This window comes from Couchioplanes azureus (assembly GCF_014648355.1).
Classification (GTDB): domain Bacteria; phylum Actinomycetota; class Actinomycetes; order Mycobacteriales; family Micromonosporaceae; genus Actinoplanes; species Actinoplanes azureus.
The window spans coordinates 1,046,757-1,258,232 of record NZ_BMQY01000001.1 but is presented as its reverse complement, the minus strand read 5'-3'; the positions used below and the strand labels follow the sequence as shown (position 1 = coordinate 1,258,232).

Genomic DNA, 211,476 nt, shown 5'->3' with positions numbered 1-211,476 from the left:
CCACCGGCTGCGCTCGGCGACCGATCACCACCGGGCACGGGGATCTCGGCCGCTCGAACCCGGTCGGATGTCTGACACAACTATCGCCCCGGTCAAGCCCGCGACCGCGCACTAGCTGTGCGTTTCTCACCGGGACGCCCGCGTGGCGGAACAGAACCGAAAGCTGTGCGACACGTCACTCGGATACTTTGGGGTCTTCGGGGCAGTCTGCAACCCATCCGAAGCCGGAAGGACGATCGAGCATGAGCTTGGAGCGCGCCGAAGCACCCGATCCGTACGACATCCTCCCGCCGGTTCCTTCCTTCGCGGTGACGAGTACGGACGTCACCGACGGGCAGCCACTCGACGAGCTGTACGCGCATCCCAGCGTCGGTGGCAAGAACCTCTCACCGCAGCTCTCCTGGTCCGGCTTCCCCGCCGAGACCCGGGGCTTCGTGGTGACCTGCTTCGACCCGGACGCGCCGACGGGCAGCGGGTTCTGGCACTGGGTGGTGGTGAACCTGCCGGCCTCGGTCACCGAGCTGCCGCGTGGCGTCGACCCGCTGCCGGACGGCGCCTTCACCATCCGCACCGACTACGGCGAGGCCGGGTACGGCGGCGCCGCGCCACCGCCGGGTGACCGCCCGCACCGGTACGTCTTCGCGGTGCACGCCCTGGACGTGGACCGCCTGGAGGTCGGCGAGGACGCGACCCCCGCGTACGTCGGCTTCAACCTGGCGTTCCACACCCTGGCGCGGGCGACGATCCGCCCGACGTACCAGGTCCGGGGCTGAGCCCGGGCGACACGAGAAAGCCCGCCGGGTCGAGGGACCGGGCGGGCTTTCTGGTGCGCGTGGGTCAGCCGGGAACCTTGGCGACCACGAAGACGGACTGGCCGAACGGCGGCTTCACGATGCTCTCCGCGGCCTTGGTGACCGGGAGCACCAGGCTGTCGTAGATCTTCACCATCGGGCCCTCCTTCGGGGCCAGCTTGAAGATGCTCGTCGCGGTGTAGTAGCCGATGAGGCCGAGCGCGTTGGCGTAGTGCAGCTTCTCGATGGTGAGGCCGGCCTCCGTCATGGCGGCCCGCATCGTCTTCTTGGTGTAGCGGCGGATGTGGCCGGTCGCGATGTCGACCTGGCTCATCGCGAACATGAACGCCGGGACGATCAGGATGATCCGGCCGCCCGGGCGGACCAGCTCCGCCATGCTGCGCAGCGCGCCGACGTGGTCCTCGATGTGCTCCAGCACGTTGTAGGACACCGCGGCGCTGTACTCACCCGCGGCGTCGGACGCCGGGAGCAGCATCTGCCGCACGTCGATCTTGTCGTGGTCGGCCAGGCGCTCCTTGAGCTGCACGAGCCGGTCCGGGTCCGCCTCGGTGGCGGTGAAGCGCGGGACGTGCTGCGCCCACTCCAGGGCGTAGTCGCCGAGACCGCTACCGATCTCGATCGGGTTGTCTCCCAGGTACGGGAGAGCCAGCTCGACGAACCATCGACGGTGGTTCACGGCCATGGCGAGGCCCTCGAGCACTTCGGACTGGATCCTCTGGTCTCCAGTGATGTCTGCCATAAGTAAGGTTTCCCTCGTCTTGCCGATCCGAGCTGACAGCGGGACCGGAAGAGTTAAGCATCCGCTGCGCGCAACCGAAAGTTGAGCGGGGGGTGACCGCTCTATTTTTGCCTGATTGAGACGTTGACCCGGGGGTACCCGGGGCCGTTACCCATCATGCACCACCTAGGTCAAGCTGCGGTAAAACGCTGTCTCATATCGGGTGCGTCACGCCTGGGTCACCGTCACAACACCGTTACCAACCTCCGTTAGGCTCGCCGATGCTATGACGATTACGGGTATTGACTCGACAGGCCACTCGCCCGGCGGGAACGTTCTGCCGCCGGATCCCGGGGTCGCCGCCGAAGACCTGGATGCGGAGCTCAAGGCCCTCGAAACCGAGGTGGCCGCCGCGCCGATCACGGTCATACCCGCAGATCGCACGGGGGTCGAGCCCGAGCCGGAGGTCGCACCGCGGCCGCGGTGGTGGCGCTCTCTCACGTGGCGAGATGTCCTCGCGATTACCACCTTCATTGGGGTAGCGCTCTTCGTCACCGCGCCGTTGTGGCTGAATCTTGATCATGAGTTGCGCGATGATCCACAGGATCACGCATTCTTTGAGTGGATGCTGGCGCACGGTGCCCGCGTGGTCACGGATGGCGTTTATCCGTTCTTCTCCGATCGCATGAATTACCCCGATGGGGTGAACATGATGGCCAACACCTCGGTGCTGGCCGTTTCCCTGCCGATGACGCCGGTCACTGTGATGTTCGGTCCGCATGTGGCGTTCAACGCGTTTCTCACGATGGCCTTGGCGTTCACCGGCATCTCGTGGTATCTGGTGCTCTCGCGCCAGTTCGTGACCTCCCGGCTGGCCGCCTGGGTGGGCGCGCTGTTCGCCGCCTTCGCGCCGAGCATGATCTCGCACGCCGGCGGGCACCCCAACATCGTCTCGCAGTTCCTGGTGCCGCTGATCATCTGGCGCACGCTGGCCCTGCGCACGCCCGGCCGCGCCGTACGCAACGGACTTCTCCTCGCGGGCCTGCTGGTCTGGCAGGCGTTCATCAACCTCGAGATTCTCTTCATGACGGCGGTCGGCCTGGGCATCTTCTGCGCCGTCATGGCCGCCACCCGCCGGCGCCGGAGCGAGGTGATCCCCTTCCTGCGCGCGCTCGGCGTCACGGCCGTCACGACGCTGGCCCTGCTCGCCTACCCGCTCTACGTGCAGTTCTTCGGCCCGCAGAGTTATCAGGGACTCTCCGAGCTGGTCCGGTACTTCGGTGCCGACCTCGGCTCCTTCACCGCGTACGCGCAGCGCTCGATCGCCGGCAACAGCCTGACCGCCGCCAAGCTCGCCCAGAACGCCGCCGAGGAGAACGCGTTCTTCGGGTGGGGCCTGGTCATTCTCTTCTTCGGCCTGGTGGCGTGGATGCGCCGCAACGTCGCCGTGGTCGCCCTGGCCGGCCTCGCGGTGTTCTTCGGCGCGATGTCGCTGGGCCCGCGCATCCAGCTGAACGGCGTGCCCACCGAGGTTCCCGGCCTCTGGTCGCTGCTGCACAGCGTGCCCATCCTGAGCTCGGCCGTGCCCACCCGCTGGGCCATGGCGATCGCTCCGATGATCGCCATCGTCCTCGCGCTCGGCTGCCAGAAGGCCTCGGACCTGATGAAGGCGCAGCCCTCCTCCCGCGGCCTGGTCCGGGCCGGGATGATCACGGCGGTGGCGATGGCCCTGGTGCCGCTGGCGCCCACCCCGCTGCGGACCGCTCACATGGAGCCGGTGCCGGAGTTCGTCACCTCGGGCGCCTGGCGGCAGTACATCGACGACAACCACACGCTGGTGACCCTTCCGCTGCCGGACCCCAACTACCCCGATCCGCTGCGGTGGAGCGCGTACACCGGGCACGACATGCGGATCGCCAGCGCGTACGCCCTGCTGCCCAGCCAGAACCCGCTCGACCCCACCGACCGTACGGCGCTGTTCGCGCCGCCGTGGCGGCCGACGAGCGGCCTGATGAGCTCCATCAAGCAGGGCAACCCGACGCCGGACATCACGCCGACGCGGCGCGAGATGACGCTCGCCGACCTGCGCTTCTGGAAGGCCGGAGCGATCGTGCTCACGCCGCAGGAGCGCGACATGGAAATGCTGCGCGCCATGACGAAGCTGCTCGGCTTCCAGCCCACCTGGACCGGGGGCGCCTGGGTCTGGGACGTGCGCGACCTCGTCGACGACCCCAAGGCGATGCTGGGCTGAGCCCGCGAGGCTCGCCAGGGCGGTGCTAGGGCTGGCCCGTGAGGCGTCGTCGAGCGACGCCCGGGCGGCTTCCGGATGCGCCTCAGTGCTGCTGGATGCAGCAGCCCATGCAGATCTTGGGCTTCGGCAGGGTGAACGCGAGGCAGCAGGTCTTGCGCTGCACGTCCAGCCGTCCCGCGTGACCCGGGACCAGCTCGATGAGGTCCTCGACGCCGAGCGCGCCGAGCAGCGTGCCGATGTTCTCGGCCGAGGAGCCCGGCAGCACGTCCGCCGCGCGCAGGACGGCGTACGCGACGCCCGACGCCAGCGAGCCCAGCAGGGTGCGCTTGCCCAGCCGGACCTTGCCGTGGATGGCGTCGAGCAGGAGAGTCAGGTGCTCGTCCAGCAGTGAGCGGCGGAGCTCCTCGAGCAGGGCCGCCTCGGTCGGGACCACCCGGACCTCGGCGAGGCCGCTCAGGGCCAGCGGGTCCGACGGCAGCACCGCCACCGTGACGTCCGGGTGCAGCCCCAGCGTCACCAGCGGGCGCGGGTCGTCGAAGTGCATCAGCACGTCGGTGCCGGTCAGCAGCGGCACGCGCCGGGCCGAGACCCAGCCCAGCACCGCAGGCAGCGCCAGCCAGTAGGTGTACGCCTTCCAGGCCAGGGCGGCGGCCGCGTGCGGCTGGGCCTGCCAGCGCTGCCGGGAGGAGTCGAGCAGGGTGTCCAGGGCGCGGCCGGTGAGCTCGGCGGCGGGCCGCCAGCCGGTCGGGTCGTCCACGAGCAGGTCGGGCGCCAGGCCCGGCAGCTCCGTCGACGTGCCGAACATGGCCCGCAGGGTCTCGGTGACCGGGGCGAGGGGGCGCTCGGCGAAGGCGGAACGCCCGGCGATCGCGCGGTCGAGAGCGGTGGTCACGGGCGGCCGCCAGTCCGGTGGGAGCAGAACGTCATCCGCCGGATCACCGCTGTCACCTCGCCCGTCGCCGCAGAGGGCCTCGCTTGTCAGGACGACCCACCGTACCCGATTAAGGCTAGCCTAACCATGCCTAGGAGCGGCCGGGAACCGGGGTCACAGGCAGGTGTTCTTCGGGCCAATACCCCGAGCAAGGGTGACCTAACGGAGCGTTGCGACGTTGCCGCTTTCGTCAAGGCATCTGTCGGCAACGCGCTACTTGCCCCATGCGGACACCGGAAGGCGTGGACACTGAAATTCCTGTCGCAAAGGGGACATCCGTGATGACCACCTCGCCAGTCGAGAGGGCCGCCGACCAGTTCGTGTCGGCGCTTGCGCAATGGCGGGTCGAACGCGGGATGACAAAGAAGCAGCTCGCCGCCCGGATGGGCTTCGACCCTTCCTACGTCAGCCATGTCGAGGGACGCCGGCACAAACCCACCGAGGACTTCGCCAGACGCGCCGAAGCGGTCCTGGCCGCGGGGGGTGCGATCTGGCAGCGATTCCAGGAGTACGACGAACTGCGTCACGCTCGCGGTGCGGCGCTGCACCGCGACCCTCCCGTGCCGGTGCAGTGGATGCCGCCCGGCACCGGGCTCATCGTCGAACAGGAGGTCGCCGAGCTCACGTACACCGACGGGGCCTACCGCTGCCGGATCCGGCGCGCGCTCTACAACGCCGGTGTCGAGCCGGTCACCCGGTACCTGGTCAAGATCGCGGTGGACCGGTACCCGCACGACCCGGCCGGCTCCAACCGTCACCACCGGCAGCATCCGCTGAGCTTCGAGGAGATGGACCTGAGGGCCGTCGCGGGCGAGGGGGGCGCGGCCGAACCGATGCACTGGCGGCTCAAGCTCGACCGGGACGCGGCCAAGGAGGTCTGGCTGCTGTTCGCGAACGATCACGGCCAGTTCCCCCTCTATCCGGGAGAGCGGACGACGATCGAGTACGCCTACACGGTCGGCGAGGAGAAGTGGGGCCAGTGGTTCCAGCGGGCCGTGCGCCTGCCCACCCGCAATCTCACCGTACGGCTGAACTTCCCGGTCGAGTTCGAGCCGCAGGTGTGGGGTGTGGAGACGTCCCTGGCCGCTGAGGTACCCGTACGGACGCCGCTTGAACGTCACAACGACGCCGAGCGTGCCGTCTTCGAGTGGTCGACCGACGCGCCCCTGCTGAACGCCCGCTACCGCCTGGAGTGGCGCTTCCGCGGAGAGTCCGCACCGGGGTCGGGCGACGGTGCCGCGCCCCGTGGCGAGGTGCCGGCGCCGTCCACGCGGGACGTCGCCGCGCCGGCGACCTCCACCCACGACGGTGTGCGGGCGTGGGTCTCCCACGACGGGGTGCCCGGGACGTTCGGCGAAGGGATACCGGTCTCGGCCGGTGTGGCACAGAGCGCGGGGGCATACGGCCCTGGGCAGCACGGGGAAGAACACGGCCCCGGGCCGGGCGCGGGGGCGTACGGCCCTGGGCAGGGCGGCGGGGCATACGGCCCTGGGCAGGGCGCGGGGGCACACGGTCCGGTGCGGATGCCGGCGGTGCAGGGTTCGGTGCGGAGCCATGCCGGCGGACAGGCCCGGGCCGAGAAGAACGGCCACGAGCTGAGAGCGAGCCAGCGTATGCGCGGACTAGGCATCGTGCAGCGCGGCGCGGACCTCCTGCGCCAGCGCGCCCGGCATTTCCAGCTACCCCGCGAGGAGGATGACGCCCGCGAGGCCGTCGACGCCCTGCGGGCCTCCTTGGATCGCCTCGAGGCAGTGCACGACTTCAGCAAGGGAGTCGGGCTGGCCGCACCGCAGATCGGCATGCCGGTCGCCGCGGCCGTGGTACGCCCGCCCGAGCGCGGCGCCGAACCGGTCATCCTGCTGAACCCCCGGGTCGTCGACGAGTCCGGCGACGCCGACGAGCAGTACGAGGGATGCCTGTCCTTCTTCGACTACCGCGGGCTGGTCATCCGGCCGCTGCGGGTCGACGTGGAACACGCCCGGTACGACGGGACAAGGGTGATCACCTCCTTCGAGCGGGCGATGGCCCGCCTGGTCAGCCACGAGATAGACCACCTGGAGGGCCGGTTGTACGTGGACCGGATGGCCACGGACGCCACGCTCGTGCCGGTGGAGGAGTACGGCCAGACCGGCCGGCCGTGGATCTACTAGGCCTAGGCGTCCGAGAAGCTGTCGTACTTGATGCGGATGGAGGGAACCTGCAGCTCGGCCAGGGTCTTCAGGGTCGCCTTGACCATCGGGCCCGAGCCGGAGACGAAGAAGTCGTGCTCGTTCCAGGGACCGTAGCGGCCGACGACGTCGGAGATGTTGCCCTGCTCGCCCGGGAAGGTGGGGTCGTCACTGCACGCGGTGACCACAGAGAGCCAGGGATAGCGGGCGGCCAGGCGGTTGAGCTCGGCCAGGTCGTACAGGTCGTCGCGGTTGCGGGCGCCGAAGAAGACGTGCACCCAGCGGGTGCGGTTGTATCGGGTGAGCTCCTCGAGCAGGGACTTGATCGGGGCCAGTCCGGTCCCGCCGGCGACGAACACGGCGTCCCGGGTCGAGCGCCGGTCCAGGTTCATGGAACCCATCGGCGCGGCCAGCTTGATCATGTCGCCGACCTCGAGCCGGCGGACCAACGCGCTGGAGACCCAGCCGGCGCCGATCGCGCGTACGTGGAACTCCAGGGTGTTGTCGCGCCGGGGCGCGTTGGCCGGTGAATAGGTGCGCCACAGCCGGGGTTGGAAGCGCGGGCACTCCAGGCTGAGGTACTGGCCCGCGCGGAACTCCAGCGGCTGCAGCGGCATCACGGTGAAGACGGCGATGTCGTTGCCGCGGCGCTCGTGCGCGATGACCTCGGCGTGCCAGTACGGCGGATTGGTGTCGGCCTCGGCCCCGGCGAGCATCTTGGAGGCGATGACCGCGTACGCGTCGGCCCATGCCTGGTCGTACTCGACGCCCCACTGCTCCCCGGCGAAATGCCGCATGGCCTCGATCAACGCGCCCCCTACGACCTCGTAGTGCTGCGGTTCCACGTGGAACTTCCGATGATCACGGCCCAGGGCACGCAGGTAGTCGTCGAACCTCTCCGGATCCTCGAGCGTCTGCACCGCCGTGACGATGGCCCCGAGCAGGCGCGCACGCTGAACATCCATGTGCACGGGGAACAGGTCTCGCAGATCCGGGTGCGACAGGAAGATGCGCGCATAGAAATAACCGGCGACCTTGTCCTGATGCTCCTCGACGAGGCTCCAGCTCTCCTTGAGCAAACGTGCGAGGTCTCCCATGCCCTTAGGGTCGCCAGCGCGGAAGGTAACGCATCGCACCCTAAGTGCGACTTAGACCGCACAATTGCCGACACTCGGCGCGTCGCTTGCCCGAAAAGGTCCTGATGTGCCTGGGCTTGAAGCCACCCGTACGGATTAGGCCGTCCGTCGATTACTTTTCCCGGGCTGGGTGGCTAACGTGCTACGTCGGCGGCGCCCGCGGTCCGGTAGAAGAGCGTGGCCCGAGCGCCGATGGTTTCCGCGGCCGCACGCCCGGCCAGCACCGCGGCGAGCAGGCTGGTGCCGGGAAAGAGCCGGTTCGCCGCGCGCAACGCCGCCCAGCCGCCGGCGTGCGGGCCGACCATGCGACCCAGCCGCCGGACCGCATCGGCCAGGCCGGGGCCCTCGTCGCGGCGCCCCTGCGCCGAGGTCAGCGCCGCCTCGGCCTCCTCCCGATCCGGGTGCACCCGCGTCATCACCAACAGGTCCGCGGCCCGCGCGGGATCCGCCGGATCGATCCCGTACGCGGCGGCCACGTGCAGCGCCAGCTCGGCCTGCGTCAACGCCGCGGCACCGAGCAGGGCGAGCGGGGCGTACGAACCGGCGACCGCGGCGAAGACGCTGTTCACGCTGCCGAAGCGGGTGAACCGGGCCACGGCGAGGCGGGCGATCCCGTCCGGAGTCGCGGCGGGGTAGGCGGTACGGGTCCGCTCGGCCCACTCCGCGGCACGCGGGCCGATCGTCTGCACGGCGGCGAGGGCGAGCAGCTCGGGCGAGTGGCCCGGGTCGGCCAGCAGCCGCGCCCACGCCTCGTTCCGCAGTTCTGCCGCCGCGGGGGTGCGGTGTTCTGCCGCCGCCGGGCGCGCCGCGGGCGTCCGTTGCTCCGTTACCGGGGGGCGCGTTGCGCGGGTTTCAGTTGCCGCCGCGCCCGTTGCGGGCGTCCGTTGTCCTGTCGCCGGTGGGGTGGCTGCGGGCTTGGCGGACTCCGTGTCCGTCGATTCCTCCGGCCGGGAGGGAAAGGTCGAATGCACGGGGGCGGCAGCCCCCGGCTGCCCCGGGGCCGTAGCCGGGGGCTCGGCAGCCGGGGTTGTCCCCCCGGCCCCGTCCCGGGAAGCCGCGCGGGAATCCACCGCGGCCGCCTCCTCCGCCGCGGCCTGGCCCGTCACGGCGGCCTGACCCGTTACCGCGGCCTGGCCGGTTGCTTGTGTGTGCGCCTTTTCCGGCGTCTGCGTGCCTGCCGCGGCCTGCTCGTCGGCGGACGGGTTGGGCTCGTCCGGGACCGTGGTCACGTCCGGCTCGACGACGGCCGGTGCGATCTCGGCAGCCGCGGCCTTGACCGCCTTCTTGAGGGGCTCGGCCTTCTTGGCGGGGCCGGCCTTCCGCGGCGCCGCCTTCCTGGCCGTTCCCGGCGCGTCGGCGGTCTTGGGCGCCGGGTCGGCGGTCTCGGGCGCCACGTCGGCGGCCTGGGGCGATGTGGCCTTCGGGGAGTCGGCAGCCTCGAGCGGGGCGGTCTCCTGGGCGACCGCCTTGCGAGGCGTGGTCTCCCTGGCGGCGGCGACCTTCTTGGCCGGTGCCTTCTTGCGCGGCGCGTTCTTCACGGGAGTTGCCTTCGTCACGGTCGGGTCGGTCGAGGCGGGCGCCGCCTTCTTCGCGGGTGCCTTCTTGGCCGGGGTGCGCTTGCGGGTGGGGGGAGATTGCTCGCGGGACCGGGGCGGGGTCTGGCCCTGGGGGCTGAAAGGCGCGTCTGCTTCTGGGGGTCGTGTGCCCGTACCTGGAGAATCGCCGGCAGCCGGCGGCCGAAAGGTCACCGAGGGCGGCGATGTGCGGGGTTTGCGGGCCGGCGGCGAGGAGGACTCGGCCTGCTCAGACGTGCTGAACGCGGGTCGAGGCGTCCGCTCGCGGCGCGGGGGCGGCTGGTTCTCCTCCATGCCGTCGCAGCCTATCCTGGCCGCGGCGGTTTCACCGATGGAAAGACGCCCCGACCGGCGCGGCGCGCGGAGGGGATCCTCTTTGCCGGGGCCTCGGGCCGTCCGGTATCCTCGACGGTCGGTGGCCTGAAGCCACCGGGGAGACTTCGCCTAGTCTGGTCTATGGCGCCGCACTGCTAATGCGGTTGGGGGCTTATACCCCCTCCCGGGTTCGAATCCCGGAGTCTCCGCGTGTCGAGCCGGTGTGTATGCTGGCGAAGCACCGAGCGCCCGTAGCTCAATGGATAGAGCATCTGACTACGGATCAGAAGGTTAGGGGTTCGAGTCCCTTCGGGCGCGCAAGACAGAAACGGCCTCCTACCGCAGGTGGGAGGCCGTTTGTCGTTGAGGCTGGGCCAGTAGTGGGAGCTGGATGGTCTCGGGTAGCAGAATTGGCAGCAGAAACCGAAAGTGTGTGATCGCTACCGATCGATCTCAACTGCTTGGTTTCTGCGCCTGCTGGTCTTGGCACGTCTTCACCTGTCCGCCGTACCGCAACCTTGAGCGCTACTCCGGCGACCCGGCCGCTCTGTCTTCGATGCGCTGGCCCGCCTCCAAGACGACATACCAGCAGCTCATCACCGCCACCGTCGAACGGCTGGCCGCTGACCGGTTCGCCACCGGGGTCATCGGAGAGGTCCGCAACTCCGCCGGCATGCTCCGCGGCCTCGTCCCGCTGACCGTCGCGGCACACGAGAAGGCCGGCGCCCGCTTCTTCAACGACGCCATCCTGCTCAACGTGATCGGCACAGCCGCTGCGTGCCTTCCGCAGCAGGGGGAGCTGGTCGCAAGGTCGGCCGCATCAAGAGCGACCCCCGTACCGCCACGCGCCATCGAAGAGGGCGGCCTGACAGCACCCGCCGCGCAAGCAGGTTGAACGCAGGCCCTCGGCCAGCCCGTGACCTCCACGTAATCGAGCTCTCAAGTTGGCGATGGATGGTGCCGATAGTGCATCCATGAACAGGACAACCCTCATGGCCGCGTGCAGCCTCATCGCGGGTGCGGTTCTCGGGCTGGTGCCGGCGGGTGCCGCCCAGGCCGCCGACACGTCTCCCGCCCGTGGCGACGAGAAGCCCATGAGCGACATCCGGATCGAGAGCGCCTACTTCTCTCGTGGGGCGGTCGTTCTCAAGAGCGAAATCATCGTTCCCCGTAGCGTGTCCAGGAAGGCCGCCTGTCACGGCAGCATCGTGGCCGTCGTTCGCCGCGACGGCGCGGTGGTCGGGAAGAAGCGCCTCTCCATCATGAAAAAGCACCTCACCAACATGCACACGTGCTGGATTTCCGGAAACGTGCCGGCGGCAGGTGGCAACAAGGGCCTTCGCATCACCGTCACATTCGGCGGCAACGACAAGATGGGCCCCTCCCAGGCGTCGGGCAAGGTGCTCCCGCGCGTCCCACGCGTGGGAAGCTGAGCCTTCGCTGGGCGCGGGACGGCATGCCGGCGCCAGCCTGTCTGATCGACGAGAGAGGTCGGTTCCACCAGGTCGATACAAGATCCGCCGCCCGGTGCTCAACGGATTCCCGCGGGGGTGCAGACGCCTGCTGCAGCGCCTCCCAGCGGTGTTCTTCGAACAGGAACTCCTCGACACGGGCGAACTCGTCCTGCGCCCGGGCCGGGGCGGGCGTTCCGGGCACTTCGGAGACCGGTTACTGCGACTCGGGCGGGGACGTTCCGGGTCCGAGGTGGCCGCCACCCCGCCGGTCCGGGCAAGCCGAGCAGACCTCCGCCGCCGTCCGCCAGCCCGGCGTCAAGGACGCCTCGACGTGGTGGGCGCCAGCGCCGGCCTGCTCCCAGAGGCGGGGTCGAAGGCGACGGGATAGCGTTGATCTAGCGGCCATGAAACGCACATGCGGCGGCCGCCTTCGGCCGCCGCATGTCGAATTTCAGTCAGATTCAGGCAGTCGCAGATGCCGAGACTGGCGCCGGCGAAATCGAAGCCGTACTGCGGCGGACACGGTGGTAAGCTCCACTCTCGACGTTGGTCAACGCGTTGTACACCGCGTACGCGACCTCCTTGGTGCCCTTCACCGAGAAGGCGCCCGTCAAGGTGTAACCGCCAGCGATGCCGTCCCAGTGGTTGCCCTTAGCCCAGTCGACGGCGCGCAGGGACTCAAGCATGGTGGTCATGCGCTGACCGCGGGTGTAATCCGGCGTCTTGAGCAGGTCATGGCCCATGGCGCCAACGGCGGCGAGGACCGGTCCGGTAGCGGCCAGGAACTCTTCCCGGTTGGTGATTTCACGCTCAAAGGTGTTGAAGAAAGCGCCGATCCATTCTCCTGCGACAGTGGTCAGTTCAGGCATGTCAACGTCTTCGAGGGGGGCCGGCCGAGCGCCATACTGGATACCGCTCTTGCCCTTGGCCACATTGATCACCATCTGCCGGAGCGCCTGCAAGGTGACGACCTTCGCGCTCTTCTTCGTCAGCTGCCGGGCCTGTCGATCCACCCGGCCGTGCAGGAAGGGAATCCCGGATTCGACATCCCCGACGACCTGCATGATCGGATCTCGGGCATCCATTGACAGGCTGAGACTGGTATTGGGGCGAACGGCCAGAACGTTGAGATCGTAGAAGTACTGCCGGGCGGCGCGGATGTCGATTCCGTGGTGAATGACGGCCGCCAGTGGCAGCCTCCGATGCTTTTCCTTCACCTCTGCGGGGACGGCCGCGGCGTTGCCGAGCGCGTAGTGCGCGGTCAGCTGGGTCTCGCCATCGATCGCCAGCAGCCGCTCGCCGTTGGGCACGACGATGTATGTGTTGCCGCCGGTGTTGATGACCTTCATCAGATCGCCGGACCACAGGTGCATCGGAGGCAGTACTCCGATGTTGCCCTGCACCAGTCGTTCGATGTAGGCCCGGTACTTGGGTACGTTGGCCTTCTTGCCACTGCTGAGCGCACGCTGGATCAACTCATGGATCGACTGCTCGTGCTCGAGCTCGTCGACGTCGGCAACACCGCGCCTGGCGTTCGGCTGCAGTAGGACCGGGTCGCGGGTGATTGTCTTGACCTGTCTGAAGTTGGTCGTGGCCAGGAAGGTGTGATCGTCAAGAGTAATGCCCTTGACGTAGGAGCCCATAGAAAGGTCGAGCTCCTCGATTGCGGTGGTCATTGCAGACCCCTTCTCCGCGTGTGCGGATCTTGGGCCCGTCGGCTAGCATGGGGCTGGGAACGCTACCTGCTCAGCTACGGGCGGGTGGTATGCGGCCGGCCTCGAGTTCGCCCTCGGGGCCGGCCTTTCTGGTCTCGAGCGATTCGATCGTGTTGGTTACTCCGCTCGACAGGCACAGTGTTACTCCTCGGGAATCCGACAGCAAGTCCGGTCACCTTCCCGAGTAGCGCTTCATCCTTCCCGAGATTCGGATCTTGAACTCGGGAAAGGACTGAGTGAACGCTTCCGGCTTCCGATCTTCCATTGTTCCAGGTGAGGACTGTCGAGCCGCAATCGCTAGTCCAATTTGATCACGCTGGCTCCAATTGATTTTCACCTCCCGGCCCGGGCGGAAGTCCGCGTTGCGCACGTGCATGGGCCTCGGTGTCGTGCCATGCGTGCGCCATGAGCGCAACTTCGCCACCTTAAGAATTCTGTTGGTTAGGGGCAAAGTTATATGAACCGGGCAGGCGCACCAGAACCAACATCGTCGATGAACCGATGCGACCGTCGGAAAACCTAGATCGGCCCGCATCCGTGAGCCAGGTAGGATCCTCAGCGCGCTGCTCTGGCCCAATACTGCTGAGGCCGGGGTGGCGGCATGCCCGGGTGGGGCGCGGCAGTGGCCACCAATGCCGGCCAGAGGCCGGTGGGGCCCTCAATTCTCCGGTCGTCTGGGAGACTGCCCGGGCGCGGCAACCCGATCATCTGGGGACCGCTCTGATTGGATGGGGACGCCCACGTCATGGGGGTGGCCGTGGCGCACAGCGAACGGAGGCACGGCGAGTGCGTATCGCGGGATTGTTCGCCGGCATCGGCGGCATCGAACACGGGTTCCGCGAAGCGTTGGGACCGAACCAGGTTGAGACCGTACTGCTCTGCGAGAACTGGCCGCCGGCAGTACGTGTCTTGCGGAGCCACTTCGAAGCTGAGTATTGGCACGACGATGTGACGACCCTCGAGGTGCTGCCACCGAACCTGGACCTCCTGGCCGCCGGCTTTCCTTGCACGGATCTTTCCCAGGCCGGGCGGACGGCAGGGATCGCAGGTCAGCAATCCGGCTTGGTCTACAAGCTCTTCGAGCTGGTCGAGGGGGCCGCCCGCGCCGGTGCCGCGCCTGAGTGGCTGCTGATCGAAAACGTGCCCAACATGCTGGCGCTGTCCCGGGGGGAGGCGATGCGCTACCTCGTAACCCAGCTTGACGCGCTGGGATACCGATGGGCTTACCGAGTCGTCGACTCGCGGTTCACCGGCGTTCCGCAGCGGCGCCGACGTGTGATCCTTCTTGCCTCACGCGAGCAGGACCCCGGCGCAGTACTGTTCGCTGACGATGCCGGCACCCGGCCTGAAAGCGACTACTCGGAAGATGCCTTCGGCTTCTACTGGACCGAAGGGCTTCGCGGGTTGGGATGGGCCCAGGACGCGGTGCCGACCCTCAAGGGGGGCTCGACGGTCGGAATTCCCTCGCCACCGGCGATCTGGGCCAAACACGCGACGGCGACCCCGCAGATGATCGTACCTGGGGTCGAAGACGCGGAGGTCATGCAAGGGTTCCCCCGAGGCTGGACGGCAGCAGCGGAGGGGGACAGCCTGCGGCGTAACGGCCCCCGCTACAAGCTCGTGGGGAACGCCGTCACCGTAGGTGTTGCGCAATGGGTGGCCAGCCGGCTGCGCACCCCCGGCGACTGGGCGGGCGAGGGGAGTGTATGGGATCAGCGTGGCGCCTGGCCGGTAGCCGCCTACGGTGAGAGAGACAAGGTGATCGCCGTTGGCGTTTCTGAATTTCCGAGGCACCTGCCGTACACGCACCTCCGCGACGTAGTCGAGGTCACCACCGCACGGCCTGTCAGCCACCGCGGCATCGCGGGTTTTCGATCCCGCCTGATGCGCGGAAACCTCGGGCGGTATCCCGGATTCCGGGAGGCCGTTGATGCGCACTTTCGGGCAACTGCCCCGGCTGCCATGGCTGGCTAGACCGCGCTCGCGAGAGGGGAGAGCCAGGAATGACGTCTCTTGTCGACGATCTGCAGCGCCTGATTCCGGACCCAACTTCTCGAGCGCAACCTGATCCGACAGCCAAGCTGGATCTCGAGCATGCCTTCGCCGCAGCGCTGGGCGTGGATGCCAGTGCAGTGTATTCCGTGAATGTCCCTAAAGCGGGCAACCTATCGAAGGCGTTAGTTCAGTCGGACCGCGGCCGCAGGGCCTCCATCGCGGTGGCATTGGTTCTGCCGAGCGCTCAAATGGATCATGTCATCGACTCGGCCCGGAAGCGTGTCGGTCCTGGACAGAAACGGGCCCTCGTTCTGGTTTCCGAGGATCTGCATGGGATCTGGGTTGTCTCGGCAGTCGTCGAGCAGCCCGGTGGCCGCGTGGCTCAGCTCTGCGTGAATACTGGCCGGAACTCGTACTCGTCGAGCCTAGCGGTGTCGTGGTTTCACGGGTAGCGCCTCGCGCGTCGATGACCGTACCGTTGACGATGGACGATCGCACATTGCGGATGGCACGTCTTGCCGTTGCGACTTCACCAGCGGTCCTATTTGTAGGCCCCCCGGGCACGGGGAAGAACCGGCTGCTTGGTGAGATTCTGGAAGAGATACGCGTAGATCCAGAGGCATACGGATTCTCTCGCGCCTACCCGGTCGAGATCGAACCAGCGGAGGAGGGGTGGACGACCCGCGATCTCGTCGGCGGCGAGACGATCGAAGAGGGGAGCAGCCGGCTTCGATTCCGGCCGGGCCGGGTCTTGGACGCGATCGCCAACAATCGCTGGCTCGTAATCGACGAGGCAAACCGTGCCGACCTCGACCGAATCTTCGGAGGTCTTCTGACCTGGCTTTCAGGACAGGATGTCGTCGTCGGCAGAGTCTCGACGAAAGTTGAATCTCCGTTGGTGAGATTGCGTTGGGGAACCGAGGCCGGCAGCCAGGTAATGAACATGGAGCGTCTCGAAGCCGAAGATGTCGGTACCGAGCCAATCGACTTCATCGCCGGAACCGAGTTCAGACTGCTTGGAACCTACAACGCGTTGGACGCCCAGCGCGTCTTCCGCTTCGGGCTCGCGTTAGGCCGACGCTTCAGTCAGGTACCGATTCCTCCCGCGGCCCCAGATGCTTTTCGCGCCCTCCTCGTCGCGCAAGCCGCCGCTATCGTCGATGACATAGCTCGTCAACACGTCGTGACCGCGGTGGACGCCCTGTATCGCGCGCACCTGGCGACCCCGGGCGCTGCACTTGGCCCGGCCATGTTCCTAACCCTCCCGGAATACGTCCAGAAAGGGCTTCAGCTGGGCGATCTCAGTAACCTCGCGAAGGAAGAGGACCCGGTGTCCTCGCTGATCGCCGAGGGCTACCTCTTGGCAACCGGATCATGGCTAGCTCGGCTAGACCCCTCAACGGAGATACCCGCCTTGGAGGCCAGGCTCACATCGACCTGGATCGACCGGGACGGTGCACAGGTACCCGCGCCAATGTCCGCAGGTCAATGGCACTGGATCATGAGCCAGCTACCGATCATCGGCGGATGAAACTCACTATTCCGATCTCTGGATTGGAGGAGGTCCGCGGCAGCTGGGCAGGTAGGGGATCGTTGCTCTCCGCACTGGGCCGCGTCCAAGACGATCACGGCGAGATCTGGACGCCCACGCTTACCCGACGCCGGGCGGCTCGCCTCGTCATCGAGACTGTCCGGCCCCACCTTCAGGTTTGGCCCCTGTCGACACGGGGCTGGCTGGACGCGTTGCCAGCTGAGTCGCGGCATGACCGCTATGTAGCCGATAGGCCCGTAGGCGGAGTCTCATGGGCGGACACCCGCCGCCGGGGATGGCCCCCGCGTCAGTTCGACGTTCGCCGTCGACATCGGCTCGCCGACACCGTCCTCGTCTCTGCGACGCGCTGGACGGTGCAGGCACTCGAGGCTGCCGCAACTAGGGCACAAGCGGTGCACTCAGACGTTCTGGCCGGGCTGGAAGCGACGCTGTCCGCTGCATCCGGACTGCTGAAACGGGAGCCGCTCGCCTCTGCACCCGACGCGGCGCCGACCCGGACCGATCTCATAGCCCTGCGTACGGCAGGTCGTCCGTGGACGGCCGTTGCTGCTGTTGCCGAATATCTACGCATTTTGGAGCTGGACCCCACTCAACTAGCCCGGCTTCCACTACAAGCCGACCCTGCACTGGCGGATCGCCTGTTTCACGTCGCCGTCCTGGGCGTGCTCCTCCGTACCCTTCGGGAATGTGGGTGCTTCCTGAAGGTGCGGTCGCTCCCTGGGAGCCCTGTCGGCGTGCCGGTGTTCACCGTCACTACGGGAGAAGGGACCGTGTGGGACCTGTGGTTCGAAGCTGGGGCGGCATGGCGTTACTACGGCGTGCCCGAGCCCTTTCCCTCAGCGGTGATCGGGATCGCCGGTACTGGGGGCAGCCTTGGGGCTGATCTCGCCCTCATCCAGCCTGGCAAGGCAGCTTTCCTGATCGAATGCAAGTATTCGGAGAACCCTACGTATGTCGGTCGCAGCGGGTACGAACAGCTGCTGGCTTACATGACCGAGGCACGGAACCGACTCGCCGCCGAGGTCACCGGGATCTTGGTAGGACCAGCCGAGATAGTGACCAGACGGGGCAGCGCAGCAACCTCGGCCGGGACACTCCACGTCGTCGATCCCAACGACCTGAGTCGTTGCGTCTCAGACATGTTGAACGCCTCGCCTGCTGAGGCATCCCATCACGAACCTTGACGAGCCACACTGTCCCTGTGAGCAGGCCCATCCCAGGTTCGCCGGAAACCAGTCGACGTTTAAGTCGTCAACGCCGTCAGGACACCCAGCCGGAGGTGGCACTCCGGCGCGCGCTGCACCATCGAGGACTGCGCTTCAGAGTGCACCGCCGCCCGGTCGACGGGCTACGCCGCACAGTTGACATTGTCTTCGGTCCTGCCCGCGTCGCTGTTCAGGTGCACGGTTGTTACTGGCACGCGTGCGAAATTCACGGGACGAAGCCGAAGTCCAACGCGGCGTGGTGGGAGGAAAAACTTGCACGAAACCGCCAGCGTGACGCTGACACCCACAAGGCCCTGACGAACGCCGGATGGCTGGTCGTCGTGGTCTGGGAACACGAGGATTCCGAGGAAGCTGCATCTCGCATCCAAGCCGTCGTCCAGGCTCGTCGAGCTTCTACCTAGCCTAGCCATGGCTGATAAGCCTGTCGGGGAGCCAACCGTGGGAGCCGTGGAGACGGACGCGGCTCGGCGATTCGGAGTCGCAACGGCCAGCCCGTCTGTTCAGGTCTGCGCATCTGGACGAGCCCTACCGTGTATGACGGTCCCAGGAGTCAGAAGGGTAGGAGTTCGAGTCTCTTCGGACGTACAGAACAAATCTCTGATCATTTTGAAATCCTGATCAGGGATTATGGCGTTAGAACTGATTCTCGGACAGGTTTAGGGTCGGGATCCGCGCTGGTCACGTACCGCCGGGGCACCTCGTTAGTTCCAACCGTGCAGCCGCATGCCAGTCGGTTCCGATCTTGAGGTGCTGCTGAGCACAGGCGTCCCTGTGCTTGCGGTTCGGTTCATCGGGGTCTGGCGTTTGGGCGGCCGGTAGCGGAGCCTGCTCGGGCGCCCTGCGCCTGCTTGCTGTAGGGCCGTCGACGGTTGACTCGGAGACGTGCAAGGAAATCGGTCTTTCCGCAGCTCGTGGATGATGCGTGGACAACATCGGCTGGTGGAGCGCGAAGACGCAATCAGGCGGACCGCTGTGCGGATCGGGTTGTCAGCTGTCCCAGTACGCCAGCCAGGCTGCCAATAGGCGGTCATCTCTGCCACCTGGCGGTCAGGCACGACGTAGTCGCGTTCGCGGATGACGGTCAGGAAATCCTCGGGCACTGCGACGCGCCGGTAGCGCACGTAGTAGGGGAAGTCCTTGCGCCACAGCCAGTCGCCGTCGGTGAGGAGGGTTGGCCCGTTCATGCTCTGCCGGGTGCGGTCGAACGGATCGTCATGTCCATGACGTGGATGAGGACGTGGCCGGCGTTCAGATAGTCGAGCACCTGGGAGAGGTCGGGTAGGCCGTCGCTGGTGACGTGGTCGAGGATGCTCTCCTGCGGCTCGGTCGAGCGGATTCGTCCGAGCTCCCCGAACATCCCTGCCGGCTTCGGTTGGCCTGTGTGCATCAGCGTCCACCGCCCGGCTAGAAGGCCTTCCACTCGCCGTCGTAGTGCGGGTTGTTACGGATGGCATCGACGATCTACTGGGGGTGGGTGGAAGTTGGTCGGATCGGTCTGCGCCGTCCGCTCCTACCTGGCCGGGCCGGAAGAGGCCGTTGCGTTCGCCGTGCACCACGACGTCGTGATATCCCGGCTGCGGCGTGGCAGCGTCGAAGTTGCGCATAGGGCCGTGTCGTAGCCGATGGCCGTGCTACCGGACCGGTGGTAAACCGGGTCCCCCGCGGGCAGGTATGAGTCCGGCTCGCGTGACGGCGGCTGTGGATGCGCTGTCGGGTCGCTCCAGTCCGACCGGCGTGCCGTCGGGTCCGTGCCGGTGTCGTCCGGCGTACCGACGCGGCCGTCGGGGCCGGCGCCTGTCGGCGCGCTCGCGCCGTCGACGCCTGCCAATGGCGCGTAGCAGACGCGTATCACCTCACCGGAGGAGGTAAGGAGGATGTCCGGGTCGAGGGTGATGTTGCGTCCGGCAGGAGGGCGTACTCGATGCCGATGATCGGTAACAGCGCAGCAGCGGGGCAGCGCGCACCACCGCGACCGCCGCGACAGCGGCGAGGACAAACCGACTCGACATCCACCGTCTTGTCACGGACCGCCTTCCGCGGGCCGGAGGTACCGGCGCCGCGGGAAGCCGAATATTGCCGAAACGAAAATCGGAAGCAAGATCTTCGGACGGCAGCCGGATTCTGTGCTACGGTTGGCACGTTGCAGTTTTGATTTCCGTAGACGTTTTCGGCGCCTGATGGGTTATCTGAACCCTCCAGGTGCTTTTCGTTTTCCGCGTCGATGCGACGCGAGTGATCAACGCGGCGGCGTGAGAGTCCGCACAGTGCGGACTCCGACAGCTTGCGAAGGAACAGACATGGCTACAGGCACCGTGAAGTGGTTCAACGGCGACAAGGGCTTCGGCTTCATCAGCCAGGACGGTGGCGGCCCCGACGTGTTCGCCCACTTCTCGGCGATCTCGGCGAGCGGCTTCCGTAGCCTCGACGAGAACCAGCGAGTGGAGTTCGACGTCACCCAGGGCCAGAAGGGCCCGCAGGCCGAGAACATCCGCGCTCTCTGATCCACCCACTACGGACGGCGGCTCGACTGGTTCAGCGAGCCGCCGTCGGCATTTCTACGACTGCAACTTTTCAAGATAGTTCACGCAATTTTTCGCGGCCCGGCTCCGATGTGGCGTGCCGTTCGAGGAGAGCCCCTATGACCACGGTCATCAAGGCATCGCGCGCGCCCGTTTCCCGCCCGCTTTCCGAGCTTTCGGGTTTCCGATCCCCCGTCCCGGTCGCGACCGTCGGTCGCCTGACACCATTTTTCGCCCCAGCCGCCGCGGAGGACTCGACGCCCGTGCTTCGTGCGTCGGACAGCGGCGAGCAGGCGATGCATCGACTTCGGCATCCGTTCGCTTCACAGTAGACACGGCGTCGGTTCTGGTTGATCGACCACCGTCACGTCCGGCGATCGCTTCCCCATCGACGGCATCTGAGCCCGTGTCGGTCGTCCGGCGATAGCCGATCGGCGTCATCGGCGGTCCATCGGAGATGGAGAACTGCGGTGGCGTTGCGACTGCAGAATCCCGGCGAGGAGTGCATCGACGTGGGCGTCGGGCTCTCGACGCCGGTCCGCGGGCTGTTCGGCGGCCAAGGCGTGTACCTGCTGTCAACGGAGCACGAATCGGTCTGTCGTCTCGGGTAGGCCGAGGCTCAGCTGCCCTACGGCGTCGAGTCCGTTTAGGCGTCGGGGCCGGGCGCTGCTCTCGCGGCCGGTCAACGCGTGTGCCGGCGACGTCAGCCGACGGCGGCGACCGTGGTGCGGATGCCGGCCCTGGAGGATGCATCATCCGGCGACAGGCGGGGTCGGCCAAACTTCGAACCGGACGCGCGCCAGCTACATATAGTGCATCTGAAATCACGCTTAGTGAGGACGGGGTGCGCTCATGCGCTGTCGCCGCTGGCTCTCTGTTACCGGAGCATTGCTCCTTACCGTCGGCTCGACCGCGATGCTCGGCATGGCGCCGACGCTCGGTGCACCGCTAGCCGAGCCTTCGGCGTCGGCCGAAGCGTCGCCGTCCGGGAACGGCTCCCCGCCCGGCAGTGCCTCCCCGCCCGGGGTGGCTGCGCCGTCCGGCAGGGCCGCGACCGCCGGCAGCGCCTCCGTGCTGGTGATGGAGTCGCTGACCGTGCCGGACAAGGTGACCGGTTTTACCGCGGCGCCCGGTGACGGCACCTTCCTGCTCACCTTCGACGTGCCGGCGGACGGCGGTAGCCCGATCACCGGCTTCGACTACTCGACCGACAACGGCAGCACCTGGAAGCCGTTGACCGAGGTCACCGGCGAGGCGACGAAGCAGGCGACGATCTCGAAGGAGTCCGGCGGCGACGGAACCGTGCCCCTGGGGTACAACATTCCGTACAACCTCCAGGTGCGGGCCGTCAACATCGTGGGCGGCGGCGCGGCCAGCGACACGTTCTCGGCGACCATCCCGCCGAAGGCCCCCGACGCGCCGCACCCGACCGTCGGCGTGGTCGACGGCACCATCACGCTGAGCTTCACGATGCCGCGGGACTACGGCAGCCCGGTCACCGGCTGGGAATACAGCACCGACAACGGGATCAGCTGGAAGACGCTCACCGTCCTCGGCAGCATCACGCTGACCGCGACGATCACCAACGAGTCCACCGGCGACGGCAACACGGCACTCCAGACCGGCCAGCGGTATCAGGTCCGCATTCACGCGTTGAACGCCGTCGGCACAGGGCAGGACACACAGACCTTCACCGTGGACATTCCCGATCCTGGTGCACCCGCCGCACCCGGCTCGGTCTCGGCCGCCCCCGAAGGCGGAAACCACATCGGCGTCGACTTCATCACGCCCAGCCCGGGTGACAGCGCGATCATCAAGTACCAGTACTCCACCGACGACGGCAACACCTGGCGCGACACCCCACCGCCGGCCGGCGAGGGAACCTTGCACGTCGAGCTCACGGTCGAGAGCAACATGGGCTTCCCGTTCGCCCTCGGCGGCACGTACCGGGTCCGCATCCGCGCCGTGAACAGTCAAGGCGCCGGCGTGGCAAGCGCCGCCGACGAGGTCGACTTCCCCGCCGCCGCGCCCGGCGCGCCCTTCAACCTGGTTGTCGTCCCGCAGGCGGGGAGCGGTTTCACGCTCACCTTCGGGCAGCCGCCGGACAACGGCAGCCCGATCACCGGCTACGAGTACACCACCGACGGCGGCGCGCAGTGGCAGCCGCTCACCGGGGTCGCCGGGGAGATGCAGAAGAGCGCGGACATCACCAACCAGTCCACCGGCGCCGGCACCACACCGCTGGCGACCGGCGTCGCCTATCAGATCCGGGTGCACGCGGTGAACGCCCTCGGCCCCGGACCGGACAGCCAGACCGTCACCGCCACCATCCCCAACGCCGGTTCACCCGACGCACCCGGCTCGGTCTCCGCCCTTCCGGCGGGCGAGAACGACATCGGGGTCGACTTCACCGCGCCGAGCCCGGGTGACAGCGCGATCATCAAGTACCAGTACTCCACCGACGACGGCAACACCTGGCGCGACACCCCACCGCCCGCCGGCGTGGGACCGTTGCACGTCGAGCTCACGGTCGAGAGCAACAGCGGCTTCCCGTTCGCCCGCGGTCACCAGTATCGGGTTCGCATCCGCGCCGTGAACGCCCAGGGCCCCGGCATGCCCAGCGCGGCCGACCAGGTCACCCTGCCGGTGACCGCCCCCGGCAAACCGTTCGACCTTTCGGCGGTGCCTCGGGCGGAGGGTGGTTTCACGCTCGCCTTCGGGCAGCCGTCCGACAACGGCAGCCCGATCACCGGCTGGCAGTACACCACCGACAACGGCGCGCACTGGCAGCCGCTCACCGGCGTCGCCGGAGACTGGCAGAAGAGCGCCCCCATCACCAATCAGTCCACCGGTACCGGCACCACACCGCTGGCGGGCGGGGAGAGCTACCAGATCCGCGTACGTGCGGTCAATGAGATCGGTCCCGGCGAGGACAGCGACACCGTCACCGCGTCGCTGCCCAACGCGGGCTCGCCGGCCGCACCCACCGCGGTCGACGCGGTCGCCGACGGCGACCGGGTCGGCGTGAACTTCACCGCGCCCAGCCCGGGTGACAGCGCGATCATCAAGTACCAGTACTCCACCGACGACGGCAACACCTGGCGCGACACCCCGACCACCGGCGAGGCGCCGTCGCTGCACGCCGACCTTCAGGTGGAGAGCGGCAGCGGCTTCCAGCTCTACCCGGGCCAGCCGTACCGGATCCGCATCCGCGCCGTGAACACCCAGGGCCCCGGCATGCCCAGCGACGCCCACGAGGTCACGCTGCCGACGTCCGCGCCCGGGCGGGTGTACCGGCTGGCGGTTAGTCCCGCCGACGAGGGCGGCTTCGCGCTCTCCTTCGACTCGCCGCCGGACAACGGCAGCCCGATCACCGGCTACCAGTACACCACCGACAACGGCGTGCACTGGCAGCCGCTCACCGGCGTCGCCGGAGACTGGCAGAAGACCGCCGCCATCACCAATCAGTCCACCGGTACCGGCACCACACCGCTGGCGGCTGGAGAGAGCTACCAGATCCGCGTACGTGCGGTCAATGAGATCGGTCCCGGCGAGGACAGCGACACCGTCACCGCGTCGCTGCCCAATGCGGGCTCGCCGGCGAAACCGACCGACGTCCACGGCGGTCCCTCCGAAGACGGCATCGGCGTCGACTTCACCGCGCCCAGCCCGGGTGACAGCGCGATCATCAAGTACCAGTACTCCACCGACGACGGCAACACCTGGCTGGACACCCCGACCACCGGCGAGGGACCGCTGCACGCGAACCTCACCGTGGAGAGCGACTCGCGGTTCCCGCTGGCGAACGGCAACCCGTACCGCATCCGGATCCGGGCCGTGAACAGCCAGGGTCCCGGCATGCCCAGCGACGCCGTGGAGCTCAGCCGCCCACCGGCCGCGCCCGGCCAGCCGTGGGACATGCGGGCCGAGCCCGGCATGGGGTCGGTCACCCTCTCCTTCGACGCACCGTCGGACAATGGCAGCCCGATCACCGGCTGGGAGTACACCACCGACAACGGCGCGCACTGGCAGCCGCTCCACGGGGTCACCGGCGACTGGCACAGCAGCGTCACCATCACCGACGAGTCCACCGGCGCGGGCACCACGCCGCTGGCCAGCGGGGTGACCTACCAGATCCGCATCCGCGCGATCAACGAGCTGGGCCCCGGCGAGGACAGCGAGACCATCTCCGTCGAGCTGCCCAACCCCGGCTCACCTGCCCGACCCGGCGACGTCCACGGCAGCTTCGCCAACGGCAAGATCAGCGTGGACTTCACCGCACCCGCCCAGGGTGACAGCCCGATCATCAAGTACCAGTACTCCACCAACGGCGGCAACAGCTGGTCGGACACCACGACGACCGGCGCCGGCACGCTGCACATCGAGATCACCGCGGAGAGCGGCACCGAGTTCCCGCTCTACCCCGGCCAGATGTACCGGGTCCGGATCCGCGCCGTGAACGCCCAAGGCGCCGGCCTGCCCAGCGCAACGGAGGAGGTCAACCTCCCGCCGACCGCACCCGGCGCCCCGTTCGACGTGTACGACGACCCCGGCGACGGCCAGGTGACGCTGACCTGGAGATCATCGGACAACGGCAGCCAGATCACGGCGTACTCCTATTCCACCAACGACGGGACCGACTGGAAGCCGCTGGGACCGTTGACCTTCAACGACGACTGGACCACCAGCGCGACGATCCACTACGCCTCCACCGGCGACGGCACCACCCCGCTGCAGAACGGACAGAGCTACCAGGTACGGATCAAGGCGACCAACGAGCTCGGCACCGGACCGGCCAGCGAGCCGATCACCGTGGCGCTGCCCCTGCCCGGCTCGCCCGGCCGCCCGACCGACCTCCTCCTGTCGCCGCTCGACGACCGGATCGGCGTCGACTTCACCGCACCCAGCCCGGGTGACAGCGCGATCAGCAAGTACCAGTACTCGACCGACAGCGGAAACAGCTGGCGTGACATCGGCACGACCGGCACCACCACGCGGCACCTCGAGATCACCGTGGAGAGTGACAGTGGCCTGCCGCTCGGGCGCGACAACCGCTACTGGATCCGGGTGCGCGCGGTCAACGCGCAGGGAGCCGGCGTGCCCAGTGAGCCGACCGAGATCAGCCTGCCGCCGAGCGAGCCGAGCCAGCCGACCGGCGTCACCCCGGTGGCGGGCAACCAGCAGGTGACGGTCACGTTCACCGTGGACTCCGGCGGCCGCGAGCTGACCAGCGTCGAATACTCCACCGACGGCGGCACCACCTGGCGGACGCTGAGCGGCGTCACCCCGCTCGACGAGATGACCCACCGCGCCACGATCACGCACGTGTCCAGCGGCGGCGGCGTCGACCGGCTGACCAACGGCGTCACGTACCAGCTGCGGCTGCGGGCGGCCAACGACATCGGTCCCGGCACGGCCTCCGATGCGGTGGCCATGACCCCGCTCGCACCGCCGGCCGCGCCGACCGGAGTGGTGGCGACGGCGCAGACCGCGACGATCAGCGTGTCGTGGAACGCCTCGGCGCCCGGCGGCGCGCCGGTCACCGGGTACACCGCGATCGCCTCGCCCGGCCCGGCAACCTGCGACAGCACACCGACCAACCCGACGAGCTGCATCATGGGCGTGCAGGCGGACAAGCCGTACACGATCACGGTGGTGGCCCACTCGGCCAGCGGCGACTCGGACGCGTCGGAGCCGTCGGAGAGCGTGACGGCGGCCTCGCCGGTCATCCCACAGTCCCCGCCGCCGGTCGACAGCCCCGTGCTGGAGACACCCGAGCAGCAGGACAACAAGACCGCGCCCGGAGCGACGATCACCATCAAGGGCAGCGGCTACGCGCCCAACTCGACGGTGGAGCTCGTCATGTACTCCGCGCCGATCTCGCTCGGCACGGTCGTCACCGACGACAACGGCGAGTTCTCCGTCGACGTCGTCGTGCCCCCGACGCTGCCCGTCGGAAACCACAGCATCGCCACGGTGGGCGCCGACCCGCAGGGCAACGTGCGGGCGATGAGGCTCGACGTGACGGTCGCACGCACCGTACCGGTGGCGCCACCACCGGCGACGACACCCCCGACCACGACGCCGACGGCGCCGCCGACGACGACACCGACGACGACACCTCCGACGACGACGACGCGGGTGGTCACGAAAGTCGCCGTCGGGAGACGCTCGGTGACCCGAGGCGCGCCCACGCGGGCCACCCTTCCCGTCATCGTCACCTTCACCGCAGCCGTCAAGGTGCACAACACCGTCGTCCTGTGGAGCACCGTCTCGGGCGAACGCGTCGTTCTCGGCACCGGCCGGGCCACCATGGCAGCGGCCAGCCGCCGCGCCGCGGTCATGGTCACTCTCAACCCGCTAGGACGCGCCATGGCCGCCACACCGGGCGGATACCCGGTCGCCGTCGCCGCCACGACCGTTCCCGCCTCCGGCCGTACCCTGCGGGCCAGCAGCAGGACCCGCCTGATCCTGAACCAGTTCACCGTGCCGCGAGCGGTGTTCTTCGCCACCGACTCCAGTCGCATCAGTACGGCCCAGCAACGCTACCTGGCCGCGTTGGGCACCAGACTCGCCGGAGCACGCGCGGTGACCTGCATCGGCCGTACCGACAACCGCGGAAACACCGGCGTACTCGGCAAGCGCCGCGCCGCTGCGGTCTGCCGGCTCCTGGCCGCCCGCCTCGATGTCACAACGTCGTCCATCACCCGAGGCGGTGCCACCTCCAGCAACAGCACCGCCGCGGAAAGGGCCCGCAACCGGCGCGTCGACATCATGGTCCGCTACTAGAGACCGCTACTCGCCCGCCGGTGCGGTGCCCCGGTCCTCCGGGGCACCGCACCCCCGGCCGTCAGAAAGCGACCTTGCCGCCGTAGCGCCGCCCGCCCTGCGGCACGAACCGGTAGTTGATCTCGATCCGGAACTTGGTGCCGTCGCGGACATCGGTGGCGATGACCTTCCACTTCTCGGCGTCGCCCGGGCCGAACTGCTTCCAGCTTCCCTGGCACCCGGTCCGGTCGAAGCAGACCCGCACGTCCGCGTGGAACGTGCCGGTGCCTTCGTCGACCCAGAAGTTGATGTCACCGCAGCGCGACGTCGTCGTCCACCGGGTCGGCCCGCCGATCGCGTTGGGCAGCATGACGTTGTCGTGCGAGGCCGACGAGTTCCAGCCGACGGCGCCGCCGTAGCAGCTCGCCGCCTGTGCCGCGGTGCCCGGCATGGCCGCCAGCGCCGCGCCGAGCAACGTGCCTGCCACCGCGCCGGCCAGAGCCCTGAACCGCCGCGCCGTCCCTGTTCTCTTCATGCCCCACTCCTCGCTTCCGGCTCGCCGGGCGGCGGCCGAAACGCAGGTTCCGCCCGCGGCGAGGGCGGGACAAGGCCAGACCGGATCATCGGGACGGGGGGACGGCGGACCGGCGCCGAGCAGCAGCGACATGCTCCGGATGGGACGGTGGGTGGGACGCCGGCCGACGACGGGTGGCGCGTTACTCGCTCCGGCGCCATGCCGGCGCGTTCTCCGCGCGCATGACGGTCAGGCGACGTGCGCGACGCTCACGTCAACGAGCCGATGGCGGCGATGCCGGCGTCGGCTGATGGGCAGGTCCACATGGCTTCGTGCCCCGCAGTTCGGGCCTCCAGCGGATGGCTGCCTGGGTGGAGAGGGCATTCGGGCCATACCGCCGGGTATCCGGCGGCAGGTAGAGCTTCGACCAGCTCGTCTGCTATCCGATCTGCCACGTCTGCAAGAGCGCGGGCGGAGTTCTCCCCGTTGGGAACGCTGATCTCCACAGTGACGGCATCCGCGGCCACGATCCGGACGATCGACTCACGCTTGCGCCTGGACTTCACGGCCTCGCACGTCACCCGGAGCGGATAGGTGGCGCTCACATCCTGCAGCACTGGGATCAGGAGGTCCGGCAGGGCGGTGGTCACGCTCGTGACATTACTGGTAACTGTCAGGCCCTTCTGGCAGCGTCCTTCTGGTCCAAACGCGCATGGTCCAGAGCCACGACGGGTTCCGCCTTCAGGTGGTCGCGCCACGTCTTGCGGGGGACCCCGGCACCGTCGATGTCGACGAACCCGGTGCTCAGAGTGAACGGGCCGCCGCGTTCGTAGAGCATGACCAACGGCTCGAACGGGTCGTCGAGCGCGGACGGTCCATCGGCGGTCACCCGGGCGTACGCCCAGTGCACTGCCCAGGCGCAGGTGTCCCGCACGAGGTTCGGCAGCCTTGCCTGCTGGAGTTGCTCGCCAAGTGCCGCGACGACCGTCTCGTTCGCGCGGATCCCGGGGCAGACCCGGGCCGCGATGTCGAAGAACGGCCAGTCGTCTTCACATTGCAGGTGCTGCGCCCACCATGCCGCGCGGCGTAGGTATTCGCTCATCAACAGCAGCCGGGAGTACGTGCGGTCGTACCGTAGCGTCCAGTCGACGGCCGCCAAGCGGTCCGCCATCCGCCGCGCAGATTCGTCAGGTGTCATCTGTTCCAGTCTCGCAGTGCCAGCTCGACAATATCGTCCAGGTTCGACAAGTCGTCGGCGATCTCCACGTCTGGGACGTCTCGCCCGAGCCGGCGTGGCCAGTGGTCGAATGGACCGCCGGCAGCGCCGGCGATGGGGGCGAGGTCGTGTGCTCCATGATGTTCGGGTGAGGGCCAGTAGTAATCGTCGGCGTAGGCGTCCGGATTCGCTGAGCGGTACGGCAATCCGGCCTCCATCAGTCTGCTCTCGACGTACTCGTGTGCCACGAGTCGGCGGAACCTGTGCAGTCCGTCGGCGTCCAGGGTGCCGTTCTCCGCCGCGGTCCACAGGTCGGCGATCTCGTCGAGCGGGGTGAAATAACCCCGGGCGGTTTGGTTGGGGCCGAGTTGGACGTCATGCTCGGTACGGAAGAGGTGCTGTTGCACACGGCCGATGACGTCGCTGCGGATTCCTGTGTTGCCGGCGATGCGCGGTGCGGCATCAGTGCTGTCCCGGGCCCGTCGATACACCTCCGCGGCGCGGGGGCTGTCGGCGTCCTCGACCCAGCCTGCTCCGCTCGGGAACCGCCGCGTGTTCCCGGCCGCGTCCGGGCCGGACGGGCCGCCTACCGGGATCGCTCCGCCCGGCTGTTCGGCGCCGGTCGGGCTGCGTTGTGCCGGCGCGTCGGGCTCTGCGAGCCGGGGCTGGTCGGCAGCCCCGGCGAGAGCCGGTCCGTCGGATGGGAGCCCCGCCGATGGCGCTGGAGTTCCGCCTTGTGGTGTCGGGCGCGTGGGCATGTCCCCACCGGCCGGCTCTGACCCGGCACCCGGCCTGCCCGCGGTTCCCGCCGTCGGGGTACGAGCTTCGCCGGTACGTGCCAGTCGGCGTAGCAGGTCGCTGAGTTCGTCGATCAGGTCGCCGAGGCGTTTGAGTAGCGGGGTGAGCCGGCGCAAGCTACTGATCAGCGCGCTGATCAGTTTGCCGATCCGTGCCGCCCACTTGGCGACCAGGCTGCCGACCTGGGAGACCACCAGCGGGGTCGCCAGCCCGAGGGTGGCGCCCTCCTCGGCCAGCCACATCGGCAGCCGGACCGCCAGCACGGAGACGAAGTCGGCGATCAGGTCCCGGACCAGTTCCCGGACCAGGGCGACGAGCAGCCCGGCGCCCTCGACCAGCGCGGCGATGCCTGCGGTGGCGCGGGCGATGCCGTCCATCGCGGTCAGCTGCTCAGTGATGTGGGCGCGGTAGGCCCGCGCCGAAGCGCCTGCCCATTCGCCGAGCTGTGCGGTCACTGCCGTCTGCAGGGTCGCCGCGACCTCGGTGGTGTTGGCGGCGACGTTGCGCCAGGTCTGGGCGTACGCGGTGATCTGGTCCGGGTCGCCGGCCAGCCAGTCGAGGGCGTCGGACAGCGGCTTGACGTGTTCCAGCAGCCAGCCCACGCCCCAGCTCACCAGCGAACCGAGCGGGTCGAGCACGGTGGCCAGCGCGTCCAGGCCGGTGGCCACTCCGCCGATCGTGGAATCGATCCAGCTGCCCGACTCGATCCCGTTCACCGTGTCGGCGACGCTCTCCACCAGTCCCAGGCCGGAGTACCACTGCGTGGAGTCCTGCCTCGCGGCGATCAGCGGGTTGGGCGCCGCCGTGTCGGTCACAGCGGTAGCTCCAGCCGGCCCCCGGCGTCGGCGACCCGCCGCGCGTTTGCCGCATCGGTGGACTCCGCGGCGGCCGCCACCGAGCGCAGGCCTGCCGCGGCCTCCCGCAGCGCCGACGCCGACTCGCCCAGCGCCGTCACCGCCCGGTCCGCCACCGGATCGATCAACCCGGGCAGGAAGGCGCAGATCTGCCCGTACGCTTCCGCGCCCAGCTGCACGTACGCCGCCGCGCCGCGGCCGGTTTCCATCCCGTCCGCCGCCTCGTCGACCGCGCCGGCGTGCCGCCGCACCGCGGCGACCGGCATCCGGGTCTCGTCACCAGCCACGGCAGCCCCCGGAAGCGGTGACCGTCACCCGCATCGCCCCGCCGGCGCCGGTTACCGACGGAGTGATCCCGGCGGCCCGATCGGAGAGCTTGGCGGTCGTCTGGGCCCGCACCGGCACCTGCCCCGTCCACGAGCGCACCGACTCCTGCGCCGCCTTCATATCTCGGCCCAACACGCATCGACCCCCCGTCACAAGACCGACAACCGCACGGCGACCGTAACCGGATCGGGCCGGTGTCGACCAGCGGTGCGTCCCGTCGGCGGACCGGAGGACACCGGATCGCCCGGCACTTTGACGGAGAGGTGGTCGGTGGGCACCAAGACGGCAGTGCTGACGCCGACTACGGATCGGAACGGCCTCCCACCTGTGGTGAGAGGCCGTTCTCGCCCCGGAGTTCAGGCCTCGACCGTCTCCGCGACCGGGTGGGTTCCGGATCCGATCATCGGCATCAGTGCCACGGTGGTGCGGTCTGCTGCCGTGGATTCCTGGCCGGTGTGGGTTGTCGCGGTCACGGCCAGGGCGCCGAGGACGATGGCGGCCGGGACGAGCAGGGCGCGGGTCAGGGCGGTGGTCCGTCGTTGCATGATCTTCCTCCTTGGTGGATGTACGGAGATGATCGGCGGCGGACTTTCGGTGGTCTTTCGGGCCGGTTGTCAGCAGGAGCGCGGGCGCCGCTCCTGGGGTGCGTACGTGGACCATTCCTCGTTCGTCGGCAGGCCGAAGCGGGTGCAGAGCGCCCGCAGCGGGTTCTCGTACGTCGCCACGTCCCACAGCCGGATCGTTCCGTCGGTGCTGCTGCTGACGAGCCGGGTGCCGTCCGGGCTGAACGCGACGTCCGTCACCACTTCGGTGTGACCGATGAGGGGGCCTCCGACCGGTTCGCCGGTGGTGGGGTTCCACAGCCGGATGGTGCGGTCGGCACTGGTGGTGGCGAGCAGTCTGCCGTCCGGGCTGAACGCGACGCTCCACACGTCCTCGGTGTGGCCGGTCAGGGGCTCTCCGACCGGTTCGCCGGTGGCGGGGTTCCACAGCCGGACGGTCCGGTCGTAACCGGTGGTGGCGAAGAGCTTGCCGTCGGGGCTGAACGCCACGTCCATCACCAGGGCGTTGTGGCCGGTGAGGGGGCTTCCGACCGGTTGACCGGTGGTGGGGTTCCACAGCCGGATGGTGCGGTCGGCGCTGGTGGTGGCGAGCAGTCTGCCGTCCGGGCTGAACGCCACGCCGTACACCTCGTCGGTGTGGCCGGTGAGGGGGCCGCCGGCGGGTCTGCCGGTGGCGGCGTTCCAGAGTCGGGCCGTGCCGTCGGCGCTGGTGGTGGCGAGCAGCGTGCCGTCGGGGCTGAACGCCACGCTCAGCACGTCGGCGGCGTGCAGGTCGAGCGGGTCGCCGACGGGTTCGCCGGTACGGGCGTTCCACAGCCGGGCCGTGTCGTCGACGGCGGCGGTGGCGAGCAGCGTGCCGTCGGGGCTGAACGCCACGCCCAGGACGGCGTCGGTGTGGCCGGCGAACGGGCGGCCGGCGGGTTCGCGGGTGCGGGCGTTCCAGAGCCGGGCCGTGTCGTCCGTGCTGGTGGTGGCGAACAGCCCGCCGTCGGGGCGGAACGCCACGTCCGTCACGGGGCCGGCGTGGCCGGTGATCGGGCCGCCGACGGATCGGCCGGTGCGGGGATCCCACAGCCGGGCCGTGTCGTCTTCGCTCGCGGTGGCGAGCAGCTTGCCGTCCGGGCTGAACGCCACGTGTGCCACGTCCTCGGTGTGGCCGGTGAGTGGCTTTCCGACGAGTTCGCCGGTGCGGGGGTTCCAGAGCCGGGCCGTGGCGTCGGAGCTGCCGGTGGCGAGCAGCGTGCCGTCGGGGCTGAAGGCCGCGCTGGTGACCGGCCCGGTGTGGCCGGTGAGCGGGTCTCCCACGGGTTCGCCGGTGCGGGGGTCCCACAACCGGACCACGGAGTGCGAGCTGACCGTGGCGAGCAGCTTGCCGTCCGGGCTGAACGCCACACCCAGCACGTCGTCGGTGTGGCCGGTGAGCGGTTTCCCCACGGCTTCGCCGGTACGGGGATTCCACAGCCGGACGGTGGCGTCGGAGCTGGTGGTGGCGAGCAGTGAGCCGTCGGGGCTGAACGCCACGCCCCACACGTCGTCGATGTGACCGGTGAGCGGTTTCCCGACGGGTTTGCCGGTACGGGCGTTCCACAGCCGGCCCGTGTCGTCGTCACTCGACGTGGCCAGCAGTGTGCCGTCCGGGCTGAAGGCCAGGCCCGTCACCGCTTCGGTGTGGCCGGTGAGGGGATTTCCGGTCTGTTCGCCGGTACGCGGATTCCACAGCCGGACCGTGGCGTCGGAGCTCGCCGTGGCGAGCGACGAGCCGTCCGGGCTGAACGCCACGCCCGTCACGGCCGCGGTGTGGCCGGTGAACGGGTCTCCGACCGGCTGGTCGGTGGCGGGATCCCACAGCCGGACCGTCCGGTCGTGGCCGCCGGTGGCGAGCAAGGTGCCGTCGGGGCTGAACGCCACGGCCCCCACGTCGTCGGTGTGGCCGACGAGGGCCTCGCGCTGCTGCGCCAGCATGAACGTCAGGGCGTCGCGTGCCTCCTCGGTGGGCTCCGTCAGCCAGGCCGCGGTGGCGAGCCGCCGGGCGGTGGCGGGCCGGGTGGCGTTGAGGCTCTGGCTCTGCGCGGCGAGCTGACGGGACAGGGCCAGATCGTGTTGGCGCTGGGCCCGCGCCGCCTGGGCCCAGGCGGCGACCGCCAGGGCGCTGACCAGGACGACAACCGAGACGAGGCCGGCCAGCAACGCGCGCCGCCGGCGGCGGCTCGTCGCCTGGGCCCGGCTCTGCACCGCGAGGCTGCGGTCCAGGAAGTCCGCCTCACGGGCCGTGACCGCGTCGGGGTTCTCGGCCCGCCATTCGCTGGCGCGGGCGAGGCGGGTTCCCCGGTACAGGGCGCTGTCCTCGCGGCCGAGCGACTCCCAGTCCGCGGCGGCGTGGGTCAGCAGCCGGTGCAGCCGCAGGCCCTCGTGATCGTCGTCGATCCAGCCGCGGAGCCGCGGCCAGGCCTGCACCAGCGCCTCGTGGGTGATCTCGACGGTGTCCCGGGTGACGGTGAGCAGCCGCGCGGTGGCCAGGCGGTCGATCACCGTCGCGATGTCCGGATCGTCGCCGAACTCCGCGCGTGCCACCCGGCGCCGGGTGACCGGGGCGTCGTCTCCGCTGTCCACCAGCCGCAGCAGGACCCGTCGGGTGGTGCGCTGCCGTTGCGGTCCGAGCGCGGTGTAGACCGCCTCGGCGCTCTGCGCGATGGCACCGTCCACCCCGCCGGCTGCCTCGTATCCGGCCAGCGTCATCGTCGTGCCGCGCCGCCGCTGCCACGCCTGGACCATGGCGTGCGAGGCCAGCGGCAGGGCGCCCGGGCGGTTCGCCAGCTGGGCCACCACGGTGGACACCAGCGTGCCCTCGACCCGCAGGCCGGCCCGCTCGGCCGGGCGGACCAGCGCATCCCGCAGCTCCGCCGCGTTCATCGGCCCGACCATCGCCTGCGCGTCGCGGAACGCGGTGACGAGTTCCGGGTACTGGGCACACCGAGCGTAGAAATCCGCCCGTATCCCCAATATCACCCGGACGCGGCTGCCCGGCGTGTGCGCGGCGCCCAGCATCGCGGCGAAGAACGCCCGGCGCCGGGCATCGTCGGCGCACAGGGTGAACACTTCCTCGAACTGGTCCACCACCAGCAGCAGCTCGACGCCGTCCGGCTCGCCGGCCAGCGCCGTACCGATGGCCGTGTCCCAGGTGGCCGGGTCCGGCGCCAGCTTCGGCAGGGTCCGGGTCAACGTGCGGGTCAGCTCGGCGAGCGGGTCGTCCCCCGGTGTCATGAGCGCCGTCGGCCAGCCGGAGCCCAGGGCGCCCCGGGCCACCTCGGACAGCACCCCGGCGCGCAGCACCGACGACTTGCCGCTGCCCGAGGCGCCGAAGACCGCCACCACCCGGCGCGACGCCAGGCTGTCGAGCAGTTCGCGCACCAGGCGCTCGCGGCCGAAGAACCATTCGGCGTCGTCGGGTTCGTAGGAGGCGAGGCCCCGGTACGGCGGCTCGGCGGCAGCGGTCGCGTCGGCGTCGGCGTCGTCGGCGAGTGCGGCGGCGGTCTCTTTCCACCGTTGCTCCCACGCCGCCCGGTCACCGCCGCACGCCTCGACGTAGGCCAGTGTCACCGCGAGGCTGGGTAGCTGGCGACCGGCGGCCGCCACGGACAGCGTGGTGACCGAGAAGTGTGCCCGCCGAGCCAGGTCCCGGTAGCTGGGCCGGCCGGCGTTCTCCCGCAGCTCCCGCAGGCCCGCCGCGAATTGTTCGATGGGGCCACCGGTGGGATCCAACGCTCGCTCAGGCCGTGGCACTGCGGTCTCTCCCCTGGTCGCGCCCCGCCTCAGGGACGCCGTCGCCCGGACTGCCGGCGAGACCCGGCCCGCGCCGGCGATGTCCGGTTCGCCGGCCTCGTACCCCGGGCAGGGTTGTTCTGTTTTGTTTGTTCGGCCGCCGTGCCGGACCGAACAATCGGCAGCGATCTTAGCCTGGTCGGCATAGGAGGAGGGGCGCCCGGCGTGTGGGGCGGTCAATGGATGACGGGGGTGACCGGCCCGCACGCGGGAGCCGAACCCCGGGCGACTACGGCGGGGCCGCGGTCAGCCCGGGGAGAGACCGAGGATAGAGCCCTATCTCTGGCGGGCAGTGCCGCTCATCCGCCGAATGCGGCCACGACGGCGGCCAGGACCGTCGCGGCGAGGGCGCCGCCGAGCAGTTTCAGGCTCCATCGGACGCAGATGTGCTTGCGGCGGGCGACCATGCTGTTGGCCCACACCTGGGCGCCGATCTCCCGCTGCAGCCGGGGCGGGTCCCCGACCAGCTTCTCGAAGTCCTCGACGTATTCCGCCCGCTCGCCGCCGTACCGCCCGCCGATGTGGTGGAAGTGCAGCAGCGACGGCGACTCGCCGGGGGTGGAGAGCCTCGGCATGATCGCGGCGATGTCGAAGGCGATGCTCAGCACCAGGAAGGCGGCGGCCAGCAGCAGCGCGGCGGCGGGCACCGGATGATCTGCGAAGAATCCGTCGCTCTGGACCCGGACGGCGACGAGGCCGATCAGGACACTGTTGAGGGTGAGCACCAGCCCGGCCTTCGCGTCGGCGTACCGAACGATCTCGTTGACCTGCTGCAGCAGCTTCCACGAATCGTCCAGTGCCATGCCGTCGACGCTAACCGCTGTTGTTGCGTCACGACAGGGTGACGTTATGTGAAACGGCCGGGCCCCGCGGGGACCCGGCCGTTTCGCTACCGTTTCACTTGGCGCCGATCAGCTCCGGCTCCGGGTCGTCCGTGCGGGCCACCGGCGTTCCCTGCGCCACATGCCGGCCGCGTCCCCGCAGCAGGCGGGGCGCCCACCAGTTCGCCGGGCCGAGCAGCGTCATCAGCGACGGCAGCACGACCGCCCGGATGAGCGTCGCGTCCAGCAGGATCGCCGCGGCCAGACCCACGCCGAGCTGCTTCATGTCGATCGTGGACAGCGTGGCGAAGATCGAGAAGACCGCGACCATCACGATGGCGGCGCTGGTGACCACCCCCGCCGAGCCGGTGATGCCCTCCGCGACCGCCTCCCGGTTCGGCACGCCGCGCAGGACCGCCTCGCGGATCCGGCTCACCACGAAGACGTGGTAGTCCATGGACAGCCCGAACAGCACCACGAACAGGAACAGCGGCAGCCAGGTCACGATGGCGCCCATCGAGGTGAAGCCCAGGACGCCCTCGGCCCAGGTGTTCTGGAAGACCAGGACCAGCAGGCCGTACGCCGCGCCGGCCGAGAGCAGGTTCAGCACGATCGAGGTGAGGGCCACCACCACCGAGCGGAACGTCCACGCCATCACGAGGAAGGTGAGCAGCAGGACGAAACCCACGACGATGGGCAGCTTGCGCCACACGTGGGCGGCGTAGTCCTCGCTCTCCGCGACGGCGCCGCCGACCGCGTACTCCGCGTCCGCACCGAGCGTCCCCAGCGCGGCCGGAGCCAGGTCGTCGCGAAGCCGGTGCAGCGAGTCGACCGCCTCGTCGCTGCGCGAGCTGAAGGGCGTGGCCAGCGACAGCACCGTCACGCGCCGGTCCGGGGAGACCTCGATGTCCGGGCCGTCCTGCTCCGGCGCGGCGAACAGCCGGTCGCCCGAGGTGCTCGTGGCCAGCCGGGTCAGGGCCTCCTTCACCGCGGCCGCCTGCTCGGCGGGCGCCTGCACGGCCACGATGTGGTTGGTGCCGTTGCTCGGGTACGCCGCCGTCAGCCGGTCGTAGGCCTGCATGGCGGGCGTCGTCCGCGGGAGGTCCTCGGTGCCCGGGAACTTGAGCTGCATCCCCACCGCGGGCGCGGCCAGGGCGAGCAGCACGCCGACGCTGACCACCAGGGTCGGCAGCGGGAAGCGCAGGGCGGGGCGCAGCACGAGCGACCAGAACCGGCTGGGCTTCACCTGGCCGTCCGCCGAGGTACGCCGGGCGGCGAGGCGCCACAGCAGCGGCACCCGCGGCCGGTCCACCCAGCGGCCCAGCTTGGCCAGCAGGGCGGGGAGCACGGTCAGCGAGCCGATCACCGCGACGGCGACGACCAGGATGGAGCCCACGGCCAGCGAGGAGAAGATCGCGTCCTGGGCCAGGAACAGCCCGGCCATGGCGATGACGACCGCCGTACCGGAGACCACGACCGCATGCCCGGAGGTCTCGGCGGCGATCTCCACGGCGTCCACGTGGCCCCGGCCCTTGGCGCGTTCCTCCCGCTCCCGGCGTACGTAGAAGAGCGAGTAGTCGACGCCGACCGCCATGCCGATCAGCAGGATGACGCTGGAGGTGGAGTCGTTGGCCGGCACCAGGTGCGATGCCAGCGTCGACAGGCCGATCGCGGCGGCCACCGAGGAGAGGGCCAGCAGCACCGGGATGCCGGCGGCGATGAGCGCGCCGAACGCGATGATCAGGATGGCCAGGGTCACCGGCAGGCTGAGCAGCTCGGCCCGCTTGAAGTCCTTGCCGAGCGTGTCGTCGAGCGCCTTGCTGATCGACGGCCCGCCGACCTCCTCGACCCGCAGGCCCGGGAACTGCTCCTGGACCTTCGCGGTGGCCGCGCGCAGCGGCTCCACCCGGTCGGCCGCGGTTTCGGGATCACCGCCCATGGTGATCGGCACCAGCAGCGCGGAGCCGTCACGGGCGGGGATCGCCTCGCCCACGCTCGCCACCCCGGGCACCGTGCGCAACCGTTCCGCGGCGGCCTTGGCCGCGTCGCCGGCGGCCCGCTGGTCGAGCGCGCCGGAACGGGCGGTGATCAGGACATTGTCGACGGCGGGCTCGTCGGCGAACCGGCCCTCCTCGACGATGACGCCGGCCCGCCCGGACTCGCCCACGGCCATGTCCTTCGCCGTGGCTTCCTGCAATCCGGCGGCGTTGCCCCCGAAGAAGCACACCGCGACGAACACCACCCACAGCGCCACCGCGCGCCAGGGATGCTCGGCGCTCCACCGTGCCAGCCGTACTGTGACCGGTCGCCTGTTCATTGTCGGTTCCCCCCGCTCGATTCCTGGGTCGAACCTGAACCTAGGCAGTGCGGCGGCGGCGAACATCGGGGTTCGACCCGCGCTCGCCCCGGATACCGCCGACCCTGAGACGCCTCAGGGTCGGCCGCGAGCGGTTACTGGAGCAGGCCGCCGAACACCGCCGTGACCGTGCGGTACACGTGGCGGGCGTGCAGTTGGTAGACCTCGGGCAGGTAGTGGCAGCCCCGGCCGACGTACGCGTATCCGTCGGTGTCCACCGCGCCCATCGTCTCGCCGTCCCGCCGGACGACGTAGAGCAGGTGCTCGCGCGCCCGTTCCGCGGCCAGCGGGAACTGGGCGTAGAGGTCGTCCCTGCTGCTCGAGATCAGCGACGGGTCGCGTACCTCCCACGGCTTGCGGTCGTTGGCCGTGATCCCGGTCAGCGCCGCGATCGCCCGGTACACCAGCGTGCGGGGCGTCGGTTCCGGCGTGCCGTCCGGCGCGGGCAGCCCGGCGGCGGTCTCCGCCTGCTCGACCAGTCCCTCCGGCTGCTCGGTGAACAGCCGGTCCAGCGGCCACGGGTTCGCCCCGGTGCGCGGGAACTGCAGGTTGCCCGCCCGGTTGAGGCTGACGTACGCCGTCCGGTCGCCGGGTGTGGCGACGTCGTGCAGCTCCAGGCAGTCGTACGCGCCGTCGCGGGGATGCGTCTCCCGCAGCATGAGCTCGGGATGGCGCCGGGCGAGCAGGGCGGAGAACCACCACGACTGCGCGTGGACCAGCGCGGGCCGGAAGTTGGTCATCGCACGCCTCTCCGCCGAGCCCGGAGAATTGCCCTCTTTGCCAGGCTAGCGGGACGTCAGCCCTCGCGTACGGTGAACTGGCCCGCCACCTCGCGCAGGTCGGACGCCGTCGCCGTCAGCTGCTGCACCGACTGCGCGGCGGTCGTGGTCGCGGCCGCCATCCGCTCGGTGGAGCCCCGGTTCGCGCCCGCGAACGAGCCGACCGCCTCCAGCGCCGAGTGCAGCTCCGCGGTGCCGCCGGCGATGCGCTCGAACGCGCCCCGCGCCTCGGCGTCGACCACGGTGACCGCCTCCGCGCTGGTCTGCTGGATCTCGCCGACCAGTGCCGCGATCGTCTTGGCCGCCTCGCCGCTCTCCTCGGCCAGGTTGCGCACCTCGTTCGCGACGACCGCGAAACCCGCGCCGTGCGTGCCCGCCCGGGCCGCCTCGATCGAGGCGTTCAGCGCCAGCAGGTTGGTCTGGCCGGCGATGCGGGTGATGGCGTCCACGATGCCGCCGATGCGGGCGGCCTTGTCGTCCAGGTCGCGCATGACCCGGGTGAGGTTCGTGACCGTGTCCACGCCCTCGTCGACGTAGCCGGACGTCTGGTGCGCCGCGCGCTGGGCCGCGCCGAGGAGCTCGACCTGCCGCTCGGCGTTGTTCACCACGTCCATGGCGGCCGCCCGGATGTCGTCGGAGGTGCCACCCAGCTCGGCCGAGGCCTGGTCGAGGTCGGTGATCGCCCGGTGCACCTGCCGTACGGAGCTGTTCAGGCTGTCGATCATCGCGGTGAAGGCGTTGCCGAGCCGGTCGCCGGCCGACGCCGGCGGGGCCGACACCGCGAGGTCCCCGGCCGCCATCCGCTGCGAGACCTCCGCCTTGGCGGTCAGGTACGCGACCATGTCGTCGAACGCGGCGGCGACCTCGGCCACCTCGTCGTCGGCCTCGACCCGGATCCGCTGGTCGAGCTCGCCCCGGGCGATGCCCCGGGCGGCGACGGAGACCTGTTCGAGCCCGTCGGAGATGCGCCGGGTCAGCATGCGCCGCACGGCCAGCGACATGGCCACGGCCGCGACGAGCAGGAGCGCGGAGACCGCGAAGGCGATCACCGCCTGCCGGTCGGCATCCTTGCTCGATGCGGCCGACTCGGCGGTCTGCTGGTCGCGCAGCGCCGCCAGGCTCTCCTTGAGGCCGTCCCAGTGCTCGTCGCCCGCCCCGGAGTCGAAGCTCTGGCGGGCCTCGGCGAGCTTCCCGGCGTCGACGAGCGTCACCTCGCCCGAGGTGGCGTTGACGTACGACGTCCAGTGCGTGTCGAACGAGTCGAGGGCGGCGCGGGTGTCGCCGCTCGTCGACAGGGTGCGGAACTCCGCGATCAGGGCCTTGATCTCGGCGTCCTCCTCGGCCATCCCGTCGACGGTGTCCTTGCGCGTCTCCTCGTCGTCGGCGGGCAGGGCCAGGTACTCCCACTGCTCCTTGCGGTACTTGTTCATCAGGCCGTCGATCTCGCCGGTGATCCGCATCGCGGGCATGCCGGCCTTCGCCAGGTCGCCGACCCGGTTGGTCGCCTGGAGCAGGAAGATCGCCGAGACGACCGCCGACACGACCAGCACCACCATGATGACGGTGAAGCCGGTACGCAGGGCCCGGGCGATGGTCATCTGGGACAGAACGGTCCGGAAGCGCTTGAGCAAGGCCACGACGTACCGATCGACCCGATCCGGAAAAAATTGAGCGTCAGAGCCAGTCGAGCCATTCCCTCGGCAACAGCGTGTAACCGACGAACGCCGCGATGTCGAGCAGGGCGTGCGCCACGATCAGCGGCATCACCCGGCCCCGGCGCAGGAAGAACAGCGAGAAGACCACGCCCATCACCGCGTTGCCGACGAACGCCCCGAAGCCCTGGTAGAGGTGGTACGACCCGCGCAGCACCGCGCTGGTCCCGACGATCCACCACAGCTGGGCGCCGTACTCCCGGAGCCGGGTCATCAGGTAGCCGACGACGACGACTTCCTCGAGGACCGCGTTCTGCACGGCCGCCATGATCAGCACCGGCACGGCCCACCACACCGGTTGCAGCGCCGCCGGGACGATCCGCGCGTTCAGGCCGAGCTGGGCCGCCACGAAGACCAGCAGCAGGCCGGGGAGCCCGATGCAGGCGGCCAGCGCCGTACCCCAGCCGAGGTCCGGGCCGGGCCGCCGCAGGTCCAGGCCGAGCGTGCGGACCGGCGACCGGCGGTCCCGGTGCAGCAGATACAGCGCCAGCACGACGGGCACCAGGGCGAAGAAGATCCCGAGCAGCTGGTACGTGAGATCGAGGTACGGCCGCGGCGACTGCGACGGGTTGAGCGTGGCGGTCTGCTGCGACAGCGGCTTGCCGGCGGTCAGCTTCGCGACGAGGGACACGACCGCGTACACCGCCGACTGGCCGAGCGAGACCAGCAGCACCAGCCCGATCTCGAAGCGCAGCTCACGCCGGGTCGCGGGCGGGCGGTCGACGGTCACCGTCACGAGCCGATCTCGCTCACCTCGGCGAAGGGTTCGTCGTCGCGCCACACCACGTGCACGATGAAACTGTGGTTGACCTCGTTGAAGTAGACCGCGAGGTTGTCCGGGGTGTTCTGCACCGTCGCCACCGAGAATCCGTCGCTGGGCGTCGCCGTGACCAGCTTGATGACGCCCTCGCTCGCGCGGATCACGGTCTGACCGCCCTCGACCCGGAACGACCGCACGTACCTGGGGGCGCCGTCCCCGGCGGTGGTGACCGTCCAGCCGTCCTTGTTGGTGGTCGTCGTGGCGGCCGCGGCCGGCGGCGCCGGCGGGGAGGAGGTCCGGGTCGGTGCCGGCGGGCTGGTGCGGGACGGGCTGGGGCCGGCGGACGGGGAGGTGGGCGCGGTGGTCGGCGGGATGAGCGACGCCGGGGGCGAGGGCGTGGAGAGCTGCCCCGCGTCGCGGAGCTGATCGACCGAGACGAGCGCGCCCTCGTCCGCGGTCGCCGTGCGCAGCACCGGCAGCATCGCCACGGAGGCGAGCGCCACGCTGGTCAGCGTGGCCGCGCACCAGCCGAGCAGCGGCATCCAGCTTCGGGGCGATCGCACGTGGCCATAGTCTCACCTGCACCTATGGTTGTGCCCATGGCGTTGATCCTGCTGGTCGAGGACGACCGCAACATCACCGCGGCGCTGACCCGGGCACTGAGCGACGCCGGGCACGTCGTGCGCCCGGTGGGACAGGCCACCGAGGCGCTCAAGATCCTCACCGAGGACCGGCCGGACCTCGTGATCCTCGACCTCGGGCTGCCCGACATCGACGGCACCGACGCGCTGCGGATGATGCGGACCGTCTCCGCGGTGCCGGTCATCGTCGCCACCGCGCGGCGCTCCGAGGCCGACATCATCGCCCTGCTCGGCGCCGGTGCCGACGACTACGTGACGAAGCCGTTCTCCAGCGGGCACATCCTGGCGCGCATCGCCGCCGTGCTCCGGCGTACGCAGGCCGCGGTCGACACCGGACCCAGCGTGATCACCGTCGGGGAGCTGGAGATCGATCCGCGGCAGCGCCGGGCCGAGCTGCGCGGGGAGCCGCTGCAGCTCACCCGCCGCGAGTTCGACGTGCTCACCTACCTGGCCGAGCGGGTCGGGCAGGTGGTCAGCCGGCGCGAGCTGCTGACCGAGGTCTGGAACCAGACGCGGATCGGCGAGGAGCAGACCATCGACGTGCACATCTCCTGGCTGCGGCGCAAGCTCGGGGAGACGGCGGCGGCGCCGCGCTTCCTGCACACCGTACGCGGCGTCGGCGTGATGATGGTCGATCCGCGGTGAGATGGCAGCTGAACCGCCTCGCGCTGGCCATCACCTCGATGGTGGCCCTGGCCTTCCTGGTGCCGCTGATCTACGCCACTCAGAAGATCGCGCACGACCGGGCCATCGGCGACGCCCGGCAGCAGGCGGCGGCGATGGTGGCGGCCCTGGCCGTCGACGCCGATCCCCAGCTGCTGACCAGCGCGGTCGCCAGCACGGTCGCCGGCGGGGCGGGGCGGCTCGCGGTGCACCTGCCCGGCATCGCGCCGGTCGGCACCAGCCACACGACCGGCGCCGAGGTCGCGCAGGCCGGCGAGTACCGGCGGCCGGTCACCGCGGACGCGGCGGGCGGGCTCGTCTATCTGCAGCCCAGCGTGCTCAGCGACGGGCGGGCGGTGGTCATCGAGGTCTTCGTGCCGGAGGAGGACCTGACCGAGGGGGTGTGGCCGGCCTGGCTGGCCCTGGGCGCGCTCGCCCTGGTGCTGGTCGCGGGCTCCGTGCTCTTCGCCGACCGGCTCGCCGGGCGGCTGGTCCGGGCGACCCGCGAGCTCGCCGGCTCCAGCCGCCGCCTCGGCGCCGGCGACCTGACCGCCCGGGTGGAGCCGTCCGGACCGCCCGAGCTGCGCGACGCGGCCACCGCCTTCAACGGGATGGCCGCCGACCTGCGCAGCCTGCTCGACGCCGAGCGCGAGCTCGCCGCCGACCTGTCGCACCGGCTGAGGACCCCGCTGACCGCGCTGCGGCTGGACGCCGAGACCATGCCGCCCGGCCCGGTCGCCGAACGGATGCGGCAGACCTGCGACATGCTCGACGAGGAGCTGGAGGCGATCATCGCGGGCGCCCGGCTCGGCGTCGAGGCCCGTGGCAGTGAGCAGTCCGACCTGGTGGAGGTGCTCGCCGACCGGCTGGCCTTCTGGTCGGCGCTCGCCGAGGACCAGTCCCGGCCGTGGGAGGTGATCGGCGGGGCCCATCCCGTACCCGTGCCGTTGCCGCGCAGCGAGCTGATCCTCGCGGTGGACTCGCTGCTGGGCAACGTCTTCGCGCACACCCCCGAGGGGACCGCGTTCCGGGTGACCGTGTCGCCGGCGGGCCTGCTCGTCGACGACGCCGGGCCGGGCATCGCCGACCCGGAGGCCGCCGTGCGGCGCGGGGTGAGCGGCGCCGGCTCCACGGGCCTCGGCCTGGACATCGTGCGGCGGGTGGCCGAGGCCGCGGGCGGCCGGCTGGAGATCTCGCGGGGCCCGCTGGGCGGGGCGCGGATCGGGATGCGGCTGCCCCCACGGCCTTCATGAGCCTTTCCGGCGTCTTTAAGGCTCCGTTATGGAACGCGTCGTTACGGTCCTCGCCGTAATCAGCTCAGACGACACGTGGGGAGCCCGACATGCGTAGGTCCATTGCATATCCGCTGGTGGCACTGGGAGCGGTGGGGTCGACACTGGCCGTCACCTCGCCGGCGCTCGCGCACGGATACGTCTCCGAGCCGCCGAGCCGCCAGGCGCTGTGCGCCTCGGGTGCGGTGAAGGACTGCGGGCCGATCCAGTTCGAGCCGCAGAGCGTCGAGGGACCCAAGGGCCTGCGTTCCTGCGACGGCGGACTCTCGCAGTTCTCCGTCCTCGCCGACGAGAGCCGCAACTGGCCCGCCAAGGCCGTGGGCAAGACCGTCAGCTTCAGCTGGGTCATGACGGCGCGACACCGCACCAGCAACTGGGAGTATTTCGTCGGTGGCAAGAAGGTCGCCACCGTCGACGGGGGCAACCAGCAGCCGGACGCGGTCGTGACGCACAACGTCGACCTCAGCAACTTCCAGGGCCGGCAGACGGTCCTCGCCGTCTGGAACATCGGCGACACCGGCAACGCCTTCTACAACTGCGTCGACCTGAACGTGGGCGGCGGCGCGTCGGACACGCCGAAGCCGACTCCCACGACGCCGCCGGCCCCGCCGTCCACCACGCCCACGACCCCGCCGACCACCGCGCCCACCACGGGCGCCCCGGCCACCACCGCGCCGACCAGCTCGGCGCCGGGCGGGGCGCAGGGCGCCTGGGCGGCCGGGGTGGCGTACAAGATCGGCGACGAGGTGACGTTCGACGGCAAGAAGTACAAGTGCCGCCAGGCGCACTCCTCGATCCGCAGCTGGGAGCCGTCGGTGTTCACCCAGGCCCTCTGGCTGCCGCTGTGAGGCGCGCCGTCCTCATCCTCTCCGCGGCCCTGCTGCTCGGCGCGTGCGGCACCGCGCCGGACGCCCCGGTGCAGGTGTCCACCGACGCCAAGGCGGTGGTCAAGGCGGAGGGCAAGCACAACGACACCGACGTCATGTACCTGCAGATGATGGTGGCGCACCACGAGCAGGGCCTCGAGATGGTCCGCCTCGCGGCGACGTCCGCGCAGCGCGACGACATCAAGATCCTCGCCCAGGCGGTCGACGCCACCCAGTCGGACGAGGTCGCGCTGATGAAGTCCTGGCTGGCCGACTGGAAGCAGCCGGCCACGGTCGACCACGCGCCCAGCGCGCACGCCGACCACGGCGGCCTGCCGGCCACCAGCGAGAAGGAGATCAAGGCGCTGCGGAAGGCGAAGGGCGAGGCGTTCGAGAAGGCGTTTCTCCACCTGTTCGTCGCGCACCAGCACAACGCCGTCGAGATGGCGCAGCTGGAGCGCAAGGACGGCGTGAACCCCGAGGCCAAGGCCTTCGCCGATCGGGTACGGGACAGCCGTACCGACCAGATCAAGCAGATGCTCACCCTGATGAACGCCTGAGGCGGTCAAGGCTTCCTCAAGGAGGCTCCCGAGATGCCGATCAAAGGGGCCACGTCGGAAACCCTCGGGGGAGTCATCATGGTCGTTGGCGTCGTCGCCGCGCTGGTAGGAATTGTCGTCGGATTCGTGGTCGGTCGCCGGCGGCGCCCCGACCCCATGATCGCAGTGCTCGAGCGGGCGGCTTCGGGTGATCTCACCGTACGGGTGGAGTCGAACGACCTCACCCCCGCCGGTGAGTCCCTGAACCGCCTGCTCGACCGGTTCGCCGAGGTCGTCCGCCTCTCGAACGACACCAACGCCAAGCTGGCCGGGACCACCGACCAGCTCGGCAAGCTGGTCGCGGAGATGGCCGCGGGGGCGCAGAGCTCGGTGCAGGCGTCCACCGACGTGCTGCGCGCCTCGCAGGAGGTCTCCGAGTACATCGCCACGCTGGCCGCCGGCGCTCAGCAGATGGGCGCGAGCATCCAGGAGATCTCCCGCAGCGCCACCGAGGCGGTCACCGTCGCGAACAACGCGATGGAGGCCTCCTCCGACGCCAGCCGCACGATGACCAAGCTCGGCGACTCGTCCGCGCAGATCGGCGACGTGGTCCGGGTGATCACGGCGATCGCGGAGCAGACCAACCTGCTCGCGCTCAACGCCACCATCGAGGCGGCCCGGGCCGGCGAGATGGGCAAGGGCTTCGCCGTGGTCGCCAGCGAGGTCAAGGACCTCGCCCAGGAGACCGCCAAGGCGACCGACTCGATCACCACCCAGGTCGGCACGATCCAGGCCGACACCTCGGGCGTGGTCGACTCGATCACCCAGATCGGCGAGGTCATCGGCAAGGTCAACGGCTACCAGACCACGATCGCTTCCGCGGTCGAGGAGCAGCACGCGACGGCCGACATGATGACCCGCAGCATCTCCGCGGCCGGTGCCCAGGCGGCCCAGATCGCCGAGACGATGACCCGGGTCAACGAGACCCGCGAGCACGCCAGGTACGCCGTCGACCAGGCCGACGAGGTCACCCGCGAGCTGCGTACGGCCGGCACCGAGCTGGCGACGGTCCTCCGCTCGCTCAAGGTGTGAGCGGCAACCGTCCCGGTTGCGGTTGAGGTGTTCCGGATCGATCTCTCGAAGCAGGTCGGAAGCGGTTCCCGATAGGGCGAGTGGCGCCGAGATACGGCGCCACTTTTCCTGTCTGGGGGTGCCGCCACCGTGGCTCCGATGTTCGCACCGCTCCGAGAGCGCAACTACCGGCTCTGGGCCGCCGCCGACCTGGTCTCGGTGGCCGGCACGTGGATGCAGGTGCTGGGGCTCAACTGGCTGGTTCTCTCGGCGACCGGCTCGGCCGCCACCATGGGCGTCGTCGTCATGCTGCAGGCGCTGCCCGTCCTGCTGCTGGGCGGCTGGGGCGGTGCCCTGGCCGACCGCCTCCCGGCCCGGCCGGCGCTGATCGTCTTCCAGGCCGTACGCGCGCTGCTCGCCCTGGCCCTCGTGGCCGAGCCCGGCCGGCTCTGGCCCATCTACGCGGTGGCCCTCGCCTCCGGCATGATCAGCTCGGTCGAGGGCCCCTGCCTGGGCCGCTTCGGCTCGGCCCTGGTGCCGCCGTCGGCGCTGGGCTCCGCGCTGGCGCTGGGCTCCGTGCTCAGCTCGGCCGGTCGCATCCTGGGCATGTCCCTCGGCGGCATCCTGGTCGGCGTCACCGGCGCCGCCTCGCTCTTCGCGATCAACGCGGCCACCTACCTGGTGGTCATCGCGGCGCTCGCCGTCATGCGTACCGGATCGATGCGCGTCCTGGCCGCCTCGCCCCCGGGAGAGGGCGGCGTCCGGGCGGGCCTGCGCTACCTGGCCGGCCAACCGGTCGTGCTGGTGATCCTGGCGCTGTCCTTCGTCCTCGGCTCCCTGGGCCGCAACTACCAGGTCACCATGGCCGCGATGGTGGCCGGCCCGCTGCACGGCGGCTCGGCGTCGTACGGCCTGCTGTCGACGATCTTCGCGGTGGGCGCGGTCGCCGGCGGTCTGCTGCTCGCCGGCAGCGGCCGCTCCACGCTGCGCGTCCTGCTCGCCTCGGGCCTGACGATCAGCCTGCTCCAGCTCTGCGCGGGCCTGGCCCCCAACGTGCTCGGCTTCGCGGCCCTCATCCTCCCGATCGCCGCCGGCGCGGTCATCTTCGACACGGTGATCTCGACCCGCGTCCAGCTCGACACCCGCGAGGACATGCGCGGCCGCATGCTGGCCACCCTCGGCGTGGTCTCCTCCCTCTCCGGCATCGTCGGCGCGCCGATGATCGGCTGGCTGTGCGACGCACTGGGCGCCCGGGGCGCGCTGGTCCTGGCCGGCGTGGTCACCTCGGTGGCGGCGGTCGCGGGCGGGTATGCGCTCGCCCGGCTCAAGGGGCGGTCGGTGTCGGTCCGTACGTTGGTCGCGGCCATGCCGATGATCGGCCGCCGCACGGCCGACCAGCTCGCCTGAGCGACCGGCCCGGCCAGCTCGGACGGGCCCGTCCCGCCGGGACCGCAGCTCCCGGACCGGCTCCTTGCGCCGGTCCGGGTCCATGCGGCCCGGTCCGGGGCGGGCCCGCGGGCGTCGGATACCGTGGGCGCGTTCGGTGGACTCGGTGCTGGGGGAACACGTGGAGCTGTTGCACTCGGGCAAGGTCAGGGACGTCTACGCCGACGGGGACGACATCCTGCTCGTCGCCTCGGATCGCGTCTCCATCTATGACGTGGTGCTGCCCACCGCCATCCCCGACAAGGGCAAGATCCTCACGCAGCTGTCGCTGTGGTGGTTCGAGCAGCTTGCCGACCTTGTGCCGAACCACATCGTGTCGGCGACCGACGTGCCGGCCGAGTGGGCCGGGCGCGCGGTGCGGTGCGAGCGGCTCGAGATGGTCATGGTGGAGTGCATCGCTCGCGGCTATCTGGCCGGCTCCGGGCTCAAGGACTACGGGCGGGACGGCGCCGTGTCGGGTGTGGCGCTGCCGCCCGGGCTGATCGAGGGGTCGCGGCTGCCTGAGCCGATCTTCACGCCGAGCACGAAGGTGGCGCCGGGTGCGGGGCACGACGAGCCCATGACGTACCAGGACGTCGAGCGGGCCGTCGGCGCCGACGTCGCCGCCGAGCTGCGGCGGATCACGCTGGAGGTGTACCGGCGGGGGTCGGAGATCGCGGCGCGGAACGGGATTCTCATCGCGGACACCAAGATCGAGCTCGGGTTCTCGGGCGGCGTGCTGAAGCTCGGGGACGAGCTGCTGACGCCGGACTCGTCGCGGTTCTGGGCGGCCGACGAGTGGCGGCCCGGCGGCACGCAGCGGTATCTCGACAAGCAGTTCCTGCGGGACTGGTCGGCGAAGTCCGACTGGGACCGGACGGCACCGGGACCGGAGATCCCCGCCGACGTCGTCGAGGCCACCCGCAACCGCTACGTCGAGGTGTACGAGCGCCTCACCGGCGACCGCTGGCGCTGAGGTCGTCGACGTCGCGCAGGTGGCGGGCCCACACCCGGTCCAGCGCCGCGTCGGAGGGCGGCCGCACCCGCTGGCCGGAGGCGAAGATGTGGTTCCAGTCGTGCCCCGGCACCTCGTGGCGCAGGTCGTCGAGCGGCAGGCGGTCGGCGACCGGCAGGACGCGGTCCCAGCACACCTCGAGGTAGTGGGTGGCCCGCCTGGGGTCGCCGGTCCAGTGCGGGCCCGGGACGATGATGCCGTCGGTGAGGCGCCCGCTGGCGACGATGCCCCGGCTCGTCCGCTGGCGCAGCAGGTAGACGCGGTCGCCGGGCGCCGTACCCGATCTGCGGGAGCCGGAGCTCCACCGGCCCCGGACCGTCTCGCCCGCGGCCGTGGCCGCTATGTCGGCCCGGTGGTTGGCCGGCGGATATCCGGTGTCGCTTCCGTCCCAGATCAGTACGAACGTGGTCATGGCCGAACACCCCCTGCGAGGTCCGCGGTCGCCCGCCCGGCGGAGCGGGTGGCGAGGTCCGCGGCCACCCGGGCGCCGATGTGGTCGATGAGCCGGCGCAGCTGCGCGCAGTAGACCGACGGGTTGCGGAAGCCGCCGCCCGGCCGCCAGCGATGGGCGTAGTGCCCGCCGCCGCAGATGTCGTGGACCGGGCACGCCAGGCAGGATTCGGCCAGCGCGGCCCGTCCCGACTGGCGCGCGACGATGCCCGGGTGGCGGGCGGCCGCGTCGAGGTCGTGGTCGAAGACGGTGAGGCCGGTGGCCGCCGCGCCCGGGTACGCGGACTTCAGCGAGTCGCCCTGTTCGATCGTGCCGTCGGACTCGATCACCGCGACCCCCACCGGGCTCAGGCCGACCTGGTCGGAGCGGCTCGGGCCGCCGAGCACGAGGCTGATCAGCTCCTCGAAGAGGCGGATGCCGGTCTCCCGCCGCGGGGCGTCGTACCAGCGGTCGAAGACGGCGATCAGCCATTGCGCGTAGCCGGGGCCGGGCGGATTCGCCCAGTTGGCGTGCGGCAGCAGCAGGTCGATCGCGGGCGGGTGGTAGGTCAGCAGGGACTCGTAGACGGCCACCGGGTCGGTCGCGGGATCGATCGTGCAGAGGATTCCCGCGTACGACGGATGCCCGGCGAGCAGTCGCAGCGCCCGGGCGGCGAGCAGGTGACTGCCCCGGCCGTCGCGGTGCCTGCGGTGCCGGTCGTGGTGCTCGGGCGGGCCGTCGAGGCTGACGCCGATGCGCACTCCGTGGGCGCCGAGCGCGGCCAGCATCGGCGCGTCGAGCAGGGCACCGTTGGTCTGCGTGCTGAACCGGGCGCCCGGCACCGCGGCCCGGACGTCGGTGATCAGGGTGACCAGGGCGGACTGTCCGGCCAGCAGCGGTTCGCCGCCGTGCAGGACGATGTCGACGGCCGGCAGATCGTGGGCGCGCGCGTGTGCCGCGATGCGGCGAGCGGCCGCCTGCCATACGGTACGGTCCATCGCTGCGGGTCGGTCACGCCAGCTCTGGTCGGCGAGCTCGTAGACGTAGCAGTAGTCGCAGGCGAGATTGCACCGCTGGTGCACCTTCAGGACGAACTCGCGGAAGGCCTGCACCCGTCAAGTCTGCCCTACCTCGCGAACTGCCTACGGACCCCAGCTTCTGTCGAGGCTGAGCTCGGGTTCGCGGCGGCGGGGCCAGGCGGCCTTGCTGCCGCAGGCGTCGCAGGCGAGCTGCTCGCCGCAGTGTGGACACCAGTCGTTGGTACGGCGCAGATACCAGCCCAGTGCCACCCCGGCGAGCAGGCTGGCGAGTCCCACGAGCGCGGAGAGGGTTATCGCCCCGGTCATCGGGGCGGGCCGCTCGGCACGGTCGCGCCGTCTCCGCTGGGGCGGGGGCGGCGGTGGGCGAGGGCGTTCTCCTGGCGGTTGTCCAGGGCGGGATCCGCGTCGGCGCGGTACGTCACGTACGAGGCGGTGAAGGTGTCCACGCCGGTCCCGACGTGGGTGCCCGGCCGGTAGGTGACGGTGACCGCCAGCGGCGACGCGGCCTCGATGACGCCCGCGCGCCACCCGTCGCGGTAGACCCAGACCGGGTCGGCCTTGTGGTAGCTGTCGGCGGGGGCCACGTCCGCCGGGTCTCGGTGCGGTGGCGCGATGGTCGGAGTCGACATCGAGAGCCTCCTGGGTCCCGGAAATGACTCGATCGTCGGGGCGTCCCTCGGCGTCGCCCTGCCCCTGACAGTCGAAAAGGACATACTTTTCAACACGCTGTGTCAGCGGCGAAGCGACCGCCTGTCAGATATCATGCTCGGGATCAAGTGCGTTCGCAAGGCCGAATGCACGTGCATCCGCAACGTGCGTCTCGGCCCGCGGGGCCGAACGTGCGGTTTTCGGCGCGGCGACCTCGCCCGTAGGATGCGCATGGCGATGAATCTGCAACTTGCAGATTTCCGGAACGAATCGGGACAGGAGTGACGTGAGCACGGGTTCGCAGGAGGAGGCGCCGAACAGCGGCCCCACCGTGCTGCGCATCTTGCTCGGCGCCCAGCTCCGCCGGCTCCGCGAGACCAAGGGCATCACCCGCGAGGACGCCGGCTACGAGATCCGCGCTTCCGGCTCGAAGATCAGCCGCATGGAGCTCGGCCGGGTGAGCTTCAAGGAGCGCGACGTCGCCGACCTGCTCAGCCTCTACGGCGTGGACGACCCCGCGGAGCGCGAGGCGCTGCTCGGCCTGGCCCGGCAGGCGAACAACCCCGGCTGGTGGCACCACTACGGGGACATCATGCCGTCGTGGTTCCAGTCGTACCTCGGCCTCGAGGCGGCCGCGACGCTGATCCGGACGTACGAGATCCAGTTCGTCCCGGGCCTGCTCCAGACGCCGGAGTACGCACGAGCCGTGATCATGCTCGGGCACGCGGGCGCCACGCCCGCCGAGATCGACCGCCGGGTGGAGCTGCGCCGCCAGCGCCAGCAGGTGCTCGACCGCGCCGACCCGCCGCAGCTGTGGGCGGTCATCGACGAGGCGGTGCTGCGCCGGCCGATCGGCGGGGTGGACGTCATGCGCGGGCAGATCGAGGCGCTCATCGAGGCGTCGAAGCGGCCCAACGTACGGCTGCAGATCATCCCGTTCCACGCGGGCGGGCACGCCGCGGCGGGCGGACCGTTCGCGATCCTGCGGTTCCCGGAGCCGGAGCTGCCCGACGTGGTCTTCGTCGAGCAGCTCACCAGCGCCATCTACCTGGACAAGCGGGACGACGTCGACCACTACGCGATCGCCATGGAGCGCGTGTGCATCGACGCCGAGCCGCCGAACCACACCCCGGACATCCTCGGCAAGCTGTTGCACGAGGTCGGCCGGCTCGGCTGAGCTGCGGGTCCGGTTCTTCACTCTGTGTAGCTAGTTCTTCCGGGCGTCACCCGGAAGGCGGAAACGATTCACCCGAGCAGGTGGTCGAAGTCTCCGTCGCGGACGCCGCCGAGGAACGCCTCGATCTCGGCCGGCGTGTAGATGAGGGCGGGGCCCTCGGGGTCGCGGGAGTTTCGCATCGCGATGCTCCCGTCCGGCAGCGTGGCGCACTCCACGCAGTTGCCGCTGGGGTTGCTGCGGCCGCTCTTTCGCCAGGTCACGCCCTGCAGCTGCCCGGCGGGCATACCGTTGAAAATGCGCGTCATTGTCCTGCTCCCTAACGGTGAGACCGGTACGGGACCGGCAGTGTGTGTCACGCCGGCTACCTGCTGTGCAGATGCACGTGCATTCGGCCTTGCGTTCTCACGTGATTGTGAGCATGATAACGCACGTACCCCACAGCAGTTCGGGTTACGGAGGGTGACACCTACGGGGCCGGTGGCGGAAATGCCGTCAGGGCCCACGGCGCAAGGCTCTCTGGCGGGAGCGTCCGAGCGGGAGGGAAATCCCATGGCGGTACCGAACATCGGCCCCGAGCCCTTCGACCCCGTCGACCCGGACGGCGCGGACCTCCCGCGCCGTGGCAATCCGGCCCTCGTCTACCGCGACGAACGGCCCCCGGACTGCATGGCGGCCGCGACGACACGAGCCACGACGGTGAGCCACCGGTTCGGCGGGGTCCGCTACGCGCTGATCCGCAGGGACGGGAGCCCGCCGTCCGGCCCCGGCGACGACTCCCGCTGATCCGCGGCGGCAGTTCACCACGTCATATGGATAGAGCGGGCTTTGCCGCCCCGCTCGTCGCGCGCTCCGATGCGGGGCGCGCTGCCCGGATCCCGGCCGGGCGGTCCGGTCCCCCCGTGCTGGATCGCTCGGCCGGCCGGATGTCTCCGCGGCCCGCGCCGAACTGTTCCACCTGAAGCGGCCGGTCTGGGCAATGGGGAGCGACGGCCACAGCCGGCCCATGCCCGGCAAAGATGGTCTGGCCACAGGGAGTGTGTCGAGTCTTCAAGGGACTCGGGCGCCAGCCGCACGCGGGCTGGCGCAAACGCCCCGGCATCCGAACCGAACCGGATCGGATGGCACCGGCGATGAATTCCGGCGTTGGGCGGGAAGTGTTGCCCCCGGGGCCCGGCCGTGAACGCGAGGTGCCCGGAGCATGAGCGGGTGCTGCCCCGGGCCGGCCGGAAGCGGAAGCCGGTCGCCCCCGCGGCCGGAGCGGCGGGGGCCGGCGAAGTGTCGGACTTGTCAGGGCTTGCGGGCCACGCCCGCCCAGTAGTAGGCCGCCTCAGGGTTCTCCACCGGGCTGTCGGGCCGCCATCCCGACACCGGCACCAGGCCCGGCTCCAGCAGCTCCCAGTCGCCGAAGAAGCGGGCGACCTGCTCCTTCGTGCGGGGCACGAGCGTCATGCCCGCGCCCGTCGCGGCCGCCACCGCCTGGTCGACCTCGGCCGGGTTGAAGTCGGCGGTCGGGTGGGTGAGGGCCAGAATGCTGCCCGACGGCATGGCGTCGCGGAGCTGCGCCACCAGCGACCACGGGTCGTCCTCGTCCGCCAGCAGCATCAGGATGGCGATCAGGGTGAGGCCCACCGGCCGGGTCAGGTCGAGGGTCTCCAGCAGGACCGGGTCGGTGAGGATGTCCTGCGGCTGGTGGATGTCCGCCGAGATGTACTCGGAGCGGCCCTCCTCGCTGCTGATCATCAGGGCCCGGGCGTGGACCAGCACGATCGGGTCGTTGTCCACGTAGACCACCCGGGTCTCCGGGGCGATCTGCTGGGCGATCTCGTGCAGGTTGGGCCGGGTCGGAATGCCGGTGCCGATGTCGAGGAACTGCCGGATGCCTTCCTTGGCGACCAGGTCGCGGGCCGCGCGGTGGACGAACTTGCGGTTCTCGCCGGCCATGTAGCGCATGCCGGGGATGGCCTTCATCATCGCCTCGCCGACCGCCCGGTCGACCGCGAAGTTGTCCTTGCCGCCCAGCCAGTAGTCGTAGATGCGGGCCGAGTGCGGCACGTTGGGGTTGACCCCCGGCGGCGCCACCTCGGCCGGTGTCGGTGCCTCGCCGTCCTGCGTCACGTCGACCGCCTCCTGATCAGGCCACCCCTGGCCGGTCTTCCGGCCGTTGCGGGGCCGGACCGATCCCGGCCACGGTAGGGCCGGGGGATCCCGGCCACGGCAGGGCCGGGGGGATCCCGTCCGCGGGACGAGATCCGCAATGGTCAGCCTAGCGCCAGGAGCCGATCGAATTCAGCCCTGTCGCTCGAAGGGACGTGCATCGGGAAGGGGATTGTCACGCAGCGCAGTGGACCGTCAGGCGGCCGTGGCACTGTCGCGGTAGGACCTGGTGCGGGCGTCGCGCGGCTTGCCCGACACGACCCGGTCGCGTCCGGCGTGCTTGGCGACGTACAGGTTGCGGTCCGCTGTGGACAGCAGGGCCGCCTGGGTGGGCACCGCGGGGTCGCCCAGGCCGGCGACGCCGATGCTGACCGTGACGGGCAGGCCGTCGGTGAGGGCGGTCCAGTCGTACGCCCGGATCGTGTGCCGGACGGCGTCGAGATGGACCGTGGCGCGCGGTGCGGTGAAGCCGGGCATGGCGATGAGGAACTCCTCGCCGCCCATCCGGGCGACGAAGCCGTCCGGGGCGACCGCGGCCAGCTCGGTCTCCAGCAGCTTGGCGACCTGGATGAGCACCTGGTCGCCGACGTCGTGGGACAGCTGGTCGTTCACCCGCTTGAAGTGGTCCAGGTCGACGATCGCCACGGTCAGGTCGCCGCCGGCGTTCACCAGCGCCGGCAGCTGCTCGTCGAGGTACCGGCGGTTGTGCAGGCCGGTCAGCGGGTCGCGCCGGGCCTGCTCGCGGAAGTGCTCCGCTTCCTGCCGGGCCTCGGTCGTCTCGAACATCGCCTGCCGGGTGCGGGCCTGTGCCTCACGCTGCGACGAGTGCAGCGCGTTGTGGGCGGCGAAGAAGATCTTGTGTACGGCGAAGGCCTCGGCGAACTCCCCGCGCGCGGCGTGCAGCTCGGCCTGTTCCTGGTGCACCCGCACGAGGACGTCGCCGAGACCGCGCTCGACGCAGAGCGTGCGCGACTCGTCCAGGCTCACCTGGGCGCGCGCGGTGGCGCCCAGGAAACGCTGGGCGCGCGCGAGGGTGAGCATGAACTCGGGAAGCGCGTCGGCGTCCTCGAAGCCGCCCTGGTGGTAGCGGCGTACGGCCTCGCGCAGCGTCTCCTCGGCCTCCGCGTACCTGCCGTTCTCGATCTCGATGGCGCCGATGGTGTCGAGGGTCGCCGGGTCCAGGGTGAAGCCGTGCTGGTCGGCGACGTCCTTCAGCCGCCGCGCGACGGCACCCGCGCGGGCGTGCTCGCCGGCGGCCCACTCGGTGTAGGCGTAGTTGTTGAGCAGGCCCATGTGCAGGTTGGGCAGGTCGTACTCGATCGCGAGTTCCTCGGCCTGGGCGTAGCGCAGCCGGGCGGCCTCGATGGAGCCGGAGGCGCCGAGGGCGTCGGCGAGCTTCGCGCGGTGCCAGACCTGCATGTGCAGGGTGGCCGTCTCGTCGAGCAGCTCGACGGCGAGCACCGAGTGCTCCAGCGACTGGGCGGCGTCGCCGAGGTAGCGGTGGACGTTGGCCCAGACCACGTGCGTACGGGCCTGCACGGTGTGGTCGCCGTGCTCGGTGGCCCACTGGTGGATCTTCCAGATGCGCCGGGCGGCGCCGGCGACCTCGCCCTTGCGCATGAGCATGTTCGCCTGCACGAGGCGGGCCCGCATGACCAGCCGGTCGTCGTCGAGGCGGGCCGCCTCCTGCTCGATCGCGGTCGCGGCGTCGTACGTGGCGTCGGCGTCCCAGCGGTATTGATCCTCGAGCTCGGTCAGGGCGGCCGAGAGTCGTTCGGCGTCGCGAACGCGCGCTTCCATCGAGCTCACCCCTTCCTCTTCCCCGCAGTCATCGACACCGTCCGGCCTTACTCAAGGACAAATGCGCTCCGTTCCCGAAGGTTAGCGGTGAGTGAACATCCGAGCCCAGCCTCGCGCGCGGGGATCGCGCTCGCCGCCGTCGGAGATCGCACAGCCTGTACGTCGCCGGGGCGCCGGTCGTCCTTACTTGCGGACCGGTCCCGGGGTCGGCCGGGCGGAGGCGGCCTGGGCGGCGCGTGCCGCCTTGGCCAGGTCGACCGTCGAGCGCAGGGTGATCCGCTCGAGCAGCAGTGCCGCGACGACGCCCACCACCGCGATGGCCGCCGCGAGCAGGAAGACGTGGCCGGTGGCGTCGCCGTACGCCGCCCGGACGACGTGCTGGACCGTGCCCGGCAGCTCGGCCAGGTTGAGGCTGCTGGTCCGCTCCCCGCCGCCCGCGCCGGCCGGCACGCCCGCGGCCGCCAGCTCGGAGGTGATCGAGCCGGTGACCCGGTGGGCGAGCACCGCGCCGAGCACCGAGACGCCGATCGTGCCGCCGAGGGAGCGGAAGAACGCCACCGTGGCGCTGGCCGCCCCGATGTCCTTGAGCGCCACGGAGTTCTGCACCGCCAGCACCAGGTTCTGCATCGACATGCCGACGCCGATGCCGACCAGGGCCATGCCGGTGCCGATGTACGGCAACGGGGTCAGGTGGTCCATCGTCGACAGCATGGCGAAGCCCGCCACCATCAGGACCGTGCCCGCCACGATGAACGGCTTGACCCGCCCGCTGCGGGTGATCAGCCGTCCGGAGATCGTCGACGAGACCAGCACGCCCGCCATCAGGGGGATGGTCAGCAGTCCGGCCTCGGTCGGGCTGTAGCCGCGGCCGACCTGGAAGTACTGGCCCAGAAACACGGAGCCGCCGTAGATCGCCATGCCGACGGCGAGGCTCGCGAGGATGGCCAGCGTCGTGGTGCGCTGCGTGACGATCTTCAGCGGGACCACCGGCTCGGCGGCGCGGGACTCGACCCGTACGGCGAGGGCGAGCAGCGCGAGGCCCGCGACGACCATGGCCGAGGTCTGCCAGGACGCCCAGCCGAAGGAGTGGTCGACGAACGACACCCAGATCAGCAGGATGCTGACGCCGGCCGCGATCAGCGTGGCGCCGGCGTAGTCGATCCTCACGTTCTCCCGGCGCAGGACCGGCAGGTGCAGGGTGCGCTGGAGCACGACCAGGGCGACCACGGCGATCGGGGCGCCGATGAAGAAGCACCAGCGCCAGCCGAGCCAGGGTGTGTCGACGATGAGCCCGCCGATCAGCGGTCCGCCCACCGTGGCCAGGGCCAGCACGCCACCGAGGTAGCCGTTGTACCGGCCGCGCTCCCGCGGCGCGATCATCGCGGCGATGGTGACCTGCACGAGCGCCTGGACGCCACCCATGCCGATGCCCTGGAACGCGCGGGCGGCGATGAGCTGGCCGGCGCTCTGGGCGAAGCCGGCGACGATCGAGCCCAGGACGAACACCACGATGGCGAGTTGCAGCAGCATCTTCTTGCGGTAGAGGTCGGCCAGCTTGCCCCAGATCGGCGTGGTGGCGGTCGCGGTGAGCAGCGTGGCGGTCACGACCCACGTGTACTGCGTCTGGCTGCCGTTCAGCGCTCCCATGATCTTCGGCAGGGCGGTGGCGACCACCGTGGCGCTGGACATCGCGACGAACAGCACGAGAAGCAGGCCGCTCAGCGCCTTCATGATCTCGCGGTGGCTCATCGCGGGCGGTGCGGGGCGCGGGGTGGTGGGTGCGCTCATCGTGCGGCCTCCAGCGATCGGCGGGAAGGATGCCGCGTACCACTCTTCACATTACTTGCCCAGTGCGCAAGATTTCCCAGTGGGAAAGTATGTAGGGTCGACGACATGACCTCCGACGTCGGCGTACCCGAACCCGGTCTGCGGGAGCGCAAGAAGGCAGCGACTCGGCAGGCGCTGCACGAGGCCGCGGTGCGGCTCGCGATCGCGCACGGTGCGGACCGGATCACCGTCGAGGCCGTGGCGGACGAGGCGGGCGTCTCCCGGCGGACGTTCTCCAACTACTTCGCCAACAAGGAGGAGGCCCTGCTGCACGGCACCCGGCAGCGGATGAGCGCACTGGTCGGCATCGTGCGCTCGCGCCCGGCCGGCGAGGGGCCGTGGACCGCGCTGACCCGGGCGGCGCGGCAGTTCTACGAGCAGTTCGGCGAGCTGGACCCGCAGTGGGCGGCGCAGACCCGGCTGCTGCGCACCCAGCCGGCGCTGGCCGCGCAGCAGGCGAGCACCTTCGCCGCGCTGGAACGCGAGCTGGCCGCGGCGGTGGCGGCGCGCGGCACGGAGCCGGACCCCAGCGGGGTCCGGGACCGGTTGATGGCCGCCACCTTCATGACGGCGATGCGGGTCTCGCTGCACGCCTGGCTGGAGGCGCCGGACGAGATCTCCCTGCCGGAGCTGGTGCAGCACTGCCTGGCGGCGGCCGGTCGCGGCTTCGCGCGCTGACCCGGGCGACGGCGACAACGGAAAGCAGCGCGGCGCCGGGAGGCGACTTCCCGGCGCCGCGCTGAAGGGGGGGAGGGTGGTACCTCAGCCGGTGAAGCCGGCGAAGATCTTGCTGAACTCGAACGGCGTCTGCGGCACGTTCGTGCACTGGAACAGCGCGCCGTTGCAGGCGTTGCGGTCCCGGTTCACCTCCCAGAAGGAGACGAAGCCGATGTTGTCGCGGTTGGCCGCCGCGACGACGTCGCGGGCGTCGCTCTGGCTGAAGGTGCCGTTGTCGTCGTTCTTGCCCAGCATCGGGGTGACGCCGACCTTGGCGAAGGCGGCCGCGTCGCCGATGCCGAGGACCGACTTCAGCTGGTCCTTGGTCGACTTGACGGCCTGGATCGCCAGGTCGCCGTAGTCCTGGCCGGCGCGGCCGTAGTCCATCGCCATGATGTTCACCAGGTCCAGGTCCACGCCGGCGTTCTTGGCCGAGCGCACCACGTTCAGGCCGTCGTTGGTGAGGCCCTCGGGCAGCACCGGCAGGGTCAGGGAGATCTTCAGGCCCGGGTTGGCCTTCTGCAGAGCGGCCAGCGCGGTCGAGCGGCGGTCGATCGACGCGGCGTCGGACGAGGCCGCGCCCTCGATGTCCAGGTCGATGTAGCGCAGGTCGTACGCCGACACGACCGCCTGGTACTCGGCCTGGAGCGCCTTGACGTCGGTGCAGGCCTGGGCGAGCTCGACGCCGGTGGCGCCGCCGAAGGACACCTTCACGTCGCCGCCGGCCGCCCGCAGCGCGTCGATCTGGTCGCGGAACTTGCCGCTACGCGGGTCGAAGGCGCCGAACCAGCTGGCCTTGCAGCCCGCGCCGGTCACGAAGGCCAGCGAGTAGGACTTGACGTTCCCGCTGGCGGCCAGCTGGGCGAGGGTCGTGCTGCCGTTGGAGAGCAGGCCCATGTCCACGTACGGGGCCACGCGCACGTTCTTGCCACCGCCGGTGGGCGGCGGCGTGGTGGTCGCCGGCGGCTCGGTCGGCTCGGCCGGCTTCGTCGGCGCGGTGGCGGTCGGCTTGGTCGTCGGCGCCGTGCTGGGAGCGGTGGTCGGCGCCGTGGTCGGAGTCGTCGGTGCGGTGGTCGGGGCCGAGCCGCCGCCGGTGCAGGACGCGCCGTTGATCGTGCAGCTGGTGGGCTCGCCGCTGCCGGCCACGATGAAGCCGAACTCGGCGGTGGCGCCGGCCGGGATCGTCGCGTTGTAGCCCTTGTTCGCCGCCGTCGAGGTGGCACCCGAGGTGGTCACGGCCGCGTCCCAGAAGCTGCCGAGCTTCGCGGTCGCGGGCAGGCCGAAGGCGAGCTGCCAGCCCGTGACGGCGCTGTCACCGGTGTTCTTGATGACGTACCGGGCCTGGTAACCCGAGCCCCAGTCGGAGTCCTTGGCGAACGTCGCGGTCAGTCCGCCGGCCGCCTTGGTGCTGGGGGCCGTCGCCGCCATCGCGGCAACCGCGCCCCCGCCGACGGCGAGCAGCGCGGCTCCCACGTAGATGGATACGCGTAGACGTTTGCGTGACATGGAGGACTCCGATCGCGGTGGCTACGAACGGAGTCGATCGTGGGGCAAGGGGGCTTAAAGCGTTCTGCCAATTTCCTTAAGAGTTTTTGAAGTCCGCCGCCGGCGTCAGCTGATGCAGAACTCGTTGCCCTCGGGATCGCGCATGACGCACCACGTGAACGGCCCCTGGCGGCCGTCCTGGACGAAGGTCGCGCCGCGGGCGACCAGCTCGTCACGGACCCGCTCGCGGTGCTCGTCGCCGACCCAGACGTCGACGTGGATGCGGTCCTTGACGATCTTGGGCTCCGGCACGTGGTTGAAGAGCATCCTGCGCGGCTTCCCGCTCGGCAGCTTCTCCGGGTGGACGATGGCCGCGCCGGTCTTCCAGACCAGGCGGCCTCGGAAGACCAGGGTCTCGTCCTCGGTCGCGAAGCCCTTGGCGACCATGTCCCGGATGAAGTCCTCGTCCTGCGGCTCGACCTGCCAGCCCAGCGTCTCGGCCCACCACTCGGCCTGGGTGTGCGGGTCGGTGCTGTCGACGGTCACCTGGAAGTCATATGCCATGCCGGGGAGACTAGGGCCGACCTCCGACAAAAAATCAGTCGTCGAGCAGACCGGGGAAGAACCGGCGCAGCGAGACCACGTCGTACACCTGCCGGATCTCGGTCAGCTTGCCGCCGGCGACGGTGAGGAACTCGGCCAGGCGGACCGTGCCGAAGGGTGCGGCGCAGTCGTAGATCAGCGACGCCCGGTCGCCGGTGCAGACCGTCGAGACGATCGAGATCGAGTCGGCGAAGGCGGCGATGCGGTGCAGGGTCTGAACGAGCTCCTCGTCGTCCACCGGGAGCTCCAGGTTCCACTCCACCTCGACGTCCGGCGCGATGACCCGGCGCACCGCCCCGCGGTCCCCGGTGATCCAGGATGCGGAATAGAAGGCGACCACCTCGGTGGTTTCCATGGCGACTCCTCGGTCGTGACAGCGGCCGCCGTCCCGGTGGGACGGCGGCCGCGGCCGGCGGATGCGATCAGCTGGCGACCATCGAGTCACCGGTCACGAAGGTGTAACCCTGCGCCTTGATCCCGGGTACGACCTGCTTCAGGTAGTCCGTGCCCAGGTAGGGGTGGTAGAAGAAGCTGGCCACACCGTCGCGGACGACGAGGTTGCGCTCGGCCGAGGCCACCAGGTCCGAGGGGAGCCGGGCCGGGTGGTTGTTGAACGCGCTCGGCTCGACGTTGCCGATGTTCTCCGGGATGACCACCGAACCGTAGACGTCGCGGACGGCGTACGGGAAGAACTGGCCGAAGTGGCGGGTGTAGTCGAACTTGCGTCCGGTGAGGACGCCCGGGAAGTACAGGCCCCGGTCGTAGCGCTTGCCGACGATCGAGGTGACCGTCTGGTAGTCGACGGCGCTGCCGGCGTAGTGCGGGAACTCGAAGGTGGTGGGCACGCCCAGGCCGGCGAGGGCGAAGGTCAGGCCCGAGGCGGCGATCCGGGTGGCCATGAACGCGGCGGAGTCGCCGGCGACCGGGCCGTCGTAGATCACGCTGTCCTTCTCGTCGACGTGGGCGCGGTAGAACTCGAAGTCGTTGGCGCTCATGCCGTCGTACGGGTTGGCCGTGTTGCCGTTCTGGTGCGTGTAGCCGTGCATGAGCAGCGTGCCGCCGCGCTGCTGCATGTAGCGCAGCGCCGAGACGACCTGCGGCCGCTGCAGCAGCGTGTAGTCCTCGGCCTTGCCGTCGTTGTCCACGCCCTTGGGGTTGCGGAAGCGGGGGTAGACGGCGACGCTGAACGGAACCTTCTGGGAGTACAGGTAGTCGGCGATCGCGCGCAGCTCGGCGGGGTCCGAGTCCGGGCCGACGTCCTCGATGCGGGCCAGGGCGCGGTGGCGCTCGCGGGAGACCCCGGTGTTGCCGAGCGAGTCGAAGAGCAGGTCGGCGAAGGCCAGGTAGCGGTCGTCGTGGGTCACGTACGCGAACGGGATCTCGCCGACGTAGGTGAAGTTGCCGGACTGCACCGCCCACGGGAAGGAGGAGCCGTCCGGGCGTACGGCGGAAGCCAGGGTCTTGATCTTCGTTGCGTCGCTGATCGACAGGTTCATGATCCCGGACTTGTTCGCCGTGTCGCGGGTCAGCTTGCGGCCCTTGTAGTCCACCGTGGCCACGTCGGTGACGTCGAACGAGCCGCTGGTGAAGCCGTGCTCCGCGGCGAACGACGCGTCCCGCGAGGTGAGCTGCCAGATGTTGTCGAAGAGCCAGGTGACCGGCTTCTTCGTCGCGGCGACGTCGTCGAGGAACGCGGCCGGCAGCGGCTCGTCGTAGGTGGACCCGAGGTAGACGACCGCGGTGTACGCGTCCAGGTCGCGCGCCTTGTAGCTGGTCACCGGCGCGGCGGTCCACGAGCCGAAGTGCGAGGCGAGGTTCGCGGTCTGGGTGGCGTAGACCTCGCCCATCCAGCCGTAGTCGCCGGTGGTGTCGTAGAGCACCAGGGTCTTCGCCGTGCCGCCGCCGGGCGCGGCCTTGCCGGACTTCGCGGCGATCGGCGCCGGAGCGGGAACCTCCGCGGCGTCGGCGGTGACGACGCCCATGCCGAGCATGGCGGTGGCGGTGAGGGCGGCACCCACGCCGACCAGGGCACGACGGCTCAACTTGAAGATGCGCATCAGAGGGACGCTCCGTACGTGGCAGTGGCGGGGGAGTCGAGGGCGGGCATGGCGTCGGGGGCCTCGGTGAGGCCGAGCACGGCGGCGGTGGCCTGGGCGGTACGCCGGGCCGCGAGGCCGTCGCCGTACGGGTTTCCGCCGGCGGTCATCGCGTCGCGGCGGACCCGGCTGTCGAGCAGCTCGGCCGCCTCCTTGACGATCAGGTCGGTGTCCGAGCCGACGAGCCTCGCGCAGCCGGCGTGCAGCGACTCGACGCGCTCGGTGACGTCGCGCAGGACCAGGGCGGGTACGCCGAACGACGGCGCCTCCTCCTGGATGCCGCCCGAGTCGGTGAGCACGAGGTACGCCTCGGACAGCAGGCGCGACAGGTCCGGGTACGGCAGCGGGTCGGTGACCGTGACCCGCTCGATGCCGGCGAGACCGGCCTCGACCTGGGCGCGGACCGCCGGATTGGGGTGGCTGGGCAGGATCACGTCGATGTCGGCGTACCGGCTGACCAGCTCGCGGACCGCGGCCAGGATGCGGTCCAGGGGAGCGCCCCAGGACTCGCGCCGGTGCGCGGTGACGAGCACCAGCCGGCGGTCGCCGGCGGCGGCCCGGGCGGCCGCGACCTGGGCGTTCTCGAAGGGCATCCGGCGAGCGGCGACGGCGAGCGTGGCGTCCACGACGGTGTTGCCGGCGATCAGCACGTCCGCGGTGGCGATGTTCTCGTCCAGCAGGTTCATCGCGGCCAGCGGGGTGGGCGCCAGGTGCAGCGCGGCGACCTGGGCGACCAGGCGGCGGTTGGCCTCCTCGGGGAACGGCGAGTCGAGGTCGCCGGAGCGCAGGCCGGCCTCCAGGTGCACCACCGGGATCCGGCGCCAGAAGGCGGCGAGCGCGCCGGCCAGGCTGGTGGTGGTGTCGCCCTGCACGATCACCGCGGCCGGGGTGCGGGCGGTCCACAGCTCGTCCAGCTGCCGGATCATCTCGGTGAGCAGCTCGGCCTGGCTGCCGGTGCCGCGCTCGACCTGGAGGGTGACGTCCGGGGTGAGGTCGAAGGCGGCGAGCGCCTGGCCGACCATCGCCGGGTGCTGGCCGCTGGCGACCAGGACGGGGGCGAGCAGCCCGGCCTCGCGCATGGCGAGCACGACCGGGGCGAGCTTGACGGCTTCGGGGCGGGTGCCGCCGATCAGGTGCACTTCGGGCAGTGACATGGGGGGAGCCCTTACTTCGAGGAGGGGGAGCCTCAGGCGGGGACGGGGACGTGCAGTGGTGCGTCGATCGGCTCTTCGGCGAGCCGTTCGGTCTTGGCCCAGGTCTGCCGGCCGCTGGCCTGGCGGAACAGCGCCCGGTAGGTCGCGACCAGGCCGAGGAGCAGGAAGACCGGGTACGCGAGGGCCGCGGTGAAGAGCCTGGGGAGGCTCTCGTCGCGCAGTCGGTGACGGTGCACCAGGGCCCAGACGAAGCCGGGGAACAAGGTGACCGCGAACCACACCTCGCCGCTGTACGCCAGTTGCCGCCAGGTCGGCAGGTACGGCATGGGGTGGCCGACCGCCAGGCCGGTCGCGGCGACCGAGACGCCGGCGATCAGGACCACGGTCACCAGCGCGTTGAGCCAGGGCGAGATCAGGTAGTGCAGCATCTCGAGCAGGGAGGTGAGCCCGATCCGCGGCGAGGCGACCAGCGGGCGCAGGTAGCGGGCGCACTGCAGGTTGCCCTGCGCCCAGCGGGTGCGCTGGCGGGTGAGCCGGCGCAGGTCGACGACGGCCTGCTGGGTGACGGCCGCCCGGGAGGTGTAGCGGATGCCGACCCCGTCGAGGTGCATGCGCAGGCCGAGCTCGAGATCCTCGACCAGGCAGGCCGACCAGGGCGAGCCACCGAGGGCCAGCAGCGCCGAGAGCCGGGTGAACTGCCCGTTGCCGCCGAGGCCGACCGTGTCGATGGTGTCGCGCAGGCTCTGGCAGGCGTTGACGATCGCCGCGAATTCGAGGTCCTGCACCGCGCCGAGCAGCTTGTCCCGGTTGCGGATGCGCACCTGCACCTGCACCGCGCCGATGCTCGGGTCGCGCATCATCCGGGAGACTTCGAGCAGGATGTTGCGGCTGCCCTGGCCGTCGCCGTCGATGATGCCGATGACGACCCGTTCCGGGCTGACGCCGGCCTCGGCGGTGCGCTCGGCGATGTAGCGGTAGGCCGCGTTGAGTGCCTCGCCCTTGCCCTGGCGGGCTTCCGGCAGCTCGCGGCGCAGGACCACCAGCCGCGGGTGATCGATCGCGGCGAGCACCTCGGGGGTGCGGTCGTCGGAGCCGTCGTCGACCACGAGGACCCGGGCGAGCGTGCCGCCGGGACCGCCCAGCCCGAGCGCGGCCTTGACGGTGTTGCCGACGACGACCTCTTCGTTCAGCGCCGGCACGATGATCCAGAAGTGCTCCGGGGTGGCGTCGCCGTGCGCGAGGGACTTCACGACCAGCGACTTGCGGTGGGACGCCACGTAACGCACCGCGAAGCTGACGAGCCCGAGGGTGGAGACGGGCCAGGCGAGCAGGATCGCGTAGCCGATGACCACGATGAACCAGCTGTCGGCTGCCGTCATTGCCCACCTCCCCGATTCCGTCACCGAATGTGTTGTCGCCCGGGCGACTCTTGCCGTGTCGCTGGACGTATCAGGACATTAGGCGGCTACTGAGAGTGCATCAAGGGCCGCGATCCAACCGGTGGGCGGGACTGGCCATTTGGGCCATGTCAGACATCTCAGGCAGCGCAAAAAGGGCCAAACGGGATCGGACGCAGAGTCACTCATCGTCAGGGCAAATCGCTCAGAACAGGCCAGACTGGTGCGCCAGGCAGCCGCTCGACCACTGTCCGTAGTGTCGACCGCGGCTCGCCTCCGGCGATGCGAGGGTCACAGTGTGTAATGGGGCCTGTTGACGTTGCGTTTCCGCGTACGTACTCTCCCCAGCCATGCTTGGCGGACGAGTGGATCGACGACTCCGGGGCGCGGCGCGGGTACGACCCTCGGCGCCCCGGTTCCGGCTGCCCGGCGGGCGCCGCACCCGGCTGGCCGTCGGCGGTGCCGCGGCGCTTCTCGTGGGCGGCCTGCTGGCCTGGCTCTGGTGGCCGGAATCCGGACCGGATCCGCGCTCGCGGGTCTACACCGAGGCGACCGCGTGCCTGCTCACCCCCGCCGGCGGCGTCACCGACGCGCAGGCCGCGCCGGTCTGGGCCGGGATGCAGCGGGCCTCGCTCGCCACCCTGGGCAAGGTGCAGTTCCTGGAGGTCGACGGCCCGCAGACCGGCGAGAACGCGAAGACCTTCCTGGCCACCCTCGCGGCCGGCCGGTGTGATCTCGTTCTCACGGCGGGCGCGGCGCCCAACGCGGCGCTCGCCGCCGCGGCCGCCACTTACCCGAATGCCCGTTTCGTGCTGGTGGGCAAGGGATCGCCGCAGGGCAATGTGTCCGTTGTGGATGCGCAACGTCCGGATCAGGTGTCTGCGCAGGTAGAGCAGCGGGTCACCGCCGTCCTGAACGCCGCGGCCGGGGACTGATCAGCCGAACGGTCAGATCTGAACCTTAGGTTTGCCTGAAGTTTCTCTGATACCGCAAGATCCTCCCGCGTCTCAGGCAATGAGGGGGAGGAACCGGCTCATGCGCCGTGTCTCGAAACGGATCGCGGTCGTCACGGCCGTCGTGGTCGGGCTGTCCGTCGCCGCTCCGGTGGGCGCGGTCCGCGACCCCGAACTGCCGATCTCCTGGTTGTGGGACTGGGTCGGCCAGCGTCCGTCCTGGGCCAAGCCCGCACCGGCCGTACCCGAGCAGAAGCGGGGCAAGAGCGGCCGGGAAGGCCAGGTCTCCGCCGACGTGACCGACGCGGACGGCGGCGCCGGGCGGGCGCCGAAGCCGGCGGCCGGCACCCTCGAGGCGTACCAGCCGCACGTTCCCGGCGGCAAGCGGGAGGTCACCGAGGAGATCCCGCAGGGCTTCGACGAGAAGACCAGCGACCGGGACGCGGGCCGCTCGGACGCCCGCTCGGACGTCTTCGAGAACGAGGACGGCTCGCTCACCGAGAAGACCTACCCCCGGCCGGTCAACTTCAAGGCCCCGGACGGCAGCTGGCAGCCGATCGACTCCGACCTGGAGAAGCGCGCCGACGGCCGGCTGCACGTCACCGCCAACAGCCTGGACGCCTCGGTGGCCGCCGCGGTCACCGAGGCGAAGGCCCCCGCGACCGCGCCCGCCACCCCCGGCGCGGCCCCGGACCCGGCCACGGCGGCGAAGCCCGCCGGTGCGAAGCTCGCCGAGCTCGAGCTGCCGACCGGCGAGAGCGTCGGCTACTGGCTCGACGGCGCCCGGGCGGTCGTCCCGGTCGTCGACGGCAGCACCGCCACGTACCCCGGGATCCTGCCGGAGACGGACCTCGAGCTGCAGACCTTCGACGCGGGCATCAAGGAGACGCTGATCCTCAAGTCGCGCTCCGCGGCGTCCACCTGGACCTTCCCCCTCGCGCTGAACGGGCTCACCCCGCGCGTGGACAAGACCGGCAGCATCGAGCTGCGCAACGCCGCGGGCAAGGCCGTCGCCTGGCTGCCCAAGGGCTTCATGCAGGACTCCAAGGTCGACCCGCGCTCCGGCGCCGCGGCGGAGTCCAGCGCCGTCACCTACCGGATCATCGACCGCAACGGCACCCCGGCGCTGCGGGTCGAGGCGGACCGGGCCTGGCTCGACGACCCCGCCCGGGTCTACCCGGTCAAGGTCGACCCCACCGCGACCACCGGTACCACCGGCGACGTCTTCGTCGACAGCCCCAACTCCGGCAGCCACAACGGCGACAACCTGCCCATCGGTACCTACGACGCCGGCGCCCACAAGGCCCGCTCGTTCATCCACCTGGACGAGTTCGACGACAACGGCTTCAAGGGCAAGCGGATCACCAAGGCGCAGCTCAAGCTCTTCCTGAGCTGGACCTACAGCTGCACCGTCGACCGGGCGTTCGACGTGCGCGCGGCCACCCAGAAGTGGGCCGTGGCCGACCTGACGACCGGTGGCTGGCCGGGCCCGACGTACTCCGCCCCGATCGGCTCGCTGACCGTCACCGACCCCGGCGCGGCCTGCACCAACACCGGCGGCGACCGGTCCAAGGGCAAGTGGGTCACGGTGCCGCTGAACGTCGCCACGTTCGACAAGTGGGCCAAGGGCGAGCCCAACTACGGCCTGGCGCTGACCGCCTCGGAGACCGACTCCAACGCCTGGAAGCGGTTCACCTCGGCCAACTACCTCAGCGGCCAGTACAAGCCGGTGCTGGAGCTGACCTACTCCGACAACGTCGCGCCGCAGGTCGACGTGCGCTACCCGGCGAACAACGCGGTCATTCCCACGCTCACCCCGCAGCTCCTGGTCAAGGGCCACGACGCGGACAACTGGCCGGCCAAGGGCCTGACCTACACGTACACCGTGACCAGCGCGGACGGTAAGACCGTCATCGCCACGTCGCCCGCGGTGAGCTCGGCGTGGACCGTGCCGGCCGGCAAGCTGAACTGGAACACCACCTACCTCTACACGGTCAAGGCGTACGACACGGTCTCGTACAGCTCGGCCACCGCCTCGTACGCATTCACCACCGCGGTCCCGCAGCCGATGCTCACCAGCGGCCTCGCCCAGAACGGCGGCAAGGGCTTCGACGCGAGCACCGGCAACTACACGACCTCGGCCACCGACGCGTCCGTCGCCACGGTCGGCCCGTCGCTGTCGATCATCCGTAACTACAACAGCCTGGACGCCCGCCGCGACACGGCGTTCGGCGCCGGCTGGTCGAGCATCCTCGACACCCGGGCCACCCAGGTTCCCGACACCGCCGGCGTGGTCCAGTCCGTGCGGGTGACCTATCCGACCGGTGAGGAGGTGGCCTTCGGCCGGGCCGGGAACGGCACCTTCGTGCCGCCGTCCGGTCGCTTCGCCACCTTCGCGGAGACCAGGAGCGGCACCACGCTCACCGGCTACACCCTCACCGACAAGCAGGCGACCGTCTACACGTTCGGCCGTAGCGCGGGCAACGGCGTGTTCCGGCTGACCGCGATCACCGACGCGAACGGCCGCAAGCTCTCGATCGAGTACGGCGCGGACGGCAACCCGGCCACGCTCACGAGCGCGTCGGGCCGGACGCTGAAGGTGGGCTGGGAGACGCCGGCGGGCGCGTCGGCGCCGCACGTGTCGTGGGTTGCCACGGATCCGGCCACGCCGGGCGACTGGGACACCGCCAACACGTGGTCGTACGCGTACGTCGAGGACCGGCTGACCCGGGTGTGCCAGCCGGACAACTGGGAGCAGTGCTGGCAGTACGGCTACACGACCACCTCGCAGTACCGCAACGCCGTGCTCAACCTCGACCCCGAGTCGTACTGGCCGCTCGGTGACACCGCCGGTACCGCCGCCACCAGCGCGGTCCTGGCGAACGCCGGGATCGACACCGCCCGCTACAACGCCGTGACGCTCGGCCAGCCCGGCGGCCTGCCCGGCAGCGCGGCGCCCGCGGCCGGCTTCAACGGCACCAGCTCGTACGTCCAGCTGCCCAGCAACCTGCTCGCGGGCGGTCAGTACCAGTCGGTCAGCATGTGGTTCAAGACGGCGACCCCGGGCGGCGTGCTGTTCAGCTACAACGGCGACCCGATGAGCAAGGGCACCACCACCGGCGACTACACGCCCGCGCTCTACATCGACAAGTACGGCAAGCTGCGGTCGGAGTTCTGGACCGGCTCGTCGGCCGCCGCGCTGAACTCGAACACCGTCGTCACCGACGACAAGTGGCACCACGTGGTGCTGGCCGGTGCGGGTAACACCCAGACCCTCTACCTGGACGGGGTGGCGAAGGGCTCGCTGAACGGCACCATCTACCTCGCCACGTCCGCCAGCGGCGCGAACATCAACATCGGCGCCGGTTACGTCGGCGGCGGCTGGCCGGACCACCTCAACACCGGCGCGTCCCCCGCGAAGGCGACCTTCTTCAAGGGCTCCATCTCCGACGTCGCGTTCTTCAACCAGACCCTCGATGCCGGCCGGGCGGCCCTGCTGAACAAGGCCGGCCGCACCGAGCAGCCCGTGCTCGACGCCGTGATCCGGCCCAGCGGCGGAGTCACCGCGCGCGTCGGCTACAACAAGACCACCGGCCGTACCGACGCCGTCATCGACGAGAACGGCGGCACGTGGAAGCTGGACCCGCCGGCCGTGGCGGGCAGCAGCCGGGTGTACGCGGCCGCGGTGCTGGGCGCCCGCCCGCAGGACTACTGGCGCCTGGGCGACAACGCCGTCACCGACGCCGTCAACGAGGTCGCCGGCGGCACCGCCACGTACAGCAACGTGAAGCTGAACGACACCGCCGGCCCGTTCGCCGACACCACCGCGGCGCAGTTCGACGGGGTGTCGTCCTATGTCGAGCTGCCCGCCGAGGACGTCCCGACGACCGGCCCGCACTCCGTCGAGATGTGGTTCAAGATGCCGGCCGGCAACACCAAGGGCGGCGTGCTGTTCGGCTACCAGTCCTCCGCGATCGACGAGCCGGCCGGCTCGGAGTGGATCCCCGCCCTGTACGTGGGCACCGACGGCAAGCTGCGCGGCCAGTTCTGGGACAGCACCGGGGTGAACCCGATGGTGACCCCGGCCGCGGTGAACGACGGCAAGTGGCACCACGTGGCGCTGACCGCGACCACCAACGCCCAGGCGATCTACCTCGACGGCGCGGTCGCGGCCGTCAAGTCCGCGACGCTCGGCGCCACCGGTGCCAACCGCGCCTACCTCGGCGCGGGCCGGTGGGCGGGCGGCTGGCCCGCCCACGGCACCGTCGACAACGGCTACTTCCCCGGCGCCATCGCGGAGTTCGCGTACTACCAGTCGGCGCTGACCGGCGCCCAGGTCGCCGACCACGTGGCGACGGTCAAGCGGACCGCGCCGGTCGCCATGACCATGATCTCCGGGGTCGCCCAGGCCATCCCGATGCCGGTCTCCCAGGTCACCGTCACCACGCCCACCGGCGACAAGCAGGTCTCCAGCTACGACCTGGTCAACGGCAACCGGATCGTGGCGCAGACCGACGAGCTCGGCAACACCACGCGCTACGGCTACGACGTCGGTGGTTACGCCAGCATGGTGTACGACCCGAACGGCGTGCTGACCCAGACGCTGCAGGACGCCCGCGGCAACACCAAGCAGTCGATCACCTGCCAGGACCAGAGCGCCAACAAGTGCTCGTCGGTGTACTTCACCTACTTCCCGGATGCGACCAGCACCACGCTGGCCCCGAACCCGAAGAACGATCTGCTGCTCACCGCCCGTGACGGCCGGTCCGCCTCGGCGACCGACGACACGTACCTGACCAGCAACACCTACGACGACAAGGGGAACCTGACCGCGGTCACGGATCCGCTCAAGCGGGTCACCCGGACCTCGTACACGGACGCCTCCACCGTCGCGGCCGACGGCGGCACCCCGCCGCCGGGCCTGCCGACGAAGGTCGTCACCCCGGGTGGTGCGGAACAGACCGTCACCTACTACCGGTCCGGTGACATCGCGCAGGTGACCGAGCCCAACGGCAAGATCACCAAGTTCACGTACGACGCCCTCGGCCAGGTGCTCACCGAGACCGAGGTCACGAGCGGCAACCCGGCCGGTGCGGTCACCTCGCACACCTACGACCGGATGGGCCGCGAGGTGACCCAGACCGACCCGCCGTCCACCAACCGGGTCACCGGCGCGGTGCACACCGCGGTCGCCACCACCCGCTACGACGTCGACGGCAACCCGGTCGAGGTCATCACCTCCGACGCCACCGGCGGCGACGCCGCGCGGGTGGAGAAGCACGGCTACAACGAGTACGGCCAGGAGGTCAGCTACACGACCCCGGGCGGCGCGACGACCACGTTCACGTACGACACCGCGGGCCGGATGATCGACCAGACCGGGCCCGACGGGCAGGTCACCCGCAGCAAGTACGACGCCAGGGGCAACCTGGTCCGCTCGATCCTCGTCGGCTGGAAGGGCGACGCCTCGACCTGCCCGGGCATGGATCCGGAGCCGGACGGCGGCCTGGTGGTGGCCCGCAACTCGTACGACCCCGCCGGCCGCCTCGCCACCGAGACCGACGCGATGTGCTGGACCACCACCCACAAGTACACGGACAACGGCCTCGAGGCCGAGGTCAGCCGCACCGACGGCACCCAGACGTTCGTCCTGGCCACCAAGAAGTACGACGCGGCCGGCAACGTGATCGAGGAGACCGCCAACAACGGCGTCACCACGGTCACCCACGACTACGACGCCGCCGGCCGGGAGACCTCCTCGGTGTCCGACCCGGCGGGCGCCAAGCGCACCACCCTCACCAGCTACAACTCCGACGACCAGGTCGTCGGCACCACGATGAAGGACGGCTCCGGCTCCGTCGTGGCCAAGATGGAGGCCCTCGTCGACCGGGCCGGGCGGACGCTGGCGCAGACCACGTACCTGTCCGGCAAGCCGGCCCCCGTCGGCCGGTGGCGCTTCGGCGACGGATCCGCCTCGCCGGCCGCCGACACCGGCGGCAACAGCCCGGCCACCTCGCCGGGTGGGGTCACCCACAGCGACGAGCGCGGGGGTTCCGCGGTCTTCGACGGTGCCCACGCGCTCCAGACGGCCGGGCCGGTCGTCGACACCTCGCGCAGCTTCACCGTCTCGGCCTGGATCAAGCTGGCCGACAAGGACCGGCTCTACCGGGTGGTCTCGTCCAGCAGCGAGGAGCAGTCCCCGTTCGACCTGTCGTACGACAAGGACAGCGACCGCTGGCGCTTCATGGTCATCGGCGTGGACGAGGCCAACACCGGCTCCGGTGTCGAGGCCCTCTCCACGTCCGTCCCCGAGGCCGGCAGGTGGACCCACCTGGTCGGCACGTACGACGCCGCGGCCGGCGTCAACAAGCTGTACGTCGACGGCCGGCTCGAGGGCACCCACGAGTCCGCCAAGGCGTTCCGCGGCACCGGCCCCATGGTGATCGGCGCCGGCATGTGGAACTCCTACCTCGGCAACCACTTCAACGGCTCGGTCAGCGACGTCCAGGTGTACTCGGAGGCGCTCAGCGCGACCGAGGCCGCCGACCTGCAGGCCGGTGCGCTGCCCACGGCGAGCGCGAAGATCAGCCGTACCAGCTACGCGTACGACCAGGACGACAACGTCATCTCGGCGACCGACCCGAACGGCAACACCTCGTACGTCTCGTACGACGAGGACGGCAACCCGGTGAAGTCGACGGCGCCCGCGGCCAAGGCGGAGACCGCCTCGTCCGCGCCCGCGCTGGCCAACGCGGTCAGCTGGACCGGCTACAACACCTTCGGCGAGCCCACCGACAGCAAGGACGCGCTGGGCAACTGGTCGGTCACGTACTACGACGCGGACGGCCGCCCCACCCTGCAGCGGATGCCGGCCTACACGGCGCCGGGCGCGTCGGCCGCGGTCTCCCCGGAGGTCATCCGCACCTACCACCCGGGCGGCGAGCTCGCCACGGTCACCGACCCGGACGGCAACGTCACCAGCTACGAGTACGACCAGCTGGACCGGCTCACCAAGACCACCACGGCGGACGGCGGCGTCACCACGTACGCCTACAACATGACCGGCGACGTGCTCTCCGTGACCGACCCGACCGGCGCGGTCTCGCAGGCCACCTGGGACTTCCTCGGCCGGCGGGTCACCTCGACCGACGTGGTCCGGCAGGACGCGACGGCGGCGACCACCACCTTCACGTACGGCCGCGGCGGCTGGCTCGCCGAGGTGCTCTCGGCGGCCAAGGTCAAGACCAGCACCACGTACAACGACCTCGGCGAGCCGATCACCATCCAGGACGGTGCCGGCAACCTGACCAGGACGACCTACGACGGCGCCGGCCGCGCGGTGAAGACGACGCTGCCGGACAACACCTACAGCACGACCGAGTACGACTTCGGCGGCCAGGCGCTCAGCACGGCCTCCTACAGCGCGGCGGGCGTACTGCTGCGCAGCGAGGCGACGGAGTACGACGCGGCGGGCAACGTGGTCGCCACCGTCGACGGCCGCAAGACCCGGACCACCTTCGAGTACGACGCCACCGGCATGCTGGTCAAGGAGCGGCAGCCGATCAGCGGCTCCGACGCCATCGAGACGAGCTTCGGCTACGACCTCGAGGGCAACCGGACGCGGTTCACCGACGGGCGCGGCAACGCGTTCTGGACCACGTACAACAGCTGGGGCCTGCCCGAGTCGCAGATCGAGCCGTCCACGGCGGCCCACCCGCAGGCGGCCGACCGGACCTTCACGGTCGCCTACGACAAGGCCGGCCGGGTCGCGAAGCAGCTCCTGCCCGGCGGGGTGAGCATCACCAACACCTACGACCCGATGGGTCAGCTCACCAAGCAGTCGGGCACGGGCGCCGAGGCCGAGACCGCGGACCGCACCTTCGAGTACGACCTCGGGGGCCGCATGACGAAGTTCGCCGGCGCGGCGGGCGTCAACGAGATCACCTACGACGACCGGGACCAGCCGCGCAGCATCACCGGGCCGTCCGGCAACTCGGAGTTCCGGTACAACGGCGACGGCGCGCTCACCAGCCGCACCGACGCCGCCGGCACCACCGCGTACCAGTACGACGCCGCGGGCCGGCTGAGCAAGCTGGTCAACTCCGGCAAGGGCGTCGACCAGACCTACGCGTACAACTCGCTGTCCCTGGTCGACAGGATCACCTACAACGCCGGCAACACCCGCACCTTCACGTACGACGACCTGCACCGGCTCACCGGCGACGAGCTGAAGACGGCCGCCGGCGCCTCGGTCGCGAAGATCGAGTACGGCTGGAACGCCAACGACGACCTGACGTCGAAGAAGACCACCAACTTCGGCGGCAAGACGATCACCAACACGTACGACTACGACCTCGCGGACCGGCTCACGTCGTGGAACAACGGCACCACGACCACGGCGTACGCCTACGACAAGTCCGGCAACCGGCTGCAGAACGGCAGCAAGCTGTTCACGTACGACGCCCGCAACCGCCTGCTCACCGGCGACGGCGCCATGTACAACTACACGGCCCGCGGCACGCTGCGCTCGTCCGGACCGCAGCAGACCATGGCAGACGCGTTCGGCCAGGTGATCACGCAGGGCGTGGTCGGCGGCGGCGAGCAGACCTACAGGTACGACGGCCTCGGCCGCGTCGTCCGCGACGGGTTCGCGTACACCGGCCTGGACAACGACCTGGCCGGCGACGGCACGGCGACGTTCGTCCGCGGCGTCTCCAACGAGGTGATCGCGGAGAGCACCGCCGGTGCGACCACCCAGACCTGGACCGACCTGCACGACGACGTGGTCGGCCAGTTCACCGCCACGGGTACGACGCTGGCGTCGTCAACGGTCTACGACCCGCTGGGCAAGGTGATCGCCACGACCGGCGCGCCCGGACCCCTCGGCTACCAGTCGGAGTGGACCGACTCCTCGACCAGCCGCGTCAACATGATGGCCCGCTGGTACAACACCGACACCGGCCAGTTCGACACCCGTGACACGGTCTCGAACAACCCGGCACCCGACTCGGTCAACGCCAACCGCTACCAGTACGGCGACGCCAACCCGCTGACGGTCACGGACCCGACCGGCCACTGGGGACTCCCGTCGTGGGCGAAGTCGGCGGTCAGCTCGGTGACATCGACGGTCTCCTCGGCGTGGAACTCGACGACCTCGTTCGTGTCGTCGACGTACAACCGGGTCTCGTCGTACACCTCCTACGCGTGGAACACGACGAAGAGCTATGTGAAGAAGCAGGTCAAGAAGGTCAAGAAGAAGGTTCAGTCCTTCAAGCGGGCCGTGAAGAGGACCTGGAACAAGGCCGTCTCGAAGGTCAAGCGTGGCTGGCACAAGGCCGTCGCGAAGATCAAGAAGCACACGCCGAAGTGGCTGAAGAAGGCCTACCACAAGGCGAAGGAAATCAAGAAGAAGATCGTCAAGAAGGTCAAGCAGGCCGGCAAGGCCATCGTGGCCAAGGCGACCCGGGTGGTCAAAAAGACGGTCAGCGTCGTCAAGGACGCGGCAAAAGCCACCGGCAAGTTCATCGTCGAACACAAGGACGCCATCCTCGAGGTAGCCGCCATCGGCGGCGCGATCCTGGCCGGCGTGGCCTGCACCGCCGTCACGGCCGGCGCCGGCGCGGTGGCCTGCATGGTGGGCGCCGGCGCGCTCATCAACCTGGCCAAGGACGCCGCCCAGGGCGACATCCACGACATCGGCGACGCCCTCGGCTCGATGGGCACGGGCGCCCTCTCGGGCCTGGCCGGCGGCGCGGGCGGCATGATAGCCAGCAAGGTCGGCACGGCCATCGCCAGCAAGGCGGGCACGGGCCTGGTGGGCCGCCTCGCCACGGAGGCGGCGGAGAACGGCGTCGACGAGGTCATCAACCAGGCGGTCACGACCGGCCGGGTGGACGTGAAGTCCGCGGTGCTGGGCGTGGTCCCGGGCCTGGGCGCGGTGAGCCGCAAGACCAAGGGTGGCGGTGGCGGCGGCATGCCGTCGGTCGCGGGTCGCAACCTGGTGAGCGTCCGCGGAGGCGGGCCCGCTTGCCACAGCTTCGAGCCCGACACCAAGGTTCTGATGGCGGACGGGTCTTCGCGTCCGATCAAGGACGTGAACGTCGGTGACACGGTGCTGGCGACGGACCCGAAGACGGGTAAGTCGTCGGGTGAGCAGGTCACCGAGTTGCACCGCAACACGGACCGGGAGTTCTCGGACGTCACGGTCAAGGACCAGAACGGCAAGACGTCGGTGTTGAACACGACGCAGAACCACCCGTTCTGGAACGAGATCGACAAGAAGTGGTCGGACGCGAGGGACCTGAAGGCGGGCGACAAGCTCAAGGTCGCCGGCGAGGGCAAGGTCGTCGTCACCAACGTCCACAGCTACACCGGCACCAAGGAGATGCGCGACCTCACGGTCGACGAGATCCACACGTACTACGTGTTCGCCGGCGGCGAGCCGGTTCTCGTACACAACTGTGGGGTCAGCGGTGCACCGCATGACGGCGGCATCTATGGCCGGATGCAGCCTGCGACGGATGGTCACGAGATCAACCACATGCCGCAGAAGGCCGCCACCAAGGATTTCATCACCGAGTACAGTGGCCCGGCCATCCGGATGCGTAAGGAAGACCATCGGGAACTGAACTCGACCGGTCGCAGCGGTCCGGCTCGGCAGTGGCTGAACGAGCAGCGCAGCTTGGTTTCTTCAGGCCGTATCGACCAGGCCATGCAGCGGGACATCGATGATGTCGTCACCAAGTTCCCCGGCGAATACAACAATGCCATCGGAGATATGATCGGGGGCTTGCCGAACAACGCCCAGTATCAGGGCGCTCGGAAAGTCAAGGGATCCGTCCATGTACAATTGACTCTGTGGTGACGCTTGAATGCGGCCAGTTCTTCCGGATGATGTGGTGGGGCTGAAATGCTTGAGGTGAAACTGGATCCTCCGCGCGGAGCCGCGGGCGTCGAGATTGGCATGACGATGGAGGCCGCCGAGCAGGTTCTGGCGAGTCTTCCGGGCTATGTGGGCCCGGGGCGCGCGAAGGGTAGCCGTGGAACTGCGCATTTCTCGACGGGGATGACGATCCAGGCCCACGGTGACGACGCCGGCCGGGTGGAAGCCGTCGAGATCTATCGGCCGACGGAACCTGGAGTGCGAGTTCTCTACGGAGACATATCGATCTTCGAGGAACCCGCTGAGATCGTCGAAGGGCGGCTGGCGGGCCGGCTTCCTCTCCAGGTCATCGACGACGGGCTGACCGTCGTTGCGCCGGAGACCTTCATGGCCCTGGGAAAGTCAACTTCCGTCTATGGTGATGACTCGGAGTCCGGCTTCTTCGAATCCGTCGTAGTCGCACGTCCGGGCTATTACGAAGACCTCTAGCGGGATGCCGGGCCAGAGTCGCTGAATGTCCTTGCGGCGGCTCTCGACTCCTGGACCTGGCAGCTCCACTACCCAGGGTCTGACGGCATTCTGCGACCCTGTGCGGGTCGGCAGCTCTCGGCCGACCCGGCCCGCGAGCACCGGCGAGGTGTCCTGGTGATCGGCCGAAGGGGTGATCAACTGCGGCCGAAGCGGGGCCGCGGATATTGACCGGGCCTGTCATGATCGGTGTCACCGCAGGGGGGTTGAGACGCCACAGTGGGCGACGGGCTGCGGTAGGGCACGGGGGCAGGTCGATACATGGGTGGGTTCTTCGAGGCTGTGCTCAGCTTCCCCACCGTCGTTCTCACTCCTCTCCTTGTCGTCGTCATCGGATATTGGCTTGTCGTCATCGTGGGCGGTGCCGATCCCGAGGGCGATGGCGGCGGTGAGGACGCCGGTTTTCTCGGCTTTCTCGGGCTGAGCGGTGTGCCCGCTTCCGTGGTTCTTTCCCTGCTCATCGTCTTCGCCTGGTTTGTCACCCTGGCCGGTGCGGAGCTTTTCGGCGCCATACCCGCCGCGCTCGTTCTCGTCGCCGCTGTCGTGGTCGCCTGGCTCGTGACGCGCCTTTCCGTGCTTCTCATCAAGCGTTTTCTGCCCGCCGGCACCGAGCCGTCGCGGGCCGATTTCGTCGGTCTGACCTGCATCGTCCGGACCGGGCGGGTGACGCGGACCTTCGGGCAGGCCGAGGTGCGTGCCCCCGACGGGTCCTCCGCGATCGTGCAGGTTCGTCAGGCCGGGGACGACGAACTGCGGGCGGGCACCGTCGCCCTGCTCTACGACGTGGATCCCGACGGCGAATTCTTCTGGATCGTCCCCGCCGACATCGCCACTACCTAAAAGGAACCCGCATGGACGTGATCTCCACCGGTTTCGGTGTGCTTGTCGCCGTGGTGCTGCTTGTCGCGCTCGGCGTCGTGTTCTTTCTCAGCCGGATGTTCCGCAAGGTGGAGCAGGGCAAGGCGCTCATCGTCTCCAAGGTGCGGCGGGTGGATGTCACGTTCACCGGCGCCGTCGTCCTTCCTGTGCTGCACAAGGCCGAGATCATGGACATCTCGGTGAAGACGATCGAGATTTCGCGTACGGGTCGCGAGGGGCTCATCTGCCGCGACAACATCCGGGCCGACATCCGGATCACGTTCTTCGTGCGGGTCAACAAGACCACCGAGGACGTCATCAAGGTGGCGCAGGCGATCGGCACCACGCGGGCCAGCAGTGAGCAGACGCTCCAGGAGCTCTTCAACGCCAAGTTCTCCGAGGCGTTGAAGACCGTGGGCAAGCAGCTGGACTTCGTCGACCTCTACACCAAGCGCAACGAGTTCCGGGACCAGATCATCGAGGTGATCGGCACCGACCTCAACGGGTACAGCCTCGAGGACGCGGCCATCGACTTCCTCGAGCAGACGCCGATGAGCTCGCTGGACCCGAAGAACATCCTGGACGCGCAGGGCATCCGGAAGATCACCGAGCTGACCGCCATCGAGTCGGTGCGCACCAACGACTACCGGCGCAACGAGGAGAAGGAGATCACCCGGCAGAACGTGGACGCCAAGGAGGCGATCCTCGAGCTGGAGCGCCGGCAGGCGGACGCGGAGATCAAGCAGCGCCGGGAGATCGAGACCATGCGGGCCCGCGAGGAGGCCGAGATCGCCCTCGCGCACGCCGAGGAGCGCCTCCGCGCCGAGGGTGCCGCCCTGCGGACGGAGCAGCAGCTCGGTGTGCAGCAGGAGAACAAGGCCCGGGAGATCGCCGTCGCGGAGAAGAACCGCGAGCGGGTCATCGCGATCGAGACCGAGCGCATCGAGAAGGACCGGATGCTCGAGGTCATCGGCCGCCAGCGGGAGACCGAGCTGTCCACCATCGCCAAGGACAAGGAGGTCGAGGCGGAGAAGCGCTCGATCGCCGAGGTGATCCGCGAGCGCATCGCGGTGGAGAAGACGGTCGCCGAGCAGGAGGAGAACATCAAGCGGCTGCGCGTCGTCGAGGAGGCGGAGCGTACCCGTCAGGCGCTCATCATCCAGGCCGAGGCGGAGGCGCAGGAGGCCCTGGTCAAGGACATCAAGGCCGCGGAGGCGGCCGAGGCGGCCGCGAAGTTCAAGGCCCGCGAGGAACTGGTGCTGGCGGAGGCCCGCCAGCAGGCCGCCGAGCTGGACGCCCGGGCGAAGATCCGCCTGGCCGAGGGTACGCAGGCCGAGGCGGCCGCCACCGGCCTCGCCGACGTGCAGGTGCGCGAGCGCAACGCCGAGGTGGTCGAGAAGACCGGCCGCGCCGAGGCCGCCGTCGAGCGGGAGAAGGCGCTGGTCGCCGCCGAGGCGATCCGCGAGAAGCTCAAGGGCGAGGCCGAGGGTCTGCAGGAGAAGGCCGGCGCGATGGCCGCGCTGGACGACGCGACCCGCGAGCACGAGGAGTACCGGCTGCGGCTCGAGACGGAGAAGGAGATCCGCCTGGCCGGCATCAACGTCCACAAGGAGATCGCCGAGGCGCAGGCCACGCTCATCGCCACCGGCCTGGAGAAGGCCGACATCGACATCGTCGGGGGTGACTCGGTCTTCTTCGACAAGCTGGTCGGCTCGATCACCATGGGCAAGGCCGTCGACGGCTTCGTCGAGCACTCGAACGTCGTGCAGGGGCTCGGCGCGCGCTACCTGAACGGTTCCGCGAACTTCGCCGACGACCTGGGCCGGGTGCTCGGCTCGGTGAGCACCGGCGACGTGGCCAACCTGACCCTGTCGGCCTTCCTCACCCAGCAGATCAAGGCGGGCGGGCAGGACTCCGGCAAACTTCGTGAGCTGCTGGCCGCCGCCAAGGAGATGGGGCTCGCCGACGCCAAGGTTCCGGCGGCCCGGTGACGCTCGACGCGGGAACGTACGAGGTCCTGCGTGCCCGGCTCGGCGCGCAGGCCAAGGAGCTGGCCGGGCGCGCGGAGGCACTCAACGCCCGCCGGACGGAGACGTTCGGCGGGCAGCAGATGCGGCTGCTCGGCGCGGAGCGGGTGCGCACCGCGAACAACTGCGTCCCGCGGGACCTCGTGCAGGTCGGCGGCGCCATGCTGTTCGGCTACAACGTCTTCATCGGGCTGCGCACCGAGACGGCGGTCGGCGACGTGTTCGCCGTGCACGGCTTCGCCGAGGGCACGTTCCACCCGGCGGCGGTGCCCGGCCTGCTCGACGACCCGCGGTTCCTGCGCGACTTCGCCGAGCTGTACCGGTACTACCGCGAGACGCACCTGCTGCAACTGCGCCGCCGGGAAGGGCTGCTGCTCGCGGTCTTCCAGACCGGCGCCCGCGCCGACGACCTCAAGGTGCTGCGCTGGCGGGTCGGCGACGACGGCTCGGTCGCGTACGCCGACAACCGCGGCGAACGCGACCACGTCTTCCCGCCCGCGCACGACTTCGAGTGGACCCTCACCACCCGCGAACACCACGTGCTCGGCCGGCACCCGCACGTGTCCATCGAGGACGAGGTCTTCGTCGAGACGGTCGGCGGCACGCTGACCGTGAAGGTGGAGAACAACACCGAGGACGGCGAGGGCATCTTCTCCGAGCCCGTCGACGAGCCGCTGCAGAGCCTCGCCGACGCGGAGATCGCGTACGCCCGGATCGGCCCGCTGATCCTGCTGCGCGTGCTGCCGTACAAGGAGACCACGCACCGGTATCTGGTGTTCAACACCCGTACCCGCGACGTGGTCCGCCTCGACGGGATCGGCCAGGCGTGCCAGCGTCTGCCGGAGGACCAGGGCGTCATCTTCCCCGGCGGCTACTACCTGGCCACGGGCCTGGCCAAGACGTTCGACGCCGACGTGGCCGACCTGGAGTTCGAGCGGGTCGTGCGCTCGGTCAACGGCGAGGACGTGCTCTACGTCTTCCATGCGCGGGTCGCCGGACGGTATCTGCTGCTGCCGTACAACGTGATCCGCAAGGAGGTCGCCACCCCGATCCCGTGCCACGGCTACTCGCTGTTCGACGACGGCACGCTCGTGGCGTTCCGGGCGGGCTCCGACGAGCCGGCCCGGGTGCATCCGATGCAGATCTGGCAGACCCCGTACGTCTCGGACACGTTCGCCGCCGCCCAGCCGGTCGGCACCGGCCCGCTGGACCGGGTGGGCAACGCCGACCTGGTCCGCGGCATCGCCGACGCGCTTTCCGTGTCGCGCATGGTCGAGGAGATGACGCCGTCCGCCGCGGTCTTCGAGGCGATCATCGCGGCCTGCACCCGGCTCTTCGACCAGTACCACTGGCTCGCCGAGGCCGAGCTGGAGGACCTCGGCACACCGCTGGCCGAGGTGCGGGCGACCGCCGAGCAGGTGCTCGACGAGTTCGAGTCGGTGCAGGCGCTGACCGCCCAGGCCGCCGCCGCGGTCGACGAGGCCGGCGCGGCGACGACGTCGCTGATCCGCCGGGCGCGAGGCGAGGTGCCGGCCACCACCGACGCCTGGATCCGTCAGCTCGCCGCGTTGCGCCAGGCGCAGGGCCGGGTCGTGACGCTGCGCGAGCTCCGGTACGCCGACACGGCCCGGCTGGACGAGCTCGCCGCCGAGCTGTCCACCGAACTCGACTCGACCGCGCGCCGGGCCGTCGACTTCCTCCAGCGCGCCGACGCCTTCGCCGGCTACCAGACGTCGGTCGACCAGCTCGTCGCCGACGCCGCCGCGATCGCCACCGTGGCGGAGGCCGCGCCCGTCGCCGAGCGGCTCACCGAGCAGGCCGACGGGCTCCAGGTGGTGACCGAGGTGGTCGGCGGTCTGGACATCGCCGACGCGACCGTGCGGGTGGGCATCCTCGAACGGATCGGCGAGGTGCTCGGCGGGGTCAACCGGGCCCGGGCGACGCTGGACGCCCGCCGCCGCGACCTGGCCGCGGCCGAGGGCCGGGCCGCCTTCGCCGCCGAGTTCGCCCTGCTCACCCAGTCGGTGACGGCGGGACTGGCCGCCGCCGACACTCCGGAGCGCTGCGACGAGCAGCTCGCCACGCTGATGCTCCAGGTGGAGGCGCTGGAGTCGCGGTTCGGCGACTTCGACGACTTCACCGACCAGCTCGCCGCCAAGCGCACCGAGGTCTACGAGGCCTTCGCGGCGCGGCGGCAGGCGCTGCTGGACGAACGGTCCCGGCGCGCCGACCGGCTCTTCGATTCGGCGCAGCGGACCCTCGCCAGCGTCCAGCGCCGGGTGGCCGGGCTCGGCGACCTCGACGAGGTCAACACGTACTTCGCCACCGATCCGATGGTCGGCAAGCTGCGGCAGGTCGCGGACGACCTGCGTACGCTCGGCGACGCGGTCCGGGCCGAGGAGCTCGAGGGCCGGGTCAAGGCCGCGCGGCAGGAGGCCGGGCGGTCCCTGCGCGACCGGCTGGACCTGTACGGCGCCGACGGCACCACCCTCACCCTGGGCCGGCACACCTTCGCGGTGAACACCCAGACGATCGACCTGACGCTGGTGCCGGACGGGCCGGAGCTGGCGTTCGCGATCACCGGCACCGACTACCGCGCGCCGGTCCGCGACCAGGGTTTCGTGGCGACCCGCCCGTTCTGGGAGCAGCCGCTGGTGTCGGAGTCGCCGGAGCTGTCCCGCGCCGAGCACCTCGCCGCGGCCCTGTTCGCCGAGGACCCCGCCGGTGCGGCGGCGGCCCTGGCGGACGGCACCCTCGACGCTCTGGTACGCCGGGGCGCCGAGGCCCGCTACGACGAGGGCTACGAGCGGGGCGTGCACGACAGCGACGCGACGCTGATCCTCGGCGCGCTGATCCGGCTGCACGCCGCCGCGGGACTGCTGCGCTATCCGGCGCCGGTCCGCGCCACCGCGCAGCTCTTCTGGGCCGCACTGCCCGCGGCCGCACAGACGTCCTGGTCCGTACGGGCGGCTTCGCTGGTCCGGGCCCGGGAGCTGTTCGGCGCCGGGCAGGACCTCGCCGACCTCTGCGCCGCGCTCGCCGCCGAGGCGGGCGCGGAGCGGGTGGTGGGCGAGTATCTGGTGGAGGAGCTGGCCGCCACCCCGGCCGGCTTCGTGACGAGCGCGACCGCCCGGACCTTCCTCGACCGCTTCCACCGGGCGCTGACCGCGGAGCCGGCCCGCAGTTACGCGGAGGACCTGCGTGCGCTCGACGCCGACCCGGCCGCCCGGCGGCAGCTCGTGCACGCCTGGCTGTCGGCCTTCCACCGGGCGCACCCCGCCGCGGGGGATGCGAGCGACGTGGCCGAGGCGGTCGCGATCGAGCTCACCGGCACCGCGCTGACCCGGTACGACACCGCCGCGGCGGTGAGCGAGACCGTGTCCGGGCTGCTGTCGGCGCACCCGCGCATCACCGACGGCCGGCTGACCGTACGGCTGGACGAGTTCCTCGAGGTCACGCGGCGGTTCCGGGAGGAGCGGATGCCGGCGTACCGGGCGTACCAGAAGCAGCGGACCGCCCTGGCCGCCGCGGAGCGGGAGCGGCTGCGCCTGGACGAGTACCGGCCCGGGGTGATGTCGGCGTTCGTGCGCAACCGGCTGCTCGACGAGGTGTACCTGCCGCTGATCGGCGACAACCTGGCCCGCCAGCTGGGCGCGACCGGCGCCGGCCGGCGCACCGACCAGTCCGGTCTGCTGCTGTTGATCTCACCGCCCGGCTACGGCAAGACGACCCTCATGGAGTACGTCGCCAACCGGCTCGGCCTGGTCTTCGTCAAGGTCAACGGCCCGGCGCTCGGGCACGAGGTGACCTCGCTGGATCCGGCCGAGGCGCCGGACGCCACTGCCCGGCAGGAGGTCGAGAAGATCTCCTTCGCGCTCGAGATGGGCAACAACGTCCTGCTCTACCTGGACGACATCCAGCACACCTCGCCCGAGCTGCTGCAGAAGTTCATCTCCCTCTGTGACGCCCAGCGCCGGATGGAGGGCGTGTGGGAGGGCCGCACCCGCACCTACGACCTGCGGGGCAAGCGGTTCGCGGTGTGCATGGCCGGTAACCCGTACACGGAGACGGGCCGGCGGTTCCGGATCCCGGACATGCTCGCCAACCGGGCCGACGTCTGGAACCTCGGCGACGTGCTCGCCGGCCGGGAGGAGGCGTTCGAGATGTCGTACCTGGAGAACGCGCTCACCTCGAACCCGGTGCTCGCGCCGCTGTCCGCCCGGGACCGCGCGGACCTGCCGCTGCTCGTGCGGCTCGCCGAGGGCGACGACGCGGTGCGGCCGGACCGGCTCAGCCACGCGTACTCGGCCACCGAGCTCGAGCAGGTGTTGTCGGTGTTGCGGAAGATGCGGCGGGTGCAGCGGATCGTGCTGCGCATCAACCAGGCGTACATCGCCTCGGCCGCTCAGGCGGACGCGTCGCGCACCGAGCCGCCGTTCAAGTTGCAGGGGTCGTACCGCAACATGAACAAGCTCGCCGAGCGCATCGTGCCGGCGATGAACGACGCCGAGCTCGACGCAGTGGTCGACGACCACTATCTCGGCGAGGCGCAGACGCTGACCTCCGGCGCGGAGGCCAACCTGCTCAAGCTGGCGGAGCTGCGCGGGCGCCTCACCGCGGAGCAGGCCGCGCGATGGGGCGAGGTCAAGGCCGCGTTCCTGCGGGAGCGGGCGCTCGGGGGCGCCGGGGACGATCCGATGACCCGGGCGGTCGGCGCGGTGGGCCTGCTCGCCGACCGGGTCGGCGCGGTGGAGCAGGCGATCCTGCGCCGCGGTCAGTCGTAAGCGCTTCCCGGCCCGGCCGGCGGCGGCTGAGCCGGCGAGCTTGCGCCGCGGGTCAGTCCTGGGCGTGCAGCAGTGACGGGTCCTCGCGGAGCATGGCGGCGAGCCGCCGGGCCGCCAGCTCGGTCTCCTTCTCGTCGACGCGCAGCGGGACCGGCTCGGGCAGCGGGGAAGGCATGGGTTGCTGGGGCTCGGGGGCGGGCTCCTCGTGGCGGTGGTGGACGGTCTCCCGCTGCGGTGCCGGCTCGGCGACCGGCGGCGCCACCTCCGCGTCGATGATCTCGCCGTACTGCGCCTGGCTCGCCCGCTGCACGACCGAGTTGTCGGCGCTGACCTGCACGATGCCGTCCTCGAGGGCGAAGTGCAGCAGCACCGGGTCGCCGGCGCCCTCGACACCGACCGTCACGGCGAGCTCGGGGTTGCGGCCCACGACCGCGGCGATCGCCTCGACCAGCTCCGTCACGGCCGGCGGGGTGCCCGTGGCCTCCCCGGCGGCGCGGCGGCGAAGCTCGTCACGGCGTGCCAGCCGGTCGAGGGCGTCGTCCAGTCCTCGCACGTCACCGTCCTCCCGTCACGCTGTCGCTCGTACAACTGTGCCCGCTCGGACGCCGAATTGGGAACCGAACCGGAGCGACTCGGCGCACACCTTACGACGAGCGCATCCGCATCGCCTTGTCAAGGGCTCGGTCGAGCACCACGAGTAAGGCGTCGCGTACGGATCCGCGGAACCGGGCGTCGTACTGCACAATCGGCACCTCGTCGCGGATTGCGAGGGCCCAGCGCACTTCGTCCAGGCTGTAGCCGAGTTGTCCGTTGAAGGTGTTGACGCCCACCACGAACGGAAGGCCGGCGCGCTCGAAGTAGTCGATGGCGGGGAAGCAGTCGTCGATCCGGGAGGTGTCGACCACGACCAGCGCGCCCAGTGCGCCCCGGACCAGGTCGTCCCACATGAAGGAGAAGCGGGTCTGGCCGGGCGTGCCGAAGAGGTAGAGCTTCAGCGTCTGGTCGATGGTGACGCAGCCGAAGTCCATCGCGACGGTGGTGGTGGCCTTGGCGGTCGACTCGTTGGGGTTGTCGACGCCGACCGACTCCATCGTCATCTCGGCCTCGGTGGTCAGCGGCGAGATCTCCGAGATGGCGCCGACGGTCGTCGTCTTGCCGACGCCGAAGCCGCCGGCCACGATGATCTTGACCGGCACCGGGGATGCGGTCTTCTGCGGCGCGCCGGGTACGCGCGCGGTGCCGACGACGCGGCGGTCAAGAGATGGATCGAAGTCCACGGATCACTCGCATGATGGTGTCGGGGTCGGGGAAGTCGCTGGTCATCACCTGGACATCGAGGTGCCCGGCGGCGCGCAGGTCGTCGACCAGGATCCGGATGACGCCGAAGTGCATCCGGAGCCGGGCCGAGATCTCGGCTACCGACAGCGGCTCCCCACAGAGCTGGACGATGGCCCGCCGCTCGGGGGAGAGCCGCGCGGCCGACGCGCCGGGAAGCGCGCTGACCTGCGTCTCGAGCCCGATGTCGGCATCCTGGCCGCTGACCCGGCCGGAGGTGATGACGAACGGCCGCAACGACGTGGCGTGCTCGTCGGGCAGCTCCGCGGGCGGGGGCCCGGGAGCCGGGTCCGGCGACGGCTCCCACCGCGCGCCGGACCCCATGCTGCGCAGGAAAGGCCGGACCCCGGGAGCCGCCGGGAAGTCCGGGTTGTCGGAGTCGGCCGAATGTCTCATCGAGGAATCACGACCTTCCTGGCAATCGGTTACACGGGCCGAGCTACTGCTGGACGGCGTTCTTCAGCTCGGCGATGAGGCGCGGGCTGAGGGCCCCGCCGGCGCGGGTGGCGAAGAGCGTCATCTCGTACGCGAGGGTGCCGAGGTTGGCCGACCGGTCCGCGATGACGCCGAGCACGGAGCCGGCGCTGATCGAGGTCACCAGCAGGTAGCCGTCGGCCATGTCGATGATGACGCGGTTGAGGCTGCCGAGCTGGTACCAGCTGGCGGCGCCGCCGGCGAGGCTGGTCAGACCCGAGACCACCGCCGCGAGGCGCTCGGCGTTGGGCCGGTCCTTGATCGCCGACATCGCCATCAGCAGGCCGTCGGAGGAGACGGCGATCGCCTCGACGACGCCGGCCGTGCCGGACGTGAACGAGTCCAGCAGCCAGTTGAAGGTCTTCGCCTCCGCACTGAGCTGGGACGTGTCGGCGGGGTAGGGGGATGTCATCGCGGTTGTCCCTCGTGTTGTGGCTGGGTTTCGTGCAGTGCTCGGGCTACGCCGTACTCGAATTGCTCCATCAGCGCTCGGGCGGCCTCCGGATCGAGTGGCTGGGCCGGCGGCGCCGGCGGGGCCGGGTTGGCCGACGAGTGCAGCGGAAGGGTCGCGCCGGGGACCCGCCGGGTCAGCGGGGGATGACCCGCGGCCGGAGGCGCGGCCATGTCCTGTTCCATGACGTCCCACTGGGCGCGGGACACTCCGGCCTCGAAGGCGTTGAACGCCTCCCGGGCCGCGAGCGCGTCGTCCGTGGTCGGGGGCGCGGCGTGGGTCCGCGGCCCGGTCTCCACCGGCAGCTGGCTGCCGGGCACCCGCCGGCGCAGCGGGGGCATCGAGCCGTGCGGCGACTCCGGGCTCGTGCGTGGCTGCGGCACGACCGGCGGGGGTACGGACGCCGCGGGCGGCTGCGGCACGACCGGCGGGGCCACGGACGCCTGCGGCGCGATCGCCGGGGGCACCGCCGCCCGGGCCACGGCCGAGTACGACGCCGGGTACGGCTCCGGCTGCCGCGGCCCGGCCGGGTGCGGCGCGGCGGGCTGCTCGATCGCCGGCGGCACCGCCTCGGGGCGCGGGTAGCGCGTGTCCGTGGGTGCCGACATGACGACCTGGCCGCCCGGCACGGGGCGTTCCGACTCCGCATAGCGGCCCGCGGCGGGCAGCTCGGGCAGCGTCGCCGGGAAACGTCCGGCCACCGGGGTCGCCTCGTAGGTCGCCGGCTGGTCGCGAACCTCCACCGGGATCGCTTCGAGCTGCGGGGCGGTCGGCCGTACGGAGAACGCGTTCCAGGTCTGCGCCACCTCCAGCGTCTGGGTGGCCCGGTGCAGCACGTTCGCGTCGAAGGGCTGGGCGCTGCCGGGCACCGACCGTGCGGCACCGCCGGCGACCAGCGGCGCGAACTCGGTGTGGCTGCTCGGCACCGTCGCCCTGATCGGCGCGCTGGACACGCTCGCCGCCGCCACCGCCGGCTCCAGGCGGGGCACCAGGTGCACCGGCTGGAGGTCCACCCAGGCGGTCACGCCGCCGTCCGGGGTGTCGGTCAGCATGACCTCGACGCCGTGCCGGCGGGCGAGACGCCCGACCACGAAGAGGCCGAGCACCTCGGTGGGCGCCAGGTCGAGGCGCTCGCGGCGGGTGAGCCGGGCGTTCTCCTCGGCCAGGCGCTCCGGCGCCAGGCCCAGGCCGTGGTCGACGATCGCGAGGCGGACGCCGCCGCGGACGTCGGCGGCCGTGACCGAGACCCGGGTGTGCGGCGGCGAGAACGACGTCGCGTTCTCCATGAGCTCCGCGAGCAGCAGGGTCAGGTCGGCCACCAGGGCGGGCACGACCACGAACTCCTCGTTCACCTCGACGTCGACGCGGGTGTAGTCCTCGATCTCACCGAGGGCGAGGCGTACGACGTCGGACAGGGCGAGGGGCGCCATGTGGTCGTTGGCGCCGGCGCCGCCGGAGAGCACGACCAGCGAACCGGCGTTCCGGCCGAGACGGCTCGACAGGTGGTCGAGGCGGTAGAGGTCGCGCAGGCGGTCGCTGTCGGTCTCCCGGCGCTCCAGGTTGTCGATCAGGGCGAGCTGGCGGCCGACCAGGTTCTGGGTACGCCGCCCGACGTGAGCGAACATCTGGGCGACGTTGCGGCGGCTGAGCACCTGGCGTTCCACCAGCTGCGCGGCCGTGGTCTGCACCCGGTCGAACGCCCGGGCCAGGTCGCCGATCTCGTCGCTGCCCGCCACGTCGACCGCGTCGAGGCGGATCGGGCGGGCCGCCTCGGCGTCGTCGTCCGCGACCCGCTGCAGCTCGGCCTCGGCGGCCCGGGCGATCCGGTCCGCGGACCTGGTCAGGCGGCGCAGGGGCCGGGCCACCGCGCGGGCCATGATCAGCGACAGCGCCACCACGACCAGCAGCAGCAGGATCGACACGCCACCGACCAGCGCGGCGGTGCGCAGCGCGGCGTTCCGGTCCTCGGTCACGGCCGCGTCCACGTCCGCGGCGACGCGCTTCTCCACGAAGCCGCCGAGGACGATGACGGAGCGCAGCGAGGGCAGCAGCGTCTTGACGTCGAGCAGCTTGATCGCCGCGGCCGGGTCGATGACCACCTCGGCGAGGAAACGCTCGCCCACGCGGGAGGCGAACGCCTCCTGGGCCGCGAGGTAGAGCTTGTACTGCGCGTCGGTGAAGTAGCGCTGCGAGTTGGTGATGAGCAGCTGCAACTGGACCAGCGTCGAGTTGAACAGACCCAGCAGAGCGGCGTTGCGGGTGACCGCCGCGCCGGTGAGGTATCCGGCCGCCTGACCGATCATGTCGTCGGTGCGCAGGGCCTGCTCGAGCGCGAACACCTGCCGGCCGGCCGACGTGGACAGGTCCGCCTGCTGTGCCACCGCGAGCTCGTCGATGATCGGCGTGACCACGGCGGTGAACTGGGTGACGATCTCGTCGGGCCGGATGCTGCGGTTGAGCACGTTGGCCCGGGTGGTGGCGAGCTGCGAGACGCCGTCGATCGCCCGGGTCAGCGCCGGGGTCAGCGGCTGGTCGAGCCGCTTGAGCGCCTGGATGCGGTCGCTCGCCTTGGCGGTCTGCACCGCGAGCTCGGGCTCCTGGACCAGGCCGAAGAGGTAGCTCACCGAGAGCAGGCGCTCCTCCTGGAGCTCCTGCAGCGCCGAGCCGATCCGGGTGGCCAGCTGCACCGCGTCCGAGGTGTCCTGGGCGTCGCGCGCCACGTCGATGCGGTTCACGACGATCGGCACGGCGAGGGCGACGACCCCGATCAGCGGCACCAGGACGAGAAGGGTCAGCTTGCCCAGGATGCGGAGCTTACCGAAGAGCACCGGACCGCTCCCTCCGCGACGAGGTGGCCTCGCCGTACGCCGGCACCATCCGGTCGGGGTCCGCGCCGGAGGCACCCACCGTCATGTCCCGCGTGGTCTCACCGGGGGTGCGCGTGACGCCGTGGGCCCGGCGCCGCCGCACGGTCAGCGGGACGGCGACGGCGGCGACGGCGAACAGCACCGCGGTGCCCGCCGCGACGAGGGCCTCGAGCGTGCGGTAGCCCAGGGTGTCCACCCGGTCTTCGAGCAGCCGGGCCATCTCCCGGCTGACGATGCCGGTCAGGTTGCCGAGCGAGAGCTGGAGCTGGCTCTGCGCGGTCGCCATGGTGGCCGCGTTCGGCGTGCCGCCCGGGTTGGCGCCGCGGGTGAACGACTCGACGCCGCGGCGGAAGTTGTCGAGGCCGGTGACCAGGTTGCCGCTCAGCGTCGCACTGTTGGTGTCGTCGACGGCCTCCTGGAGGTTGTCGGTGAGGCTGCCCACCGAGGTCTCCACCAGGCCGACCGAGGCGGCGAACCTGGCGGCGAGCTGGTCGCGCTGCTGGCCGGTCGCCCTGGCCACGAGCTGGCTGAGGTCGCCCATCCGGCTCACCTGCACGACGGTGGCGGGCAGGTCGATGGCGACCGCCTCGGCCAGGTGCAGGATGTCGTTGTCCGGGTCGTGCAGCAGGCCCGAGTCGTCCCGGACCGCCTCGTAGAGGGCCAGCGTGAGATCGGCGACCTCGACGTGGGCCTCGAACACGGCGGCCGGGCTGCCGGTCTCCTTCTGCAGCAGGTCGATCTTCTGCTTCAGGCCGGTCCAGCGGTCGCGGGTGCCGAGCTCGGCGCCGAGGCGCTGGTCGACGGCGTTGACGCCGGCGATCGCCGCGGTCAGCGAGCTGGGGATCGCCCGCACCCCGGACAGGGCCGAGGTCTGTGCCTCGGCGAGCGAGCTGACCAGCGGGCCGAGCGCGGTGAGGAACTCCACGCCCTTCTGCTCCAGCCGGGTGCTGTCGTCCCGGTCGGAGACGTCCCCCCAAACCCGGGCGAACAGGACCCCTGCCGGCAGGAGTATCAAAACCGTGAGAACGGCCGCGAGCGCGGAGCGCATCCGGGTTCGCCGGTTATCCACCGAGACTGACATCGTCCACTTCCTCCACCGTGCACCGCGTTGGACCCTTTTGGCGGCTACCCTCCGTAGCCGTACGGGCGCACCGATCCGGGTCAATCTATCCGGGAAACAATCATGCGACCCCTTTCTTAGGGTCAGAGTTGGATCGTCTGATCGGGGGATGGACCCTGGGGGTGACCTGGTCGTACACGCCTGCTACACCCAGAGCGACGAGCCATCGGCGCAGGTCGGCGAGGTGTGGCCGTCCGTGCGGGAAGCATTACAGGCTGCCGGTTTCAGGGCCGCCCCGCCTTCCACTATGGAGTACGATGTCACACCCGCCGATGATTACGGATCGGTAAAGAACGCGTCACCTGTTCGCATACAATGACTGTCAGTAGTGATTTGAATACGGTTCAGATCTCAGGATGTGGACCGGAGAATGAGAAAGTCTCCCCGGCCGACGGCGGGACGGGCGTTCGGCTCCCGCGGTGCAACATCCGGTTCGCCGCAATCGTCCGCCTGTCGACGGCCCGGCGCGTGCCCGGACACCGCCTACGCTGAGCGGCATGGCCCCTCGTGATCCGGTAGCCGACCTGCGGCGCATCGCCTTCCTGCTGGAGCGCGCCAACGAGGCGACCTACCGGGTCAAGGCATTCCGTTCGGCGGCCGCGACGGTCGCCGCGCTGCCGCCCGCGGAGCTCGCCTCCCGTACGGCCGAGGGCACGCTCGCGAAGCTGGCAGGCGTGGGCGAGGTGACCGCGCGGTGCATCACCGAGTCGCTCGCCGGCGAGGAGCCGGTCTACCTCCGGCGGCTGGAGACCACCGAGGGCACCGACCTCGACGGCGCGGCCGCCGCGCTGCGCGAGGCGCTCCGCGGCGACTGCCACGCGCACTCCGACTGGTCGGACGGCGGCTCCCCGATCGAGGAGATGGCGCTCGCGGCGGTCGAGCTCGGCCACGAGTACCTCGTGCTCACGGACCACTCGCCGCGGCTGACCGTCGCCCGTGGTCTGACCGCGGCCCGCCTGCGCCGCCAGCTGGACCACGTGGCCCGGCTCAACGACGCCCTCCCCGAGGGATTCCGCATCCTCACCGGCATCGAGGTCGACATCCTCGCCGACGGCTCGCTCGACCAGGAGGACGAGCTGCTGGAGCGCCTCGACGTCGTGGTCGGGTCCGTACACAGCGGACTGCGCGACGACTCGTCCAGGATGACCCGCCGGATGCTCGCGGCGATCGCCAACCCGCACCTCGACATCCTGGGACACATGACCGGGCGCAAGGTCTCCGCGGCCGGCGAGGGGGACCGGGCGCACCGCGGCGGACGCACCCGTCCGCCCAGCGATTTCGACCTCGACAAGGTGCTCGCCGCCTGCGTCGAGCACGGCAAGGCGGTCGAGATCAACTCGCGGCCGGACCGCCTCGATCCGCCCAAGCGCATGCTCACCGTGGCGGTCGAGGCGGGTTGCCTGTTCAGCATCGACACCGACGCCCACGCACCCGGACAGCTCGACTGGCAACGGTTCGGCTGCGAGCGGGCGGCGCTGTGCGGCGTACCGGTGGACCGGGTCGTCAACACCTGGTCCGCCGAGCGCCTCCTCGAATGGACGGCAGGTCACGGCCGCCCGGAATAGGTACAGCGAATTGTCGGTGGTCTCCCGTAGGGTTCGCCACGTGGGACAGATTGATGACCTCGCCAACCGCTACGTCGACGAGTGGGCTCCGCTCAACCCGACGGGCGCCACCTTCATCGGCGTGCCCGGCTACGACGACCAACTCGACGACCTGTCGCCCGAGGGCTACGACGCACAGGCCGACCTCGTCCGGCGCACCCTCGCCGAGCTCGACCCGCTCGAGCCCGAGACCGAGGCCGAGCACGTCGCCAAGGACGCGATGCAGGAGCGGCTGGGCCTCGACCTGGTGCGCTACGAGTCCGGCGACATAGCCAGCGAGATCAGCGTGATCGCCAGCGGGCTGCACGGGCTGCGCATGGCCTTCGACCTCATGCCGGTCCAGGGCGAGCGGGCGGCGGCCGACATCGCGGCCCGGCTCGGCGCCTTCCCCCGCGCCCTCGAACAGTACAAGCGGACCCTGCGCGAGCAGGCCGCCAAGGGCAACGTGAGCGCGCGCAACCAGATGATCGAGGTCGCCGAGCAGTGCGACGCGTGGACCGACCCGGCCCGCGACAACTTCTTCCACGGCCTCGCCGACGGGCTCGGCGCCCAGGGCGCCCTCCTGGCGGACCTGCAACGCAACGCCGCCGCGGCCACGGCGGCCACCGCCGGCTTCGGGCAGTTCCTGCGCACGGAGCTCGCCCCGCTCGGCCGCGACAAGGAGGCGGCCGGCCCCGAGCGGTATGCCCGCGCCTCGCAGTACTTCCTCGGCGCGAAGATCGACCTCGAAGAGACGTACGCCTGGGGCTTCGAGGAGCTCGCCCGGCTGGAGCGCGAGATGCGCGCGGTCGCCGCCGAGATCGCGGGCCCCGGGGCCACGGTCGACCGGGCCGTCGAGGTCCTCGACGCCGACGAGACGCGCAACATCGCGGGCAAGGAGGCCTTCCGCGACTGGATGCAGGCCACCGCGGACAAGGCCGTCTCCGAGCTGAACGGCACGCACTTCGACATCCCCGAGCCGGTGCTCACCGTGCAGGCCTGCCTCGCGCCGACCAGCGACGGCAGCATCTACTACACGGCACCCAGCGAGGACTTCACCCGCCCCGGGCGCATGTGGTGGGCGGTCCCGGAGAACCAGACGGTCTTCTCCACCTGGCGCGAGACGTCGACGGTGTACCACGAGGGAGTGCCGGGCCACCACCTCCAGATCGGACAGACCATCCACCGCGCCGATCTGCTCAACCGCTGGCAGCGTCTGCTCTGCTGGTGCTCGGGCCACGGCGAGGGCTGGGCCCTGTATGCCGAACGCCTCATGGACGACCTCGGTTACCTCGCCGACCCGGGCGACCGCCTCGGCATGCTCGACGGCCAGGCGCTGCGCGCCACCCGGGTCATCGTCGACATCGGCATGCACCTCGAACTGGAGATCCCCCGCGACAACCCGTTCGGCTTCCACCCGGGCGAGCGGTGGACGCCCGAGCTGGGCTGGGAGTTCCTCCGCCAGCACTGCCGCATGCAGCAGGACGTCCTGCGCTTCGAATGGAAGCGCTACCTCGGCTGGCCGGGGCAGGCACCGTCCTACAAGGTCGGTGAGCGCATCTGGCTCCAGGCCCGCGACGACGCCAAGGCCCGCAAGGGGGCGGCGTTCGACCTCAAGGAGTTCCACCGCGACGCCCTCAACCTCGGGGCGCTGGGCCTGGACCCGCTGAGGAAGGCCCTCGCCCGCCTCTGATCCCGCCCGCTCGTGGACGTGCCGGCCCGCTCGTGGACGTGCCGGCCCGCTCGTGGACGTGCCGGCCCGCTCGTGGACGTGCGCGGCCCGGTTGTGGGCGTGCGGGCTCGCCTGTGGGCGTGCCGGCCCGCTCTGTCACGCGAGCGGCCTGCGGTTTGTCCGGCCGGTTCTTCGGTGCGGTTAGGCTGCGGCGCATGCGGACCATTGACTGGGTCGACGGGGCCGTCGAGCTCATCGACCAGACCGCCCTGCCCGGCGAGCTCAAGGTGCTGCGGGTCACCGCCGTCGCCGAGCTGATCGCGGCGATCCGGTCGCTCGCCGTGCGGGGTGCTCCCGCGCTCGGGGTGGCCGGTGCGTTCGGCGTGGCCCTTGCTGCGCGGGAGTTCGCCGGGGACGCCGAGGGGCTGGCTCGCGCCGTACGAGCGGTGGAGGTTGCCCGGCCCACCGCAGTGAACCTCGCTCGCGGGGCGCGCCGGGCCGCCGCCCGGCTCGGCGACGGGGCCGAGGCGGTGCTCGCCGAGGCCTGCGCCGTACGGGACGAGGAGGTCGCGGCCTCGGCGGCCATGGCCGCGCTCGGCGCCGATCTGGTGCAGGAGCTCTGCGGGGAGCGGCCCCGGGTGCTGACCCACTGCAACACCGGCGCCCTCGCCGCGGTCGTCGGTGGCACGGCGCTGGCGGTGGTGTTCGAGCTGCAGCGGCGGGGTGCCCTGGCCGGGGTCATCGCCAGCGAGACCCGGCCGCTGCTGCAGGGCGCCCGGTTGACCGCCTGGGAGCTGGAGCGCGCCGGGATCGGCTTCCGGGTCGCGGTCGACTCGGCGGGCCCGTTCCTGCTGGCCCGCGGCGAAGCGGACGTGGTCATCCTCGGCGCCGACCGGATCTGCGCCAACGGTGACGTCGTCAACAAGGTCGGCACGTACGCGCATGCGCTCGGTGCCCGGCGGGCCGGGGTGCCGTTCGTGGTGGTGGCCCCGGAGTCGACCGTCGACATGGACACGCCGGACGGGGCCGCGGTGGAGATCGAGGACCGGGGAGCGGCGGAGGTGACACCGTTCTCCGCGGCGGTCAACCCGGCCTTCGACATCACGCCGAACGACCTGGTCACGGCCGTGGTCACGGATCGCCGGGTGGTGCGTCTCGACCGCGGCGAGAAGCTCTAGGCGGAGTCGGCGAGCCGCTGGCCAAGGGCTCTGACCAGGGGCTTTGTGGCTCGCCATGGTCGGGTCTCAGGGTCCGTGGGCTCGGTTGGCCACAGGTGGCCGGCCGGCGGGCGGTGGCCCAGTGAGCCAGGTGCGGGGGCCGGTGGGCGGTGGCTGTGTCGGCCTGGCGGCGGGGGCGGGTGGGCGGTGGCTCAGTGAGCCTGGCGGCGGGGCCGGCGTGGGGAGGTCAGTTGACCAGGCGGCGGCGGCTTGCGATCAGTTCGCGGATGCGGGCGCCGCGGAGGCGCTGGGGCTGGGCGGACTCGCGGGCCGTCTTCGCGTTGGCCAGAGCGGCGAGGAGCTCGAGCCTGCGACGGCGACGATCAGGGTCGAGTCGCTGCGGTACGTGGGCCATGAGGCCGAGACTGCCGAGCCGTCCGGCGTTCGTCAAGGCCGAGTGCGCTGCGCTACCGGGAGCGTACTGATCGTCGATGACACATCGCCGCAGAGCTGGACATTCACCATAGAGGCCAGTCTTCGGTGGTGATCCACCTCGCACCGACGAAACCGGTGGCTATCGATAGACCGAGGCCGCTCGCCAGCGCTATGCCCACCGCCACGGCACGGTCACCGCGGGCGCCCAGGAGGAGCGTCACCAGCCACGCGGAGACCGCCGCGGCGATGGTCCACCAGGCGTAGCCGAGCAGATCCCGGCCGATGGCGCCGAAGAGGGCGAACCACACCGATGTGGCGCCGAGCCCGGCCAGCAGCGGGCCGGTGCGGATCGGGTGCGGCTCCCGGTACACGGGCCGCGTCATCATGCCGGGAAACATCTGCTGCCCGGGTTGCAGATGCGGGCCGGCCACCACGTGCGGCCCGAACGCCGCGTGCGGGGCCATGTGCGAGCCGGGCGCCATGTAGGGGCCGGGCGGCATGTGCGAGCCGGGCGGCATGTGCGAGCCGGGCGGCATGTGCGAGCCGGGCGGCATGTGCGAGCCGGGCGGCATGTGCGAGCCGGGCGGCATGTGCGAGCCGGGGGGCATGTGCGAGCCGGGCGGCGTGTAGGAGCCGGGGGGCATGTGCGAGCCGGGCGGCGTGTGCGGGTTAGGCGGCATGTGGGGCTCGGGCGCCAAGTGGTGGCCGGGTGCCAAGTCTCGGCCAGGTGCCAGCTGCGGGCCGGAGGCGGGGTGCGCGGCGGCCAGCAGGGGCGAGGCGGGTGACATGTGCGCGGCCGGGTGCCCCTGTGCGGCCTGCGGCACGTGCGGGGGCGGTACGTGCGGCGCCGGCGGCTCGTGCGGCGGCCGCTCGTGCCGCGGCGGCTCGTGTGCGCCGGGCTCGATCTCCTCGCCGGGCGACGGCAGCCATCCGGCGGGCCGGGGCATGTCGTCCCAGCCTCCGCGGTGCTCGGCCATGCCATCCTCCCGGCGTCGAGGGTTCCCCGGTCAACCCTAACCACCGGCGGCCGACCTGCGGGGCAGGAAGATCTCTGCCAGGATGGCGCGGTGCTTTCCCCGCGTACCCTCTCGGTCCTGACCTTCGCCGCACTCTCGCTCGCCGCCTGCGGCGCGCCGGCGGACGGACCGTCGGCGACCGCGACGCCGCAGTTCCTGGAGCCCTCGACGGCGCCGGCGTCCGTGCCCGCGCCGGCCTCCGCCCCGCCACCGTCCGCGACTCCGTCCGCCGCGGCGAGCACGTCGCCCGCCGCCGCGACCAGCAAGCCGCCGGCCGCGGCAAAGGGCAAAGCGCCGGTGAACGTGAAGTATGTGTTCCCCGTGCAGGCGTCGAACGTCGACTACCACCCGACGCACTCGGGGTATCCGGCGACCGACCTCTTCGCCGACTGCGGGGAGCCGTTCGTCGCCACGACCAGCGGTGTGGTGCTCGAGATCAGCCTGAAGGACGCGTACGTGAAGGGCCGGCCGGACGGTCCCCTCAACGGCGGCCTCTTCGTGTCGATCCTCGGCGACGACGGTGTGCGCTACTACGGCTCGCACCTGAGCAAGGTGCAGTCCGGCATCGAGCCGGGCGTGCGGGTACGGGCCGGCCAGCAGCTCGGCAAGGTGGGCCGTACCGGCAACGCGAACAACGTCTGCCACCTGCACTACGGCATCTCGCCGCCGTGCGCGGAGGTGGGCGACTGGGATGTCCGGCGCGGTGTCGTCTGGCCGGCGCCCTACCTGACCTCGTGGCGCAAGGGCGGCGGCAAGAGCCCGGTGGCCGAGGTCGAGTCGTGGCGGAAGACCCACCGCTGCAAGGGCTGACCGGCGCACGCGCAAGGCCGCATCCTCGCCCGGGGATGCGGCCTTGCTGTGCGGTGTGAAGCCGGGGATGCAGCCTTGCTCGTGCGGTGGAGAAGCCGGCTCGTGCGCTGGCGGGCCGCGGTGACGGCGCGCCGGTCGGGGCCTAGCTGAACTGCGCGAACCGCTTCTGCGTCACTCCGTTGATCGTCGTGAACGCGCCGCCGGCGGCGATCGCGCCGAGGCTCGGGTTGCTTGCCAGGGTCAGCACCCCTTCGATGCCGTTCATGTTGGCCGTCCAGTCGCGCAGGTGGCCGTCGTTCATCGCCAGGCCGGCGAGCTTGACCCGGTCGTCCGCGCCGTCGAGGCAGACGCCCTGGTCTCCGGTGCGGGCCGTGCGGCAGGCGTGGTCGAAGTGGCCGCCCACGTACACCGTGTCGCCGAGCGTGGTCACGGCCTGCGCGTCGCCGTCGAAGGTCGCGCTCCAGCGCTTGGTGCCGGTGAGCGTGTACGCCGCTGCCGTACCGCCCTGGCCTCCGTGCGCCGTGTAGACGCCGTCGGAGGTGGCGGTGACGGCGAAGACGATGACGGCCGGCCTCGGCTTGAACCCGGTGACGATCGCGGCCGAGTACGGGTCGAGCGCCACCAGGCGGTCGTACCCCGACGTGCCGTTGACCTGGTGGAACTTGCCGCCGACGTACACCCGGCCGCCGGCGGTGGCGAGCGCCTCGACCTGGTCGTCGGTCGTAGGCTTCCAGGCGCTGTCGAGGACGCCGCTGGAGAGGTCGAAGGCGGCGAGCCTGGTACGGGTCAGGCCGTTGACCTTGGTGAGCGTCCCGCCGACGTAGAGGCGGCCGTTCGCGGCGGCCAGCGCGTACGGCCGGCCCTCGATCGCGTGCTTGAACGTGCTGGAGACGGCGCCGGTGGTGACGTCGATCCGGGCGAGGCTGTCCCGCTTCTGCCCGCTGACGTAGAGGAAGTCGCCACCGACGTAGACGGACGATCCGCTCACCGCGAGCGCCTTCACCCGGCCGTCGGCGGACGGCGCCCAGGGCAGCAGTTCCCCGGTGTACGCGTTGACCGCGGCGAGCCGGTTCCGCGCGACCGTCTTGCCGTTCACCAGGGCGGACGTGAAGGTGCCGCCGAGGAAGATCGTGCTTCCGGAGTACGCCACGGCGAGCACTGTCCCGTTGAAGCCCGGCACGGAATCCGAGGACTCCGAGGGCGCCGCCTGTGCGGGGGTGGCCAGCGCCGCGACGACCGCGCCGATCACCGTCCCCACGACCATGATCTGCTTGCGAAGTTTGCCCCTGTACGTCACTTCTCGACCGTAACGGCGTTGATGCGGGTTATCTAGTGACGAAACGGACTAAAACCCACACGGCCGTACGGATGATGTCCGGCCGTGTGCGACAGTCACCGGCGTGAACGTCGCGATCATCGGCCTCGGACTCATCGGCGGGTCGCTGCTGCGGGCCCTCGCCGCCCACGGCCACCGGGTGACGGGCTACGACATCGGCGCCACCACCCGCCAGGCCGCGGCCGCCCTGGCCCGAGCCACCCCGCCGGGCCAGGCCGCGACCGACCCGGCCACCCCGCCGGGCCAGGGTGCGAGGGACCCGGCCACCCCGCCGGGCCAGGGCGCGAGGGACCCGGCCGCCCCGCCGGGCGAGGTCGCGGATGCGGGTGCGGCTGCGGGTTCGGGTTCGGGTTCGAGCGCGCAGCCTGCCTGGCACGTGGCGGGCGACATTCCCGCCGCCGTCGCGGGCGCCGACGTCGTCGTGCTCGCGGTACCGCTGCCCGCGCTGCCGGGCGTGGTGGGCGCGCTCGACGGCTTCCCCGGTCTGATCACCGACGTCACCTCGGTCAAGGGCCCGGTCCGCGACCTGCTCGCGGGCCGCAGATACGTCGGCGGGCACCCCATGGCCGGCAAGGAGGAGTCGAGCTTCCTCGCCTCCGATCCGAACCTGTTCGACGGCTGCGCCTGGGTGCTCTGCCTCGACCCGGAGACCCCGCTCGACGACTGGCTGAGCCTCGCCGCGCTCTACACCTCGATCGGTGCCCGGGTCGTACCGGCCGGCGCGGACGAGCACGACGAGGCCGTCGCCCGGATCAGCCACGTCCCGCACCTGCTCGCCGCGGCCCTCGCCAACCTGATCGACGGGCACCCGCTCGCCGCCGCCCTCGCCGCCGGCTCGTTCCGGGACGGTACCCGGGTGGCGGCGACCCGCGCCGAGCTCGTCGCCGCCATGTGCGGCGGCAACGCGGCGGCGGTCCGGCGGGTGCTGCCCGGTGTCGTCGAGGACCTGCACGCCTATGCCGCCCGTCTCGCCGAGCCGGAGCCGGTCGGCGCGCTGACCCCGCTGCTGCGCCGGCCCGGGGAGCTGAGACGCGGATGGCCGGCCGCGGAAGGCGTACCGGTGGAGATCGAACCGGATCGGGAAGCCCTGCTGAGCCTGGGGCGCGCGGGAGGGTGGGTCACCCGGGTCGGCCGGAAAGTCGCGGGATTGCGGCCGGGAACTGACCGCAATAGTTCCTAGGCTTCTCCTGGTAAGGGAAACCGAGGACAGGAGAACGTCATGCCCGGTCAGGTCGGCGCCATCGGCAACGAGCGCGAGGGTCTGCTCGCCTACCTCGCCCAGATGCGGTACGTGCTGCGGCTCACCGCCTACGGACTCACCCCCGATCAGCTCCGCACCGCCTCGACGGCGAGCTCGCTGACCATCGGCGGCCTGATCAAGCACTGCGCGTCCACCGAGGAGGGCTGGATCTCCACCGTGCTCCGCGAGGCGCGCCCGGTCGACTACCAGGCGTACGAGGACAACTTCCGGCTCGCGGACGGCGAGACCATCGAGGACGTGTTCGCCTACTACGACCGGGTCGCGGCGCGGACCGAGAAGACGATCGCGGAGATCCCGGACCTGGGCCAGGACGTACCTGTCGACCACTCGGTGCCGTGGAATCCGAAGGACCTGGACAACTGGTCGGTGCGCTGGGTGCTGCTGCACCTGATCCAGGAGACGGCCCGGCACGCCGGCCACGCCGACATCATCCGCGAGGGCATCGACGGTGGCACGGCGTACCCGATCATGGCCGCGGCAGAGGGCTGGCCGGACTCGCCCTGGATGCGCAAGTGGCAGCCGGCCGGCGAGCAGCGCGGATAAGCCCGGCGGCGGCGCGACCGGGCCGGGACGGCAGGAGCCGGGCCGTGCGCCACGGGACGCCGGTGTGCCCGTACTCGTCAAAAGCGAAACGCCCGGCAGCTGGATCTGCCGGGCGTTTCCCGTGGCGGTGGTGAAGGGATTTGAACCCTTGGAGGGCGTAAACCCTCACACGCTTTCGAGGTCTGCGAGCCACCGTCCGCGAGCGGTCGCCACCGTGCGTGACCTGGTGTTTCTCTGATGTTCGGACCGCAGCGAACGTCGGCGAGCCGCGGCGAACGAGACCAGAACTGAGACCACCACGCGATGTCGTACCCCTGCCCTAGGGTCAGCCCGTGACGCTCGCCGACATCACCGCACCCGCCGTGCAGGCCGCCATCGCCGAGTTCGATCGACTCGGGCGCGAGGAGTTCCTCCGCGCGACCGGCTTCTCTCGCTCCCGCCTCTACTACCTCCAGCACGCCGGCCAGCTCTACGACTCCAAGGCCATCGTTGGCCGCGCACACCGGCTGAGCACCGGGGTGGCGCTTGCACCGGCCGACTTCAGCGGCGGTGAGAAGACCGTGGTCCCTCGGCTCGAAGCACTCGGGTTCACAGTCCGCTACATACCCAGGCAGGACTGGACCCGGGACGAGATCATTCTCGCCTCTGCACTCATCGAGCCCAACGGGTGGCGTCCGCTCGATCGCACCCACCCGGAAGTCATCGAGCTGTCCAGGCTCCTCCAGAGCCACTCCATCTATCCACCGGACCAGCGCGGCCCCGACTTCCGGACGCCCTCCAGCATTCATCGCAAGATGGCGGACATCGCTACCTCTCACCCTGCCTACGCGGGACGCGCCACCAACGGCAACCGCATCGACGGTGAAGTCCTCCGCGACTTCCTTGACAGCCCGGCGGACATGCATGCCCTCGCCAGGGCCATCCGGGCCGCACTGTGGGCCGAGGAACCAGGGAAAGCCTTGCCAGACGCCGACGTAGAAGACGCCACCGCTGATGAGGGTGGCGTCCTGCTGCGTCAACATCTTCGCCGGGAACGCGACCCCAAGATCCGGAGAGCCAAGCTTGCGCAGGTGAAGAAGGCCGGCTTAGCCATTGCATGTGAGGTCTGCGGCTTCGACTTCGGCAAGACCTACGGGCCACACGGTGCCGACTACATCGAGTGCCACCACCGAACACCGCTGCACGTGACAGGGCCAACGACGACCAGTCTGCAAGACCTCGCTCTGCTGTGCTCCAACTGCCACAGAATGATCCATCGCTCGAAGTCGTGGCTAACCGTCGACGAGCTTCGAGCCATCGTTCTGGGCCAGAGGTAGCTACTGGGCTTTAGATCTCTTGCCGTCCGTGCGGTAGCGGACGGCCACGCTGAGGTGATCGTGGATGTCACGGCGACCTGGTGGCCTACGGATGGCCAAGGAATTTCCTACAACAGTAAGACTCTCACGTGGCGGTTGCAGACCCGCAAAGGGAAGGGATCGCGAGTGACTGACGTAGAGGCACCTAAGTGGTGTGGCGGCTACGTTCGGCTGGACGCCTGCGCCATATGATGGCTGAGTGGGATTCTTAGCGTCTCTGTTGCCCGGCATACGTGATCTGCGCGCCCCGATGGCGGCCGGCCTTCTCTGGCTAGGGGTGCTATTCATTCAGTTTGGCGAGAATCCGGGCAGCCTCATCGTCAAGAACGAGCATACCGATGCCCTCGGGAAGACCCTGAAGACCCTTCCCGCCTACCTTGTCATTGCCGCCCTTGTTGCAGGAGCATTCCTTGTCGGTGCCGTCGCAAATACTGTGACAGGCGCCGTCCTGCGCCTAGCTGGTAGAAGTTTGATGAAAGGTCTGAACGCGATAGGTGGTGAATTTCGGCCTGATGGCCTCATGCGTCGACCGACATCCCTTCGACGCTTCTATAGGTCTCTTCGCAGGTTGTATCTATCATGCGAATCATTCAGCGCGACAGCTCGAAGCTTAATCGCGGATACGGTGGCATCTGTGCTCGGAAAAGCTAAGGTCCCCGGCGAAGCTGCGATGTTGTACCCGTTATCTCATGCGATAAGCCAAACGCGCTACAGCGGTCCTCAGTTGGCCGTGACGGCGCCAACTCTTTACCAAGACTTCGATAGAGCGAAGGCAGAGTCGGAATTACGCCTTGCCATCGTCCCCCCATTGCTGGTTTTAGCGGCCGTGGCGCCGATCAACAGCAAGTGGTGGATTTTTATAGCTGTATCGGTTGGTTCCGTCGTGTTGATTTCTCAAGCTATTGGTCAACAGCGAGCAGCAAATGACATTCTAGCCAATGCGGCCTACCTAAGCCAGATACCATTACCAGCGGTGCAGTCGCTTGCCGACTTCCTTGAGAACGTAGATCCTCAGCCGCAAGGAACCGCGGAGTGGCTCGGTGCGATCATGTGGTCTATGGAGCAGCTCGCCCAGATGGAAGCGGCCGAGGAAATGGCGCGTGAAGTTGTCACCCTTGAAGACGAGGACGCGGTATACGGGGCGATGGCATACTTGATTCGGCGAAAATCAAGCAGTCACCTTATCGCTATGGAATTGCTGAGGCGAACCGATTCCGGTAGATCAAAGATGCTGTACGGCAGGCTGTTGGCCGTCTCAAGGCATCCTGACCGTAAAGCCGCTGAAATACCTCGCCTGGTGGAGTAGGCTTGCTCAGCGTTGCGCACCCCGGGTGCCTTACGAATTGCTGCGTCGGTTCCCCGCCCCTCGATAGAAGAGTGCGCCCCATTGGCGGCGACTCAACCACACAGTAGGACAGAATAGTTTCGCACTTGTCCTTAGGGTGCATCCTTTGGCCCGTCTTGGGCGTGTGAGTCCCTCAGGTCGGTGTCAACATCCGGCGGAAAGCCGCATCTATTTGTACTGCAGCCTCGATCGGCGAGCTTCTCGATGTATTGATTTTCAGGCCTTCGGTGAGCGATTCTGTTGCGTCCCATGCTGCCATGCGTTCTGCCACATCGCCGGTTCCGCGCTCGATAGCGCGCCGTTCCGCAACGTCTCGTGGGCACCAAAGGTACACCACAAGCCAATTACTCTTCGAGAACGATCGTTTTATTGCGGATATGGCAAGGGGCTGCCCGAGGTGAATGACGGGCCAGCCCTGAGCTAGCTCTCGGAACAAGAAGTCGCGATCAACAAAGTAGGCGGAGTTATAGCGTCGGTTCTCCCAAATAAGATCGCCTGCCTGCCTAAGACGCTCGATCTCCTGGGAGTTAGTCATCCGGTAGCCATCTGTGCGCCCGGCGCCTAGTTTTAGCCTTCTGAACTGCCGGTACCTTCCGTCCAGTCTCACGAGGGCTCTCGTAACCGTGTCCTTGCCGGCGGCCGGAGGGCCGTACAGGAGTACGCCACTGGTCACGCAGACTCAGCCTCTGCAATGGCCTCCAACAGGTCGTTGGCCTGTTTCTGTAGCGGGGCGCTAGAGGTGCAATTGTTGACTACGTGGTGCGGGAGCGGTGGACGGAAATCAAGGTCAATGCTGCTTAGGTATCCCTTCCAGTCGTCTAGCTTGTGGCCGTCTCGAGCTGCCCCCCGGTGGCGGATATACCCGTGCATCGATTTTGCATCGCAATAGACCCAGACCAGTGAAACTTTAGCGGTGAGAGCGGCAAACGATGCCTCAGTCCTATCGAGCCACGCTCGATCTTTGAACTCCCGGAGGAACGGAGCTGTCACAATGGCACTGTTTCCGCAAGCTACGTTTTCGTTTGCGGCGGACATAAGAGCTTCGTACTCACGAGGCCGCATGAAGTTCAAGTAAGTCTCGGATTCTCGATCGTGCGGAGACAGCCCGAGCATCTCAAGCGCCGCCTCAAGGACTGGCCTCGTTAGCGTGTCCTTGTCTAGCATCGGCCATCCAGTCTGACGCGCCAGGATTCGGCCCAACTCCGTCTTTCCGCTTCCTGCATACCCGCCGATAAGGATGACGTGCGGATTGCGAGTAATCGTCTCCAAGCGTTGCCGCTGTTGCTCCGGAGCGCGGACCACGCGTTTGGAGCGGGAGACGTTCTCCACTAGTCCTTCGGCAGCGAGAATCTTCATTGCTTCGGTAATCGTAAAGACGCTAACGCCCCACTGCGCGGCCAGTTCCCGAGTGGACTTTAGTGTCTCGCCATCCCTGAGAATGCCTGCCTCGATGTCGTTGCGAATGTGCCGAGCGACCTGAATATGCAGCGCTTCAGCGCGTGAGAGCCGTGGCTCAGCTGAGGTCATCGCGGCGCGTCCTTGTCTCGTGCTCCGGGGAAGCCTGACCGTCACAGGCTATCAGGGCCTAACAGTTGAGAGGCTCGCCTCAGCGGCCCAACACCAGGCCACAAGCCGGACGTGCCATACCAGTTGACTCGCTAACCTATCAGTTGTTAGGTTGCTCGCATCACAGCCGGTCGGGCTCCAGCACGACGGAGGTGGCTTCGGCTACGCCGTTCGTGACCGTCCCGCCGTGCGCTTGTCCTCTGACAACTGGATCGGGCCGCACCTCCCACTGAAAAGGTCGCCGCGCACGGCTCAGGTCCGTGCATCTCTTCCCTTGAATCCGCTGGTCGGCGTGGCTGTGGCCGCGTCGTTGGTTGCCGCGCCGACCCGTCACCCGGAGGAAATTCGTGAGGACCGAATCGCCCCACACCGACGAACCGGCCGCCGCTGAGCTGGCCGCGATCGAGGCCGAGGAGTCGCTGATCGCTGCCGAGCTGGAGTGGCTGGCTGCGGAGATCGCCATGTTCGTCGCCGACGACCGCGGTGTCCCCACCGGCCTGGACTGGCGGCGGCTGCGCCGCGCTGAGGCTCGCGTGATCCGCGAAACGTTCGCCTACGTCGCCGGCCGCACGCGGCGCCCGCTCCCGGCCCTGGTGGCCTGATGGGCCGGGTCCGGGCCGCGTTCTTCGATCCGGACGGCGCCCGGTACGGCCTGCCCACCTTCTGGTGGCAGGGCGCCCCGGCCGGCTACGCCACCCGCCGACAGCTTCGCGCACGGGGCTTGTGCCCCGGGCGTCAACCGATCGCCGCGCAGATCCTGTGGCGCGGCGTCGGTGGCATCCGCGCCGCCTACCTGTACCGCCTCGACCGGGCGCGACCGAAGCGCACCGCGTCCCCGGCCGTGCTCGCCGCCCTGGACAAGGCCCTGCGAGCCCGGCGCACCTGCCCGACCTGCCGCCGCCTGCGGCCCTACTACATCCCCCGCTCGACCGGCGAATGCCTTATCTGCCAAGGAGAACCCACCGCATGAACACCGCGACCAGCCCGCGCCCGTACCGCTACTTCGTCAGCTTCACCGGCATGAACCACGCCGGTCAGGTCTTCGGATGGCAGGACCTGAACCTGCCCGAGCCGATCACCTCCGGCGCCGTCATCCGCAAGGTCCAGGACTACCTGATCGAGACCAGCGACCTGACCAAGGTCACGCTGCTGACCTTCCAGCGCTTCGACACTGCCATCGATGCCGGGGCCGGACGATGAAGGCCACGACGACGGCGCGCAGCGCCTACCCGCCGAACGTCGATGACCTACTGCCGCGCGCGGTCGAGTTGACGCGACAGCTCGGCGAGGTGCCCTCGCGCAACAAGCTGATGAAGACCTTCCGCGTCGGCGCGGACAAGGCTAAGGCGTTGCGCGAGGCCCTGGACCGGCTTGCCGAGCAGGACAAGTTCCGCAGCGACATGCACCTGCACCTGGTGAGCCGGGGCAGCCTCGCCGAAGCCCCGCCCCTGCACCTAGCGCCCACCCCACCCGCCGACCCCGACGACGGCGAGGTCCCGGACGACACGGCTCCGGTCCTGCCGCCCGCAAGCGAGGATGCCAAGCCGGAGGCCACCTCGAAACCGTTGACGTCGCCTCAGTCGCCGTCCGACGAACGGCCGGCGGGTCGGCCGGTCACCTGGCCGGTGCTGATCCTGTGCCTGCCCGCGTTCGTTGCGATCTGGGGTGGCTGGGTCGAGATGGGCCGCCTCACCGGCTTCGGCAAGGTCACGCTGCTGCCCGGCATCTCCACCTTCCAACTGGACACGGCGATCACGTTGCCGATCGGTGTAGAGACCTACGCCGCGTTCGCGCTATTCGTGTGGCTGTCCGGCCGCGCCCGAGGTGACGCCCGCGAGTTCGCCAAGTGGTCCGCCCTCGGCTCCCTCGCTCTGGGCGCGCTCGGTCAGATCGCCTACCACCTGATGGCCGCCGCCGGATGGAGCTCGGCGCCGTGGCCGATCACTGCCGCTGTGTCGTGCATCCCGGTTGCCGTGCTCGGCATGGGCGCCGCCCTCGCTCACCTCATGCACCGCCCCTCGACCCGGACGGAGACCAGTCGATGAGCCGCACCTACACCCATCCCGACGTCCTCACCGTCGGAGTGCGCGATGGCTGGGCCGACCCGGAAACCGACCCGACCCGCCTCGACTGGACTACTCGGCAAGCCGCCGCCGCGATCGCGTTCGAGGTGGTCGACGGGCGGCCGGTCAACCCGTGCGAGAACACCGGCATCCGGCACGGCCGTAACGAACTCGGCCATTGGGGCGAGGCCCTGGCCGCCGACGCCATGGTGACCGCCACCGACAGCGCGGGTGGCCGGTGGCTGCTCATGGTGGAACGCGTCGACGGTCACGGCTGGGCGCTGCCCGGCGGGTTCGTCGAGCCCGGCGAGACCCCCGTTGACGCCGCTGTCCGTGAGCTGGCCGAGGAAACCGGCTTGGAGGTGCCGGCCGAGCGCTGGCGTACCTCAGCGCCGCGTTACGTGCCGGACCCGCGCGCCAGCGACGAGGCGTGGATGGTCACCGTCCTATCCCGCACCGACCTCGGTACCTACCCGGAACCGATCGACTTCCCGCACGTGCGCGGCGCCGACGACGCGGCCTGCGCCGCGTGGCTGCCTGCGCATGACTACCGCACTCTCGTGCACTGCCTGACCAGCTTCGGCGCCGAGGTGTTCCCCGCGCACCGCGAGATGCTCGCCGCCGCGCTCGGCCGGTAGCGCCGCCCGGCGGCACGGCCCCAACCGCCAAGTCAAGCGCCGTGCCGCCGGTCTCCAACCCGCAAGCCCAATCCGGGTGAGACCCACGGGAGAGACCCCAGATGTTGCCAGACACCGCCCACCTCGCCGCCCTCGTGATCGCCGCCTGAATCTTCGGAAGGGACACCCCGTCATGTGTCGCAGCAAAGCCCACGGCGGACGCCGTTGCACCGGCAACTCCACCACCTCCACCTCGACCGCATCAGGACGGACCACCATCGTGAACATCGCCTCCGGCAACGACGTGGTGGACGTACAAGGCCGCGTCCTCGGCCGCAGCACCGACCGGCCTCGACCCCCGGCAACCCCGCCGCCCGGGGACACCCCCGACACCTACCCGCCGCGCACCGTGAACATCGCCGCAGGCAACGCCCGCGTCGGTGTGCAGGGCAGTGAGCCCGCAGCCGGGGACCACCCGGTCCGTGAGGTGAATCTCCGCCTCGGTAACGCCTGGGTCGGCCAGCAGCACGGCGACACCGCCGAATCCGAGGTCCCCGCCGAAGCGCCGTCGGTCGTCAACATCGCCACCGGCAACGCCCGGGTCGGCCGCCAGGGCGGCACCAGCTACGGCGCCATCCGCTTCTGAGCCTTCCCGACTACCTCGGGACGCGGGCCGACACGGCCTCGACAACCTCCGGCCCGCGTCCCGGGCCTCACCCCAACACCCACGTTCGATTTCAGGGGAGAACCCTCATGCTCTCGCACCCCCACACCACCACTGATCTGACGCCCCTGCTGACCCGCCTCCGTCGGCTGCTCAACCGATTCGCCATCCGCGTTTGTCCCTGGACCGGCTGGTGGCTCGGGCCTGCATCCCGGGTCACGATCGCGCCTGCCGGATGGGGCGGCTACGTCCTGCAGGTGCACCGCAGCCAGGGCGTGGAGTGGATTGCTCTGCCCCGCCGGGACCGGGTCTACGAGCGCCCCGAGGAGCACCAATTCCACGCTGCTGCCGAAGCCCTGGCCGAGCGCGGACTCGCCTGGGTCCTGCCGTGGGGCCTGGACACCGAGGGCAACCTCACCGCCGAAGTCACCTCACTCGTCCGGAAGGAGAACGGACAATGACCAACCCCCACCCGAACCCGAATCCGAACCCGGACGACTTCGACTGGACCGCCGCCGAGAACGACGTCGCTGGCGCCGAGGTCGTCGACCTGGCCGCAGCCCGGCGTGACCGGGCCGCGCCGACCCCGGCCGACCCGGATCCCGAGATCGACGATGACACCGATGCCGAGTCGGTCGATGACAGCCCACCGGCCGAGGGTGGCCCGGTGGATGCCGCCGATGACATCCCGGCCGAGATCCAGGCCCGGCAGCAGGCGCGGCGCCCGATCCTGGCGGACTGGGCCCGGTCCTGGCGCGGCTTCAAGGCAGCCGTGAAGCACCAGACCAAAGACGCCGGCTACGTGCTGGCGTATCACGCGGTGCGCTCGCCGAAGTACGCGGCGAAGACGGCCGTGTGGGCGCCGGTCGGGCTCTTCCGGGGCCTCGGGCAGGCCGTGCACTGGGCCACCGCCGAGGAGGGCAACTGGCACTTGCGGCAGGCCGCCGCCGCTAGGGGCGAGGCCGACACCTGGCTCAAGCTCGACGCGCGCCGCCAGCGGCAGAGCGTGTGGCGCTGGTGGGTCCTCGGCGCCGCCCTGCTCGCCCTGATCGTCGGTGGGGTCGTGCTCGCCTACGGCCCCACCTGGTGGCGGTGGATCGCCCTCGCCGTCGTGGTGCCGTTCCTGGCCACCCGGGGACGCCCGGCGGACAAGCCGCTCACCGACCGGGTCAGCGAAGGCACCCGCTACCGCAAGCTCACCGCCGAACTCGTGCGCCGGGCGCTGACCTCGTTGCAGATGGCCGCCATCAACAGCGCGGTCGCCAAGGACCCGAAGGCCATCAGCTTCCCGGTCGACATCCACCGCGACGGCCCCGGACACATCGCCATCGTCGACCTGCCCTACGGCGTGGAAGCCGCCGAGGTGGTCGCCCGCAGAGGCAAGCTCGCTAGCGCGATGCGGCTGCCGCTCGATCAGGTGTGGCCCGAACCGGCGCCCGGGCACACCGGCCGGCTCGCCCTGTGGGTCGGCTACGAACCGGCCTCGCAGATGAAGCAGCCGCCCTGGCCGTTGCTGTCAGGGTCGGCGAAGGTAGACCTGTTCAAGGCCTTCCCGTTCGCCACCACGCCGAAGCTCGACACGGTCAGCCTGGACATGATGTTCCGCAACTTCCTGTTCGGAGGCCAGCCCGGCTCGGGCAAGACCTTCGCCCTGCGCGACCTGGTCCTGGCCGCCGCGCTGGACCCCCGCACGGAGATCCGTGGCTACGAACTCAAGGGCGTCGGGGACTTCGCCGTGCTGGAGCCGGTGATGGCCGAGTACGGCAACGGCTTCGACGACGAAACCCTCGCCCAATGCTTCGCGTTCATCGAGTGGCTCTACGAGGAAGCCCGCCGGCGTTCCAAGCGCATCGAGCACTACGCCCGGCTCGGCAAGGCCCCGGAAAACAAGGTCACCCCCGAGTTGGCGTCGCTGAAGGGCTCCGGCCTGCACCCGCTCGTCGCCTGGTTCGACGAGCTGCAAGAGCTGATGCAGAGCAAGTACGGCAAGGAAGCCGGCGAGATCCTAGAGAAGGTCATCAAGCTCGGCCGGGCGCTCGGGATCATCATCCTGCTCGGCACGCAGATCCCCGATGCGAAGAGCCTGCCGCCCGGAATCACCCGCAACGTCAACACCCGGTTCTGCCTGTCCGTGGCCGACCAAACGGCGAACGACATGATCCTCGGAACTTCTGCCTATAAGCAGGGCTACCGCGCCACCGTCTTCCAGCCGAAGGACGACGCGGGCTGGGGCGTCCTGCGCGGCTGCGGCCCGGTGCAGTCGGTGCGATCGTTCGAGGTCGATACCAACGCCGCTCGGCCGATCGTGGCCCGTGCGGTCGCGCTGCGCACCGCGGCCGGGAACATCCCCACCTTCCCGGCCGAGCGTGACGTCGCCCCGCAGCATCACGTGCTGGACGACCTGGCCCGGGTGTGGCCCGGCGACGAGAAGTCGGCGTGGAACGAGACCCTGTGCGGTCTGCTCGCTGAACTGCGGCCCGACGTCTACGACGGCTGGGAAGCCTCCCAGCTCACCGCCGCCCTCAAGTCGCACCCCGCGGTCAAGGTGGCCGACGTCGGCCGCCGCGTCGACGGCAAGCCGGTCACCCGGCGCGGCATCCGCCACGCCGACCTCCTCACCGCGATCGCGGAGCGTGACCGCAAACGCGGCGACGGCTGAGCCGTCGCAGGGCTGCTAGCGCTAGCGGCTCCACCTGCTAGCGCTAGCAGCCCTGCTAGCACCCGATCAAGATCCTGAGCTGGCCGCTAGCGGATAGCAGCTCACAGCCCCGCACACCCAAAATCCGGCTCCGGAGGCTGACATGGACCCCCACCTCACCCCCGCTATCACCCTCACCATCGCCGCCCTGACCGTCACCGTCTGTTACGCGCTAGGGTGCTGGATCTGGCCGTTCAAGGCCTGCCGCAAATGCCACGGGCTCGGCAAGAAGCGCTCCCCGTCCGGGCGCGCGTTCCGGCTCTGCCGCCGCTGCGACGGCACCGGCCGCCGCCTACGCGCCGGGCGCTGGATCTACAACCACCTTGCACGACGGCGCCGCGAGGGCAACCGATGAGCCCCCGCATGATGGCGCGCCATCGGCGCGCCCCGACTCCGCACACCGACTGGTGCACCCGCGACCACCGCTGCGGGATCAACGAACACCGCTCCGCCGACCTCATCGCCGACGGCATCGGCGGCCGCGCCATCCTCACCCGCGTCCGCGCCGGAGACGTCGAGTACGCCGAGATCCGCGCCCGGATCCCGTTGCACCACACCGAAACCGGCGCCCGCTGGCAGCTCGCCACCACACTGCGCCTACTACGCGAGGTCCTCGCGGCCATTGCGATCCGACCCGGCCTGCGAGACGGCCGTCCGGACCGGGCCACCCTCACGAGCCGCAAACCCCGATGACCCGCCCCGCCGCCGCGTGCGGGCACTGGATCGGCGCCGAGGCCCGCCTCTGCCTCGCCGCCGACCGGGTGCGCCGCTACCTGATCGGGCCGCGCTGTCCCGCGCACACCCCGGCCGCGCTGGCGGGGCGACCTGAACCACCCTCTGTCCCCGTCACCACCAGGGAGCCGACCATGCCGAAGTCTGGCCCGACGCTGACCGCCGCGCTCGCGCTGGCCGCCGAGGGCTTCCCCGTGTTCCTGCTGGCCGGCGGCAAGCGGCCCGTCGCCAACTGCCCCGCCTGCCCGAAAGCCGCCGAGGATCCCAGCCACGACCCGGAGGCTTGCGCGTGCCTGACCTGTCACGCCTTCTACGCCGCGACTCGCGACCCCGACCGGATCGCCGCCCTCGTGACCGCTGTCCCCGGCGGGATGCTGGCGATTCGCACCGGCCGCCTCTGCGACCTGTGCGTGCTCGACATCGACCCGCGTAACGGCGGAGCCGTGCTGCCCGAGCTGATGCCGCCGACGCGGTGTGTGCGCACCGGCTCCGGCGGCTGGCACCTCTACTACCGCCATCCCGGTGTTCCCCTGGCCGCGAAGCTGCGCGGGCATGACGGCATCGACATCAAGGCCGACGGCGGGTACGTGGTCGTCCCGCCCTCGGCGCACCCGCGCACCGGGCAGCCGTACCGGCGGGTGGCGGACCGGCCCATGGCTGAGATGCCCGCGCCGCTGCTCGCGCTCTGCCGGCCACCCGAGCCGCCCGCTGCCCCGGCCGCCACCGTCACCCCCATCGGCCGGGGGAAGGGCATCTCATCCCCGGCCGCCCTACTCGCCGCGCACCTGGACGCGGTAGCCCGCGCTGCCGAAGGCACCCGCCGCAACACCCTGTACGGCGCGGCGCGGGGCGTGGCGCGGATGGTCGCCGCCGGAGCCCTCACCCCGGCTGACGCCTACCAAGCGCTCTACGACGCGGGTGTGCGCGCGCAGCAGACCCACCGCGACATCCATGCCGCCATCGTCGGCGGGTTCCGCGCGGAATCCGTTGCCATAGAAGGGATCGCCGCATGACACAACCACACCGGATCATCGAGGGAACCGCCATCCTCGACCGGCTCCACGCCACCCTGACCAAGTACGTGGTGCTGCCATCGGCGGAGGCCATCGACGCCGTGGCCTTGTGGGTCGCCGCCACCCACGCCGTCACCGCGTGGGCGCACGCACCCCGCCTCGTGATCCGGGCACCGGAGAAGCGGTGCGGCAAGTCGCGGCTTCTCGACATCGTCGAGGGCACCTGCTGCAACCCGCTGATCACCGTCAACGCGTCCACCGCCGCCGTGTACCGCTCAATCGGCAGCGACGAACCACCCACCCTGCTGGTCGACGAGGCGGACACCATCTTCGGCGGCAAACAGGCCGAATCGAACGAGGAGCTGCGCGGGCTGCTCAACGCCGGACACCAACGCAACCGGCCCACCATCCGCTACGACAGCAACACCAAAAGGGTGGAGAAGATCGCCACGTTCGCGATGGCCGCGCTCGCCGGGATCGGGCAGATGCCCGACACCATCGAGGACCGGGCCGTGGTCGTGCGGATGCGCCGCCGCGCACCCGGCGAAACCGTGGCCCCGTACCGGCACCGCCGCGACGGCCCGGAACTGCGCCAGGTCGGCAACGACCTCAGCACCTGGCTACGCGCCCACCTCGCCATCCTGGAACGCGCTGAGCCTGATATGCCGCTGGAGGACCGGGCCGCCGACACCTGGGAACCGCTGATCGCCGTCGCTGACCTCGCCGGAGGCGACTGGCCCGACCGGGGCCGCCGCGCCGCCGAAGCGCTCACCGCCGAACGTGACGGGAACACCGTCACCTCCGACCGGATCCGGCTACTCACCGACTGCCGGACCGCGTTCGGCCCGCACGACGCCATCCCCACCTCCGTGCTCATCGACCGGCTCAAAGCCGACCCCGAAGCACCATGGGCCGAGTACGGCGGAACCGGGCTGACCGCCCGCATCCTCGGCGCGCTGCTGCGCGAGTACGACATCACCTCGGTCAACCTGCGCTTCAGCACCGGACAGGCCAAGGGCTACCGCCGCGCCGACTTCGCCGACGCGTGGCAGCGCTACTGCCCCGACTCGGAGGGGGTTGCCGTCCCTGCCGTCCCAAGCGTCCCGCCGCAGGTCAGCCCGGGACGGATACCCGACGTGGTACGGATCCATCCGTCCCAGCCCACCCTTGACGAGATGCCCTCGCCTCCGGCCGACGCGGGACGTGGGACGGCATAAGCCGTCCCAGCAGATTTTGCCGTCCCGCGCTGACCTGCACTGCGACGGCTGGGACGGATGGGACGGCAACCCCGCCCACATCCAGCCGGCCCCGAGGCACCGTTCAGAACGGCCCGCTGAGAGCCACGTAGACAGATCGGCGCATCGCCTTACCCGCACCCGCCCTCGATCTTGCCTCTACGGCGCTCTCAACGGGCCGCTCTGCCGCCCTCTGCGCACCGCCCCTTCGCACCCACGTCCCGAGGCCCTGGACACGTGACGGGGCCTCGGCGGCGACGTGGGCGCCCTCTACAAGGCCCGCCACGTCGAAGCATGGGAGAACCGCCATGGCCGCCGACGCCACACCACTCGTCCTCACCGTCGAACAAGCCGCGCAGAGGCTCGGCATCGGCCGAACCCTCATGTGCGCGCTCGTCGCCAGCGGCGAAATCGAGTCCGTCACCATCGGCCGACTCCGCCGCATTCCCGATCAATGCCTCATCGAGTACGTCAACCGTTTGCGCCAACAGAATACCCAACTACCGGCCGCAGCCTAAAAAGGAGAATCGACAATGGCGAAGCGCCGAGCGAACGGCGAATCGTCCATCTACGAGGGTGCCGACGGTCGTTGGCACGGTCGCGTGACCGTCGGCACCCGAGATGATGGCAAGCCGGACCGTCGCCACGTGACGGGTAAAGACGAGAAGACCGTCAAGTCCAAGGTCCGTGCGATCGAACGCGAACGGGACAGCGGCACCCTGCGCAAGGCGGGTGAGAGTTGGACCGTGGCTAAGTGGCTCACGCACTGGCTAGAGAACATCGCAACGCCGAACGTCCGTGAGAACACGGCGTCTGGCTATCGCGTGGCGGTGAATGTGCATCTTATCCCGGGTATCGGTGCTCACCGGCTGGAAAAGTTGACGCCCGAGCATGTCGAGAAACTAACCCGCCGGATGCAGCAGAGTGGCAGCAAAGCCGCTACCGCACACCAGGCGCTCCGTACCTTGCGCACCGCCCTGAACGAAGCGATGCGGCGCGGGCATCTCGCCAAGAACGTTGCGAGCCTCGCCAAGCCGCCGCGACTCGATGAAGAGGAGGTGGAACCGTACTCCGTCGAGGAGGTTCAGCGCCTTCTCGTCGCTGCGGCTGAAACGCCCCGAAATGGCGCCCGGTGGGCTATCGCGCTCGCACTCGGCTTGCGGCAGGGTGAGGCGCTTGGCTTGAAGTGGGCCGACGTGGATCTGGACGCCGGTGCGTTGATTGTGCGCCGGTCACGATTGCGGCCGAGGTGGCGACATGGTTGCAAGGCGCCGTGCGGCCGGAAGATGGGCGGACACTGCCCCGATCGTGAGCCGCTTCGAGAGGAGTGCGCCGAGACCAAGTCACGCGCCGGTCGTCGTCGGGTTGGCCTTCCCGATCAGTTGGTGTCCCTTCTGCGCCAGCACAAGCACGCGCAGGATGCGGACCGCGTCAAAGCCGCGCAGTTGTGGACCGATGGCGGATGGGTATTCGCCACGCCGACGGGAGGACCGCTGAATCCGCGCACGGACTACACCGAGTGGAAGCGGCTGCTGAAGGCAGCCAAGCTGCGGGACGGGCGCCTGCATGATGCCCGGCACACCGCCGCGACGGTTCTCTTGGTGCTGGAGGTCGCGGAACGTGCCGTGATGGGCATCATGGGCTGGTCCAACTCCGCGATGGCGAAGCGTTACCAGCACCTCACCGATCAGGTACGCCACGACGTGGCGAAGCGCGTCGGTGGATTGCTGTGGCACCCGGCCCCGGAAGAACCACGATGAGCCCGACGGCGGGACGGCGGGGCTGCTCGTTTCTGCCAACTGAGACCAAAACTGAGACCACACACAGAAACGCCCGGCGGCTCACTGAGAGTCGCCGGGCGTCTGCCCTGCTAGTGGCGGTGGTGAAGGGATTTGAACCCTTGGAGGGCTTGCACCCTCACACGCTTTCGAGGCGTGCTCCTTAGGCCGCTCGGACACACCACCGCGAAGTAGGTTACTAGACGGCTGGCGGCTGCCGGCGCCGGGTACCCGGAAACCGTGAAGAGCCAGGTAGCGCCACCTCTCGCGGAGCGGCCTGGCAGGATCTTCAGACATGAGTGTGCACATCGGCGCGCAGCCGGGCGACATCGCCGAGCGGGTCCTCCTCCCCGGAGACCCGATGCGGGCGAAGTGGATCGCCGAGACCTTTTTGACCGATCCGGTCTGTTACACCCAGGTGCGGGGAATGCTGGGCTTCACCGGCACGTGGCAGGGGGTGCGTGTCTCGGTGCAGGGCTCCGGCATGGGCATGCCGTCCGCCTCGATCTACACCCACGAGCTGATCAACGAGTACGGCGTGAAGTCCGTGATCCGGATCGGCTCGTGCGGGGCCCTGGTGGACGACCTGAACCTCGGTGACGTGATCGCCGCCATCGGCTCGGCCACCGACTCGAACATGAACCGGGCGCGGTTCGACGGCCTCGTCGACTACGCGCCGGTCGCGGACTTCGGGCTGCTGCGGACGGCCGTCGACGTGGCCGACCGGCGGGAGATCGCCATGCGGGTGGGCCCGGTCTTCGCCGCGGACGCCTTCTACACCGACCGGCCGGACCTGTTCGACACGCTCGCCGACTACGGCGTGCTGGGTGTGGAGATGGAGTCGGCCGCCATCTACACGACCGCGGCCCGCTTCCGGGCGCGCGCGCTGACCATCCTGACCGTCAGCGACCACATCAAGCGCGGCGAGAAGATGGATTCGGAGCAGCGCGAGAAGGGCTTCTCGAACATGGTGCACATCGGCCTGGACACCATCACCGCCTGAAGAAGCCGCGCATGAGATCGGCGCACTCGGCCTCCAGCACCCCGGAGTAGACCTCGGGACGGTGGTTGAGGCGCCGGTCGCGTACCACGTCCCACAGCGATCCGGCGGCGCCGGTCTTCGGCTCCCAGGCGCCGAAGACCAGCGTGCCGATCCGGGCCAGCACCAGGGCGCCGGCGCACATCGTGCACGGTTCCAGGGTCACGACGAGCGTGCAGTCCTCCAGCCGCCAGCTGCCGGTCCGCGAGGCCGCCCGGCGCAGCGCCAGGATCTCGGCGTGCGCGGTCGGGTCGCCGGTCGCCTCCCGCTCGTTGCCGGCGGCGGCCAGCTCGGTGCCGGAGGAGTCGAACACGACCGCACCGACGGGCACGTCCTCCGGAAACGAGGACGCGACGGAGAGCGCCCGCCGCATCCACGCCTCGTGCCGCGGGCGGGGTGTCACGCCTCGCGCAGCTCTTCCAGCTCGTCGCCGCAGCCGAGCTTCTGGCAGATCTCCGCGGTCACATCGGACGGCAGCATGCCCTCGAGCCCGCAGAGCGTCAGCAACCGGTGCGAGCTGATGCCGAGGTCGGCCAGCAGCTCCACGTCGCCGATCGGATCGGCGTCGGGATCGGCGGCGGGCCGATCGTCCTCCTCGTCGTCACCGCCCCGCGGCGCGGCCAGCTCGTCGATCTCCAGCGCCGGCGTCTCCACATCGGCCAGCAGCAGGGCACCCAGCCGCGACTCGTCGGCGAACGCCGAGTCGGAACCGAAGACCCGCAGATCCTCACCCTCGTCCAGGCGCAGAATCACCAGATACTGATCGTCCGCCTCGACGAACAGCAGCGACAGCTCGGCATCCGGATCGGCGTCGCGGAGCCGGTCCACCACCTCATCGATGTCGGCCAGTCCGGCGAGCTCCAGCTCGGACGCCGTCCAGCCGTTCTTGCCCCGAGCGACGGCGGCAGCGAAAGTCGACACGAATCCCCCCACGGAACTTCAGCTCTCAGCGAGTGACGGTAGCGGCTGCATCGTCTCCCGTGCAGCGCCACGCCCCGAAGGAGACAAAAGGCGGGCTTTCCGGGGGTGGCTCTTTTTTTCAAGTACGGGCACAGCGAAGTCCCGTGGCACACCGCCCGGCGTCTGCCGTCCCGGCCCGGTCACGCGGCCGCCGGCCGGGTCGTCAGGGCGCGGCCGTCCGGCCGCGCGGGCCGGTGGGGCAAGTGCGGCCGTTGTGGTTGCGGGCCGGTGGGGCAAGTGCGGCCGTTGTGGTTGCGGGCCGGTTGGGCAGGGTGCGGCCTTGTGGTCGGGGGCCGGTGGGGCATGGCGCGGCCGTGGGGTCGTGGGCCGGGTGTCAGGGCGTGGCCGCACGGGCCGCCGCCAGGGCCGGTCGTCCCGGGTCCGGTCCGGTGGCCGTCAGCCACGTTCCACTGGCTACCGCCCACCGGTCGCACGGTCCCGGCCGTCCTTCCGGCTCGGTCGGGCGGCTGTCGGCTGTCGGCCGGCGGTGCCCGGTCGCGGCGTCGCCCGGCGGTCTGAATTGTTCGGTCACCTGAAAGGTCTGGGGTGACCCGATCGGTGCTCACTCTTTGTGGTAGTTCCGATTACCAGGCGGCGTCCACGATCGGCGGAACGCACATGCCGAAATTGGCACTAAGCGAAGATGCGGTTCCGGCGCGGAAGCGCGGCCCGAGCGCCCAGGTCGCCAACTTTGGTCACGCACCGTGCTGATTTCTCTCCTCCGCGCCCGAGTCCTCCGCGCCGCCTCCGTCGTTAACATGATCAAAATGACCTGGCCAGGCGCCGGACGCGCATCGTTACCGTCTCGTCGTCTCTCGATCCCTGCGGGACCTGCTACAACTACGCAGAGTGCTACCAAGGAAGCCGCCCTAATATGTCCCCTCGGCGCAAGTGGTGGCGCCAAAAACCACCGGATCGGCCAACCCGCTTCGTCCTGCCGGCGAAAAACTTTCGCAGATTCGCCTCGCGCAGAGACGTCGATATCTGTCATAAGGTCGACACGTGAGAGTTGAGCAGCACTGGTGGAATGGTGACGTCCGACTTGCGCGCCGGGACGTCTACGTCCGCACCGACGGGGAGATCTGGGAGGTCGAAGCTCAGATGGGCGGCCCCCAGGGCAAATCCAAGGTGCAGCAGTGTCCGGGAAAGGCCTCCGCGCTGATCCTGGCAGACGCGTGGCGCGGGCCACGCTGGCAGTGGCGTCAGCTCTAAGGACGCCAGGAGCCGGGCTGCGCCGCACTCGAACTTTCTCTCGGCCAGCCAACGAACGGGCCGGACCCCACGGGGTCCGGCCCGTTTCCGTTGCCCGGGCCACCGGCTCGGTGCTACGCGGCGTTGCGTAATACGGATTTCTCGGCGTGATCTGGACGGACGCTTTGTGCGCCATCGCCTGATCGGCCACATCTAACCTGTGAAACCACCGAACCAGGACGAAAGCGATGCCATGCAGGCCACTGTGACCGACCACCGCACCGACGTCGCCGTGCTCCGCCTGAGCGGCGAGCTCGACGCCGACACCGCCCCGAAACTCCACCATCTCCTCGCGGACCTGCTGGAACGGCCGGTCCCGCGGATCGTCGTCGACCTGTCCGCCCTCAACTTCTGCGACTCCGTCGGGCTCAGCGCCTTCATCACCGCCAAGCAGGTCATCACCGCACGAGGCGGCTGGCTGAGTTTCGCCGGCGCCAACCGTTTCCTCGTCGAACTGCTCGACACCGTGGGCCTGAGCCGGTACTTCGCGATCTTCCCGGAGGTGGAGGACGCCATCGCGGCGGCGCAGATATGACGGACCCCGCCGGACACGGCGTACGCCGCGCGGCCGACCCGATCGGCCCGCGCGTATGACGAGCGCCTAGCGGTCGTTGCGACGGCCGCGCGTATGACGAGCGCCTAGCGGTCGTTGCGCTGCCGGCGGCCGATGACCGCCCGGAACGCCATGGCGCCCGTGAGCCCGACGACCGCCTCGCGACGACCGCCTGGAGTGTGACGACCATCCGGGCCTTGCCACGTCGCCGCCCAGAGCGTCCGGCGGACGGCGCCAGCTTTCGCCCGGTATGACGAACGCCCGGCGGACCGTGTGGTCCGCCGGGCGTCTCGGCGTGGCGGAGGATACGAGATTCGAACTCGTGAGGGTGTGAACCCAACACGCTTTCCAAGCGTGCGCCCTAGGCCTCTAGGCGAATCCTCCGTCCGACAGGATACAGACCCGGTCCCACCGGTTTCCGCGGGACCACCCGGTGGCCCACCGGCCCCTGCGGGTACGCTGTCCCCAGCCCCTCGTGCGGCGCGTACCCCGTGAACCTCCCCAGGGCCGGAAGGCAGCAAGGATAAGCGGGCTCTGGCGGGTGCACGGGGGGTCCTTCACTTCTGGGGCACGCCGTTTGTTCTTGTCACACCCTCGACGGAGAATGGCGCGGTCGTCAGGAGGAGGCAGGAGTGGCACTGGCCCTCTACCGCAAGTACCGTCCTCGCACGTTTGCCGAGGTCATCGGGCAGGAGCACGTCACCGAGCCGCTGTCGCAGGCGTTGCGCAGCGGGCGGCTGCACCATGCCTATCTCTTCTCCGGCCCGCGCGGCTGCGGCAAGACCTCCAGCGCTCGCATCCTGGCCCGCTCGCTCAACTGTGAGCAGGGTCCCACTCCCGAGCCGTGCGGCACCTGCGGCTCCTGCAGGTCGCTGGCCAACGACGGCGCCGGTTCGATCGACGTCATCGAGATCGACGCGGCCAGTCACGGCGGCGTCGACGACGCGCGTGAGCTGCGGGAGAAGGCATTCTTCGCGCCCGCCAACAGCCGCTACAAGATCTATGTCATCGACGAGGCCCACATGGTGTCGTCGGCGGGCTTCAACGCGCTGCTCAAGCTGGTCGAGGAGCCGCCGGACTACGTCAAGTTCATCTTCGCCACGACCGAGCCGGAGAAGGTGCTCGGCACGATCCGGTCGCGGACCCATCACTACCCGTTCCGGCTGATCCCGCCGGCGGTGCTCCGGCCGTACCTTCAGCAGTTGACCGAGGCCGAGGGTATCCACGTCGACCCCACCGTCTTTCCCCTGGTCGTGCGGGCAGGCGGGGGCAGCGCGCGGGACACGCTGTCGGTCCTCGACCAGCTCATCGCCGGGGCCGGGCCCGAGGGCGTCGACTATGCGCGGGCGGTGGCGCTGCTGGGCGTGACCGACGTCGCCCTGATCGACGAGATGTGCGACGCGCTGGCCGCCGGCGACGGCGCCGCGGCCTACCAGACGATCGACCGTGTCGCCGAGGCCGGCCACGACCCTCGCCGCTTCGCGTCCGACCTGCTCGAACGCTTCCGTGACCTGATCGTCCTGCAACAGGTCCCGGACGCCGTCACCAAGGGCCTGATCGACGGCCCGGCCGACCAGCTCGAGCAGATGGGCGCCCAGGCGACCCGCCTCGGCCCGGCGACCCTCTCCCGCTGCGCCGACATCGTGCACAACGGTTTGGTCGAGATGCGCGGCACGACCGCACCGCGACTGCTGCTCGAACTCATCACCGCCCGCATGCTCCTGCCCGGCGCCGACGACTCCAGCGGCGCGCTCCTGCAGCGTCTGGAGCGCATGGAGCGGCGGCTCACCCTGACGTCCGACCACGATTCCGTACGCCCGGAGCACCCGTCCCCGGCGCCGACGCAGCCGTCGCCCACCACCGCATCATCGGTAGCCGGCGTCGGCTTGTCCGCGGCGCGCGCCGCGGCAGCAGCAGCCCGCCGCGGCCCTTCAGCAGGAAACTCACCCGCCGCCGGCCCACCCGCAGAGTCCGCACCCGTCACGCCCGCTTCCGTCGCGGAGCCCGCTCCCGCTTCCGTCGCGGAGCCCGCTCCCGCTTCCGTGGCGGGGCCCGCTCCCGCTCCCGTGGCGGGGCCCGCCCCCGTCCCCGCCCCCGCTCCGGTCGCGGGGCCCGCTCCCGCTGGGGTTGCCGGATCCGCCCCGACGAACGCCGTCTCCGCGTCGACCGGCGTAGCGGAGGGCGCAGGTGCCGCTACGGCCGCGACGGGCCACGGCGGCACCCATGAGCAGACAGGACACGGCGGCGCTGACGAGCGAGGTGGTCCCGAAGGAGTGGTGACCGGGCCGTTCGCTGGGTCGTCCGAGCCCGAGGCTTTCCCATCGAGGTCCACGTCCGACTCGTCTGCTCCCGCTTCCGCGACGCCGACGTCTCGGGCACCGGAACCGCGACGACCCGATCCGGCCGGTGTGGTGTCGGGCGCGTCGGGGCCGGCTGGTCTGGTGACTGAGGCGTCGGGCTCGGCTGGTGTGGTGCCTGGCGGGTCGCGGTCGGCTGGTGTCGTGCCGGGCGCGTCCGAGCCGGCCGGTCTGATGCCCGACGCACCTGAAGAGCCGGGCGTTGCGGCCGCTGCCGTGCCGGGGCAGCTCACCGTGGCATCGATCCGCGAGGTCTGGCCGCAGATCATGGTGGCGGTCGGCCGGAAGAGTAAGAAGATCGCCGCGCTGGCCCAGGGCGCCACGGTCCGCGAGCTCGAAGGCCAGACCGTCGTGCTGACGTTCCGCTTCCCCGCGCACGCCCGGATGGTCGCTGCGGAGCCGCAGCTCATCGCCGATGCGCTCTACGAGGAGCTCGGGGGCCGCTGGCAGATCCGCTGCGACGTGGCAGGCGAGGGCGGACCCTCGCAGGGAGGCGGCGGACGCCCCACACCCCGGGGCCCGCAGGACGGTGGCGGCCCGGCCCCCCGTGACCCGCAGGATGCGCATGGCCCGCAGGACTCCGGCTACCAGCAATCCCGGCCGGTTGTCCAGGACGCCCCGGAGCAGCGGACGCCCACTCAGGGACGCGGCGCACCGGGCGCGTCTGCCCGGCAGGCCGCGACCGCCTCCCAGGGCTCGGCCGACGAGGAGGACGACGGAGGCTGGCCGGAACCCGTCAAGCCCGGCGGACTGGCGTCTCCGACCCCCACCGCGGCCCAGGCCCCCACGCCGACCCAAGCTCCCATCGCGGACCATGCCGCGACAGCGGACCATGCCGCGACGGCGGGGCAGGTCGCAACGGTGGGCCAGGCGGCAATGACGGGCCAGGCGGCGACGGTGGGCCAGGCGGCAATGACGCGCCAGGCGGCGACGATGGGCCAGGCGGCAATGACGCGCCAGGCGGCGACGGTGGGCCAGGCGGCAATGACGCGCCAGGCGGCGACGGTGGGCCAGGCGGCAATGACGGGCCAGGCCGCAACGGTAGGCGAGGCGGCAATGCCGGGCCGGGTCGCGACGGTGGGGCAGGCGGCGACGGCGGGCCAGGTCGCCACCACGGGACACGCCCCGGCAGCGGATCAGGTCCCGGGCCCGGCTTCGATCCGGGTCGAGGATCAGGCGGCTTCTCCCTCCGGGGCTGTTTCTACGGCGGCGGAGGAGGGCGACGACGATTGGCCCGAGCCCGTGGTTCCCGGGCGGATTGGCGACCCTGGGAGCGGTGCGGGCAACAGTGCCGATGCCGGCCGGGATCGCGCCGCCTCGGTGCCTGAAACGCGGGCGGTTCCTCGTAACGATCCACCCGGGACAGTCGCCGGATCGAGCGGGTCGAGTGCGCCGAGCCGGGGGATCGCCGCGGCTCGGGCCGCGGCGGCCCGGGGTGCGGCCGCCCGGGGTGCGGCGGCCGCTGGCGGACGTGCCGCACCGCACGCAGCTCCGAGCGGAGCCGCAGCCGGCGCGAGCCGCGGCCACGCCGCCGGAAGCACCTCCTGGTCCGACGGCTCACCGACCGAGGAGGCGCCGTACGACCCCGAGTACGACGGCCCGCTCCCAGGAGCCGGTGGCCGCGGCCACGACATGGCCGGCGGTGGCTATGGCTCGGTCCAGGGTGGCGACGAGGCGGCTCGCGGCGCCCACGGGACAGTTCGGGACGGGGCAGTCCGCGCGGCCAACGGCGCGCCGGGCGACGCCAACGGAACCACTCGCGCGGCTGGTGGGGCGCTGGGCGGGGCCAACGCAACCACTCGTGCGGGCAGCGGCGCGCTGGGCGGGGCGAACGCAACCACTCGTGCGGGCAGCGGCGCGCTGGGCGGGGTCAACGGAACCACTCGGGCGGGCGGCGGGGCGCTCGGGGCCAACGCGACCGTGCGCGGAGCCGCCGGGAGCGGCGGGGATCCGGCGGCGTGGGAGGGGTTCGATCCCGGTGACGAGCCGCTCGACGACGTGATCGACGAGAAGACGGCGCGGCAGAGCAGTGAGCAGCAGGCCGTGCGGCTGCTGCAGGAGGTCTTCGGGGCGGAGAAGATCAGCGAGTCCTGACCCGGCTGCCGCGGTTCGCCGCTGCGCACGGGACAATGAAGCCGACCATCCCCCTGACTGAGGAGATTCGTATGCGCCCCGGTGGACAGCCGAACATGCAGCAGATCATGAAGCAGGCGCAGAAGATGCAGCAGCAGGTCGCCCAGGCGCAGGCCGAGCTGGCCGAGGCCGAGCTCACCGGCACCGCCGGTGGTGGCCTCGTCACCGTGGTCGTGACCGGACTCGGCGAGTTCAAGTCCGTGAAGATCGACCCGAAGGCGGTCGACGCCGACGACGTCGAGACGCTCGAGGATCTGGTGCTTGCGGCGATCCACAATGCCGCCGAGGCGCAGCGGGAGCTCACCGAGCAGAAGATGGGCCCGGCCACCGGCGGTCTCGGTGGCCTGACCCTGCCGGGGTTCTGAGCCCGTGTACGAAGGCGCCATCCAGGACCTGATCGACGAGCTGGGCCGGCTCCCGGGCGTCGGCCCCAAGAGCGCCCAGCGGATCGCGTTCCACATCCTCTCCGCGGATCCCGCCGACGTGAACCGGCTGGCCACCTCCCTGCGCAAGGTGAAGGAGCTGGTCCGCTTCTGCACGACCTGCTTCAACGTCGCCGAGTCCGAGCAGTGCCGGGTGTGCCGGGACACGCGCCGTACCAACGAGGTGCTCTGCGTCGTCGAGGAGCCCAAGGACGTCGTGGCGATCGAGCGCACCGGCGAGTTCCGCGGGCGGTATCACGTCCTGGGTGGCGCCATCAATCCGCTGGAGGGCATCGGGCCCGACAACCTGCGCATTCGCGAGCTCCTGGCCCGCCTCGGCACGGGTGAGGTGCGGGAGCTGATCCTGGCCACCGACCCGAACACCGAGGGTGAGGCGACCGCCACCTATCTGGCGCTGATGGTGAAGCCGATGGGGATCGCGGTGACCCGGCTGGCGAGCGGGCTGCCGGTCGGCGGCGATCTGGAGTACGCGGACGAGATCACATTGGGCCGCGCGTTCGAAGGGCGCCGCGCGGTCTGACAGCGTCGGCCGAATGTCCATTCGTTAATCGCCATATATGAAGGCGTCTCTCGAACCGGAAATTGCGCCATCGGCCTAACGGCCGAGTGTTGACCACCCAGCCTCCCACGGCCGTACGACCTGCTTATCGGCCGCGCGGCCCCTCGGCGGTCTCTCTAAGTTTCCGACCGGTAACTCTCGTCAATCGCCCGATATCTTACGCTTCTCGGCCGCGTACACCGTAAATTTCGGTCTTGGCGGACACTCAGATAACGGTCACATCACGGGCGAGACACGAACAGCAGTCGCGAGGCGGTGGTGGCCTTGACCACATCCCCGCAGTAGGTGAATGTTCCTAACGATGGCGGCACACACGCCATCCGGTGCCCCCGCTTCCCCGGCCGACCAGGCCGCGGTATTCGGGGGACGGCACTCGAGGCTTGCGTAACCGATCGGTTGCCGGAGCACTACGGGAGCCATCGCCTCGCGGCCTTGGACCTGTGGTGTCGGCAGCCGGGGAAAGGACCGGCGGTTAGATGTCGATCGGCCCAGAGGCGTCGATTACCGATGAGCGTTCGGCGCCCACCGACGACCCCGCCGACGTCCGCGACAGCGGCGAGAAGGCGGTCGCCGGCCGGTCGCTGAAGCAGATCGCCTGGCGGCGGCTCAAGCGTGACAAGGTCGCCATGACCGGCGGCGCGGTCGTGATCGGTCTCGTGATCATTGCGATCCTCGCGCCGCTGCTCACGCGGTGGTGGGGACACCCGATCAACGAGTTCCACAATGACCAGATCGATCCCACCCTCGGCACGCCGATCGGTCCCTGGGGCGGCATCAGCAAGGAATTCATCTTCGGCGTGGAGCCGACGTCCGGCCGTGACGTCTTCAGCCGCATCGTCTACGGCGCACAGACCACCCTGGTCGTCGCGGTGTTCTCCGCGATCGTTTCCACCGTGCTCGGCAGCCTGTTCGGCCTCGCCGCCGGCTACCTGGGCGGCTGGGTCGACTCGGTGATCAGCCGGGTGATGGACTTCCTGCTGGCGTTCCCGCAGCTGCTCTTCGCGATCGCCCTGGTCTCCGTCCTCCCCGACGACCTGTTCGGACTGGACGGGCGCTGGTCGCGAGTGATCGTGCTGATCGGCGTCATCGGCTTCTTCGGCTGGCCGTACATCGGGCGCATCGTCCGCGGGCAGACGCTCTCCCTGCGGGAGCGGGAGTTCGTCGAGGCCTCGAAGAGCCTCGGTGCCCGGTCGGGACGCATCCTCTTCCGGGAGCTGCTGCCCAACCTGGCCGCGCCGATCCTCGTCTACACCACCTTGATCATCCCCACCAACATCCTGACGGACGCCGCGCTGAGCTTCCTGGGTGTGGGCATTCCGCCGCCGAATCCCTCGTGGGGCGGCATGCTGTCGGAGGCGTTGAGCTACTACACGTCCGATCCGATGTACATGATCATTCCGGGCGTCATGATCTTCGTGACCGTACTGGCCTTCAACCTCTTCGGTGACGGCCTGCGTGACGCCCTCGATCCGAAGGCCCGTTGATCACCGCAGGGTGACACGTGCCCGGTGCACCATCGCATGGTTCACGGAACCAATGGTTCCGTTTCGAGGAGGTAGGAGAACAGGTGGTCAGCAAGACAAGGGTGGTGGCGGCCGCTGGTGCCGTCGTCGCGTTGGGGCTCACCGCCGCTTGCGGTGGCAACTCCAGCAGCGAGAACAAGAGCGGCGAGGGTAAGAGCGCCTTCAACGCCGCGGTCACGTCGGTCGTCAACGCGAGCGACAAGAAGGGCGGCACGCTCAACCTGTGGAGCTCGCAGGACGCCGACTCGTGGGACCCCGTCCGGGGTTACTACGCCTTCGTGTGGAATCTCAACCGCCTCTACACCCGCAAGCTGATGGACTACGCCGCGGCGCCCGGTAAGTCGGGCCTCGAGCTGAAGCCCGACCTCGCGGCGGCGGCGCCCGAGATCAGCGCGGACAAGAAGACCTACACCTTCAAGCTGAAGTCGGGCATCAAGTTCGACGACGGCACCCCGATCACGTCGAAGGACATCAAGTACGGCATCGAGCGCGTCTTCGCGCAGGACGTCGTTCCCGGTGGGCCGACGTACCTGATCGAGCACCTGGACCAGGGCCAGAACTACAAGGGCCCCTACAAGGACACCGACCCCAACAAGCTGGGCCTGAAGTCGGTCGAGACGCCGGACGACTCGACCATCGTCTTCAAGCTCGCCAAGCCGTTCGGTGACCTGCCCTACCTGCTCGCCATGCCGGGCGCGGGCCCCGTCCCGAAGGCCCGGGACACCGGCGCCAAGTACGGCGAGAAGCCGGCCGCCTCGGGCCCGTACATGATCACCGAGTACGCCCCGGGCAAGAGCCTCAAGATGGTGCGCAACCCGAACTGGGACCCCAGCACCGACACGATCCGCAAGGCGCTGCCGGACGCGGTCAACCTGACCATCACGACCAACGCCGAGGACCTGGACTCCCGGCTGCTGGCCGGCACCGCCGACATCGACACCGGCCAGACCGGTGTGCAGGCGAAGGCCCGCGCCGAGATCCTGCAGGACCCGAAGAAGAAGGCCTACTCGGACGCGCCGAGCACCGGCTTCATCCGGTACGCGGCCATGTCCACCAAGGTCGCGCCCTTCGACAACATCGAGTGCCGCAAGGCCGTGATCTACGCGGCCGACCCGACCTCGCTGCAGACCGCCCGTGGCGGCCCGGTGGCCGGTGGCGACATCGGCACGAACATGCTGCCGCCGAACATCGCCGGCTCCGACCCGAACTACGACCCGTACGGTCGCCTGCCGGGCAAGCCGCAGCCGGACAAGGCCAAGCAGGCGCTCGCCGCCTGTGGCAAGGCCGAGGGCTTCAACACGATCATCGCGGTCCGTAACAACCGTCCCGCCGAGGTCAAGACCGCCGAGGCGCTCCAGGCCGCGCTGGGCGCCGTGGGCATCAAGGCCACCATCGACCAGTACGACGGCTCGCAGGTCGCGTCGGTCACGGGCTCGCCGGACAACGTCCACAAGAAGGGCTACGGCATCATCATCGGCGGCTGGGGTGCCGACTGGCAGACCGGCACCGGTTACCTGCAGGCGCTCGTGGACAGCCGTTACATCCAGAAGAACGGCAACTACAACCTGGCCGAGATCTCGGACCCGTCGATCGACAAGATGTTCGACGAGGCCGCCCTGCAGACCGACCCGGCCAAGGCCGCGGAGATCTACAAGCAGCTCAACCAGAAGGTCATGGAGGGCGCGTACTACCTGCCCTTCGTCTTCGACAAGGCGCTCAACTACCGCAACCCGCGGCTGACGAACGTCTACGTCCACGACGCGTTCGGCATGGTCGACTTCCAGGCCCTCGGCGTCAGCGACGGTAAGTAGGAAAACCTCGCCCGCATTCAGTAACGGGTAGATCGAAGGGCAGGTGAAGGCCGCCCGCAGTAGGCGGGCGCCGGTTCCGCAAGGAATCGGCGCCCGCTCGCTGTTCGGCCGAATGTCGTGCTGACTTACCTCATCCGGCGGATCGTCAACGCCGTGATCACCCTGCTGGTGGTCACGCTGGTGACCTTCGGCATCTTCTTCGCCGTGCCGACGATCACGGGCAGTGATCCGGCGCTGCTCTACATCGGCAAGACCGCCGACGAGGCATCGCTGGAGGGCATCCGGACCAAGCTGGGCCTGGACGAGCCGATCATGGTGCAGTACGGCCAGTTCCTGAAGGGCCTGGTGGTCGGCCGGGACTACGCCAACGGCAACGACGTCACGCACTGCGACGCGCCCTGTCTCGGCTACTCGTTCAAGACCGAGCAGGAGGTGACGCCCCTGCTGCTCAGCGACATCCCGGTCACCCTGTCGCTGGCGATCGGCGCCGCCGTGCTGTGGGTCATCGCCGGCGTGGCGACCGGCGTGCTGTCCGCGCTCCGAAGAGGTAGCTTCCTCGACCGGGCGGCGATGACGGGAGCCCTGGCCGGCGTCTCGCTACCCATCTACTTCACCGGCCAGGTGGCGTTGCTGGTCTTCGTCCACGAGCTCGGCTGGCTTCCGGACACCGGCTACACGCCCATCACCGAGGACCCGGCGGCGTGGTTCACCGGCCTGATCCTTCCCTGGGTCACGCTGGCCTTCCTCTTCGCCGCCACCTACGCGCGGCTCACCCGCGCCAACATGCTCGAGACGCTCGGTGAGGACTACATCCGCACCGCGCGCTCCAAGGGTCTGCGCGAGCGTACGGTCATCGGAAAGCACGGCCTGCGCTCCGGCCTGACCCCGCTGGTCACCGTCTTCGGCCTCGACTTCGGTGCCCTGCTCGCCGGCGCCATCCTCACCGAGCAGGTGTTCAACCTGCGCGGCCTCGGATATCAGGCGCTGACGGCGATCCGCCAGAACGACCTGCCGGTGATCCTCGGGGTGACCCTGCTGGCGGCGGGCTTCATCGTGATCATCAACCTCATCGTCGACCTGCTCTACAGCGTGATCGACCCGCGCGTACGGCTGGGCTGAGGAGAGAACCATGTCGACAGACTCCCTCACGGGCCTCACGCTGCCGGGCAACCGCGGCACCCGGCCGTTCCTCGAGGTCAAGGACCTCACCGTCCGCTTCGAGACCGACGACGGCATCGTCCAGGCGGTCAGCTCGTCGTCCTTCGCGGTCGAGCGCGGCAAGACCCTGGGCATCGTCGGCGAGTCCGGCTCCGGCAAGAGCGTGACGTCGCTCGCCGTCCTGGGCCTGCACCGGACCCGCAGCAACGCCAAGGTGTCCGGGCAGATCTGGCTGGACGATCAGGAGCTGGTCACCGCCACCGACGAGCAGGTGCGCCTGCTGCGCGGCGGCAAGATGGCGATGATCTTCCAGGATCCGCTGAGCGCGATGCACCCGTACTACACCGTCGGGGCGCAGATCGTGGAGGCGTACCGGGTGCACAACCCGAAGGCCTCCAAGAAGGAGGCCCGGGAGCGCGCGATCGACATGCTCGCCCGGGTCGGCATCCCGCAGCCCGAGAAGCGCTTCGGCGAGTACGGCCACCAGTTCTCCGGCGGCATGCGCCAGCGGGCGATGATCGCCATGGCGCTGGTCAACGACCCGAAGCTGCTGATCGCGGACGAGCCCACCACGGCGCTCGACGTGACCGTGCAGGCGCAGATCCTCGACCTGATCCGGGACCTGCAGGAGGAGTTCGGCTCCGCGGTCATCATGATCACGCACGACCTGGGCGTCGTGGCGGAGCTCGCCGACGACGTCCTGGTCATGTACGGCGGAAAGATCATCGAGCGCGGCCCGGCCGCCGACGTGTTCCACGAGCCGCAGCACCCGTACACCTGGGGTCTGCTGGGGTCGATGCCGCGCCTCGACCGCGAGGTGCGCGACCGGCTCACCCCGGTGAAGGGCACGCCGCCGAGCCTCATCAACCTGCCGTCCGGCTGTGCGTTCCACCCCCGGTGCCCGTACGCGGGCCGCAACGGTGACCGGTCCTTCACCGAGGTGCCGGAGCTGCGCGGGGGCGTGCACGCGGTCGCATGCCACATGTCGGCCGACCAGCGCCGGACGATCTTCGAGCAGGAAGTCGCTCCGAACCTGTGAGCGCGAGCGGGAGTGGAAACAAGATGACTGAGAATCTGCTCGAGGTCAGCGGCCTCCAGATGCACTTCCCCATCACCAAGGGCCTGTTCAAGCGCCAGGTCGGTGCGGTGCGTGCGGTGGACGGCATCGATCTGTCGGTGAAGGCGGGCGAGACGCTCGGCCTGGTCGGCGAGTCCGGCTGTGGCAAGTCCACCACCGGCCGGCTGATGACCCGCATCCTCGAGCCGACCGGCGGCAAGGTCGTCTTCGAGGGCCGCGACGTCACCCACCTGGGCAACAAGGGCCTGCGCCCGCTCCGCCGCGATGTGCAGATGATCTTCCAGGATCCGTACTCGTCGCTGAACCCGCGGCACACGGTCGGCACGATCATCTCGGCGCCGCTGCAGATCCAGAAGATGCCGACCCCGAACGGCCTCAAGCGCGCGGTGCAGGACCTGCTCAAGCTGGTCGGCCTCAACCCGGAGCACTACAACCGCTACCCGCACGAGTTCTCCGGCGGCCAGCGCCAGCGCATCGGCATCGCGCGCGCCCTGGCGCTGCGGCCGAAGCTGATCGTCGCCGACGAGCCGGTGTCCGCGCTGGACGTGTCGATCCAGGCCCAGGTGGTCAACCTCCTCGACGACCTGCAGCGCGAGTTCGACCTGACCTACGTGTTCATCGCGCACGACCTGTCGGTGGTCCGGCACATCTCGGACCGCGTCGCGGTCATGTACCTGGGCAAGGTCGTCGAGATCGCCGACCGCGACCAGCTCTACAAGAACCCGCGGCACCCGTACACGGTGGCGCTGATGTCGGCCGTCCCGGTCCCGGACCCGGCCCGCCGCGACCGCGCGCAGCGCGAGCGCGTGCTGCTGACCGGCGACGTGCCGAGCCCGATCAACCCGCCGTCGGGCTGCCGCTTCCGGACCCGCTGCTGGAAGGCGCAGGAGATCTGCGCCACGGAGGAGCCGCCGCTGGTCCCGCGGCTCCACGACCCGGCCTCGCACCAGACGGCCTGCCACTTCCCGATCGAGGAGAACGAGACGGTGTCGGGCCGGCGGCCGGCGGGGACGCCCGCATAAAGAGCAAGAGCTTCATGTCGTAGCTCGGTGGGTGGTGCTGACCGTCGCTCCCGCCGAGGCCGGGCATGGGGATCCAGGAGCCGGCGCTCCAGAGCGGATCCCCATGCCCTTCTTTGTGCGTGAGTGGTCGCTCTCAACCCCAGGTGATCTGCGGCGACGGATAGAAGTTCACGTTTCGCAGCTCCCAGCGGGGGCCATGGGCGCCGAGGCGGTCCGCGAACGAGTCCCAGTCGTGCGCGGCGCGTGCGGACCAGCCCAGTTCCGCGATGGCCGGGAGGCGGGGAAACGCCATGAACTCGATGTCGTCCAGGGTGCGCAGGGTCTCGGACCAGAGGGGAGCCTCGACGCCGAGGATCGCCGGCTCGTCCACCGCGGCCACGCGGGTCGCCGGATCCCAGTCATAGGCGGTCCGTACCTCGATGTAGCCGGCCCAGGACAGGCCCAGCGGGGTGGTGCGGTCGTACTTCATGTCGAGGTACGCCTGGTTGGCCGGTGACATGACCACCTTCGTGCCCCGGGCGACGGCGGCCGCCACGGTGGCGTTGGCCGGGGCGGTGTCCCAGTACTGGGCGATGGCGGCGGCCGACTCCGGGGACTTGGCGATCTCGTTCCAGCCGAACGCGGTCTTGCCGTGCCGGGCCACCAGGGGCAGCACCCGCGCCATGAAGCTGCGATAGTCGGCCTCGGGCGTGGCATGCGCCTCGTCGCCGCCGATGTGCAGGTACGGCCCGGGCGTCAGGGCGGCCAGCTCGCGGAGCACGTCGTCGACGAACCGGTACGTCGTCTCGGAGCCGATGCACAGCGAGCTGTATCCGACGGCGGTGTCCGTCCGGGGCGGCGGCGCCACCCCGTCACAGGTCAGCTCCGGATAGGCCACCTGGGCGGCGTTCACGTGCCCCGGCATGTCGATCTCCGGCACGATGGTCACGAACCGCGCGGCGGCGTACCGGACAAGATCGCTGTATTGGGCCTTGGTGAGGTAGCCGGGACCGGCGCCGTCGACGCCGGTGCCCGGACCGCCGCTCACGGTGGTCAGGCGGGGCCAGCTGTCGATCTGGATGCGCCACCCCTGGTCGTCCGAGAGGTGCAGGTGCAGGTGGTTGACCTTGAACCGGCTGATCTCGTCGATGTAGCTCTTGATCTCGTCGGGGGTGTGGAAGTGCCGGGCCAGATCCAGCATCGCGCCACGGTAGGCGAACCGCGGATGGTCGACGATGCTGCCGCCGGCGACGACCCACGAGCGTGCGACCGGCGTCGGCGAGTCGATCTGGGCGGGCAGTAGTTGCAGCAGGGTCCGCGTCCCGGCGAAGAGCCCGGCCGGCCGGTTCGCCCGGATGGTGATCGCGGAGGCGCCGACGGTGAGCCGGTAGCCCTCGTCGCCGAGCCGCTCCTCGCCCGCGCCGAGCAGCAGGGCGATCGAGGGTGCGGCACGGCGCGCGATCGGCAGGACCGGCAGCGGGTAGCCGGTCGCCGGGCGCAGGTCCTCGGCCAGCCGCTCGCCGACGGCACGGGCCTCGGGGGAGCCGGGCTGGGTCCGGATGACGGTACGCGGCCCGAGCCGGAACCTGGTGCCGGAGTCGGGGGTGACCTGCACCGGGGCCGGAATGACGCCGGTCAGCGCCGGGGTGCCGGGCGGCGTGGCGGCCGAGGCCAGCGCGGGCGCCACGACCACGGGCAGGCCCAGCACGGCCAGGGCGAGCAGACGGGTGAGCACGGGTTTGGCCATGCCCGACGCTACATAGAACCGCATCTATCTGTAAAGCTTCCTGCGGGTTAACCGTGCGGGCGGTGCAGGATGCCGACCGCGACGGCGTGCACCGCCTCCAGGTCCTCCGCGTGCTTCAGCGTCGTCCGGGCGCCGGTGACGGTGTACCACTCGGCGGCGTCCTTGTACTGCACGCGGACCACGGCCTGATCGCCGGCGAGCTCGGTGCGCAGGGTCAGCTCGCCGGTCACGACACCCACCTCGTCGGTCATCACCCCGCCCTGACCGGCGACGATGTCCGTGGTCCGGCTGTCGGCCCCGGCCGTCGGGGGGCCGGCCGGCGCCTGGTCGGCGGGCGCGGCGTCGGGCGTGTCGGTCATCGGCACTTCTCCAGCATGTCGGTGAGCGCGGCCTTCTCCTTGTCGGTCACCGTCAGTTCCCAGCGGGACTTCACGGTAATCCAGTCGGCGGCGTACTGGCACCACGCCTCGGTGCGCTCGGGCTTCCAGGTGGACGGGTCCTGGTCGCCCTTGGACCGGTTGGCGGCCGCCGACACCGCGACGAGCTGCGGGTCGTCCAGGTCGTTGGCGAACTCCTCCCGCCGTTGCGTGGTCCAGGAGCTCGCCCCCGAACGCCACGCGTTGGCCAGGGGCACCATGTGGTCGATGTCCACCTTCGCCGGATCGGTGAGCCGGTCGCCGTCGTACACGCTGACCCACGTACCCGCGACGACGTTGCAGCCGGAGACCTTGACCTTGGTTCCGTCCCGCTTGAGGACGGTGTCCCGGACGTCGCAGTTGTCGCCGGTGCTGCGCCAGTGCGGGAACTTGTCGCGGCTGTAGCCGCGCATCGATCCGGCCTTGGCGACGGTCAGCCCGGCCAGCCGGGCCCGGACGTCGCCGGAGTTACGGGTGGAGCTGATGCCGCCCGGATCCGAGCCCGGGTCGGTGACGGTCACCTCGCAGCCGGCGGCGGCGAGACAGGTCAGCAGGGCGGCAGCGAGACGGACGGTCCATCGGGGAGCGGGGGAAGCGGGGGGAATGGGCACGAATCCAGCGTAGGCAGGGCATGCCCGTTTCGCTCCGGACGTCATCCCTGCCGGGATCCTCCCGCCCGCCGGGTACGCCGCCGGCCCGCGGCCGGCGGCGTACGGAACGGCTCAGCCGGCGCGGTTGACGGCGCTGGTCACGGCCTTGATGGACGCGGTCACGATGTTCGCGTCGAGGCCCACGCCCCAGACCGTGCGACCGTTGACCTCGCACTCCACATAGGCCGCGGCCTGGGCGTCCTCACCCGAGGTCAGGGCGTGCTCGGCGTAGTCCAGCACCCGCACCTTGATCGCCAGTGGCTCGAGCGCCTGCACGTACGCGTCGATCGGGCCGTTGCCGACGCCGATGAGCGGGCGGCGGGCGCCGCGGTGCCGGACCTCCGCGTCGATCTCGACCTTGCCGTCCACCGTGGCGGTCGAGTAGCGGTCCAGATCGATGACGCCGGACGGCTGATGGTCGACGAGGTACTCGGTGGCGAAGATGTCCCACATCTGCTGCGGGCCGACCTCGCCGCCCTCGGCGTCGGTGACGTGCTGCACCACGCCGGAGAACTCGATCTGCAGCCGCCGCGGCAGGTCGAGCTTGTGCTCCTCCTTCATGATGTACGCCACCCCGCCCTTGCCGGACTGCGAGTTGACCCGGATGACCGCCTCGTACGTGCGGCCCACGTCCTTCGGGTCGATGGGCAGGTACGGCACGCCCCAGGCGAACTCGTCCACGTCCTTGCCCGCCGCCGTCGCGTCCGCCTGCAGCGCGTGCAGGCCCTTGTTGATCGCGTCCTGGTGCGAGCCCGAGAACGCCGTGTAGACCAGGTCGCCCACGTACGGGTGCCGCTCGTGCACCGGCAGCTGGTTGCAGTACTCCACCGCGCGCTTGATCTCGTCGATGTTCGAGAAGTCGATCATCGGGTCGACGCCCTGGGAGAACAGGTTCAGCCCCAGCGTCACGAGGTCGACGTTGCCGGTGCGCTCGCCGTTGCCGAACAGGCAGCCCTCGACGCGGTCGGCGCCGGCCAGCACGCCCAGCTCGGCGGCGGCCACGGCGGTGCCGCGGTCGTTGTGCGGGTGCAGGCTCAGCACGATGCTGTCGCGCCGGGGCAGGTTGCGGTGCATCCACTCGATGCTGTCCGCGTACACGTTGGGGGTGGCCATCTCGACCGTCGCCGGCAGGTTGATGATCAGCGGGCGGGCCGGGGTGGGGTCGATCACGTCGATGACCGCCGAGCAGACCTCCAGCGCGTAGTCCAGCTCGGTGCCGGTGTAGGACTCCGGCGAGTACTCGTAGAAGATGTCGGTGTCCGGGGTGTGGATCTCCGCGTACTTCTGGCAGAGCCGGGCCCCGGTGGTGGCGATGTCGGTGATGCCGTCGCGGTCGAGGCCGAAGACGACCCGGCGCTGCAGCGTCGACGTCGAGTTGTAGAAGTGCACGATCGCGCGCTTGGCGCCGCGGATCGACTCGAACGTGCGGTCGATGAGGTGCTCCCGGCACTGGACCAGCACCTGGATCGTCACGTCGTCCGGGATCAGGTCCTGCTCGATGAGCTGACGGACGAAGTCGTAGTCGGTCTGGCTGGCGGCCGGGAAGCCGACCTCGATCTCCTTGTAGCCCATGGCGACGAGCAGGCTGAACATTCGCCGCTTGCGCTCGGGGGACATCGGGTCGATCAGGGCCTGGTTGCCGTCGCGCAGGTCCACGGCGCACCACCGCGGCGCGGACTCGGTGCGCCGCGACGGCCACTGACGGTCGGGCAGGTCGACGGCGAACTGTTGCTGGTACGGGGTGTAGCGCCCGAACGGCATCCGGCTGGGGCGCTGCCGGGCGATCGGATCGACGATTGCGTCGCTGGACATGCGAGCTCCTCGGAGGAGGTTGGTCAGTTCAAGAGGACCGACCGGCGCGCGTCAACTCCGCGACGAGGTGCCGGCCTCGGTTGGGGCCTCGTCGCGGCGGCGAAGAAGGAGTGCCTGCCACATGTCGAACGTCACCCTACGTGGTCACCTGGGCCGTCGCTAACTGTACGCCCGGATCGTGGGAAACCGGCCGCTCACGCGGACCACGTCACGCGGACGGGGAGGCCGCCGGCGCCGCTCCTGCGGCCGAGGGGCGCACCGCCGGCGGCGTCGTGGGCGGCGGGGACGCCAGCCCCATCGGGTCGCCGCCGGTGACCGGGCCGGGCAGGCCCACGCTGGGTGGCGGCGCGGCCGGCGTGCCCGCGATGGTGAGCGTCCCGAAGGTGACCTTGGCCGCGGTCAGCAACCCGTCGTCCGAGTAGCAGTAGATACCGACGTCGACCGGCGCGGACAGCGAGGCGGAGATCGTGTCGACCGCGAAGCAGCTGCCCGACGAGCCCGGCAGGGGCTGCGCGGCGGTCACCGAGAGGGCGGCCTGGCGGTCGGTGAAGACGGGCAGCCACTGGCGGAAGACCCGCTGCACCTTGGGGTCGTACTTCCTCGGCACGGGTTCGCCCCGGTCGGCGACGCGTACGCAGAAGGGCGCGACCGGGTTCGTGGCCGACGGGACGGCGCACTGGAAGAGACCCGCGGCGGTCTCGGCGATCGCGACGTCGGTCGTACCCCCGAGCGCGCCGCCGGGCACGTCCACCCGCCAGCTGCCGTCCGCGGCGACCGTCGCCGTGATCGTGCGGGGCGACTCGCCCGGCACGCTGAGCGTGTAGAGCGCCGCGAAGCGGTGGTCCTGGGCGCGGGCGGCGCGGGCGGCCAGCTCGATGCGGGCGTCCGTGGCCTCGGGCGCCGGGGCCGGCGACGAGGCGGCCGGCGGCCCGGCGGGCGCCGCGTCGCCGCAGGCGGCGACGCCGGCGGTCAGCAGGGCGGCGGCCAGCGCGGACAGCACACGCGAGGCGGGACGGGAGCGCATCGAGACATTCTCGCCTCTCCTCACCCGTACGGTCGCCGTGCCGTCGTCCGGCGTGTCGCGCGACCCCGGCGTGTCCCCTGGATACCGAGGTCGTGTCGGCCCCCACCGGGCCGGATGCTGGGATCGCCTGTCAAAGATCGAGACGGGCGCGGCTAGTCTGGTCTGCGATTGACTCGACCGACGCCGCCGGCCGGACCGCCGGCGGCGTCGGCACGTGCGGCGTGGAGGGAGTCGACTGCCGTGGGCGTGGTGGTGCAGAAGTACGGCGGTTCGTCGGTGGCGGATGCGGAGCGCATCAAGCGGGTGGCGGAGCGGATCGTGGACGCCCGCAAGGCGGGTCACGACGTGGTGGTCGTGGTCTCCGCGATGGGCGACACCACGGACAACCTGCTCGACCTGGCCAACCAGGTCAGCCCGCTGCCGCCCGGCCGCGAGCTCGACATGCTGCTGACCGCCGGCGAGCGCATCTCGATGGCGCTGCTCGCGATGGCGATCCACAACCTCGGGTTCGAGGCCCGGTCGTACACCGGCTCCCAGGCCGGCGTGCTGACCACCGCGGTGCACGGCAAGGCCCGGATCATCGACGTGACGCCCGGCCGGCTGCGTACCGCGCTGGACGAGGGCGCCATCGCGATCGTCGCCGGCTTCCAGGGCGTCTCGCAGGACACCAAGGACATCACCACGCTGGGCCGCGGCGGTTCGGACACCACGGCGGTCGCGCTCGCGGCGGCGCTCGACGCCGACCTCTGCGAGATCTACACGGACGTGGACGGCGTCTTCACCGCCGACCCGCGGATCGTCCCCGACGCGCGCCAGATCGAGAAGATCACCTACGAGGAGATGCTCGAGCTGGCGGCCGGCGGGGCGAAGGTGCTGATGTTGCGATGCGTGGAGTACGCGCGCCGGTTCAAGGTGCCGATCCACGTACGCTCGTCGTACTCCAACAAGCAGGGCACTGTCGTCACGGGATCGATGGAGGACCCGAACGTGGAACAAGCGCTGATCACCGGGGTCGCCCACGACCGGAGCGAAGCCAAGATCACGATCGTCGGCGTGCCCGACGAGCCCGGCTCGGCCGGCCGCATCTTCGAGACGGTGGCGCAGGCTGAGATCAACATCGACATGATCGTGCAGAACGTGTCGACCGAGGGCACCGGGCGCACCGACATCTCGTTCACGCTGCCCAAGGCCGACGGCCCGGTCGCGATGGCGGCGCTGGACAAGATCAAGGAGCAGATCAAGTTCAAGAGCCTGCTCTTCGACGACCACGTGGGCAAGGTGTCGCTCGTCGGCGCCGGCATGCGCTCGCACCCGGGCGTCGCCGCGTCCTTCTTCGCCTGCATCGGCGAGGCCGGCGTCAACATCGAGATGATCTCCACCTCGGAGATCCGCGTCTCGGTGGTCTGCCGCGACAGCGACCTCGACACCGCCGTCCGCGCCGTGCACGACACCTTCGAGCTGGGCGGCACCGAGACCGCCGTCGTGTACGCGGGCACCGGACGGTAGCGCCGCGCATGGGGTCGCCGCCCACCCTCGCCGTCGTCGGAGCCACCGGTTCCGTCGGCACGGTGATGCGCGAACTGCTGACCTCCCGGCGCAACGTGTGGGGCGAGATCCGCCTGGTGGCCTCGAGCCGGTCGGCGGGCAAGGAGCTCGCGTGCCGCGGCGAGCAGCTCCCCGTCCACGAGCTCACCCCCGAGGTGTTCGACGGCGTCGACATCGCGATGTTCGACGTCCCCGACGGGGTCTCCCTCGCCTGGGCGCCGGTCGCGGTCTCCCGCGGCGTCACCGTCGTCGACAACTCGTCGGCGTTCCGCATGGATCCCGAGGTGCCCCTGGTCGTCCCGGAGGTCAACCGGGAGGACCTGCGGCACCGCCCCCGCGGCATCGTGTCCAACGCCAACTGCACCACGATGGCCATGATCATGGCCATCGCCCCGCTGCACCGCGAGTACGGCCTGCGCGAGCTGGTCCTCGCGTCGTACCAGGCCGTCTCCGGCGCCGGCCAGATCGGCGTCGACACCCTGCACGACCAGCTCAGCAAGGTGGCCGGCGACCGCGCCCTGGGCTCGCGCCCGGGCAACGTCCGCCAGGCGGTCGGCGACGACCTGGGCCCGTTCCCGGCCCCGCTCGCCCTCAACGTGGTCCCCTGGTCCGGTGACCTGGCCCCGGACGGCTGGTCCTCGGAGGAGCTGAAGCTCCGCAACGAGTCCCGCAAGATCCTCGGCCTGCCGGACCTGAAGGTCTCGGCCACCTGCGTCCGGGTCCCAGTGGTCACGGGCCACTCGATCGCCGTCCACGCGGTCTTCGGCTCGGAGCTCGACGCCGAGGGAGCCCGCCAGGTCCTCCGCAACGCCCCCGCGGTGATCCTGGTCGACGACCCGGAGGCGGGCGAGTTCCCGATGCCGATCGACGCGGTCGGCACCGACCCGTCCTGGGTGGGCCGCATCCGCCGGGCCATCGACGACCCCCGCGCCCTCGACCTCTTCATCACCGGCGACAACATGCGCAAGGGCGCGGCGCTGAACACGGTGCAGATCGCGGAGCTGCTCGCCGAGGAATTCACCAAGGGCTAGCGGGGGCCGCCCTTTTCCGAAGCCCGGTCCCTCCGAAGGCCGGTCCCTCCGAAGGCCGGTCCCTCCGAAGACCGGTCTTTCGAAAGCCGGGCGGCTACGCTGCCCGGCTCTCTGAGCTTTGTCGACTCGGCGGCTCGGCCGGCTCTGCTAGCTGGGCCTGGCTCTGCTAGCGCGGCCGGTTCTGCTGGCTGCCGGCACTGCTAGCTCGGTCGCCTGTGCTGGCTTGCCGGGCTTTGTCTTCTATGTCCGCTTAGGAGTGCCCTCAGACCGCGAGCTGCGGACGGGCCGGAATTCCCGCGATCGCCGGTGCCGCGGTGCGCACGGACGCCTGCTGCGGCACGGAGCTCGGGACCAGCACGGCCTCCACGGCCGGCGCGATCGAGCGGCGCTCGCTGAGCTGGATCAGCCGGGCGGCGCGCGCCAGCGAACCGGTCTCGCCGTCCCGGAAGCCCTCGCGATAGCCCTTCTCATAGCGTTCGCCGCGGCCGAGGGCGCGACCGATGGCAAAGCACGACGAGCCGGCGAGGGCGATCAGGAAGAGAAGTGCGAAGGGTGTCACGACAAACCTTTCGAAGGACCGAGGTTCGATAACCCGCAAATTAGCCGAAACTAGACAAACCTCTACCCACTCGTTTGAGCAATTACGCGTACGGGTGAACCCTCCGGCAAGGCTCCTCACCCTCGCTGTTTCCGCGGACCGGGACCGCCGCCCGAGGCCCGCGGACGGCATGTCCTACGCGCGTCTCGTGCCCTTGAGCCTGCGGTGCCCCGCGCCGGCGATGCGCTCCTCCACCGCGGGATCGCACCCGCGCGGCCGGCCCTGTTCGCGAGATGGAAGGCTGTGTTCGTGAGTGACTCTGACCTTGCGCGGCAGGTCCGCGACGTGAGCCGACTGACCGGCGAGTTCGTCCTGCGTTCGGGCCGCACCGCCACCGAATACTTCGACAAGTACCAGTTCGAGTCGGATCCCGTGCTGCTCGACAAGCTCGCCGAGCAGATGGCGGTGCTCATCCCCGAGGGCACCGAGGTGCTCGCCGGCCTGGAGATGGGCGGCATCGCCGTGGTGACGGCGCTGGGCCGGCACGCCAAGCTTCCGTGCGCGTTCGTCCGCAAGCAGGCCAAGGCGTACGGTACGGCCCGGCTGGCCGAGGGTGCCGAGGTCGCGGGCCGCCGGGTGCTGGTCGTGGAGGACGTGGTCACGTCCGGCGGTCAGGTCGTCATCTCGACCAAGGACCTGCGCCGGCTGGGTGCGCACGTCGACCACGCGCTCTGCGTGATCGACCGCCAGGAGGGCGGCGCCCAGGCGTTGTCGGCCGAGGGCATCACGCTGCGCGCGCTGCTGACGCGCGCGGACCTGGAAGCCGCGGCTTAGTCGCGGGTCTCGCTGATCACCCACTCCAGGTAGGCCGGGTTCCCGGCCACGATCGGCACAGCGAAGACGCAGGGTACGTCGTAAGGATGCTCGGCGTCGGCCCGGGCGACGATCTCGGGTACGAGCGAGGCGCGGGTGTGCAGAGCGACCCGCGCCTCGGGGTCGTCGTGCACCGCGCCCTCCCAGCGATAGACCGAGCGGATCGCGGCGACCTGCTGGCCGCACGCGGCAAGCCGATCCTCGACGAGCCGCCGTGTGAAGCCACTCAACCACTCCGCATCCGCGGCCGTGATCACAACCTCGCACACCTCGTCGCTCATACCGCTTCCCCTCTCATGCCCGCGCCCTTCCACATGCCCGCGCGCCCTCACTCCGGCCCGCGCCCTTACTCCGGCCCGCGCCTCACCTCGGCCCGGGCCCCTTACTCCGGCCCGCGCCCTTACCTCGGCCCGGGCCCCTTACTCCGGCCCGCGCCCTTACCTCGGCCCGGGCCCCTCACTCCGGCCCGCGCCCTTACCTCGGCCCGGGCCCTCACCCGGGCCCGCGCCGTCACGAATGCCCGCGCCTCAGCTCATGTGCCGTGGCGACTCTCTCTTGGTGCGACTGTCCCCGGCGGCGGTGACGGCGTGGTCGCCCGGCTTGCCGTTCGTCAGGTCGACGGCACGATGCGGCAACCGTGGTCCGGATCGGCAGCGAGGGCGATGACCGCATCCAGCTTGTCCCGGGTGCGGACGAGCTCGGCGATCTGAGCGTCGATACGGTCCCGCTCGGCCGCGAGCCGCGACCGCGACTCCGGGGTGCTGACCTTGGCGTCCACGCAGGGCAGGAGCTCGGCGATCGTCTTGCTGGAGAGGCCGGCCGAGTAGAGCATCTGGATCAGCCGCACCCGCTCCGCCGCGGGTTCGGGGTAGTGCCGCTGCCCGCTGGGGCTGCGAGTGGCGGCGAGCAGGCCCTGCTCCTCGTAGTAGCGCAGCGCCCGTACGCTCACGCCCGCCTTGGTGGCGAGCTCGCCGATCCGCACCAGTGACTCCCGTCGCAACCCTTGCCTCTGACGTCAACGTCAGGTTCTAGCGTACCGGGCATGAAGATTTCCGGATCCGTCGCCCTCGTCACCGGCGCCAACCGTGGCCTCGGGAAGCAGTTCGTCGCCAGCCTCCTCGACCGCGGCGCCGCCAAGGTGTACGCCACCGCCCGCCGCCCCGAGCTCGTCACGGTCCCCGGCGTCGAGGTGCTCCGCCTCGACGTCACCGACCCGGCGTCGATCGCCGAGGCCGCCGCGGCCGCACCCGACGTCAACCTGTTGATCAACAATGCCGGCATCGCCACCGGGCAGAACCTGATCACCGGCGACCTCGCCGAGATCCACCGCGAGATGGACACCCACTACTTCGGCACGCTGGGCGTGATCCGCGCCTTCGCCCCCCAGCTCACCGACGGCGCGATCCTCAACGTCCTGTCGGCGCTGTCCTGGTTCTCGCTGTCCGGAGCGAACGCCTACGCCGCGGCCAAGGCGGCCGCCTGGAGCCTGACCAACGGCGTCCGCCTGGAACTGGCCGCCCGGAACATCCAGGTGACGGGCCTCCACCTGGGCGCGGCGGACACCGACATGACCGCCCGGTACGACGGTCCCAAGATCTCCCCGGAGCAGGTCGTGACGGCCGCGCTGGACGGCCTGGAGGAAGGCCGGCTCGAGGTCCTGGCCGACGACTGGAGCCGCCACGTCAAGGCATCACTGGCAGGCGACCCGGCCGCCTTCTACGGATCGACGCCCGCAGCCTGAACCCGCACCCTCCCGCCGACCCCACCAGCCAGCTCCGAACGACCGGGCCGCACGAGGACCAGCAGCGGGCAACCACCGGCGACCGGGCCGCAGCTGCAGGGTGAAGCATCCGGCGACCGGGCGGCAGAGGCGCGGCAGCAGCGAGCAACCCCGGCGACCGGGCGGCACAACGAGCGGTAGCGAGCAACCTCCGGCGACCGGGCGGCATCGGGCCGACCCGGCCCCTGGAGATCGGCGCCAGCTTCCCGCATATGCACCCTGAGCTGCGGTTATGTGGCACCGGGGATGCCGATTTCGCGGTTGGTGGGGCGTCGGATACTATTGCTCAGCACGCATCGGGGTGTGGCGCAGCTTGGTAGCGCGCTTCGTTCGGGACGAAGAGGCCGTCGGTTCAAATCCGGCCACCCCGACCAAGATAAAGTGCAGGTCAGGGCCGGTCTCCCAACACGGGAGACCGGCCCTGATTCATTTCCCGGACCGGTCTGGGGAGTGATCTGGGAGTGGATCTTGACTCTCACTCCCAAGCTCCTTCCGGCGCGCATCCAGGAGACGATCCAGGGCCGCCACTGGGGAGTTGCGTGCCATCCCGAGCCGGGCGTCCAAAGCGTCTTCCCACAGCGTTGTCAGTTGTGCGAGGAACTGGCGGCGCGGCCGGCGATGCCCAGTGGCTTCGGCGCCAAGGCCGGATCACCGAGTACCAGAAGTTGAAGGATGCGAGGAGGAACGCTGCGAGAGCGATGGACGCGCTCACCCACGAGCAGTCATGCTTCGACAATAGGGAGCGATCAAGACGCGCAGCGAACGTGCACAGGTACTTGACGACCTACGGCGTGGTGAGCAGGGCAGGCAGGGCCGCAGGTGCTTGTCGGAGGGTGTCGGAACTGGTGCCATCGCCGCGGGGGGCCGCGGGCGCCAGGATTCGTCGGCAGCCGTCCAGTTCCACGTAGATCTCACCCGGCAGCAGTAGGGCAAAGTGGCTCGCCGGGGTGCTGCACGCCTGCACCGGCCCAGCTGCCTGGACATGTCGTCTGATGGCCGCCCAGCGCTCGGCGGGCAGCAGATTCCGCGAGACGACCTCACCGCGCGGTTTGTCGCTGCGCTGCTCACCCGCCGGGACCCGATAGATGCACGCGCGAACCGGTGAGCCGTCGTCAGCCAGCTTGGCCAGGTCTTCGGTTGGCCTCGCGGCGCTGTCCGTGCCGTAGACCCACACCATGTCGGCCCATTCATCGCTGCATCCGGTCGCGGCGGCCTCGGCCGACTCGATCTCATGGAGCACGCGGGTGGCGATGCGGGTCCGCTGCGCCTTCTCGACCGCGGTCAGGACTTCGACGCGAGGCTTGCCGCACGCGTCGAAGGGAATTCCCGGGCGTACCCACCGGCCCTCGGCGTCGAGCAGCACCAGCCACGGCGGGACGACAAGATCCATGGTGCAGGCCGTGATAGGTGAATCGTCATCGTCGGCGGGCTCGAAAAGCGGCGGCTCGTCGGGTAGCCGCAGCGCGGTGAGCAGCGTCGCCACGTCATTGACGCGGTCCTCGATGGCGACCGCATCTTGGCCGCCGTCCGGCCGGCGCTGTGGTCCACCCGCGCAGATGATGGCGGCGACTGGTTGGAAGGTGTCGGTGAGGTGGGGCAGCGTCAGCGCCTTGCTGTCGTCCGGCCCGGGTCGGGTAGACGGTTCATTCGCGCACGACTGCCAGCGTGGGTGGATCTGCGGTACGCCCGGTGACCGCAGTTCCTGCGCGGGCGCGGCCGGTGCGAGCTGCTGCGCCGTGTTGTCCGTCCGGCCTGCACAGCCGAAGGCGGAGAGGGTGAGCAGCACGCAGGCCGCGAGCGCGGCGCGGCATCGACCGGTCACAGCGGCGATCACGACGGCTGAATCCGCTGTTCGATCATCGTGCGAGGCTAGAACAGCCGGGCTGTCCGTGGGCCAGCAGCCGAGCTCGCATACGGTAACGAAAAGGCACTGACGAACATCCTCCCGAGCCCATCGGCTGCCGTTCGGCCGTACCAGCATCCACCAGACGATCTTCTGATCGTGGGAGTCATCGGGGAGTGGATCTTGAAAAGCCGGCCCATGCAAGCTCGGTCATCCCGACGTGATCCAACGTCGCTACCTGGGCTTCTGGCGGGAACGCGGGATGACGGCAGGTCATGATCCTAATTCGGGACGAAGAGGCCGTCGGTGCAAATCCGGCCACGCCGACAGAGGTAAGGGCCTGACCAGCGGACACGTTGGTCAGGCCCTCAAGCATGTCCTCGGGCATGGGGCCCTACCTCGCCGTCGCCATCCCCGACGCGAGTCCGGACGGGCCGTTCACCCCGAGGTCGGCTCAGGAGGCGGTGGTCCATGCCGGCGGTGGCATCGTCCTCGGCTGATCCTGGAGATGGTGATCCGCTTGCTCGACTCCAGTGTCGACCTGGTCGGCGAGCAACGGGATTTGTCGACCCAGGCGACCGCAACTTCCTCTGACCCTCGACACCTGGACCTTTGGCGGCAATCGGTTCAAGGTCGACCAGTTCCACGACGACGACGGCGGCGACTCGTGGGACTACGAGCTGTACGAGATCGACACGGACAGTGCCGCCAACAACTACATCGACGGTCGCCTCCCCGACGCCTTACCGGAGTCCGGCCCGTTCGTCCCGATGCCCAGCGACCACGTGGCACTGACTGTGCACGGACGCTGGACCCTTCCCTGGCCGGTCTTCCGCCGTTTCCTCGACGCCATCCAGGCCGCCGGAGACATTGTCGAGTCCACCGGCGCCACACCCGCACTTGCGGACCGGCCCTGACGACCGCTGCCCATCGGCTCTTCTGGTCGGATCGTGAATCGCTCAGAGGCGAGCCATCAGCCCTGGAGGCTTATAGGTGGTGGATCCGCCATAGGCGGCTAAGGTTCCTCGCCATCACCGGATCGCGAGCGGAACGTTCCGCCCGCGGTGGACGGTCATCGGCTCACCTATGAGGGAAGGCACGCATGTCTGCACTGAGGAAGTTCGCGTACGCGCTCGCCGCGACCGTTGCGACCGTCACGATGGCGGCGGCTCCCAGCAGTCCCGCGCAGGCAGCGGGCGGAACCCAATACGGCTGTCCATCGGGCGCCGTGTGCCTCTACTCGGGCATGTACCCGGAGGACATCAATCGTGGCCCGGTCACCATGTGGTGGGATGGCGCCCACAACCTGAACAACGTGTTCGGCCACCGTGCCGTCTTCAACAACCAGTACGGTGGTTGGACGGTCCAGATTTGCCGTGGCTGGAATGGCACAAACTGCCCTCCCGGGTTCTTCGTTCCGGAGGGGACATTCGGGTTCTACGACATGACGCCGATCAACTCTGTCTGGCTGCACGCCGGGAACCCGGTCTGGTGATGAGGTGACCCTCCAGCCCTGCACGTTCTGAATTCACCCGCGAACGCCTGAAGCTTGAGCAATCTGGCGCAGCTGTCCCAGGTGTCGCGCCTGTCGGTCTACCGGGTGCTGGAGCGGGGCCTTCCAGGCCATTGGGTGAGCCTCGCGGGGGCCCGAAAGGGGCAGGATGGTTCGTGCGGCCCATCGATCGCCCGGACTACATGTTCCGGGGCCGCGGATGCGGGGCGCGGCTACCGGGGCGACCGCCGGCTGGTCGGGAGGTGGCGTGACCGCCGGTGGCCGAGCGGGCTTCGCGGTGGTCGGCGGCTGACGACGGCGGGGGGCACTGTGAACGATCGGGCCGGAGACAGGATCGACGTGGTGGCCGCGGTGGCGCCGGCCGGGGCCTGGACGCGATCAGCATGGTGTTGCACGGCCTGCCGGCCCGGTTGCCGGTGGGTGTCGCGGTGCAGCAGCCTCTTGGTGGACACGGCAGCGCTCTGGTGCCGATCCTCGAACAGCGGGTGGCCCGTGCGGTGTCATGGGCCGCCGATGGGGAGCCGCTCGCCGCGGGGAGCGTGCTGGTGTGTCCACCGCGCAAGCGGGTCGAGGCGCTGCCGGACCGGACGGTGGCCCTGTTCGACGCGGGTGCGGCTGTACGGGACGCGCACGATACGCACCCTGGTCACCGAGACCGCGGCCCGCACCTCGCGTTCGTCGCCCGCGCCCACGCCGGGCAGGCACGGCACGAGGCCGAGCGGCAGATCCGCCGGATGCCGGCCGTCGACGCAGTCGGCGTGCTCTTCTTGCCTCGACGGAAACATGCAGGACGCCAACGACGCCTTCGAACGGATGAGCGGTTACACCCGCGCCGAGCTCAATACATCCTCGATGTCGCAGACCCGGGCCGAGCGACCGCCACCACTCCCTTCCCGAAGGGCACCCGTAGATCTGCGTAGGTCGAGGTGACGGGATGGCTCACGCCGAGCGGGGACTAGCCGGCTTTCGGCGTCGGTACGGGCATCGGCGCCTCCTCGACCTCGGGTTCCCTCATGGACTGCAGCACCCAGAAGTCCAGAAACGACTGCTCGTGTCTCCTGATCCGGCCACGACAGGAAGTGAACGCGTTCCCTTGCAGGTCTCCGAATTTGAGATCCATGTGGAGTCTCCAGCCGAGGCCGGAGTAACGGGATCCCAGATTGTCTTCGTAGTCCGGCATGGGAGCACTGATCTCCACCTGCTGACCCGGCGCGAGTACGGGCACTACGTCGTCGAAAGACGTTCTGAGGCTACTGCCTTCTTTGTCGATGTGCGCGTCCGCGTGGATTTTCACCACCGGCAGCTGTCCGCAGTTGAATACCGTGGCGACCAGAACGTCCTGGTCGTCGTGCAGCCTTCTTCGCCGGTGCTTCATGACGACGATGCTCTTGGCTTGAGCCTCGGCCGAGGTCAGCCTTTCGTCTTCCAGCCTTGCGATTTCGGCCCGTCGTGTCTCGCGCTCCAGTCTGAGCGCCTTGCCTTGCCGGTAGAAAGCGCCGACGGTTCCCATTGCGGCCACCGCGGTGGCTCCAGCCTCTATCCAGTCCGGTTGCGCGGCGAATCGCAGAGCGACGGACGCAAGATCGAGAATTTCAGACACGATCCCACTGTAGTGACGAACGACAAATGCGATGTCACCCAGATGTGTTGGCCTTCTTGATCGGTTACTTGAATCGCGTAGGGGCCTGCGCCGGAGACAGACGTGCTCGGCGCCGGTGCTCGGCCTGGAGGAAGGCCCGGATCTCGGGCTCTCGGTGGACGGGGGATGCGCGTCGTGGATCGGAAGCCCGCCAGAGAACAACTCCCGTGCCCCGGTCGGTCTCGCGCAGCCGGCGAGCAGACATGCAGCCGGCGAGCAGACAAGCAGGCGAGCAGCCAAGCGGCCGGCGAGCAGACAAGCAGCCGGCGAGCAGCCAAGCGGCCGGCGTGGCGACCGCCGTGGAGCCGGTGGCTGGGCCAAGCAACCGGATGACCACGGTCGCAGTGCGAACCGCGGCTTCCCGGCCGATGACCGCCTGGAAGACTGCGCCGCGAACCCGGCCCCCTCACGCTGCGTGCCGCATTGTGGGACGGAATCCAGTGTGACGATCACCACTCTGTCCACTGTGGCTCTTTGGCGCGTTGGGCGTCAGCAGGCCATCTATCGGTCGTGACACCACACTCTGCATCCAGTTAGTTGCTCAGCGCAGCAAAATATTGCAGATATATTGCCGGCCTGTGACGAAAATGGTCACGCTGTGCTACTTCGGCCTGCTGTCCATTGGACGCGAGTAGGGTGTCCGTGTTGACCGGGAATCCTTTGTGGATTCGTGCATTGCCTGGGGGAGGCATTGATGTCACGAGAGTGCGATGTTGTCCGGTGGCCGGGCCGCGGAACCGGCTGTGCCGAATCCGCCTGCTCGACCGAAATCCCGTCCCGGAACCGCGCCGTGCCGGCGCCCACGCACTAAGGAACTTTCCGCCCGCCGCCGACCCGAGTGCGGTCGAAGCGCCTTTCTTCTTCCTGTCACCGGCTCAGTCCATGCCGACCGTCCACTGAGGACGCGCCGTCGGCCGCTCTTCTTTGTATTCCGCCGCCGAAATCACCGTGAGGACATATGTCGCGTCTCGTCGTCAGCAACCAGTTGCCGGAAGAAATCGTCGACGGGCCGCTGGCCGTATCCGACGACTATCGCAGTTACCTCGGCACCCAGTCGCACCGCATGGTGTGGTGCGCCCGGCCCGGCGACATCGTCGTGCTGCCCACGTCGCCGGACCCGGCCTACCTGGCGTACGTCGGCTCGCATCTGGGCATGTCGCCCGCCGATCTTCGGGTCGTCGTGCCGCCCACCGGAGCTCAGGGTGACGACCTGCTCTACGACGACCGGCTGGCTCACCCGGCCTTCGTCGAGGACCTGCGGTCGGCGATCCGGGCCGCAGGCGTGGACGAGATCTACCCGTTCTACTACGACCGCGCGGCGCTGACCCTGGCCGAGGAACTGGGCCTGCACAGCGTGGACGACGGGCTCGGCTTCTTCGTGCAGGGCGGCGTCGATCTGGTCAACAGCAAGGCCACCTTCCGCGCGCTGGCGGCGGGCAACCGGGTGAACCTGCCACCGGGCGCCGTGGTGAACGACCCGGAGGCCGCCGAGGCCGCGATCTGGGAGCTGCTTTCCCACAAGGAAACGGTCATCGTCAAGCAGGACATCCACGGCGGCGGCATCGGCAACGAAGTCATCACGCGCGAGCCGGATGTCAATGCGTTCGGCGCCGACAGTGTGGTCGTGGTGGAGGATCGCGCCGCACTCGCCGCTCATCTGACCACCTCCTGGCAGCGGTACAGCGCCAACGGGCGGCGTGCCGTCGTGATCGAGCAGTACATTCACGACTGCACTCCGGTCTACGCCGAGTTCGTCATCGGCGAGGGGGACCGGCGCCTGCTCGGCCACGGTGAGATGCGGATGAAACCGATCATCAACGGCCTGGTCGTACCCGGGCCGACCGCGGAGCTGGCGTCGTACGGCGCGTTCCTGGACAGCTGCGCTCGGCTCGCCGCGGCCGTGCAGGCGATGGGCTATCGCGGGAACATCAGTTTCGATGCCATGGCCACCCCGGAGGGGCAGATCCTCTTCAACGAGTGCAACGGCCGGGTCGGCGGCTCCACCCACATCCACCGCATCGGTACGGACGTCGTCGGCGCCGACTACGCCACCACCAAGGTGCTCGTCGAGCGGCGCCGCTGCTCCTGGCCGTCGTTCACCGAGGCGCTGGAGGCGTTGCGCGAGGCGGGTATCGCCTACGACCGCAAGACCGCCACCGGCGTGCTCATCACGGTGGACGACGCCTGGCCGGGTGGACCGTCCGGGCAGTGCCTCATCGTCGGCCCGACGCGGCGCGACGCGCTGGCCACCGAGGAACTGCTGGTGCAGGCCCTCGACGCCATCGCGCGGTAGTCCCGCGACGTCCAGAAAGGTATCGGCATGCTGCGAGAAGCAAGCCCCGCCGACCGGGCCGGAGGAAGGTTGCCGGGCCGGACCGCGCTGGTCACCGGCGCCGGATCCGGTATCGGGCGCGCGGCGGCGCTGGCGCTGGCCCGGGAGGGCGCCCACGTCACCGTCGCGGGCCGTGACGTCGAGGCCCTCGCCCTGACGGTCAAGGCGATCGAGTCCGCAGGGGGTACGGCCGAGTACGCCGTCGCCGACGTGACGGACCGCCGCGCGGTCGCCGGGATGGTGGCCCGGGCGGCCCGGCACGGGCGGCTCGACGTGGCGGTCAACAGCGCCGGCGTGCCGTCCTGGGGCGCTGTGGCGGACCTCCCGGACGAGGAGTGGGAGTCGGTTCTCGACGTGAACCTGCACGGCGTGTGGCTGTGCCTGCGGGAAGAACTGCGTCAGATGCGCCGCCAGGGCACAGGCGGCGCGGTCGTGAACGTCGCGTCGCGCATCGGGGCCCAGATGCGCCTGGTCAACCAGGGTGCGTACGCCGCCAGCAAGGCCGGCCTGGTCGCACTGTCCCGGACCGCCGCTCGCGAATCCATTCACTACGGCGTCCGGGTCAACACCGTCAGCCCCGGTCCGACCGAGACGTCGATGGCGCTCTGGCCCGGCGAGACCGCGGCCGACCGCAACCGGCGCATCAAGGCGGAGATACCGATCGGGCGCATGGGCCGGCCCGAGGAGATCGCCGAGGCGATCGTGTGGCTGGCGTCGCCGGCATCCAGTTTCGTCGTCGGTCACGATCTCGTGGTGGACGGCGGCGCGTCGGCCTGACTCGCCGGCCCGGCCCGGTGCCTACCGCCTTCATCGCGGGAGCGACGGGCGTCGAAGAACAGGGTTCAAGGAGGGGTTTTGTTCAAGGACTACCGACGGCTGGCCACCCGCGATATCGGGCTCTGGACCGGGGTGGCCTTCCTCGGTCGGCTGCCGGTCGCCATGGCGCCGCTGGCGCTGGTGTTCTTGGCGCGGTCCCGGCCCGGCGGATACGCGCTGGGCGGCATCTTGGCGGCGGTGTACATCGCCGGAGAGGTGGTGGGAGCCGCGGCGCAGGGGGTTTTCCTGCGCCCGGAGCGCCTCCGGGTCCACCTCGTCGCCGGGTTGGCCGCTTCCGGCGCCGCCTTCCTCGTGGCGGCGCTGTGGACCGCCGCGCCGGTGGTCGTCACGGCCGGTCTCATCTTCGTCGCCGGCGCGGCTCCGGCGGCCTTCCCCGGCGGCATGCGCGGCATGCTCAACGCGATGGTGGCGGAGAAGGACGTACCGCGTGCGCTGAGCATGGAGGGCGTACTCACCGAGGTCATCTGGATCTCCGCGCCGGCGCTGGTCGTCGTGCTCAGCCTGCAGGTCGCGCCGACGGCTCCCCTGTGGGCGTGTGCGCTGGGCGCCTTGCTGGCGGCACTGCTGTTCCCGCTGCTACCGGTGCACACGCTCCCCGAGGCCGACGCGACTCCCGCGGCGGGCCGCGGTCGCGTCCTCGCGTCGGCCTGGCCCGTCTATCTGACCAGCGCGGCGGCGATCTCCCTGGTGGCCGCCGCCGAACTGGTGTTGCCGGCGCTGCTCGAGCAGCGGGGTGTCCCGGTGGGGTTCGCCGGTGTCCTGCTGTCGGCATTCTCCGTGGTGGCCGCGCTCGGCGCCTTCAGCTACGGCCTGCGATCGTGGCCGGGCACGTCCCGTACGCAGAGCCTGGTGTTGCTGTCGGCCACCGCGGTCGCCGTCGCCGGGATGGCGCTGGCGCCGAACCGGGTCCTGATCTCCGTTGCGCTGCTGGTTGCCGGGTTCTGCCAGTCCGTCGTCATGGTGACCCGCAACATCTCCCTGCGGGAGCGCCTGCCCGAGGCCATGCAGCCGGCCGGGTACTCGATGATGTACGCCGTCCAGGGGGTCGGCTACTCGCTGACCGCGGTGATCGCATCCTTCGTGCTGGCCCGCTCCACCGCCGACGTGGCCGTCCTCTGCGGCGTGGCCGTCACCGTCCTGCTCACCGTGGCGAGCGCGGTGGCCGAGCGCCGCGACCGATCCGCCACGGAGCCGCCGGCCCGAAGACAAGCAGAGCAGTCCGCCCACGGATAACGAGCGCTGCCGTTGCCGCCCGCATCACCCGTCTGCGCCCGCGCCCGCCGGGCTCGTCTGGAGGCTTCCCACGATGTCGGTCCTCGACCACCAGGACGGTTTCACCGGAACGCCACCGTCCTTCTCCAGCATCTTCACCCGGTACTCGATGCCGTCGGTGCCCGCTCACGGGCTTCCCGTTCCCGCCCGCCCCGCGAAGCGGGTGCTGATTCTCGGTGCCGGAATGGCCGGCCTGGTCGCCGGATACGAACTGCTGCGCAAGGGTCACGAGCCGGTGATCCTGGAGGCCCGGCAGCGAGTCGGCGGTCGCATCCACACGATTCGCGACTTCGCGCCGGGACTCTACGCGGAGGCGGGCGCGATGCGCATTCCCAAGGTGCACGAAAGCACCTTGGGCTATTGCCGGGAGTTCGGTCTGCCGGTCCGGCCCTTCGTCACGGACAACCCGCACAGCCTGGTCCACGTGGGCGGACGCCGGTTGAGCCTGGCGGACGTGCGCCAGAGCCCGTCCCGGTTGCCGTTTCCGCTGGCCGCCCACGAACGGGGTCGGACACACGAGGAGCTCTGGCAGGAGACGGTCGGCGAGCTCTACGACCACTACGAGCGGGACGGCACCGAAGGGCTGGAGCGGCTGGCCGCCAAGTACGACGGCTATTCCATCCGCGGCTTCCTCAAGGCGTCCGGCTGGTCGGAGGCCGCCATCGAGCTGTACGGCCTGCTGACGCACACCGAGTCCACCCTCAACACCGCCGTGACCCAGGAGTTCCGCGAGGTCATCGGGCAGGCGTACGAGAACCCGCAGGAGATCGCCGGAGGTATGGACCAGCTTCCCCGGGCCTTCTACGAGCGCCTCAAGGCGCACATCCGGTTCGGCACCGAGGTGGTCGCCATCGCCCAGGACGCCGACCAGGTCGTCGTCCGTGCGCGGGTGGGCGGCACCGCCACCGAGTTCCGCGCCTCCCACGCGATCTGCACCCTTCCCTTCTCGGTCCTGCGCAACGTCGACGTCGACCCCGCCTTCTCCACGGGCAAGCAGAAGGCCATCCGCCAGCTGCACTACGACGCGTCCACCAAGATCTTCTTCCAGGTACGCCGCCCGTTCTGGTCGCAGCGGGACGGCATCCGCGGCGGCACCACCGTCACCGACCTGCCGGTGCGCCGCGTCGTCTATCCGTCGCATGTCGCGTCCGAGCACGACCGTGCCGTCCTGCTGGCGAGTTACACCTGGGGGCAGGACGCGCTGCGATGGGCCTCGATGGAGCCCGCGCGGGCCGTCGCCGAGGCGCTGCGGCAGATCGCCAAGATCCATCCATCGGTACGGGAGGAGTTCGAGACCGGGCGCGTCTACTCCTGGTACGACGACCCCTTCTCCGCCGGCGCCTACGTGCTGTTCGAACCGGACCAGCAATCGACGTTGCAGGAACACATCGTGCGCCCGGAGGGACGGGTGTACTTCGCCGGCGAGCACTGTTCACGGTGGCCCGCATGGATCGAGGGAGCCGTCGAGTCCGGCATCAAGGCCGCGTACGACGTCCACGTGGCGGAGGCCAGCCGCTGCCCGGTCGGGTGAGCCGCCCCGGACGCGGCAGACACGACAGCGCGTGCACTACGGGGGAGGCGAACTGATGCGAACACCATTGCGAGGTCGCGAGCAGGAACGACGGCAGCTGCTCGACGCCATGGAAAGGGCCGTCCGGCACGGCGAGAACCGCGTGGTCGTCGTGGAGGGCCCACCCGGCGTGGGCAGGACCCGCCTGATCGAGGAGGCGACCGGCGCGGCCGCCCGGTACGGCTGCACCGTGGTGTCGGCGATGGAGTTCCTGACGACTCCCGCGGCCTCGCCCGGGCCGCACGCCTCGCCGGCGCTGGTGGTTCTCGACGACGCCCACACGTTGCCGGCACCCATGGTGGAGTGGCTGCTCACGACCATCACCGCAGCGAACGGGAAGCAGTGCGTCCTCGTGCTCGCCGACCACCGGACGGCGAGTCCAGCCCTGGAGCTGCCGGCGGCCGTACCCGGTGTGCGGCTGAGCCGGATCACGCTGCGCCCGCTCGACGCGACGGCCGTCCGGCAGGTGGTCGCCGACGTCCTCGGCGCCCGCCCGCACGAGGACCTGCTCACTCTGTGCGCGGACGCCGGAGGAATACCGTTCTATCTCCTCCGCCTGCTCGAGGGCCTGCGCGAGGAGCACCGGCTGCTGTACCGGGACGGCGAGGTGACGGTCGCCGGCGCAACTCGTCAACCACACCGGGTGCATGCCGCGGTGTGCCGTCTGCTGGACCGGCTCAGCCCTCGCACCCGACACCTGCTGCAGGTGGGCGCGGTGCTGGGGCCGCGTTTCCCGCTGCCGGCCGCGTCGCGGCTGCTCGGCGAGTCCACCGCTCAGCTGCTCTCCCCGCTGGACGAGGCCTTCGGCGCCGGGCTGCTGGCCTGCGAGACCCAGGAGAATCTGGAGTTCCCGGTCGAGCTCGTCCGTCAGACGGTGCTCGAGGTGATGCCGGCGGCGGTGCGTTCGGGCCTGCGCCACGACGCCGTCGTCGCGGTCGGCGGCGTGCCCGTTCCCGCCGGGGACCGGACGCACGACGCGCGCCTCGTGCCGCTTCCGGTCCGGCCCGTCGAGGAGCCCGCCGCGGCCGACGGTCGGCCGGCGGCGCCGTGCCCGAGCGACCCGGCATGGCACAGCCTCAGCAAGGCGGAGTCACCGATCGCCCGCCTGGTCGCCGAGGGGCTCACGAACCGTCAGGTCGCCCGCCGGATGGGTCTGTCCCCGCACACCGTCAACTACCACCTCCGGCAGATCTTCAAGAAGCTCGACGTCCGCTCCCGGGTGGAACTCACCCGCCGATACGCTCAGCACGCCGGTCGGTGTGACCGGCCGCCGAGGTCGAGGCCAGCATCGTGAGCACGTCGTCACTGGTCACCACCATCGCGCAGCGCTCGGCGGCGTAGCGCAGCGCCGACCGGTGATGGTCGGCGGAAAAGTCCGCGGTGGCGTCGGCGACGACGAACGCCTGCACATCGTGCGCCAGCGCGTCCGAGGCGGTCATCAGGATGCCGACGTGGGCGTAGACCCCGCAGACGATCAGCTGGTCGCGCCCCTCTCGGCGCAGCAGCTCATTCAGCCCGGAGCGGTGGAAGGCGCTGTACCGCCACTTGGTGAACACCTCGTCCCGTGGCCGCGGGGCCAGCTCGGCCACGATCTCCCGATCGCCGGGCTCCCCGGTCATTCCCGGACCCCAGAAGTCCTTGAGCAGCCCGCGTTGCTCGTCGGTCATCCGGCCGGGCTGGGCGGTGTAGGCGACCGGGACGTCCTGCGCCCGGCAGGCGGACAGGATCCGCGCGGTGTTGTCGATCAGCGCGACCACCGGCTCCTGGTCCGCCGGGAAGGGGCGTACGAAGAACCGCTGCATGTCGTGCACCAGCAGCAAGGCCCGCCGCGGGTCCAGCCGCCATCCGGCGGTGTTCGAGGGCAGCTCGGCAGGGGCCGGCATCGGGTACGGGGTGATGCGAGGGATGCCCATGGTTCTCATTTCTCGAATGCGATCTGTGGACGGCGGTCGCGTGGCTCACCGGCGCCAGGCCGACACGACCGCCACGGCCTGGCCGATGTTGAGACGCGGATCGCAGAGGGTGGTGTAGCGCAGCGGGTCGAGCAGGTCGTCGAGATGTGACTCGTCCGCGACACACTCGCCGACGTTCTCCGGCGTGGCCTCCAGGTGCAGCCCACCGGCGACCGCCTGCTCCGCGCCGGCCACCTCCTGGAAGAGCTCCACCTCGCGGACGACGCTGGTCAGCAGGCGGGTCTTGCGGCCGAGGGGCCCGCGCCGGGTGTTGCCGTGCATCGGGTCGCACAGCCAGACGACCGGATGCCCCGCGTCGCGGACCGCGGCCATCAGCGGCGGCAGCCACTCCGCGACCCGCTCCGCGCCCATCCGGGAGATGAGCGTCAGGCGGCCGGGCGAACGCGCCGGGTCCAGGACCCCACAGAGCCGGATCAGCTCGGCGGGCGTGGTCGTCGGGCCCACCTTGCAGGCGACCGGATTCTGGATCCGGGCCAGCAGCTGCACGTGCGCGCCGTCCGGCTGGCGGGTGCGGTCCCCGATCCACGGCCAGTGCGTCGACGTCAGCAGCAGTCCTCGCGGGCCACGGCGCAGCAGCGGCAGCTCGTAGTCCAGCACCAGGGCCTCGTGGCTGGTCCACACCGGCGCCCCGGCCGGCAGATCCCAGGCACCGGCGAGCCGGCGCAGGAATTCCGTACCGGCGCGGGCCGCCCGGTAGCCGGTGAGCAGGCGCGCCGGATCGGGCTGGCGTAGCTGCGGATCCGGCCGCGGGTCGTTGACCAGATGGCCGCGGAACGCCGGGAGCTCGAGCTCACCGTGCCGCTCCAGATCGGCGGAGCGGGGCTTGGCGAACTGGCCCGCGATCCGGCCGACCCGGACCACCGGCAGCCCGGTACGGGCCTGCATCACCCCGGCCAGCGCGTCGAGCATGCCGGCCTTGCGGCTGAGCACCTCGGGAACGCAGTCCGCGGGGTCCTCGGCGCAGTCGCCCGCCTGCAGGACCTGGAGTCCGCCGGCCGCGACCTCGGCGAGGAGCAGACGCAGCTGGCGTACCTCCTCCCAGGCGACCAGGCCGGGCAGGTCGCCGAGCTCGCCGCTGAGCCGTTCGGCCTGCCATCGGTCCTTCCACCGCGGCTGCTGGCGGGCCGGCAGAGTGCGGAGCCATCGACCCTCGCGCTCCGGATCCGAGGTGAAGTCGGTGTCGTCGAACGGTATGAGGGTGAGAGGCGTGGTCACGAAAGTTGATCCCCCGAGATGGAAGCTGGTCGCTCCGAGGCCGCGGACATTCCGCCGATGGCCAGCCGGCACCTAGCGTGTCCCGGACGGCGAGGGCGGACAACTACTCAGGTGGGTAGGAGGTCGCGCACCAGGTCGGTCAGGATGTCCAGGCCGTCCTGGCTGAGCACCGACTCGGGGTGGAACTGCACCGATCGCAGTCCCGGCCCGCGCAAGGCGTGCACCTCGCCGGTCGCCGGATCATGGCTGACCTCGACGGCGCCGAGTTCCGGCCGGTCGATGCGCGCGGCCCGGGACACGGCGGCGAAAGTGTTGTAGAACCCCACCCGCGCGTTCCGGCCGAACAGGTCGATGTCGCGTTGCAGGCCCTGGTGCGGGTGTGGTTTGCGGATCAGCGACAGACCCAGGACGCCGCTCAGGACCTGGTGCCCCAGGCAGACCGCGAGCAGCGGCGACCGGGCGGCCAGCACGTCGCGCACGAGAGCACGCAGCTTGCTGATCTTGGGATCGTCCACCTGCCGGGGATCTCCCGGACCCGGGCCGAGCACCACGAGATCCGCCTCGTCCACCCCCGGTACGTCGTCATAGCGGCGGATGGTCACCTCCGGGCCGAGCGCCCGCAGCTGGTGGCCCAGCATCGCGGTGAACGTGTCCTCGGCGTCCACCACGAGGATCCGGCGACCGGCGAGATCGGGCAGCACGCGCCGCCGCGCCTGCTCCGGCGTGAACCAGAACGTCGCCAGGTGGGCGTTGCGCTCGGCCAGGAGCCGGCGGACCTCCGGATCCCCGGCTGTCGCCCCGGAGCGCGCCCGGGCCGCCGGAGCGCCGTCGCCGGCACCGCGGATCGCGGAGACCAGCGCGGCCGCCTTGGCCCGCGTTTCCGCCGCTTCGCCGTACGGGTCGGAGTGGCGCACCACGGTGGCGCCGACGCCGATGTCCAGGCGCCCGGCGGCGTCGATGTCGGCGGTCCGGATCAGGATCGTCGAGTCCAGCTGTGGCCGGCCCTCCGCGTCGTGCCCGACCAGGGCGAGCGCTCCGCTGTAGTAGCCGCGGCCGACCGGCTCGTGCCGCTGGATCACGCGGCATGCGCTTTCGAGCGGGCTGCCGGTCACGGTCGGAGCGAACAGTGACTCGCGCAGGATGTCCCGTACGTCCGAGGTGCTGTGCCCGGAGATGTGGTACTCGGTGTGGGCGAGCCGGGCCATCTCCTTGACGTGCGGGCCGGTCACGGTGCCGCCCCGGGCACACATCCGGCCCATCATCTTCAGCTCTTCGTCGAGCACCATGTAGAGCTCGTCGATCTCCTTGCGGTCACCGAGAAAGGCGAGCAGACCCTCCCGGTCGGGCCCGGACGCCGGATAGCGGTACGTGCCGCTGATCGGGTTCATCACCACGGTGGAGTCGGCCAGGCTCACGTGCCGTTCCGGGGAGGCGCCGACCAGCGTCCGGGTGCCGGTGTAGACCAGGAACGTCCAGTACGAGCCGAACTCGCGGTGCAGCAACCGGCGGAAGACGGTCAGTCCCACCGCGGGCGACCAGTCCGGCAACCGGGCCAGGAATGAGCGCTTGATGACGAAGTTCGCGCCCTGTCCTCGCCCGATCTCGTCGCTGATCACCGTGCGGACGACCTCCGCGTACTCGTCGTCGTCCAGGTCGAACTCGGCGTCTCGCACCGTCACCGGAACGTCCGGGAGCAGCCGCTGAACGTCGTCGAGCGACAGCGAACCCTGCCGATGGACCCGCAGCGCGGTCAGCGGTGTGCCGTCGTCCCGGCAGGCGAAGTCCCGTTCCACGATCTGCCGGTACGGCACGAGCACCAGAAGATCGTGCCGCGGTGCCGCGCCCTGGCGAGCCGGTTCCGTCCCCGCCTGCGGCAACGGCAGGTCCGCCAGCCGGTCCACCGTGCACGCCTCGCCGACCAGGACGTCGACATGATCCGGATCGGACCCCGGCCGATACAGCAGAGCGAACGGTGGCGGGTCGCTGACCAGCAGTTCCTCGACGTCGATACCGGACCGACCGGGATTCGTCCAGGTGCCGGCAATGCCTGTCATGATGCCTCCCCGTGCCTGGGCGGCGGCGCGCCTCCCGGCTCCGCCCGAGCCGGGAGGCCGGCGCCGACCCCGTCCGGGCCATTAGGGCAGCAACGGCGTAAGAGGATCAACTACTTGAACGAGTAGGCAGAACCCCGCGCCGGCCCGGGATCGCGCGCCGCGCCTGGGTGTCGTACCCCGCGCCTAGCATCCGGGCCGTGAATCGCACCGATCGTCTCTATGCCCTGGTCGAGGAGCTGCGGGCGGTGGCTCCCCGGCCGCGCAGCGCGCGCTGGCTCGCCGAGCGTTTCGAGGTCAGTGCCCGCACGGTCGAACGCGACATCGGCGCGCTCCAGCAGGCCGGGGTGCCGATCTACGCCGCCCCGGGCCGTACCGGTGGCTACAGCCTGGACAAGGCGACCACGCTGCCGCCGGTCAACCTCACCGCGGCGGAGGCGGTGGCGATGGCCGTCGGGCTGCACGGCCTGGCCGGCACCCCGTTCCACGCGGCAGCGCGTTCGGCGCTGCGCAAGCTCGTCGCGGTGATGCCCGGGCCGGCAGCCGCCGTCGCCCGGGAGATGGCCGGACGGGTGCATCTGGTGGGCGAGGGGCCGGTGGCGCCCGTTCCGGCCGTCGTCGCCGACGCGCTGCTCGCCCGGCGGGTGCTGCTGATCGAGTACGCCGACCGGACCGGCGCCCTGACCGTACGCCGGATCGAGCCCCTCGGGTACGTCGGCAATCGCGACCACTGGTACCTGATCGGTTGGTGTCGGCTGCGCGGGGCGGTCCGGGCGTTCCGCACCGACCGGATCGCGTCGGTGTGCGCCACCGAGGAGCCGGCGCCGGCCCGGCCGCTGCAGGCCGCCGACCTTGCCATCCCGCATCGGCGGGTGAGCCAGCTCACGCTCGATTAGCCGGAAACACCGACAGGACGCTGTCGCGGTGCGAGCGCAGGCTCCTTGCAGCAGAGGGCCGGCGCAGCGGTGCCGGCCGGGAACAGAGGAGGCTCGTACATGTCCGAGGTAACCCACGGCGTCGGCTGGTTCGAGATCGGCACGGACGACCCGGCAGCGGCGGAGCGGTTCTACGGCGACCTGTTCGGCTGGAGCTTCGCCGACGACCCGAGCGGGATGCCGTACCGGATCATCACCACGCCCGAGGGTTCCGCCAACGGTGGGGTGTTCCCCACCGGGGGACGGTCGCCGAACTACGCGGTGTTCTGTGTGGTGGTGGACGACACCGAGGAAGCGTGCCGGCGGGCGGAGGAAGCGGGCGGCTCGGTGCTGGTGCAGCCGCAGAAGACCAGCACCGGTCTGGTGTTCGCGCACCTGCGCGACCCGGGCGGTAACCACTTCGGTATCTACAGCCCGCCCGCTGACCAAGTGGCCTGACCGGGCACCACGGGGGTCGGGCCGTCGGCTGCTCTGGCGGTCGGGCCGTCGGCTGCTCTGGCGGTCGGGCCGTCGGCTTCTCCGGCGGTCGGGCCGTCGGCTGCTCTGGCGGTCGGGCCGTCGGCTTCTCCGGCGGTAAGGCCGTCGGCGGCTCCGGCGGTGGGGTCATGGTGACCGAGTGTCAGGACACCGTGACCCACCGCCGCCTGCGGGCCTTGGTGATCCGATTGCGGCGGCTTACCCTGGTCACCGATGCCGCGTCGCGGACATCCCGGACGAGTGCGTGTCGTACCCGGCGAGACAAGACGACCGCCCGAGGGTGAGTCGCCATGGCCTGGATCGTCCTGATCATCTCCGGCATGCTCGAAACCGTGTGGGCCATCGCGCTCGCCAAGAGCGCCTCGTTCAGCCGCCCGGCGCCGACCGTCGTCTTCGCCGTGGCATTGGTGGCGAGCATGGCGGGGCTGGGCTATGCGCTGCGCAGCATTCCCGTCGGCACCGGTTATGCGGTCTGGGTGGGCATCGGGGCCGTGGGCACGGCGGTCGCCGGCATGGTCGCGCTCGGGGAATCGACCAGCCTTCCCCGGCTCCTCTGCCTGCTCCTGGTCATCAGCGGAGTGGTCGGCCTCAAGTTCTTCCACTGAGCCGCTCCGGGAGCTCGGCGTCGGAGCCGGGCTCCGGAGGTCACGCGTAGCGAGCTCAGCGTGGGCGACGCGAGCGCCGCTCGGCGTGGGTGACGCGAGCGCCGCTCGGCGTGGGTGACGCGAGCGCCGCTCGGCGTGGGTGACGCGAGCGCCGCTCGGCGTGGGCGACGCGAGGCCCGCTCGGCGTGGGCGACGTGAGGCCCGCTCGGCGGGAGCGGACCGAGGGCCGCCGGGCATCGGGGCGAGTGATCAGCGGCGGGTTCCGCGGGACTCGGCGTCCGGGGCCGGGGCTGTGCCGGCGGCTCAGCGGGGGATCAGCGTCAGGATCGAGGCTTCCGGGCGGCAGGCGAAGCGGATCGGGGCGGTCGGGTGGGTGCCCAGGCCGGCGGATACGTGCAGCCATGCCTCGGAGCCCGGCCAGCGGTGCAGGCCCTTGGCCATCGACTGCGGCAGGTCGCAGTTGGTGGTGAGCGCGCCGTAGCCCGGGACGCAGACCTGGCCGCCGTGGGTGTGGCCGGCCAGCAGCAGCGAGAAGCCGTCCGCCGCCATCGCGTCGAGGACGCGGGAGGCCGGGGTGTGGGTGACGCCGATGTGCAGGTCGGCGTCCGGGGAGGTGTCCCCCGCCACGGACGGGTAGTCGTCGCGGTCGACGTGGGGGTCGTCGACGCCGACGAGCTCGATCGAGCGGCCGCCGGCCTTCACCACCGTGCGGGCGTTGTTGAGGTCCGCCCAGCCCGCGTCGCACAGGGTCTGGCGCAGGGTTTCCGTCGGCAGGTCGACGCCCTGGACGTACTCGCGTTCGGGCAGCAGGTATTGCAGCGGGTTCTTCCAGACCGGGCCGCGATAGTCGTTGGAGCCGAAGACGAAGGCTCCCGGCAGGCCCAGCAGCGGTTCGAGCGCGCGCAGGACGCCGGGGACCGAGTCGGGAGAGGCCATGTTGTCGCCGGTGACGACCACGAGGTCGGGGTCGGTGCCGGCGAGGGCGGCGACCCAGGCCTGCTTGCGGTGCTGGGACGGCATCATGTGCAGGTCCGACAGATGCAGGATGCGCAGTGGTTCCGCGTCCGGTTCGAGCACCGGGACGCTGAAGCGGCGCAGCGTGAACAGGTTGCGCTCGACCAGGGAGGCGTAGGCGAAGGCGGCGCCGCCGGCGGCGGTGATCGCGGCGGCCAGGGCGATAAGGGGGCGCTTGCGCATGACGGCCAGAGTAGTTTGACCCTCCATGGGAACGCTGAAGGACCGCCTGAACGATGACCTGCGCGCCGCGATGAAGGGCCGGGACGAGTTGACCACCTCGACGCTGCGGATGGCGCTCGCGGCGGTGCGCACCGCGGAGGTCTCCGGTGACGCCGCGCGGGAGCTCTCCGACGACGAGGTGCTCGCGGTGCTCACCAAGGAGGCGAAGAAGCGCCGGGAGGCCGCGACCGCCTTCGAGGGCGCCGGGCGTGCCGAGCAGGCCGCGCGGGAGAACGCCGAGGGCGGCATCCTCGACCGGTACCTGCCGGTGCAGCTCTCGGACGAGGAGATCGCCGAGCTGGTCGCGGAGGCGCTGCGCGCCGGTGGTTTCAGCGGTAAGGGACAGATGGGCCCGGCCATGAAGGCGGCCCAGGCCGCGGTGGCGGGCCGGGCGGAGGGCGGCCGGGTGGCTGCGGAGGTACGCAGGCAGCTCGGCTGAGCTTCGGCCGCCGCGGCGGCCGTGGATCCAGCTGATCGTGGCGATCGAGCAGAACGGGCGGGCCACCCGAGGGTGACCCGCCCGTTTCCCGTGAAACCGGGCGCTAGCGGCGTCCGGGGCGCCGGCCGTTGCCGTTGCCGTTGTCGTTGTCGTCTTCGTCCCCGCCGCCCGGCCTGGCGTCGCGGCCCTTGCTGACCAAGATGCTGACGAAGCCGCCCTTGATGGCGCGGCCGCTCGGATCGGTGCCGGCCGCGGTGCCCTTCGGGCAGGTCGACTCGACCTCGGCGCCGACCGTGGCGCTGAAGCCGGCGCCCTCCAGGCGGGCCCGGGCGCCGTCCAGGGTCGCGCAGGTCACCTCCGGGATCAGGCGCTGATCGCCGAAGGCCATCTTCCCGCTGTCCGGCTTCTTGAACTCGACCTTGGGTGTGCCGTCCAGGTAGTCCGCCATCGTGTGATAGACGGCCGGGTTGACGATGTCGTGCGACATGCGGTCCGGGTGGTCCTGGTAGTCCGGGTTCACCAGGTAGCCGGCGACGGCCAGCGAGCTGCTGCCGATGATGAGCGACGCCGTCTTGAAGCCGTCGGTGGTGCCGGTCTTGCCGTAGATCGGATGCTTGATCGTGTAGTACGCCTGGGCCTCGGTGGAGCCGTTGCAGTTGCCCAGCTGGGCGCTGTCGCCGACCGGGCAGCGGGCGGCGTCGAGGGCCGCGCGGGCCACGTCCGGGGTGGTGGCCCGGACGCAGTGCGGTTTGCCGACGTCGATCTTGTCGCCGTCCTGGGAGGTGATCTGCTCGACCGGCGTGGGGGTGCAGTACATCCCGTCGCCGGCCAGGGTCGCGTACGCGTTGGCCATGTCGAGCGGCGTAGAGGAGTTCACGCCGAGCGTGAAGGCGCCCCACTGGTGGGCGGCTTCCTCGGTGGACGCGAGATCGAGGTCCGTCTGCGTGCGGAACTGGATGCCGAAGCGCTTGGCGACGTCGACGACCTTCTCGGCGCCGACCCGCTCCTGGAGCGGGACGAAATAGGTGTTGGTGGACCGGCCGAACCCGCTCCACATGTTGAGGACGCCGCCGGCCCGCTGGTTCGCGTTCATCGGGCAGTAGTACTTGCCGTTACACGTGGCCGGACCCGGCGCGATGATGTACTTCGACACGTACCGCTTCGGCGCGTTGATCGAGTACGCCAGCGGGTAGCCGTTCTCCAGCGCCGCGACGATGGTGAACATCTTGTTGACCGAGCCGGCCTGGTAGCCGGTGATGTCGCCGCCACCGCTCATCAGCGGGTTCGTCGTGTTCGGGTAGGTGCCGCGGATGCCCTTCCTCGCCTTGGCCGGGTCCGAGGAGATCTTGTTCTTCGGGTGCTGCGGGTCGTCGAGCTTGAAGCGGCGGTTCGCGGCGAGCGTGCGGACCTTGCCGGTGCCGGGCTGGATGCCGGCCAGGAGCAGGGCGTTCTTGTTCTTGTCGCCGATGCGGTCGGTGATGTTCTCGCGGGCGGCGTTCTGCGCCTTGACGTCCATCGAGGTCTGGATGCGGTAGCCGCCGCTCTTGAGCCGCCGCTCGCGGTCGTACGTGGTGGCGCCGAACTCGTTGCGGCTCAGCCACCAGCGGTAGAAGTAGTCACAGAAGAAGCCCCAGCTGTTGACCGCCACGGAGACGCAGCCGTTGCCGACCCGCTGGACCGTCTTGGCGATCTTCGTCTCGGTGGCCTTCTTGGCCTCTTCCGGGGTGATGAAGTTCAGCTCCAGCATGTCCGAGACGACATAGTCGCGGCGCGCCAGCGCCTGCGGGTGGCCGCTGGCGGTGGTCGGGTTGAACGCGGTGGGGGCCTTCACCATGCTGGCGAGCAGGGCCGACTCGGCGATCGTGAGGTCCTTGGGCTTCTTCTTGAAGTAGACCTGGCTGGCGGCGTAGACGCCGTACGACCCGTTGCCGAAGGGCGCCTGGTTGAGGTAGCGCTCCAGGATCTGGTCCTTGGTGAGCTCCTTCTCGACCTGCATGGCGTACTTCATCTCGGTGATCTTGCGCTTCGGCGTGTCCTTGGTGGCGTTGACGACCTCCTGCGGGTTCGTCGCCGAGTAGGCCAGCGACATCCGCACGTACTGCATGGTGAGGGTCGAGGCGCCCTGCTGGGACGACTTGCCGCTGTTGTTGTTGACGAACGCGCGGGCGACGCCCTTGAGGTCGACGCCGTTGTGCTTGTAGAACTCGTGATCCTCCGCCGCGATGATCGCGTGCTGCATGTGCTTCGAGATGTCCTTCAACGGGACGTCGCTGCGGAACTCGTCGTAGAAAACCGAGATCTGCGTCTTGTTGTCGGATGCGAAGATTCGGCTGATCTGGGGCGCACTCGCCTGCTTGAGCTCGCCGGGCAGGCTCGCGAAGGTCTCGCCGCCCGCCTTGGCGGCCAATCCGGACATGGCGACGGCGGGGAAAGCGGCGGCCGCGACCACCACGCCGGCCAGGAGTCCGCAGATCAGCAACGAGGTCGCATTGGCGAAGATGTTGTGATCGCGTCTGCGCATCCAGGAGGTCACGACAGCAGGGTACGCGAAAGAGGCCCGTGACCACGCGACGAGTTGGTCACGGTTCGCCCAGAATGATTCTGCCCCCTCGATCGGTCGGGCGGAGCGTTTTCTGAGATATCCCGCGAAGTTTTCTCCGTCCGGTCAGAGTGGGATGCCCGGAACTTCCGAGGTATACGTATTTGAGGGACAACGTTGCGTAATCGCCTGACTACGGAGCATGATGGGTCCGGCGAGCTATCGCACGACGTCTGCGCGGCTTGGGGGACATGAGCGCGTGGGCGTCAGGGGGTAATTGCAAGGGGGGACGTGAACAGATGGGGATGATCAGCGACTGGCCCAGCATGGCGGCGTGTCAGAGTGGCGACCCTGACGCGCTATTCGTGCAGGGCGCCGAGCAGAACGTGGCGAAGAGAATCTGCCGAAGCTGCCCGGTCCGCTACGAATGCCTCGCCGACGCACTGGACAACCGGATCGAATTCGGAGTCTGGGGAGGCATGACCGAACGGGAACGGCGGGCACTGTTGCGCCGGCACCCGCACGTGGCGAGCTGGCGCAAGATGTTCGAAGCCGCACTGCGCGAGAAGGGCGCCGACAAGGTGCTCGTCTCCACCCGCTGATTAAGGGGAAACTCCGGCGGTGAGCGTATCGCCGATCGTGCGCAGCCCGTCGACGTCGTGGACGTCGGCGGGCTGCGCCGTCACCGACACCGTGGGCACGTCCGGGAACGCGCCGGTGAACTGCGCGGCGACCCGTACCTCCCGATCGATCTGCCGGAGCAACCCGGCATGCACCCGCAGCGCGTCCGCCGTGGTCTGTTGATCGCCCTCGGCGTCGAGGGCGGCCGCCGCGGCGTCGGCCGCGGCCAGCGGGATCGAGTCCAGGGCGGCGCGGTGGGTGCGGTTGAGCACCAGGCCGGCGAGCGGCATGCGCTCGGCGACCAGCCGCTCGGCGAAGTACGCGGCCTCGCGGACCGCGTCGCGCTCCGGAGCGGCGACCAGCAGGAAGGCGGTCTGCGGGTCCTGCAGGATCCGGTACGTCTCGTCGGCGCGCTGCCGGAAGCCGCCGAACATGGAGTCGAGCGCCGCGACGAAGCCGGACAGGTCGGTGAGCAGCTGGGCGCCGAGGATCTTCTGCACCGCCCGGGAGAAGAGTCCGAAGGAGGCGGTGACCAGGCTGAACATGCTCCGGCCGCCGCGCGCGGGAGCCATCAGCATGCGCAGCATGCGACCGTCGAGGAAGCGCGACAGCCGCGCGGGGGCGTCGAGGAAGTCGAGGGCGGACCGCGACGGCGGCGTGTCCACCACGATCAGGTCCCACTCCTCGCGGGAACGCAACTGACCGAGCTTCTCCATCGCCATGTATTCCTGCGTGCCCGAGAAGGTCGAGCTCATGGCCTGGTAGAAGGGGTTGGCGAAGATCTCCGCGGCGCGCTGCGGCGAGGTGTGCGCCTGCACGACCTCGTCGAACGTGCGCTTCATGTCGAGCATCATGGCGTGCAGCTCGCCGCCGCTCGTCTCGGCGTCGATGCCCTTGACCTGCCGGGGCGTGTTGTCCAGCTCGGTCAGGCCCATGGACTGGGCCAGGCGGCGCGCCGGGTCGATGGTCAGCACCACGGTGCGCCGGCCGTGCCGTTCGGCGGCGCGCAGCCCGAGCGCGGCCGCGGTGGTGGTCTTGCCGACGCCGCCGGCGCCGCAGCACACCACGATGCGGGTCGCCGGGTCCGCCAGCAGGGCGTCGACGTCCAGGCGCGGGGCGGTCTGATCAGCGGCCACGATTCGAGCGTACTGACTCGGGGCCCGGCTCGCGGCCTGGAGCGGGGTGCTGTGTGGCCGGTCAGACATCAGGAGGACATGAGCAGGTCCGCGAGCCGGTGCAGTCCGTCGCGGTCCACCCCGTCGGAGAGCAGGGGCAACTCCACCATGGGGTGGCCGGTCTCGGCGAGATCGGCGCGCAGCGACTCCTCCAGCTCGCGCCGGGTCAGATGCGCCTTCGCCTCGGCGTGCAGCCCCGCCACCGTCGCCGGGTCGGCCGGCAGCCCGGCCGCGGTCAGTCCGCGCTTGAGCTCCGCCTTGCTGACCTTCGCGCCGGCCAGCAGCGGGGGGCGGGCGCCGTTGACGATGATCCGTCCGACCGGGATGTGCAGGGCGTTCAGTTCCGCGATGGCGTCGAGGCTCTCCTGCACCGGCATCTCCTCCAGCAGCGTGACCACGTGCACGGAGGTGATCGGCGAGCGCAGCAACGAGGCCACCCCGTCGCTCTGCGTCTTGATCGGTCCCATCTTCGCCAGCTTGGCGGTCTCCGCGGTGACGTTGAGGAACCGTCCGATGCGGCCGGTCGGCGGCGCGTCGAGCACGACCGCGTCGTACGCCCGGCGGCCGTCCGAGGAGCGGGTGGTCGCCTCCTTGACCTTGCCGGTGAGCAGCACGTCGCGCAGGCCGGGAGCGATGGTGGTGGCGAAGTCGATGGCGCCGATCTTGCGCAGCGCCCGCCCGGCGGCGCCGAGCTTGTAGAACATGTCGAGGTATTCGAGCAGGGCTTCCTCGGGGTCCACGGCGAGCGCCCGCACCTCGCCGTGCGCGTCGGGCGGGGTGGCGATGCGCCGCTCCGCGTAGGGCAGCGGCTCGGTGCCGAAGAGCTGGGCGATGCCCTGCCGGCCCTCCACCTCGACCAGCAATGTGCGGTGCCCGCCGGCGGCCAGGCCCAGGGCCAGCGCCGCCGCCACGGTGGTCTTGCCGGTGCCGCCCTTGCCCGTCACCACGTGCAGCCGGGCGGGCCAATCGCTTCTACCCACGCCTTCGAGCGTACGACCCATGCTCTTCTTCGGTTTTCCGCTGCGGGCAAACTCAGCCGGTGATGTCGCAGACGAGCCAGCCGGTCTTGCGGACCACCGTGAACGTCAGCTGCTGCTGGGCGCTCTTCTCGTCGTCGGTGGTCATCGTGAGCTGGACGGCCACCGTGGCCTTCTCGTCGTCCTGTCCCGACACGGCCGGCTCGGTCCAGCGGTAGGTCGGCGCCTGGTACTCGTTCGCGTACCCCTTGATCTGGTCGACCCGCTGCTGGAGCTTGTCCTCGTCGCGCGCCTCGCGGCAGACGTGCTCGCCGGCCGAGGCCGCGTCCTGCTCGGTGTAGACGGCGGCCAGGAAGCGGTCGACGGCCGTGGCCGGATCCGGCGAACCCTTGCCGCTGTCCGCGTTGCGCAGCATCATGAGCGCGGACAGCGCGCCGCCGCCGAACAGCAGCAGCGTCACCACCAGGGCCAGCGGGATCCAGAGCTTGGTACGCCGGCCGCCCCGGGACGGCTCGTCCTCGGTCACGACGGTTTCGGTGTGGTGCGGGTCGAACGGCACCTGCCACGGCTGCGGCAGCATGCTCAGCGGGATCGCCTCGCCGGGCTCGTCGTGCTGGACGCCGGGCTGGACCTCGGCCGGCGGCGAGTGCTGGTAGGCGAGGTGGTCGGGCGGGTGCGTGTGCCACTCGCCGGGCTTCTCGTGCTTGGCGTGGAACGGCTCGGTCGGCGGCGGCTGATGCCAGACGACCTCGGCCTCGACCGTCTCGCCGTGCAGGGCATCGCCCTGCAACGGCTCCCCGACCACGGCCGTCACCTCGGTGGAACCGGGCGCGGTCGTCACGTCGGTGGAACCGGGCGCGGTCGTCACGTCGGTGGAACCGGGCGCGGTCGTCACGTCGGTGGAACCGGGCGCGGTCGTCACGTCGGTGGAACCGGGCATGGTCGTCACGTCGGCGAAGGTGGGCGCGGTCGTCACGTCGGTGGAAGCGGGGGCGGCCGTGGTCTCGGGCGGCGCGGGGACGGCCGTCGCCTCCGGGGAAGCGGGCATCGGCGATGCCGCGGTGCCCGGCTCGGCGGCCTCGGGAGCGGCCGGCGGCCATTGCGGCGGAGCCGGGGTCGGGCCGGGGTGGCCGGGCTCGCCCGGGTAGGCGCCCTGGGGCGGCCAGGAGGGCGGGGCGGTCGGCGCGGTGGCGTCGATGAAGTCGGAGGCGGGTGCCTCCACAGCCGCGATCGATGAGGTCCGCCCGGGTTCTCCCTGCGACGGTCGCGTCATCGTGCCCCCTTGTCTCCACCTGCGGAGGAGTCGCACCACCCCCACGTCAGGGTAATGGAATCCGGTCGGCCGCGAGGCCGCTCCGCGCGCCTGGCTAGGCTGTCGCCGAAGTGCGGGCCGGCGGGCTCGAGCGGACTATCTCTGGGAGCTGCGAGCAATGCAGAAGTGGGAGTACGTGACCGTGCCGCTGCTGGTCCACGCGACCAAGCAGATCCTCGACAACTGGGGCGACGACGGCTGGGAGCTGGTGCAGGTCGTGCCGGGCCCGAACTCGGAGCAGCTGGTGGCCTACATGAAGCGGCCCAAGGCATGAGCGCGCCGACGCCGGTCAGCGGCGCCGGCGGCGCGGACGCGTACGCGCGGCTGGCCGAGCTGGGCCTGACCCTGCCGACCGTGGTGGCGCCCATCGGGTCGTACGTGCCGGCGGTGCAGTCCGGCAACTACGTCTACACCTCCGGGCAGCTGCCGATGGTGGACGGGAAGCTGCCGTACACCGGCAAGGTCGGTGCGGACGTCACCGCCGAGCAGGGCACGGAGCTGGCCCGGTACTGCGCCCTGAACGCCCTCGCGGCGATCGACGCGCTGGTGGGCCTGGGCCGGGTCACGAAGATCGTGAAGGTGACCGGCTTCGTGGCGTCGGCCGAGGGCTTCACCGGGCAGCCGGCCGTGGTCAACGGCGCCTCGAACCTCTTCGGAGACGTCTTCGGCGAGCTCGGCCGGCACGCCCGCAGCGCCGTCGGCGTGTCGGAGCTGCCGCTGGGTGCGCCGGTCGAGGTGGAGGTCATCGCCGAGGTCGCCTGACGCCCGTCCCGGCCCGGGTGCGTTCCCGGGCCGGGGCGACCGCCGGCCGGACCACGTGTGTTCGGTCCCGTGGCCTCGGGGACGTACCATGCGCTGGGGGGTGGCGTCTGTGTCGTCGCAGGTCGAGCGGTTGCCGGAGTGGGTCACGACGCTGCTGGCACCCAACGCGGGCCCGATGACGCTGGACGGCACCAACACCTGGGTGCTGCGGGCGCCCGGCGCGCACGACGCGGTCGTCGTCGACCCCGGCCCGGACGACGCGGGACATCTCGCCTCCATCGCCGAGCACCGGCCGCTGAGCGCCATCCTGATCACGCACGGCCACCACGATCACGTGGAAGGCGCCGAGACGCTCTCCCGCATGCTCGGCGGGGTGCCGGTCCTCGCCGCCGACCCGAAGCACGGCGATCCGCTGCCGCCCACGATGCGGCTCGCCGGCCTGGACATCGAGGTCGTCGCCACGCCGGGGCACACCGGCGACTCGGTGTGCTTCGTGGTGGAGGACGCCGTGTTCACCGGCGACACCCTGCTGGGGCGGGGCACGACCGTGGTGGCGTGGCCCGACGGCGACCTGGGGGCGTACCTGGACAGCCTCGAGACGCTGCGGGCGTACCCGTTGCTGATGCTGCCGGGCCACGGCCCGGTGCGGCCCGACTGCGCCGAGGTCGCGGCGGCCTATCTGGCGCACCGGCGGGAGCGGCTCGACCAGGTCCGGGCCGCCCTCGCGGCGGGTGCCGAGACCCCCGAGGCCGTCGTCGATGCGGTCTATCCCGATATCGACCCGGGCGTACGGTTCGCCGCCGAGTGGTCCGCGCGCGCCCAACTCGAGTTTCTGAGACGGGAATCACCGCGCACCCGGGAACGGTTGGACCCGCTGTGACCTGTCCCGTGTGCGGAACCGTGGCCGTTCCCGGCGCGCGGTTCTGCCACAACTGCGGCGCGGCCCTGCCCGCCGCCGCGACGTTGCCCGCGGCCGAGCGGCGCATCGTGACCGTGCTCTTCGGCGACCTCTCGGACTTCACCTCCTGGTCGGAGGACCTCGACCCCGAGCGCGTCGGCGCGGTCACCGACCGGGTGCTCGCGGCGCTCGCCGGCGCCGTCAAGACCTTCGGCGGGCACGTCGACAAGCTCACCGGCGACGGCATCATGGCGGTCTTCGGGGCGCCGGTGGCGCACGAGGACGACGCCGAGCGCGCGGTCCGGGCGGCCCTGAGCATGCAGCGCGCGGTCCGGCGGGTGCTGGACGACGAGCGGGGCGGCGGGGCGCCGCTCGGGTTGCGCGTGGGCCTGAACACCGGCGAGGTCGTCGCCGGCATCCAGGCCTCGATCGAGTACACGGTCATCGGCGACACGGTGAACACCGCCGCCCGGCTGGCCGACGCCGCCGCGGTCGGTGCGGTGTACGCCGGCGCGCGCACCTCGGCCGGCACCCGGCACGTCGCCTCCTGGCGGCAGCTGCGGGCCCTGCGGCTCAAGGGCAAGCGCGAGCCGGTGCCGGCGTACGAGCTGCTCGGCCTGCACGACGCCCCGGGCACCCGGTCCGGGGTGGGCGACGAGGCGCCGTTCGTCGGCCGGGAGACCGAGCTGGGCCGGGTCGCCGGCCGGCTGGCCGAGGTGATCGACTCCGGCAACCCGCGGGTGATGGTGATGACCGCGGAGGCCGGCATCGGCAAGACCCGGTTCGCGGGCGAGGTCAAGCGCCTGGCGGCCGGCTACGACGTGGGCGCCGGGCGGTTCGCCGCGCACACCGGCGCCCGGGTGCTGCGGGCCCGGTGCCGGGCGTTCGGTGAGCGGCGGCGGTTCGCACCCCTGGCGGACCTGGTGCGCAAGTCCGTCGGCCTGCCCAAGGACGTCGCCGCGACGATCAGCCGCGCGGTGGTCGAGGAGCGGCTGCGCAAGCTCGTCGCCCGGCTGAGCCGCGACGGCGAGGCGCCGGAGATCGACATCGACCGGCTGCTCGCCCTGCTCGGCTACGGCGAGGTGCCGGCGAACCCGGTCGGCGCGGCCGCGGTCGCGGAGTGGCAGCCGACCGGCGGCACCCAGCCCGACTCCGAGACGATCCCGGTCGCGGTCGCGGGGTTGCTGACCGCGCTGGCCAGGGAGGCGCCGCTGGTCGTCATCGTCGACGACCTGCACGACGCCACCGCCGAGACCATCGACGCGCTGGGCGGGGTGCTGTCGCGCCTCGACGGGCCCGTGGTCATGCTGCTGCTCGGCCGCCCCGAGCTGGTGCGGACGGCGGGCGCCCTGACCCGCCTCGCGGACGCCGAGATCCACACCCTGCCGCCGCTGCGCGGTGCGGACGCCTCCCGGCTGCTCACGTCGTACCTGAACGGCGGAAAGCTGCCGCAGGCGGACGCGGACCGCCTGCTCGCCACGGCCCAGGGCAATGCGTTCTATCTCGCCGAGCTCGTCACCCTGCTGATGGAACGCGGTGCGCTGATGCCCGCGGTCGGTGCGAACGCCGCCGGGAAGTGGCAGCTCGCCGGCGGGGCGATGGACAGCCGGCTGCTCTCCCGCGACCTCGCCGCCGTGCTCGCGGCGCGCATCGACGCCCTGCCGACCGAGCCGCGGTCGGTGCTGCGCGACGCCGCCGTGGTGGGCGACACCGTGCCGACCGGCGTGATCGAGGCCCTGCGCGCGCGCCGGTCGCCGGGCGACGCACGGGCGGGCGCGGTCGCCACCGTCGAGCTGGAACGGGCCGTCGACGAGCTGCTGCAGCGCCGCATGCTGCACCGGGTGCGCGGCGGCTACGCGTTCACCACGCCGCTGATGCGCGAGGCGGCGTACGCGGGGATCGGCAAGGCCGACCTGGCGGGCCGGCACGCGTACCTCGCGCGCTGGGCGGCGCCGGAGACGATCGACGCGCTCGGCTACGACGGCGCCTCCCGGCTGAGCCTGGGCGAGAACGAGCGGGACGCGTTCGTGGCCACCCATGCCGAGTGCGCGATGGAGCTGGCCGACGCCGTCCGGCTGCGTCCGGACGCCAGCGTCCGGGACGTCGCGCCGCTGGGCGTCGCCGCGCTCGGCCGGCTGGCCCGGCGGGCGCTCGCCAACATCGAACCGGCCGCCTCGATCGCGTACGCCGAGCGCGCCGCGGCCCTCGCCAAGGACGCCCTGCCCCTGTCCGACCAGCTCGTGCACGCCCGGGCGCTGCTGCGCCTGGGTCGTGCCGACGAGGCGCTGACCTGCGGCGAGAAGATCGCCGAGACCGCCGACGAGGAGCCGGTGTGCCGGGCGGAGGCGCTGCTGGTGGTGGGCCGGGCGCGGGAGGCGCTGGGCGACCTGCCCCGGGCGGTGACCGCCTGGCAGGAGGCGCTGAAGGTCGCGACCGACGCCGAGCTGGCCCCGGAACGGGCCAACGCGATGCGCCGGCTGGGCATGGCCGACTTCCTGGCCGGCAAGCTCAGCCAGGCGAGCAGCCGGTTCGCGGCCGCGTACCAGGTGACGCTGGCCGCCGGCGACCGGCACGGCCAGGCCTGGGCACTGCAGAACCTGGCCTGGGTCACGACGACCCGCGGCGACTTCCCCGGCACCGACGCGGTGCTGGGCCGGGCCGCACGGCTCTTCGCCGAGCTCGGTGACCCGGTGGGCCGCGCGTGGCTGCGCGGCACGACCGCGTTCGCCCGGCTGCTGGCCGGGCGGTTGCAGGAGTCGCGGCGGCTGGCCCGCATCTTCCTGCCCTTCGGCGACCGGGTCGGCGAGGGCTGGGCGGTCGGCACGCTGCGGGCGGTGGAGGCGTACGCGTCCGCGGAACTGGGCGACCTCGCGGAGGCGGACGGCGAGGCGCGCCGCGCGTACCGGGACTTCGACAAGGTCTCCGACGACTGGGGCCGCGGCCTCGCGCTGGTCGTCCGCGGGGTCATCGCCCGCGGCCTGGGCGAGTTCGACCACGCCGACGACCTGCTCACCGACGCCCTCGACCAGGCCGGGCGCACCGGCCACCCGCTGCTGCTCGGCATGGCGGGCACGATCCGCGGCTTCGTGGCGTTGCAGCGGGGCGACGGCGAGGCCGCCGAGGCCGACGCGCGCCGGGTCATGACCGCCGTCGAGCCGCACAACCCGCTGGCGCCCGCGCAGGTGGGGCCGCGGGTGCTGCTGGCCGAGGCGCGCTTGCGGGCGGGCGATCCGGGTACGGCGATCGGCCTGCTCGCCCCGATCGCGACCGACAACAGCGGCTCGCTGCTGTTCTCGCGGCGGCAGGCGCTGGCGTCGTACGCGTCCGCCCTGCTCGCCGACGGCCGGGTGGAGGAGGCGGCCGAGTGGATCCGGCGGGCGCGGCAGATCCCGGCCGAGGACGTGCGCAGCGGCGTGGTCGCGGCGATGGTTCAGGCGAGGGTCGCCGCGGCCGCGGGCGACATGGCGGCCGCCAGGGGCGCGGCGGAGGAGGCGGTGTTGCTGGCGTACGCGACCGAGCAGGCCAGTGAGCGGGTCGTCGCGGAGGATCTGCGGGACGCTCTGGCATCCTCCATCGTGGAACCGCCGGAATCTGTCGCGTTCGCGTCTGACGTGCCGGGATGATCCCGCACGCGGGTCGCGTATTTTCTAAGCCGTGACGGATACCCCGCCTGGTCGCCTGCCCGTACCTTACGTGCCAGGTATGTCCGGCTTGACCGTCATGGCTCGCGGAGGGTACGCGACCGTGTACCGAGCGACACAGGACTCGGTCGGCCGCGAGGTCGCCATCAAGGTCGAGAACCGCACCCTCGACAATCCGCGGGACCAGGCGCGCTTTCTGCGCGAGGCGAAAGCGGCCGGGCGGATGTCCTCGCATCCGCACGTCGTCGACCTCTTCGACGTCGGCGTCACGGTGGACCAGCATCCGTACCTGATCATGGAGTTGTGCGACGGCTCGTACCTCGATCGCATGCGGGTCTCCCCGCTCGGGGCGGTGGAGGCCCGGGACCTGGGGGTGAAGATCGCCGACGCGCTGGTGCACTCGCACGCGAACGGCGTCCTGCATCGCGACGTGAAGCCGGCCAACATCCTGTACTCGCACTTCAACCCGGCGGTGCTCGCCGACTTCGGGCTCGCCGTGCTCGGCGAGATGCGCGACTCGTCGGTCACCCTCGAGGTGCTCACCCCCGCGTACGCCCCGCCCGAGATGTTCTCGCACGCCGACCCCTCGGGCGCCGTCGACGTGTACGCGCTCTGCGCCACCCTCTACGCCGTCATGCGCGGACGGCCGCCGCGCTGGGAGTCCGACCGCAGCCCCAGCCTGATCTCCCTGATGGACCTCTTCAACCAGCCGATTCCGGACCTTCCGGGCATCCCACCCTCGCTCACCGAGGTCCTGCGGTACGGGATGGCCAACGACCCGCGCGACCGCCCGACCGCCGAGCAGCTGCGGGAGATGCTGGCCGGCCTGCACATGCACCCCGGCGGCCACCCCACGCCGAACGTGTACCGGTCGTCGACGTTCGTGCCGCCGGTGCCGCGGCCGTACCCGTCGCCGCAGCCGCGCCCGGTGCCGCCGGTGACGCCCACCCTGGACGGGTCCGTCCCGGACGAGACCCCGACCGTGCACACCGAGAACCGCAAGCGCGGCAAGCGCCGCTGGCTGTTCGGCGGCTTCGGGGTCTCCCTGCTGATCGGCGCCTCCGTGGCCGGCGGGCTGCTCGCGTCGTCGCAGAGCCCGGTCGTCCGCTCGCTCGCCTCCCGGCTCGCCGTCCCGGCCAGCTCGACGCTGCCCACGGCGATGTCGCGCCTGCCGGGCTGCCTGGCCGGCCGCGCGCACTGCCCCGGCGAGCTGGAGTGCTTCGCGGTGCGGCCGGAGACGGGAGCGGTCGCCCGGGAGGTGTCCTGCGCCCGGCGGCACAGCTGGGAGGTCTTCGCGGTGGGCTCCCTGCCGTCGCACGTGGACCCGCGCGACCGGGACGCGGTGACCACGAACCCCAGCGTGCGGAAGGTGTGCAGCCGGGAGATGTTCCGGCGGACCACCACCCGCACCGACAGCACCGAATGGGCGCTGTCGGTGCTCCCGCCGACCGTCGACGACCGGACCTTCCGGTGCCTCGCCGGCCGCGGCGCCGACCAGCTCCACGGGCCGGTCCTGGCCCGCGGCTGAGCCGGCGCCGGCGACTATTCCGGATCCAGCACGGCCAGCAGCTCGCCGGTGTCGACCTCGGCGCCGGGATGCACCGGCAGCGAGGCGACCACCCCCGCCGACGGCGCGTGCACCGGGTGCTCCAGCTTCATCGCCTCGAGGGTGAGCAGCAGCTCACCCGCCCGGACCCGCTGACCCGGCACCACCAGGACCCGGCGCACGGCCCCGGGAAGCGGGGCGATCAGCGAGCCCTCGGTCGCCTCGGGGGCGGGCAGGGGGAAGCGGGACAGCTCGCGCAGGGCGACCGAACCCTCGGGGCTGTCCACGTACGAGACCTCGCCGACCCGGTGCACCTTGAGGCTCAGCCGGATGCCGTTGACGTCGAGGTCCACCCGCGAACCGTCGGCGTGCACGACGACCGTGGGCGGGTGGTCGTCCAGGGTCGGCGCCTGGCCGAGCCCCGCGAGGTCGAGCTCCTCCGGATCCACCGCGCGGACCCACCAGCCCGCCAGCTCGCCGTGCCGGTTCATCCGGTAGCCGACCTCGACCGGGCCGGCCGGGCCGTCGTACACGGCCGTCTGCGAGCCGGACGGGACGTTGCGCCACCCCGACGGCAGCGAGCGCAGCACGGGTGCGGACGAGCGCCGGGCCGCGGCGCCGGCCAGGGCCGCGGCGAGGCAGGAGATGCGGACGGCGTCGACCGACGACAGCAGCGGCGCGAACACCTCCGGGTGCCGGTCGAGGAAGCCGGTGTCCACGTCGCCGGCCCGGAACGCCCCGTGCCGCAGCACGCGGACGAGCAGGTCGCGGTTGGAGACCACGCCGTGCAGTTCGGTACGGGTCAGCGCCGAGGCCAGCATCCGCGCCGCCTCCTGCCGCGTCGGCGCCCAGGCGACCAGCTTGGCCAGCATCGAGTCCTGCTGGCCGCCGACCACCGAGCCGTCCACCGCGCCCGCGTCCAGGCGCAGGCCGGGCTGGGGCAGCGGGCGGAACGAGCCGGCCACGTCCGGGACCTTGAAGCGGTGCAGGGTGCCGGTGGCGGGCAGCCAGGCGTACGCCGGGTCCTCCGCGCAGATCCGCACCTCGATCGCGTGCCCGCGGATCGGCGGCGGGCCCGGCATCGGCAGGTTGCCGCCCTCGGCGACGAGCAGCTGGAGGCGGACCAGGTCGTACCCGGAGACGCACTCGGTCACCGCGTGCTCGACCTGCAGGCTCGGGGTCAGCTCGACGAACCAGAAGTCGCCGTCCTCCTCGAGCAGGAACTCCACGGCGCCGGCGCCGACGTACCCGATCGACCGGACCGCGATGATGGCCGCCCGGCAGAGCTGCTCGCGCAGGGCCGGGTCGACCGCCGGCGACGGCGTCTCCTCGATGATCTTCTGGTAGCGGCGCTGGACCGAGCACTCGCGCTCGCCGAACGGCACCACGGCGCCGTGCGCGTCCGCGATGATCGGCACCTCGATGTGCCGCACGTTCTCCAGGTACGGCTCGCAGAAGACCTCGTCGCCGGTCTCCTGCCGGGTGGAGGCGACCGCCTCGGCCAGGGTGACCGGGTCCCGCACGACCCGCATGCCCGCCCCGCCGCTGCCCCCGGCGGGCTTGATCAGCACCGGGAAGTCGTCGATCGCCTCGGGGTCGGTGAACGTCGGCAGCACCGGTACGCCGGCCTCCGCGACGACGCCCTTCGTCTCGATCTTGCTGTGCAGCGTGCCGAGCGTCTTGGCCGGTGCGCCGACCCAGATCATCCCCGCGTCCGCCACCTCGGCCGCGAACCCGGGATCCTCGGCGAGCACGCCGTCGCCGGGATGGATGGCGTTCGCCCCGGCCCGCTTCGCCGCCGCGATGATGAGATCGCCGCGCAGGTATGTCGAGGACGGCGAGCCGCCGGTGAGACGGACCGCGTAGTCCGCCTCCAGCACGTGCGGCGCGTCGGAGTCGGCATCGGAGTAGACGGCGACCGTCTCGATGCCGACCAGGCGGCAGGTGGCGAAGACCCGGCGGGCGATCTCCCCACGATCGGCCACCAGAAGACGTCGGATCACTGCTCTGCTCTACCTTTCGAAAATCGCGTCAGGGCCGGAAAACGCCGATGTGCTCGGCGCCCTCGACGGCCGCGCTGTGCACCGCGGACAGGCAGAGGCCGAGCACCGTACGGGTGTCCCGGGGATCGATGACGCCGTCGTCCGGGAGCTTTCCGAGGGGCCCGTCCGCCGGCCGCTCGACGGGCCAGCTGAACAGGAACCGCGGCTCGTACGCGCGCCCGTACACACCCCCGGCCTCGCCGGCCGGAGTGGCGCCGATCATCAACGTCAGGTGCGGCACGGTCGACTTGGCCACCGCGTGGACCAGGGGCGCGCCGTGGCGTACGTCGGCGGCCTCGTGCGGCTCGGCCGTGGGAACGCCGGTGTACTGCACGAACAGCAGCGAGGTCGCGGTCGCGTTCGCCAGCTGGATGAAGTGCACGGCCTTCTGGGTCTCGGCCGGGGAGAAGGCGACGCCGAGGTTGGCGACCACGCCGATCGGATAGCCGTGCAGTTCGCCCCAGCCGGTCACCAGGCCGGTGCCCTGGGCGGGCTTGAACTCGTCGAAGTCGCTGCCGTCGAGGATCCGGGCCAGCACCTCGCGGGGGTCGAAGGGCGGTGCCGACTCCGTACCCGCCATGGTCAGCAGGTCCTCGGCGTCGTACTTCGGCGGTTCCGGCGGGTACGAGCGGGGCGCCGGGCCGCGCTTGCGCCAGTTGAAGCGGCGTACGCACTGCCGCGCCAGGCGCAGCCCGTCGCGCTCGTCCTCGGCCAGCTGGTCGGCCGGGCCGGTCACTCCGGCCGGGACGGTAGGTGCGCTGCGTACCTCGGGCGCGGGCCGGCCGTTCGCGCCCGACGCGCGGACCGGCTGGGGATGGATCGTGAGCATCTTGGCGTGCCCGCGCACCATGATCGTGTAGTCGGAGAGCGCGGGCAGGTACGCCGCGTCCCCGGTGGTGGCGCCGAAGACCACGCACACCGTGGGCACCCGGTCGGCGGTCAGCTGGCTGAGATCGCGGGCGATCGCGCCGCCGGGCGGCGGACCCGCCGGCGCGGCCGCGCCGGTCGACTCGACCAGGTTCACCAGGGGCAGCCGGTTCACCGAGGCGATCCGCGCGGCCCGCCGGATCTTCTCCACCGTGTACGGGTTGACCGCGCCGCCGTCGACCGTCGGATCGTTGGCGATGACCACGCACTCGACGCCCTCGACGACCCCGATACCGGTCACCACGCTGGCGCCCACGGGGAACTCCGAGCCCCACGCGGCCACCGGCGAGAGCTCGAGGAAGGGGCTGTCCTGGTCGAGCAGCATCTCGACGCGCTCGCGTGGCAGCAGCTTGCCGCGCGCATGGTGGCGGGTCACCCACTTCTCGCCGCCGCCCGCGCGGGCCGCCTCCAGTGCCGCCTCCAGCTCGGCGAGCCGTTCCAGCATCGCGCTGCGGCTGGCCAGATAGGCGGGGGTGCGCGGGTCGATCGCGGTGTCCAGCACGGTCACGTCGTCACCCCGCTGCGCTGCACGCCCGCCACCTCGTTCAAAGCCGCGCCCTCTCGACCGTCGTAGTGCCTCTCGACCACCTCCGTAACGAGCGGCTGACCGGGTGCGACACGGATCTTGACGGGCGGGTTCTGTCCCCTGATCAGGTGGGGATTCGAGAATTATGCAGCACTATGCCCGTTATGCGGACACACCTAAGGGGTCGTCCGGCCGGACGACCCCTTGGGTACTACTGTGCGGTGCCGAAAAGTCAGACCCGGGCCCGGCGGGCCAGGCGCTCCGGGTCGAGGATGATGACGCTCTTGCCGTCGAGGCGCAGCCAGGCCCGCGAGGCGAAGTCGGCCAGCGCCTTGTTGACCGTCTCGCGGGAGGCGCCGACGAGCTGGGCCAGCTCCTCCTGGGTCAGGTCGTGCGTCACCCGCAGCACGCCGCCGTCCCGGGTGCCGAACCGGCCCGCCATCTGCAGCAGGTTCTTGGCCACGCGGCCCGGCACGTCGGTGAAGATGAGGTCTGCCAGCGCGTCGTTCGTGCGGCGCAGCCGGCGGGCGAGAACGCGCAGCAGCTGCTCGGCGATCTCCGGGCGGTTGTTCAGCCAGGGGCGCAGGGAGGACTTCTTCAGCCGGGCGAGGCGGGTGTCCGTCACCGCGGTCGCCGTGGCCGTGCGTGGTCCCGGGTCGAACAGGGACAGCTCGCCGAGCATGTCCGACGGGCCCATGATCGAGACCAGGTTCTGCCGGCCGTCCGCGGCGCGGCGGCCCAGCTTGATCTTGCCGGAGAGAACGATGTAAAGGCTGTCGCCCGCCTCGCCCTCATTGAAGACGATGTCGCCCTTGCGGAACTCGATCGTCTCCATCTCCTTGGCGAGCGCCTCGGCAGCCTCCGGGTCAACGCCCTGGAAGATCCCGCTGCGAGCCAGTACCTCATCCATCGCTGTACCTCCGACTACGCGCTTCGCCGCGCACGATCAGTCTAGGCGTACGCGGCCCTCAAACGGGCGGGCACCCCTCGATCTGGATCTCGCAGGGTAACCGCTCGAGCCGCCGAAGAGCCAGAAATCCGTCGCTCTCGGTGAGGGGCCCTCGGCCGTTCGTCTGGTATCACCGTGCGTCACTTTCCCGCAACACTCTCCGTCGATGAACGGCCCGCGCCGTGCCGGTCGGCGTTCGCCGTCGGATCTCTGTCTCGGCGCTGCCCGGTATACGGCACGTTTGCGGGGATATCGTGGCCTTTTCGCGGGCGGGGAATGTCGTAGGCGCGACGTACGCTTGCTCGCGTGAGTCGTCCCCCTGTTGCCGCGTCCACCGGTGCGGCCGTGCTCGACCGGTCGGCCAGGCGGTTCGCGGGGGAGACCCCCATCGGGCGCAAGCGCCGGGCCCGCAAGACGGCCAGGCTGCTCGCCGAGACCCACCCCGACGCCCACTGCGAGCTCGACTTCGAGACCCCGCTGCAGCTCGCCGTCGCGACCATCCTGTCCGCGCAGTGCACCGACAAGAAGGTCAACGAGGTCACGCCGGTCGTCTTCAAGCGCTATCTGACGGCCGCCGACTACGCGGCGGCCGACCGCGCGGAGCTCGAGGAGATCCTCCGGCCGACCGGCTTCTTCCGGGCCAAGACCGACTCGCTGATCAAGCTGGGTCAGGCGCTGGTCGAGCGCCACGGCGGCGAGCTGCCCGGCAAGCTGGACCTGCTGGTCGCGCTCCCCGGCATCGGCCGCAAGACCGCCAACGTCATCCTCGGCAATGCCTTCGACGTCCCGGGCATCACCGTCGACACCCACTTCCGCCGCCTGGTCAACCGCTTCGGCTGGGTTCAGGAGGAGGATCCGGTCAAGATCGAGTTCCAGGTCGCCGATCTGATCGAGAAGCGCGACTGGACCATGCTGTCGCACCGGATCATCTTCCACGGCCGCCGGGTCTGCCACGCCCGCAAGCCGGCCTGCGGCGCGTGCACGCTGGCCGCGATGTGCCCGTCGTACGGCACCGGCCCGACCGAGGCGGCGCCCGCGGCCAAGCTGCTCAAGGGCCCCCGGGCGCGCGAGCTCGCCGTGCAGGCGGGCATCGACCCGGACCTCGTCCCGGCGGCGGCCGTGACGACTCCGGAGGCCCCGTGAGCGCCGACTCGGAGAGCCCCGGGCGCCGGATCCGGCCCGCGAGGTGGTTGACCCCGTCGCTGGGGCTGGTCTCGACGGCGGTGCTGCTCCTCACCGCGTGCGGCGGTGCCGAGGGCACGCCGGACGCCGAGGGTCCGTCGCCCTTCGCCGACTGTGCGACCCTGACCGGGCCTGTTTCCGGGTCCGGTGCTTCGTCGGCACCGGCCTCTCCGCCGGGCGCGGCTCTTTCCGCTGCGGCCGGGTCGTCCGATTCGGAGGGTGCCGGATCGGGTGCTCCGGACCTTCCGGATATTTCCCTGCCGTGCTTCACCGGGGGTGCGCCGGTCCGGACCACCGATCTCCGTGGTCCCGCCGTCATCAACCTCTGGGGCTCCTGGTGCGGCCCGTGCCGCGAGGAGCTGCCGCTGATGCAGGAGCTGGCCGACGCCACCTCCGGCAGGCTGCGCGTGCTCGGCGTCGACACCCGGGACAGCCGCGACGCCGGCGCCTCGTTCGCCGCCGACCACGACGTCACGATGCCGACGCTGTTCGACCGCGAGCAGAAGCTGCTGGTGGCGCTCGGCCGCACGAGCCTGCCCGTGACCGTCTTCCTCGACGCGCAGGGCAAGCGGTTCGTCTACACCGGCAAGGCGCTCGACAGGCTGACGCTGGGGACGCTGGTGCGCACCCACACCGGCGTGACGGTGACCGGATGAGACCGGCGAGCGCGCGGTCCGGCGGGCTGCCGGGCGAGCGTCCGGCTGGGCTGCCGGGCTGGTGGGAGCCACTGCTGACCCGTGCCGCCGCCGCGCGTACCGAAGATTTCACCAGCCTGCGGACGCCCGCCACCGGTGCCCGGCCGAGCGCCGTCCTGGTGCTGCTCGGGGAGGACCGCTCCGGCCGGCCGGACCTGCTGCTGCTCCAGCGGGCCGCGACCATGCGCAACCACGCCGGTCAGCCGGCGTTCCCCGGCGGCGCCGCCGATCCCGACGACCGGGACGCTGCGGCGACCGCGCTGCGGGAGGCCAACGAGGAGGTCGGCCTCGACCCGGCGACGGCGACGGTGCTGACCACCCTGCCGCAGCTGTACATCCCGGTCAGCGGGTTCGCGGTCACCCCGGTGCTGGCCTGGTGGCACGCCCCGCATCCGGTGCGGCCGTGCGACCCCGCCGAGGTCGCGCACGTCGCCCGGCTGCCCATCGCCGAGCTGGCCGACCCCGCCAACCGGATCCGGGTACGCCACCCGAGCGGCTGGGTCGGCCCGGCGTTCCAGGCGAGCGGCATGCTCGTCTGGGGCTTCACCGCCGGCGTCATCTCCGCGCTGCTCGACATGGCCGGCTGGAGCCGCCCCTGGCATCCGGGTCGCATCATGGAGCTACCGGATCCCGCGTACCCGCCCGGTCCCGCACCACCGCCCGACGGTTCCGTTCCGGTCGCCGATGCGTCGGCCGCCGCCACCTCCGACGAGGTGGTCTCGTGACCGCCACTTCTACCTTGAGCGAGCGCCCGTGGTCGATGGACTCCTGATCCTGCTCATGCTGGTCTTCGCGATCAGCGGATACCGGCAGGGTTTCGTCATCGGCGCGCTGTCCTTCGGCGGCTTCTTCAGCGGCGTGCTCATCGGCCTCCAGATCGGACCGCTGATCGCCAACCAGTTCGCCGACGGCACGGTCCGGCTGGTGGTGTCGCTCGTGACGATCTTCGCGCTGGCGGTGCTCGGGCAGACGCTGGCGGGCTGGCTCGGCACGAAGGTGCGGCGCGCCATCGAGAGCCGGCCGCTGCAGCGCCTCGACGACGCGGGTGGCGCGGTGGTGTCGCTGGTCGCCGTGCTGCTGGTGGCGTGGCTCATCGCCGTACCGCTGGGATCGACGCCGTTCCCCGAGATCAACCGGCAGGTCCGCAGCAGCGCCGTGCTCAACGGCATCAACAAGCTCATGCCCGACCAGGCCGAGGCGCTGTCGGCGGGCCTGCGCGAGTCGCTCGACACCAACGGCTTCCCGGACGTCTTCGGCGGCCTGACCCGCACCAACGCCCGCGAGGTGGCGGCGCCGGACCCGGCCCTGGCGAAGAGCCAGGTGGTGGTCAACTCCCGCAAGTCGGTTCTCAAGGTGCTGGGTACGGCCCCGAGCTGCTCGCGCCGCATCGAGGGCTCCGGATTCGTGTACGCCGACGAGCGCGTCATGACCAATGCCCACGTGGTGGCGGGCACGCGCAACGTCCAGGTGGAGACGCCGAACGACCGCCTCGACGGCAAGGTGGTGGTGTACGACCCGGACCGCGACCTCGCCGTCATCTACGTCCCGGGCCTGCGGGCGCCGCTGATGCCGTTCGTGAAGAAGCCCGCGGGCACCGGCGCGAACGCGATCGTGCTGGGCTTCCCGCTCGACGGGCCGTACAACGCCCAGGGCGCCCGGGTCCGCGAGGTCAGCCGGATCACCGGGCCGGACATCTACGACTCGGGCAACGTGACCCGCGAGATCTACACGATCCGCGCCCTGGTCCAGAGCGGCAACTCCGGCGGCCCCCTGATCGCGCCCAACGGCGACGTGCTCGGCGTCATCTTCGCGGCGGCCGCGGACGACCGCAACGTCGGCTTCGCCCTGACCGCCGCGGAGGCGGCCGGGACGGCCAAGCTCGGCATCGAACGCACCCGGGGAGTGAAGACGGGCGACTGCGCCTGAGCCGCGGCGACCTGGGCGCGCGAGGTCATGTCGATCTGAACGGGAAACGGCCGCCTGCGACGGCCGCTCGCCGACGGGGGCCGGCGGCCTGAACCGCCCGGCCGGCAGCCGACGGCCGGCGGGCCCCAGCCGGCGGGCCCCAGCCAGCGGGCAGCGGCCAGCGGGCAGCGGTGTGCGGTCGTCAGGTCACGCCGGCGAAGCGGCGCATTGTCCAGGCCGCGGCGAGCAGGGATGCCAGGAAGAGGGTTGCGGCCGCCCACCAGCCGCGGGATTCCTCGGACGTGCCGGTCTCGCTCATGGTGATCGCCGTGCCCGCGTTGGCACCCGAAGCGGGGGCGCCCGCCGGGCTGGTCGTGGCGGCGTCCGGGGCCGACTGGGCCTGACCCGACGCCGGGGCGCTGCCGAAGCGGGCGATGCCCGGGGAGGCCGTCGTGTCGAGGGGGTTGCGGGTCACCGCGGGCAGCTCCGCGGTGAGCGCGGCCACCGGGTCGACCATGCCGTAGCCGTAGTCGCCGTCGCGTCCCAGGGGGCCGCGGTCCTGGGCGGTCTTGATGATCCGGTTGACCACGTCGCCCGCGGACATGGTGGGCCAGCGGGAGCGGATGAGCGCCGCCGTGGCCGAGACCATCGGCGCCGCGAAGCTGGTGCCCTGGACTCGCCAGTAGCCGTTCGGGCGGGCGCCGGTGAGCTGGGTCGCCGGGGCCGTCACCACGGTCTCCTTGCCGGTGATGGAGCCGGACCAGAGGATGTCGCCGCCCTTCTCCATGCCGGCGACCGCGATGACGCCCGGCTCGCGGGCCGGATACCAGACCCCGGACGAGACCGAGGCGCTGGCGTTGCCGGTGCACGCGACGACGACCACGTCCTTGGCGAAGGCGTAGTCGAGCGCCGCGGCCAGGGCCGGGCTGCTGCCGTTGCCGCCGAGGGAGAGGTTGACGACGCGGGCGCCGTTGTCGACCGCCCAGCGGACGCCCTTGGCCACGATCATGGCGTCGTCGTACCGGTTGTCGCGGTCGAGGACGCGGACGGGCAGGATCCTCGCCTTGGGCGCGATGCCGACCACGCCGGAGGTGTCGTCGCCGCGGCCGGCGATGAGCGCCGAGACCGTGGTGCCGTGCCCGACCAGGTCGGTGTCGCCGCTGCCGTCGGCGTCGACCAGGTCGAGGCCCTTGAGCACCTGGCCCTGCAGGTCGGCGTGGTTCGCCTCGACGCCGGAGTCGATCACCGCGACGGTCACGCCCTCGCCGGTGGAGTAGGTCCAGGCGCCCGCCACGTTGAGCGTCTTCAGGTGCCACTGCTCGGCCCGGACCGAGTCGCCCCGGAGCGGCTCCGGCCCGGCCAGCGGCCCGGCAAGCCCGCCCGCCCCCGCCGCCGAGCCCGCGGAGCCGGGCAGGCCCACGGAGCCAGGCAGGCTCGCCGAGCCAGACAGGCCCGCCGAGCCAGGCAGGTCAGAGCGGCCAGCAGGGCCGGGGAAGCCGGCCACGGAGGTGCCGGCGGAGGGCGGTCCGGCGAGGACGGCGGAAAGCGGAGAGGCGGAGGCCGCGGAGGCGGAGGCCGCGGAGGCGGAGGCGGAGGCCGCGGAGGCGGAGGCGGAGGCCGCGGAGGCGGAGGCGGCGCGGGCCGTGGAGGCGGCGGGGAGGAGGGAGGTGGTGGGGGAAACCGCGGAGGCGGCGGGGAGGAGGGGAGTGGGGGAAGCAGCGGAGACCGGGTAGGCGGGGGTGAGGACGGGAGCGGCGGTCAGGCCGGCGGCCAGGCAGGCCGCCGTGACCCGCGCAGGAAGGTGTCTCACCAACGGTCACCGCCGCGGGCCGCGGGGGGCGCGGAAGCGTCACGCCGGTCTGGACGGGACGCGTTCGGTGCTTCGCTCACAGCGCTCACTGGACGGCGGGCCATTCTGCGGATGGACGGTCGATGGAGGGAGATTACTCCGAATCCGCGCGTTGTCGCTGGGGTCTGTCTATGCGGATCGCACCGCAGGTGCGTCCGGGCGGGGCAACCGGTCAGTACGGGGGGAGATGCGACAACTGCACCAACCGAACCCCCTCACGTCGGGTCACCAGGCGGCCACGACCCGGTGGCATCAGGGCCGGGCGTGCCGGGCCGATGAGCGCGCCCTCGTCCGCGGGACCGCTCATCACGAGGCCCGGCGAGGAGAGCTCGCGCAGGCGCTGGATGACCGGGTCGTACATGGCCCGGCTGGCGCCGCCGGCCCGGCGGGTGACGATCAGGTGCAGGCCGACGTCGCGCGCCTGGGGCAGGTACTCCAGGATCGGCTGCAGCGGGTTCGTGGGGCCCGAGGCGACCAGGTCGTAGTCGTCGACGAGCACGAACAGCTCGGGGCCGTTCCACCAGGAGCGTTCGCGCAGTTGCTGGGCGGTCACGTCCGGCCCGGGCAGGCGGCGCTCCATGTAGCCCGCGACCGATTCCATCAGCTCCAGGGTCTTCTGGGCCTGGATGCCGTACCCGATGCGGTGGTCGCTCTCCGGCAGGTCCATCAGGCTGCGCCGGTAGTCGACCAGGATGATGCGGGCCTCGGTCGGCTGGAAGCGCCGGGTGATGGTGGTGGCCAGCGCGCGCAGGAACGACGACTTGCCGCACTCCGCGTCGCCGAAGAGCAGGAAGTGCGGCTCGCTCGCGAAGTCGATCTCGACCGGTTGCAGGTCGGACTCGGCGATGCCGATCGGCAGGCGCAGGCCGGTCGAGCGGTCCAGGTCGATGTCGGCGTACGGCAGCGAGGGCGGCAGCAACCGCACGCGCGGCGCCACGGGCCCGGTCCACGACGCGGCGATCATCTTGACCAGCTCGGTGGACTCGGCGTTGCTCAGCTCCGGCCGTACGGTCAGGAAGTGCAGGGCCTTGTTCTTGTCGGTCGGGTGCTCGACGATGCCGCGGCCGGGCTTCTCCGGCACGGTGATCGCCTGGCGCCGGTTGACCGAGGAGTCGGTGGGGTCGCCGAGGCGCAGCTCCACCTTGGAGCCGAAGAGGTCGCGGATCGCCGGGCGGTAGTCCATCCAGCGGGGCGCGCTGGTCACGACGTGGATGCCGTACGACAGACCGCGGGTCGCGATGTCGGTGATGACGCCCTCGAGCTCGTCGTAGTCCTTGCGCAGCGTGGTCCAGCCGTCGACGACCAGGAACACGTCGCCGAACGGGTCCGCGTCGGCGCCGGTGCCGAGCTCGGTGCGGGCCGCGCGGCGCCGCCGGTACGAGGCCATCGAGTCGATGCCCAGCTCGCCGAAGCGGCGCTCCCGCTCGGCGAGCAGCGTGGAGACCTCGCCGACGGTGCGCCGGACGCCGACCGCGTCGAGGCGCCCGTACACGCCGCCGACGTGCGGCAGGTCGCGCAGGGTGCCGAGCGAGCCGCCGCCGAAGTCCAGGCAGTAGACCTGTACCTCGGCCGGCGTGTGGGTGAGCGCCAGCCCGCAGACCAGCGCGCGCAGCGCCGTGGACTTGCCGGACTGCGCGCCGCCCACCACGGCCACGTGCCCGGAGCCGCCGTCGAGCTGCAGCCACATCACGTCGCGCAGTTGCTCGCGCGGCTTGTCGATGAGGGCGATCGGCACCTGCAGGGCGCCGTGCAGTTGCGGGTTGGCGAAGGACAGCCCGCGCGCGGGGTCGGCGGTGACCGGGCCGAGCAGCTCGTCGAGGGTCGCCGACCGGGTCAGCGGCGGCAGCCACACCTGGTGCGCCGGCGGTCCCTGGCCGTTGAGACGCGCCACGATCACGTCGAGCAGGCTGTCGCCGGCCGGCACCTCCTCCGGCGTCGGTTCGGGCGAGCGGACCGGCTCCGGCGCCGGGACGTAGTGGGTGGAGTAGGACAGAATCTCGGGGACGGCGCCGTCGCGGGCCGCGCCGGGGCGGCGGCTGCCGGACTGCCGGAAGACCCCTGAGACGTACGCGGCCTTGAAGCGCACGAGCGGCTCGGTGCCGAACTTGAGGTAGCCGTGGCCGGGCGAGCGGGGAAGCTCGTAGGCGTCGGGCACGCCGAGCACGGCCCGGGACTCCAGCGCCGAGAAGGTCCGCAGGCCGATCCGGTACGACAGGTGGGTGTCGAGCCCCCGCAGCCGGCCCTCCTCCAGCCGCTGGCTGGCGAGCAGCAGGTGCACGCCGAGCGACCGGCCCAGCCGTCCGATCTGCACGAACAGGTCGATGAAGTCGGGTTTCGCCGACAGCAGCTCGGAGAACTCGTCACAGATGATCAGCAGGGACGGCAGGGGCGGCAGGGCGGCGCCGCCGGCCCGCGCCTTCTCGTAGTCGCGCAGGCTGGCGTAGTTGCCCGCCTTGCGCAGCAGCTCCTGGCGCCGGATCAGCTCGCCGTCGATCGCGTCCACCATGCGGTCGACCAGGGGCAGCTCGTCGGCGAGGTTGGTGATGACGGCGGCGGTGTGCGGCAGCCGGTCCAGCGAGGCGAAGGTCGCGCCGCCCTTGAAGTCGACCAGGACGAAGTTGAGCGTCTCGGACGAGTGGGTGGCGGCCAGCGCGAGCACCAGCGTGCGCAGCAGCTCGGACTTGCCGGAGCCGGTCGCGCCGATCAGCAGGCCGTGCGGGCCCATGCCGTCCTGTGCCGACTCCTTCAGGTCGAGCTCGATCGCGGAACCGTCGGCGCCGAGGCCGATCGGCACGCGCAGCTTGTCGCGGTCGGGCCGGGGCAGCCAGGCCTGCGCGACGCTGAACGAGTCGGGGTCGCCCAGGTTGAGCAGCTCGGCGAGGCCCATCTCGGTGGCCAGCGGGGTGTCCGCCGACTTGGACATCGCGGCGAGCCGCAGCGGCGCGAGGCGGCGGGCCACGGCCTCGGCCTCCGGTTCGCTGAGCCGGTCCGGGGTGCCCACCTCGGCGGCGTGGTCCATCGCGTACGTGTGCAGCTCCCGCCGCCCGCCGTCGGCCCGGATCTCCAGCACGAGCAGGGACCGGTCGAGCAGCCTCGGCGGCACGTCGTCCAGGTCCAGCACGGTGACGCCGTCGATGCCGTCGTCGAGCTGGGTGGCGCCCTTGAGGTCGGCGCCGTCGAGCACGATCACCACGTGCGGCCCGGCCGTGCCGGACCCGGACGGGTTGAACCTCGGCCGGTTGCCGATGACGTCCTCGAGCAGCTTCTCCAGGTCCGGCCCGGCGCTGGCGACCAGGCGCACCTGGCCGAGGCGGTCGGTCCGCGAGGGGTGCAGGTTGTGCGGGAGCCACTTGACCCATTCCCACCGTTCCCGGCGCCCGGGCCCGGCGCACACCGCGATGATCAGGTCGTCGGGGGCGTGGAAGGTGGCGAGCTGGGTGAGCACGGCGCGGGTGAGCGCGCGGGCGTCGCCCTCGCCGTCCGGGCCGTCGCCGCGCAGGAAGACCCGCGCGAAGCCGCGCAGCGAGACCGCGACCGGGAGGTCGGGGACGACCGAGTACGCGTCCAGGAACCGCCGCAGCGCGCCCGCGGTCATCGGCTCCAGGTCCTCCAGCGGCCGGGTCACCGGCGGTACGAGCGGCGTGGCCAGGGTCTGCGGTCCGACGGCGAGCCGGACGACGCCGAAGTCGGGGTCGGTGGGCCGGCGTTCCCAGACCCGGTGGCTGCCGGCCGTCGACCAGAGCCGGGCGGGGTCGGGGTGCCGGTAGTAGAGCCCGACGCGCTGGCGGGTGGCCGTGTCCCGCACCCGGCGGCGCAGGCCGGCGAGGTGCCGCAGGTATTCGCGGCGGGCGGCCATCATCTCGGCCTTCTTGGGCGAGCCGCCGGAGCCGTACGAGGTGGCGAGCATGGCGAGCGACGAGATGCCGAAGAGCCCGCCGATCACGTAGGCCAGCGGGCCGCCCTGGCCCCGGCCCATCATCAGCGCCATGGCGACCGAGCCACCGAGCATGGGCAGCACCATGAACGCCTGCTGCCAGCGGCCGCCGACCGCCTGCGGGATCTCGGGCGGCGGATCCACGGCGAGCTCGCCGGTCGGGATCTCGGGTGCCGGGCGGCGCGCGGCCCGCTTGATCACCACCGTGCTCATACCGCAGTTGTCCCTTTCGTCCGCACCTTGGGCTTTCGTGGCGCTTGTCCACAAAGGCCGATGGCGGCCTTCCCGTCCGCGGCGGCCGTCGCCGGATCACCGCGCCGGGCCCAGGATAGGTAAAGTTCCTGCAGTTCCGCAGCCTCGTCACCACCGATGGGAATTTGGCCATGAGTGAGCGCACCGCGCTCGTCATCGAGTTTCGCGTCCTGGCGGCTCGCCCCGACGCCGGAGCCGGCGGGGTGACGGCATGAGCATCGGCCTGGCCCGGATCACCATCAGCGCACCCTCCCGCCGCGTCGACGTGGCCCTGCCCGAGCACGTGCCGCTCGCCGAGCTCCTGCCGGAGGTCCTGCGCCACGCCGGCGAGGGCCTGGCCGACGACGGTGAGCGGCACGGCGGATGGGTGCTGCGGCGTACGGACGGTGCCCCGCTCGCCACCGCCCAGGGCCTGTTCCCCCAGGGTGTGCGCGACGGCGAGGTGCTGCACCTCGTCCCGGCGCGCGAGGAATGGCCCGAGCTCGAGTACGACGACGTGGTGGAGGCGATCGCCGAGGGGGCACGCCGTCGCGGGACCGTGTGGTCGGCGGCCGCCACCCGGACGGCCACGCTCGCCGCGGCCGCGGTGCTGCTCTCGCTCGGCTTCCTCGCGGTGCTCACGGCCGGGCCCGGGTGGGGCGGTGCGGCGTTCGCGGGCCTCGGGGTGGCGCTGCTGCTGGCGCTCGCGGGCATCACCGCCTCCCGGGCGTACGGGGACGCGCGCGCGGGGGCGGCCCTCGGCGGCCTGGCGCTGCCGTACGCGTTCGCCGGTGGCGCGGTGCTGGTCGGCCAGGGGGTCGCGGACCGGGCGGGCGTCTTCCCGCTGCTGCCCTGGCTCGGCGGCCCGGAGCTGCTCGCCGGCTCGGCGGCCGTGCTGCTGTTCGCGGCGCTGGGCGCGGTCGGCGTGGCCGCCTCGCTGCGGATCTTCGCCGCCGGGGTGACGGCCGGCCTGCTCGGCGCCCTCACCGCGCTGACCGGCCTGGTGACCACCGCGGCGGGCGCGGCCGCGGTCCTCATGTCGCTGCTGGTCTGCGGCATCGGCACCGTGCCGCTGCTGGCGATCCGCTTCGGCAAGCTGCCCACGCCGCCGGTCACCCTGCCGTCCGGCACGGACGCCGAGCAGGGCTTCACCGGGGCCGCGCCGGCCGGCACCGACGCGGCGCGGGAGCTGCCCGACCGCAAGCGGGTGTTCGCCGCCGTGAGCCGCACGGAGGAGCTGCTCACCGGCATGCTGATCGGTCACGCCGTGCTCGCGGCGGGCGCCTTCGTCGTGCTCGCCTCGTCGGACGGTACGGCCGCCCGGATCCTCATGGGTCTCGCGGTCGCCGCCCTGCTGCTGCGGTCGCGGCTCTTCGTGACGCTGCGTCAACGGGTGCCGCTGCTCGTCGGCGGCCTGTTCGGCGCCTTCGTGCTCGGCGTCGACCTGCTCCTGGGCGCGGGCGAGGCCATGCTGCTGGGCCTCAGCGTGGCCGGGCTGCTACTGGCGGTTGCCACCGTGGCGGCGGGAGCCACCTGGTCGCGCCGGGCGCCGTCGCCGTACCTGGGCCGCGCCGCCGACCTGCTCGACGGCCTGGCCGTGATCGCGGTGATCCCGGTGGCCTGCTCCGTGGTCGGCCTCTACGGGCTGGTCAGCAGCATCAGCTTCTGACGCTCCCGCTGCCGCAGTCCCACGGGCGCGGCCTCGACCGGAAAAGCACGATGGCCGGGCAAAAGCCCGGCCATCGTCGACGCGTGCGCGGTCAGTGGTCCTCGTCGTGCGCCTCGGCGGCCTCGGCCCGCTTGAAGGAGGCGCGGATCTCCTCCTCGGCCTCCACCCGGCCGGCCCAGGTCGCGCCCTCGACCGACTTGCCCGGCTCGAGGTCCTTGTAGACCGTGAAGAAGTGCTGGATCTCCATCCGGTCGAACTCGCCCAGGTGGTGGATGTCGCGCAGGTGCTCCTGGCGCGGGTCCTCGAAGGGCACGCAGAGGACCTTGTCGTCGCGGCCCTTCTCGTCGGTCATGCGGTACATGCCGATCGCCCGGGCCCGCACGAGGCAGCCGGGGAACGTCGGCTCCTGGATCAGCACCAGGGCGTCGAGCGGGTCGCCGTCCTGCCCGAGCGTTCCCTCGATGTACCCGTAGTCGGCGGGGTACTGGGTCGCGGTGAAGAGCGTCCGGTCCAGCCGGATCCGGCCGGTCTTGTGGTCGACCTCGTACTTGTTCCGCTGGCCCTTGGGGATCTCAACCAGTACGTCGAAATCCATCGTTCGCTCCCTTGTTCGCCCCGGATGGACCGGCCGTGGTCCCAGCGCCGGAGCAGGGCAGCCATGAGCCCCGCAGGAATCCGTGCGCGCCGGTGTGCCGGATGTTTGTAGTCTCCCCTAAGTCTGACGCTACGTACGGGGGAGGGGCGTGTGGGGAGGCAAGATTCACAGAATGGTCCCGACCAGGACGGCGTGTCGAGGCAACGCAACGCTACTTCTGGGATAGGGCGGGCCAGTGTGCCGACCGGGGTGCCGGGCCTTCCCCGCCCCTCGGGTACGACGTACGGCCGAGCCGTGGTTCCCCCGAACGTCGGCCAGGTCCCGCAGACGTCGCAAAACTTCCCACCCGTCGATGGACCCCCCACTTCGCCCGGCGCGTCCGTCACCGGCCCTGGGCACCCGCCGGGCGGGGATGCGCCAGCGGCGAAGCCGGCAACCGGTCCGGTCCGGCGTCCGATGGTGGTGTCTCTCGCGATCTTGATCTTCGTCGTGCTGACCGCGGGAACGGTCCTGCTGGTCCGGCCCGGCCCGGTCGACGACTGGCTGTCGGACGACCCGGCGAGGCCGTCGGCGGCCGCACGCACCCCCGAGCCGGCGCCGTCGCCGGTGCTGGTCGCGGCCGGCGCCGGCGGCGCCGCACCGACCGCCGCGGGCGTCGAGGCGGCCATCGGCGCGCTGGTCGACGCCCCGGCCCTCGGCTCCCGGGTCAACGTCTCGGTCGTGGACGCGGCGACCGGCGAGGCGCTGTACGAGAAGAACGCCGACACCAAGACCACGCCCGCCTCCACCACCAAGCTGCTCACCGCGGCGACCGTGCTGGCCACCCGCGGGCCCGCCCACCGGCTGAGCACTCGCGCCGTGGCCGGCGCCGAGCCCGGCGAGGTCGTGCTGATCGGCGGCGGCGATCCCTCGCTCGCGGTCGACGGCGACGGCCTGTTCCCCGGCGCGGCCCGCCTCGACAAGCTCGCCGAGCAGGTCAAGAAGTCCCTCGGCGCCCAGGAGCCGACCCGGGTCGTGGTCGACACCTCGCTCTTCACCGGCCCCGAGACCGGGCCCGGCTGGGAGGACGGCCTCATCGCCGAGGGCCAGGTGGCCCGGATCCAGGCGCTGATGACCGACGGCGGGCGCGTCGAGCCGGTGCACCACGAGTTCGGCGGCGACGAGCGGTTCGCCGACCCCGCGCTCGCGGCCGGCCGGGCGTTCGCCGCGCAGCTCGGCCTGCCGGGCACCGCCGTCCGCGAGGGCAAGGCCCCGGCCGCCGCGGAGCCCGCCGCGTCGTCCGCCCCCGCCGCGGGCGGCCCCGGCGCCGAGCTGGGTGTGGTGCAGTCGCCGCCGCTCGTGCACGTGCTCGACTGGATGCTCGAACAGAGCGACAACGTCCTCGCCGAGGCGCTGGCCCGGCAGGTCGCCCTGGCCACCGGCAAGGAGGCGTCCTTCGCGGGGGCGGCCGAGGCGATGCGCGCCGAGCTGACGAAGCTGGGTCTCCCCGCCGACCAGGCCGAGCTGTCCGACGCGAGCGGCCTGTCGCTGGACAACCGCATCAGCCCGGGCCTGCTCACCGACCTGCTGGCCCTCGCCGCGAGCGGCAAGCAACCCGCGCTGGGCAGCATGTTCGGGGGCCTGCCGGTGGCCGGATGGTCCGGCACCCTGCGGTCGCGCTTCGCCGAACCCGCGGGCAACCAGGTGGGCCAGGGGCTGGTCCGGGCCAAGACCGGCTCGCTCACCGGGGTGAACGCCATCTCGGGCAACCTGATCACCAAGGACGGCCGGCTGCTGGTCTTCGCCGTCCTGGCCGACGCGACCGGCGAGACCGGCGCGGCGCGCCAGGCGCTCGACCGGATCGCCGCCAAGCTCGTGACCTGCGGCTGCCAGTAAGGGATTTCTCCGGGTCTGACGCTGGTCCCCCGCGGGTACGGTGGTCAGCATGGCGCAGTTCGTTGACTGGGATCTGGCCGCCGCCACCGCGGGCGCGCTGTCGAAGTCCGGCCCCGCGGTGTCCTACGAGGAAGCCATGCAGGTGGTCACCCAGCTGCGCGAGCTGACCGACGAGGCGCGCGGTCACGTCGCCGCGTACACCGGGCTGACCCCGCAGGTGGAGGGCCCGCCGGTGCGGATCGTGGACCGCAAGGACTGGGCGGCGATCAACATCGCCGGCCTCAAGGAAGTGATCATCCCGCTGGTCAGCCGCTTGTCCGGCAACCGCCAGCCGGGCGCGCTGACCGACGCGATCGGCTCCCGGGTCACCGGCGTGCAGGCCGGCACGGTGCTGGCCTACCTGTCCGGGCGCGTGCTGGGCCAGTACGAGGTCTTCTCCGCCGAGCCGGGCCAGTTGCTGCTCAACGCGCCCAACATCGTCGAGGTGGAGCGCAAGCTCGACGCCGACCCGAGGGACTTCCGGCTGTGGGTCTGCCTGCACGAGGTCACCCACCTCACCCAGTTCCAGGCGGTGCCGTGGATGCGCGGCTACTTCCTCGGCGAGGTCCAGGCCTTCGTGGACGCCTCGCAGAGCGGCGAGCACATCCTCGAGCGCCTGCGCCGCGGGGTCGCCAGCCTGTCGGATGCGCTGCGCGACCCGGAGAGCCGCTCGTCGGTGCTGGACATCGTGCAGACTCCGGCCCAGAAGGCCGTCCTCGACCGCCTGACGGCCCTGATGACGCTGCTGGAGGGGCACGCCGAGTTCGTGATGGACGGGGTCGGCCCCGAGGTGATCGGCTCGGTCGAGTCCATCCGCGCCAAGTTCAACCAGCGCCGCGAGAGCGGCAACCCGCTGGAGAAGGCCATCCGGCGGCTGCTCGGCATCGAGGTCAAGATGCGCCAGTACGCCGAGGGCCGCAAGTTCGTGCACGGCGTCGTCGAGCGGGTCGGCATGGCCGGCTTCAACAAGATCTTCAGCTCCCCGCTGACCCTGCCCCGGCTGGAGGAGCTGAGCGACCCGGACGCGTGGGTGGCCCGGGTGCACGGGCCGGTCGGGCTCGCCTCGTAACCTCGTCCTCGTGGCCCGTATCCCGCCGCCGGTGGCGACCCTTCGCGCGGCGGTACGCCGGGAGCTGACCGCCGGCCCGGTCCTCGTCGCCTGCTCCGGTGGCGCGGACTCGCTGGCGCTCGCCGCGGCGGTGGCGTTCGTGGCGCCCCGGCTCGGCGTCGCCGCCGGCCTGGTCACGGTCGACCACGGGCTGCAGGACGGCTCGGCCGCGCGGGCGGCCGAGGTCGCCGCCTGGGGACGGTCGGCCGGGTTCGACCCCGTCGAGGTGGTCACCGTCGACGTGGCGGGCCGCGCGGGCGGACCCGAGGCGGCCGCGCGCGACGCCCGGTACGAGGCCCTTTCCGCGGCGGCGGAGCGCTGCGGCGCGACGGCGGTGCTGCTCGGGCACACCCGCGACGATCAGGCCGAGACCGTGCTGCTGGCGCTCGCCCGGGGTGCCGGTCCGCGCGGGCTGGCCGGGATGCCCCGCCGGAGGGGTCTCTTCGTCCGCCCGCTGCTGGACGTCTCGCGCGCCGACACCCGGGGCGCCTGCGCCGCGCTGGGCCTCGCGGCCTGGCAGGACCCGCACAACGCCGATCCGGCGTACGCCCGGGCCCGGGTCCGCGCGGACGCGTTGCCGGCCCTCACGGCCGCGCTCGGGCCCGCCGTGGTCGCCAATCTCGCCCGGACCGCCTCGCTGCTGGCCGCGGACGTCGCGTACCTGGACGCGGTCGCCGCGGAGGCGCTGGCCGCCGCTCGGACGCCCGGCGGCCTCTCCGTCTCGGCCCTGGCGCGGCTGCCGGAGGCGATCCGCGGCCGGGTGCTGCACGCCTGGGCCGCCGAGCTGGGCGCGCCGGGCGCCGCACTCTCGCACCGGCACGTGGCCGCGCTCGACTCCCTGGTGACCGGGTGGCACGGCCAGGGGCCGGCCGCGCTGCCGGAGGGCATCCTGGTGGCCCGCCGAGCGGGTGATCTCGTCCGCGCCGGCCTGTGACAGTTGTCACTGGGAGTGGCACGACGCGGAAGCCCTCGGGCGGATTCGACCCATAACGCGGGGTTGTCCGGGTACCGGCCGCCGCCCCCGGCGCCGCGGCGCCCTCCCCATACGGCAGGCTAGACCCATGGCAGACGGCTCCTGGTACGACGCCGACATCGACCGCGTGATCATCTCTGAGGAGCAGATCCGCGAGAAGACCGAAGAGCTGGCCAAGCAGGTCGCCGCCGACTACGCGGACGCCGAGGGCGGCGTCCTGCTGGTCTGCGTGCTCAAGGGCGCGGTCATGTTCATGGCGGACTTCGCCCGCGCGCTGGGCCGGCAGGGCCCCTACTCCGAGATGGAGTTCATGGCCGTCTCGTCGTACGGCTCCGGCACCACGTCGTCGGGGGTGGTGCGCATCCTCAAGGACCTGGACCGCGACATCACCGGCCGGCACGTGGTGATCGTGGAGGACATCGTCGACTCCGGCCTGACCCTCTCCTGGCTGATGAAGTACCTGCGGTCCCGCCAGCCGGAGAGCGTCGAGGTCGTGGCGCTGTTCCGCAAGCCCGACGCGATCAAGGTCCCGGTGCCGACCAAGTACGTCGGCTTCGACATCCCCAACGAGTTCGTGGTCGGATACGGCCTGGACTTCGCGGAGCGTTACCGGGAGATGCCGTACGTGGGGGTGCTGAAGCCCGAGGTGTACGCCCGTAGCTGAACGGTCTCCCAGGCGACTCTCAGAAATGGCCGGACCGGCACCGGCGCGAGGGGTATTGTCCGTCTTTGCGGCGATTTACGGCCGCTGGGGGCGTGAACCGCGGGTGACGGCGACCCCTCCGTCAGCCGGGCTGACGGAGTCGTCAGCGGCACCCACGGTGTACCGTCGAGTGACCGGTGGCGCAGTGTCACGTGCGCCGGTCGGGTCGGGTCGGAAGCGGACGGGCCGGTGGGGTTTGGCCTCATCGTCCGGAGGTTATCGATACCGGCAGCGTCTCCGCGGCTCGGGCGCCGGCGTCGGTGCCCGGCGGCGGAGAACCGTCAACCCAGGTGACCAGGACGCCGATCAGGAGGGTCCGGGCGCATCGCCGCCCGACAACAGTATGGAACGTACGCGTTTCTTCCGCCGCCCGGTGGTCTGGATCATTCTGGTGATCATCGGCGCGATCGCGCTGAGCTCATTCTTCACCAGTGGTCCGAGCTACCACCGAGTCAAGACTTCGGTCGTCCTCGATCGACTCGCCCAGCCCAACATCAAGAACGTCGTCCTGCAGGACAAGGAGCAGACGCTCCAGCTCGAGCTGGCGGGGCCGGAGCGGTTCGGCGACAAGACCACGGACAAGATCGAGACCCAGTATCCGTACGAGTCGTCCGAGCAGATCTGGAACCAGGTCAAGGAGGCGAAGGCGGCGGGCCGGATCACCGGCACCTTCGACGCCGGCGTCTCCGGCGACAGCATCCTGCTGAGCCTGCTGGTCAACCTGCTGCCGATCGCGATCCTGGTGATCCTGCTGCTGCTGTTCATGTCGCAGATGCAGGGTGGCGGCTCCCGCGTCCTCAACTTTGGCAAGTCCAAGGCCAAGATGCTGACCAAGGACATGCCCAAGACGACGTTCGCCGACGTGGCGGGCGCCGACGAGGCCGTCGAGGAGCTGCAGGAGATCAAGGACTTCCTGCAGAACCCGGCGAAGTACCAGGCGCTCGGCGCGAAGATCCCCAAGGGCGTCCTGCTCTTCGGCCAGCCGGGCACCGGTAAGACGCTGCTCGCCCGGGCCGTGGCCGGCGAGGCCGGGGTGCCGTTCTACTCGATCTCGGGTTCCGACTTCGTGGAGATGTTCGTGGGTGTCGGCGCGAGCCGGGTCCGCGACCTCTTCGAGCAGGCCAAGGCCAACGCGCCGGCCATCGTCTTCGTCGACGAGATCGACGCCGTCGGCCGTCACCGCGGCGCCGGCATGGGCGGCGGGCACGACGAGCGGGAGCAGACCCTCAACCAGCTGCTGGTCGAGATGGACGGCTTCGACACCAAGGGCGGCGTCATCCTGATCGCCGCGACCAACCGGCCCGACATCCTCGACCCGGCGCTGCTGCGCCCGGGCCGCTTCGACCGCCAGATCCCGGTCGACAACCCCGACATGGAGGGCCGCAAGGCGATCCTGCGGGTGCACGCCAAGGGCAAGCCGTTCACGCCCGACGTCGACCTCGACTCGGTCGCCCGGCGCACCCCCGGCTTCTCGGGCGCCGACCTGGCCAACGTCATCAACGAGGCGGCGCTGCTCACCGCCCGCAACGACAAGCGGGCCATCTCCAACGAGTTCCTCGAGGAGTCGATCGACCGGGTCATCGCCGGCCCCGAGCGGCGCACCCGGGCGATGAGCGACAGCGAGAAGAAGATCACCGCCTACCACGAGGGCGGGCACGCGCTGGTCGCGTACGCGCTGCCGCACTCCGCGCCGGTGCACAAGGTGACCATCCTGCCGCGTGGCCGCTCCCTGGGCCACACGCTGGTGCTGCCGACCGAGGACAAGTACACCCAGACCCGGGCCGAGATGATCGACACCCTGGCGTACGCGCTGGGCGGCCGCGCCGCGGAGGAGCTGGTCTTCCACGAGCCCACCACCGGCGCCGGCAACGACATCGAGAAGGCGTCCGGCCTGGCCCGCGCCATGGTCACCCAGTACGGCATGAGCTCGAAGCTGGGCGCCGTCAAGTACGGCTCCAACAACGACGAGCCGTTCCTGGGCCGTTCCATGGGACACGAGCGGGACTACTCCGACGCCGTCGCCGCCGAGATCGACCAGGAGGTGCGCGCGCTCATCGAGCTGGCGCACGACGAGGCCTGGGAGATCCTGGTCGAGTACCGCGACGTCCTGGACGCCATGGTGCTGGAGCTGATGGAGAAGGAGACCATCACCCAGCAGGACATGGACCGGATCTGCGCCCGGGTGCAGAAGCGCGCGCCGATGTCGCCGTTCAACGGCTTCGGCAAGCGGCTTCCCTCCGAGGCGCCGCCGGTCCTGACCCCGGCCGAGCGGGACAAGCTCAAGGCGCAGGCCGAGGCCGACGGCCAGGTGGCCGTGGGCGGCGGCAATGCCGGCACCCCCGAGCCGAACCCGAACGGCACATCGGAGGGCACACACTGAGCATCAACGACTCGAGCTCGACGGAGCCCGACGACTCCGACGAGATCGACTACCTCGCCGCGCGGCTGATCGACGGCAAGCTCACCGGGGCGCCGGTGGAGCAGGCCGTCGACCTGGCGCGCATCGAGAAGGCGGTCCGGGAGATCCTCGTCGCCCTCGGCGAGGACCCCGACCGCGACGGCCTGGAGCGCACCCCGGCCCGGGTCGCCCGGGCATATGCGGAGCTCTTCGCGGGCCTGCGGGTCGACCCCGCCAAGGTGCTCACCACCTCGTTCGAGGCGAACCACGACGAGCTGGTGCTCGTGCGCGACATCGAGGTGATGAGCCTCTGCGAGCACCACCTCCTGCCGTTCAAGGGTGTCGCGCACATCGGCTACATCCCGGGCGTCGACGGCCGCATCACCGGCCTGTCCAAGCTGGCCCGCCTCGTCGAGGTGTACGCCCGCCGCGCCCAGGTCCAGGAGCGCCTCACCTCCCAGATCGCCGACCTCCTCATGACCCAGCTCGACCCGCGCGGCGTCATCGTCGTGCTGGAGTGCGAGCACCTGTGCATGGAGATGCGCGGCATCCGCAAGGTCGGCGCCCGCACGGTCACCTCCGCGGTCCGCGGCGCCTTCCAGCGCGACGGCAAGGTCCGCGCCGAAGCCATGGCCCTGATCAACGCCCGCTGAGGGCCCGTCGGCAGCGGCGACGATCACATCCGCCGGACGCCGGACCGGCCCGACGCGACGGCACACCCGGCGCCGCGTCGCGCGCTAGACGATCGTGCGGTAGGCGTCCGCACTGTCCATGGCGGCGCGGGTCAGCGTCGCGGCCTCGTCCAGCCGGGTGCGGGCCTGCTCGAGCTGCGCGATGGCCGCGGCCACCGACGGGTGCAGCGAACCGATCGCGGTGATCCGCAGCCGGGTCAGGGACTCGTCGAGCTGGTCGGTGACCTGCTGAATCCCGGTGACCGCGCGCCGGGCGCCCTCCACGGACGCCGCCACGTTCGCCTTGATCTCCTCGACGCTGGCCATGCCGAACCCCTTCCCGGGCCGCTATCGGATGAACGCCAGGAGGCCGACGCCCATGCAGGTCAGCAGCACCGGCGTGAGGCACGTGACGGCACCCACGATGGGCGTACGGTCCACCTTCTGCGGGCCGCCGCCGTAGACGAAGCCGATCGTCAGCCAGCCCAGCCCGTACGCGAGCAGCGGCAGGCTCAGGCCGCACAACAGCGCGTACGTCGGCAGCGAGCCGGAGGGCGCCACCAGGTAGAGGACTATCTGGACGATGAGGACGGCCGCCGCGAACGGACCGTACACGAGCAGGTTGCGGGCCCATGGCCGGATCGGCCCCGCCGGACCCGGACCCAGCATGCCCGCGTCCGCGGCGTCGGCGGTCGCGCGGGCCTGCCGCAGCGCCGCCAGGACGGCCGCGGGGCCGCCGGCGACGGCCTGCGCGGCGAGGGCCTGCTCCGCCGGCTGCGGGATCAGCCGCGCTTCCGGTACGCCCAGGTCCTGCACCAGCCGCGCCCGCTGGGGTGCCAGCCGGGCCCGTACCGCCGTCAGCTCCTGCTGGGCGGCCTGCGCGGTCGCCGCCTGCTCCCCGGCCGCCGCGCTGGCGGCGCGGCGAACCGCGTCCAGGCGCTGCGCGGCGGCGAGATAGTCGCCCCAGGGGCCCGGTCCGTCACTCATCGCTCTGCCTCGGGTCGGGCGAAGGGCACGATCGTCACCGTACGGTCGGCGTGCCGGTCATGCAGCAGCGCCCGGTTCTCCCGGGGCTGCCAGTCCAGGCTCTGCCCCAACATGAGCGACACGTCCTGCTGCGGGACGTTGAGGAAGACCAGGCCGGCCACGTCCTCGCGGCCCGCGCTGCCGCCGGTCTCCTCGCTGAACCGGCGCAGCCCGCGCCACCACGACAGCAGGTGCACGCCCCGGCTCGGGCCCTCGCGCAGCAGCTGGCGCAGCGTCGGCAGGGTGCCGGGGCTCGCCGCGTCCATGCCGAACACCACGCGGTACCCCGGCCGCTCGAGGTCCAGCTCCGCGGCCAGCCCGGCGGCGTCGACGAGGACGGCCTCCTGGCGGTGGCCGATCTCGGCGGCCAGCTCCCGGGCCAGCTCGTCACCCTCGGCGACGAGCGAGCAGATGACGAACCTGGCGGTCCGCGGGGCGTGGAACGCGGCGACACCGCGGGCGGCCGCGTCCAGGACCTCCGCCCCGGCCGCCCGCGAGCCCAGGATCGCCAGATGCCGTCCCGGCGAGGCGTCGAGCGGGAACGCCGCGGTCGACATGGCGACGTCGATGACCCGGCCGAGCAGGGCCGACGGGCGCCCCGCCCGGCCCGCCAGCGCGGCCCGGTAGGTGGGGTCGTCGGCGAGGTGCTGGCGGGCGTACCCGGCGAAGATCCGCGGCGGCTGCGCCTCCGGATCCCGGGCACCCCACAGCTTGTGCCGCAGCTCGCTGAGGACGTCCCGGTCGGCGTGCGGATCCGGGAAGCGCACGATGCGCTCGTGGCCGCGGGTCGCGCCCCGGGGACCACCCAGCCCGCCGGCCGTGTTGACGACCGCGGTGCCCAGCGGCAGCCCCGCCGCGGAGTCGTTGGTCGGCTCCAGGACGTCCCCGCCGCCCGGCAGCGCGATCCGGACCGGGAACTGACCGAAGATCGAGTCACGCTTCGCGTACAGGGCCTCGACACCGAGGACGGTCTGGCTCGCCAGCACCAGATGGATACCGTACGAGCGGCCCTTGCGCGCCAGCGACTCCAGCAGCTGCACCGCCTCCCCGGCCATCGGATCGTTGCCGGCCAGCAGCACCTGGAACTCGTCGATGACGCAGAGCACGCGCGGCATCGGCTTGCCGCGGCCCTCCTCGGCCGCCACCGCCCGCAGATCCGCGAACCGGGTCACCCCCGCCCGCTTGTACGCCACCGACCGCCGGGTCATCTCGGCGTCGAGCTCGCGCAGCACCGCCAGGCCGTATTCCCGGTCGGACTCCACCCCGACCGCGCGCGCGTGCGGCAACCAGGTGCGGTCCCGGGCGGTCGGCACGAACTCGGCGAACGAGACGCCTTCCTTGAAGTCCAGCAGGTAGAGGCTGAGCTCGTCGGGGCTGTAGCGGGTGCCCAGGCCGTACAGGACATTGATCAGGAAGGCCGTCTTGCCGGCGCCCGACCGCCCGCCCACCATCCAGTGTGGAGTAAGGTCGTTGAACTGCAGCACCACCGGCGTGTCGCCGTCATGCCCGACCGTGGTGCCGAGCCCGTCGCCGGCGTCGCCGGACCAGATCTCGTCGGCCGGCTCCGGCAGCAGGTCGGAGAGCGTCACCTGCGAGGCGGCGGCCGAATGCGCGGCCAGCTCGTGGCACACGGCGTCGACCAGGTGCGGCGGCGGATCCTCGTCGAGGAACACCGGGGCGTTGAGCCAGACCGCCTCCGGGATCGACCCGAACGACGCGCCCGGCGGATTGCCGATGACCGCGTACGGATTGCGCACGGACACCTGGGTGGTACGCGGCAGCGGCGGCTGCGTGGTCTCGGCCGTCAGCGGAGGCGGCGGCCAGCCGGCCACCACGAGATGCAGGCCGGACTCCGGCCCCTGCTGCGCCAGCGCCGCGATCCGCACCAGGTCGGCGCCCTCGGTCAACTCCGGCAGGCTCGCGACGATCAGCAACATCATCCGGTCGCGGCGGCCCCTGCGGACGGCACCACCGCGTACGGGACGCAGCCACTTCTCGGCCTCCGTGAGCACGTCCCGCAACCCGGCGCGGTCGATGGCCGGCGGCGACATGAGGCCCGCGTCGGCCAGGGCCTCGAAAGGGGCGAACACCGTGCCGCCACCCGTACCGTCGACGGCGCGGACGAGCAACGACCCGGCGGGCGCGGCAGCCAGCAGCCGCAGCAGCAGGCAGCGCAACAGCCCGGCGACCCGAGGATCCCGGGCGTCGGCGTCGACGGTCAGATGCCCGCTGCCGAGCAGCGGCACGATGGCGGGAAACCGCGCATCGTCCAGCGGCTGAGCGACGCCGAGCCGCACGAACTGCGGAGGGGAGACGCCGCCGAGCGGAGCGTTCGCCGACAACGCATCGAGCGGCGACCCGAGCCACCCGGGAGCCAGCTCCCCGGCGGCGGCCCGCAACTCCTCGGCAAGACGATGCTGCTCCAGCGAATCGGCGGCGGGCGCAACGTGGCCCTCCAACGCGGCGGCGGCCGCCACGACGGTGGCCTCCGCCTGGCGGTGCAGGGCCGCGGCCTGCTCGATCCGCCCCGTCGAATCCACCGCCTCACCTCCGTGTGTGCGCACAAACCGTACCCCGCTCGCGGTCCGCCACGCCGCCGATGCCGGCCCGGCGAGCCCGGCGACCCACCGAGCGCCGGCCCCGAGCGGCCAACCGTGCGACGGACATCGATCCAAGGTCCGCGGCCGGGTCAATCTTCCCAGCCGGCGACGCCCGGGGTGACGCGCGGGCTCCACCGAACGGCAGCACACAACCGCCCACCACGCCGGCACTCTATCGACCGAACCCCGCCGGCGGCCGAGTATCGAGAGCTAGTCCACAGCGGAACCCACTAATCTCGTAAGGGTGCAGTCCACCAACCCACCCGCCCAGCCGGCGGTCCCACCCCCGGCCCAGGCCGCTGCGCCCCCGAAGCCCGCGAACCGCCGCACGAGACTCATCCTGGCCATGGCGGCCGGCATCCTGTCCCTCCTCTGCCTGGGCGGAGTCGGAGTCTTCATCTCCATCTACGACGAAGCAACAAAAATCAAAAGAACCGCCCCCGACGCCGTGGTCGACAACTTCCTCCGCGCCTACCTGGTAAACCGCGACGACCAACAAGCTTCCCTCTTCACCTGCAAGGAGCCTGAACTGTCCCTGCTGAAGGCTTTCCGTGACGACATCCAGAGCCGCGAACAGCGCTTCTCGATCGGAATCCGAGTCGACTGGACGAGCCTGACGGTATCGACAGAGGGTGGCCAGACGTTGGTGAGCACAGATATCCGTCGAACGATCTCGGACGGCAGTGAGAGGACCACGGATGGTTGGCGATTTCCCCTGGTGGATCAGGACGGGTGGCGCGTGTGTGGAGCCTCGCCGATCAACTGAGTGATCACTCCAGCCAGAGCAGGTGGACGGGGATCGTCAGGGTTCTTGGGGCTTTTCCGGTCCAGGACCAGCGGTACCAGTCTAGTTCTGTGGTTACTCGGGCGCAGATGTCGCCTTCGTCGCTGGTGTGGAGTTCGGTGACGGCTCGGAGGTCTCTTCGTTCGGTGCCGTCGTCGAGGATCTGGATCACTCGGCGACCCGTCAGGCCGTCCGCGTCCAGTGCCGCCACCGGGTTGCGGCGTGGCGGCTCGTCCATCGACACCAGGCGGGACATGACGTCGGCGCGCTGGCTCGCCGTACCCGCCATGCCCAGCTCCTCCACCCACACCCGCTCCACCGGAACGAGCGGCGCGAACACCTCCGTCTGCTCCGCTTCCGCGCGATACCACTCGGCCTCCGGCATCACCGGCACGTACGTCCGGCTGCCCTGCACCACCTTCTCGTCGGCGCGCAGGTCGGCGCGCCACCCGTGACCCGGCAGGCCGATCAGGACGCGCCGGCCGCGGAGGCTGCCACCCATGGTGGCCGGGGTCGGTACGACCGGCCGCGGCGGCCCGGGCACCCACGAGGAGCTGCCCGCGAACGGGTCCGGCAGGGGCTCGCCCATCACTGCGACCCGGTCAGCGGTGCGCCACGCTGGGCCATGAACTCCACCGGGTCCTCCGCACTGGCGCTGGAGGTGTCGTTGTTGCGGTGCACCTCGAAGTGCAGGTGCGGGCCGGACGAGTTCCCGCTCGTACCGCAATGGGCGATGACCTGGCCGGCGGCGACCCGCTGACCGACCTTCAGAGCCGGTCGTCTCACCAGGTGACAGTAGCGGGTCATGATGTTGCCGGCGTGCCGGATCTCCACCATCCAGCCGCAGCCGCCCTTGCCCGGCCACCCAGGACGGTCGCAGTCGAGCACGCCGCTGAACGTCTCGTCGCACATGACGCGGGAGACGACGCCGCTCGCCACCGAGCGGACCGGCGTCTCGAGCCCGGCGATGAGGTCGACCCCGTGGTGGTCGGGACGTTGGGGGGTGCGGAACCCGGAGCCGACGCTCCACTTGTGCCCGTCCGACGCCTTGACCGCGAACGGGTTGGTCCACCCTGACGCGGCGATGTCCGCCGCCGAGGCGCAGACCATCGCCAGGGAGTTGCCGACCGCGTTGGCCGCGCCGTCCGCGAGCAGGTTGACGATCTGCGTGGCGACGAGCTCATGCTTCGCGTACGCGTCCGGGTACGCGCTGATCTGCACCCGCTGAGCGGCCTGGGTCAGCGGCATCTTCTCCCAGCCGTCGATCGTCTTCAGTTTCTCGTAGAACTTGGTCGCCGCGTACGTGGGGTCGGTGACCTGGGCCGGAGTGCCCCACCCGCTGCTCGGCCGCTGCTGGAACAGGCCGAGCGAGTCGTGGTCGTTGCGCTTGCCCAGATGTCCGAGGTTCGTCAGCCGCGACTCCTGCATGGCGGTCGCCACGGCGATGACCCACGCCCGCGGCGGCATCTTCAGGTTCGCGCCGACGTTGATGATGATCGCCGCATTCTTCATCTGCGCGGGCCCGTACGGTCGCAGCCGCGGCAACTTGGAATCCGGGTCGACCGGACCGCCGGTACCGCAGCCGGAACTGAACAGGCCCAGATCATCCTCGTCGCCCACGAAGCCGCCGATCAGGATCGCGCCGACGCTGCCGCCGCAGCACAGCAGCGCCAGGGTGGCCACCAGAGCCACGAGCAGAGCGATCCGCCGCGGCCGCCGCACCGTCACGACCCGTCCCAGTCGACGCCGTCGACGAGCCATCGTCCGTCCGGCGCGACGAGCCGCAGCGTCAGTTTGCCGGAATCCACGGTGACGACCGCATTGACCAGACCATCACCGATGGGTACGAGCGCCGGCCGCCCGATGACCCGATCGGCGGGTACGTCGGCCGGGTCCACGCCGTTCAGCTCCTGGGACAGGCTCGGGGTGGCATTGGGGACTATGCCGTCGTGCCAGGCCTTCGCGGAGACGTTCTTGTGGTCCACCCAGGCCGACGCGAACGCGTACGCGACAGCCTCGGGCGGGGCGGTCCCGGGACTCGTCCGGGGTGAGGGCGGCGGCGCGTCGTCGACGATCACGCCGTCGTCGTTGAAGCTGGGGTCCACACTCACGACCGGCGCCGGCGACACGGGGGCGAGCAGCCGCCCGCCGTTGCCGCCGCCGTCGGAGAAGAGCCGCCCGATGCCGACCACCCCCAGCACGACCAGGGCGATCACCAGCGCCACACCCCACCGCGAGCGGAACAGTCCGGTGAGACCGCGTTCGAGCACCCTGGGCATGACCGCTCACCGCGCCTCGGTCCGCACCCGCGGCGGCGCCGGCTCCCGCGTCGTCGCGCCGGTCTCCGGTCGATAGATCGCGTACGAAGCCGGCGACTCGGCAACGTCCGGCTCGGTCCACCCCGGCGCCCGCCGCTGCCGGTGAGCCGGAGCCGCGGCAGCCACCGGCACCGCCCCCGAATCCCCCACCGGCGCGGCATCCCGAGCGGACTCCTGCCCATCCGGCCGCGCGGCGACGACGGCCGCATCCCGAACCGCCCCGGAGGTCGTCTCGGTACGAGCCGCAGCGGCATGAGCCGGATCCTCGAGCCGCGCCTCGGGCCGAAGATTCCCCTGTTCGACGTACACGGTCCGCCCCTTGCCGAACCGCGGCTCGTTCGTCCCCCCGGCATCGGCCACATCAAGCTTCGCGGCCTCCCGCATATCCCGGAAGAACCGCCGATGCCAAGACCCAGCCGACGTGATCGCCGCCGTACCGTCCTTCCCGCCCAACTGCGTAATCCGCCGGTACGGCCGCAACAACAGCCAACCCACAACCCCGCAAAGCCACACGAGGACCACTTGCAGCCACCCGGCCAGGCTCCCGGTATTCATGATCAGGTCGACGGCGAACAGATAGATCGCCGCCCCGGTCCCGAAGATCGCAATATTGAAGATCGCCGCAATCACGGCATTCCCCAGCCGCCGAATCCCCGAACTGGCCGGCCGCAACAGCCCGACCGTCCCCAGAATCGGCGCGGCGATGACCGCCCACCTGAAGATCAGGAACCCCAGCAACACCAACAGCGAAGCAGTCAGATCGAACATCGCAAACATGACCGCCGCAAGCACCGCAATGAACCCGGCCCCAACCCGATCCATCCCATTGACGCCTTGCAGGTATTCATAGGCTTCGGGGTCCTCGTTCTTGATCTGTTCGGCGACCTTCTCCCACTGCGCATTCTTGGCGTTGATCGTGGCGCTTCTGGTCTCTGGGTTGTCGCGCATCTTCTGCGCTTCGTCCCAGGTGATCGAGCGTGCGTCGTAGAGTGCGCGACCATAGGTCTGGGCAGTGACGCTGTCGGCCGAACCGAGCAAGCCTCGCAGCCAGTTCCGGTAGAGCATGGTCTCTGTAGCTGTGTCGCTGGCACGCACAGCAGGAGGGCGGTTGTCCTTGCATGCCTCAGCTTTGCCAAGCCGGCATCCTGTCGAGGCGTCGCCATCCTGCGGACGTGGACCGACGGCGTCGTGCACGACACCGAGCGTCGTGATGAGACTCTGATCAGCGATGTTCGCCGACTTGACCGGCCAGGCGGCGATTGCGGTCACGGCGACCATGATGAGGATTGCCCAGCCGGCAGTCGTTGTAGCGGCACCCATGTCGGCCTGCCGCGACCGCCAGATGAGGTAGAGCCCTACAACGGCCAAGGTAATGATTCCGAAGACGCTGAATACCTTCTCGTAGACAGCCTTCGTGGCCTGATCGACTAGCGGGTCCGCCCACCCCCACAAAGTCTCTGGATCCCAGGCGCGTTCACGGAGGGCGTTCGATGCTCCGATGACTGCCGTGGCGATCATGAATTCGCCGTTGGCGATGGTCGTCTCGACTTTGAACTCGGGGTCTATCAGTGTAGATGCGCAGCCACCCTCTAAGTCATAGGTCGTATAGGTGTATCCAGCGTACCCATATTGGCTGTAAAGCCCTTGCGGGCCGTCCTTCGTCGACGACTTCGGGCGTTCGGCGAACCAGCCGGCTAGGCCGGAGTCGGGGGTGCTGGGGGTGGGGGGCATCAGACATTGGGCCCGGTCGGCGCTGACGTCTGCGAGCCGGGCGACGCAGGACCTGAAGTCCTGCTTCCACTCTTCTGTGCTGCAGGCGCCGCCCGGGGCCTGGAGGGGGCCGGCTGTTGCCGGGGTAGGGGCTGCTACGGCCCAGGCGATGCTTGCCACGAACGCTACCGCCATGGTTGTCAGCAGAGCGCATACCCGGCGGAGCATGGTCAGGCCTCCAGGTCGGAGAAGGTCGGGATGGCCGTGGGGGCTGCCTTTGCCGCCGCCGGGGTGGTGTCGAGGTGTTCCAGGAGGCCTGCGACGTACGAGACGTCGACTCTGACCTTCTGCACCCGGCCGTCCACGTCTCGCATCACGAACTCGCGGAAGCCGAGGCGGGTCGATGACGAGGCGTCCGCCTGGGAGAGCGACGCCAACGTCGCCTCGTAGCCGTCGTGGACGGGGACGCGGAGGAGGCGGAGGGCTTCCGAGGCGATTTCCTGGTCTTCGGCGATGCGGCCCACGAAGACCGTCGACACCAGGTTCTGGACGTCGAGGCCGAGGATGTCGCGGGGGTTCTGGGAGGCGACCAGGGCCGCGAGGTTCCATTTGCGGGAGTCGCGGGCGAGGCGGACCAGGAAGGAGCGGCCCGAGCGCCAGCCTTCCATGAAGTGGGCCTCGTCCAGGCCCACCATTTTCCGCGACGACATCGAGCCGCCGTAGCAGCGGCGGACCGCCAGGCGGTGGGCGGTGTGCAGCATCGGCAGGGCGAGGGACTCCTCGGCCGACCAGTATTCTCGCTCGATCTTCAGGTCGGGCAGGCGCAGGCCCGCCATCGTGATGACCGTCAGGGCCGCGTCGGCGCCGAGCAGGTGCTGCGGCGGGCGACCGAAGAAGAGCAGGGCGAGCGGCATCTCCGCCGTGTCGAGCAGGAGGTTGGCGAGTTCCTTGCCTTCGTCGTCGTCCAGGCCCTGCAGGGTCGCCACCACGTCGTCCAGGGTGGAGGTCTCCTCGGCCGGGACCTGGCGTACCGCGTGGCGTAGCAGCGTCGCCGTCGAGGCCTCCTTGGCGACCTGCGGCGGCACCAGCATGGAGCAGATGTCCTGGACCAGCATGCGGCGTTCGGCGCGGGCGTTGGAGACCGCGATCTCGTACTCCCGGTCGCCGGTCGGGCCGGTCGCGAACTCGGTGCGGACCGGGGTCGGGATCAGCGCGTACGGCGCGAG

The 211,476-nt window shown here is 70.8% G+C and carries 176 protein-coding genes, 5 tRNA genes, 1 other RNA gene, 2 pseudogenes and 1 riboswitch; of the genes and pseudogenes, 102 read left to right on the top strand and 82 right to left on the bottom strand.

Features of this window, described 5'->3' with window-relative positions:
• Positions 1–242: 242 nt before the first annotated feature.
• Positions 243–773, top strand: a complete 531-nt coding sequence (locus tag IEY99_RS05795) for a YbhB/YbcL family Raf kinase inhibitor-like protein (RefSeq protein ID WP_189199930.1) — start codon at positions 243–245, stop codon at positions 771–773.
• Between the two features lie 64 nt (positions 774–837).
• On the opposite strand, the gene IEY99_RS05790 is transcribed toward IEY99_RS05795, so the two are convergent.
• A complete protein-coding gene (locus IEY99_RS05790) occupies positions 838–1,551 on the bottom strand; it encodes a class I SAM-dependent methyltransferase (RefSeq protein ID WP_189199928.1) in 714 nt (237 codons plus the stop codon).
• A gap of 397 nt (positions 1,552–1,948) precedes the next feature.
• On the opposite strand from IEY99_RS05790, the gene IEY99_RS05785 reads away from it, so the two are divergent.
• The gene (locus tag IEY99_RS05785) at positions 1,949–3,781 is read left to right on the top strand and encodes a DUF6311 domain-containing protein (RefSeq protein ID WP_373293305.1); all 1,833 of its coding nucleotides are present in this window, start codon (positions 1,949–1,951) and stop codon (positions 3,779–3,781) included.
• 82 nt (positions 3,782–3,863) lie between these two features.
• On the opposite strand, the gene IEY99_RS05780 is transcribed toward IEY99_RS05785, so the two are convergent.
• A complete protein-coding gene (locus IEY99_RS05780; RefSeq protein ID WP_189200677.1) occupies positions 3,864–4,649 on the bottom strand; it encodes a hypothetical protein in 786 nt (261 codons plus the stop codon).
• Between the two features lie 344 nt (positions 4,650–4,993).
• Here IEY99_RS05780 and IEY99_RS34000 point away from each other — a divergent pair, with 344 nt between their 5' ends.
• Positions 4,994–6,862: a peptide deformylase gene (locus IEY99_RS34000; protein ID WP_229798146.1), complete on the top strand. Its 1,869-nt coding sequence runs from the start codon at positions 4,994–4,996 to the stop codon at positions 6,860–6,862.
• Between the two features lie 2 nt (positions 6,863–6,864).
• Here the strand turns inward: IEY99_RS34000 and IEY99_RS05765 are convergent, their stop codons facing one another.
• A complete protein-coding gene (locus tag IEY99_RS05765; protein ID WP_189199924.1) occupies positions 6,865–7,977 on the bottom strand; it encodes a globin domain-containing protein in 1,113 nt (370 codons plus the stop codon).
• Positions 7,978–8,150: 173 nt separating this feature from the next.
• Complete coding sequence (locus IEY99_RS05760) at positions 8,151–9,572, bottom strand: hypothetical protein (protein ID WP_189199922.1); 1,422 nt, start codon at positions 9,570–9,572, stop codon at positions 8,151–8,153.
• Between the two features lie 451 nt (positions 9,573–10,023).
• Between IEY99_RS05760 and IEY99_RS05755 the strand changes: the two genes are divergently transcribed.
• The 4 genes from IEY99_RS05755 to IEY99_RS05740 all read left to right on the top strand — a co-directional run bounded on the left by IEY99_RS05755 (position 10,024) and on the right by IEY99_RS05740 (position 11,338).
• A tRNA-Ser gene (locus IEY99_RS05755) sits at positions 10,024–10,114 on the top strand.
• Between the two features lie 36 nt (positions 10,115–10,150).
• Positions 10,151–10,223 (top strand) — tRNA-Arg (locus IEY99_RS05750).
• A gap of 238 nt (positions 10,224–10,461) precedes the next feature.
• On the top strand, positions 10,462–10,800 hold the full coding sequence (locus IEY99_RS05745) for a hypothetical protein (protein ID WP_189199920.1): 339 nt from the start codon (positions 10,462–10,464) through the stop codon (positions 10,798–10,800).
• Between the two features lie 79 nt (positions 10,801–10,879).
• Entirely contained in the window at positions 10,880–11,338 is a 459-nt protein-coding gene (locus IEY99_RS05740; protein ID WP_189199918.1) for a hypothetical protein, read from the top strand.
• Positions 11,339–11,820: 482 nt separating this feature from the next.
• Here the strand turns inward: IEY99_RS05740 and IEY99_RS05735 are convergent, their stop codons facing one another.
• Entirely contained in the window at positions 11,821–13,035 is a 1,215-nt protein-coding gene (locus IEY99_RS05735; protein WP_189199916.1) for a DNA sulfur modification protein DndB, read from the bottom strand.
• 825 nt (positions 13,036–13,860) lie between these two features.
• On the opposite strand from IEY99_RS05735, the gene IEY99_RS05730 reads away from it, so the two are divergent.
• From IEY99_RS05730 to IEY99_RS05710, 5 genes are all read left to right on the top strand, one after another.
• Positions 13,861–15,048, top strand: coding sequence for a DNA cytosine methyltransferase (locus IEY99_RS05730; RefSeq protein ID WP_229798144.1), 1,188 nt, complete (start codon positions 13,861–13,863; stop codon positions 15,046–15,048).
• Positions 15,049–15,077: 29 nt separating this feature from the next.
• Entirely contained in the window at positions 15,078–15,521 is a 444-nt protein-coding gene (locus tag IEY99_RS05725; protein ID WP_189199912.1) for a hypothetical protein, read from the top strand.
• A 32-nt stretch (positions 15,522–15,553) separates the two neighbouring features.
• Positions 15,554–16,600, top strand: a complete 1,047-nt coding sequence (locus IEY99_RS05720) for an AAA family ATPase (RefSeq protein ID WP_189199911.1) — start codon at positions 15,554–15,556, stop codon at positions 16,598–16,600.
• Between the two features lie 413 nt (positions 16,601–17,013).
• Positions 17,014–17,805, top strand: a complete 792-nt coding sequence (locus IEY99_RS05715; protein WP_189199909.1) for a hypothetical protein — start codon at positions 17,014–17,016, stop codon at positions 17,803–17,805.
• 17 nt (positions 17,806–17,822) lie between these two features.
• Positions 17,823–18,248 carry a very short patch repair endonuclease gene (locus tag IEY99_RS05710; RefSeq protein WP_229798142.1) on the top strand — a complete coding sequence of 142 codons (426 nt, stop codon included), beginning with the start codon at positions 17,823–17,825 and terminating at the stop codon, positions 18,246–18,248.
• Between the two features lie 779 nt (positions 18,249–19,027).
• On the opposite strand, the gene IEY99_RS05705 is transcribed toward IEY99_RS05710, so the two are convergent.
• A complete protein-coding gene (locus tag IEY99_RS05705; RefSeq protein ID WP_189199907.1) occupies positions 19,028–19,204 on the bottom strand; it encodes a hypothetical protein in 177 nt (58 codons plus the stop codon).
• Positions 19,205–20,144: 940 nt separating this feature from the next.
• Between IEY99_RS05705 and IEY99_RS05700 the strand changes: the two genes are divergently transcribed.
• The 4 genes and pseudogenes from IEY99_RS05700 to IEY99_RS35225 form a co-directional block, all read left to right on the top strand.
• A complete protein-coding gene (locus IEY99_RS05700; protein ID WP_183223006.1) occupies positions 20,145–20,348 on the top strand; it encodes a cold-shock protein in 204 nt (67 codons plus the stop codon).
• A gap of 137 nt (positions 20,349–20,485) precedes the next feature.
• Positions 20,486–20,698: a hypothetical protein gene (locus IEY99_RS05695; RefSeq protein ID WP_189199905.1), complete on the top strand. Its 213-nt coding sequence runs from the start codon at positions 20,486–20,488 to the stop codon at positions 20,696–20,698.
• 138 nt (positions 20,699–20,836) lie between these two features.
• Complete coding sequence (locus IEY99_RS05690) at positions 20,837–20,977, top strand: hypothetical protein (RefSeq protein WP_189199903.1); 141 nt, start codon at positions 20,837–20,839, stop codon at positions 20,975–20,977.
• A 241-nt stretch (positions 20,978–21,218) separates the two neighbouring features.
• Positions 21,219–23,927 (top strand): annotated as a pseudogene (locus tag IEY99_RS35225) (fibronectin type III domain-containing protein); the annotation flags it as partial.
• Here the strand turns inward: IEY99_RS35225 and IEY99_RS35220 are convergent.
• Positions 23,876–24,190: a hypothetical protein gene (locus IEY99_RS35220; RefSeq protein ID WP_373293304.1), complete on the bottom strand. Its 315-nt coding sequence runs from the start codon at positions 24,188–24,190 to the stop codon at positions 23,876–23,878. The pseudogene IEY99_RS35225 and the gene IEY99_RS35220 overlap by 52 nt on opposite strands.
• Positions 24,191–24,224: 34 nt before the next feature.
• On the opposite strand from IEY99_RS35220, the gene IEY99_RS35215 reads away from it, so the two are divergent.
• A complete protein-coding gene (locus IEY99_RS35215) occupies positions 24,225–27,155 on the top strand; it encodes a fibronectin type III domain-containing protein (RefSeq protein WP_373293303.1) in 2,931 nt (976 codons plus the stop codon).
• Positions 27,156–27,216: 61 nt separating this feature from the next.
• Here the strand turns inward: IEY99_RS35215 and IEY99_RS05680 are convergent, their stop codons facing one another.
• From IEY99_RS05680 to IEY99_RS05615, 14 genes are all read right to left on the bottom strand, one after another.
• Positions 27,217–27,669, bottom strand: coding sequence for a hypothetical protein (locus IEY99_RS05680; RefSeq protein ID WP_189199899.1), 453 nt, complete (start codon positions 27,667–27,669; stop codon positions 27,217–27,219).
• Positions 27,670–27,917: 248 nt separating this feature from the next.
• The gene (locus IEY99_RS05675; RefSeq protein WP_189199897.1) at positions 27,918–28,298 is read right to left on the bottom strand and encodes a hypothetical protein; all 381 of its coding nucleotides are present in this window, start codon (positions 28,296–28,298) and stop codon (positions 27,918–27,920) included.
• A 23-nt stretch (positions 28,299–28,321) separates the two neighbouring features.
• Positions 28,322–28,846, bottom strand: coding sequence for a hypothetical protein (locus IEY99_RS05670; RefSeq protein ID WP_189199895.1), 525 nt, complete (start codon positions 28,844–28,846; stop codon positions 28,322–28,324).
• On the bottom strand, positions 28,843–30,477 hold the full coding sequence (locus IEY99_RS05665) for a WXG100 family type VII secretion target (RefSeq protein ID WP_189199893.1): 1,635 nt from the start codon (positions 30,475–30,477) through the stop codon (positions 28,843–28,845). The genes IEY99_RS05670 and IEY99_RS05665 overlap by 4 nt, the downstream gene beginning before the upstream one ends.
• Positions 30,474–30,803 carry a hypothetical protein gene (locus IEY99_RS05660; RefSeq protein WP_189199891.1) on the bottom strand — a complete coding sequence of 110 codons (330 nt, stop codon included), beginning with the start codon at positions 30,801–30,803 and terminating at the stop codon, positions 30,474–30,476. The genes IEY99_RS05665 and IEY99_RS05660 overlap by 4 nt, the downstream gene beginning before the upstream one ends.
• Positions 30,793–30,978 (bottom strand): hypothetical protein, encoded by a 186-nt coding sequence (locus IEY99_RS05655; protein WP_189199889.1) that lies wholly within the window; start codon positions 30,976–30,978, stop codon positions 30,793–30,795. Before IEY99_RS05655 ends, IEY99_RS05660 begins: the two co-directional genes overlap by 11 nt.
• Positions 30,979–31,199: 221 nt before the next feature.
• Positions 31,200–31,388 (bottom strand): hypothetical protein, encoded by a 189-nt coding sequence (locus IEY99_RS05650; protein ID WP_189199887.1) that lies wholly within the window; start codon positions 31,386–31,388, stop codon positions 31,200–31,202.
• Positions 31,389–31,457: 69 nt separating this feature from the next.
• The gene (locus IEY99_RS05645; protein ID WP_189199885.1) at positions 31,458–35,165 is read right to left on the bottom strand and encodes an nSTAND1 domain-containing NTPase; all 3,708 of its coding nucleotides are present in this window, start codon (positions 35,163–35,165) and stop codon (positions 31,458–31,460) included.
• A gap of 359 nt (positions 35,166–35,524) precedes the next feature.
• Positions 35,525–36,028, bottom strand: coding sequence for a Pycsar system effector family protein (locus tag IEY99_RS05640; RefSeq protein WP_189199884.1), 504 nt, complete (start codon positions 36,026–36,028; stop codon positions 35,525–35,527).
• A gap of 94 nt (positions 36,029–36,122) precedes the next feature.
• Positions 36,123–38,363 carry an MMPL family transporter gene (locus IEY99_RS05635; RefSeq protein ID WP_189199882.1) on the bottom strand — a complete coding sequence of 747 codons (2,241 nt, stop codon included), beginning with the start codon at positions 38,361–38,363 and terminating at the stop codon, positions 36,123–36,125.
• Positions 38,364–38,497: 134 nt separating this feature from the next.
• On the bottom strand, positions 38,498–39,142 hold the full coding sequence (locus IEY99_RS05630) for a TY-Chap2 family putative peptide chaperone (protein WP_189199880.1): 645 nt from the start codon (positions 39,140–39,142) through the stop codon (positions 38,498–38,500).
• Between the two features lie 56 nt (positions 39,143–39,198).
• Positions 39,199–40,779 carry a methyl-accepting chemotaxis protein gene (locus IEY99_RS05625; protein WP_194505956.1) on the bottom strand — a complete coding sequence of 527 codons (1,581 nt, stop codon included), beginning with the start codon at positions 40,777–40,779 and terminating at the stop codon, positions 39,199–39,201.
• A gap of 76 nt (positions 40,780–40,855) precedes the next feature.
• On the bottom strand, positions 40,856–41,629 hold the full coding sequence (locus IEY99_RS05620) for a CPBP family intramembrane glutamic endopeptidase (RefSeq protein ID WP_189199876.1): 774 nt from the start codon (positions 41,627–41,629) through the stop codon (positions 40,856–40,858).
• Complete coding sequence (locus tag IEY99_RS05615; RefSeq protein WP_189199874.1) at positions 41,626–42,216, bottom strand: DNA mismatch repair protein MutL; 591 nt, start codon at positions 42,214–42,216, stop codon at positions 41,626–41,628. The genes IEY99_RS05620 and IEY99_RS05615 overlap by 4 nt, the downstream gene beginning before the upstream one ends.
• 36 nt (positions 42,217–42,252) lie before the next feature.
• Here IEY99_RS05615 and IEY99_RS05610 point away from each other — a divergent pair, with 36 nt between their 5' ends.
• From IEY99_RS05610 to IEY99_RS05580, 7 genes are all read left to right on the top strand, one after another.
• Entirely contained in the window at positions 42,253–42,939 is a 687-nt protein-coding gene (locus IEY99_RS05610; RefSeq protein WP_189199873.1) for a response regulator transcription factor, read from the top strand.
• Positions 42,936–44,210: a sensor histidine kinase gene (locus tag IEY99_RS05605; RefSeq protein WP_189199872.1), complete on the top strand. Its 1,275-nt coding sequence runs from the start codon at positions 42,936–42,938 to the stop codon at positions 44,208–44,210. Before IEY99_RS05610 ends, IEY99_RS05605 begins: the two co-directional genes overlap by 4 nt.
• Before the next feature lie 89 nt (positions 44,211–44,299).
• Positions 44,300–45,097, top strand: coding sequence for a lytic polysaccharide monooxygenase (locus tag IEY99_RS05600; RefSeq protein WP_189199870.1), 798 nt, complete (start codon positions 44,300–44,302; stop codon positions 45,095–45,097).
• Positions 45,094–45,675 (top strand): DUF305 domain-containing protein, encoded by a 582-nt coding sequence (locus IEY99_RS05595; RefSeq protein ID WP_373293287.1) that lies wholly within the window; start codon positions 45,094–45,096, stop codon positions 45,673–45,675. The genes IEY99_RS05600 and IEY99_RS05595 overlap by 4 nt, the downstream gene beginning before the upstream one ends.
• A gap of 78 nt (positions 45,676–45,753) precedes the next feature.
• A complete protein-coding gene (locus IEY99_RS05590; protein WP_229798140.1) occupies positions 45,754–46,746 on the top strand; it encodes a methyl-accepting chemotaxis protein in 993 nt (330 codons plus the stop codon).
• A gap of 138 nt (positions 46,747–46,884) precedes the next feature.
• The gene (locus IEY99_RS05585) at positions 46,885–48,132 is read left to right on the top strand and encodes an MFS transporter (protein WP_189199866.1); all 1,248 of its coding nucleotides are present in this window, start codon (positions 46,885–46,887) and stop codon (positions 48,130–48,132) included.
• A gap of 160 nt (positions 48,133–48,292) precedes the next feature.
• On the top strand, positions 48,293–49,126 hold the full coding sequence (locus tag IEY99_RS05580; protein WP_189200671.1) for a phosphoribosylaminoimidazolesuccinocarboxamide synthase: 834 nt from the start codon (positions 48,293–48,295) through the stop codon (positions 49,124–49,126).
• Here the strand turns inward: IEY99_RS05580 and IEY99_RS05575 are convergent.
• Genes IEY99_RS05575 through IEY99_RS05560 form a run of 4 tightly spaced genes read right to left on the bottom strand, consistent with a single transcriptional unit; the run spans position 49,104 to position 51,264 of the window.
• Positions 49,104–49,577 carry a hypothetical protein gene (locus IEY99_RS05575; protein ID WP_189199865.1) on the bottom strand — a complete coding sequence of 158 codons (474 nt, stop codon included), beginning with the start codon at positions 49,575–49,577 and terminating at the stop codon, positions 49,104–49,106. The two genes, IEY99_RS05580 and IEY99_RS05575, sit on opposite strands and share 23 nt — an antisense overlap.
• The gene (locus IEY99_RS05570; RefSeq protein WP_189199863.1) at positions 49,574–50,707 is read right to left on the bottom strand and encodes an FxsB family cyclophane-forming radical SAM/SPASM peptide maturase; all 1,134 of its coding nucleotides are present in this window, start codon (positions 50,705–50,707) and stop codon (positions 49,574–49,576) included. The genes IEY99_RS05575 and IEY99_RS05570 overlap by 4 nt, the downstream gene beginning before the upstream one ends.
• 30 nt (positions 50,708–50,737) lie before the next feature.
• A complete protein-coding gene (locus IEY99_RS05565) occupies positions 50,738–50,941 on the bottom strand; it encodes a hypothetical protein (protein WP_189199861.1) in 204 nt (67 codons plus the stop codon).
• The gene (locus IEY99_RS05560) at positions 50,938–51,264 is read right to left on the bottom strand and encodes a hypothetical protein (RefSeq protein ID WP_189199859.1); all 327 of its coding nucleotides are present in this window, start codon (positions 51,262–51,264) and stop codon (positions 50,938–50,940) included. Before IEY99_RS05560 ends, IEY99_RS05565 begins: the two co-directional genes overlap by 4 nt.
• A 305-nt stretch (positions 51,265–51,569) precedes the next feature.
• Between IEY99_RS05560 and IEY99_RS05555 the strand changes: the two genes are divergently transcribed.
• Positions 51,570–52,460: a Sco1979 family transcriptional regulator gene (locus IEY99_RS05555; RefSeq protein WP_189199857.1), complete on the top strand. Its 891-nt coding sequence runs from the start codon at positions 51,570–51,572 to the stop codon at positions 52,458–52,460.
• 68 nt (positions 52,461–52,528) lie between these two features.
• Here IEY99_RS05555 and IEY99_RS05550 read toward each other — a convergent pair whose 3' ends face one another.
• The gene (locus tag IEY99_RS05550; RefSeq protein ID WP_189199855.1) at positions 52,529–52,765 is read right to left on the bottom strand and encodes a DUF397 domain-containing protein; all 237 of its coding nucleotides are present in this window, start codon (positions 52,763–52,765) and stop codon (positions 52,529–52,531) included.
• A gap of 244 nt (positions 52,766–53,009) precedes the next feature.
• On the opposite strand from IEY99_RS05550, the gene IEY99_RS05545 reads away from it, so the two are divergent.
• The gene (locus IEY99_RS05545) at positions 53,010–53,243 is read left to right on the top strand and encodes a hypothetical protein (protein WP_189199853.1); all 234 of its coding nucleotides are present in this window, start codon (positions 53,010–53,012) and stop codon (positions 53,241–53,243) included.
• A gap of 504 nt (positions 53,244–53,747) precedes the next feature.
• On the opposite strand, the gene IEY99_RS05540 is transcribed toward IEY99_RS05545, so the two are convergent.
• The 3 genes from IEY99_RS05540 to IEY99_RS05530 form a co-directional block, all read right to left on the bottom strand.
• Entirely contained in the window at positions 53,748–54,539 is a 792-nt protein-coding gene (locus IEY99_RS05540) for an SAM-dependent methyltransferase (RefSeq protein WP_268245099.1), read from the bottom strand.
• Positions 54,540–54,809: 270 nt separating this feature from the next.
• The gene (locus IEY99_RS05535) at positions 54,810–56,414 is read right to left on the bottom strand and encodes a tetratricopeptide repeat-containing diguanylate cyclase (RefSeq protein WP_189199851.1); all 1,605 of its coding nucleotides are present in this window, start codon (positions 56,412–56,414) and stop codon (positions 54,810–54,812) included.
• A 183-nt stretch (positions 56,415–56,597) separates the two neighbouring features.
• Entirely contained in the window at positions 56,598–58,202 is a 1,605-nt protein-coding gene (locus tag IEY99_RS05530; RefSeq protein WP_189199849.1) for an MDR family MFS transporter, read from the bottom strand.
• Positions 58,203–58,307: 105 nt separating this feature from the next.
• On the opposite strand from IEY99_RS05530, the gene IEY99_RS05525 reads away from it, so the two are divergent.
• On the top strand, positions 58,308–58,919 hold the full coding sequence (locus tag IEY99_RS05525) for a TetR/AcrR family transcriptional regulator (protein WP_189199847.1): 612 nt from the start codon (positions 58,308–58,310) through the stop codon (positions 58,917–58,919).
• A gap of 84 nt (positions 58,920–59,003) precedes the next feature.
• Here IEY99_RS05525 and IEY99_RS05520 read toward each other — a convergent pair whose 3' ends face one another.
• The 6 genes from IEY99_RS05520 to IEY99_RS05495 form a co-directional block, all read right to left on the bottom strand.
• Positions 59,004–60,464 (bottom strand): cellulose binding domain-containing protein, encoded by a 1,461-nt coding sequence (locus tag IEY99_RS05520; RefSeq protein ID WP_189199845.1) that lies wholly within the window; start codon positions 60,462–60,464, stop codon positions 59,004–59,006.
• Positions 60,465–60,569: 105 nt separating this feature from the next.
• Positions 60,570–61,007: a VOC family protein gene (locus IEY99_RS05515; RefSeq protein ID WP_189199843.1), complete on the bottom strand. Its 438-nt coding sequence runs from the start codon at positions 61,005–61,007 to the stop codon at positions 60,570–60,572.
• A 34-nt stretch (positions 61,008–61,041) separates the two neighbouring features.
• Complete coding sequence (locus IEY99_RS05510; protein ID WP_189199841.1) at positions 61,042–61,401, bottom strand: nuclear transport factor 2 family protein; 360 nt, start codon at positions 61,399–61,401, stop codon at positions 61,042–61,044.
• Between the two features lie 67 nt (positions 61,402–61,468).
• Entirely contained in the window at positions 61,469–63,103 is a 1,635-nt protein-coding gene (locus IEY99_RS05505) for a DUF2334 domain-containing protein (protein WP_189199839.1), read from the bottom strand.
• Positions 63,103–64,296, bottom strand: a complete 1,194-nt coding sequence (wecB, locus tag IEY99_RS05500) for a non-hydrolyzing UDP-N-acetylglucosamine 2-epimerase (protein ID WP_189199837.1) — start codon at positions 64,294–64,296, stop codon at positions 63,103–63,105. The genes IEY99_RS05505 and wecB overlap by 1 nt, the downstream gene beginning before the upstream one ends.
• 32 nt (positions 64,297–64,328) lie before the next feature.
• Positions 64,329–65,675, bottom strand: coding sequence for a glycosyltransferase (locus IEY99_RS05495; protein WP_189199835.1), 1,347 nt, complete (start codon positions 65,673–65,675; stop codon positions 64,329–64,331).
• A 383-nt stretch (positions 65,676–66,058) separates the two neighbouring features.
• Between IEY99_RS05495 and IEY99_RS05490 the strand changes: the two genes are divergently transcribed.
• From IEY99_RS05490 to IEY99_RS05465, 6 genes are all read left to right on the top strand, one after another.
• Complete coding sequence (locus IEY99_RS05490; RefSeq protein WP_189199833.1) at positions 66,059–66,628, top strand: type 1 periplasmic-binding domain-containing protein; 570 nt, start codon at positions 66,059–66,061, stop codon at positions 66,626–66,628.
• Positions 66,629–66,728: 100 nt separating this feature from the next.
• Positions 66,729–77,510, top strand: a complete 10,782-nt coding sequence (locus tag IEY99_RS05485) for a LamG-like jellyroll fold domain-containing protein (protein WP_189199831.1) — start codon at positions 66,729–66,731, stop codon at positions 77,508–77,510.
• A 45-nt stretch (positions 77,511–77,555) separates the two neighbouring features.
• Complete coding sequence (locus IEY99_RS05480; RefSeq protein WP_189199829.1) at positions 77,556–78,017, top strand: hypothetical protein; 462 nt, start codon at positions 77,556–77,558, stop codon at positions 78,015–78,017.
• Positions 78,018–78,317: 300 nt separating this feature from the next.
• Positions 78,318–78,896: a DUF1449 family protein gene (locus IEY99_RS05475; protein ID WP_189199827.1), complete on the top strand. Its 579-nt coding sequence runs from the start codon at positions 78,318–78,320 to the stop codon at positions 78,894–78,896.
• An 11-nt stretch (positions 78,897–78,907) separates the two neighbouring features.
• Positions 78,908–80,905, top strand: coding sequence for an SPFH domain-containing protein (locus tag IEY99_RS05470; protein WP_189199825.1), 1,998 nt, complete (start codon positions 78,908–78,910; stop codon positions 80,903–80,905).
• Complete coding sequence (locus tag IEY99_RS05465; RefSeq protein WP_189199823.1) at positions 80,902–85,725, top strand: DNA repair ATPase; 4,824 nt, start codon at positions 80,902–80,904, stop codon at positions 85,723–85,725. Before IEY99_RS05470 ends, IEY99_RS05465 begins: the two co-directional genes overlap by 4 nt.
• Positions 85,726–85,777: 52 nt before the next feature.
• Here the strand turns inward: IEY99_RS05465 and IEY99_RS05460 are convergent, their stop codons facing one another.
• The 6 genes from IEY99_RS05460 to IEY99_RS05435 all read right to left on the bottom strand — a co-directional run bounded on the left by IEY99_RS05460 (position 85,778) and on the right by IEY99_RS05435 (position 91,921).
• On the bottom strand, positions 85,778–86,278 hold the full coding sequence (locus tag IEY99_RS05460) for a hypothetical protein (RefSeq protein ID WP_189199821.1): 501 nt from the start codon (positions 86,276–86,278) through the stop codon (positions 85,778–85,780).
• 91 nt (positions 86,279–86,369) lie between these two features.
• Positions 86,370–87,002 (bottom strand): GTP-binding protein, encoded by a 633-nt coding sequence (locus IEY99_RS05455; protein ID WP_189199819.1) that lies wholly within the window; start codon positions 87,000–87,002, stop codon positions 86,370–86,372.
• A complete protein-coding gene (locus IEY99_RS05450; RefSeq protein WP_189199817.1) occupies positions 86,980–87,456 on the bottom strand; it encodes a DUF742 domain-containing protein in 477 nt (158 codons plus the stop codon). Before IEY99_RS05450 ends, IEY99_RS05455 begins: the two co-directional genes overlap by 23 nt.
• 43 nt (positions 87,457–87,499) lie before the next feature.
• Positions 87,500–87,946, bottom strand: a complete 447-nt coding sequence (locus IEY99_RS05445) for a roadblock/LC7 domain-containing protein (protein ID WP_189199815.1) — start codon at positions 87,944–87,946, stop codon at positions 87,500–87,502.
• Positions 87,943–90,813, bottom strand: coding sequence for a sensor histidine kinase (locus tag IEY99_RS05440; RefSeq protein ID WP_189199813.1), 2,871 nt, complete (start codon positions 90,811–90,813; stop codon positions 87,943–87,945). The genes IEY99_RS05445 and IEY99_RS05440 overlap by 4 nt, the downstream gene beginning before the upstream one ends.
• Entirely contained in the window at positions 90,800–91,921 is a 1,122-nt protein-coding gene (locus IEY99_RS05435) for a hypothetical protein (protein ID WP_229798139.1), read from the bottom strand. Before IEY99_RS05435 ends, IEY99_RS05440 begins: the two co-directional genes overlap by 14 nt.
• Positions 91,922–92,469: 548 nt before the next feature.
• Between IEY99_RS05435 and IEY99_RS05430 the strand changes: the two genes are divergently transcribed.
• The 3 genes from IEY99_RS05430 (at position 92,470) to mtnA (ending at position 96,405) form a co-directional block, all read left to right on the top strand.
• The gene (locus IEY99_RS05430; RefSeq protein ID WP_189199811.1) at positions 92,470–93,537 is read left to right on the top strand and encodes a PHP domain-containing protein; all 1,068 of its coding nucleotides are present in this window, start codon (positions 92,470–92,472) and stop codon (positions 93,535–93,537) included.
• A 40-nt stretch (positions 93,538–93,577) separates the two neighbouring features.
• Complete coding sequence (locus IEY99_RS05425) at positions 93,578–95,248, top strand: DUF885 domain-containing protein (RefSeq protein WP_189199809.1); 1,671 nt, start codon at positions 93,578–93,580, stop codon at positions 95,246–95,248.
• A gap of 194 nt (positions 95,249–95,442) precedes the next feature.
• A complete protein-coding gene (gene mtnA, locus IEY99_RS05420; protein WP_189199807.1) occupies positions 95,443–96,405 on the top strand; it encodes an S-methyl-5-thioribose-1-phosphate isomerase in 963 nt (320 codons plus the stop codon).
• 226 nt (positions 96,406–96,631) lie between these two features.
• On the opposite strand, the gene IEY99_RS05415 is transcribed toward mtnA, so the two are convergent.
• Complete coding sequence (locus IEY99_RS05415) at positions 96,632–96,799, bottom strand: hypothetical protein (RefSeq protein WP_189199805.1); 168 nt, start codon at positions 96,797–96,799, stop codon at positions 96,632–96,634.
• A 103-nt stretch (positions 96,800–96,902) separates the two neighbouring features.
• Entirely contained in the window at positions 96,903–97,796 is an 894-nt protein-coding gene (locus IEY99_RS33995) for a hypothetical protein (protein ID WP_229798138.1), read from the bottom strand.
• Positions 97,797–97,886: 90 nt separating this feature from the next.
• On the opposite strand from IEY99_RS33995, the gene IEY99_RS05405 reads away from it, so the two are divergent.
• The gene (locus tag IEY99_RS05405; protein WP_189199803.1) at positions 97,887–98,645 is read left to right on the top strand and encodes a M23 family metallopeptidase; all 759 of its coding nucleotides are present in this window, start codon (positions 97,887–97,889) and stop codon (positions 98,643–98,645) included.
• Positions 98,646–98,787: 142 nt separating this feature from the next.
• On the opposite strand, the gene IEY99_RS05400 is transcribed toward IEY99_RS05405, so the two are convergent.
• A complete protein-coding gene (locus tag IEY99_RS05400; protein WP_229798136.1) occupies positions 98,788–99,942 on the bottom strand; it encodes an NHL repeat-containing protein in 1,155 nt (384 codons plus the stop codon).
• A gap of 103 nt (positions 99,943–100,045) precedes the next feature.
• On the opposite strand from IEY99_RS05400, the gene IEY99_RS05390 reads away from it, so the two are divergent.
• The 4 genes from IEY99_RS05390 (at position 100,046) to IEY99_RS05375 (ending at position 104,446) form a co-directional block, all read left to right on the top strand.
• Complete coding sequence (locus IEY99_RS05390) at positions 100,046–101,161, top strand: prephenate dehydrogenase/arogenate dehydrogenase family protein (RefSeq protein ID WP_229798134.1); 1,116 nt, start codon at positions 100,046–100,048, stop codon at positions 101,159–101,161.
• Positions 101,162–101,200: 39 nt separating this feature from the next.
• Complete coding sequence (locus tag IEY99_RS05385) at positions 101,201–101,785, top strand: DinB family protein (RefSeq protein ID WP_189199801.1); 585 nt, start codon at positions 101,201–101,203, stop codon at positions 101,783–101,785.
• A 332-nt stretch (positions 101,786–102,117) separates the two neighbouring features.
• The gene (locus tag IEY99_RS05380) at positions 102,118–103,101 is read left to right on the top strand and encodes an HNH endonuclease (protein ID WP_189199799.1); all 984 of its coding nucleotides are present in this window, start codon (positions 102,118–102,120) and stop codon (positions 103,099–103,101) included.
• Positions 103,102–103,339: 238 nt separating this feature from the next.
• The gene (locus tag IEY99_RS05375; RefSeq protein ID WP_189199797.1) at positions 103,340–104,446 is read left to right on the top strand and encodes a hypothetical protein; all 1,107 of its coding nucleotides are present in this window, start codon (positions 103,340–103,342) and stop codon (positions 104,444–104,446) included.
• 172 nt (positions 104,447–104,618) lie between these two features.
• On the opposite strand, the gene IEY99_RS05370 is transcribed toward IEY99_RS05375, so the two are convergent.
• Both IEY99_RS05370 and IEY99_RS05365 read right to left on the bottom strand, forming a co-directional pair.
• Complete coding sequence (locus IEY99_RS05370; protein WP_229798132.1) at positions 104,619–105,020, bottom strand: P-loop NTPase family protein; 402 nt, start codon at positions 105,018–105,020, stop codon at positions 104,619–104,621.
• 134 nt (positions 105,021–105,154) lie between these two features.
• On the bottom strand, positions 105,155–106,012 hold the full coding sequence (locus IEY99_RS05365) for a GntR family transcriptional regulator (protein WP_189199793.1): 858 nt from the start codon (positions 106,010–106,012) through the stop codon (positions 105,155–105,157).
• A 353-nt stretch (positions 106,013–106,365) separates the two neighbouring features.
• Here IEY99_RS05365 and IEY99_RS05360 point away from each other — a divergent pair, with 353 nt between their 5' ends.
• The 14 genes from IEY99_RS05360 (at position 106,366) to IEY99_RS05295 (ending at position 116,833) form a co-directional block, all read left to right on the top strand.
• On the top strand, positions 106,366–106,653 hold the full coding sequence (locus IEY99_RS05360) for a DUF6284 family protein (protein ID WP_268245091.1): 288 nt from the start codon (positions 106,366–106,368) through the stop codon (positions 106,651–106,653).
• Positions 106,653–107,021, top strand: coding sequence for an RRQRL motif-containing zinc-binding protein (locus tag IEY99_RS05355; protein WP_189199790.1), 369 nt, complete (start codon positions 106,653–106,655; stop codon positions 107,019–107,021). The genes IEY99_RS05360 and IEY99_RS05355 overlap by 1 nt, the downstream gene beginning before the upstream one ends.
• Positions 107,018–107,251, top strand: coding sequence for a hypothetical protein (locus IEY99_RS05350; protein WP_189199788.1), 234 nt, complete (start codon positions 107,018–107,020; stop codon positions 107,249–107,251). Before IEY99_RS05355 ends, IEY99_RS05350 begins: the two co-directional genes overlap by 4 nt.
• Positions 107,248–108,096 carry an ABC transporter permease gene (locus IEY99_RS05345; RefSeq protein ID WP_189199786.1) on the top strand — a complete coding sequence of 283 codons (849 nt, stop codon included), beginning with the start codon at positions 107,248–107,250 and terminating at the stop codon, positions 108,094–108,096. Before IEY99_RS05350 ends, IEY99_RS05345 begins: the two co-directional genes overlap by 4 nt.
• Positions 108,093–108,752: an NUDIX domain-containing protein gene (locus IEY99_RS05340; protein ID WP_189199784.1), complete on the top strand. Its 660-nt coding sequence runs from the start codon at positions 108,093–108,095 to the stop codon at positions 108,750–108,752. Before IEY99_RS05345 ends, IEY99_RS05340 begins: the two co-directional genes overlap by 4 nt.
• A 172-nt stretch (positions 108,753–108,924) precedes the next feature.
• Positions 108,925–109,377, top strand: a complete 453-nt coding sequence (locus IEY99_RS05335; RefSeq protein WP_189199782.1) for a hypothetical protein — start codon at positions 108,925–108,927, stop codon at positions 109,375–109,377.
• Positions 109,378–109,484: 107 nt separating this feature from the next.
• Complete coding sequence (locus IEY99_RS05330) at positions 109,485–109,856, top strand: hypothetical protein (RefSeq protein ID WP_189199781.1); 372 nt, start codon at positions 109,485–109,487, stop codon at positions 109,854–109,856.
• Entirely contained in the window at positions 109,853–112,054 is a 2,202-nt protein-coding gene (locus IEY99_RS05325) for a cell division protein FtsK (RefSeq protein ID WP_189199779.1), read from the top strand. The genes IEY99_RS05330 and IEY99_RS05325 overlap by 4 nt, the downstream gene beginning before the upstream one ends.
• A 142-nt stretch (positions 112,055–112,196) precedes the next feature.
• On the top strand, positions 112,197–112,448 hold the full coding sequence (locus tag IEY99_RS05320) for a hypothetical protein (RefSeq protein ID WP_189199777.1): 252 nt from the start codon (positions 112,197–112,199) through the stop codon (positions 112,446–112,448).
• Positions 112,449–112,456: 8 nt separating this feature from the next.
• On the top strand, positions 112,457–112,786 hold the full coding sequence (locus IEY99_RS05315; RefSeq protein ID WP_308427012.1) for a hypothetical protein: 330 nt from the start codon (positions 112,457–112,459) through the stop codon (positions 112,784–112,786).
• A gap of 173 nt (positions 112,787–112,959) precedes the next feature.
• Positions 112,960–113,838, top strand: coding sequence for a bifunctional DNA primase/polymerase (locus IEY99_RS05310; RefSeq protein WP_189200660.1), 879 nt, complete (start codon positions 112,960–112,962; stop codon positions 113,836–113,838).
• The gene (locus IEY99_RS05305) at positions 113,835–115,055 is read left to right on the top strand and encodes a DUF3631 domain-containing protein (protein WP_189199773.1); all 1,221 of its coding nucleotides are present in this window, start codon (positions 113,835–113,837) and stop codon (positions 115,053–115,055) included. Before IEY99_RS05310 ends, IEY99_RS05305 begins: the two co-directional genes overlap by 4 nt.
• Before the next feature lie 326 nt (positions 115,056–115,381).
• Positions 115,382–115,591, top strand: a complete 210-nt coding sequence (locus IEY99_RS05300; protein ID WP_189199771.1) for an excisionase family DNA-binding protein — start codon at positions 115,382–115,384, stop codon at positions 115,589–115,591.
• Between the two features lie 15 nt (positions 115,592–115,606).
• Positions 115,607–116,833: a tyrosine-type recombinase/integrase gene (locus tag IEY99_RS05295; RefSeq protein ID WP_189199769.1), complete on the top strand. Its 1,227-nt coding sequence runs from the start codon at positions 115,607–115,609 to the stop codon at positions 116,831–116,833.
• Positions 116,834–116,947: 114 nt separating this feature from the next.
• On the opposite strand, the gene IEY99_RS05290 is transcribed toward IEY99_RS05295, so the two are convergent.
• Positions 116,948–117,037: transfer RNA gene (locus tag IEY99_RS05290), tRNA-Ser, on the bottom strand.
• A 109-nt stretch (positions 117,038–117,146) separates the two neighbouring features.
• On the opposite strand from IEY99_RS05290, the gene deoD reads away from it, so the two are divergent.
• A complete protein-coding gene (deoD, locus tag IEY99_RS05285) occupies positions 117,147–117,854 on the top strand; it encodes a purine-nucleoside phosphorylase (RefSeq protein ID WP_189199767.1) in 708 nt (235 codons plus the stop codon).
• Here deoD and IEY99_RS05280 read toward each other — a convergent pair.
• Positions 117,844–118,293: a nucleoside deaminase gene (locus tag IEY99_RS05280; RefSeq protein ID WP_373293286.1), complete on the bottom strand. Its 450-nt coding sequence runs from the start codon at positions 118,291–118,293 to the stop codon at positions 117,844–117,846. The two genes, deoD and IEY99_RS05280, sit on opposite strands and share 11 nt — an antisense overlap.
• Entirely contained in the window at positions 118,290–118,811 is a 522-nt protein-coding gene (locus IEY99_RS05275) for a tRNA adenosine deaminase-associated protein (protein ID WP_189199765.1), read from the bottom strand. Before IEY99_RS05275 ends, IEY99_RS05280 begins: the two co-directional genes overlap by 4 nt.
• A gap of 1,041 nt (positions 118,812–119,852) precedes the next feature.
• Here IEY99_RS05275 and IEY99_RS05270 point away from each other — a divergent pair.
• Positions 119,853–120,062 (top strand): hypothetical protein, encoded by a 210-nt coding sequence (locus tag IEY99_RS05270; RefSeq protein WP_071809790.1) that lies wholly within the window; start codon positions 119,853–119,855, stop codon positions 120,060–120,062.
• Between the two features lie 232 nt (positions 120,063–120,294).
• On the top strand, positions 120,295–120,636 hold the full coding sequence (locus tag IEY99_RS05265) for an STAS domain-containing protein (RefSeq protein ID WP_189199763.1): 342 nt from the start codon (positions 120,295–120,297) through the stop codon (positions 120,634–120,636).
• A gap of 314 nt (positions 120,637–120,950) precedes the next feature.
• Here the strand turns inward: IEY99_RS05265 and IEY99_RS05260 are convergent.
• Positions 120,951–121,038: transfer RNA gene (locus IEY99_RS05260), tRNA-Ser, on the bottom strand.
• An 83-nt stretch (positions 121,039–121,121) separates the two neighbouring features.
• On the opposite strand from IEY99_RS05260, the gene ffs reads away from it, so the two are divergent.
• The 9 genes and pseudogenes from ffs to IEY99_RS05215 all read left to right on the top strand — a co-directional run bounded on the left by ffs (position 121,122) and on the right by IEY99_RS05215 (position 132,738).
• An RNA gene (gene ffs / locus IEY99_RS05255) (signal recognition particle sRNA small type) lies at positions 121,122–121,212 on the top strand.
• A gap of 74 nt (positions 121,213–121,286) precedes the next feature.
• A pseudogene (locus IEY99_RS35210) lies at positions 121,287–122,813 on the top strand (DNA polymerase III subunit gamma and tau); the annotation flags it as partial.
• Positions 122,814–125,200: 2,387 nt separating this feature from the next.
• Positions 125,201–125,509, top strand: a complete 309-nt coding sequence (locus tag IEY99_RS05245; RefSeq protein ID WP_229798243.1) for a YbaB/EbfC family nucleoid-associated protein — start codon at positions 125,201–125,203, stop codon at positions 125,507–125,509.
• Positions 125,510–125,513: 4 nt separating this feature from the next.
• Positions 125,514–126,107: a recombination mediator RecR gene (gene recR, locus IEY99_RS05240; RefSeq protein ID WP_189199759.1), complete on the top strand. Its 594-nt coding sequence runs from the start codon at positions 125,514–125,516 to the stop codon at positions 126,105–126,107.
• A 515-nt stretch (positions 126,108–126,622) separates the two neighbouring features.
• Complete coding sequence (locus tag IEY99_RS05235; protein WP_189199757.1) at positions 126,623–127,630, top strand: ABC transporter permease; 1,008 nt, start codon at positions 126,623–126,625, stop codon at positions 127,628–127,630.
• 83 nt (positions 127,631–127,713) lie between these two features.
• The gene (locus IEY99_RS05230) at positions 127,714–129,480 is read left to right on the top strand and encodes an ABC transporter substrate-binding protein (protein WP_189199755.1); all 1,767 of its coding nucleotides are present in this window, start codon (positions 127,714–127,716) and stop codon (positions 129,478–129,480) included.
• 117 nt (positions 129,481–129,597) lie between these two features.
• Entirely contained in the window at positions 129,598–130,599 is a 1,002-nt protein-coding gene (locus IEY99_RS05225) for an ABC transporter permease (protein ID WP_189199753.1), read from the top strand.
• Between the two features lie 10 nt (positions 130,600–130,609).
• On the top strand, positions 130,610–131,677 hold the full coding sequence (locus tag IEY99_RS05220; protein ID WP_189199751.1) for an ABC transporter ATP-binding protein: 1,068 nt from the start codon (positions 130,610–130,612) through the stop codon (positions 131,675–131,677).
• Between the two features lie 23 nt (positions 131,678–131,700).
• Entirely contained in the window at positions 131,701–132,738 is a 1,038-nt protein-coding gene (locus tag IEY99_RS05215) for an ABC transporter ATP-binding protein (RefSeq protein ID WP_189199749.1), read from the top strand.
• A gap of 133 nt (positions 132,739–132,871) precedes the next feature.
• Here the strand turns inward: IEY99_RS05215 and IEY99_RS05210 are convergent, their stop codons facing one another.
• The 5 genes from IEY99_RS05210 to IEY99_RS05190 all read right to left on the bottom strand — a co-directional run bounded on the left by IEY99_RS05210 (position 132,872) and on the right by IEY99_RS05190 (position 138,366).
• Positions 132,872–134,464 (bottom strand): beta-N-acetylhexosaminidase, encoded by a 1,593-nt coding sequence (locus IEY99_RS05210; protein WP_189199747.1) that lies wholly within the window; start codon positions 134,462–134,464, stop codon positions 132,872–132,874.
• 47 nt (positions 134,465–134,511) lie between these two features.
• On the bottom strand, positions 134,512–134,823 hold the full coding sequence (locus tag IEY99_RS33990) for a hypothetical protein (RefSeq protein ID WP_373293285.1): 312 nt from the start codon (positions 134,821–134,823) through the stop codon (positions 134,512–134,514).
• Entirely contained in the window at positions 134,820–135,485 is a 666-nt protein-coding gene (locus IEY99_RS05200; RefSeq protein WP_229798241.1) for an HNH endonuclease family protein, read from the bottom strand. Before IEY99_RS05200 ends, IEY99_RS33990 begins: the two co-directional genes overlap by 4 nt.
• Positions 135,486–135,602: 117 nt before the next feature.
• Positions 135,603–137,342, bottom strand: a complete 1,740-nt coding sequence (gene leuA, locus IEY99_RS05195; RefSeq protein WP_189199743.1) for a 2-isopropylmalate synthase — start codon at positions 137,340–137,342, stop codon at positions 135,603–135,605.
• A 208-nt stretch (positions 137,343–137,550) separates the two neighbouring features.
• Positions 137,551–138,366: a hypothetical protein gene (locus tag IEY99_RS05190; protein WP_189199741.1), complete on the bottom strand. Its 816-nt coding sequence runs from the start codon at positions 138,364–138,366 to the stop codon at positions 137,551–137,553.
• A gap of 240 nt (positions 138,367–138,606) precedes the next feature.
• Here IEY99_RS05190 and IEY99_RS05185 point away from each other — a divergent pair, with 240 nt between their 5' ends.
• On the top strand, positions 138,607–139,872 hold the full coding sequence (locus tag IEY99_RS05185; RefSeq protein ID WP_189199739.1) for an aspartate kinase: 1,266 nt from the start codon (positions 138,607–138,609) through the stop codon (positions 139,870–139,872).
• An 8-nt stretch (positions 139,873–139,880) separates the two neighbouring features.
• Positions 139,881–140,942 (top strand): aspartate-semialdehyde dehydrogenase, encoded by a 1,062-nt coding sequence (locus IEY99_RS05180; protein WP_189199737.1) that lies wholly within the window; start codon positions 139,881–139,883, stop codon positions 140,940–140,942.
• A gap of 262 nt (positions 140,943–141,204) precedes the next feature.
• Here the strand turns inward: IEY99_RS05180 and IEY99_RS05175 are convergent, their stop codons facing one another.
• A complete protein-coding gene (locus IEY99_RS05175) occupies positions 141,205–141,501 on the bottom strand; it encodes a hypothetical protein (protein WP_189199735.1) in 297 nt (98 codons plus the stop codon).
• A 288-nt stretch (positions 141,502–141,789) separates the two neighbouring features.
• On the opposite strand from IEY99_RS05175, the gene pyrE reads away from it, so the two are divergent.
• A complete protein-coding gene (gene pyrE / locus IEY99_RS05170; RefSeq protein WP_189199733.1) occupies positions 141,790–142,314 on the top strand; it encodes an orotate phosphoribosyltransferase in 525 nt (174 codons plus the stop codon).
• On the opposite strand, the gene cutA is transcribed toward pyrE, so the two are convergent.
• Positions 142,311–142,634, bottom strand: coding sequence for a divalent-cation tolerance protein CutA (gene cutA / locus IEY99_RS05165; protein WP_189199731.1), 324 nt, complete (start codon positions 142,632–142,634; stop codon positions 142,311–142,313). The genes pyrE and cutA overlap by 4 nt on opposite strands.
• 329 nt (positions 142,635–142,963) lie before the next feature.
• Complete coding sequence (locus IEY99_RS05160) at positions 142,964–143,335, bottom strand: MerR family transcriptional regulator (RefSeq protein WP_189199729.1); 372 nt, start codon at positions 143,333–143,335, stop codon at positions 142,964–142,966.
• A 60-nt stretch (positions 143,336–143,395) separates the two neighbouring features.
• Between IEY99_RS05160 and IEY99_RS05155 the strand changes: the two genes are divergently transcribed.
• Both IEY99_RS05155 and IEY99_RS05150 read left to right on the top strand, forming a co-directional pair.
• Positions 143,396–144,094 carry an SDR family oxidoreductase gene (locus IEY99_RS05155; protein ID WP_189199727.1) on the top strand — a complete coding sequence of 233 codons (699 nt, stop codon included), beginning with the start codon at positions 143,396–143,398 and terminating at the stop codon, positions 144,092–144,094.
• 336 nt (positions 144,095–144,430) lie between these two features.
• A tRNA-Pro gene (locus IEY99_RS05150) sits at positions 144,431–144,507 on the top strand.
• 410 nt (positions 144,508–144,917) lie between these two features.
• Here the strand turns inward: IEY99_RS05150 and IEY99_RS05145 are convergent.
• Positions 144,918–145,967, bottom strand: coding sequence for a hypothetical protein (locus IEY99_RS05145; RefSeq protein WP_189199725.1), 1,050 nt, complete (start codon positions 145,965–145,967; stop codon positions 144,918–144,920).
• A 542-nt stretch (positions 145,968–146,509) separates the two neighbouring features.
• On the opposite strand from IEY99_RS05145, the gene IEY99_RS05140 reads away from it, so the two are divergent.
• The 3 genes from IEY99_RS05140 (at position 146,510) to IEY99_RS35205 (ending at position 148,409) form a co-directional block, all read left to right on the top strand.
• Entirely contained in the window at positions 146,510–146,893 is a 384-nt protein-coding gene (locus tag IEY99_RS05140) for a hypothetical protein (RefSeq protein ID WP_189199722.1), read from the top strand.
• A 185-nt stretch (positions 146,894–147,078) separates the two neighbouring features.
• A complete protein-coding gene (locus tag IEY99_RS05135; RefSeq protein WP_189199720.1) occupies positions 147,079–147,471 on the top strand; it encodes a hypothetical protein in 393 nt (130 codons plus the stop codon).
• 401 nt (positions 147,472–147,872) lie between these two features.
• Positions 147,873–148,409, top strand: coding sequence for a chemotaxis protein CheB (locus IEY99_RS35205; RefSeq protein WP_189199718.1), 537 nt, complete (start codon positions 147,873–147,875; stop codon positions 148,407–148,409).
• Positions 148,410–148,444: 35 nt separating this feature from the next.
• Here IEY99_RS35205 and IEY99_RS05125 read toward each other — a convergent pair whose 3' ends face one another.
• A complete protein-coding gene (locus IEY99_RS05125; RefSeq protein ID WP_189199716.1) occupies positions 148,445–149,089 on the bottom strand; it encodes a hypothetical protein in 645 nt (214 codons plus the stop codon).
• Positions 149,090–150,086: 997 nt separating this feature from the next.
• Here IEY99_RS05125 and IEY99_RS05120 point away from each other — a divergent pair.
• From IEY99_RS05120 to IEY99_RS05100, 5 genes are all read left to right on the top strand, one after another.
• Positions 150,087–151,421 (top strand): preATP grasp domain-containing protein, encoded by a 1,335-nt coding sequence (locus IEY99_RS05120; RefSeq protein ID WP_189199714.1) that lies wholly within the window; start codon positions 150,087–150,089, stop codon positions 151,419–151,421.
• Between the two features lie 27 nt (positions 151,422–151,448).
• On the top strand, positions 151,449–152,237 hold the full coding sequence (locus IEY99_RS05115; protein WP_189199712.1) for an SDR family NAD(P)-dependent oxidoreductase: 789 nt from the start codon (positions 151,449–151,451) through the stop codon (positions 152,235–152,237).
• A gap of 78 nt (positions 152,238–152,315) precedes the next feature.
• Positions 152,316–153,530 carry an MFS transporter gene (locus tag IEY99_RS05110; protein WP_229798126.1) on the top strand — a complete coding sequence of 405 codons (1,215 nt, stop codon included), beginning with the start codon at positions 152,316–152,318 and terminating at the stop codon, positions 153,528–153,530.
• A 73-nt stretch (positions 153,531–153,603) separates the two neighbouring features.
• On the top strand, positions 153,604–155,100 hold the full coding sequence (locus IEY99_RS05105) for a flavin monoamine oxidase family protein (protein ID WP_189199710.1): 1,497 nt from the start codon (positions 153,604–153,606) through the stop codon (positions 155,098–155,100).
• A 55-nt stretch (positions 155,101–155,155) separates the two neighbouring features.
• Complete coding sequence (locus IEY99_RS05100; protein WP_189199708.1) at positions 155,156–156,433, top strand: helix-turn-helix transcriptional regulator; 1,278 nt, start codon at positions 155,156–155,158, stop codon at positions 156,431–156,433.
• Here the strand turns inward: IEY99_RS05100 and IEY99_RS05095 are convergent.
• The 3 genes from IEY99_RS05095 to IEY99_RS05085 all read right to left on the bottom strand — a co-directional run bounded on the left by IEY99_RS05095 (position 156,366) and on the right by IEY99_RS05085 (position 160,381).
• Positions 156,366–157,052 (bottom strand): isochorismatase family protein, encoded by a 687-nt coding sequence (locus IEY99_RS05095; RefSeq protein ID WP_189199706.1) that lies wholly within the window; start codon positions 157,050–157,052, stop codon positions 156,366–156,368. The genes IEY99_RS05100 and IEY99_RS05095 overlap by 68 nt on opposite strands.
• A gap of 45 nt (positions 157,053–157,097) precedes the next feature.
• Complete coding sequence (locus IEY99_RS05090) at positions 157,098–158,327, bottom strand: 3-deoxy-7-phosphoheptulonate synthase (RefSeq protein WP_229798124.1); 1,230 nt, start codon at positions 158,325–158,327, stop codon at positions 157,098–157,100.
• A gap of 107 nt (positions 158,328–158,434) precedes the next feature.
• Positions 158,435–160,381, bottom strand: coding sequence for an anthranilate synthase family protein (locus IEY99_RS05085; RefSeq protein ID WP_189199704.1), 1,947 nt, complete (start codon positions 160,379–160,381; stop codon positions 158,435–158,437).
• Positions 160,382–160,578: 197 nt separating this feature from the next.
• On the opposite strand from IEY99_RS05085, the gene IEY99_RS05080 reads away from it, so the two are divergent.
• The 3 genes from IEY99_RS05080 (at position 160,579) to IEY99_RS05070 (ending at position 162,395) form a co-directional block, all read left to right on the top strand.
• Positions 160,579–161,274, top strand: coding sequence for a helix-turn-helix transcriptional regulator (locus tag IEY99_RS05080; RefSeq protein ID WP_189199702.1), 696 nt, complete (start codon positions 160,579–160,581; stop codon positions 161,272–161,274).
• Positions 161,275–161,373: 99 nt separating this feature from the next.
• Positions 161,374–161,751: a VOC family protein gene (locus IEY99_RS05075; protein WP_189199700.1), complete on the top strand. Its 378-nt coding sequence runs from the start codon at positions 161,374–161,376 to the stop codon at positions 161,749–161,751.
• A gap of 249 nt (positions 161,752–162,000) precedes the next feature.
• A riboswitch (guanidine-III (ykkC-III) riboswitch) is annotated at positions 162,001–162,066 on the top strand.
• Positions 162,067–162,080: 14 nt separating this feature from the next.
• A complete protein-coding gene (locus tag IEY99_RS05070) occupies positions 162,081–162,395 on the top strand; it encodes a DMT family transporter (protein WP_189199698.1) in 315 nt (104 codons plus the stop codon).
• Between the two features lie 303 nt (positions 162,396–162,698).
• Here IEY99_RS05070 and IEY99_RS05065 read toward each other — a convergent pair whose 3' ends face one another.
• A complete protein-coding gene (locus IEY99_RS05065; RefSeq protein ID WP_189199696.1) occupies positions 162,699–163,592 on the bottom strand; it encodes a metallophosphoesterase in 894 nt (297 codons plus the stop codon).
• A 25-nt stretch (positions 163,593–163,617) separates the two neighbouring features.
• Between IEY99_RS05065 and IEY99_RS05060 the strand changes: the two genes are divergently transcribed.
• Complete coding sequence (locus tag IEY99_RS05060; RefSeq protein WP_189199694.1) at positions 163,618–164,070, top strand: GatB/YqeY domain-containing protein; 453 nt, start codon at positions 163,618–163,620, stop codon at positions 164,068–164,070.
• A gap of 103 nt (positions 164,071–164,173) precedes the next feature.
• On the opposite strand, the gene IEY99_RS05055 is transcribed toward IEY99_RS05060, so the two are convergent.
• Positions 164,174–166,591: a transglycosylase domain-containing protein gene (locus IEY99_RS05055; protein ID WP_189200650.1), complete on the bottom strand. Its 2,418-nt coding sequence runs from the start codon at positions 166,589–166,591 to the stop codon at positions 164,174–164,176.
• Between the two features lie 317 nt (positions 166,592–166,908).
• On the opposite strand from IEY99_RS05055, the gene IEY99_RS05050 reads away from it, so the two are divergent.
• A complete protein-coding gene (locus IEY99_RS05050) occupies positions 166,909–167,211 on the top strand; it encodes a WhiB family transcriptional regulator (RefSeq protein WP_041832981.1) in 303 nt (100 codons plus the stop codon).
• Here the strand turns inward: IEY99_RS05050 and bagB are convergent, their stop codons facing one another.
• The 3 genes from bagB to IEY99_RS05035 are packed head-to-tail and all read right to left on the bottom strand — an operon-like array spanning position 167,212 to position 170,655.
• Positions 167,212–168,435 carry an ArsA family ATPase gene (gene bagB, locus IEY99_RS05045; protein ID WP_373293284.1) on the bottom strand — a complete coding sequence of 408 codons (1,224 nt, stop codon included), beginning with the start codon at positions 168,433–168,435 and terminating at the stop codon, positions 167,212–167,214.
• Positions 168,435–169,406, bottom strand: a complete 972-nt coding sequence (gene bagA / locus IEY99_RS05040; protein WP_189199690.1) for an ATPase BagA — start codon at positions 169,404–169,406, stop codon at positions 168,435–168,437. Before bagA ends, bagB begins: the two co-directional genes overlap by 1 nt.
• 31 nt (positions 169,407–169,437) lie before the next feature.
• Positions 169,438–170,655, bottom strand: coding sequence for an Rv0361 family membrane protein (locus IEY99_RS05035; protein WP_189199688.1), 1,218 nt, complete (start codon positions 170,653–170,655; stop codon positions 169,438–169,440).
• 157 nt (positions 170,656–170,812) lie between these two features.
• Between IEY99_RS05035 and sp36 the strand changes: the two genes are divergently transcribed.
• The 5 genes from sp36 (at position 170,813) to IEY99_RS05010 (ending at position 177,523) form a co-directional block, all read left to right on the top strand.
• Positions 170,813–170,968: a Sp36 family protein gene (sp36, locus tag IEY99_RS05030; protein WP_189199686.1), complete on the top strand. Its 156-nt coding sequence runs from the start codon at positions 170,813–170,815 to the stop codon at positions 170,966–170,968.
• Positions 170,965–171,456, top strand: coding sequence for a RidA family protein (locus IEY99_RS05025; RefSeq protein WP_189199684.1), 492 nt, complete (start codon positions 170,965–170,967; stop codon positions 171,454–171,456). The genes sp36 and IEY99_RS05025 overlap by 4 nt, the downstream gene beginning before the upstream one ends.
• 88 nt (positions 171,457–171,544) lie before the next feature.
• Positions 171,545–172,336, top strand: a complete 792-nt coding sequence (locus tag IEY99_RS05020; RefSeq protein WP_189199682.1) for an MBL fold metallo-hydrolase — start codon at positions 171,545–171,547, stop codon at positions 172,334–172,336.
• A complete protein-coding gene (locus IEY99_RS05015; protein WP_189199680.1) occupies positions 172,333–175,977 on the top strand; it encodes an adenylate/guanylate cyclase domain-containing protein in 3,645 nt (1,214 codons plus the stop codon). Before IEY99_RS05020 ends, IEY99_RS05015 begins: the two co-directional genes overlap by 4 nt.
• A 31-nt stretch (positions 175,978–176,008) precedes the next feature.
• Positions 176,009–177,523, top strand: a complete 1,515-nt coding sequence (locus IEY99_RS05010) for a serine/threonine-protein kinase (protein WP_189199678.1) — start codon at positions 176,009–176,011, stop codon at positions 177,521–177,523.
• 14 nt (positions 177,524–177,537) lie between these two features.
• On the opposite strand, the gene IEY99_RS05005 is transcribed toward IEY99_RS05010, so the two are convergent.
• The 3 genes from IEY99_RS05005 to IEY99_RS04995 all read right to left on the bottom strand — a co-directional run bounded on the left by IEY99_RS05005 (position 177,538) and on the right by IEY99_RS04995 (position 181,946).
• The gene (locus IEY99_RS05005) at positions 177,538–179,544 is read right to left on the bottom strand and encodes an ATP-binding protein (RefSeq protein ID WP_189199676.1); all 2,007 of its coding nucleotides are present in this window, start codon (positions 179,542–179,544) and stop codon (positions 177,538–177,540) included.
• A gap of 28 nt (positions 179,545–179,572) precedes the next feature.
• Entirely contained in the window at positions 179,573–181,018 is a 1,446-nt protein-coding gene (locus IEY99_RS05000) for a carboxyl transferase domain-containing protein (RefSeq protein WP_189199674.1), read from the bottom strand.
• A 250-nt stretch (positions 181,019–181,268) separates the two neighbouring features.
• Positions 181,269–181,946 carry a Crp/Fnr family transcriptional regulator gene (locus tag IEY99_RS04995; protein ID WP_023562908.1) on the bottom strand — a complete coding sequence of 226 codons (678 nt, stop codon included), beginning with the start codon at positions 181,944–181,946 and terminating at the stop codon, positions 181,269–181,271.
• Positions 181,947–182,330: 384 nt separating this feature from the next.
• On the opposite strand from IEY99_RS04995, the gene nth reads away from it, so the two are divergent.
• Genes nth through IEY99_RS04975 form a run of 4 tightly spaced genes read left to right on the top strand, consistent with a single transcriptional unit; the run spans position 182,331 to position 185,788 of the window.
• Positions 182,331–183,128 carry an endonuclease III gene (gene nth / locus IEY99_RS04990; RefSeq protein ID WP_189200648.1) on the top strand — a complete coding sequence of 266 codons (798 nt, stop codon included), beginning with the start codon at positions 182,331–182,333 and terminating at the stop codon, positions 183,126–183,128.
• Between the two features lie 29 nt (positions 183,129–183,157).
• Positions 183,158–183,823, top strand: coding sequence for a TlpA family protein disulfide reductase (locus IEY99_RS04985; protein ID WP_373293302.1), 666 nt, complete (start codon positions 183,158–183,160; stop codon positions 183,821–183,823).
• A complete protein-coding gene (locus IEY99_RS04980; RefSeq protein WP_189199672.1) occupies positions 183,820–184,587 on the top strand; it encodes an NUDIX hydrolase in 768 nt (255 codons plus the stop codon). The genes IEY99_RS04985 and IEY99_RS04980 overlap by 4 nt, the downstream gene beginning before the upstream one ends.
• Positions 184,588–184,615: 28 nt before the next feature.
• Positions 184,616–185,788, top strand: coding sequence for a MarP family serine protease (locus IEY99_RS04975; RefSeq protein ID WP_268245089.1), 1,173 nt, complete (start codon positions 184,616–184,618; stop codon positions 185,786–185,788).
• Positions 185,789–185,969: 181 nt separating this feature from the next.
• On the opposite strand, the gene mycP is transcribed toward IEY99_RS04975, so the two are convergent.
• Together mycP and eccCa are read right to left on the bottom strand one after the other, a co-directional pair.
• Positions 185,970–187,217: a type VII secretion-associated serine protease mycosin gene (gene mycP, locus IEY99_RS04970; protein ID WP_373293301.1), complete on the bottom strand. Its 1,248-nt coding sequence runs from the start codon at positions 187,215–187,217 to the stop codon at positions 185,970–185,972.
• A 571-nt stretch (positions 187,218–187,788) separates the two neighbouring features.
• A complete protein-coding gene (gene eccCa / locus IEY99_RS04965) occupies positions 187,789–191,763 on the bottom strand; it encodes a type VII secretion protein EccCa (protein ID WP_189199668.1) in 3,975 nt (1,324 codons plus the stop codon).
• A gap of 250 nt (positions 191,764–192,013) precedes the next feature.
• Here eccCa and eccD point away from each other — a divergent pair, with 250 nt between their 5' ends.
• A complete protein-coding gene (gene eccD / locus IEY99_RS04960) occupies positions 192,014–193,450 on the top strand; it encodes a type VII secretion integral membrane protein EccD (protein ID WP_189199666.1) in 1,437 nt (478 codons plus the stop codon).
• A gap of 91 nt (positions 193,451–193,541) precedes the next feature.
• Here the strand turns inward: eccD and IEY99_RS04955 are convergent, their stop codons facing one another.
• Positions 193,542–194,045, bottom strand: coding sequence for an inorganic diphosphatase (locus IEY99_RS04955; protein WP_189199664.1), 504 nt, complete (start codon positions 194,043–194,045; stop codon positions 193,542–193,544).
• Positions 194,046–194,501: 456 nt separating this feature from the next.
• On the opposite strand from IEY99_RS04955, the gene dacB reads away from it, so the two are divergent.
• The 6 genes from dacB (at position 194,502) to folE (ending at position 201,794) form a co-directional block, all read left to right on the top strand.
• Positions 194,502–195,920, top strand: coding sequence for a D-alanyl-D-alanine carboxypeptidase/D-alanyl-D-alanine endopeptidase (gene dacB / locus IEY99_RS04950; RefSeq protein WP_229798119.1), 1,419 nt, complete (start codon positions 194,502–194,504; stop codon positions 195,918–195,920).
• 49 nt (positions 195,921–195,969) lie between these two features.
• Positions 195,970–197,028: an Rv3626c family coenzyme F420 biosynthesis-associated protein gene (locus IEY99_RS04945; RefSeq protein WP_189199660.1), complete on the top strand. Its 1,059-nt coding sequence runs from the start codon at positions 195,970–195,972 to the stop codon at positions 197,026–197,028.
• A gap of 10 nt (positions 197,029–197,038) precedes the next feature.
• Positions 197,039–198,001, top strand: a complete 963-nt coding sequence (gene tilS, locus IEY99_RS04940) for a tRNA lysidine(34) synthetase TilS (protein WP_189199658.1) — start codon at positions 197,039–197,041, stop codon at positions 197,999–198,001.
• 127 nt (positions 198,002–198,128) lie between these two features.
• Positions 198,129–198,704 carry a hypoxanthine phosphoribosyltransferase gene (gene hpt, locus IEY99_RS04935; RefSeq protein WP_189199656.1) on the top strand — a complete coding sequence of 192 codons (576 nt, stop codon included), beginning with the start codon at positions 198,129–198,131 and terminating at the stop codon, positions 198,702–198,704.
• Positions 198,705–199,086: 382 nt separating this feature from the next.
• A complete protein-coding gene (gene ftsH, locus IEY99_RS04930; RefSeq protein WP_189199654.1) occupies positions 199,087–201,123 on the top strand; it encodes an ATP-dependent zinc metalloprotease FtsH in 2,037 nt (678 codons plus the stop codon).
• Positions 201,124–201,125: 2 nt separating this feature from the next.
• Complete coding sequence (folE, locus tag IEY99_RS04925) at positions 201,126–201,794, top strand: GTP cyclohydrolase I FolE (RefSeq protein WP_189200642.1); 669 nt, start codon at positions 201,126–201,128, stop codon at positions 201,792–201,794.
• Between the two features lie 84 nt (positions 201,795–201,878).
• Here folE and IEY99_RS04920 read toward each other — a convergent pair whose 3' ends face one another.
• The 3 genes from IEY99_RS04920 to IEY99_RS04910 are packed head-to-tail and all read right to left on the bottom strand — an operon-like array spanning position 201,879 to position 205,378.
• Positions 201,879–202,139: a hypothetical protein gene (locus tag IEY99_RS04920; protein WP_189199652.1), complete on the bottom strand. Its 261-nt coding sequence runs from the start codon at positions 202,137–202,139 to the stop codon at positions 201,879–201,881.
• A gap of 21 nt (positions 202,140–202,160) precedes the next feature.
• Positions 202,161–202,799, bottom strand: coding sequence for a hypothetical protein (locus IEY99_RS04915; RefSeq protein ID WP_189199650.1), 639 nt, complete (start codon positions 202,797–202,799; stop codon positions 202,161–202,163).
• Complete coding sequence (locus IEY99_RS04910) at positions 202,796–205,378, bottom strand: FtsK/SpoIIIE domain-containing protein (protein WP_189199648.1); 2,583 nt, start codon at positions 205,376–205,378, stop codon at positions 202,796–202,798. Before IEY99_RS04910 ends, IEY99_RS04915 begins: the two co-directional genes overlap by 4 nt.
• Positions 205,379–205,682: 304 nt before the next feature.
• On the opposite strand from IEY99_RS04910, the gene IEY99_RS04905 reads away from it, so the two are divergent.
• Entirely contained in the window at positions 205,683–206,204 is a 522-nt protein-coding gene (locus tag IEY99_RS04905; protein ID WP_189199646.1) for a hypothetical protein, read from the top strand.
• A 4-nt stretch (positions 206,205–206,208) separates the two neighbouring features.
• Here IEY99_RS04905 and IEY99_RS04900 read toward each other — a convergent pair whose 3' ends face one another.
• The 5 genes from IEY99_RS04900 to IEY99_RS33980 all read right to left on the bottom strand — a co-directional run.
• Positions 206,209–206,811, bottom strand: a complete 603-nt coding sequence (locus IEY99_RS04900; RefSeq protein WP_189199644.1) for a hypothetical protein — start codon at positions 206,809–206,811, stop codon at positions 206,209–206,211.
• Complete coding sequence (locus IEY99_RS04895; protein WP_189199642.1) at positions 206,811–207,983, bottom strand: M23 family metallopeptidase; 1,173 nt, start codon at positions 207,981–207,983, stop codon at positions 206,811–206,813. Before IEY99_RS04895 ends, IEY99_RS04900 begins: the two co-directional genes overlap by 1 nt.
• Entirely contained in the window at positions 207,947–208,501 is a 555-nt protein-coding gene (locus IEY99_RS04890) for a hypothetical protein (protein ID WP_189199640.1), read from the bottom strand. Before IEY99_RS04890 ends, IEY99_RS04895 begins: the two co-directional genes overlap by 37 nt.
• Before the next feature lie 6 nt (positions 208,502–208,507).
• Positions 208,508–210,478: an MFS transporter gene (locus IEY99_RS04885; RefSeq protein WP_189199638.1), complete on the bottom strand. Its 1,971-nt coding sequence runs from the start codon at positions 210,476–210,478 to the stop codon at positions 208,508–208,510.
• A 2-nt stretch (positions 210,479–210,480) separates the two neighbouring features.
• On the bottom strand, positions 210,481–211,476 hold a 996-nt coding region (locus tag IEY99_RS33980), incomplete at its 5' end, for an ATP-binding protein (RefSeq protein WP_229798115.1).

Coding starts and splice junctions, on each gene's coding strand:
- IEY99_RS05795 (WP_189199930.1), top strand. CDS start 243: ATGAGCTTGGAGCGCGCCGAAGCACCCGATCCGTACGACATCCTCCCG.
- IEY99_RS05790 (WP_189199928.1), bottom strand. CDS start 1,551: ATGGCAGACATCACTGGAGACCAGAGGATCCAGTCCGAAGTGCTCGAG.
- IEY99_RS34000 (WP_229798146.1), top strand. CDS start 4,994: ATGACCACCTCGCCAGTCGAGAGGGCCGCCGACCAGTTCGTGTCGGCG.
- IEY99_RS05765 (WP_189199924.1), bottom strand. CDS start 7,977: ATGGGAGACCTCGCACGTTTGCTCAAGGAGAGCTGGAGCCTCGTCGAG.
- IEY99_RS05745 (WP_189199920.1), top strand. CDS start 10,462: ATGCGCTGGCCCGCCTCCAAGACGACATACCAGCAGCTCATCACCGCC.
- IEY99_RS05740 (WP_189199918.1), top strand. CDS start 10,880: ATGAACAGGACAACCCTCATGGCCGCGTGCAGCCTCATCGCGGGTGCG.
- IEY99_RS05735 (WP_189199916.1), bottom strand. CDS start 13,035: ATGACCACCGCAATCGAGGAGCTCGACCTTTCTATGGGCTCCTACGTC.
- IEY99_RS05725 (WP_189199912.1), top strand. CDS start 15,078: ATGACGTCTCTTGTCGACGATCTGCAGCGCCTGATTCCGGACCCAACT.
- IEY99_RS05720 (WP_189199911.1), top strand. CDS start 15,554: ATGGACGATCGCACATTGCGGATGGCACGTCTTGCCGTTGCGACTTCA.
- IEY99_RS05705 (WP_189199907.1), bottom strand. CDS start 19,204: ATGTTCGGGGAGCTCGGACGAATCCGCTCGACCGAGCCGCAGGAGAGC.
- IEY99_RS05700 (WP_183223006.1), top strand. CDS start 20,145: ATGGCTACAGGCACCGTGAAGTGGTTCAACGGCGACAAGGGCTTCGGC.
- IEY99_RS05695 (WP_189199905.1), top strand. CDS start 20,486: ATGACCACGGTCATCAAGGCATCGCGCGCGCCCGTTTCCCGCCCGCTT.
- IEY99_RS35220 (WP_373293304.1), bottom strand. CDS start 24,190: ATGCGGTACGGGTTGCCGTTCGCCAGCGGGAACCGCGAGTCGCTCTCC.
- IEY99_RS35215 (WP_373293303.1), top strand. CDS start 24,225: ATGCCCAGCGACGCCGTGGAGCTCAGCCGCCCACCGGCCGCGCCCGGC.
- IEY99_RS05680 (WP_189199899.1), bottom strand. CDS start 27,669: ATGAAGAGAACAGGGACGGCGCGGCGGTTCAGGGCTCTGGCCGGCGCG.
- IEY99_RS05670 (WP_189199895.1), bottom strand. CDS start 28,846: ATGACACCTGACGAATCTGCGCGGCGGATGGCGGACCGCTTGGCGGCC.
- IEY99_RS05650 (WP_189199887.1), bottom strand. CDS start 31,388: ATGCAACGACGGACCACCGCCCTGACCCGCGCCCTGCTCGTCCCGGCC.
- IEY99_RS05640 (WP_189199884.1), bottom strand. CDS start 36,028: ATGGCACTGGACGATTCGTGGAAGCTGCTGCAGCAGGTCAACGAGATC.
- IEY99_RS05635 (WP_189199882.1), bottom strand. CDS start 38,363: ATGAACAGGCGACCGGTCACAGTACGGCTGGCACGGTGGAGCGCCGAG.
- IEY99_RS05630 (WP_189199880.1), bottom strand. CDS start 39,142: ATGACCAACTTCCGGCCCGCGCTGGTCCACGCGCAGTCGTGGTGGTTC.
- IEY99_RS05625 (WP_194505956.1), bottom strand. CDS start 40,779: ATGACCATCGCCCGGGCCCTGCGTACCGGCTTCACCGTCATCATGGTG.
- IEY99_RS05610 (WP_189199873.1), top strand. CDS start 42,253: ATGGCGTTGATCCTGCTGGTCGAGGACGACCGCAACATCACCGCGGCG.
- IEY99_RS05600 (WP_189199870.1), top strand. CDS start 44,300: ATGCGTAGGTCCATTGCATATCCGCTGGTGGCACTGGGAGCGGTGGGG.
- IEY99_RS05590 (WP_229798140.1), top strand. CDS start 45,754: ATGGTCGTTGGCGTCGTCGCCGCGCTGGTAGGAATTGTCGTCGGATTC.
- IEY99_RS05585 (WP_189199866.1), top strand. CDS start 46,885: ATGTTCGCACCGCTCCGAGAGCGCAACTACCGGCTCTGGGCCGCCGCC.
- IEY99_RS05575 (WP_189199865.1), bottom strand. CDS start 49,577: ATGACCACGTTCGTACTGATCTGGGACGGAAGCGACACCGGATATCCG.
- IEY99_RS05565 (WP_189199861.1), bottom strand. CDS start 50,941: ATGACCGGGGCGATAACCCTCTCCGCGCTCGTGGGACTCGCCAGCCTG.
- IEY99_RS05560 (WP_189199859.1), bottom strand. CDS start 51,264: ATGTCGACTCCGACCATCGCGCCACCGCACCGAGACCCGGCGGACGTG.
- IEY99_RS05550 (WP_189199855.1), bottom strand. CDS start 52,765: ATGACGCGCATTTTCAACGGTATGCCCGCCGGGCAGCTGCAGGGCGTG.
- IEY99_RS05545 (WP_189199853.1), top strand. CDS start 53,010: ATGGCGGTACCGAACATCGGCCCCGAGCCCTTCGACCCCGTCGACCCG.
- IEY99_RS05535 (WP_189199851.1), bottom strand. CDS start 56,414: ATGGAAGCGCGCGTTCGCGACGCCGAACGACTCTCGGCCGCCCTGACC.
- IEY99_RS05530 (WP_189199849.1), bottom strand. CDS start 58,202: ATGAGCGCACCCACCACCCCGCGCCCCGCACCGCCCGCGATGAGCCAC.
- IEY99_RS05525 (WP_189199847.1), top strand. CDS start 58,308: ATGACCTCCGACGTCGGCGTACCCGAACCCGGTCTGCGGGAGCGCAAG.
- IEY99_RS05520 (WP_189199845.1), bottom strand. CDS start 60,464: ATGTCACGCAAACGTCTACGCGTATCCATCTACGTGGGAGCCGCGCTG.
- IEY99_RS05515 (WP_189199843.1), bottom strand. CDS start 61,007: ATGGCATATGACTTCCAGGTGACCGTCGACAGCACCGACCCGCACACC.
- IEY99_RS05510 (WP_189199841.1), bottom strand. CDS start 61,401: ATGGAAACCACCGAGGTGGTCGCCTTCTATTCCGCATCCTGGATCACC.
- IEY99_RS05505 (WP_189199839.1), bottom strand. CDS start 63,103: ATGCGCATCTTCAAGTTGAGCCGTCGTGCCCTGGTCGGCGTGGGTGCC.
- wecB (WP_189199837.1), bottom strand. CDS start 64,296: ATGTCACTGCCCGAAGTGCACCTGATCGGCGGCACCCGCCCCGAAGCC.
- IEY99_RS05495 (WP_189199835.1), bottom strand. CDS start 65,675: ATGACGGCAGCCGACAGCTGGTTCATCGTGGTCATCGGCTACGCGATC.
- IEY99_RS05485 (WP_189199831.1), top strand. CDS start 66,729: ATGCGCCGTGTCTCGAAACGGATCGCGGTCGTCACGGCCGTCGTGGTC.
- IEY99_RS05480 (WP_189199829.1), top strand. CDS start 77,556: ATGCTTGAGGTGAAACTGGATCCTCCGCGCGGAGCCGCGGGCGTCGAG.
- IEY99_RS05475 (WP_189199827.1), top strand. CDS start 78,318: ATGGGTGGGTTCTTCGAGGCTGTGCTCAGCTTCCCCACCGTCGTTCTC.
- IEY99_RS05470 (WP_189199825.1), top strand. CDS start 78,908: ATGGACGTGATCTCCACCGGTTTCGGTGTGCTTGTCGCCGTGGTGCTG.
- IEY99_RS05450 (WP_189199817.1), bottom strand. CDS start 87,456: ATGAGACATTCGGCCGACTCCGACAACCCGGACTTCCCGGCGGCTCCC.
- IEY99_RS05445 (WP_189199815.1), bottom strand. CDS start 87,946: ATGACATCCCCCTACCCCGCCGACACGTCCCAGCTCAGTGCGGAGGCG.
- IEY99_RS05430 (WP_189199811.1), top strand. CDS start 92,470: ATGGCCCCTCGTGATCCGGTAGCCGACCTGCGGCGCATCGCCTTCCTG.
- mtnA (WP_189199807.1), top strand. CDS start 95,443: ATGCGGACCATTGACTGGGTCGACGGGGCCGTCGAGCTCATCGACCAG.
- IEY99_RS05415 (WP_189199805.1), bottom strand. CDS start 96,799: ATGGCCCACGTACCGCAGCGACTCGACCCTGATCGTCGCCGTCGCAGG.
- IEY99_RS33995 (WP_229798138.1), bottom strand. CDS start 97,796: ATGGCCGAGCACCGCGGAGGCTGGGACGACATGCCCCGGCCCGCCGGA.
- IEY99_RS05385 (WP_189199801.1), top strand. CDS start 101,201: ATGCCCGGTCAGGTCGGCGCCATCGGCAACGAGCGCGAGGGTCTGCTC.
- IEY99_RS05370 (WP_229798132.1), bottom strand. CDS start 105,020: ATGACTAACTCCCAGGAGATCGAGCGTCTTAGGCAGGCAGGCGATCTT.
- IEY99_RS05365 (WP_189199793.1), bottom strand. CDS start 106,012: ATGACCTCAGCTGAGCCACGGCTCTCACGCGCTGAAGCGCTGCATATT.
- IEY99_RS05355 (WP_189199790.1), top strand. CDS start 106,653: ATGGGCCGGGTCCGGGCCGCGTTCTTCGATCCGGACGGCGCCCGGTAC.
- IEY99_RS05350 (WP_189199788.1), top strand. CDS start 107,018: ATGAACACCGCGACCAGCCCGCGCCCGTACCGCTACTTCGTCAGCTTC.
- IEY99_RS05345 (WP_189199786.1), top strand. CDS start 107,248: ATGAAGGCCACGACGACGGCGCGCAGCGCCTACCCGCCGAACGTCGAT.
- IEY99_RS05340 (WP_189199784.1), top strand. CDS start 108,093: ATGAGCCGCACCTACACCCATCCCGACGTCCTCACCGTCGGAGTGCGC.
- IEY99_RS05335 (WP_189199782.1), top strand. CDS start 108,925: ATGTGTCGCAGCAAAGCCCACGGCGGACGCCGTTGCACCGGCAACTCC.
- IEY99_RS05330 (WP_189199781.1), top strand. CDS start 109,485: ATGCTCTCGCACCCCCACACCACCACTGATCTGACGCCCCTGCTGACC.
- IEY99_RS05325 (WP_189199779.1), top strand. CDS start 109,853: ATGACCAACCCCCACCCGAACCCGAATCCGAACCCGGACGACTTCGAC.
- IEY99_RS05320 (WP_189199777.1), top strand. CDS start 112,197: ATGGACCCCCACCTCACCCCCGCTATCACCCTCACCATCGCCGCCCTG.
- IEY99_RS05315 (WP_308427012.1), top strand. CDS start 112,457: ATGATGGCGCGCCATCGGCGCGCCCCGACTCCGCACACCGACTGGTGC.
- IEY99_RS05310 (WP_189200660.1), top strand. CDS start 112,960: ATGCCGAAGTCTGGCCCGACGCTGACCGCCGCGCTCGCGCTGGCCGCC.
- IEY99_RS05305 (WP_189199773.1), top strand. CDS start 113,835: ATGACACAACCACACCGGATCATCGAGGGAACCGCCATCCTCGACCGG.
- IEY99_RS05300 (WP_189199771.1), top strand. CDS start 115,382: ATGGCCGCCGACGCCACACCACTCGTCCTCACCGTCGAACAAGCCGCG.
- IEY99_RS05295 (WP_189199769.1), top strand. CDS start 115,607: ATGGCGAAGCGCCGAGCGAACGGCGAATCGTCCATCTACGAGGGTGCC.
- deoD (WP_189199767.1), top strand. CDS start 117,147: ATGAGTGTGCACATCGGCGCGCAGCCGGGCGACATCGCCGAGCGGGTC.
- IEY99_RS05265 (WP_189199763.1), top strand. CDS start 120,295: ATGCAGGCCACTGTGACCGACCACCGCACCGACGTCGCCGTGCTCCGC.
- IEY99_RS05245 (WP_229798243.1), top strand. CDS start 125,201: ATGCAGCAGATCATGAAGCAGGCGCAGAAGATGCAGCAGCAGGTCGCC.
- IEY99_RS05235 (WP_189199757.1), top strand. CDS start 126,623: ATGTCGATCGGCCCAGAGGCGTCGATTACCGATGAGCGTTCGGCGCCC.
- IEY99_RS05220 (WP_189199751.1), top strand. CDS start 130,610: ATGTCGACAGACTCCCTCACGGGCCTCACGCTGCCGGGCAACCGCGGC.
- IEY99_RS05215 (WP_189199749.1), top strand. CDS start 131,701: ATGACTGAGAATCTGCTCGAGGTCAGCGGCCTCCAGATGCACTTCCCC.
- IEY99_RS05210 (WP_189199747.1), bottom strand. CDS start 134,464: ATGGCCAAACCCGTGCTCACCCGTCTGCTCGCCCTGGCCGTGCTGGGC.
- IEY99_RS33990 (WP_373293285.1), bottom strand. CDS start 134,823: ATGACCGACACGCCCGACGCCGCGCCCGCCGACCAGGCGCCGGCCGGC.
- leuA (WP_189199743.1), bottom strand. CDS start 137,342: ATGTCCAGCGACGCAATCGTCGATCCGATCGCCCGGCAGCGCCCCAGC.
- IEY99_RS05190 (WP_189199741.1), bottom strand. CDS start 138,366: ATGCGCTCCCGTCCCGCCTCGCGTGTGCTGTCCGCGCTGGCCGCCGCC.
- IEY99_RS05180 (WP_189199737.1), top strand. CDS start 139,881: ATGGGGTCGCCGCCCACCCTCGCCGTCGTCGGAGCCACCGGTTCCGTC.
- cutA (WP_189199731.1), bottom strand. CDS start 142,634: ATGAGCGACGAGGTGTGCGAGGTTGTGATCACGGCCGCGGATGCGGAG.
- IEY99_RS05155 (WP_189199727.1), top strand. CDS start 143,396: ATGAAGATTTCCGGATCCGTCGCCCTCGTCACCGGCGCCAACCGTGGC.
- IEY99_RS05135 (WP_189199720.1), top strand. CDS start 147,079: ATGTCTGCACTGAGGAAGTTCGCGTACGCGCTCGCCGCGACCGTTGCG.
- IEY99_RS35205 (WP_189199718.1), top strand. CDS start 147,873: ATGGTGTTGCACGGCCTGCCGGCCCGGTTGCCGGTGGGTGTCGCGGTG.
- IEY99_RS05120 (WP_189199714.1), top strand. CDS start 150,087: ATGTCGCGTCTCGTCGTCAGCAACCAGTTGCCGGAAGAAATCGTCGAC.
- IEY99_RS05115 (WP_189199712.1), top strand. CDS start 151,449: ATGCTGCGAGAAGCAAGCCCCGCCGACCGGGCCGGAGGAAGGTTGCCG.
- IEY99_RS05105 (WP_189199710.1), top strand. CDS start 153,604: ATGTCGGTCCTCGACCACCAGGACGGTTTCACCGGAACGCCACCGTCC.
- IEY99_RS05100 (WP_189199708.1), top strand. CDS start 155,156: ATGCGAACACCATTGCGAGGTCGCGAGCAGGAACGACGGCAGCTGCTC.
- IEY99_RS05095 (WP_189199706.1), bottom strand. CDS start 157,052: ATGGGCATCCCTCGCATCACCCCGTACCCGATGCCGGCCCCTGCCGAG.
- IEY99_RS05085 (WP_189199704.1), bottom strand. CDS start 160,381: ATGACAGGCATTGCCGGCACCTGGACGAATCCCGGTCGGTCCGGTATC.
- IEY99_RS05075 (WP_189199700.1), top strand. CDS start 161,374: ATGTCCGAGGTAACCCACGGCGTCGGCTGGTTCGAGATCGGCACGGAC.
- IEY99_RS05070 (WP_189199698.1), top strand. CDS start 162,081: ATGGCCTGGATCGTCCTGATCATCTCCGGCATGCTCGAAACCGTGTGG.
- IEY99_RS05065 (WP_189199696.1), bottom strand. CDS start 163,592: ATGCGCAAGCGCCCCCTTATCGCCCTGGCCGCCGCGATCACCGCCGCC.
- IEY99_RS05060 (WP_189199694.1), top strand. CDS start 163,618: ATGGGAACGCTGAAGGACCGCCTGAACGATGACCTGCGCGCCGCGATG.
- IEY99_RS05055 (WP_189200650.1), bottom strand. CDS start 166,591: ATGCGCAGACGCGATCACAACATCTTCGCCAATGCGACCTCGTTGCTG.
- IEY99_RS05050 (WP_041832981.1), top strand. CDS start 166,909: ATGGGGATGATCAGCGACTGGCCCAGCATGGCGGCGTGTCAGAGTGGC.
- bagB (WP_373293284.1), bottom strand. CDS start 168,435: ATGTCTGACCGGCCACACAGCACCCCGCTCCAGGCCGCGAGCCGGGCC.
- bagA (WP_189199690.1), bottom strand. CDS start 169,406: ATGGGTCGTACGCTCGAAGGCGTGGGTAGAAGCGATTGGCCCGCCCGG.
- IEY99_RS05035 (WP_189199688.1), bottom strand. CDS start 170,655: ATGACGCGACCGTCGCAGGGAGAACCCGGGCGGACCTCATCGATCGCG.
- sp36 (WP_189199686.1), top strand. CDS start 170,813: ATGCAGAAGTGGGAGTACGTGACCGTGCCGCTGCTGGTCCACGCGACC.
- IEY99_RS05025 (WP_189199684.1), top strand. CDS start 170,965: ATGAGCGCGCCGACGCCGGTCAGCGGCGCCGGCGGCGCGGACGCGTAC.
- IEY99_RS05020 (WP_189199682.1), top strand. CDS start 171,545: ATGCGCTGGGGGGTGGCGTCTGTGTCGTCGCAGGTCGAGCGGTTGCCG.
- IEY99_RS04995 (WP_023562908.1), bottom strand. CDS start 181,946: ATGGATGAGGTACTGGCTCGCAGCGGGATCTTCCAGGGCGTTGACCCG.
- IEY99_RS04980 (WP_189199672.1), top strand. CDS start 183,820: ATGAGACCGGCGAGCGCGCGGTCCGGCGGGCTGCCGGGCGAGCGTCCG.
- eccCa (WP_189199668.1), bottom strand. CDS start 191,763: ATGAGCACGGTGGTGATCAAGCGGGCCGCGCGCCGCCCGGCACCCGAG.
- eccD (WP_189199666.1), top strand. CDS start 192,014: ATGAGCATCGGCCTGGCCCGGATCACCATCAGCGCACCCTCCCGCCGC.
- IEY99_RS04955 (WP_189199664.1), bottom strand. CDS start 194,045: ATGGATTTCGACGTACTGGTTGAGATCCCCAAGGGCCAGCGGAACAAG.
- dacB (WP_229798119.1), top strand. CDS start 194,502: ATGGTGGTGTCTCTCGCGATCTTGATCTTCGTCGTGCTGACCGCGGGA.
- IEY99_RS04945 (WP_189199660.1), top strand. CDS start 195,970: ATGGCGCAGTTCGTTGACTGGGATCTGGCCGCCGCCACCGCGGGCGCG.
- hpt (WP_189199656.1), top strand. CDS start 198,129: ATGGCAGACGGCTCCTGGTACGACGCCGACATCGACCGCGTGATCATC.
- ftsH (WP_189199654.1), top strand. CDS start 199,087: ATGGAACGTACGCGTTTCTTCCGCCGCCCGGTGGTCTGGATCATTCTG.
- IEY99_RS04920 (WP_189199652.1), bottom strand. CDS start 202,139: ATGGCCAGCGTCGAGGAGATCAAGGCGAACGTGGCGGCGTCCGTGGAG.
- IEY99_RS04915 (WP_189199650.1), bottom strand. CDS start 202,799: ATGAGTGACGGACCGGGCCCCTGGGGCGACTATCTCGCCGCCGCGCAG.
- IEY99_RS04900 (WP_189199644.1), bottom strand. CDS start 206,811: ATGGGCGAGCCCCTGCCGGACCCGTTCGCGGGCAGCTCCTCGTGGGTG.
- IEY99_RS04895 (WP_189199642.1), bottom strand. CDS start 207,983: ATGGCTCGTCGACGGCGTCGACTGGGACGGGTCGTGACGGTGCGGCGG.
- IEY99_RS04890 (WP_189199640.1), bottom strand. CDS start 208,501: ATGCCCAGGGTGCTCGAACGCGGTCTCACCGGACTGTTCCGCTCGCGG.
- IEY99_RS04885 (WP_189199638.1), bottom strand. CDS start 210,478: ATGCTCCGCCGGGTATGCGCTCTGCTGACAACCATGGCGGTAGCGTTC.